At 60.7% G+C, this 209,300-nt stretch carries 181 protein-coding genes, 1 pseudogene and 1 riboswitch (1 of these 183 only partly in view); of the genes and pseudogenes, 99 read left to right on the forward strand and 83 right to left on the reverse strand.

Annotated features, from left to right (window positions below; all coding sequences use genetic code 11):
* Positions 1–1,157, forward strand: partial view of a hypothetical protein gene (locus tag WNY80_RS14210; RefSeq protein WP_342888052.1) — the 3' portion only. The gene continues 958 nt to the left of window position 1, outside the view; only the last 1,157 of its 2,115 coding nucleotides appear in the window; its start codon lies off the left edge, out of view; its stop codon occupies positions 1,155–1,157.
* 5 nt (positions 1,158–1,162) lie between these two features.
* A complete protein-coding gene (gene bcsN / locus WNY80_RS14215; protein WP_342888053.1) occupies positions 1,163–2,092 on the forward strand; it encodes a cellulose biosynthesis protein BcsN in 930 nt (309 codons plus the stop codon).
* A gap of 72 nt (positions 2,093–2,164) precedes the next feature.
* Here bcsN and gcvP read toward each other — a convergent pair whose 3' ends face one another.
* The 3 genes from gcvP to gcvT are packed head-to-tail and all read right to left on the reverse strand — an operon-like array spanning position 2,165 to position 6,548.
* On the reverse strand, positions 2,165–5,017 hold the full coding sequence (gene gcvP, locus WNY80_RS14220; RefSeq protein ID WP_342888054.1) for an aminomethyl-transferring glycine dehydrogenase: 2,853 nt from the start codon (positions 5,015–5,017) through the stop codon (positions 2,165–2,167).
* 8 nt (positions 5,018–5,025) lie between these two features.
* A complete protein-coding gene (gene gcvH / locus WNY80_RS14225; protein WP_342888055.1) occupies positions 5,026–5,388 on the reverse strand; it encodes a glycine cleavage system protein GcvH in 363 nt (120 codons plus the stop codon).
* Positions 5,389–5,408: 20 nt separating this feature from the next.
* Positions 5,409–6,548, reverse strand: coding sequence for a glycine cleavage system aminomethyltransferase GcvT (gcvT, locus tag WNY80_RS14230; RefSeq protein ID WP_342888056.1), 1,140 nt, complete (start codon positions 6,546–6,548; stop codon positions 5,409–5,411).
* A gap of 145 nt (positions 6,549–6,693) precedes the next feature.
* Positions 6,694–6,781: riboswitch (glycine riboswitch) on the reverse strand.
* A gap of 261 nt (positions 6,782–7,042) precedes the next feature.
* Between gcvT and WNY80_RS14235 the strand changes: the two genes are divergently transcribed.
* Positions 7,043–7,432, forward strand: a complete 390-nt coding sequence (locus tag WNY80_RS14235; RefSeq protein WP_342888057.1) for an antitoxin Xre-like helix-turn-helix domain-containing protein — start codon at positions 7,043–7,045, stop codon at positions 7,430–7,432.
* Positions 7,429–8,118, forward strand: coding sequence for an RES family NAD+ phosphorylase (locus WNY80_RS14240; protein WP_342888058.1), 690 nt, complete (start codon positions 7,429–7,431; stop codon positions 8,116–8,118). Before WNY80_RS14235 ends, WNY80_RS14240 begins: the two co-directional genes overlap by 4 nt.
* Before the next feature lie 46 nt (positions 8,119–8,164).
* Here the strand turns inward: WNY80_RS14240 and WNY80_RS14245 are convergent, their stop codons facing one another.
* The 7 genes from WNY80_RS14245 to WNY80_RS14275 all read right to left on the reverse strand — a co-directional run bounded on the left by WNY80_RS14245 (position 8,165) and on the right by WNY80_RS14275 (position 15,184).
* Positions 8,165–8,563, reverse strand: coding sequence for a DUF983 domain-containing protein (locus WNY80_RS14245; RefSeq protein WP_342888059.1), 399 nt, complete (start codon positions 8,561–8,563; stop codon positions 8,165–8,167).
* Between the two features lie 161 nt (positions 8,564–8,724).
* A complete protein-coding gene (locus tag WNY80_RS14250) occupies positions 8,725–10,122 on the reverse strand; it encodes a PLP-dependent aminotransferase family protein (protein ID WP_342888060.1) in 1,398 nt (465 codons plus the stop codon).
* Between the two features lie 111 nt (positions 10,123–10,233).
* Positions 10,234–11,118, reverse strand: a complete 885-nt coding sequence (locus WNY80_RS14255) for a metal ABC transporter permease (RefSeq protein WP_342888222.1) — start codon at positions 11,116–11,118, stop codon at positions 10,234–10,236.
* Positions 11,118–11,981 (reverse strand): metal ABC transporter permease, encoded by an 864-nt coding sequence (locus WNY80_RS14260; protein ID WP_342888061.1) that lies wholly within the window; start codon positions 11,979–11,981, stop codon positions 11,118–11,120. The genes WNY80_RS14255 and WNY80_RS14260 overlap by 1 nt, the downstream gene beginning before the upstream one ends.
* On the reverse strand, positions 11,978–12,892 hold the full coding sequence (locus WNY80_RS14265) for a manganese/iron ABC transporter ATP-binding protein (RefSeq protein WP_342888062.1): 915 nt from the start codon (positions 12,890–12,892) through the stop codon (positions 11,978–11,980). The genes WNY80_RS14260 and WNY80_RS14265 overlap by 4 nt, the downstream gene beginning before the upstream one ends.
* Complete coding sequence (locus tag WNY80_RS14270) at positions 12,889–13,716, reverse strand: metal ABC transporter substrate-binding protein (RefSeq protein ID WP_342888223.1); 828 nt, start codon at positions 13,714–13,716, stop codon at positions 12,889–12,891. Before WNY80_RS14270 ends, WNY80_RS14265 begins: the two co-directional genes overlap by 4 nt.
* 241 nt (positions 13,717–13,957) lie before the next feature.
* Complete coding sequence (locus WNY80_RS14275; protein ID WP_342888063.1) at positions 13,958–15,184, reverse strand: ROK family transcriptional regulator; 1,227 nt, start codon at positions 15,182–15,184, stop codon at positions 13,958–13,960.
* A gap of 280 nt (positions 15,185–15,464) precedes the next feature.
* Between WNY80_RS14275 and WNY80_RS14280 the strand changes: the two genes are divergently transcribed.
* The 4 genes from WNY80_RS14280 (at position 15,465) to WNY80_RS14295 (ending at position 19,104) form a co-directional block, all read left to right on the forward strand.
* On the forward strand, positions 15,465–16,502 hold the full coding sequence (locus tag WNY80_RS14280) for a sugar ABC transporter substrate-binding protein (protein ID WP_342888064.1): 1,038 nt from the start codon (positions 15,465–15,467) through the stop codon (positions 16,500–16,502).
* A 118-nt stretch (positions 16,503–16,620) separates the two neighbouring features.
* The gene (locus WNY80_RS14285; protein ID WP_342888065.1) at positions 16,621–17,682 is read left to right on the forward strand and encodes an ABC transporter permease; all 1,062 of its coding nucleotides are present in this window, start codon (positions 16,621–16,623) and stop codon (positions 17,680–17,682) included.
* Entirely contained in the window at positions 17,682–18,458 is a 777-nt protein-coding gene (locus WNY80_RS14290) for an ATP-binding cassette domain-containing protein (protein WP_342888066.1), read from the forward strand. Before WNY80_RS14285 ends, WNY80_RS14290 begins: the two co-directional genes overlap by 1 nt.
* A 7-nt stretch (positions 18,459–18,465) precedes the next feature.
* The gene (locus WNY80_RS14295) at positions 18,466–19,104 is read left to right on the forward strand and encodes a nucleoside triphosphate hydrolase (RefSeq protein WP_342888067.1); all 639 of its coding nucleotides are present in this window, start codon (positions 18,466–18,468) and stop codon (positions 19,102–19,104) included.
* A 109-nt stretch (positions 19,105–19,213) separates the two neighbouring features.
* Here WNY80_RS14295 and WNY80_RS14300 read toward each other — a convergent pair whose 3' ends face one another.
* From WNY80_RS14300 to WNY80_RS14360, 13 genes are all read right to left on the reverse strand, one after another.
* The gene (locus WNY80_RS14300; RefSeq protein WP_342888068.1) at positions 19,214–20,317 is read right to left on the reverse strand and encodes a branched-chain amino acid ABC transporter substrate-binding protein; all 1,104 of its coding nucleotides are present in this window, start codon (positions 20,315–20,317) and stop codon (positions 19,214–19,216) included.
* 168 nt (positions 20,318–20,485) lie between these two features.
* Entirely contained in the window at positions 20,486–20,836 is a 351-nt protein-coding gene (locus WNY80_RS14305; RefSeq protein ID WP_342888069.1) for a DUF6867 family protein, read from the reverse strand.
* 13 nt (positions 20,837–20,849) lie between these two features.
* Complete coding sequence (locus WNY80_RS14310; protein ID WP_342888070.1) at positions 20,850–21,581, reverse strand: ABC transporter ATP-binding protein; 732 nt, start codon at positions 21,579–21,581, stop codon at positions 20,850–20,852.
* Positions 21,578–22,558, reverse strand: coding sequence for an ABC transporter ATP-binding protein (locus tag WNY80_RS14315; protein ID WP_342888071.1), 981 nt, complete (start codon positions 22,556–22,558; stop codon positions 21,578–21,580). The genes WNY80_RS14310 and WNY80_RS14315 overlap by 4 nt, the downstream gene beginning before the upstream one ends.
* 11 nt (positions 22,559–22,569) lie before the next feature.
* Complete coding sequence (livM, locus tag WNY80_RS14320) at positions 22,570–23,958, reverse strand: high-affinity branched-chain amino acid ABC transporter permease LivM (protein ID WP_342888224.1); 1,389 nt, start codon at positions 23,956–23,958, stop codon at positions 22,570–22,572.
* The gene (locus WNY80_RS14325; RefSeq protein ID WP_342888072.1) at positions 23,925–24,851 is read right to left on the reverse strand and encodes a branched-chain amino acid ABC transporter permease LivH; all 927 of its coding nucleotides are present in this window, start codon (positions 24,849–24,851) and stop codon (positions 23,925–23,927) included. Before WNY80_RS14325 ends, livM begins: the two co-directional genes overlap by 34 nt.
* Positions 24,852–24,987: 136 nt before the next feature.
* The gene (locus WNY80_RS14330) at positions 24,988–25,290 is read right to left on the reverse strand and encodes a hypothetical protein (protein WP_342888073.1); all 303 of its coding nucleotides are present in this window, start codon (positions 25,288–25,290) and stop codon (positions 24,988–24,990) included.
* A gap of 37 nt (positions 25,291–25,327) precedes the next feature.
* Positions 25,328–26,095 (reverse strand): TylF/MycF/NovP-related O-methyltransferase, encoded by a 768-nt coding sequence (locus tag WNY80_RS14335; RefSeq protein WP_342888074.1) that lies wholly within the window; start codon positions 26,093–26,095, stop codon positions 25,328–25,330.
* A 193-nt stretch (positions 26,096–26,288) separates the two neighbouring features.
* Positions 26,289–27,458, reverse strand: coding sequence for a glycosyltransferase (locus WNY80_RS14340; protein WP_342888075.1), 1,170 nt, complete (start codon positions 27,456–27,458; stop codon positions 26,289–26,291).
* Positions 27,455–28,660, reverse strand: a complete 1,206-nt coding sequence (locus tag WNY80_RS14345) for a glycosyltransferase family A protein (protein ID WP_342888076.1) — start codon at positions 28,658–28,660, stop codon at positions 27,455–27,457. The genes WNY80_RS14340 and WNY80_RS14345 overlap by 4 nt, the downstream gene beginning before the upstream one ends.
* 166 nt (positions 28,661–28,826) lie before the next feature.
* On the reverse strand, positions 28,827–30,065 hold the full coding sequence (locus WNY80_RS14350; RefSeq protein ID WP_342888077.1) for a glycosyltransferase: 1,239 nt from the start codon (positions 30,063–30,065) through the stop codon (positions 28,827–28,829).
* Entirely contained in the window at positions 30,062–31,138 is a 1,077-nt protein-coding gene (locus tag WNY80_RS14355) for a radical SAM protein (protein ID WP_342888078.1), read from the reverse strand. The genes WNY80_RS14350 and WNY80_RS14355 overlap by 4 nt, the downstream gene beginning before the upstream one ends.
* A complete protein-coding gene (locus WNY80_RS14360; RefSeq protein ID WP_342888225.1) occupies positions 31,135–31,989 on the reverse strand; it encodes an NAD(P)-dependent oxidoreductase in 855 nt (284 codons plus the stop codon). The genes WNY80_RS14355 and WNY80_RS14360 overlap by 4 nt, the downstream gene beginning before the upstream one ends.
* 116 nt (positions 31,990–32,105) lie before the next feature.
* Here WNY80_RS14360 and WNY80_RS14365 point away from each other — a divergent pair, with 116 nt between their 5' ends.
* The 4 genes from WNY80_RS14365 (at position 32,106) to WNY80_RS14380 (ending at position 36,460) form a co-directional block, all read left to right on the forward strand.
* Entirely contained in the window at positions 32,106–33,353 is a 1,248-nt protein-coding gene (locus WNY80_RS14365) for an FkbM family methyltransferase (RefSeq protein ID WP_342888079.1), read from the forward strand.
* A 27-nt stretch (positions 33,354–33,380) separates the two neighbouring features.
* On the forward strand, positions 33,381–34,139 hold the full coding sequence (locus WNY80_RS14370; RefSeq protein ID WP_342888080.1) for a class I SAM-dependent methyltransferase: 759 nt from the start codon (positions 33,381–33,383) through the stop codon (positions 34,137–34,139).
* Between the two features lie 211 nt (positions 34,140–34,350).
* On the forward strand, positions 34,351–35,121 hold the full coding sequence (locus tag WNY80_RS14375; protein WP_342888226.1) for a cephalosporin hydroxylase family protein: 771 nt from the start codon (positions 34,351–34,353) through the stop codon (positions 35,119–35,121).
* Positions 35,122–35,245: 124 nt separating this feature from the next.
* On the forward strand, positions 35,246–36,460 hold the full coding sequence (locus WNY80_RS14380; RefSeq protein ID WP_342888081.1) for a mandelate racemase/muconate lactonizing enzyme family protein: 1,215 nt from the start codon (positions 35,246–35,248) through the stop codon (positions 36,458–36,460).
* Positions 36,461–36,487: 27 nt separating this feature from the next.
* Here the strand turns inward: WNY80_RS14380 and WNY80_RS14385 are convergent, their stop codons facing one another.
* Positions 36,488–36,880 carry a VOC family protein gene (locus tag WNY80_RS14385; RefSeq protein WP_342888082.1) on the reverse strand — a complete coding sequence of 131 codons (393 nt, stop codon included), beginning with the start codon at positions 36,878–36,880 and terminating at the stop codon, positions 36,488–36,490.
* A 189-nt stretch (positions 36,881–37,069) separates the two neighbouring features.
* On the opposite strand from WNY80_RS14385, the gene rpe reads away from it, so the two are divergent.
* The gene (gene rpe, locus WNY80_RS14390) at positions 37,070–37,732 is read left to right on the forward strand and encodes a ribulose-phosphate 3-epimerase (RefSeq protein ID WP_342888227.1); all 663 of its coding nucleotides are present in this window, start codon (positions 37,070–37,072) and stop codon (positions 37,730–37,732) included.
* Between the two features lie 93 nt (positions 37,733–37,825).
* Here the strand turns inward: rpe and WNY80_RS14395 are convergent, their stop codons facing one another.
* The 7 genes from WNY80_RS14395 to rocF all read right to left on the reverse strand — a co-directional run bounded on the left by WNY80_RS14395 (position 37,826) and on the right by rocF (position 45,012).
* On the reverse strand, positions 37,826–39,184 hold the full coding sequence (locus WNY80_RS14395; protein WP_342888083.1) for a nucleobase:cation symporter-2 family protein: 1,359 nt from the start codon (positions 39,182–39,184) through the stop codon (positions 37,826–37,828).
* 178 nt (positions 39,185–39,362) lie between these two features.
* Positions 39,363–40,373, reverse strand: coding sequence for an allantoicase (gene alc / locus WNY80_RS14400; protein ID WP_342888084.1), 1,011 nt, complete (start codon positions 40,371–40,373; stop codon positions 39,363–39,365).
* Between the two features lie 83 nt (positions 40,374–40,456).
* Positions 40,457–41,392 (reverse strand): LysR family transcriptional regulator, encoded by a 936-nt coding sequence (locus WNY80_RS14405; protein ID WP_342888085.1) that lies wholly within the window; start codon positions 41,390–41,392, stop codon positions 40,457–40,459.
* Positions 41,393–41,516: 124 nt separating this feature from the next.
* The gene (locus tag WNY80_RS14410) at positions 41,517–41,999 is read right to left on the reverse strand and encodes a YaiI/YqxD family protein (protein WP_342888086.1); all 483 of its coding nucleotides are present in this window, start codon (positions 41,997–41,999) and stop codon (positions 41,517–41,519) included.
* Between the two features lie 66 nt (positions 42,000–42,065).
* Positions 42,066–43,118, reverse strand: a complete 1,053-nt coding sequence (locus tag WNY80_RS14415; protein ID WP_342888087.1) for an ornithine cyclodeaminase — start codon at positions 43,116–43,118, stop codon at positions 42,066–42,068.
* Positions 43,115–44,089, reverse strand: a complete 975-nt coding sequence (locus WNY80_RS14420) for an arginine deiminase-related protein (protein ID WP_342888088.1) — start codon at positions 44,087–44,089, stop codon at positions 43,115–43,117. The genes WNY80_RS14415 and WNY80_RS14420 overlap by 4 nt, the downstream gene beginning before the upstream one ends.
* Positions 44,089–45,012, reverse strand: a complete 924-nt coding sequence (gene rocF, locus WNY80_RS14425; protein ID WP_342888089.1) for an arginase — start codon at positions 45,010–45,012, stop codon at positions 44,089–44,091. Before rocF ends, WNY80_RS14420 begins: the two co-directional genes overlap by 1 nt.
* A gap of 250 nt (positions 45,013–45,262) precedes the next feature.
* On the opposite strand from rocF, the gene WNY80_RS14430 reads away from it, so the two are divergent.
* Both WNY80_RS14430 and WNY80_RS14435 read left to right on the forward strand, forming a co-directional pair.
* A complete protein-coding gene (locus WNY80_RS14430) occupies positions 45,263–45,706 on the forward strand; it encodes an Lrp/AsnC family transcriptional regulator (RefSeq protein ID WP_342888090.1) in 444 nt (147 codons plus the stop codon).
* 198 nt (positions 45,707–45,904) lie between these two features.
* Positions 45,905–46,153 (forward strand): hypothetical protein, encoded by a 249-nt coding sequence (locus WNY80_RS14435; RefSeq protein ID WP_342888091.1) that lies wholly within the window; start codon positions 45,905–45,907, stop codon positions 46,151–46,153.
* 26 nt (positions 46,154–46,179) lie between these two features.
* Here WNY80_RS14435 and WNY80_RS14440 read toward each other — a convergent pair whose 3' ends face one another.
* Entirely contained in the window at positions 46,180–46,953 is a 774-nt protein-coding gene (locus tag WNY80_RS14440; RefSeq protein ID WP_342888092.1) for a MipA/OmpV family protein, read from the reverse strand.
* A gap of 253 nt (positions 46,954–47,206) precedes the next feature.
* Here WNY80_RS14440 and WNY80_RS14445 point away from each other — a divergent pair, with 253 nt between their 5' ends.
* A complete protein-coding gene (locus WNY80_RS14445; RefSeq protein WP_342888093.1) occupies positions 47,207–47,767 on the forward strand; it encodes a MaoC family dehydratase in 561 nt (186 codons plus the stop codon).
* Complete coding sequence (locus WNY80_RS14450; RefSeq protein ID WP_342888094.1) at positions 47,764–48,924, forward strand: CaiB/BaiF CoA-transferase family protein; 1,161 nt, start codon at positions 47,764–47,766, stop codon at positions 48,922–48,924. The genes WNY80_RS14445 and WNY80_RS14450 overlap by 4 nt, the downstream gene beginning before the upstream one ends.
* Positions 48,925–48,933: 9 nt before the next feature.
* On the opposite strand, the gene WNY80_RS14455 is transcribed toward WNY80_RS14450, so the two are convergent.
* Both WNY80_RS14455 and WNY80_RS14460 read right to left on the reverse strand, forming a co-directional pair.
* A complete protein-coding gene (locus WNY80_RS14455) occupies positions 48,934–49,770 on the reverse strand; it encodes an amidohydrolase (RefSeq protein WP_342888095.1) in 837 nt (278 codons plus the stop codon).
* 87 nt (positions 49,771–49,857) lie between these two features.
* Positions 49,858–50,640 (reverse strand): IclR family transcriptional regulator, encoded by a 783-nt coding sequence (locus tag WNY80_RS14460; RefSeq protein ID WP_342888096.1) that lies wholly within the window; start codon positions 50,638–50,640, stop codon positions 49,858–49,860.
* 212 nt (positions 50,641–50,852) lie between these two features.
* Between WNY80_RS14460 and WNY80_RS14465 the strand changes: the two genes are divergently transcribed.
* The 11 genes from WNY80_RS14465 (at position 50,853) to WNY80_RS14515 (ending at position 61,272) form a co-directional block, all read left to right on the forward strand.
* A complete protein-coding gene (locus WNY80_RS14465) occupies positions 50,853–52,124 on the forward strand; it encodes a sugar ABC transporter substrate-binding protein (protein WP_342888228.1) in 1,272 nt (423 codons plus the stop codon).
* A 116-nt stretch (positions 52,125–52,240) separates the two neighbouring features.
* On the forward strand, positions 52,241–53,137 hold the full coding sequence (locus WNY80_RS14470; protein ID WP_342888097.1) for a sugar ABC transporter permease: 897 nt from the start codon (positions 52,241–52,243) through the stop codon (positions 53,135–53,137).
* A gap of 2 nt (positions 53,138–53,139) precedes the next feature.
* Complete coding sequence (locus WNY80_RS14475) at positions 53,140–54,006, forward strand: carbohydrate ABC transporter permease (RefSeq protein WP_342888098.1); 867 nt, start codon at positions 53,140–53,142, stop codon at positions 54,004–54,006.
* 2 nt (positions 54,007–54,008) lie between these two features.
* Complete coding sequence (gene ugpC, locus WNY80_RS14480; protein ID WP_342888099.1) at positions 54,009–55,106, forward strand: sn-glycerol-3-phosphate ABC transporter ATP-binding protein UgpC; 1,098 nt, start codon at positions 54,009–54,011, stop codon at positions 55,104–55,106.
* Between the two features lie 4 nt (positions 55,107–55,110).
* Positions 55,111–56,232 (forward strand): mandelate racemase/muconate lactonizing enzyme family protein, encoded by a 1,122-nt coding sequence (locus WNY80_RS14485; protein WP_342888100.1) that lies wholly within the window; start codon positions 55,111–55,113, stop codon positions 56,230–56,232.
* 3 nt (positions 56,233–56,235) lie between these two features.
* Entirely contained in the window at positions 56,236–56,565 is a 330-nt protein-coding gene (locus WNY80_RS14490) for an L-rhamnose mutarotase (RefSeq protein WP_342888101.1), read from the forward strand.
* A 240-nt stretch (positions 56,566–56,805) separates the two neighbouring features.
* Entirely contained in the window at positions 56,806–57,873 is a 1,068-nt protein-coding gene (locus tag WNY80_RS14495) for a Gfo/Idh/MocA family oxidoreductase (protein WP_342888102.1), read from the forward strand.
* Positions 57,873–58,328 (forward strand): MaoC/PaaZ C-terminal domain-containing protein, encoded by a 456-nt coding sequence (locus tag WNY80_RS14500; RefSeq protein ID WP_342888229.1) that lies wholly within the window; start codon positions 57,873–57,875, stop codon positions 58,326–58,328. Before WNY80_RS14495 ends, WNY80_RS14500 begins: the two co-directional genes overlap by 1 nt.
* Positions 58,329–58,349: 21 nt before the next feature.
* Entirely contained in the window at positions 58,350–59,084 is a 735-nt protein-coding gene (locus tag WNY80_RS14505) for an SDR family oxidoreductase (RefSeq protein ID WP_342888103.1), read from the forward strand.
* Positions 59,085–59,106: 22 nt separating this feature from the next.
* Positions 59,107–60,402, forward strand: a complete 1,296-nt coding sequence (locus WNY80_RS14510; RefSeq protein WP_342888104.1) for an L-fuconate dehydratase — start codon at positions 59,107–59,109, stop codon at positions 60,400–60,402.
* A 30-nt stretch (positions 60,403–60,432) separates the two neighbouring features.
* The gene (locus WNY80_RS14515) at positions 60,433–61,272 is read left to right on the forward strand and encodes a fumarylacetoacetate hydrolase family protein (protein ID WP_342888105.1); all 840 of its coding nucleotides are present in this window, start codon (positions 60,433–60,435) and stop codon (positions 61,270–61,272) included.
* Positions 61,273–61,318: 46 nt separating this feature from the next.
* Here the strand turns inward: WNY80_RS14515 and WNY80_RS14520 are convergent, their stop codons facing one another.
* Positions 61,319–62,326, reverse strand: coding sequence for a LacI family DNA-binding transcriptional regulator (locus WNY80_RS14520; RefSeq protein ID WP_342888106.1), 1,008 nt, complete (start codon positions 62,324–62,326; stop codon positions 61,319–61,321).
* 222 nt (positions 62,327–62,548) lie between these two features.
* Between WNY80_RS14520 and WNY80_RS14525 the strand changes: the two genes are divergently transcribed.
* From WNY80_RS14525 to WNY80_RS14590, 14 genes are all read left to right on the forward strand, one after another.
* Positions 62,549–64,150 (forward strand): extracellular solute-binding protein, encoded by a 1,602-nt coding sequence (locus tag WNY80_RS14525; RefSeq protein ID WP_342888230.1) that lies wholly within the window; start codon positions 62,549–62,551, stop codon positions 64,148–64,150.
* A gap of 74 nt (positions 64,151–64,224) precedes the next feature.
* On the forward strand, positions 64,225–65,085 hold the full coding sequence (locus WNY80_RS14530) for a carbohydrate ABC transporter permease (protein ID WP_342888107.1): 861 nt from the start codon (positions 64,225–64,227) through the stop codon (positions 65,083–65,085).
* On the forward strand, positions 65,082–66,026 hold the full coding sequence (locus tag WNY80_RS14535; RefSeq protein ID WP_342888108.1) for a sugar ABC transporter permease: 945 nt from the start codon (positions 65,082–65,084) through the stop codon (positions 66,024–66,026). Before WNY80_RS14530 ends, WNY80_RS14535 begins: the two co-directional genes overlap by 4 nt.
* Positions 66,023–67,111 carry an ABC transporter ATP-binding protein gene (locus WNY80_RS14540; RefSeq protein WP_342888109.1) on the forward strand — a complete coding sequence of 363 codons (1,089 nt, stop codon included), beginning with the start codon at positions 66,023–66,025 and terminating at the stop codon, positions 67,109–67,111. Before WNY80_RS14535 ends, WNY80_RS14540 begins: the two co-directional genes overlap by 4 nt.
* Positions 67,111–68,163 (forward strand): ABC transporter ATP-binding protein, encoded by a 1,053-nt coding sequence (locus WNY80_RS14545; RefSeq protein WP_342888110.1) that lies wholly within the window; start codon positions 67,111–67,113, stop codon positions 68,161–68,163. Before WNY80_RS14540 ends, WNY80_RS14545 begins: the two co-directional genes overlap by 1 nt.
* A 34-nt stretch (positions 68,164–68,197) precedes the next feature.
* Complete coding sequence (locus tag WNY80_RS14550; protein ID WP_342888111.1) at positions 68,198–69,277, forward strand: Gfo/Idh/MocA family oxidoreductase; 1,080 nt, start codon at positions 68,198–68,200, stop codon at positions 69,275–69,277.
* A 21-nt stretch (positions 69,278–69,298) separates the two neighbouring features.
* Entirely contained in the window at positions 69,299–70,213 is a 915-nt protein-coding gene (locus tag WNY80_RS14555; protein WP_342888112.1) for a sugar phosphate isomerase/epimerase, read from the forward strand.
* A 94-nt stretch (positions 70,214–70,307) separates the two neighbouring features.
* Positions 70,308–71,489 carry an aldose 1-epimerase family protein gene (locus tag WNY80_RS14560; RefSeq protein WP_342888113.1) on the forward strand — a complete coding sequence of 394 codons (1,182 nt, stop codon included), beginning with the start codon at positions 70,308–70,310 and terminating at the stop codon, positions 71,487–71,489.
* Entirely contained in the window at positions 71,486–72,277 is a 792-nt protein-coding gene (locus WNY80_RS14565; RefSeq protein ID WP_342888114.1) for an SDR family oxidoreductase, read from the forward strand. Before WNY80_RS14560 ends, WNY80_RS14565 begins: the two co-directional genes overlap by 4 nt.
* Before the next feature lie 15 nt (positions 72,278–72,292).
* Positions 72,293–73,489 carry a CaiB/BaiF CoA-transferase family protein gene (locus WNY80_RS14570; protein WP_342888115.1) on the forward strand — a complete coding sequence of 399 codons (1,197 nt, stop codon included), beginning with the start codon at positions 72,293–72,295 and terminating at the stop codon, positions 73,487–73,489.
* Positions 73,486–74,631, forward strand: a complete 1,146-nt coding sequence (locus WNY80_RS14575) for a carbohydrate ABC transporter substrate-binding protein (RefSeq protein ID WP_342888116.1) — start codon at positions 73,486–73,488, stop codon at positions 74,629–74,631. The genes WNY80_RS14570 and WNY80_RS14575 overlap by 4 nt, the downstream gene beginning before the upstream one ends.
* Positions 74,632–74,636: 5 nt before the next feature.
* Positions 74,637–75,407, forward strand: coding sequence for an enoyl-CoA hydratase-related protein (locus WNY80_RS14580; RefSeq protein ID WP_342888117.1), 771 nt, complete (start codon positions 74,637–74,639; stop codon positions 75,405–75,407).
* A 299-nt stretch (positions 75,408–75,706) separates the two neighbouring features.
* Positions 75,707–76,849, forward strand: coding sequence for a fumarylacetoacetate hydrolase family protein (locus WNY80_RS14585; protein WP_342888118.1), 1,143 nt, complete (start codon positions 75,707–75,709; stop codon positions 76,847–76,849).
* A gap of 12 nt (positions 76,850–76,861) precedes the next feature.
* Positions 76,862–78,367, forward strand: coding sequence for an aldehyde dehydrogenase (NADP(+)) (locus tag WNY80_RS14590; RefSeq protein ID WP_342888119.1), 1,506 nt, complete (start codon positions 76,862–76,864; stop codon positions 78,365–78,367).
* A gap of 82 nt (positions 78,368–78,449) precedes the next feature.
* Here WNY80_RS14590 and WNY80_RS14595 read toward each other — a convergent pair whose 3' ends face one another.
* The 6 genes from WNY80_RS14595 to WNY80_RS14620 form a co-directional block, all read right to left on the reverse strand.
* The gene (locus WNY80_RS14595; protein ID WP_342888120.1) at positions 78,450–79,148 is read right to left on the reverse strand and encodes an ATP-binding cassette domain-containing protein; all 699 of its coding nucleotides are present in this window, start codon (positions 79,146–79,148) and stop codon (positions 78,450–78,452) included.
* A complete protein-coding gene (locus tag WNY80_RS14600; RefSeq protein ID WP_342888121.1) occupies positions 79,145–80,887 on the reverse strand; it encodes an ATP-binding cassette domain-containing protein in 1,743 nt (580 codons plus the stop codon). The genes WNY80_RS14595 and WNY80_RS14600 overlap by 4 nt, the downstream gene beginning before the upstream one ends.
* Entirely contained in the window at positions 80,865–81,716 is an 852-nt protein-coding gene (locus WNY80_RS14605; protein ID WP_342888122.1) for a branched-chain amino acid ABC transporter permease, read from the reverse strand. The genes WNY80_RS14600 and WNY80_RS14605 overlap by 23 nt, the downstream gene beginning before the upstream one ends.
* 15 nt (positions 81,717–81,731) lie before the next feature.
* The gene (locus WNY80_RS14610) at positions 81,732–82,895 is read right to left on the reverse strand and encodes a substrate-binding domain-containing protein (protein ID WP_342888123.1); all 1,164 of its coding nucleotides are present in this window, start codon (positions 82,893–82,895) and stop codon (positions 81,732–81,734) included.
* A 23-nt stretch (positions 82,896–82,918) separates the two neighbouring features.
* A complete protein-coding gene (gene iaaH, locus WNY80_RS14615; RefSeq protein ID WP_342888124.1) occupies positions 82,919–84,337 on the reverse strand; it encodes an indoleacetamide hydrolase in 1,419 nt (472 codons plus the stop codon).
* A gap of 89 nt (positions 84,338–84,426) precedes the next feature.
* Entirely contained in the window at positions 84,427–85,188 is a 762-nt protein-coding gene (locus WNY80_RS14620) for a LuxR C-terminal-related transcriptional regulator (RefSeq protein WP_342888125.1), read from the reverse strand.
* A 250-nt stretch (positions 85,189–85,438) separates the two neighbouring features.
* Here WNY80_RS14620 and ispD point away from each other — a divergent pair, with 250 nt between their 5' ends.
* Complete coding sequence (gene ispD, locus WNY80_RS14625) at positions 85,439–86,134, forward strand: 2-C-methyl-D-erythritol 4-phosphate cytidylyltransferase (RefSeq protein WP_342888126.1); 696 nt, start codon at positions 85,439–85,441, stop codon at positions 86,132–86,134.
* A 59-nt stretch (positions 86,135–86,193) separates the two neighbouring features.
* Here the strand turns inward: ispD and WNY80_RS14630 are convergent, their stop codons facing one another.
* The 9 genes from WNY80_RS14630 to WNY80_RS14670 form a co-directional block, all read right to left on the reverse strand.
* Complete coding sequence (locus tag WNY80_RS14630; protein WP_342888127.1) at positions 86,194–86,877, reverse strand: GntR family transcriptional regulator; 684 nt, start codon at positions 86,875–86,877, stop codon at positions 86,194–86,196.
* Between the two features lie 9 nt (positions 86,878–86,886).
* The gene (locus tag WNY80_RS14635) at positions 86,887–87,768 is read right to left on the reverse strand and encodes a dihydrodipicolinate synthase family protein (RefSeq protein WP_342888128.1); all 882 of its coding nucleotides are present in this window, start codon (positions 87,766–87,768) and stop codon (positions 86,887–86,889) included.
* Positions 87,769–87,873: 105 nt separating this feature from the next.
* Positions 87,874–89,673 (reverse strand): IlvD/Edd family dehydratase, encoded by a 1,800-nt coding sequence (locus WNY80_RS14640; protein WP_342888129.1) that lies wholly within the window; start codon positions 89,671–89,673, stop codon positions 87,874–87,876.
* 98 nt (positions 89,674–89,771) lie between these two features.
* Positions 89,772–90,686: an SMP-30/gluconolactonase/LRE family protein gene (locus WNY80_RS14645; RefSeq protein ID WP_342888130.1), complete on the reverse strand. Its 915-nt coding sequence runs from the start codon at positions 90,684–90,686 to the stop codon at positions 89,772–89,774.
* On the reverse strand, positions 90,683–91,639 hold the full coding sequence (locus WNY80_RS14650; RefSeq protein ID WP_342888131.1) for an ABC transporter permease: 957 nt from the start codon (positions 91,637–91,639) through the stop codon (positions 90,683–90,685). Before WNY80_RS14650 ends, WNY80_RS14645 begins: the two co-directional genes overlap by 4 nt.
* A 14-nt stretch (positions 91,640–91,653) precedes the next feature.
* Positions 91,654–92,703, reverse strand: a complete 1,050-nt coding sequence (locus tag WNY80_RS14655) for an ABC transporter permease (RefSeq protein ID WP_342888132.1) — start codon at positions 92,701–92,703, stop codon at positions 91,654–91,656.
* Positions 92,696–94,240: a sugar ABC transporter ATP-binding protein gene (locus WNY80_RS14660; protein WP_342888133.1), complete on the reverse strand. Its 1,545-nt coding sequence runs from the start codon at positions 94,238–94,240 to the stop codon at positions 92,696–92,698. The genes WNY80_RS14655 and WNY80_RS14660 overlap by 8 nt, the downstream gene beginning before the upstream one ends.
* Positions 94,241–94,331: 91 nt before the next feature.
* Positions 94,332–95,468: a sugar ABC transporter substrate-binding protein gene (locus WNY80_RS14665; RefSeq protein ID WP_342888134.1), complete on the reverse strand. Its 1,137-nt coding sequence runs from the start codon at positions 95,466–95,468 to the stop codon at positions 94,332–94,334.
* A gap of 114 nt (positions 95,469–95,582) precedes the next feature.
* Positions 95,583–96,332: an FCD domain-containing protein gene (locus tag WNY80_RS14670; RefSeq protein ID WP_342888135.1), complete on the reverse strand. Its 750-nt coding sequence runs from the start codon at positions 96,330–96,332 to the stop codon at positions 95,583–95,585.
* Positions 96,333–96,518: 186 nt separating this feature from the next.
* Between WNY80_RS14670 and WNY80_RS14675 the strand changes: the two genes are divergently transcribed.
* Positions 96,519–97,121: a TetR/AcrR family transcriptional regulator gene (locus WNY80_RS14675; RefSeq protein WP_342888136.1), complete on the forward strand. Its 603-nt coding sequence runs from the start codon at positions 96,519–96,521 to the stop codon at positions 97,119–97,121.
* A gap of 1 nt (position 97,122) precedes the next feature.
* Entirely contained in the window at positions 97,123–97,452 is a 330-nt protein-coding gene (locus WNY80_RS14680) for a multidrug efflux SMR transporter (protein WP_342888137.1), read from the forward strand.
* Positions 97,453–97,520: 68 nt separating this feature from the next.
* Here WNY80_RS14680 and WNY80_RS14685 read toward each other — a convergent pair whose 3' ends face one another.
* From WNY80_RS14685 to WNY80_RS14720, 8 genes are all read right to left on the reverse strand, one after another.
* Positions 97,521–98,561: an NADP-dependent oxidoreductase gene (locus WNY80_RS14685; protein WP_342888138.1), complete on the reverse strand. Its 1,041-nt coding sequence runs from the start codon at positions 98,559–98,561 to the stop codon at positions 97,521–97,523.
* Positions 98,562–98,689: 128 nt separating this feature from the next.
* Positions 98,690–99,460: an SDR family oxidoreductase gene (locus tag WNY80_RS14690; protein WP_342888139.1), complete on the reverse strand. Its 771-nt coding sequence runs from the start codon at positions 99,458–99,460 to the stop codon at positions 98,690–98,692.
* Positions 99,461–99,482: 22 nt separating this feature from the next.
* Complete coding sequence (locus WNY80_RS14695; RefSeq protein ID WP_342888140.1) at positions 99,483–100,637, reverse strand: acyl-CoA dehydrogenase family protein; 1,155 nt, start codon at positions 100,635–100,637, stop codon at positions 99,483–99,485.
* Between the two features lie 80 nt (positions 100,638–100,717).
* A complete protein-coding gene (gene pimC, locus WNY80_RS14700; RefSeq protein WP_342888141.1) occupies positions 100,718–101,920 on the reverse strand; it encodes a pimeloyl-CoA dehydrogenase large subunit in 1,203 nt (400 codons plus the stop codon).
* Positions 101,921–101,931: 11 nt separating this feature from the next.
* Positions 101,932–103,116, reverse strand: coding sequence for an acetyl-CoA C-acyltransferase (locus WNY80_RS14705; RefSeq protein WP_342888142.1), 1,185 nt, complete (start codon positions 103,114–103,116; stop codon positions 101,932–101,934).
* 11 nt (positions 103,117–103,127) lie between these two features.
* Complete coding sequence (pimA, locus tag WNY80_RS14710; RefSeq protein ID WP_342888143.1) at positions 103,128–104,825, reverse strand: dicarboxylate--CoA ligase PimA; 1,698 nt, start codon at positions 104,823–104,825, stop codon at positions 103,128–103,130.
* A complete protein-coding gene (locus tag WNY80_RS14715; protein ID WP_342888144.1) occupies positions 104,822–106,921 on the reverse strand; it encodes a 3-hydroxyacyl-CoA dehydrogenase NAD-binding domain-containing protein in 2,100 nt (699 codons plus the stop codon). The genes pimA and WNY80_RS14715 overlap by 4 nt, the downstream gene beginning before the upstream one ends.
* A 21-nt stretch (positions 106,922–106,942) precedes the next feature.
* Positions 106,943–107,845 (reverse strand): alpha/beta hydrolase, encoded by a 903-nt coding sequence (locus WNY80_RS14720; protein WP_342888145.1) that lies wholly within the window; start codon positions 107,843–107,845, stop codon positions 106,943–106,945.
* 125 nt (positions 107,846–107,970) lie between these two features.
* Here WNY80_RS14720 and WNY80_RS14725 point away from each other — a divergent pair, with 125 nt between their 5' ends.
* The 6 genes from WNY80_RS14725 to WNY80_RS14750 all read left to right on the forward strand — a co-directional run bounded on the left by WNY80_RS14725 (position 107,971) and on the right by WNY80_RS14750 (position 113,569).
* Entirely contained in the window at positions 107,971–108,882 is a 912-nt protein-coding gene (locus WNY80_RS14725) for an IclR family transcriptional regulator (RefSeq protein WP_342888146.1), read from the forward strand.
* On the forward strand, positions 108,879–109,673 hold the full coding sequence (locus tag WNY80_RS14730) for an ABC transporter ATP-binding protein (protein ID WP_342888231.1): 795 nt from the start codon (positions 108,879–108,881) through the stop codon (positions 109,671–109,673). The genes WNY80_RS14725 and WNY80_RS14730 overlap by 4 nt, the downstream gene beginning before the upstream one ends.
* Positions 109,670–110,383, forward strand: coding sequence for an ABC transporter ATP-binding protein (locus WNY80_RS14735; RefSeq protein WP_342888147.1), 714 nt, complete (start codon positions 109,670–109,672; stop codon positions 110,381–110,383). The genes WNY80_RS14730 and WNY80_RS14735 overlap by 4 nt, the downstream gene beginning before the upstream one ends.
* 10 nt (positions 110,384–110,393) lie before the next feature.
* The gene (locus tag WNY80_RS14740) at positions 110,394–111,269 is read left to right on the forward strand and encodes a branched-chain amino acid ABC transporter permease (RefSeq protein WP_342888148.1); all 876 of its coding nucleotides are present in this window, start codon (positions 110,394–110,396) and stop codon (positions 111,267–111,269) included.
* 3 nt (positions 111,270–111,272) lie between these two features.
* On the forward strand, positions 111,273–112,319 hold the full coding sequence (locus WNY80_RS14745) for a branched-chain amino acid ABC transporter permease (protein ID WP_342888149.1): 1,047 nt from the start codon (positions 111,273–111,275) through the stop codon (positions 112,317–112,319).
* 116 nt (positions 112,320–112,435) lie between these two features.
* Positions 112,436–113,569, forward strand: a complete 1,134-nt coding sequence (locus tag WNY80_RS14750; protein ID WP_342888232.1) for an ABC transporter substrate-binding protein — start codon at positions 112,436–112,438, stop codon at positions 113,567–113,569.
* Between the two features lie 56 nt (positions 113,570–113,625).
* Here WNY80_RS14750 and WNY80_RS14755 read toward each other — a convergent pair whose 3' ends face one another.
* Genes WNY80_RS14755 through WNY80_RS14780 form a run of 6 tightly spaced genes read right to left on the reverse strand, consistent with a single transcriptional unit; the run spans position 113,626 to position 119,597 of the window.
* A complete protein-coding gene (locus WNY80_RS14755; protein WP_342888150.1) occupies positions 113,626–114,915 on the reverse strand; it encodes a four-carbon acid sugar kinase family protein in 1,290 nt (429 codons plus the stop codon).
* 2 nt (positions 114,916–114,917) lie between these two features.
* Positions 114,918–116,192 (reverse strand): ribulose-bisphosphate carboxylase large subunit family protein, encoded by a 1,275-nt coding sequence (locus WNY80_RS14760; RefSeq protein WP_342888151.1) that lies wholly within the window; start codon positions 116,190–116,192, stop codon positions 114,918–114,920.
* Positions 116,193–116,199: 7 nt separating this feature from the next.
* A complete protein-coding gene (locus WNY80_RS14765) occupies positions 116,200–116,739 on the reverse strand; it encodes a VOC family protein (protein WP_342888152.1) in 540 nt (179 codons plus the stop codon).
* Between the two features lie 7 nt (positions 116,740–116,746).
* Complete coding sequence (locus tag WNY80_RS14770; RefSeq protein ID WP_342888153.1) at positions 116,747–118,024, reverse strand: TRAP transporter large permease; 1,278 nt, start codon at positions 118,022–118,024, stop codon at positions 116,747–116,749.
* Positions 118,021–118,536: a TRAP transporter small permease subunit gene (locus tag WNY80_RS14775; protein WP_342888154.1), complete on the reverse strand. Its 516-nt coding sequence runs from the start codon at positions 118,534–118,536 to the stop codon at positions 118,021–118,023. Before WNY80_RS14775 ends, WNY80_RS14770 begins: the two co-directional genes overlap by 4 nt.
* 23 nt (positions 118,537–118,559) lie before the next feature.
* Positions 118,560–119,597, reverse strand: a complete 1,038-nt coding sequence (locus WNY80_RS14780; protein ID WP_342888155.1) for a TRAP transporter substrate-binding protein — start codon at positions 119,595–119,597, stop codon at positions 118,560–118,562.
* Between the two features lie 173 nt (positions 119,598–119,770).
* Between WNY80_RS14780 and WNY80_RS14785 the strand changes: the two genes are divergently transcribed.
* On the forward strand, positions 119,771–120,796 hold the full coding sequence (locus WNY80_RS14785) for a LacI family DNA-binding transcriptional regulator (RefSeq protein WP_342888156.1): 1,026 nt from the start codon (positions 119,771–119,773) through the stop codon (positions 120,794–120,796).
* A gap of 61 nt (positions 120,797–120,857) precedes the next feature.
* On the opposite strand, the gene WNY80_RS14790 is transcribed toward WNY80_RS14785, so the two are convergent.
* The 4 genes from WNY80_RS14790 to WNY80_RS14805 are packed head-to-tail and all read right to left on the reverse strand — an operon-like array spanning position 120,858 to position 125,584.
* On the reverse strand, positions 120,858–122,309 hold the full coding sequence (locus tag WNY80_RS14790) for an FGGY-family carbohydrate kinase (protein ID WP_342888157.1): 1,452 nt from the start codon (positions 122,307–122,309) through the stop codon (positions 120,858–120,860).
* 3 nt (positions 122,310–122,312) lie between these two features.
* A complete protein-coding gene (locus WNY80_RS14795) occupies positions 122,313–123,275 on the reverse strand; it encodes a transketolase C-terminal domain-containing protein (protein ID WP_342888158.1) in 963 nt (320 codons plus the stop codon).
* On the reverse strand, positions 123,275–124,108 hold the full coding sequence (locus tag WNY80_RS14800) for a transketolase (RefSeq protein ID WP_342888159.1): 834 nt from the start codon (positions 124,106–124,108) through the stop codon (positions 123,275–123,277). Before WNY80_RS14800 ends, WNY80_RS14795 begins: the two co-directional genes overlap by 1 nt.
* 9 nt (positions 124,109–124,117) lie before the next feature.
* Positions 124,118–125,584: a fucose isomerase gene (locus tag WNY80_RS14805; protein ID WP_342888160.1), complete on the reverse strand. Its 1,467-nt coding sequence runs from the start codon at positions 125,582–125,584 to the stop codon at positions 124,118–124,120.
* Between the two features lie 356 nt (positions 125,585–125,940).
* Between WNY80_RS14805 and WNY80_RS14810 the strand changes: the two genes are divergently transcribed.
* The 8 genes from WNY80_RS14810 to WNY80_RS14845 all read left to right on the forward strand — a co-directional run bounded on the left by WNY80_RS14810 (position 125,941) and on the right by WNY80_RS14845 (position 134,566).
* Positions 125,941–126,882 carry a D-ribose ABC transporter substrate-binding protein gene (locus tag WNY80_RS14810; RefSeq protein ID WP_342888161.1) on the forward strand — a complete coding sequence of 314 codons (942 nt, stop codon included), beginning with the start codon at positions 125,941–125,943 and terminating at the stop codon, positions 126,880–126,882.
* Positions 126,883–127,028: 146 nt separating this feature from the next.
* On the forward strand, positions 127,029–127,673 hold the full coding sequence (locus WNY80_RS14815) for a DUF2291 domain-containing protein (RefSeq protein ID WP_342888162.1): 645 nt from the start codon (positions 127,029–127,031) through the stop codon (positions 127,671–127,673).
* Positions 127,670–129,229 carry a sugar ABC transporter ATP-binding protein gene (locus tag WNY80_RS14820; protein WP_342888163.1) on the forward strand — a complete coding sequence of 520 codons (1,560 nt, stop codon included), beginning with the start codon at positions 127,670–127,672 and terminating at the stop codon, positions 129,227–129,229. The genes WNY80_RS14815 and WNY80_RS14820 overlap by 4 nt, the downstream gene beginning before the upstream one ends.
* Positions 129,226–130,293, forward strand: a complete 1,068-nt coding sequence (locus tag WNY80_RS14825) for an ABC transporter permease (protein ID WP_342888164.1) — start codon at positions 129,226–129,228, stop codon at positions 130,291–130,293. The genes WNY80_RS14820 and WNY80_RS14825 overlap by 4 nt, the downstream gene beginning before the upstream one ends.
* 112 nt (positions 130,294–130,405) lie before the next feature.
* A complete protein-coding gene (locus WNY80_RS14830; RefSeq protein ID WP_342888165.1) occupies positions 130,406–131,215 on the forward strand; it encodes a DeoR/GlpR family DNA-binding transcription regulator in 810 nt (269 codons plus the stop codon).
* Positions 131,216–131,496: 281 nt separating this feature from the next.
* Positions 131,497–132,426, forward strand: a complete 930-nt coding sequence (locus WNY80_RS14835) for a thiamine pyrophosphate-dependent enzyme (protein WP_342888166.1) — start codon at positions 131,497–131,499, stop codon at positions 132,424–132,426.
* Positions 132,426–133,430, forward strand: a complete 1,005-nt coding sequence (locus WNY80_RS14840; protein ID WP_342888167.1) for a transketolase C-terminal domain-containing protein — start codon at positions 132,426–132,428, stop codon at positions 133,428–133,430. The genes WNY80_RS14835 and WNY80_RS14840 overlap by 1 nt, the downstream gene beginning before the upstream one ends.
* 2 nt (positions 133,431–133,432) lie before the next feature.
* The gene (locus WNY80_RS14845) at positions 133,433–134,566 is read left to right on the forward strand and encodes a RuBisCO large subunit C-terminal-like domain-containing protein (protein ID WP_342888168.1); all 1,134 of its coding nucleotides are present in this window, start codon (positions 133,433–133,435) and stop codon (positions 134,564–134,566) included.
* A gap of 130 nt (positions 134,567–134,696) precedes the next feature.
* On the opposite strand, the gene WNY80_RS14850 is transcribed toward WNY80_RS14845, so the two are convergent.
* The 3 genes from WNY80_RS14850 to WNY80_RS14860 are packed head-to-tail and all read right to left on the reverse strand — an operon-like array spanning position 134,697 to position 138,386.
* A complete protein-coding gene (locus tag WNY80_RS14850; protein WP_342888169.1) occupies positions 134,697–135,752 on the reverse strand; it encodes a substrate-binding domain-containing protein in 1,056 nt (351 codons plus the stop codon).
* Between the two features lie 31 nt (positions 135,753–135,783).
* Positions 135,784–136,857 (reverse strand): ABC transporter permease, encoded by a 1,074-nt coding sequence (locus WNY80_RS14855; protein ID WP_342888170.1) that lies wholly within the window; start codon positions 136,855–136,857, stop codon positions 135,784–135,786.
* Positions 136,854–138,386 (reverse strand): sugar ABC transporter ATP-binding protein, encoded by a 1,533-nt coding sequence (locus tag WNY80_RS14860; RefSeq protein ID WP_342888171.1) that lies wholly within the window; start codon positions 138,384–138,386, stop codon positions 136,854–136,856. The genes WNY80_RS14855 and WNY80_RS14860 overlap by 4 nt, the downstream gene beginning before the upstream one ends.
* A gap of 117 nt (positions 138,387–138,503) precedes the next feature.
* Here WNY80_RS14860 and mtnK point away from each other — a divergent pair, with 117 nt between their 5' ends.
* Positions 138,504–139,772 carry an S-methyl-5-thioribose kinase gene (mtnK, locus tag WNY80_RS14865; RefSeq protein WP_342888172.1) on the forward strand — a complete coding sequence of 423 codons (1,269 nt, stop codon included), beginning with the start codon at positions 138,504–138,506 and terminating at the stop codon, positions 139,770–139,772.
* Between the two features lie 2 nt (positions 139,773–139,774).
* On the forward strand, positions 139,775–140,878 hold the full coding sequence (gene mtnA, locus WNY80_RS14870) for an S-methyl-5-thioribose-1-phosphate isomerase (protein ID WP_342888173.1): 1,104 nt from the start codon (positions 139,775–139,777) through the stop codon (positions 140,876–140,878).
* A gap of 27 nt (positions 140,879–140,905) precedes the next feature.
* On the opposite strand, the gene WNY80_RS14875 is transcribed toward mtnA, so the two are convergent.
* Positions 140,906–141,877, reverse strand: coding sequence for a sugar-binding transcriptional regulator (locus WNY80_RS14875; RefSeq protein WP_342888174.1), 972 nt, complete (start codon positions 141,875–141,877; stop codon positions 140,906–140,908).
* An 84-nt stretch (positions 141,878–141,961) separates the two neighbouring features.
* On the opposite strand from WNY80_RS14875, the gene WNY80_RS14880 reads away from it, so the two are divergent.
* Positions 141,962–144,034: a bifunctional aldolase/short-chain dehydrogenase gene (locus WNY80_RS14880; protein WP_342888175.1), complete on the forward strand. Its 2,073-nt coding sequence runs from the start codon at positions 141,962–141,964 to the stop codon at positions 144,032–144,034.
* A 77-nt stretch (positions 144,035–144,111) separates the two neighbouring features.
* Here the strand turns inward: WNY80_RS14880 and WNY80_RS14885 are convergent, their stop codons facing one another.
* The 11 genes and pseudogenes from WNY80_RS14885 to WNY80_RS14935 form a co-directional block, all read right to left on the reverse strand.
* A complete protein-coding gene (locus WNY80_RS14885) occupies positions 144,112–145,638 on the reverse strand; it encodes a mannitol dehydrogenase family protein (RefSeq protein WP_342888176.1) in 1,527 nt (508 codons plus the stop codon).
* Complete coding sequence (locus tag WNY80_RS14890; RefSeq protein ID WP_342888177.1) at positions 145,626–146,399, reverse strand: L-iditol 2-dehydrogenase; 774 nt, start codon at positions 146,397–146,399, stop codon at positions 145,626–145,628. The genes WNY80_RS14885 and WNY80_RS14890 overlap by 13 nt, the downstream gene beginning before the upstream one ends.
* Positions 146,396–147,400 carry an ABC transporter ATP-binding protein gene (locus tag WNY80_RS14895; RefSeq protein WP_342888178.1) on the reverse strand — a complete coding sequence of 335 codons (1,005 nt, stop codon included), beginning with the start codon at positions 147,398–147,400 and terminating at the stop codon, positions 146,396–146,398. Before WNY80_RS14895 ends, WNY80_RS14890 begins: the two co-directional genes overlap by 4 nt.
* A gap of 12 nt (positions 147,401–147,412) precedes the next feature.
* Positions 147,413–148,243, reverse strand: a complete 831-nt coding sequence (locus WNY80_RS14900; protein ID WP_342888179.1) for a carbohydrate ABC transporter permease — start codon at positions 148,241–148,243, stop codon at positions 147,413–147,415.
* 13 nt (positions 148,244–148,256) lie between these two features.
* Positions 148,257–149,123 carry a sugar ABC transporter permease gene (locus tag WNY80_RS14905; RefSeq protein WP_342888180.1) on the reverse strand — a complete coding sequence of 289 codons (867 nt, stop codon included), beginning with the start codon at positions 149,121–149,123 and terminating at the stop codon, positions 148,257–148,259.
* A gap of 110 nt (positions 149,124–149,233) precedes the next feature.
* Positions 149,234–150,535 carry a sugar ABC transporter substrate-binding protein gene (locus WNY80_RS14910; protein WP_342888181.1) on the reverse strand — a complete coding sequence of 434 codons (1,302 nt, stop codon included), beginning with the start codon at positions 150,533–150,535 and terminating at the stop codon, positions 149,234–149,236.
* 118 nt (positions 150,536–150,653) lie between these two features.
* On the reverse strand, positions 150,654–151,685 hold the full coding sequence (locus tag WNY80_RS14915; protein ID WP_342888182.1) for a LacI family DNA-binding transcriptional regulator: 1,032 nt from the start codon (positions 151,683–151,685) through the stop codon (positions 150,654–150,656).
* Positions 151,686–151,915: 230 nt separating this feature from the next.
* A complete protein-coding gene (locus WNY80_RS14920; protein WP_342888183.1) occupies positions 151,916–152,770 on the reverse strand; it encodes a MaoC family dehydratase N-terminal domain-containing protein in 855 nt (284 codons plus the stop codon).
* A gap of 14 nt (positions 152,771–152,784) precedes the next feature.
* A complete protein-coding gene (locus tag WNY80_RS14925; RefSeq protein WP_342888184.1) occupies positions 152,785–153,945 on the reverse strand; it encodes an acyl-CoA dehydrogenase family protein in 1,161 nt (386 codons plus the stop codon).
* A gap of 121 nt (positions 153,946–154,066) precedes the next feature.
* Positions 154,067–155,425 (reverse strand): MmgE/PrpD family protein, encoded by a 1,359-nt coding sequence (locus tag WNY80_RS14930; protein ID WP_342888233.1) that lies wholly within the window; start codon positions 155,423–155,425, stop codon positions 154,067–154,069.
* Positions 155,411–156,261, reverse strand: a pseudogene (locus tag WNY80_RS14935) (CoA ester lyase); the annotation flags it as partial. The pseudogene WNY80_RS14935 and the gene WNY80_RS14930, both read right to left, overlap by 15 nt.
* A gap of 274 nt (positions 156,262–156,535) precedes the next feature.
* On the opposite strand from WNY80_RS14935, the gene WNY80_RS14940 reads away from it, so the two are divergent.
* The 36 genes from WNY80_RS14940 to WNY80_RS15115 all read left to right on the forward strand — a co-directional run bounded on the left by WNY80_RS14940 (position 156,536) and on the right by WNY80_RS15115 (position 209,275).
* A complete protein-coding gene (locus WNY80_RS14940; protein ID WP_342888185.1) occupies positions 156,536–157,675 on the forward strand; it encodes a CaiB/BaiF CoA-transferase family protein in 1,140 nt (379 codons plus the stop codon).
* A gap of 98 nt (positions 157,676–157,773) precedes the next feature.
* Positions 157,774–158,748 carry a LysR substrate-binding domain-containing protein gene (locus WNY80_RS14945; RefSeq protein WP_342888186.1) on the forward strand — a complete coding sequence of 325 codons (975 nt, stop codon included), beginning with the start codon at positions 157,774–157,776 and terminating at the stop codon, positions 158,746–158,748.
* A 443-nt stretch (positions 158,749–159,191) separates the two neighbouring features.
* The gene (locus tag WNY80_RS14950) at positions 159,192–160,178 is read left to right on the forward strand and encodes an ABC transporter permease (RefSeq protein ID WP_342888187.1); all 987 of its coding nucleotides are present in this window, start codon (positions 159,192–159,194) and stop codon (positions 160,176–160,178) included.
* 45 nt (positions 160,179–160,223) lie between these two features.
* Positions 160,224–161,252: a sugar ABC transporter substrate-binding protein gene (locus tag WNY80_RS14955; RefSeq protein ID WP_342888188.1), complete on the forward strand. Its 1,029-nt coding sequence runs from the start codon at positions 160,224–160,226 to the stop codon at positions 161,250–161,252.
* A gap of 100 nt (positions 161,253–161,352) precedes the next feature.
* Positions 161,353–163,476 carry an SMP-30/gluconolactonase/LRE family protein gene (locus WNY80_RS14960; RefSeq protein WP_342888189.1) on the forward strand — a complete coding sequence of 708 codons (2,124 nt, stop codon included), beginning with the start codon at positions 161,353–161,355 and terminating at the stop codon, positions 163,474–163,476.
* Between the two features lie 8 nt (positions 163,477–163,484).
* Positions 163,485–164,561: a strictosidine synthase gene (locus tag WNY80_RS14965; RefSeq protein ID WP_342888190.1), complete on the forward strand. Its 1,077-nt coding sequence runs from the start codon at positions 163,485–163,487 to the stop codon at positions 164,559–164,561.
* A 3-nt stretch (positions 164,562–164,564) separates the two neighbouring features.
* Positions 164,565–166,061, forward strand: a complete 1,497-nt coding sequence (locus WNY80_RS14970) for a sugar ABC transporter ATP-binding protein (protein WP_342888191.1) — start codon at positions 164,565–164,567, stop codon at positions 166,059–166,061.
* 37 nt (positions 166,062–166,098) lie between these two features.
* Positions 166,099–167,226 carry a zinc-dependent alcohol dehydrogenase family protein gene (locus WNY80_RS14975; RefSeq protein WP_342888192.1) on the forward strand — a complete coding sequence of 376 codons (1,128 nt, stop codon included), beginning with the start codon at positions 166,099–166,101 and terminating at the stop codon, positions 167,224–167,226.
* A gap of 93 nt (positions 167,227–167,319) precedes the next feature.
* On the forward strand, positions 167,320–168,798 hold the full coding sequence (locus WNY80_RS14980; protein ID WP_342888234.1) for an aldehyde dehydrogenase: 1,479 nt from the start codon (positions 167,320–167,322) through the stop codon (positions 168,796–168,798).
* Between the two features lie 350 nt (positions 168,799–169,148).
* The gene (locus WNY80_RS14985; RefSeq protein ID WP_342888193.1) at positions 169,149–169,553 is read left to right on the forward strand and encodes a hypothetical protein; all 405 of its coding nucleotides are present in this window, start codon (positions 169,149–169,151) and stop codon (positions 169,551–169,553) included.
* A 2-nt stretch (positions 169,554–169,555) separates the two neighbouring features.
* The gene (gene ftsH / locus WNY80_RS14990; protein ID WP_342888194.1) at positions 169,556–171,409 is read left to right on the forward strand and encodes an ATP-dependent zinc metalloprotease FtsH; all 1,854 of its coding nucleotides are present in this window, start codon (positions 169,556–169,558) and stop codon (positions 171,407–171,409) included.
* Between the two features lie 570 nt (positions 171,410–171,979).
* The gene (locus tag WNY80_RS14995; RefSeq protein WP_342888195.1) at positions 171,980–173,218 is read left to right on the forward strand and encodes an extracellular solute-binding protein; all 1,239 of its coding nucleotides are present in this window, start codon (positions 171,980–171,982) and stop codon (positions 173,216–173,218) included.
* Positions 173,219–173,311: 93 nt separating this feature from the next.
* Positions 173,312–174,211 (forward strand): sugar ABC transporter permease, encoded by a 900-nt coding sequence (locus tag WNY80_RS15000; RefSeq protein WP_342888196.1) that lies wholly within the window; start codon positions 173,312–173,314, stop codon positions 174,209–174,211.
* An 11-nt stretch (positions 174,212–174,222) separates the two neighbouring features.
* Positions 174,223–175,080, forward strand: a complete 858-nt coding sequence (locus tag WNY80_RS15005; RefSeq protein WP_342888235.1) for a carbohydrate ABC transporter permease — start codon at positions 174,223–174,225, stop codon at positions 175,078–175,080.
* Between the two features lie 37 nt (positions 175,081–175,117).
* Positions 175,118–176,647: a DUF5060 domain-containing protein gene (locus WNY80_RS15010; protein ID WP_342888197.1), complete on the forward strand. Its 1,530-nt coding sequence runs from the start codon at positions 175,118–175,120 to the stop codon at positions 176,645–176,647.
* A 10-nt stretch (positions 176,648–176,657) separates the two neighbouring features.
* Positions 176,658–177,725: a sn-glycerol-3-phosphate ABC transporter ATP-binding protein UgpC gene (gene ugpC, locus WNY80_RS15015; RefSeq protein WP_342888198.1), complete on the forward strand. Its 1,068-nt coding sequence runs from the start codon at positions 176,658–176,660 to the stop codon at positions 177,723–177,725.
* A gap of 45 nt (positions 177,726–177,770) precedes the next feature.
* Positions 177,771–178,700 (forward strand): aldo/keto reductase, encoded by a 930-nt coding sequence (locus WNY80_RS15020; protein ID WP_342888199.1) that lies wholly within the window; start codon positions 177,771–177,773, stop codon positions 178,698–178,700.
* A 430-nt stretch (positions 178,701–179,130) separates the two neighbouring features.
* Complete coding sequence (locus WNY80_RS15025) at positions 179,131–179,937, forward strand: GntR family transcriptional regulator (RefSeq protein ID WP_342888200.1); 807 nt, start codon at positions 179,131–179,133, stop codon at positions 179,935–179,937.
* A 1-nt stretch (position 179,938) separates the two neighbouring features.
* Positions 179,939–180,961, forward strand: coding sequence for a BMP family protein (locus WNY80_RS15030; RefSeq protein ID WP_342888201.1), 1,023 nt, complete (start codon positions 179,939–179,941; stop codon positions 180,959–180,961).
* Between the two features lie 90 nt (positions 180,962–181,051).
* Positions 181,052–182,578, forward strand: a complete 1,527-nt coding sequence (locus WNY80_RS15035) for an ABC transporter ATP-binding protein (RefSeq protein WP_342888202.1) — start codon at positions 181,052–181,054, stop codon at positions 182,576–182,578.
* Positions 182,575–183,603 carry an ABC transporter permease gene (locus WNY80_RS15040; RefSeq protein ID WP_342888203.1) on the forward strand — a complete coding sequence of 343 codons (1,029 nt, stop codon included), beginning with the start codon at positions 182,575–182,577 and terminating at the stop codon, positions 183,601–183,603. Before WNY80_RS15035 ends, WNY80_RS15040 begins: the two co-directional genes overlap by 4 nt.
* The gene (locus tag WNY80_RS15045; RefSeq protein ID WP_342888204.1) at positions 183,600–184,487 is read left to right on the forward strand and encodes an ABC transporter permease; all 888 of its coding nucleotides are present in this window, start codon (positions 183,600–183,602) and stop codon (positions 184,485–184,487) included. The genes WNY80_RS15040 and WNY80_RS15045 overlap by 4 nt, the downstream gene beginning before the upstream one ends.
* Positions 184,484–185,041 carry an isochorismatase family cysteine hydrolase gene (locus WNY80_RS15050; RefSeq protein WP_342888205.1) on the forward strand — a complete coding sequence of 186 codons (558 nt, stop codon included), beginning with the start codon at positions 184,484–184,486 and terminating at the stop codon, positions 185,039–185,041. The genes WNY80_RS15045 and WNY80_RS15050 overlap by 4 nt, the downstream gene beginning before the upstream one ends.
* The gene (locus WNY80_RS15055) at positions 185,038–185,874 is read left to right on the forward strand and encodes a carbohydrate kinase family protein (protein WP_342888206.1); all 837 of its coding nucleotides are present in this window, start codon (positions 185,038–185,040) and stop codon (positions 185,872–185,874) included. Before WNY80_RS15050 ends, WNY80_RS15055 begins: the two co-directional genes overlap by 4 nt.
* Positions 185,871–186,605: a uridine phosphorylase gene (locus WNY80_RS15060; RefSeq protein ID WP_342888207.1), complete on the forward strand. Its 735-nt coding sequence runs from the start codon at positions 185,871–185,873 to the stop codon at positions 186,603–186,605. The genes WNY80_RS15055 and WNY80_RS15060 overlap by 4 nt, the downstream gene beginning before the upstream one ends.
* 22 nt (positions 186,606–186,627) lie before the next feature.
* Positions 186,628–187,395, forward strand: a complete 768-nt coding sequence (locus WNY80_RS15065) for an SIS domain-containing protein (RefSeq protein ID WP_342888208.1) — start codon at positions 186,628–186,630, stop codon at positions 187,393–187,395.
* Position 187,396: 1 nt separating this feature from the next.
* Positions 187,397–188,845: an aldehyde dehydrogenase family protein gene (locus tag WNY80_RS15070; protein WP_342888209.1), complete on the forward strand. Its 1,449-nt coding sequence runs from the start codon at positions 187,397–187,399 to the stop codon at positions 188,843–188,845.
* A gap of 987 nt (positions 188,846–189,832) precedes the next feature.
* Positions 189,833–191,248 carry a DNA methyltransferase gene (locus tag WNY80_RS15075; RefSeq protein WP_342888210.1) on the forward strand — a complete coding sequence of 472 codons (1,416 nt, stop codon included), beginning with the start codon at positions 189,833–189,835 and terminating at the stop codon, positions 191,246–191,248.
* Positions 191,248–192,117 (forward strand): hypothetical protein, encoded by an 870-nt coding sequence (locus tag WNY80_RS15080; protein ID WP_342888211.1) that lies wholly within the window; start codon positions 191,248–191,250, stop codon positions 192,115–192,117. The genes WNY80_RS15075 and WNY80_RS15080 overlap by 1 nt, the downstream gene beginning before the upstream one ends.
* A 217-nt stretch (positions 192,118–192,334) precedes the next feature.
* On the forward strand, positions 192,335–192,760 hold the full coding sequence (locus WNY80_RS15085; protein ID WP_342888212.1) for a hypothetical protein: 426 nt from the start codon (positions 192,335–192,337) through the stop codon (positions 192,758–192,760).
* 386 nt (positions 192,761–193,146) lie between these two features.
* A complete protein-coding gene (locus tag WNY80_RS15090; RefSeq protein ID WP_342888213.1) occupies positions 193,147–193,719 on the forward strand; it encodes a toxin-activating lysine-acyltransferase in 573 nt (190 codons plus the stop codon).
* Positions 193,720–193,860: 141 nt separating this feature from the next.
* On the forward strand, positions 193,861–194,496 hold the full coding sequence (locus WNY80_RS15095) for a hypothetical protein (protein WP_342888214.1): 636 nt from the start codon (positions 193,861–193,863) through the stop codon (positions 194,494–194,496).
* Positions 194,497–194,498: 2 nt separating this feature from the next.
* Positions 194,499–205,148 (forward strand): calcium-binding protein, encoded by a 10,650-nt coding sequence (locus tag WNY80_RS15100; RefSeq protein WP_342888215.1) that lies wholly within the window; start codon positions 194,499–194,501, stop codon positions 205,146–205,148.
* Positions 205,149–205,322: 174 nt separating this feature from the next.
* A complete protein-coding gene (locus WNY80_RS15105; RefSeq protein ID WP_342888216.1) occupies positions 205,323–207,092 on the forward strand; it encodes a type I secretion system permease/ATPase in 1,770 nt (589 codons plus the stop codon).
* 11 nt (positions 207,093–207,103) lie between these two features.
* A complete protein-coding gene (locus WNY80_RS15110; protein ID WP_342888217.1) occupies positions 207,104–208,417 on the forward strand; it encodes an HlyD family type I secretion periplasmic adaptor subunit in 1,314 nt (437 codons plus the stop codon).
* Between the two features lie 183 nt (positions 208,418–208,600).
* On the forward strand, positions 208,601–209,275 hold the full coding sequence (locus WNY80_RS15115) for a hypothetical protein (RefSeq protein ID WP_342888218.1): 675 nt from the start codon (positions 208,601–208,603) through the stop codon (positions 209,273–209,275).
* Positions 209,276–209,300 lie beyond the last annotated feature (25 nt).

A 209,300-nucleotide genomic window follows, 5' to 3' on the forward strand; every position in this document is an offset into this window, starting at 1 on the left:
ACAGCCTGCAGCCTGAAGACCTGTCGCTTCTCGGCTGGCATGAGCTCAAGGCCGAACGGCCCGCCGTGGCAGAAGAATGGTTCTCCCTTGCCATGCAGCAAGCGCCCGGTCCTGAAATTGCCAAGGGCATGTATCTGAGCCTTTACCGGCAGGGAGACGAGAAGCGCTCCGGCGAGTTTGCCTCCAGTCACCTGGCTGATCTCTCAGATGATCCGGTCTTCCTGATGAACGTGCTCTCGCCCCGCTTCGGAACGCCTGATGCGGCCGCTCCGGGCGAGGAGGTTATCCGCGCCTATTCGACCGCCATTCTCGAAACCGGCGCAGCCGATCACGCCGAGATTCTCGGCTGGTATGCCTACAATTCCGGCCAGTTTGAAGCCGCCGAAGCCTGGTTCCGGCAATCCCAGGACTGGGAGGCTTCGGCCGACCGTCTCAAGGGGCTGGCGCTGAGCCTTTTGCGGCGCGACCGCAAGAAGGAATATGCCGCCCTGAAAAGCCGCTTCGGCGATGCCTATCCGGATATCTGGCCGGAAATAGCATCGGCATCCGCGCCCAAGACGCGCAAGGTGGCCTCCGTCGGTGAACCCGCTGCGGGCGTCAAGGCAAGCTATCTCAAGCATCTTGATGGGAAGAATTATTCGGCCTGCCTGCGCGATCTCGACCGTATCGGCCAGGCTGCCACCAAGCCGTCGATCATGGTGATACGCGGCTGGTGCGAACTCGGCCTGAAGCGGTTCGGTGCCGCGCGGTCTTCCTTCGAGAGGGCCATGCAAGGTTCCGGACAGGTTCGGCTCGATGCGGTCTATGGCGCCGGACTGGCAATGCTCGGTGCGCGCATGACCGACGATGCGGAAGCCCTGATCGCGGCCTGGCCCCTGGCGCCCGCCCGGGAGCGGGAACTCAAATCCGAAATCTACGTCCAGCGGGCCCGCTCGTCCTACGATCACAAACAGTACGGCCGGACCCTTGCCGCACTCGATGCCCGGGCCGCGATCGTTGCCGAACCCCGCGATCTCACGCAGATGCGCGCCTGGGCGCATCACCATCTCGGCCAGACCGACCGGGCGAAAGCAATTTTCCGTCAGCTCAACATGGTCATTCGGGATCCCGGCGCCATCGCGGCGCTTGAGGTGATCAGCAACCAGGGTGGGAGATGAATTCCATGATGTCCCGCTTCATGGCCATCATGGTCGTCATACTCTCCGCCTCAGGCTGCACAACCGGGGTTGATACCTCGCTGTCGACCGGATCGCTCAAGCCGCAAGCGCCAACGCTGATTGCCGATGTTGCGCCCGAATATGCTGCAGCCTACCTGCCGCAGGCTGCAGGTGGCATCGAGGCCGTCAGGCAATCCTCAAAACCGGATCAGGTTTTTCAGACCGTTCTCTATCCCAACCCGGGATATGCGGCCGGCGAGAACAGCCTTTCGGTGTCGATCGCACCGCCGTCCTCCGGCCGGTCCTACTACCAGGCGCCGACTAGGCGGGAAATCGTGGGTGAAATGCGCACCGCATTGCCGGACGTGGCGATGGCGATCGCTGCGGCTCCGGGGCAGAACCAGCAGGGGGCGTTCGGGTATGCCATCGGCCGCAGTGCTGGCGGCGATGCCTGCATTTTCGCCTGGCAGATCGTTGAGGACATCAGCCGGTCCGGCCAAACCGGTTGGAGCAAATTGGCCCGCTCCCGCTATGCCGCCAAGATCAGGCTTCGCTACTGCCATCCTGAAATGAGCGAGGCCGGGCTGGTTTCGCTGGTGAGCGGCCTGCGGCTGCGCGAGGTTTCCGCCACGACGATTGAAATGCTGCGCTTTGCAGAGGGCTCCGGCGTATCCTCGCGCCAGGGCTACGCGAGCAGCCCGGTAGAGGAGCGGCCTGCGGCCAAACCGGTGACGGTTGTTGCACGGTCGGTCAAAAAGCCGGTCGTCGCGAAAGGCGAGAGCCGGACAACCAACGCTTCCAGGGTACTCATGCCCGGTGAACTGCAGGCCGTCACCGAGGCTCAACCGGGCAAATCTGCCGCGGTTTCCCGGACCCAGACAAGTGCCGTGACGAAAACCAGGTCAGCGGTCGTGCCGTTGCCCGGGGATCTCTAGGGCGGGTCACTATTCCAGGTCGGAAACGGAAGAGGCGGCCCGAAAGCCGCCTCGTAAAAACATTGGTCCGGCTTATTCCGCCGCGTTGGCATACTCCGACATCGGCGGGCAGGAGCAGACCAGGTGACGATCGCCATAAACATTGTCGACCCGGTTGACCGGGGCGAAATACTTGGCATTGCGGTTGGCGCCGGCCGGGAAGCAGGCGGCTTCGCGATCGTAAGGCCGGTCCCAGGGGCCGACCAGATCCTCGATCGTGTGCGGCGCATTCTTGAGCGGGTTGTTCTCCCGGTCCATCCGGCCGTCCTCGATGGCCCATGCCTCGTCGCGGATCGCCAGCATGGCCGAGCAGAACCGGTCGAGTTCGGCTTTGACTTCCGATTCGGTCGGCTCGATCATCAGCGTTCCGGCCACCGGCCAGCTCATGGTCGGGGCGTGGAAGCCGCAGTCGATCAGCCGCTTGGCAATGTCATCGACGCTGACCCCGGCGCTTGCTGCCAGCGGCCGCGTGTCGAGAATGCACTCATGCGCAACCCGTCCCGATGCCGAGGTGTAGAGCACGTCGTAAGCACCCTTCAGCCGTGCGGCGATGTAGTTGGCGTTGAGAATCGCGATCTTGGTCGCCTGGGTCAGGCCTTCGCCGCCCATCATCAGGCAGTAGGCCCACGAGATCGGCAGGATCGAAGCCGAACCGAACGGAGCGGCCGAAACCGCACCGGGCTTGCCATCGGTTTCTGAATGGCCCGGCAGGTAGGGTGTCAGGTGTGCCTTGACCCCGATTGGCCCCATGCCCGGTCCGCCGCCGCCATGCGGAATGCAGAAGGTCTTGTGCAGGTTGAGATGGCTGACATCGGAGCCGATGTCGCCCGGCCGTGCCAGCCCCACCAGCGCGTTGAGGTTGGCGCCGTCGAGATAGACCTGGCCACCATGCTTGTGGGTAATGGCGCAGACTTCCGCCGCCGTCTCCTCGAACACCCCGTGGGTGGACGGATAGGTGATCATGCAGGCGGCGAGATTGTCCGAGTGCAATTCGGCCTTGGCGCGGAAATCATCGAGATCGATGTCGCCGTTCTCGCGGGTGCCGACCGCGACCACGGTCATCCCCGCCATCTGTGCCGAGGCCGGATTGGTGCCATGCGCCGAAGTCGGGATCAGGCAGACATGCCGGTGACCTTCGCCATTGGCGCGGTGATAGCCGCGGATCGTCATCAGCCCGGCGAACTCGCCCTGCGCGCCGGAATTGGGCTGCATCGAGATCGCGTCATAACCGGTGATCTGGCACAACTTGTCCGACAGATCGTCGATCATCTGCTTGTAGCCGAGCGCCTGGTCGGCGGGGGCAAAGGGATGGATGTCCGCAAATTCCGGCCAGGTGATCGACAGCATTTCCGCTGTCGCATTCAGCTTCATCGTGCATGAGCCGAGCGGGATCATCGTCCGGTCGAGCGCCAGGTCCTTGTCCGACAGCCGACGGATGTAACGGGTCATCTCGCTTTCGGCGCGGTTCATGTGGAAGATCGGATGCTCGAGATAGCTTGACTGCCTGACCAGCGGATCGGCAATGACCGGCTCGGCGAGCATGTCGTTGAACTTGAGGTTTCCGCCAAAGGCGCGCCAGACGGCTTCCACCGTTTCCGGGCGCGAGACTTCGTCCAGCGCAATGCCGATGCGGTCGTCGCCGACCTTGCGCAGGTTGATGCCTTCGCGCTGTGCCGCTTCCAGGATCTCGGCCTGACGGCCCTCTGCGAACACGGTGACGGTGTCGAAGAAGATCGCCGGATCAATGATGAAATCGAGCTGCTTGAGGCCCGCGGCCAGCGTCGCCGCCTTGATGTGGATACGGCCGGCAATGGCGCGCAGTCCGACGGGACCATGGAACACCGCATACATAGAGGCGATCACCGCCAGCAGCACCTGGGCGGTGCAGATGTTCGAGGTCGCCTTCTCGCGGCGGATATGCTGTTCGCGGGTCTGCAATGCCAGCCGGTAGGCCTGGTTGCCGCGCGCATCGACGGTGACGCCGACCAGCCGGCCGGGCATCGAGCGCTTGTAGGCATCCTTGACCGCCATGTAGGCAGCGTGCGGACCGCCATAGCCGACAGGAACGCCAAAACGCTGCATCGAGCCGATGGCGATGTCGGCGCCCATTTCGCCGGGCGACTTGAGCAAGGTCAGCGACAGCGGATCGGCTGCGACGACGGCGATCGCCTGGTGTTCGTGCAGTGTCGCGATCACGTCGGTGAAATCGTGCACGTGGCCAAAGGTGCCGGGATACTGGAAGACTGCGCCGAACACCTCGCCGGGCTCAAGCTCGGTGAAGGGATCGCCGACGATGACGTCCCAGCCGAGCGGCTCGGCGCGGGTGCGGATCACGTCGATGGTCTGCGGGTGGCAGTGGTGATCGACGAAGAACGCGGTCTTCTTCGATTTCGACGCCCGCTCGGCCATCGCCATGGCCTCGGCCGCAGCCGTTGCTTCATCGAGCAGCGAGGCGTTGGCGATGTCGAGCCCGGTGAGGTCGGCAACCATGGTCTGGAAGTTCAAGAGCGCCTCGAGCCGGCCCTGGCTGATTTCCGGCTGGTAGGGCGTGTAGGCCGTGTACCAGGCCGGGTTTTCGAGAATCGTGCGCTGGATCACCGGCGGCATGATGGTGCCGTGGTAGCCCTGACCGATCAGCGAGACCATCACCTTGTTCTTCTTCGCCGTCGCCCTGAGGTGGTCGAGCACCTCGCGCTCGCTCATGGGATCGCCGAACGCCAGCGGCGCTGTCTGGCGGATCGATCCCGGCACGGTCTCGTCGATCAGCGCATCCAGCGACGCGGCCCCGACGGTCTTGAGCATCTCGGCGATCTCCGCCGGTGACGGGCCGATGTGGCGGCGGTTGGCGAAGTCGTAAGGATTGTAATCGGTCAGTTTGATGGTCATGGTCTGTCTCAGCCGATCATTGCTTTGTAGGCGGCTTCATCCATCAGTTCGTTGGCGGCAGCCGCATCATCAAGCTTGAGCTTGAAGAACCAGCCTGCGCCGGCGGGGTCCGAATTGACCAGCGACGGATCGTCGACGATCGCCTGGTTGACCTCGGTGACTTCGCCTGCGAGCGGGCTATAGACATCCGATGCCGCCTTCACCGATTCCACGGTCGAGGCTTCTCCACCCTTTTCAAGCTTGGCGCCGACTTCCGGCAGTTCGACAAACACCAGGTCGCCGAGCTGTTCGGCGGCGTGTTCGGTGATCCCCACGGTGGCGACGTCGCCCTCGATCTTGAGCCATTCGTGGTCTTCGGTGAATTTGAGCATGGTGCTGTTCCTGTACTGATTTAGCGTTTGTAGGTGGAGGGGACGAAGGGCAGGGCGGCAACGGCGCATTCCAGCCGCTTGCCGCGCACTTCGGCATAGATCGGCGTGCCGGTAGCGGACAGCGCTGTGGGCACATAGCCCATGGCCACCGGGCCACCGGCGCTGGGGCCGAACCCGCCCGACGTGACGGTGCCGATGGCTTCGCCGCCGCTGTCCGCCGCAAAAAGCTGGGCGCCCGCGCGCACCGGCGCCTTGCCGGCGGACTGCAGGCCGACCCGGATGCGCGATGCACCGGTCTCGAACTGGCCGAGGATCACGTCGGCGCCCGGAAAGCCGCCTTCACGTGCGCCACCGCTGCGCCGCACCTTCTGGATTGCCCATTTCAGATTGGCTTCCACCGGCGTGGTGGTCTGGTCGATATCATTGCCGTAAAGGCAGAGCCCGGCTTCTAGCCGGAGTGAATCGCGCGCGCCAAGACCGATCGGCGCGACATGTTCATCTGAGAGAAGCAACCGGGCGATGCGGTCGGTTTCCTCTGCCGGGATCGAGATCTCGTAGCCGTCTTCGCCGGTGTAACCCGAGCGCGATACCACCACCGGAACCCCGGCGATTTCCAGATCGGCCACGTCCATGAACAGCATGTCTTCCGCTTTCGGCGCATAGGAGGACAACACGCCTTCCGCAGCCGGCCCCTGCAGCGCGATCAGCCCGCGGTCGAACTGCGCTTCGATTTCGCAGCTGTCCGAAAGGGCTGCCTCGATGCGGGCCAGGTCCTCATGCTTGCAGGCGGCGTTGACCACCAGGTAGAGATGGTCACCACGGTTGGCGACCATGAAATCATCTTCCAGCCCGCCCTTGTCATTGGTGAACAGCCCGTAGCGCTGGCGTCCGGGCTTGAGATCCGCGACGTCGACCGGGGTGATCTTTTCGAGCGCCAGCGCGGCATCACGAATGTCGCCGCTTTTGGCGCGGATCAGGATCTGCCCCATATGCGAGACATCGAACAGGCCGGCATTGGCGCGGGTGTGCAGGTGCTCCTGCATGACACCCATCGGATACTGGATCGGCATGTCGTAACCGGCAAAACCGGCCATGCGCGCGCCAAGCTCGAGATGCAGGGAATGTAGGGGCGTTTTAAGAAGGTCAGCTGTGGTGTCCACGCTGCAGTCTCCATCTGGGTGCGGGCAAAGTGCGCGCACGGGCCAATCGTCAAGCGTTGAACGCTTTAAAACAGCCCCCTCTGTCCTTTTGCCTGAGATTGTTATCCCTTCGGCAGACGCTTCACGCGCCATTCTCCAGAGTCCTAATGTTCCGTTGGTCCTTTTGCCTGAGAGTTTCCGGGGCGGTTGCTCCTTCGGCACCGGATCGCTCCGGCTTCTCCCAACGGGATGGCAATACCTATGCCGAATTGCGTACGGAAGGCAAGAGGGGCGAAGGGCAAGTCGGCCATTGGTTGCGTGATTTTCGGTCCCCGGCGGGCTTCAGATCATACGATCTTTTCTGGCGGACATGGCAAGGCTTTCCCGCTTGTGTTCCGAAAGGCTGGAGTAGCCTAAGGATTGCTTTTGTGACGCTTATGCCGAATATGACCATATGATCTTGCAAGGCAGGCCATATGGCATTACGTTGTCTGGTAGTCATTCAGGAGCGATCGATGGAAAATCTTGTCACGGAACGCGTTGCGCCGGACCGCCAGGCGGTGGGGCTCAAGGCTTTTGCGCGGATCGCCGATGACTGGTCGTTGACGCTGCGGGAAGCAGCCATGCTTGCCGATATGTCAGAGTCCACATGGAAACGGGCAAAGCGGCCGGGTTTTGCCGGCGATCTCACGCATGACCAGATGCTGCGCCTCAGCGCGCTTGTCGGCCTCTACAAGTCGCTCGAACTTTACTTCAACGAACCGATTTCGCGCCAATGGGTCAAGCTGCCCAACCGGGGCCCGGAATTCGACGGCGCACGGCCTGTCGATGCGATGATCGCTGGCGGCTTGCCGAAGATCCTGCGCGTGCGCGGATATGTCGACGCCCTCAGGGGCGGTGCGTGAAGATCAGCCCGGTCAATGACCGCGCTCTGGTCCGCCTTATTCCGGAGACGCGCCACAAGCCGCCCGTCCTGCGCGGGCTTGTCGACAGTGATGAAGAAGCGGCGATCCTAGCCGAGCTCGAGGGGGAGACCAGCGCCCGCCTGATCGCCGAGCGCCAGGGCAGCGCCGCAATTGACCGCCGCGAACTGGCCTTCGCCCGGCGTGCCAAGGATCTCAAGCTGTTCGGCCAAAGCCACATCAATGCCGCCTTCACCTACACACGGCCAACCGGCAACCGGTTCAACAACGGTGACCGGGGCGCCTGGTATTGTGCATGGGACATGCTGACCAGTGCGCAGGAGGTGGGCTTCCACAGGACCCGCGAACTGGGCTTCATTGGCCGCTACGAGGATGAGGCGCGCTATGTCGAGCTTCTTGCCGATTTCATCGGTGACTTTCCCGATCTGCATGGTCAAGCGCACGCGGCGCTCGATCCGGATCCCGCGGCGGGCTACCCGGCAGGGCAGGCGCTGGCCGCGGATCTGCGGCGCGAAGGCCACCGCGGGCTGATCTATCCATCGGTGCGCCACAAGGGCGGCCGCTGCTTCGTCGCTTTCGATCCCGGCATTGTCCAGAACGTGCGTCCGGGTGCGAGTTGGAAACTGGCATGGAGCGGAACGCCCGAATTTTCGGTGGAGGGGATCTGAATCCGCCGGGAAAATGCCGCGTCAGTTCGCAATCGACCGCAGCCCCTTACGATCGGTTTTCCATCCAGTCGCGGTCGATGGTGCCTTCCTGGGCCTTGTGGAAATACTGGCTAGCCACAAGCCAGCCCTTCACGGGGCGCAAGGGAGGGACGCAGGTCAACAACATCAGCGGGACGGTGGTAAGAAAATGTACCCACCACGCCGGCTCGTAATTGATCTGCAGCCAGAGCGCAAAAATTGTACTTGGGATGCAGGCGAACATCATGATGAAAAATGCCGGTCCGTCAGCTGGGTCGGCAAACGAGTAGTCGAGACCGCAGGCTTCACATTCGGGACGGAGCGTCAGGAAGCCTTGAAATAGGTGCCCGTTCCCGCAGCGTGGGCAGCGTCCCTTAATGCCGGTTCGGACAGGTTCAAGCGGTGGCCATTCGCGTTCGCTGTGCATCGGGCTTCCTTTCGTGATCTGTGCGCGACCATTCGCGACATGAGGAGACCGTGCTTTGATTTGAATACCGGTTCGGCCATCGACATGTGCGATCAATCTCAAATTGTATGTATAATGTATGCCATAAATGTCAAGTGTATGGATATGTGTCCCGTTGTCTTTCAGACAACCATCGAAAATGCGGCGGGCGACTGGCCCAAGAGATCGGCAACTACCTGCAGGCTCTTTGAGAGGTCTTCGCGACTATCGGGCGCTCCAAGGCCCAGCCTTACCGCCTCAGGGGCGGTACCCAGGGCGAATGCATCACTCGCAACAACGCTGATGCCTTCTGATCGCAGGCGCAAAGAAAACTCAGCCCGGGTCCATGGTGGCGGGAGGGCCAGCCAAGCATGGAAGCCTTGTGGATCCAAACTGACATTCCGGGCTGGAAGGATGCGGGTCGCAATGGATTGGCGTGTGGCAGTCTCACGCCGGATGGCCGCCACCACGGCTTCGGCGATTCCATATTCAATCCAGTGCGATGCGATCGCAGCGGTCAAGGGAGATGCCATTGAGGCGGTTGCCCGGATTGCGTTGTTCACTGTCGACGTTGCGCTGCCTTCCGGCGCGACCAGATAGGCGATGCGCAGCGCCGGCGCGACGCATTTGGCAAGGCCGGCAATATGATAGACCAGTTCGGGAGCAAGGCTTGCCAGCGGGGGCAACGGGGTCACCGGCAGTGCGCCGTAGGCATCGTCCTCAATGATGGGAACCTGATATCGACGTGCGATGTCGACAATAGCATGGCGTCTCGCCATTGGAAGCGTTGCCGTCGTGGGATTCTGGAGGGTCGGGGTGCAGTAGAGCGCCTTTGGCTTTGTATTGAGGCAGGCGTGCTCGAATGACTCAGGAATGAGGCCTTCCTCATCCATTGCCACAGCTGCAAGGTTTACTCTCAGATGGGCGGCAACCGAGCGGATCCCGGGATAGGTCAGGGCCTCTGCCAATATGGTCTCCCCGGGCGCTGCCAGAATGCCGACCAGCGCGAGCAGTGCGCCTTGGGCTCCAGGACAGATCAGGACGCGGTCGGGCGTAACGCCGTCGAGGCGCGAAGACAGCCAAAGTGCTCCGGCCTCTCTGTCTCGACGCGCTCCGCCTGCCTCCTGGTAACGCATCAACAGATCGATGCCATCCGACGTTTCGAGGTTGCGGATTCCCTCCCACATGCGCGAAACCAGTTCAGCTTCATCAAAACGCGGAGGCAGGTTCATGCTCATGTCGACAAGTCCGCTTCGCACCGGCCGTCTTGCCGCGGAATGCTTTTTTCGGACATAAGTGCCCTGTCCAACCTTGCCCTCGACAAGTCCGCGTTTGCTTGCCTCGGCGTAGGCGCGGCTGACCGTCGTGAAATCGATCTCCAAGGCTTCAGCCAAGGCGCGTTGCGGGGGAAGCCGGTCACCTGCCACGAGCTTGCCGGATATGATATCGGCAGACAGCGCATCCGTGATCGCGAGATAGAGCGGCCCGTCCGCCTTCCGTATGGTCGGGCACCAGGCAATCTTGGAATCCGTTTTGGCCATCACAATACCTCGGTTTGAAATTATATGGATATTGTATGGAGTTCAATTTAAAGGCAAGTCGTCCCTTTGCCTCAGGGCGAGGCGTCTGACGCGCCCGCGCGTAGGCGCTGCTTATTTCTCCGCGACAACAGCGCCGCGCTCGATTGCGGTTGATCGCGCCAGCCGCCGCATCCGCATGTCGCGCAACTGGCTCACCACCAGCGCCACGAAGAAGAAGCCTGTCATCATCAACACCATGGTCGGCGCCGGTTCGCTGTCGATGTGGTAGCTCAAAAAGATACCGATCAGTGCGCTCAGGATCACGGAGCCGACCGCGACACTCAGCATACCCACGAAAGTGCGGGCAACCAGGAAAGCGATGGCGCCGGGCGCGACCAGCAGCGCGATCGACAGGATGATGCCGACGGCTTTCAGGCTGGCGACGATCATCAGGGCGATGGCCGTCAGCAACCCGTAATGCAGCCATCCGGTCTTCAGCCCGATGGCCCGCGCGTGCAGTCCGTCGAAAGCCTGGGCGACCAGATCGCGCCACTTGATCAGCAGGAAGCCGCCGCACAGTGCGGCCAGAATTGCGGTCGCGCCGATATCCGACCAGCTGACGCCGAGCATGTCGCCGAACAGGATGTGATCGAGATGCAGGCTGGAGCGAACGCTGACATGCAGCACAATTCCGAGCCCGAACATGCCGGAAAACACGATACCCATCACCGTGTCTTCCTTCACCCGGCTGTTGGCGTTGAGCCAACCGGTGGCGACCGCGCAGAACAGGCCTGCGGCAAAGGCGCCGATTACCAGCGGCAGGCCGGCGATATAGGCCATGACGATGCCCGGCAGCACCGCGTGGCTCATCGCGTCGCCCAAAAGCGACCAGCCCTTGAGCACCATCAGCGAACTCATCGCCGCCATCGGCAGCGCGATCAGGAAGGTGATCAAAAACGCCTTCTGCATGTAGGCGAAGCGGAACGGGTCGATGAAGAAGTCGAGCACAGCGTCCATCATGCCGCTCCCGTTTCGGTGCTCGCACTGCGCGCCTTGGCCCGCTGGGCCAAAATTCCGTGCCGCGGGGCAAAGACGAAGGCCAGAAGGAACAGCCCGGTCTGCAGCATGATCACCACGCCGCCGGTGGCGCCATCGAGGAAATAGCTGAGATACACCCCGACAAACGAGGTGATCGAGCCGATCGCCACGGCAATGACGATGAGCCGCGGGAACCGGTCGGTGAGCAGGTAGGCAGTCGCACCCGGCGTCACCACCAGCGCGATCACCAGGAACGCCCCGACGGTCTGCATCGCGGCAACGGTTGAGGCCGCCAGCAGGGTGAAGAACACAGCCTTCAAAAGATCGGCGCGGATGCCGATGGTCCGCGCATGGCTTTCATCGAAGAACACCAGCATCAGGTCCTTCCAGATCAGGGTGAGCACGGTGAGCGTCACCACGCCGATGATGATCAGCTGTGTCGTGTCTGCCGGCGTGATCGCCAGCACATTGCCCAGCACGATGGTCTGCACATTGATCGGCGTTGGCGAGATCGACACCATGAACAGCCCGAGCGCGAAGAACGAGACGAAGATCATGCCGATGATCGCATCTTCCCGCAGCCTTGTGCGGGCGCGGATGGCAAGCATCGCGGCAGCGGCCAGGCCACCGGCCAGGAACGCGCCGGCCGCAAACGGAAGGCCGAGCATGTAGGCGCCGGCAACGCCGGGCACGATCGAGTGCGACAGCGCGTCGCCGATCAGCGACCAGCCCTTGAGCATCAGGTAGCACGACAGGAATGCGCAGATCGCCCCGGTCAGCGCCGACACCCACATGGCGTTGACCATGTAGCCGTAGCTGAAGGGCTCAAGCAGATAGCTCATGCAACGCCATCCTTGTCCGCGTTCCGGCTCTTGGCGGCGCTTTTGCCCTTGCGGTCGTCTTCCCCGTAAATAACGAAGGGACGCTCGTCATCGGTGAGCACGGTCACCTGCCGCTGGTCATCATCATCATGCAGATCCTCGCCGCCGAGAACGAAATGCCTCAGCACACCGCCAAAGGCCTTCTGCAGGTTGGCTTGCGTGAACACCTCGCTGGTCGGACCCTCGGCCAGAACGCTGCGGTTGATCAGCACCGCCCGGTCGCAGAATTCCGGCACGCTGCCGAGATTGTGGGTCGAAACCAGCATCACCCGGCCTTCCGCGCGCAGATCCTTGAGCAGATCGATGATCTGGTTCTCGGTGGTGACATCGACGCCGGTGAACGGCTCGTCGAGCAGGATCACCTGGCCTTCCTGCGCCAGCGCCCGGGCGAGAAACACGCGCTTCTTCTGTCCGCCGGACAGTTCGCCGATCTGGCGTTTGCGGAACGCGGTCATGCCCACCCGTTCAAGGGATTCATCGACCGCGACACGGTCCTGCGGGCGCGTCATCCGGAGGAAGTTCATGTGGCCGTAGCGGCCCATCATCACCACATCCTCGACCAGAACCGGGAATGCCCAGTCGATTTCCTCGCTTTGCGGCACATAGGCCACAAGATTGCGCCTGAGCGCTTCCTTCACGGTCAGCCCCATGATGCTGATCTCGCCGCTGGCCAGCGGCACGAAACCCATCAGCGATTTGAACAGGGTCGACTTGCCGCTGCCGTTGATGCCGACCAGTGCGGTGATCGAGCCTTTCGGCACCGAGAACGAGGCGCCATCAAGTGCCCGGTTGCCATTGCGGTAAATGACGGAAACGTCCTTGACGTCGAGCCCGGTCATGTCGGCAGCGAGGTTTTCAGCGGGTGTGCTCATGGTTTGGCCGTCAGCCCCGTGACAATGGTTTCGGAGGTTACCCTGAGCAGGTCGAGATAGGTGGGAACCGGCCCGTCAGGCGTCGAGAGTGAATCCACATACAGCACGCCGCCATAGGCGATGCCGGTCTCGCGCGCCACCTGCTGGGCAGGTTTCGGCGAGACGGTGCTTTCCGAGAATATCACCGGCACATTGTTTTCGCGGATCAGGTCGATGATGCGGCGCACCTGCTGCGGCGAGCCCTGGCTGTCGGCGTTGATCGCCCAGATCGAGGCTTCCTTCAGCCCGAAATCCCGGGCGAGATAGGAGAATGCAGCTTCGCTCGTCACCAGCCAGCGCTTTTCTTCCGGCAGCGCCTCGATGGCGGCACGGATCGGCGCAAAGGTGGCCGCGATCTCGGCCTTGTAGCGCTCGCCATTGGCGGCATAGGCGGCCGCATTGTCCGGATCTGTCTCGGACAGGGCGCGAACGATATTGTCGATATAGATGTTGGCGTTGCCGGGCGACATCCAGGCATGGGGATTGGCCCGGCCCTCGTAGTTGCCTTCGGCGATCAGGATCGGCTCCACCCCGTCCGACAGGACATAGGCTTTCACATTACCGAGATTTTCGAGATAGCGCTCGAACCAGGTTTCAAGCCCCAGCCCGTTCCACAGCACCACATCTGCGCCAAGTCCACGCTTGATGTCGCCGGGTGTTGGCCGGAACATGTGGATCTCCGCACCCTCGCGGGTGATCGACACCACCTCCGCATGCTCGCCGGCGATGTTGCGGGCCATGTCGGCGAAGACGGTGAACGAGGTCAGGACCTTGATCTGTGCCATTGCCGGTGCGACCGGAGCGAAGCTGGCGGCGATGAAAAGTCCGAGAATGGCGAAAAGGCGCATGAGTTCTTCCTGCGAATGGTTTGCAACAAGCAATCTATGCGCATTCCGGCGGTTGTCAATGCTCTTGCAAATCATTTGCAAAAAGACGGAAAGCCCCGCGCTGCACTTGATGGCGGTGGCGGCTAGGTGAGGCGGTCTGGTTAGAGTTGCCGCGCCTGCGTCCTGCCTCGAAAGCGGTTCAGGCCGAGCCGAGGCGGGCGTTGCGATCGATCAGGTACTTGTCGAACAGTGGCAGGCTGGCCGCTCCAAGCGCGCGGGCGAGATGGCCGACGGTCCCGGGCAGGATCCCGGGCAGATCCAGACCGCGCAGGTCATACCGCATGACCTCTGCCTGTGTTGCGGCAACGATCTTTTCCCGGATCCCGGTCGGTACGCCGCCATCGATGATCACGTGCTCGAAATCGATGATCGAGGCGGCCGAGACGATCGCCTGGGCCAGGCCGCTGGCGACAATGGTGATCCACTCGTCGGCCAGGTCTTCGAATCCCGTCCAGTTATCCGGGCTGTTCCAGAGCGGCGAGGGGTCTCGTCCTGCGGCTTTGAGCATGCGCTCGAGAAGCGTGATCGAGGCACGGTCAATCAATTGCACCGGCTTGCCGTCGGGACCTGCAACGGGCAACGGGCCAAGAGCGCCGGCATTGCCGGTACGGCCCGAGTAAATGCTGCCATTGAGCACCACCCCGCCACCGATGAAGGTGCCGACATAGAAATACAGATAGTCGCTCAACCCCGGGTGCTTGCCGAAAACCAGTTCCGCCGCGCAGGCTGCGGTAGCGTCGTTCTGCAGGTAGACCGGCATGTTGCAGGCACTGGCCAGTTCCGCCCTAAGGTCGCAATCGCGCCACAGATCCATTTCCTCGCGTGGCGCTCCGGCCTGCTCGGTCCAGTCCCACAGCCGGAAGGGTGTTGCTATTCCCAGCCCCGCCACCCGGTCCCGCAAGGGCTCGGGAAGCCCCTCGACCATCTCCTCGATCCCGTCCCGAACGAAGGCAATGATCTGCGGCGGCGTCGGCCAAGGATAGCTCTTGCGCAAGGTGGCTTTCAGTTCGCCAAGGAAATTGATCAGGATGAGTTCGGCGCTGCGCCGCCCGACTTTCAGTCCGATGAAGAACGCGCCGTCGGGATTGATCGAGAGCGGCACCGAGGGCTGCCCGACCTTGCCGCGGATCGGCTCGCCCTTGACGATCAGCTCTTCGGCCTCCAGTTCCCGCATGATCACCGAGCCGGTTTGGGCCGAAAGCCCTGTCATCCGCGCAATGTCGGTCTTGGCGAGGCTGCCATGGGTATAGACAAGGCTGAGGACGAGGCGCTGGTTATAGGCGCGCAGCCCGCTCTGGTTCGACCCGCGCAACGACTGGCTTGCGGGGCCGGTGCGGTCCTTGCTGGTCTTCGCGTCTTGCGGCACCTGTCAGTGTCCTCCCGACCTCGTTTGCTCCGGTTTCGTTGATCCCGGCTTGTTCAATCGGGACGCCATTGCCGCGGCACCGGTTGTCACGCGCGGTGGTTCCTTAGCAAAACAATGGGCCAAAGACGATCCCCCGTCAATTAATAAATAAGAGTGATTTAATAATTGACAATCCTCGGCTATCCGTGTTTTTCTAAAGGTGTCGCGAAGAACGGAAGTGAGGATTTCCGCTTTGGCGCGCATGCAGACTGACCTGCACCACGAATTCCGGGAGGATCACATGAAAAGCTTTTCCGCATTCAAGACTGCGTTGCTTGCCGCTGCCGCTTTTGGCGCACTGGCCACTGCACCTGCCTATGCCGCCAGCCACAGCATCGGCGCCTGCCTGATCACCAAGACCGACACCAACCCGTTCTTCGTCAAGATGAAGGAAGGTGCGGAAGCCAAGGCTGCCGAGCTCGGCGTGTCGCTGAAATCCTATGCCGGCAAGGTCGATGGCGATCACGAGAGCCAGGTTGCCGCTATCGAAACCTGCATCGCCGATGGAGCCAAGGGCATCCTGCTGACGGCTTCCGATACCTCGTCCATCGTTTCCGCAGTCAAGCAGGCCCGCGATGCCGGCCTCGTGGTCATAGCGCTCGATACGCCGCTCGACCCGATCGATGCTGCTGACGCCACCTTTGCCACCGACAACTTTCTCGCCGGCGAACTGATCGGCAAGTGGGCTGCCGCCACGCTCGGCGATGAAGCAGCCAACGCCAAAATCGCCATGCTCGATCTCGGCGTGAGCCAGCCAACTGTCGGTGTTCTGCGCGACCAGGGTTTCCTCACCGGCTTCGGTATCGACGTCAAGGATCCCGCCAAGTGGGGCGACGAGGATGACCCCCGCATTGTCGGCAACGACGTGACTGCGGGCAACGAGGAAGGTGGCCGCAAGGCGATGGAGAACCTTCTCGCCCAGGATCCGATGATCAATGTGGTCTACACCATCAACGAGCCTGCCGCCGCCGGCGCCTATGAGGCGCTCAAGGCAATCGGCCGCGAGAACGATGTGCTCATCGTCTCCGTCGATGGTGGTTGCCCTGGCGTTGCCAACGTCAAGGATGGCGTCATCGGCGCCACTTCGCAGCAGTATCCGCTGCTGATGGCTTCGCTCGGCATCGAAGCCATCGCCGCCTGGGCCAAGGACGGCACCAAGCCCGCTCCCACCGAAGGCAAGGACTTCTTTGATACCGGTGTGGCGCTTGTCACCGACAAGCCCGCTGCCGGCGTCGAGTCGATCTCGGTCGCCGAAGGCATGGACAAGTGCTGGGGTTGATTGCCCAATTGTATAGGTAAACACTGCCGGGGCGGCTTTCGGGCCGCCCCATTGCAGAGCGCCGCCGTGCAATTGCCACGGTTGCCAATCCATGCCGTGTGACGTTGGGGGAGGAACCATGTCCAATACGCAGGAATTCGAAAAGGCCGCAGCCGCAAGCCCGACTGCCGTCGCCGCTTTCGCGACCGATGACACAAGTGCCGTCAAGCGCATCCAGCACGCCCTGCACCAGACGCCCTGGCTGGTACCGGCCATTGTTCTGGTCGGGTCAATCCTGGTGTTTGGCCTGCTCCTGGGGCAGAAGTTCTTCTCGCCCTTCGCGCTTACCCTGATTTTGCAGCAGGTTCAGATCGTCGGCATACTCGGCGCCGCCCAGTCGCTGGTGATCCTGACCGCCGGCATCGATCTGTCGGTCGGCGCCATCATGGTGCTGTCCTCGGTTGTCATGGGCCTGTTTTCCTTCCGCTACGGACTGCCCACCGAAGTCGCCATTCTTGCCGGTATCGCCTGCGGGACGTTCTGCGGCTACATCAACGGCTTTCTCGTCGCCGTGATGAAGCTGCCGCCCTTCATCGTCACGCTTGGAATGTGGCAGATCGTGCTTGCCACCAATTTTCTCTATTCCGCCAACGAGACCATCCGCGCCCAGGACATCGCCAACAATGCGCCGCTGTTGCAGTTCTTCGGCAACAAGATCGCCGTCGGCGGCGCCGTGTTCACCTATGGCGCGATCTTCATGGTGGTCCTGGTCCTGTTCCTCGCCTACGTGCTCAAGCAGACCGCCTGGGGACGCCATGTCTATGCGGTGGGCGACGATCCCGAAGCCGCCGAACTCTCCGGCGTTCAGGTCAAGCGTACGCTGATCTCGGTTTACATGCTCTCCGGCCTGATCTGCGCCTTTGCCGGCTGGGCCCTGATCGGCCGCATCGGCTCGGTCTCGCCGACCTCGGGGCAACTGGGCAACATCGAATCCATCACTGCCGTGGTGATCGGCGGCATATCGCTGTTTGGCGGACGCGGCTCGATCATGGGCATGCTCTTCGGCGCGTTGATCGTCGGCGTCTTCTCCCTCGGGCTCAGGCTTATGGGTGCCGACGCGCAATGGACCTACCTGCTCATCGGCGTTCTCATTATTGCCGCCGTCACAGTCGACCAGTGGATCAGAAAGGTGTCAGTCTGATGGAACCCATTCTCAAGGGACGCAACCTCGTCAAGCGCTATGGCCGCGTCGTCGCTCTCGACAATTGCGATTTCGACCTCCACCACGGCGAAATCCTCGCCGTCATCGGCGACAATGGCGCCGGCAAGTCAACCCTGATCAAGGCGGTGTCCGGCGCAGTCACGCCTGACTCGGGCAAGATCTGGCTCGAAGGCAAGGAGATCAGGTTCCACTCGCCGCTGGACGGCCGCCACGCGGGAATCGAGACCGTCTACCAGACCCTTGCCATGTCGCCGGCGCTGTCGATCACCGACAACATCTTCATGGGCCGCGAACTGCGCAAGCCGGGCTTCCGGGGCTCGATCCTGCGCCAGCTCGACCACAAGGCGATGGACGCCTTCGCCCGCGACAAGCTGAACGAACTCGGGCTGATGACCATCCAGAACATCAACCAGGCTGTCGAAACCCTGTCCGGTGGCCAGCGCCAGGGTGTCGCCGTGGCGCGTGCCGCAGCCTTCGGATCCAAGGTCATCATCCTCGATGAGCCGACCGCCGCACTGGGTGTCAAGGAAAGCCGCCGGGTGCTTGAGCTCATCCTTGATGTCCGCTCGCGCGGCATCCCGATCATCTTGATCTCGCACAACATGCCGCATGTCTTCGAGGTCGCGGACCGGATCCACGTTCACCGGCTCGGCAAGCGGCTTTGTGTCATCAATCCGAAGGATTACACCATGTCGGACGCCGTTGCCTTCATGACCGGGGCGAAGGAGCCGCCCGCCGAAGCGATAGCAGCCTGAAGCGTTGATGAAATTTCACGAAAAAGCCGCCCGGCTGGCTGAAGCTGCAATTGGCCGGGCGGCGCAAAGCAGGCGCTTCATCATCGCTCTGGCTGGTCCGCCCGGTGCCGGGAAATCAAGGCTGGCCGCCGCACTTGTCGATGAGTTGGCCAGGCGCGGGCAGGGCGGTGCGGTCGTTCCGATGGACGGATTCCATCTCGACAACGCCGTACTCAAGGTGCGCGGAACCCTGGCCCGCAAGGGGGCACCCTTCACCTTCGATGCGGATGGCTATGCGGCACTGCTCACGCGCCTTCGCGCCGAGCCGGACAGCGAGATTGCAATCCCGGTTTTTGACCGCAAACTTGATCTGGCGCGTGCCGGTGGTGCCCTTGTCACACCGGATCATCGATTCCTGGTTGCGGAGGGCAATTACCTGCTGCTTGACGGACCCGCCTGGAGGCAGATGGCGGAATTATTCGATCTGACGGTCATGCTCAGGGTTGAGCTGGACGAACTGCGCCGGCGGTTGACCGATCGCTGGCTCGAACATGGCCTTGATGGCGAGCAGGCGCGTGAGCGGGCGTTGTCGAACGACATTCCCAACGCTGAACTGGTCATCAGAAAATCGCTGAAGGCTGATCTGGAAATCATCAACAACGCTTGATGCGGGTGCCGGAAGGCATCAGCCCGAGCGCTGCCGACAATGCTGGCAGCAACAAAAAAGCCCCGGCGCTTTCACGCCGGGGCTCGATTGGATCAGGTTTTTGCAAACCTTAGTTGATCTGTTCGTACTTGCCGTCGTGCCAGCGATAGAACACGTAGCCCGGAAGCGATACGTCGCCCTTCTCGTCGAAGCTCAGGTCGCCAAGCACGGTCTTGAAGTCACCCGAGTTGAGGGCTTCGCGGACCGCGTCATAGTCGGTCGAACCGGCAGTCGAGACAGCCTGTGCATAGGCCTGGATGGCTGCATAGGTGTACATCACGTAGCCTTCGGTGGTCTTGCCCGCGTCCTTGAGAGCCTTGACGACGTCAGCAGCAGCCGGGATCTTGGTCGGATCGGGCGAGAAGGTCATCAGGGTGCCTTCGCCGGCATCGCCGGTGATTGCCCAGTACTCGTCGGTGACAAGTGCGTCGCCCGAAACCAGAACAGTGGACATGCCCTGTTCCTTCATCTGGCGGGCCATCAGGCCGGCTTCGGTGTGGTAGCCGCCGACGTAAAGCACGTCGATGCCTTCCTGCTTCATCTTCGAGACGAGAGCGGAGTAGTCCTTCTCACCTGCAGTGTAGGCTTCGTACATGGCTGCAGTTCCGCCGCCGGCTTCGAACGAAGCCTTGGTGGCATCTGCCAGGCCCTTGCCGTAGGCGGTCTTGTCGTGGACGAAGGCGATCTTCTTGCCTGCGAAGTTTTCCAGAAGGTAAGCAGCTGCGGTTTCGCCCTGCTGGTCGTCACGACCGCAAACGCGGTAGGTGGCGCCGTCGGCACCGCCCGGACGCTCATCGGTGAACTTCGGGTTGGTCGAGGCAGGCGAGATCTGGATGATGCCTTCGTCGGCGTACACGGCCGAGGCAGGGATCGAGGAGCCCGAGCAGAAGTGACCTGCAACGAAGACCACGCCGTTACCGGCAAACTGGTTGGCCACAGCAACAGCCTGCTTCGGGTCGCAAGCATCGTCACCGATTTCGAGCTTGAGCATTTCGCCGTTCACGCCGCCAGCGGCGTTGATGTCGGCGACAGCCTGCTCGGCGCCGATTTTCATCTGTTCCCCGAAGGATGCGTATTGGCCTGTCATCGGTCCTGCGGTTGCAATGACAATGTCAGCTGAAGCGGTGGACATAGCGAAGCCAAGTGCAGCTCCGGCCAAAAGTATCTTCTTCATGTTAACTCCCAGCAACGCCTGTTTGTTTCCTGGCACCGGCTCCGCAGGCGCTGACCAAGTTCGGCGCCGGTGTGGGGGGCTTCTGCCCCGTGTAAGACCATCTAATCCGATCTTTTCAAAGAAATACAGACCTTTTTGAATGGTGGTTCGAGCTGTTTAGCCGGGCGGTTAATTGCCTTTCGGGCGCCAGCCAAACGGTCCTGAACGGGTAAACGCGAAACTATACTGCCTTGCGATCTGTCCGGCGCGCGTAAACCGCATGCCGAGAAAGGCGAAGACAAGAATGACGAGAAAATCGACCACGAAATAGTAGCCCGAAAGCAACGTCCCGCTGAACAGTGCGAAATGAATGAAGCGCACCGCAAGCCCCAGGATCACCATGTACCAGGCAAGCTGCAGCGGTGTCCGCCAGGTCTGGGCTACCGCCCGCCCGGTCATCCACGCCGTGCCACCGCCAAGGAACAATGTGACCAAGATGAACTCGGCGATCGAAACTTCCCACAAGAGGCTGTTTTCCATGTCGTACCCCTGGTTAGTGAGCTCCGCCTTCAAGATAGGCGGCGCGAACTTCGTCGCGTTTGAGCAATTCGGCCCCGGTGCCGGACATTGTGATGTTGCCATTGACCATCACATAGCCCCGGTGGGCAAGTTTGAGCGCGTGGAACGCGTTCTGTTCGACAAGGAATACGGTCAACCCCTCATTGGTGTTGAGTTCCTTGATGATCTCGAAGATCTGCTTGACGATCAGCGGCGCCAGACCGAGCGACGGCTCGTCGAGCAGCAGCAGTTTCGGCCGGCTCATCAGCGCCCGGGCAATCGCCAGCATCTGCTGTTCGCCGCCCGAAAGTGTTCCGCCACGCTGGCTCGCACGCTCCTTGAGCCGTGGGAAGAGATCGAAAACGCGCTTCAGGTCGTCGTCGAAATGCTTGTCGTCGACCAGTTGCGAGCCCATCTGCAGGTTTTCCATCACGGTCATGCGGCCGAAAATCCGGCGGCCTTCCGGTGATTGGGCAACACCCATCCGGATGATCTCGTGCGTCGGCATCCGGGAAATGTCCTGGCCGTCGAAGATGATTTCGCCGGCGCGGGCCCGCGGACTGCCGCAGATCGTCATCATCAGCGTCGACTTGCCGGCGCCATTGGCGCCAATCAAGGTGACGATTTCGCCTTTCTTGACGTCGACATCAACACCGCGCAGGGCGACGATCTTGCCGTAATAGGTTTCGACGCCACGAATTGTCAGAAGGTTCTGGTCGTCACTCATGACTGGCCTCCTTCACCGTTCTCCGCCGGCTTTTTCTTGCCGTGAATGACCGGCATGTCGATGCTTTCCTCGACCGCAGCCACTTCATCCTCGTCAACGCCGAGATAGGCCGAAATCACTCTCGGGTCGTTCTTCACATGCTCGGCATCTCCATCGGAGATCTTCTCGCCGTAGTCGAGCACGATGATATGATCCGAGATTTCCATGACAACGCCCATGTCATGCTCGATGAGCAGGATCGAGGTGCCGTGATCCTTGCGGATGTATTGCAGCAGCTCGTTCAGTTCGGTCGATTCCCGTGGGTTCAGGCCCGCAGCCGGTTCGTCGAGGCACAGGAGCTGAGGCCGTGTGCACATCGCCCGGGCGATCTCGAGCCGGCGCTGGTCGCCATAGGGCAGGTCGGCGGCCGGATCGTCGGCCCGGTCGATGAGTCCGGTCTTCTCCAGCCAGTAAGCGGCGAAATCGATCGCTTCGGCCCGTGCCTTGCGGTAGCCCGGCAGGTTGAAGATCCCGCCAATGGTCATCGAAGAGGCGAGCATCAGCGGATTGTGCTGCGCCACCAGAAGGTTTTCCAGGGCAGTCATCCCGCCAAACAGGCGGATGTTCTGGAAGGTGCGGGCCACCTTCGCGCGCTTGGAGATCTCGAAGTCCGGCATCCGCTCAAGCAGGAACACCCGGTTGTCGCCATCATCGTTGAACTGCTTTCCGGTCAGGGTCAGCGCGTCGATCTTGTCAGCCTGCAGGCCCGCCCCGTGCCGCATCACGATACGGCCTTCGGTGGGCTTGTAGAACCCGGTGACACAGTTGAACACCGTGGTCTTGCCTGCACCGTTGGGGCCGATCAACGCAGTGATGTCGCCACGGCCGACATTGAAGCTCAGGTCATTGACGGCAACCAGGCCGCCAAAGCGCATGGTCAGGTGCTCGACCGAAAGTACGACATTATCGTCCCAGGTCTGCGTGGGGGTCGTTTTCATTGCGGTTTCCATCAGTGGCCCTCACCTTGAGCGACCATGTCCGAGCCGATCTTCCTGCGTTCCTTGTAGACCGCGGAAGGGTTCCTGCTGGATATGATGCCGCGTGGTTTCCACACCATGATGAGCACCATGGCCAGGCCGAAAATCAGCATGCGGTATTGGGTGGGTTCGAAATCGGGCCCGAAGACTTCCTTCAGGAAGCCCAGGTTACGCAGGATCTCGATGCCGCCGATCATCACCACGGAAGCGATGACAACGCCGATCTGCGAACCAAGCCCGCCCAGGACCACGATCGCCAGGATGATTGCCGATTCAAGGAACGTGAAGCTTTCCGGCGAGATGAAGCCCTGCCGGGTTGCAAAGAACGAACCGGCAAAACCGCCAAACATCGCGCCGATCGAAAATGCGGTCAGCTTGGTGTTGGTGGTGTTGATGCCGAGCGAGCGGCAGGCGATCTCGTCTTCGCGCAGCGCTTCCCAGGCCCGTCCAATCGGCAGCTTGCGCAGCCTCAGCGTGACGAAGTTGGTGATCAGCGCCAGCAACAGGATGATGTAGTAGAGATAGATGAAGCGGTGGATGGAGTCGTAATCCAGGCCGAAGAACTCGGCGAAGCCGCCTTTCCTGGTGAAATCGAGACCGAAGAAGCTTGGCTTCGGAATCCCGGAAATTCCGTCCGGACCGCCGGTGAACTCGTACCAGTTGAGCAGCACCACGCGGATGATTTCCCCGAACGCCAGGGTCACGATGGCGAGATAGTCGCCGCGCAACCGCAGTACCGGGAAGCCCAGGATAATGCCCCAGGTTGCTGCCAGCAGGCCAGCCAGCGGCAGCGCCATCCAGAAGCCGATGTCGAAATACTGTGCCAGCAGCGCAAACGAATAGGCGCCGACCGCGTAGAAGGCGACATATCCGAGATCGAGCAGGCCAGCCAGCCCGACCACGATGTTCAGGCCCCAGCCGAGCATGACATAGGTCATGATCAGGATTGCCAGATCGATGAACTGGCGGTCACGGTCCGGATAGACGACCATCACGATGAACGGCAGGGTCAGCGCGACCAGCAGCAGTACCGGCCCGAGCACCCGGCCAATACCCGTCAACAGGCCGGGCGGGACCGAAATGTTCATTCCGCCGGTGATCGGCTTGGTGGTCTTGAACACGAACAGGTTGAGAAGCAACCGGATGACGAACGTGATCGCTATTGCCGTGAACCACAGTCCCCAGCGATAGGTCAGATCCAGGCCACCGGTAACGATATCTGTGCGCAGGGCCAGGAAGAAGAAGCCCAGGACGGCGACAAGGATTGCGGCTACCGCCGCATCCTTGACGGAGTCGGCCATCAGGCCGGATTTCGGAGCGGAGGCCATTAGACTTTCTCGACTTCGGGTTTGCCAAGCAATCCTGACGGCATGAAGATCAGCACGATGACCAGGATCGAGAATGCGGCGACATCTTTGTATTCAACCGAGAAGTAACCGGACCAGAACACTTCGATCAGCCCGATCAGCAACCCGCCGAGCATGGCGCCCGGAAGCGAACCGATACCGCCGAGAACGGCTGCGGTAAATGCCTTCACGCCGGCAAGGAAGCCGATGTAGAAGTCGATCACCCCGTAGAGCAGCAGGAACATGAAGCCCGCCACGGCGGCCAGCGCGGCCCCCATGACGAAGGTCAGCGAGATCGTCCGGTCGACGTTGACGCCGAGCAGAGCCGCCATCTTCTGATCCTGTTCGCAGGCACGCTGCGAGCGGCCCAGCGATGTCTTCGAGATCAGCAGCGAAAAGCCGATCATGAGCGCCAGTGTCGTGGCGATGATGATCATCTGCATGTAGGACAGCTGAACCGCGATGGTCCCGTTGTCGGTCACACCCTCGATCAGCGTGACACCGCCCTGAATCTGCGGCGGCAGCGGCTTGACCCGGGCGCCTTGCGTGATCTGGACGAAGTTCTGCAGCACGATCGACATGCCGATCGCCGTGATCAGCGGCGCCAGCCGGAAGGATCCGCGCAACGGCCGGTAGGCCAGCCGTTCCACCGTCCAGCCCCAGGCCGAGGTGAAGAGCATCGATACCAGCAATGTGATGAACAAGATCAGCGGCAGCGCTGAAATCCCAAGGGCGACCAGTGCCAGGAACGTCGCAAGCGCGATGAACGAGCCGACCATGAAAATGTCACCATGGGCAAAGTTGATCATGCCGATGATGCCATAGACCATGGTGTAGCCGATGGCGATGAGCCCATAAATGGAACCCAGAGTGAGCCCATTGATAAGCTGTTGAAGAAAATACTCCATGAGGCAGCTGTCCTCTCGTCTTTTTATGGGGGGCACTTATTGCACCCTCTTTCCCCTTTCTGCCTCTATAGCGTGTTTTTGAACGTCGAGAAGAGGAAAATTTATCGGAACACAGGTTTTCAGTTATTCAATCGATTTAGAATCTCAAACGTAGTGATATTCGCTGGTTTTCATGTGAGCTGGCTGCAAAACAGGGGATGTCGCGCCATTTTTCTTCAGCTTCCGGCGCAAAATGCGCGTTAGGTCCAGGAAGCATGTCCAGCCTTTCTGTAATGAGCAGCAATTCATCGATTCGACTGTGCAACCGGCGCGTTTGCAGTGCGGTTTCCGGTCGGTACAGTTTGCTGGCGTCTCTCATCGAAATCAAACGCTGAATGCGCTGGCAGCATTTAGCGTCACGTCCCGTTTTTTTCACCGGGATGGGATTTTTCGTGACCATGTACTGGGCATTTCCGGGGGCGGTGCCCCGGCGATCTTCAGGGCTTGATCACATAGCCGCCGGGAGCATTTGCAAAGGGAAAGCGCTTGATCGGAAGGGACTCGTTCCGTGTGGCGGAAAACTCGTCCCAGGCCTTGGTTTCCCCCGGCCATTTGCTCGTGGCGTATTCGTCGAGAATGAGGACGCCTCCGGGAACCAGACGGTCCCAGCAATGCTCCAGGATTGCATAGGTGGGTTCATAGATGTCGACGTCGATATTGATCAGGCAGAACCGGGCTTCCGAATTGGTTTTGAGCCATTCAGGCAGGGTTTCGACAATGTTGCCAATGATGATGCTGCCGCGGTTGGCGGGAATAACCGAGTCCTCGTTGTGAAGTTCGAGAAGAAGCCTGAACTCGTCAAGAAACGAGCTTGAACTTAGCCCGCCGGTTCTCTTGTCCACGGAGGTGTCTTCGTCGCCGTCTTTTTGCGACAGTTCGGGGAAGCCACCAAAGGTATCGAAACCAAACACCTTCTTGTGCGTCGCGGTTGGCGTCAGCGTCTCGAGAAATTTGTGCCAGGTGAAATAGGACCGCCCGAAATAAACGCCGAAATCGACATAATGACCGGGAAGGTCAACGGTCATCTTGAACAATTCGTAATGCGCAAGCTGGCGGATGAAGCTCCTTCGGCTGGCATAGACCGGCACGAGGTCGAGATAGTGGCGCAGCTCGTGAGGATACTTGTCGGTGATTGCCTTCAGTTTTTCAAAGAACCGGTCCTCACCACTGGAGGGGTAGAAAAACATGTCTTCAGAAGCGGTCATTTTTGATTGTTCCTTGCGTTCGAGCGCTATCTCGAGTTGGGGAGGTCATGAGAAGGGTACTGCAATTTTCAAACCCGAACATCCGTGCACACCAAGGGCGAGATCCGGGCTAGTCCTTAGCTGCCGCGAACGTTGTCCCGGACGGTGGAAACCGGTGCCCTGGCGCGCAAGCGCGCCAATTCCCCCGCGGCCGTCATGACAGCCGGCCTTCGAGCAAATGAACCGGAAACATCATGGTGTCGAGAATGCCATAGAATTCCGCCGCGGAGGCGGCATCGCCGATCCCCATGTCGAGACTGAGTTCATTGTCGTTGAACCCGATGAACGGGGGGATGTCCGGCCGGTACTTGTATTTCGGATCAAACGCCGAAAGGGCGTCTTTGCCCTTCCATTCAATGATCGCCTTCCGGTAGCCGTGTTTTTGGGCTTCGAAGAGCTTACGATCATGCTGGCTCTCGCAATTACGGGCGCAGGCCTTGATGAAATTGTCTTCCCAGGCGTTGATCTCGATACCCTGTTCCTGCTTGAAGGATTCGATCACATGACCAATCTGCGCCGTGATGCCGAGCTCGATGGGAAACGGAAAATTGGACGCTTCGATCGTTCCGTCCATTTCCCTGCGGAAAATCTCGGTGACGGTTTTCGCCGCTTTCGCGTCACGCAGTCCCATGGTGTTGGACGCCTTGCAGGCACCGAACACTGACATCGGGCGTTCAAAATAGACAAAGCTGCTGGCCACCATCAGGGTCCTGCAGATATTGTCGTAATCGACGATCTGGTGACTGAAATACTGACCCGAGAAAGTGGTGCGGATATCCTCGAGAACGGTTCGCTTGACCGCTCCGTGGTAGACTCCGAAGGGACATTTCGGCCGGTCCGAAGCGTCTTCCCAGAAGAACAGCTTGCGGATCATGTCTTCCTTCTTGATCCCGATCAGGTGGCTGCCATTGGGCATTTTGGTGACTTCCGGCGCCGTCCGTGCCTCGGGCCAGACGAAATAGAGCCGCCCCCATGTCAGGGCATCCATATTGGGCACGGACTTCTTCGAGACGCGGATCACTTCACACAGCTCGGGATCCAGATAGTCGTCATCCCCGATATAGCTGATCCATTCGCCGGATGTTTCCGGAACGATCCGCTCCCAGTTTGCCCGCATTGACAGCACCTCGTCCTGCGGCGGCAACAGCTTGAGCCGCGGATCCGCGTACTCCTTTGCAAACTGCGCCAGCGGCGCTGCGTCATCGGAATTGTCGGCCAGCACCACCTCGAAGTCCTGCCGTTGGGAGGTGAGCAGTTCCCGCACCGCAGACATTGCGTAGATCTGCCGGTTGCGGGTCGGAATGCAGATGGAAAGCAAAGTCATGCCGCAAACGCCTGTCGTGCAGAAACAAGATGTCTGACCGGCATCACGAAGGCTTCCGCAAAGTGGTAGAATTCAGCCGGGGTGGTGATTTTCTCGAGCCCGCTCTCGCGGATATACATGGTGTTCTTGTGGACGCCGCAGAGCTCGTTCTGGGCAGTCGAGGGAAAGAACTCCACTGGCGGATTGAAATGGCTGCTCCATTTTCCGCCTTCGAACGCCGCAAATCCCTGCCTGAAGCCCTCGACCTTGATCCTGTACTCTTCCACGGTGCGCGACGACAGGCATTCATGCACGGCCGAATGGGCAAAGTTTTCCTGGAACCCCTCGTTGTCGACGCCGTATTTGCGGCAGAACCACCAGGTGGCCGAGGCGATGGAGGTGATGATCGCAAGGCCGGGAAGCCGCGGCGAGAACGGGAAATCCTCGTCCTCGATCCGCTCGTGACTACCCAGTTCGCGATAGAATTCATCGACCAGCTTCTGCATGGCTTCGAAGGACTGGGTACTGGCCGAGTTGGATGCCGCACAGGCTCCCAGAACCGAAAACGGCCGCTGGCAGAACACCATCGCCTTGGCCTCGTGCACGGCCTTGCAGATGTTGTCGAAGTCCACCGTCGGGTTTTCGAAGTAGCGATTGCTGTATTTGCGTTTGATCCGCTCCATCAGCGACCGGCGGACGGCGCCATGATAGATGCCCAGGCCGCCGATCGGACGTTTTTCCCGTTGGCTCCAGCGATACAGTTGATCACGAACGATCTTCTTGTCCGGAACATGGGTGGCGTGACCCATCGGCACTGCGGCAAGCGTGGTAATTGTCCTGTTGTCGGGCCAGTTGTAGTTCATCCGCCCCCAGGCGACCACTTCAAGCTCGGGTTGTTCGCGTTCGTAGCGCCGGATGACCTGGAGAACGCTTGGGTCCATATGGTCGTCATCGCCGATCATCGAAATCCAGCGGCCCCGCACTTCAGGTATGGTGCGTTCCCAGTTGTCGACCATCGGCATGACGGTGTCGGTTGGCGGCAGCAGCCTGAAACGGCTGTCATTCACCTCGGTCCGGAAGTAGTCGCCGAGAATGCTGGCGTCGTCGGAGTTGTCTGCAACGATGACCTCGAAATCCGTCTCGTCCGATTCCGCGATGGCCTTGATGGCTTCGATGCAATAGCGCTGCCTGTTCCGTGTCGGAATACAGATCGTCAAATACACCAAAATTGAAGCTCCTGCTTGACATCAAACGCCAATTATATGCTCGCAAAATTAGCTTGCGTGACGCTGACCCGCGTCAGTGATGCTTGGCCGGACTGTCAGGCGAGGACCGGAAACGGGGTGTCAGCAGTCGTCGGCCGGTGTATGGCTGCCGACTTGAGGCTGCTCAGAAGCCGGATGCTGCGGGTGTTTCGGGAACAAGGTCGAGATCGGGATAGTAAGCCATGAAATGGGCAAGGCTGCCTTTGGAAGCCGCCTGACCTGGCTGTCCGCCGGTTTCAGCGCCGCTTGGCCCACCTTGCATGGTCTCGTACCAGTCGCGGGGGGTGGGGCCCAGCGCCTCGGCAAAAACAGGTTCCCGCTTGGGACGAAGCATTTCGGCCTGCCACAAGGCACGGAATGCAGCGATGGAGCGATCGGGTGTTCTCAGCTCAAGCACCTCCGCGCGCGCCCTCTCTCCCATCACCCGCACCTCGTCAGGGTGTTCAAGCATCCAGTTTGCGAGTTCGACGGCGTGGTCGGTCGAACTGGCAACCAGGCCGGTCTCGCCATCGCGCACGATCTCCAGTTCACAGGGATTGGCAAACACCAGCGGCGCGCAGCCCAGCGACATCGCCTCGACAAGCGCATTCTCAGCCGTGCCGAAATGAAATGGCTGAAGCAGGTAGAGAAACACGGATGTCTGCGAGAGCGCTGCCTTCGGATCTGCGGTGTGGCCGCACAGTCGAAGCCGGTCGGGGTGTTCCATTGCCGCGATCGCGTCGTGGACAGGGCTGTTGGCACCAACGCCTCCCCAGACATCGACCGCCACATCATCGCGGTCAAGCCGGTCCGCGACCTCCATCATCGCCGGGCTCATCTTGGTGAATTCCACGGTACCAAGATAGCTGATGCCGTTCCTGTTGCCGCTGATGGGGGCGCTGGTGCCGGATGCCGGGTGGCCAAAACCGCTGTTGATGACGTCCGCATGCGCAAGGCTGGCAGCCACCGTTTCGGACAGGTTGGGTGCAAGTTTCGAGCAGGCCGAGGTGAAGACGAAACGGTCGGCCGCTTCCACCAGGCCTGCCGGAATGAAAGGTGCGCTGACGCCCGAGACATGGCTCCAGAACACCGACCGCATCGCAGGCAGGGGCGGTCCGGCCAGAAGGCCGCACATCAAAGGGTGGTTCCACCATTCGAACTGGACAATGTCCGCGCCGGCCATCAGTTTCAGGATGTGGTTCCGGTCCTGCGCAATCGTCACGACCGCGCCGGCGTCGCGGATTTCATTCACATACCGTTGATCGCGCGGCTCTTCGAGAAGCATGTATTGCCGCCCGGCAGCTTCGGTATCCGCCTCGCACAGGGCGGCATGTGCCTTGCCCACACCCCCGCCCAGATGGGGGGCGATGTGGACAACTTTCATTCGGCCGCGACGACCGAGGCGGCGCGCTTGGTGCCGGGTGCGGTCACGTCAGGATCGAGTTTCACCATCTCGCGGAATCGTTCCAGCAGCATCGGGCGGTAAGGGTCGATATTGTCGGGCAGGCAATGGCTCAGCTGGCCGCAGCTGCCGCAGGTTCCGTTCTCGCAGCGCTTGCCTTCAAGATGCTGCAGCCTGAGCGCGTTCATCTTGTCGGAGTTCCAGACCTGCTTGATCGACTGCTCCTTGACGTCGCCGATGATCAGGTCACGCGACCAGTCAAGGAAGCAGGAGCTGACCAGGCCGTCCGGGTTCACCGACATGGAATAGAAAATGTAGGGGCAGGTTTCGGTGTTGCTGACTTCCTGCTGGTAGATGCCTTTTTCGATCTTCACACCGGTGTGCTTCTCGATGTCGAATTCAGGCCAGCAGGGTGCGAAATTCTCGACGAAAATCCGGTCGCAATGGTCGCCGAATGTGTCGAAGAACAATTCCCGCTCGCCCGGCTGCAGCAATTCGCCCGGAATCTTGATCGAGATCTCCATGTCGCCCTTGTTGGCGTAGACCCATTTGACGTTCTCGACAAAGGCTGCGAAATCGAAATTGAACTTGGTGAACCGCTGGTAGGTGTCCTTGTTCATGCCGTCGACGGAGATGTTGATCTTGTCGAGGCCGGCTTCAATGACAGGTCCCATTCTCTCGGGCGTCAGAAAGGTGCCGTTGGTGGTCGTGTCGATATAATCGACATGGCCGCTCTGCTTGGCATAGGCAATCATGTCGGCAAAACGCTTGTTCAGAAACGGCTCGCCGTCCTTGTACAACCGCAAAACCTTGATCGGTTTGCCGAACTCGCCAAGATCGTCGATGATCTTGGTGAAAAGGTCGTACTTCATCGCCCCCTGGAACCGCCCGGTATCGGCGATCATGTCCCGATGGCCGGTGGGGCAGAATGTGCATTTGAAATTGCAGGCGCTTGAGGGATCGACGAACACCACGAAGGGTGTCTCAAGCGGAATGACAGTTTCAAGCGCGGTCCTGTCTTCGAGGTTAATCCGCGGTTTCAGCTGGGCTTTCATGACCGTTCGTCCCTTTTTGATCCTTCAACGACAAAATTTGGCACGCCAACCACCGCGGAAGGATCGCGCGGATGGGGCTGGTGAATCCCGAATTCGAGCAAGTCACGCCGTCCATACCGGTCGGCGATGCCTTCGGCGAACTGGCGAATACTCACAGCATGACCTGAGCAAATGTTGATTGCGCCAACCTGACCAGTGTCTATCACATCGGCGATACGTGCGCCCGCAACCTCGACATCGAGATAATCGCGCAGCTGCGCTCCTGATCCGAGCTTGGCTTTCTCGCCTGCCTCAAGGCACCGTCTGAGATACGGATAAAGGCGTTTTTCATTCTCGCCCTCACCATAGAGATAAAACAGACGGCACCAGGAAAACCGCACGTCAGTGCCTTCAAAAAGCCCGTTCAATATCTCGAAGAGTGCCAGCTTGCAGGCACCGTAAACTGTCGATGGGACCGTGGGCGCGTTGATGTCGAGCCGGTCGGACGGCAGTGCGTACTCCATGCAGGTTCCCACGCCGACAAAATGGCTGACGCCGGCCCGCGCCGCACCTTGCGCCATCTTGAAACTGCCCGAGACACAGGCTGCGTTTTGTTCTGAATCGAGATAATCGGCAGGGTTTACATACCAGGCAGCGTGAACGATCGCATTCACCCCGGCGCAGGTCTCGGCCCACCATTCGGCCGATTGCGCAAACAGGTCTTCGCATTCCACTATCGCGCTGCCGGGGAAATTGACCGCAAGCCGCCTGGCTGCCTCCGGCCGTGCCACAAGCCGGAGCGTGTGACCGTTTCCGGCAAGTTGCTTGGCGATCTGCGTGCCGACAAAGCCACTTGCGCCGGTAACAAGCACAGTACTCAAGGCAAGGCCCGGAAAAGCTTTGGGGTGTTATTTGCGGCCACTAGACTTGTCCTGTCCGGGGAGCGTGATTCTCTCGCGCAGTGTCGCACAAGGAAAGCGGTCGAAACATGATGAAAAACTCCCCGTCAGCTTTCGAGCAGGACGCGGCAGAGCGCCCCATCAAGGCGGCCTATTCGCGACGCAGCTTTGACAGGGTTCCGACCAAGACTGAAGCGCGCGCGCTTTTGCAGCAACTTGCCAGCCAGGATTGTTTCGCCGCTCCCGTCAGTCCGGACGCCCCCCTGGTGATTTACGGCGCTGGCAACTTCGGACGCATGGCGCTCGACTTTCTGCGCGACGTTGGCGTCGAGGCCCTGATGGTCGTTGATGCCAGGGCAGACCAGATCAGCGGCTCCGATGCCTGGGCTGGAATTGACCTCCGCGCGCCGCATGAGGTTCCCGAGCAGGTCAAGTCTTCGGCCTTGCTCGCAGTCAGCGTTGTCACCAGCCCGGTTCTGCCCATTCTTGAAGATCTGCACGCCCAGGGCTGGAAGCGATGCGTTCCTTTCTACGATATAGCCGAGAGTTTCCGCCCGGCCCATCCTCTGTCCAACGGCTGGTTTGCCGAACCGCTTTCCGTGACCGATCTGGAGGCCGTCGGCGCAGGTCTCGATGCCTGGGACGATGACCTTTCGCGTGCCCATCACCTGATGTTTCTTGCCTGGCGTTTGGCCCGGCAGGAGTGGTGGTTTGACGGTGTCACTGTCGACAATTCCAATCGTTTTTTCATTCCCGAGGTTCTGGAAGTACTGAAGCCGGACGATCTCTTTCTCGATGGCGGCGCCCACCATGGCAGCGTGGCGCAGGCCTATCTGGCGGCAAGCGGCCCGGAAAGTCGCATCATTGCGTTCGAGCCTGATGAGATCAACGCCGATCGGTTTGCGGTCTGGCGCGCAAGCCAGCCCGCGCAGGTTCGCGAGCGGATCGAACTCCGCCGCGATGCGCTCGATGCCATGTCGCGCGATCGCAGGTTCCATGGTGGACTGGGTTACATGTCGCAGCTCACCGGTCACGGTTCGGCAAGCATCGTGACCCGGACCATTGACGCAGCCGGCCTCGAGCCGGGTTTCGTCAAGCTGCATCTGGAAGGCGGCGAGCTTGACGCGCTCAAGGGTGGCATTGCAACCTTGAAACGGAGCCGCCCCGTTGTCGCGGTCACCGTCTATCACGATGCGGACGGACTATGGCGCACGGCCCGCTGGATGCGCGAGAACCTGAAGGACTGTGTCCTGCTCATGCGCACCCACAGCTGGTGCGGAACCGGTGCTGTCATTTATGCGCTTCCCAGGGAACGGATGCCTGAAGTGGTCAACTGAACTTCGAGACCGCAGGTGAAGGTGGTGATGGAAAACAACAATACAACGCGTGGGGAAGACCGTGTGAAAGCCGTCAATCAGAATCTCGCCCAGAGCAGAAGGGCCGCGATCATGGCGGCACTGGCAAGAAAGGCGTTCACGGACAAGGTCAAGGCGCTTGAAATCGGAGTCTGGTACGGTGCCGGATCCACAAACATCTGGCTTGATAATTTCATGCCAGGTTCCGATCTGGTGCTGGTTGACGCCTGGCGGCCATATGCGTCCAGCGCAGATGTTTCGGGCGATGATTTCGGGGCGGCGAACTGGGACTATGCCAAAATGGACAGCCTGTCCTCGGAGGCCTTCCTTTCCGCCTTTCTCAATGTGCGAAAGTTCGAGAATGAAATCGACGACAAGAATGTCTCATTGATACGCGGGAAATCGTCAGCATTGCTGCCGCTGTTCAAGGAAGACTGTTTTGATTTCATCTATATTGACGCGGACCACAAGTATGAATCGGTGAAAGCTGATATCGTCAATGCAAAGCGGCTGGTGAACAAGAATTTCGGCATTGTTTGCGGGGATGATCTGGAAAAGCTTCCAACTCCGGAACTCGTGGATCTGGCAAGGCAATACAAGGATAGAGACTACATCAAGGGCGATTATGGCTATCATCCCGGTGTATGCCTCGCGGTGTCCGAGGAATTTGCGTCGGTAAATATGAGCGACGGGTTCTGGTGGGTCGTCTGCAAGAACGGCGAGTTTCTGACCGACCAGCTTGACCTGGAATATCTGCAGGCCGAATGAAGGTGATTTCACCTGTTCAGCCATGCGTGTGTATCGAGCCGGGTGTTTTGGATTCATCCGGGTGCAATATATCAATGATGCGGGCGTCCGGAGGCTCCTCTGTATGGCTTCCCGAAAACCGCGCTAACAGGTTCGCGCCTCAGAACCTGTCCAACACAAGGAAAAATCAGTGAGCCAGGAAACCGAATTCGCCGCCTACGTGCAGAACAACATTGCCTCTGCGGCCAATGATCCGGGATTTGTTGGTCTCTCCCAGGTCTGGGTGCGCGAAAGCATAAGGTACAAATACGCCTACAATTTTTCCTGGCTCGGCCGCCCGATCATCCAGGTCCCGCAGGACACCTATGCTTACCAGGAACTGATCTGGAATTACCGGCCGGACCTGATCATCGAGACCGGCATCGCCCATGGCGGATCGCTGGTGATGAGCGCCTCGATGCTGGCCATGCTGGATTATTGCGATGCGGTTGAAGCCGGCACCGTGCTCGATCCGAAAGCCAGCCGCCGCAAGGTTGTCGGCATCGACATCGACATCCGCGCCCACAACCGGGCCGGAATTCTTGCGCACCCGATGCAGCACAAGATCCAGATGATCGAGGGATCATCGATAGACAAGGCAATTGTCGATGAGGTTCACGCCATCGCCGGCGATTATGAGCGGGTGATGGTGTTTCTCGATTCCAACCACACCCATGACCATGTCCTGGCGGAACTTCACGCCTACGCACCGCTGGTCTCGCAAGGTTCCTATTGCGTGGTCTGGGACAGCGGTGTCGAAGATTTGCCGGCCGACATGTGCGCTGACCGGCCATGGGGCAAGGGCGACAACCCGAAGACCGCGGTCCATGCCTATCTTGCCGATCAGGACACCGCCAGCCGGACCGGTGTCGACGGCAAGCCGCTGAAGTTCGAGATCGATCAGATGTTCGAGGCCAAGCTGATGATCAGCGCTGCGTCCGACGGTTTCCTCAAGCGGGTCTGACTTCCCAAATCCCGGTGTTGGTACTTTGTTGTTGCCGCTCGACTTTGGTGTGCTCGGGGGACTGGATTTTGACGCCGATACCTGATCGATTGCACCCGGTTGAGGTGAAATCCCGGAGAGCGGTATGAAGATCAAGGATGTCCAGACTTTTGTGGTTGCCAATCCGCCGCCTCAGACAGGCGGGCGCTATTTCCTGTTCGTCAAACTGGTCACCGATGGTGGTGTGATCGGCTACGGCGAAGCCTATGATGCCGCCTTCGATCCGCACCTGACGGCCAAGCTGATGGAAGACGTGGCGGCGCGGTATCTGGTTGGCCGCGATCCGCATGACATCGAGAATTTCTTCCGTCTTTGCTATTCCTCCGGTTTTTCGCAACGTCCCGACATGACCATGATGGCCTGTTGTTCCGCGCTCGAGATGGCCTGCTGGGACATCATCGGCAAGGAGGCCGGCCAGCCGGTCCACAAGCTGCTTGGCGGCCGGGTGCACGAGGGGCTTCGTTCCTACACCTATCTTTACCCGGCCAGTGGCAGCGCCGATCCGCTGTCCACCGACAGCCCGAAAAATGTCTACAACGATCCGGATCTTGCAGCGGCCGCGGCAATCGAGGCTGTGCGTCAGGGCTTTACCGCGGTCAAGTTTGATCCGGCCGGTCCCTACCGGGTGCAGGGCGGGCACCAGCCGCTTCTGACCGATATCGATCTCTCGGCCCGCATGGTCAAGGCAGTGCGCGAGGCCGTCGGAACCCGCGCCGACATCCTGTTCGGCACGCACGGCCAGTTCACCGCCGCCGGCGCCATCCGTATGGCGCGTGCCATCGAGGCTGCCGATCCGCTGTGGTTCGAGGAGCCGGTGCCGCCCGATCAGCTGGGCGCCATGGCCGAGGTTGCGCGGGCGACCTCCATCCCGGTGGCAACCGGCGAGCGATTGGTCACCAAGCATGAATTTGCACGCGTCATCGAGACCCGAGCCGCAGCCATCCTGCAGCCCAATCTGGGCCGTTCCGGCGGGCTGCTCGAAACCAAGAAGATCGCCGGCATGGCCGAAGCCTTCGGCATACAGATCGCGCCGCATTGCTATTGCGGTCCGCTGGTCGCCGCCGCCAACATCCAGCTTGCAGCCACGCTGCCCAATTTCCTGGTGCTGGAATCGATCAAGACCTGGGACGGGTTTTACGCCGACGTGCTCAAGAAGAAGATCGAATGGCAGGACGGCTATGTCATCCCGTCGAATGAGCCCGGCCTGGGTGTCGAGCTTGACGAGTCGGTCTGCGAGGCCAATCCGTGGAGCGGCGACATGCTGCATCTGGAAATGACCCGCGAGCCGATCCGCTTCTGATCCGCAACAGGTGAGGGACGGGCGGTATCAGCCGATGCTGCCCTTATCCCAGTCCGGATCGTCAAAACTCTGGATTTCCACCCGGTAGCCATCCGGCGAATGAAACAGCGAGCTGTAAACGCCGAACTCTTCGCTGTGCTCGGGACCGCTGACATATGTCACGCCCTTGGCTTCAAGGAAATCGCGCCAGCCGTCGACATCCGGCGACACGATGGTCAGTGTCACACCGGCCGTGCCTTGCGGCCGGTCCGGCAGGTTGCAGACACCGATATAGCTCAGCGGTGTCAGCCGGTAGATATGGCAGGCACCCTGATCGACAACGAAGTCCAGTTCCATCACCTCGCGCAGGAAGCGCGAGCCGCGGTCAAGATCGCTGGTGTAGGTGAAAACGATCGAATGGCTGATCGGTGGTCGGCTCATGGCGGGCTCCTGATGTTGGCGGTTCCAGACTGCCCGCGGCATCATGATTCGGGCAAGAGGTCGCAGGGCTTTGCACAGGCTTGATCAATGCCACGCTTGACCTCGGTGCAGCTCTTCGGGCAAACCGCAGCAAATGGCCCGGGCCAGCATGATGCCGGCCGCTTGCGCCCCAACGTCGAGGAACCCGAAGTGACCCGTCCCGTGCTGATTGCCCCGTCCATCCTGTCTGCTGATTTCTCCCGCCTCGGCGATGACATTGAAGGCGTCATGCGCGCCGGCGCCGACTGGATCCATCTCGATGTGATGGATGGCCATTTCGTGCCCAACATCACCTTTGGCCCCGGTATCATCAAGGCCGTGCGTCCGCGCACCGAGGCGGTCTTTGATTGCCACCTGATGATCGAACCCTGCGATCCCTATCTCGAAGCCTTCGCCGACGCCGGTTGCGACATCATCACCGTCCACGCCGAAGCCACCAAGCATCTCGACCGCTCGCTGCAGGCCATCCGGGCGCTGGGCAAGAAGGCCGGCGTGTCGCTCAACCCGTCGACACCTGAAAGCGTCATCGAATATGTGCTCGACCGGCTCGATCTGATCCTGCTGATGACCGTCAACCCCGGCTTCGGTGGCCAGGCCTTCATTCCTTCGGTGGTCGACAAGGTGGCGCGGGTGAAAAAGATGATCGGCGACCGGCCGATCCACATCGAGATCGATGGCGGTGTCACCCCGAAGACCGCACCACTGGTCACCGCTGCCGGTGCAGATGTACTGGTCGCCGGATCGGCGGTCTTCAACGGCGCGGGCGAGGCCGACTGGGCCAGGAACATCACCGCCATTCGCCAGTCCGTTTAAGGACTGCACACAGTCACAGCGGCTTCAATTCAATCCAGCAAAAAGCCCCCGGCGCAAACCGGGGGCTTTTCCATTTCAGTCCTGTTGCCGGTCTCAGTCGTCGAGACTTTCAGGCAGAAGCAGGTTGAGCACGATGGCGATCAGGGCTGCAGGCAGCAGGCCGCTGGTCAGCAGGATCTGGGCGGTCTTGCCAAGATGCTGAAGCGCTTCCGGAACCATCTGCAGGCCGAGGCCGATCGACAGTGCGGTTGCGAAGATCACCATGTTGCGACGGTTCCAGTTCACGTCGGACAGCATGCTGACGCCAGCGGCGCAGACCATGCCGAACATGACGATGACGCCGCCGCCAAGAACGTTGATCGGAACCGTGTTGATGATTGCTGCGATCTTCGGGATGAAGCCGCAGGCGATCAGGAACAATGCCCCGATGGTCACCACGTGACGGCTCATCACGCCGGTCATGGCGATCAGGCCGACGTTCTGCGAGAACGACGTGTTGGGCAGGCCGCCAAAGACGCCGGCGACAGCAGTGCCGAGACCATCGGCAAAGGTTGCGCCTTCGATTTCCTTGTCGGTGGCTTCGCGCCCTGCACCGCCCTTGGTGATACCGCTGGTGTCGCCAACGGTTTCGATGGCCGAGACAATGGCCATGAAGCACATGCCCAGAACGATGGCGAAGTTGAACTCAAAGCCCCATTTGAACGGGATCGGCGGTGCGAAATAGCTGGCTCGTGCCAGGTTTCCGAAATTCACCTGACCCATCATCAGTGCCACGACATAGCCGGCGATGATGCCGATAAGGACCGCAGCCACGGCAGCAAAGCCCCGGGTGAAGAACTTGATTGCCAGCGTGACAATGATCACCACCAGTGCGGGGATCCACATTGCCAGGCTGCCGAATTCAGGCTTGCCCATCAGCGGAACGCCGCCGGCAGCGTATTGAATGCCGACCTTGACCAGTGCCAGGCCAATCATCAGCACGATCAGGCCGGTCACCATCGGTGGCAATGCGTAGCGAATGCGGCCGACAAAGAAGCCGAGGCAAAAATGGAAAACGCCGCCGATCATCACGCCGGTCATCAGTCCGGCGAGGCCTGCTGTTCCCAGGCCAGCAACCGCCGGGATCATCACCGGAACGAAGGCGAAGCTGGTGCCCTGAACGATTGGCAGGCGTGCGCCGACCGGGCCCATGCCGATAGTCTGCAGCAGCGTGGCAATACCGGCGAACAGGATCGACATCTGGATCATGTAGGTCATGTCGGGGAACCCGAGCGCGCCCTGGTCCGAGCCGAAGCCGATACCGGCAGCGCCCGCCACGATGATGGCAGGCGTCACATTGGAGACAAACATTGCCAATACGTGCTGGATCCCCAGTGGTATGGCTTTGACAAGCGGTGGTGTGTAGTTCGGATCCCGCAATTGTTCTGCGGTTCCAAGCGATGAGTCGGCCATTGGCTGTCCTTTTCCCTCAGGGGCGTTAGTCATGCCGGTTCGCCGCCCCCACTTGCTGCGAACCGGCTGAAGTGCCAGTCACTGTCGACCTTTCAATGATCAGAGCCCGCTCGTGCCATTGTTTCGGTCAGTGTCTCAGAAACGCAAGACCCATGCCATTATGCCGATTCGGGCTTGGTCAGGCGAGACTCCCCGTCAGCTTGAGCCGGCTGACCCCGCCATCGGGGAAAATGTTGAGCCGCACGTGCGTAACGGGGCCGATATAGCGAATATGAGCCGAAAGATCGTGCACGTGGTCGGCCTGCAGCTTCTGCTGCGGGATCAGTTCCGGCCAGAACATCGACGCGGTAATGATCGCATCGCCCGCGTCGGTTCCAAAATCGCTCATGTCTGCGGCCTGTATCGAGCACGTGTCGGGAAAGTTGCCCTTGAAATAGGCAGTGTCGACGATTGCGCCCGACAGCACGCCCCGCGCCCCCAGGGCGATCACGATCCACTCATTGCCCGGAACACGCCTGCGGCTGGTTTCCCAGCCGTCACCCATGTTCTCGCCGCGCCCCGGCGCCAGCAATCGGTGATAGGAGCCGAAATGCGCATCCGAGAAGCCGATGATCCGCCCGCCATTGAGCGCGGACGAAAGTTCGATGTCTCCGTCGCCCACCCGCGACCGGTCCAGGAACGGCTGGCCATAGACCCTGAGCCGCGCGATCCCGCCGTCCGGATAGATATGCAGCCGCACATGGGTAAAGATTTCCGACGAGTTCGACGCGAGATAATGGTGCGCGCTCGGCCCCAGCGGCGATGTCGGCAGCACTTCGGTCCATTGTGTGCTCTCGTCCGGATCACCCGCGACATTGCAGGCTTCGATGCGCGCGGCGGGTGGGTAATTGCCGGTAAAGTGCGACGTGTCGACATCAAAGCCGTCGATGCGCCCGGCGGTCGCCAGCCGGATGATCGCGAAATCATGGCCGAGGACGCGCTTGCGGCGGCTTTCCCAGCCATCCATCCACTTGCCGTGGTCGTCATACTTGTCTTCGATGAACACCGCCGGCTGGTCGGACAGCATGCGTTCGAGCGGTGCAAAGAATTCGTCGGTGACATAAATGCCCTTCGCGCCAAGGCCCGCCGATGCAAGGTTGACCGAATTGCGCGCGAAACCCGGAAGCTGCGCCGGCATGTGCTCACTCATCATGTGTCTCCTGGACGAATGGGTCCGGTTTGCTGGAACCGGATTTCAATGCCCATAGTATGCAATGAAAATGCAGTTCGGTTTCAAATTTTTCCTGAAGATGTTAAAGCCGCGGCCCGGTCTATTTCGGCACGAATTCCCTTGATGACGTGATCGATGAACAGCTTGACCTTGGGATCCTGCAGCCGCTTGTGCGGATAAAGGCAGGAGAACGGCTGCGGTATCTGCGGCGTTTTTTTCGCCACCTCCACCAAACGGCCGGCGTCAAGGTCTGCAGCAACATCATAACGCGTCTTGCTGGCGATGCCGCAATCGGCAAGCGCCCACGCCGTCAGCACGTCGCCATCATCGCTTTCCAGCGATCCTTCGGGGTGATACGCGCGGACTTCGCCACCCACCAGCAGGTTCCAGTAAAACTCCGTTGCGCCGGGATAACGCAAGAGCAGGCACTTGTGCTTGTTGGACATGATCTCGTCGCCGCTTTCGGGCATGCCCTGCTTTTCGATATAGCCGGGCGAGGCGACCAGCACGCGCTCGAATTCGTGGATGGCCCGCACCCTGAGATCGGAATCGGGAAGCGGCCCGAGCACGAAGGCCGCGTCGAGACCTTCCTGGGCGATATCGACCTTGCGGTCCGACAGCCTGAGCCGGACATTGATATCCGGGTACTCCGCCTTGAAGGCCGGGATCAGGGGCGCCACCAGCTTCTTGCCGAGCGCCAGCGGAGCCGAGATGAACAGCGTCCCTTTCGGGTGGGCCGTGATTTCGGCGATGCTGCCTTCGACCTCGCGGATGGTGTCGAGAATCTTGATCGCGCCCTTGTAGAACAGTTCGCCATGCGCCGTGGCGCGCAGGCTGCGCGTGGTGCGGTTGAACAGGCGCACGCCAAGGCTCTTTTCGAGGTCTGAAATCCGGCTTGATGAGACGGCAGCCGAAACCCGCAAATCGCGCGCGGCAGCCGACATGCTGCCCAGTTCGTAAACGCGCACAAATGTCTTGAGCATGTCCACATAGGCCATGAACGATATCCCCGGTAAGCTGATTGCCTCAATTGAGCGCGGGGCGCGGCGATTGTCCAGAAGAAATTGAAAACAAGGCTTATTGCCTTGTATGTGACGAAAATGGCTTTCCGGAAACGCGCGCTCAGCCGTGCCGCTTCAGCCGGACAAGAGCCAGGTCGAGCGCAGAGAGAAACCGTGACCGGTCCTGCCGCGAGAACGGGGCCGGGCCGCCCACTTGCGCGCCACCGGCGCGCAGGTCAGCCATGATCGACCGTGTCGCCACCGCCATGCCGATCGAATCGTGGGTGAAGGGCTTGCCGGTATGGCTCATCACTGCAGCCGCCTCCGCCTTCAGGCAGCGCTCGGCCAGCAGGATGTCGGCGGTCACCACCACGGCCCGCGGTGTCACGTGTTCGACAATGCGGTCATCGGCGGCATCGAAATTGCCCGGCACGATTTCACGCTCCACCAGCGGATCCGTCTCGATCCGGAAATAGCTGTTGGAAACGAAGGTCACCTTGATGCCGTGACGAAGCGCCACCTTGACGCATTCCTCGCGCACCGGGCAGGCATCGGCGTCAACAAGCAGGCGGATCGGCGGGGTCTCGGGGGCTGGGCTGGTCATACCCGTCCAATACCCCGCATCACCGTCTTCGCCAAGGCCGTTGCGGCGCCGTTTCCAAGTCGTGTGTCAGTCCGGCTCGCCTGCGCGGTTGAGCATGCCGAACAGGTCACGCGGATCGTCCGGGTCGGCGATCATGTCGAGCTGCTGGAAATGCCCGGTCTTGAGCGCCCGTTCGTAGACATATTTGAGCGCCGAGAAATCCTCGATGGCAAAGCCGACGCCATCGAACAGGGTGATCTGCGAAGCCGACTTGCGGCCGTCGGCCTGGCCGGTGATCACCTGCCAGAGTTCGGTCACCGGAAAGTCTTCCGGCATCTGCTGGATCTCGCCCTCGATCCGCGTCTGCGGCGGGTACTCGACGAAGATCTGCGAGCGCAACAGAATGTCCTTGTGCAGCTCGGTCTTGCCGGGGCAATCCCCGCCAATGGCGTTGATGTGGATGCCGTCGCCGATCATGTTGTCGGTCAGGATCGTCGCATATTGCTTGTCGGCGGTGCAGGTAGTGACGATCTGCGCGCCTTCCATGGCTTCCTGCGACGACCGGCAGGCGGTTACCTTCAGCCCCGCCCCGGCGAGATTGCGGGCGCATTTCGCTGTGGCGGCCGCATCGATGTCGTAAAGCCGGACTTCCTCGATGCCGACGACGGCCTTGAAGGCCAGTGCCTGGAACTCCGATTGCGCGCCATTGCCGATCAGCGCCATGACTTTCGAGCCCTTTGGTGCCAGATGCCGCGCGGCCATGGAGGAGGTTGCAGCAGTCCTCAGTGCCGTCAGCACGGTCATTTCCGACAGCAGCACCGGATAGCCCGAGGAGACCTGCGCCAAAAGCCCGAAGGCGGTCACCGTCTGCAGGCCCTGCTTGGTGTTGGACGGATGGCCGTTGACATATTTGAAGCCGTAGAGATCGCCGTCCGAGGTCGGCATCAACTCGATCACCCCGACATCGGAATGGCTGCCGACCCGTGGCGTCTTGTCAAACAGCGGCCAGCGGGTGAAGTCGTGCTCGATCGCGTCGGCCAGGTCCTTGAGCATGGTCTCGATGCCGATGGAGTGCACCAGCCGCATCATGTTTTCCACGCTGATGAACGGGACATAGGCGAGGTGGGAAGGAGGTGTCATTTTCTGTCTCCGGTGGTGATGGTGGTTGCCGTTCTGGGCGTCAGGTGAATGCCTGCAATCATGCAGCGGACGGATCCTCCGGCCAGCTCGATGGTCGGAACATTGAGCGGCAGAAGCGGCAAGGTGGACTGCAGCCGCGCCCGGTTTGGCGGGCTCAGGCTGTCATGGGCCGTGCGCGAAAGGGCCAGAAACCGGCCGTCCTTGCCGGTCAGTTCAATGGCGTTTCCGGCAAAGCCGGCGATCTCGGCTTGTGACAGCGCGATCACGTCGCGGCCGCTTTCCTCGAGCCGCTCGACGATTTCCGAGCGGCGGTCGGGGTTGACGACGGTGTCAAGGCCGACCAGCGCCACCTCGGTGCCCACACACATCAGCACATTGGTATGATAAATCTCGCGCCCGGCGCTGTCGCGCGCCTCGAAGACCATCGGCTCGTAACCGAAATTGGTGCAAAACCGTTCCAGCGCAATCGGATTTGCGCGGTTGGATCGGGCGACAAAGGCGAGGCGCCCGATGTGATCAAGCACCATGGCGCCGGTGCCTTCCAGGATCAGCCCGTCTTCTTCGAGGCCGGAATAATCGATCACCTCCTGCACACGGAAATTGCGCTTGAGGAATTCGATCACATCCGTGCGCCGTTCCCGCCGGCGCGAAGGTGCATGCATCGGGTAGATCGCAACATGGCCGCCTGTGTGGGTGGAAAACCAGTTGTTGGGAAACACCGAATCCGGCGTGTCGCGGCTGCCGTCATCGTCAAACACGTTGACGTCAACCCCGCTGTCCCGCAGCTGTCCTACAGCCGTATCGAATTCCGCCAGCGCCCGCGCGGCGACCGTGTCCCGTCCGATATCGGTCGGGCGCTGGAACCCGTTGTCGGCCAGCGTTTCCGGATTCGGGTGGAAGGCGTGCGGCCGGATCATGACGACGGTATCCGGTGCCTGCATCAGGTTTCGTCTCAAGGTATTGGGTAGCATCAGGAGCTCCTGTTGACGCGGTCGAACACCTTGCGGCCCATCAGGCTGGCGGTGAGATCGACCATCAGCCGGGCGGTGCGTCCCCGGTCATCGAGAAACGGGTTGAGTTCGACCAGGTCGAGCGAACTGACCAGGCCGGATTCGTGCAACATCTCCATCACCAAGTGAGCCTCGCGGAAGGTCGCACCGCCGGGAACCGTGGTGCCGACAGCCGGAGCTATCGAGGGGTCGAGAAAATCGACGTCGAGCGAGACATGCAAAAGCCCGTTGGCAGACCGCACCCGGTCGAGAAACGCGCTCAACGGCGCAATGAAGCCGCGTTCATCGAGCTCGCGCATGTCGACCGGCGCGATGCCGTGTTCGCGCAGCGCCTTGTGTTCGTCCGGATCGACCGAGCGGATGCCGAAAAGGCAGATGCGATCGGTCGGAACCGGATCAGGAAATGGCGGAAAGGCCTCGAAGTCACCGAGCCCGGCAATGTAGGCCATCGGTGTACCGTGCAGATTGCCCGAGCCGGTGGTCATCGGTGTGTGAAAATCGCTGTGGGCATCGAGCCACAACACGAACAACGGCCGTGCCTGCTCCCTGGCGTGGTTCGCCACCCCGGCAACCGTGCCAAGCGAAAGGCTGTGATCGCCGCCGAGAAAAACCGGAAAACCTGCTGCCATTGCGTCCTGCGCGGCTTCAGCCAGCGCTTTCGTCCAGGCAATCGTCTCCGGCAGGTGGTGCACTGCCGCATTGGTGCAGTTCGCGGCGGCAGGCGGCCTCGGCGCGACATCGCCGCGGTCGTCAACGGTGCAGCCGAGTTCGGCAAGCGTCGCGGCCAGACCCGCCACGCGGTAAGAGGCCGGTCCCATCACGCAGCCGGGATTGGATTGACCGCTGTCGACAGGCGCGCCGACCAGAATGCAAGTGTGGTTCATCGCATGCCCTCCTTTCGGATAATCCGTCGCAGAGGTCGCTGGCGGTTGAAATGGCAAGTTTGTCCGTTCCGGGCACCAAAACAGTGCTTGTGTCAGTCAGCTTTGCCATTTTGGCAAAGCTGATCCCGCAGCGACCATGCAGAACGCCGTCTGCTGCATCCGAAATCCGGATTTGTTTCGCTCTTTGCGAAGTTGAATCGATCGATTATGTTCAATTCGAAACACCAACTGACCAGATCGGTAGCATGCAATGTCAATATTGGACGATATCGATATTCGCCTGATCGCGGCGCTCAAGCGCGACGGACGGGCGTCGATTTCCGAACTCGCGGCGAAGCTGAAGCTGGCCCGCGCCACCGTGCGCAGCCGCATCGAGCGGCTGATGGCCAGCGGCGAGATCGCCGGCTTCACGGCTCTCACCCGCGCCGATGTGTCGGCCGCGCCGGTCCGGGCACTGACCATGATCGGCATCGAGGGCAGGGGGACGGAACGGATCATGGCCCAACTGCAGGGCATGCCGGCGGTTCAGGCGGTGCATTCGACCAATGGCCGCTGGGACCTGATTGCCGAACTGGCGACCGATACGTTGCAGGAACTTGACGACACGCTGGTCCGCATCCGTCGCTTCGAGGGGATTACCTCGAGCGAAACCAACCTTTTGCTGTCGACGCGGCGTGCATCGACCCGGCGCTGATCCTTGTCCGGGGCGCGCGGGATGCAGTTACTATTGGCTCTGCGGGATGCTGCATCCGCAACAAAGGCTGTCACGTTGGCTCTGCGAGATCACTTCAGTGCGCGCCGAACGGAACTGGAGCCGGGCTTTGGCGTTGACCGGCAAGGACGGCCTCTGTCGTTCCTTGCCATTCCCCGAGTTTGTGAAAGGATCAGCGCCATGACTCATCAGGATGTGAAAACCGACATCAGGGTAATTCTCGAAGACCCGGACATGACCGACGCAGAAAAGATTGACCGGCTTGAGCGCATGCGTGAAAGCGCCCGGGCGGAAATGCGGGCTGCAACCGAGAGCGCCATGGTCAATGATGACGATGTCGGGGATGATCTCAAGCAGCTCGATGAAGCGCTTGCACGGCTGTCAGCAGACCCGGTCTCGCCCGAGGATGGCGGTGGCGCCACCCTGTAGGCGCCACGTATTTCGGGAAAGTGGCCTTAGAAGCCGATGTCGAAGCGGCGGACAATGCCGAACGAGGCGGTGTACTGGTCTTTCGAGCCCTGCGCGGTGATCGGTGACGTGGCTGCATCGCCGGTCAGCCGCGACCAGCCTGCTCCGGCTTCGACGGCCCAGTTGTCGTCAACCTGGAAGCGCACGCCGGCTTCCAGCCCGGCACTGTACAAACCGCCCGAAGCGGTTGTTGCCGGATAGAGTGTCGATGCTTCCGCGGCGGTGACGCCGAAATAGGTGTTGGTGAACTTGGAGTTGCCGAAATTCAGCCGCGGTCCGCCGTGGAAGGTCCACTGCTCGCCTGCCTTGAAGATGATATCGGCGCCAAGTTCGGCGCGCACGCCCTTGTGGCCGCCCAGCCCCTGCCGTACCGCACCCAGAACCCTGAAATTGCCCATCTGGTACTTCGCCTTGACGCCCAGTTCGACAGCCGTGTCGATGGTGTTCAGGCCGGACAGTTCCGGTGAATCCTTTGTCGAGCGCTTGCCGATCACGTCGATCGACGGGCTTAGTGAGAAGCCCTCGTCAGAGCCGCCGCCAATGGTGAAGCCATTCGGCAGTTCCAGGCGCTTGAGCCGGAACAGCGGAACCGGTGAGAGCACCATCTTGCTGGCGCCGAAATAGCGCGGGGAAATTTTGCCTGCCGCACCCAGCTCAAACGAGATTCCCGGGCCACTTGCGTCCTGAGCCTGCGCCTGCGGGGCAAATGCGGCAGCCGCAGCCATGAACGGAAGAACGGTGAAACGAAGAGCTTTGGTCATTGGCTGGTCCCGGGGTGACGAATTACAGATTGGGTTGCAATCAACATAGTTCTTCACGGTTAACAACCCGGCATGTTGGAACAAATACAGGCTGGTTTGTCTGTTATCCGGCTAAGCCCGGTCCCAAACCCCTTTTCCAGTGACCAATAGGCATAACCCGGAGCGCGAAAGCAGCATCGCCGATGGCAAGGCCTTGCTACAGCAATCCATATGTGAATATATTATTCAAATAGGAATTTAGGGGAGGGACGTCATGGGGCCGCCATTCGAACCCACGGTCGGGGTTGCCAGCACGCACCCGCGCAATATGCCCGAGGCGCATGCGGAGCTGCCGGTATGGAATGCCGAAAACTGGTTCTATGAGGACTGGCAGCCGGACCTCCGGATCCGGTCGCTGCGCCGGACCATTGCCGAGGGCGAAAGCCACATGTTCAACACCCTCGTGGTCGACATCCACCCTTACGTGCAGGACCAGATGTTTGCCGAAAGCGAAGGCATGTTCGGTCGCCGTCTGGTTGCCGGTGCGTTCGTGTTTTCTGCAGGCCTGGGGCTGGTGGCGACGAACTGCGTCAACGCATTTTCCTATGGCTACGACAAGCTGCGCTTCATCAAGCCGGTCTTCATCGGCGAGACGATCTACACGGTGCGCACCCACCTCGACAAGAAACCGCGCTATCCGGAGATGGGCCTGATCCGCGCCAGTTATGAAGTGTTCAAGGGCGACGGCGAGCTGGTTCTCTACTGCGAGCATCTCCAGACGGTGAAATACAAAAACCCGGCCGCGTTTGCCGGCAAAACCGAAAAGACATCATGACAACAGATACCGACCTGCCACTCGCCGGCCTCGTCATTCTCGACATGAGCCAGTTTCTCTCCGGCCCCTATGCAACGTTGCGGCTTCAGGACCTCGGTGCACGGGTGATCAAGATCGAGCGGCCGGGAGCCGGTGATCTCTCCCGGTCGCTCTATCTCAGCGACACCGAGATAGGCGGCGACTCGACGATCTTTCATGCCATCAACCGCGGCAAGGAGAGCCTCGCCATCGATCTCAAGAACGAGGCCGATCTCGAGGTGCTGCGCACGCTGATCGGCAAGGTCGATGTCCTGGTGCAGAATTTCCGCCCCGGTGTCATCAAGCGGCTCGGGCTGGATTACGAGACCGTTCGCGCCATCAACCCGAAACTCGTCTATGCGTCGATTTCCGGCTATGGGGAGGAAGGCCCCTGGGTCAAGCGTCCGGGCCAGGACCTTCTCGCCCAGGCCCGCTCCGGGGTGATGTGGCTCAACGGAAACGATGGCGATGGCCCGGTTCCCATGGGCCTTGCAGTTGGAGACATGCTCGCCGGTGCGGCCACCGCGCAGGGCATCCTGGCCGCACTGGTCAAGCGCGGCATTTCAGGCCGCGGCAGCCATGTCGAGACCAGCTTGCTGGAAGCGCTGGTCGATTTCCAGTTCGAGGTTCTCACCACCTATCTCAATGACGGGCGTCGTATGCCCAAGCGCTCGGGCTTTCGCAGCGCCCACGCCTATCTCTCCGCGCCTTATGGTGTCTACGAGGTCAGCGACGGTTTTCTCGCGGTTGCCATGACGCCGATCCCGCGGCTTCGCGAGTTGCTTCAGCTCGATGCGCTGGAGCCCTATTGCGACGATCCCAAAACCTGGTTCACCGCCCGCGACGAGATCAAGCGCCTGATCGCCGACAGGCTCAAGACCAAGACGGTAGATGAGTGGCTGGCAATCCTCGAGCCGGCCGACATCTGGTGCTCGCGCGTTCTCGATTGGGATGACCTGGTCGAGAGTGAGGGGTTTGGAGTGCTCGATATGTTGCAGCGGGTCGAGCGCGAAGACGATGTATCGATCCTGACAACGCGCTCGCCGATCCGGGTCAACGGCGAACGTCCGAAAACAACCCGCGCAGCCCCCCGGGTGGGTGAACACACCGCCGCGATCAAGGCTGAATTCGGGCTTTAGCGGTCAGGCTCAGAGGTTCCAGATGCGCTGGGCGTTGCCGGAGAGCAGTTTCTGCTTCTCGGCCGCGCTGGCGCCTTGCAGCAGCGCATGCGTGGCCGCAACCCAGGCCAGCAGCCCGCCGCCGAGCGTGCAGACCGGCCAGTCGCTGCCCCATACAACCCGGTCCCAACCGAAACTGGAAATCGTGTGCTCGACCCAGGGCCGCAACGTATCGGCAACCCAGCTGTCCGGATCGGCATAGGCGACAACCCCGGAGATCTTCGCGATCACGTTTTGCCGTTTGGCAAGCTCCGTGATGTTGTCCTGCCAGGGCTGCCGTGCATCGCCCTTGATGTCGGGGACGCCGCAATGATCGAGGATGAAGGTGACCTCCGGCGCCAGGTCTGCCAGCGCCATCGCATTGGGCAGTTGGTGCGGCAGCATGCACAAATCGAAGGTGAGGCCGCTACCGGTCATGCGCTTGATGTTTTCCCTGAACAGCGGTTGCTCCGGCAATTCGTCAGGCATGACATGCAGAACCCGCCGGAAACCCTTGATCAGCGGGTTGTCGAGCTGCTGGTCGAGATAGGCCGCGAATTCCGGCTCCTCCGGCCGGCAGGAGGCGATCGCGCCGGCAATCAGGCTGTCGGGTCGCGCTGCCAGCGTACCGATGTAGTCGGTTTCGTCCTCGATCCGCTCCGGCGCCACGTCGACTTCCATGTGCAGCGTCCGCGCGATCCCGGCACGGCGCGCTTCCAGCTCGTAGGCTGCATAGGGCCAGGCCTGGTTCAGCGCGGGGACTGTCGCCAGCCAGGGATAGTCCAGGGCAGATGGGTCGACCACGTGCAGATGGGTATCGATGATCATGCGGTTTCCTCCTCGCGAGTGCCGGCTTCCCTTCGCCTGACACGATCCGGATACTCCCACAGGGAAATAAACTATTCAAATAAGAATTCAGCTTGGCAATTCGAAATCGGCGCCCGCCAGTTTCGATAGCTGCCGTGAGGTCTTGGTCAGCATCGTCTGTGTCTCCGCCATGTCGGGGGCCTGGGACGCATTGACGAGATTGATATAGGGAATTGTCAGCGCCGCGATCGCACGCCCGTCCGGGCCCAGCACCGGGGCGGAAAGATTGAACACACCGGCGGTCTGTGCACTCGGCATGATCTCGTAGCCGCGCTCGCGGATCTGGTCGAGACGCTCGAAGAACTCGCTTTCCATCGTCGGCTGCTCGCCGCTGGCGGAATACTCGTTGATCATCATCAGCCGCTCATCCTGGGAGCGGAAAGCCAGCAGCACATGGCCCGACCCGGTATCGTAAAGACTGATGTGCGAGCCGACGCGGATCGAGATTCCCCAGTAGCCAGGCGCCTCCTGCTGCGCGACCACCACCACGGAACCGCGGTCGAAAACGGCAAGCTGGTTGGCCTGCCGGGTTTCCTCCGCAAGCTCGCGCATGAACGGCGTCGCATAGGACACCAGACGGCGGACCGGGACATGCAATTGCGCCAGGCCGAACAGTTTCAGCGTCAGCGAATACCTGTCGCCGTCAAGCCGTGTCACATACCCGCGACGCACCAGCCGGTCGAGCATCCGGTAGAACTCGTTCGGACTCCGGCCCAGCCGCTTGGCGATCTCCGCCTGGGTCAGCCCGCCATCGATTTCGGCAAGCAGCTCGAGAATGTCGAGCCCCTTGTCGAGTGCGGGTGCCCGGTACCGGTCGTCGTCGGTTTCCATGCGTTTCTCCGTGAATTTCGAAATTCATATACGCATAATCGGTTCAGATAACAATGAAACATTCCCTTGACCGCTGGTGAAGATGATGTTTGTATATGAATGAACCTCTCATCTGTGAGGGTTCAAGGGGGGAGCCCCTAAAGTTTAAACGTCTCGGGAGGAGGCTCATGAACAAGCTATTGACCGGCGTATCGGCCGGTGTTGTCCTATTGATGGTCGGCGGAACTGCAATTGCCCAGGAATTGCCGGGCAAGTTCGAAGGCGTGACCATTGATGCCAAGCTCATCGGCGGTCAGCAGTATGAGAACCTCTATTCGCGCATCAGCGAATGGGAGAAGGCCACCGGCGCAACCGTCAACGTCATTTCGAAGAAGAACCATTTCGAACTCGACAAGGAAATCAAGTCCGACATCGCTGTCGGCGCGATCAATTGGTGCGTGGGATCGAACCATTCATCCTTCGCGCCTCAGTATCCCGGCATCTACACCGACCTGAATGCACTTCTGCCTGCGGCAGAAATCGATGCCTTCGTAGATGCCAACATTTCCGCGTCCACGCTTGACGGCAAGCTCGTCATGCTGCCGCGCGCGCAGTTCGATGTTTCCGCGATGTATTACCAGAAGAGCCTTTTCGCGGACGAAGACAACAAGGCCAGGTTCAAGGAAAAATACGGCTATGAGCTGACTCCGCCGGACACCTGGGAACAGGTGACCGACCAGGCCATGTTCTTTGCCAACCCGCCGGATTTCTACGGCACCCAGTATGCGGGCAAGGAAGAGGCCATCAACGGTCGCTTCTACGAAATGCTGCTTGCCGAAGGTGGTGAGTATCTCGCCGCCGATGGCAGCCCGGCCTTCAATTCTGAAGCCGGTGTGCGCGCCCTCGACTGGTTCGTCAATCTCTACAAGGCGAAGGCGGTTCCGGCCGGAACCACCAACTATCTCTGGGACGATCTCGGCCAGGGCTTTGCTTCCGGCACCGTCGCGCTCAATCTTGACTGGCCAGGCTGGGCCGGGTTCTTCAATGACCCAGCCTCATCCAAGGTTGCCGGCAATGTCGGCGTCGTCGCGCCGCCCAAGGGATCGTCCGGTGCACGCACCGGCTGGTCGGGTCATCACGGCTTCTCGGTTACCGAGAGCTGCGAAAACAAGGAAGCCGCGGCCTCTCTCGTCTGGTTCCTCACCAATGAGGACAGCCAGAAGCTGGAAGCCGGCGCAGGCCCGTTGCCAACCCGCGATGCCGTCTGGACCTGGGTGATCGAACAGGCCAAGGACGACCCGTATCGCAAGGAAGTGCTCGAAGCCTTCCAGGAAGCAGCCAAGGGCGCTTACCCGGTTCCCCAGTCACCGTCCTGGATCGAGATTTCCAATGCGGTCTATCCGGAATTGCAGGCTGCAATTCTCGGCGACAAGACGTCCCAACAGGCGCTTGACGATGCTGCGGCGAAAGCCCGGGCCATTCTCGAGGACGCCGGAGAGCTGTAACAGCCTCCTCCCGGAGGGGGCGCGGCAACTTCCGCGCCCTTCTTCCGATCACATGTGCGTAGCCGCCAGGCGGATGCGCTATGATTGTTCCCGATACTGTTTGCTGTGAGGATACGATGAGAGGCTGGAAGCCTGCGCCGCATGTACTGCTGCTTTTGCCGGCCTTTGTCGTGCTGGCGGCGGTGGTGGTCGTGCCGCTGTTGCTGTCGCTCTATTCGAGTTTTACGCCCTTCCGGCTGACCCGGCCGGATACGATCTACACCTTCATCGGTTTCCGCAATTACCAGCGCCTGTTCGCTGATCGCGAATTCTGGGTGGCTTTCGGTCGCACCGTTCTGCTGCTGACCATTGCACTCAACCTGGAAATGGTGCTGGGCCTGTTCCTGGCGCTGCTGGTCGAAAAGGCCACGCGGGGCCAGCGCCTGCTGCGCACCATCATGATGTTTCCGATGATGTTCTCGCCGATCCTGGTCGGCTTCCAGTTCAAGTTCATGTTCAATGACAATATCGGGCTGGTGAACAACGCGCTGCAATCGCTTGGCCTGACCGATCGCGCCATTCCCTGGTTGATCGACGGGCAACTCGCCTTCACGTCGATCCTGATCGCGGAAGTCTGGTCATCAACCTCGGTGTTCGCCATCTTCATCCTGGCCGGCCTGATGGCCATGCCGAAGGAACCGCTGGAGGCGGCGAAGGTCGACGGCTGCACGCCGATGCAGAGTTTCCGTTATGTCACATGGCCGTTCATCATGCCGTTTGCCTATATCGCCATGACCATCCGGTCGCTCGACATCGCCCGGGCCTATGACATCGTCAAGATCATGACCGATGGCGGCCCGGCCAAGCGCACCGAGATCCTTTGGACGCTGATCTCGCGCACCGCCTATTCGGATGCCCGCATGGGGCTTGCCAATGCGATGGCCTATGTCGCCATCTTCCTGTCGATCCTGTTTACGATCCTGTTCTTCAGGCAGCTTGCAAAAGCCCGCCAGCAGATCGGGGCGGAGTGGTGATCATGAACGAGAACCAGTCAAATCGTCTCAAGCAGCGCCTGCTCAAGATAGGCCATCTCGTCGGCCTGTTCATCGCCATGGCGATCATCTGCCTGCCGGGGTTTTGGATCGTGCTGTCCTCGCTCCGGCCCACCGTCGAGATCATGGCCAAGCCGCCGGTCTGGATCCCGCAAAGCCTGTCGTTCGATGCCTACATCGCGATGTTCTCAGGTGTCGGGCAGGGCGGCATCCCGGTGCTCGACTATTTCCGCAACTCGATCATCGTCTCGGTCACCTCGACCGTCATTGCGCTGATGATCGGCCTGGCCGGCGGCTATGCTTTTGCCCGTTACCGGTTCCGTGGCAAGTCCGCGATCTTCCTCGGCTTCATGCTGACCCGCACGGTGCCCGGCATCGCGCTGTCGCTGCCGCTGTTCTTCGTCTTTGCCCGGCTTGGCATCATCGACACCCATTTCGGGCTGATCATTGCCTATGTCGCTCTCAACGTGCCGTTCACCGTCTGGTTGATTGACGGCTTCTTCCGCCAGGTTCCGCGCGATCTCGCCGAAGCCGCGCAGATCGACGGCTGCACCCGCTGGCAGGCTTTCTGGCAGGTCGAGTTTCCGCTGGCCCGTTCCGGCATCGCCTCGGCCGGTATCTTTGCCTTCCTGATCTCCTGGAACGAGTTCGCGCTGGCCTCGCAGCTTACACGCTCGACAAACTCCAAGACGCTGCCGGTCGGCCTGCTCGATTACACCGCCGAATTCACCATCGACTGGCGCGGCATGTGCGCTCTCGCCGTGGTGATGATCGTTCCGGCGCTGACCCTCACCTTCATTGTCCAGAAACACCTCGTGTCCGGTCTGACCTCCGGCGCTGTCAAGGGATAGTCATGGCTACCGTTTCGCTCAAGAACCTCGTCAAGAAATATGGCAGCCTCGAGGTTGTCCACGCCATCAACCTCGATGTCGCCGACCGCGAATTCGTCGCCCTTGTCGGGCCGTCGGGCTGCGGCAAGTCGACCACGCTCAGGATGATCGCCGGCCTTGAACCCATCAGCGGAGGCCACATCCATATCGGCGACCGCGAGGTCAACAACCTGCCGCCGCGCCAGCGCAATATCTCGATGGTGTTCCAGTCCTACGCGCTCTACCCGCACATGACGGTGGCGGAAAACATGGGCTTCTCGCTCAAGATCGCCGGCCGGTCGCAGGCCGAGATCGCCAGCGCTGTTGCCGATGCCGCCAAGACGCTCGGGCTTGAGGAATTGCTCGAGCGCCGCCCGTCGCAACTCTCGGGCGGGCAGCGCCAGCGCGTCGCCATGGGCCGGGCGATCGTGCGCCATCCAGATGTGTTCCTGTTCGACGAGCCGCTCTCCAACCTCGACGCGAAACTGCGCATGCAGATGCGCACCGAGATCAAGAAGCTCCACGCCAAGGTCCAGTCGACGGTTATCTACGTGACCCACGACCAGGTCGAGGCCATGACGCTGGCCGACCGGATCGTCATCATGCGCGACGGCCATATCGAGCAGGTCGGGCCGCCCGAGGAAGTGTTCCGCCGTCCTGAGACGCGGTTTGTCGCTGGCTTCATCGGTTCTCCGACCATGAACCTGCATGATGCGGTCGTCAGCGACGGCAGGCTGATTTTCACCAATGGCGACACCCTGCCATTGCCGCGGCAGTTTCGCGATCGCGTGACCGCGGGTCAGAAAGTGATCTTTGGTCTGCGGCCCGATGATGTCTATCCGACCGGTCACGGCATTCACTCCGGCGAGGCCGCGGAAGTCCACGCGGTTGACGTGCCGGTATCGCTGACCGAGCCGCTCGGCAACGAGACCCTTGTGTTTGCCGAGTTCGCCGGCCGCGACTGGATTTCGCGGATGCTCAATCCCAAGACCCTGCGCATGGGCGACCGGATCAATTTGAGTTTTGACCTGAGCCAGTCGCATCTCTTCGATGCGGCGACTGAAAAGAGCTTGAGGAGTTGAGACGATGGCGCGTATCGAAAAAGTCGAACTGCGCATGGTTGACCTCAAGCCGAAGGTCAAGCGCACCGACGCGATCCAGAGCTTTGTCAGCCAGGAAACCCCGATTGTCACCATCACCGATTCCGATGGCGCCACCGGCACCGGCTACAGCTACACCATCGGTACCGGCGGTTCGTCAGTCATGCGGCTCATCGCCGACCATCTGGCACCACGGCTGATCGGCCGCGATGCCGACATGATCGAGGCGATCTGGCACGATCTCGAGTTCGCCACCCACGCCACCACCATCGGCGCCATCACCGCAATCGCGCTTGCCGCCATCGACACCGCTTTGTGGGACTTGCGTGCCCGCAAGCAGGCGTTGCCGCTTTGGAAGCTGGCCGGCGGCGCCAAGGAAAAGTGCCCGCTCTACACCACCGAGGGCGGCTGGCTGCACATCGAGACGCAAGCGCTGGTCGACGATGCCGTCGAGGCCAAATCCAGGGGCTTTCTCGGCTCCAAGGTCAAGATCGGCCGCCCGCATGGCTCGGAAGACCATGCCCGTCTGTCTGCCGTCCGCGCCGCGGTTGGCGACGGCTACGAGATCATGACCGACTGCAACCAAGGCTTCACCCTCGACGAGGCGGTCCGCCGCGCCGACAGGTTGCGCGAACTGGATCTGGCCTGGATTGAAGAACCGCTTCCCGCCGATGACATCGACGGGCATGTCCGCCTGTCGCGTTCAACCTCGACACCGATCGGGGTTGGGGAATCGATGTATTCGATCCGTCATTTCCGTGAATACATGCAGAAGGGCGCCTGTTCGATCGTGCAGGTTGATGTCGGCCGCATCGGCGGCATCACGCCCTGGCTGAAAGTGGCACACGCGGCCGAGGCATTCGATATCCCGGTCTGTCCGCACTTCCTGATGGAGCTGCATGTCAGCCTCACCTGCGCCGTGCCGAACGGCAAGTATGTCGAATACATTCCGCAACTCGACGAGCTGACGTCCAGCCGCATGCGGATTGAGAACGGCCATGCCTACGCGCCGCTCGAACCGGGCATCGGCATCGACTGGGACTGGGATGCGCTGCGTGCCAGGAGCATCGCCGAATTCACCACCGTGATCACCAAGGCGGAGGGCTGAGCCATGCAGCGGATGGGAATGGTCATCGGTCTGAAGCCGGAAAAGATCGCCGAGTACAAGCGTCTGCACGCCGCCGTCTGGCCCGAGATCCTCGACATGATCTCGAAGTGCAACATCCGCAATTACTCGATCTTTCTGAAAGAGCCGGAAAACCTGCTGTTTGGTTATTGGGAATACCACGGCACCGATTTCGAGGCCGACGCAGCGAAGATGGCCGCGGACCCGAAGACGCAGGAATGGTGGGATATCTGCATGCCTTGCCAGCAGCCGCTGGAAACGCGGAAAGACGGTGAGTGGTGGGCAATGATGGAGGAGGTCTTCCATCATGACTGAGGATATTGATTTGGGGAGAATTTATGCCCCCTCACCAACTTCGGCCAAGGGCTGGCTTGGCTCGCCCCGCCTTCGTATCCTCTCCCACAAGGGGAGTGGCAAGTCCCCAGCGCGATTGTCCTCTAGGCGACCTCTCCCCTCGTGGGAGAGGATAGCAAGCCCGCATGCGACGCAGTCGAATGCCTGGGCGCGCTTGGTGAGGGGGAGTCTGAGTTGCTGGCTGTCTGAGGAATGCACTCCATGACTTTCGATCCCACAAGTCTGCAGCAATCCTGGCCAGCGCCGTCAGATCCGAGGCCCATCGTGACCTTCGGCGCCGGATCGATTGTCGGCGATGCGCATTTTCCCGCTTACCGCAAGGCAGGTTTTCCGGTTGCCGGCCTTTACGATCCCGATATCGAAAAGGCGCAAAAGCTCGCCGCCGAATGGGGCGTGACGGCTTATGCCACGGCGGAAGAGGCGGCAGTTGTTCCCGGCGCGGTGTTTGATCTGGCTACGCCGCCCAACGTCCATGCTTCCGTCTTGCGCCTGTTGCCCGATGGTGCGGCCGTGCTGATCCAGAAGCCGATGGGCAGTGACTTGGCCGCGGCAACGGAAATCCTGACCATCTGCCGCCAGAAGAACCTCAAGGCGGCGGTCAATTTCCAGCTGCGCTTCGCGCCGATGATGCTGGCGCTGAAAGATGCGATTGCCAAGGGCTGGCTCGGTGAGGTTGTCGATTTCGATGCCTGGCTGGCGCTGGCCACACCGTGGCAGTTGTGGCCCTTCCTCAAGGGACTGCCCCGCATCGAGATCGCCATGCACTCGATCCATTATCTGGACCTGATCCGGCAATTGCTCGGCGATCCTGCCGGCGTCCATGCCAAATCCATCGGCCACCCCAATCACGACGTTGCCCAGACCCGCACCAGCGCCATCCTCGATTACGGCAGCAAGGTCCGGTGTGCGCTGTCGATCAACCACGATCATGATTTCGGCCGCAGGCACCAGGCTTGCGAATTCCGCATCTGCGGCACCGAGGGGGCTGCCTATCTGCAACTCGGCGTCAATCTCGATTATCCGCGCGGAGAGCCCGACATCCTCGAAATCCGCCCCAGGGGCAGCGAGGAATGGATCGCGGTGCCGCTGAAAGGCGCCTGGTTCCCCGATGCCTTTGTCGGCCGGATGGCCAACCTGCAACGCTTCGCCGCTGGAGAGGACGCCGAGTTGGTCAGCTCCGTCGAGGATGCCTGGAACACCATGGCGCTGGTTGAGGCGGCCTACCAGTCATCGGCCGCCCCCGCGACACAGCTGCAAAAGAGACCCTGATCATGGAACAGACCACCTATTTCGAAGACTACGAGATCGGCAGCCAGCGCACCACCTACGGGCGCACCATCACCGAGACCGATTTCGTTGTTCATGCCGGCCATACCGGAGATTTTTTCCCGCATCACATGGACGCCGAGTTCATGAAGACGCAACCCTTCGGCCAGCGCATTGCCCACGGCACCATGGTGTTTTCCATCGGGGTCGGACTGACGGCGAGCGTCATCAACCCGGTGGCGTTTTCCTATGGCTATGACCGGCTCCGCTTTGTCAGGCCGGTGTTTATCGGCGACACCATCCACACCCGCACCACCATCTCCGCCAAGGAAGATGATCCGAAGCGCGCGGATATGGGCCGGGTGGTCGAGCGCACCGAAGTCGTCAACCAGAACGGCGACGTGGTGCTGGCCGCCGATCACATCTATATCGTTGAACGCAAGAACAAGCCCGCCTGAGCGGCAATCAATGGAGACATCATGGCAGACTGGGTCAAGGAAAAGACGGTACTCGTAACAGCAGCAGGGCAGGGCATCGGACGCGCAACCGCGCTCGCCTTTGCAGCAGCCGGCGCGCGCGTCATCGCCACCGATATCAATGAGAAGACGCTATCCGAACTGGCGGGCGAGAGCGGCATCGAAACCCGCCGGCTCGACGTTCTGAACGCTGCCGACATTGAAGCCACCGTGGCCGCCATCGGGCCTGTCGATGTGCTCTTCAACGGCGCAGGCTTCGTTCATTCGGGCTCGATCCTGGAGATGCCCGACGAAGACTTCGAGTTCGCGCTCGATCTCAATGTCCGCTCGATGATCCGCACCATCCGCGCGGTATTGCCGGCAATGATCGAACGCGGTGGCGGAGCCATCATCAACATGTCGTCGGTGGCAAGCTCGATCAAGGGCGTCCCCAACCGCTTCGCCTACTCCACCACCAAGGCTGCCGTTGTCGGCCTGACCAAGTCGGTTGCCGCCGATTATGTCGGCCAGGGCATCCGCTGCAACGCCATCTGCCCCGGCACGGTCGAGAGCCCGTCGCTGCAGGAGCGCATGCGCGCCCAGGGAGATTACGAGGCGGCCCGCGCCGCCTTCATCGCCCGCCAGCCAATGGGCCGGCTGGGAGCGCCGGAAGAAATCGCCGATCTCGCGGTCTATCTCGCCAACGCGACCTACACCACGGGCCAGGCCTGCGCCATCGACGGCGGCTGGACCATCTGACGACCAAATCAGGATCAAAACCGTGACCAAAATCACCGGCCTCGAGACCCATGATCTCAGGTTCCCGACATCGCTGAGCCTCGACGGCTCCGACGCGATGAATCCGGACCCGGATTATTCGGCAGCCTATGTCGTCCTGCACACCGACGCCGCAGGGCTTCAAGGTCACGGCCTGACATTCACCATCGGTCGCGGCAATGAAATCTGCTGTGCCGCGATCGAGGCCATGCGCCATCTCGTCGTCGGGCTGGATCTCGCCTGGATCAGCGAAGATCCGGGCCGGTTCTGGCGGCATGTGACATCGGACAGCCAGTTGCGCTGGATCGGACCCGACAAGGGCGCCATCCATCTGGCAACCGGTGCCGTGGTCAATGCCGTCTGGGACCTGCTTGCAAAGCAGGCCGGCAAGCCGGTCTGGCGACTGGTCGCGGACATGTGCCCCGAAGAGATCGTGTCCATCATTGATTTTCGCTACCTCACCGATGCGATCACCCACGACGAGGCGCTGGAAATACTCAAGCGCGCCGAACCCGGCAAGGCCGGGCGCATCGCCCGGCTCGAGGAGGCCGGTTACCCCTGCTACACCACATCTGCTGGCTGGCTTGGTTACCCCGACGACAAGCTCCGCCGCCTGTGCCGGCAAGCGGTGGATGCCGGCTACAATCACGTCAAGCTCAAGGTCGGGCGCGATCTCGAAGACGACATTCGCCGCCTGAGGATTGCGCGCGAGGAACTCGGTCCGGACCGGTATCTGATGATCGATGCCAATCAGGTCTGGGAAGTCGGCCAGGCCATCGACTGGATGAAGGAACTGGCGTTTGCCAAGCCGTTCTTCATCGAGGAACCCACCAGCCCGGACGATATCGCCGGCCACAAGCGCATCCGCGAGGCAATTGCCCCGGTCAAGGTGGCGACCGGCGAGATGTGTCAGAATCGCATCATCTTCAAGCAGATGATCATGGGCGGCGCCATTGACGTGGTGCAGATCGACGCCTGCCGCATGGGCGGGTTGAACGAGGTGCTGGCTGTTTTGCTGATGGCGGCGAAGTACGGTTTGCCGGTCTGGCCGCATGCTGGCGGTGTTGGCCTGTGCGAGTATGTCCAGCATCTCTCGATGATTGATTTTGTCGCGATATCCGGCACAATGGATGGGCGCGTGATCGAGTATGTCGATCATCTACATGAGCATTTCATCGATCCATGCGTCATCCGCAACGCGGCCTATATGCCGCCCGCATCCCCCGGTTTCTCCATCGAGATGAAACCGTCGTCCATAAAGCAATATACATTTACGCCGTCACAGACTGCGGTCGCCTGACCGGCCAACCAGACACAAGGAACAAACATCATGAAACTGCTTCGCGTTGGTGCTCCCGGACAGGAAAAGCCTGCCATTCTCGATGCCAATGGCAAGGCCCGCGATCTCTCGTCCGTGGTTGATGACATCGCCGGCGCAGCACTTCTGCCCGATAGCCTGGCAAAGATTGCCGCGATTGATCCCGCCACACTGCCGGAGCTGGCCACGGATCGCATCGGTCCCTGTGTCGGCCAGGTCGGCAAGTTCATCTGCATCGGCCTCAACTATTCCGACCATGCCGCCGAAACCGGCGCTGAAGTTCCCAAGGAGCCGGTTATCTTCATGAAGGCGACCAGCGCCATCTGCGGCCCCAATGACACGGTTCTCATCCCCCGCAAGTCGGTCAAGACCGACTGGGAGGTCGAGCTCGGCGTCATCATCGGCAAGGGTGGCGTCTATATCGACGAAGCTGATGCAATGGACCATGTCGCCGGCTATTGCGTCATCAATGACGTCTCGGAACGCGAGTTCCAGATCGAACGCAGCGGCACCTGGGACAAGGGCAAGGGCTGCGACACCTTCGGCCCGATTGGCCCCTGGCTGGTCACCCGCGATGAAGTCGCAGACCCGCAGAACCTCAAGATGTGGCTCGAAGTCGACGGTCACCGCTACCAGGACGGCTCCACCAGGACCATGGTGTTCGGCGTGCAGCACCTGGTCCACTATGTCAGCCAGTTCATGAGCCTGCAGCCCGGCGACGTGATCTCCACCGGCACCCCTCCCGGCGTCGGCATGGGGCAGAAGCCGCAGACTTACCTCAAGGGCGGCGAGACCATTGAACTCGGCATAGAAGGACTGGGCCAGCAGCGCCAGACCGTCGGCAAGGCCTGACACTGGATGATGAGCACTCCGCGCGTCCTGCTGGATGCGCGGAGCCTTAAAATGTCGGAATGTTTTCGCGGAAGATCACCTGCAGGCGCGGCAGGTATTCCGGCTCCTTCGACCCCCGCACCGCCGATACCAGAAGCTTGACCGCTTCGCGGGCTTCCACCCGCGGGTTCTGGTCAATCACCGCGTCCATGGTCCGGTCGAGCAGCATCATCCGGGTCGCATCGGTCAGGTCGTGACCGATGAAAACCACCTCGCGTCCCTGCTGCGCCTCGCGAAGCGCCCGCCCAATGCCCTGGTTGCCCGACCCGATATTGTAGATGCCCTTGATCGATTTCGATTTCAGCAGGCGCCGTGCGGCATCATAGGCCCGGTCCCGGTCTTCGCTCACCGGGATGATTTCATCGATCTTGAGAAGCGGAAAATCCTGCGCCAGGATCGACCGGTAGCCCATCTCCCGCTCTTCATGGCCGCGATAGGCGGACGAGCCGATGAAAATGGCGGTGCCATGTTCCTGCCCGTCGCCGAGAAAGCGGCCCATCAGCAGGCCGGCCAGCCGCCCGGCGGCCCGGTTGTCGATCCCGACATAGCCGATCTTGTTGACCGACGAGATGTCCGAGACAAGCGTCGCCACGCGGATGCCGGTGGAGGCGAGATGGTTGATCGCCTCGCGTACGATCGGGTGATCGAGCGCCACCAGTGCCACGGCGTCGGTTTTGCCTTCGAGTTCCCTGAGCTTCTGCGACAGGGTTTCCGGGTCGAAAGCCTCGATCAGGTGCAGGCTGGCGTTGATCCCGCCATAGGCCGCAGCCTCTTCGAACAGGAACTTGCGCAACATCAGCATGAATGTGTTGTTGCCGGCAGGCAGCAAAAACTCCATGCGGATCTCCTGCCTGGTCTCGCTTGCCACCGGCCCGAAATACCCAAGCCGGGTCGCCACCTCCATGACGATGTCGCGTGTGCGCGCCCTCACACCCTCGCGTCCATTGAGGACACGGTCGACCGTGGCAGGGGAAACGCCGGCTTCCTTGGCGATATGTGAAACTGTTGATCGCATGTCGAATCCATCTTTTGGTGGAAATGATGACCTGAAATAACATCAAAAACAATCATTTTTGTTTGAATGCTTATAAACTGTCTCGGAATGGCGTTAAAAGGCGTCAATTGAGGTGAAATGATGGAAAATGATTTATAATGCTGATTGCGGCAAGGGCAGAAAGCATCAATTCTCCTCTCCGAAGGCGCTGAGGAACGTCGTTTTGGGAGGAATATCATGAGCATGTCTAACGCAATTTCGCGGCGGCGATTTTTATCGACCGCAGCAAACGCAGGGTTGGTTTCGGCCGTTTCTGCGCCGCTTTATCTTCGCCCCGGCCGGGCCCGTGCAGCCGATGGACTGGCTGAGGGTATGGTTGGCGGTCCGACCGGATTTGATGGCGCAGAGCGCTACCAGTACGGTCCCGACACCCCGGAAGCCCGCGCCGTCGAGGCGGTCAAGGCGCTCAAGGGCGCAGGCAAGGCGCCGGACCGGATCGTGCTCGGCCTGTCCGATGGCTCCATCGGTCAGCTGACCCAGCCATTCCCGGCAGGCGCACCTTCGATCAAGGAACTCTGGGAGGCCGAGACCGGCATCACGCTTGATATTGTCGGCGTACCCAACGGCCAGGAATTCACCAAGGTAATGCAGGACGTTTCCACCAAGGGTGGCGCGTTCGACATCTATGCCGTCGAATGGAACCGCTTGGGCGATCTCGCCGAAACCGGCGGCATCGTTAATCTCGATGAATATGTCGCGGCACACCGTCCCGAGTGGGACAATGCCGAGCGCGGCTATGTCGGCGGCGAGCAGGGCGTTTCGCTGCTCAACAATTACCGCGGCTCCACCTACGGCGTTTCGCTTGATGGCGATTTCCAGATCTGGAACCACCGCACCGACCTGTTCTCCGATCCCGCCGAGCAGAAGGCATTTGCCGACAAGCACGGTTATGAACTGGCGCCGCCGAAGACCTGGAAGCAGCATGATGAGATCGCTGCCTTCTTCCATCGTCCCGACAAGGGCCTGTTCGGCTCGACCGATTTGCGCAACCAGGGCTGGGGTTACACCAACTGGTATCAGCGCTTCGTCTCGATGGCGTCACCCAACCAGTTCCTGTTCGGCGATGACGGCAGTGCGCTGATCAATTCGGAAGCCGGCGTGCTTGCCACCAGGGAATATGTGGACTCGCTGGCGCATCACTCGCCCGACGCCATCTCCTGGGGCTGGCCCGAGCAATATGGCAACTTCGCCTCTGGCGGTGCTGCCATGACCTGCGCCTTCTCCAACCTGCCGAAATTCCTGGACAATGCCGCCAATGATGGCAGCAAGGTCACCGGCAAGGTCGGCTCGCATCTGCCGCCCGGCCGCGAGGTCGATGGCGCCCTGATCCGGCGGACCGTGCTCTGGCTCAACCTGTCGGCATCGGTCTCTTCGCAGAGCAAGTATCCTGAAGCGAGCTACCTGCTGCTGCAGTGGCTGGGATCGAGCCGGATCTACTCTTGGATGACGGCAAACCCGGGCGGATATTTCGACCCGTTCCAGCTGTCGAACTTCGCCGATCCGCTGGTGCGCGAGACCTATCACGACTACCACATGGATGTGGTGCGCGAGAGCGTTGCCCGCACGGTTCCGACGATCAACTATCCAGGTGCGACAGCGTTCCACAATGCGCTCGACGAAAACCTCGTCGCCGCGCTGACCGGCGCCAAGTCAGCCGAAAAGGCGATGGCCGACACCGAGAAGCAGTGGAAGCGCGTCGCCCGCCGCATCGGCGAGGACAAGCTGGTCGAGGCCATCAAGGCCAACAAGGCAGCCTGGCCGACAATCACCGATCCGATCGGATAATCCAAACTCTCCCAGGAGCACGACTGCGGGGCGGTTTCCGCCTCGCAGTCCCCAACTTGAGACCCGGACCTGCAATGAACCGTTCCCTGCCATTCGAGATATTCCGCTATGCGGCGATCCTGTCCCTTGTGGCGCTGTCGTTGATACCGACACTGTGGATGGCGTCGATGGCCTTAAAGCCGATCGCCGAATGGTCCGCTACAGGCGCTGACCTGACCTGGTGGCCGCAAGCCCCCACGCTCGACAATTTCCGTTTCCTGTTCGGCGAGAGCAGCTCCGAGCTGATCGTGGCGCTTGACCGCACTGCCGGTCAGCCGATCCTGTCCTCGCTTCTCTCGGCGGTGTTCGGAACCCTGATCGCGATGATCTCCGGCACATCTGCAGCCTATGGCCTGTCCCGGTTCGGCTCCGGCGGCAACCTGCCGCTGGCGCTCATCCAGCTGCGCATCTTTCCGCCGATGGCGGTGATGATCCCGGTGATGATCATGTGGGCCTTTCTTGGCCTGATGGACACCTGGTACGGGCTGGCGCTGGTTTACGGCATCGTTACCATGCCCTTCGCCTTCTGGCTGATGAAGACATTCTTTGACGACATGCCGCGTGAAATCGAGGACGCTGCGCTGGTCGAGGGCTGCTCGCGGCTGCGCGTCTTCTGGAAGATCACGCTGCCGATGATGCGCCCGGCGCTCGCCAGTTCCGCGCTGTTCGTCTTCATCCTGAACTGGTCGGACTATCTGATCGCGCTGCTGCTGACGACCCGCGACTGGGTGACGATCCCCGTCTACATGGCCTCGCTGTCATCCTCGATGACCGGCCAGCTCTATGGCGCCAAGGCTGCCCTTGGACTGATCGCCGCCGTCCCGCCCGTCATCCTCGGCATCGCCATCCAGAAGCACCTCGTGCGCGGCCTCACATTCGGAGCGCTCAAGCAATGACCGTCGCAACTGTTGAAACCCAACTGGCTGCAGTCGAGCATGAAGATGCGCGCGACAGCCGCAAGCTCGGCTTCTGGCTGACCCTGCCGGCCCAGCTTCTGGTCCTGTTCATCGCCGTCTTTCCGATCCTCATGCAGGTCTATATCAGTCTGACCGACTGGTCTCCGCTTGAAGGTATCGACTGGTGGCAGGCACATGAATTGTGGAACACCTTTGCCAACTACACCGACCTGATGGAGGATGACCGTTTCTGGTCGGCACTCGGGCGCACCGCTCTGGTCATGGCAATCTGCGTGCCTTGTGAATTCCTGCTCGGGCTCGGCCTGGCAATCCTGTTCGTCGACAATTTCCCCGGGCGGCGGTTCCTCTATTCGGTGCTGCTGGTGCCGATGATGGTCGTGCCTGCGGTTGCCGGTTACATGTTCTTCATGCTGTTCCAGTCGGGTGGCCCGGTCAACGACCTGCTGTCATTGTTCACCGGTTCCCCGGTCAGGATCGCCTGGCTGTCCGATCCCAACCTCGCCCTGTTTGCAGTCATTGTCTCCGACATCTGGCAGTGGACGCCGCTGATGTTCCTCATCCTGCTGGCCGGCCTTGTCGGGGTTCCCGAAGATCAGCTGCGCGCCGCCACCCTGCTTGGCGCATCCTGGACCACCCGGTTTTTCACCATCGTGCTGCCGCGCATGAAAACCATCATCATCATCGCACTGGCGATCCGGGTGATCGAGAACTTCAAGGTGTTCGACAATTTCTACATCATGACCGGCGGCGGTCCCGGCGTCGCCACCGAAACCATTTCGATCTACATCTACAAGGTCACCCAGCAGGAGCTGATCTGGGGCTATGTCGCCGCCGTGGCGCTGGTCATCCTGATTACCCTGTCGGTGGTATCGGCCTACGCCATCAAGCGCATGTCGCAGAGCCGGGAGCTGAACCAATGACGGCGATCCATCTTGAAAACCTGAGCAAGTCGTTCGGTGCCTTCACGGCTCTCAAGGGCATGAACCTGGAGATCGCCGACGGTGAATTCGTCGCCCTCTTGGGACCATCGGGCTGTGGCAAGTCGACGACCATGAACATGATTTCCGGCTTGCTCGAGCCCAGTGAAGGCAGCATCCGCTTCGGCGACCAGGACATGCGCGGGGTGCCGATGGGCAAGCGCGGTGTTGGCTTCGTCTTCCAGAACTACGCCATCTTCACGCACATGAGCGTCTACGACAATCTCGCCTACGGGCTGAAGGCGACGGGCGTGGCCAAACCCGAGCGCGACCGCAGGGTCAAGGACATGGCCGAGTTCCTGCATCTCACACCGATGCTCAACAAGCCGTCGGCGGGCCTGTCGGTCAACATCCTGCAGCGCCTTGCCATCGGCCGCTCGGCGATCATGGAGCCCGCGATCTTCCTGCTCGACGAACCGCTGTCGAATGTCGATGCCGCGTTCCGGGCGGTGATGCGCACCGAGCTAAAGCACCTGCAGCGCCAGTTCCGCCAGACGATGGTCTACGTTACCCACGATCAGCTGGAAGCGATGACCATGGCCGACCGCATCGCGGTGATGGACCACGGAAAGCTGCTTCAGGTCGGAACTCCGATCGATGTCTACAACAATCCGTCCAATGTCTTCGTCGCCGGCTTTCTCGGCTCCCCCGGCATGAACCTCCTGAATGGCACAAGCGTCGGATCGGACGGCGGATTGCGTATCGATCTTGGTGATGCGGGTCTGTCGGCCCCGATTTCGCCCGCGCTGGCCGCGGCCATCCCAGAGGGCAAGGCCGTCGTCTACGGCTTCCGTCCGGAGCACTGCGAACTGACCAGCGGCGAGGGCATCAACATGCCGGTGACTTTCGTCGAGCGGATCGGTGCCCGCACCATTTTGCACCTGGGGGACAAGGCGACATCCGTCAAAGCTGTTTTTGACAATGATGTCGTTGTCCGCACCGGAGAGACTGTCACACTTTCCATCGATCCCGCCAATATCCGGTTGTTCGATGCAGCCACCGGTGACGCGATTGTGGAGGCAAACTGATGGCTTCGATCTCGTTCAACAACGTCACCAAGCGGTTCGGCGACACTATTGCCGTCAACAATGTCAGCTTCGACATCGCCGACAACGAGTTCTTCTGCCTGTTCGGGCCGCCGCTCTCGGGCAAGACCACCATTCTCAAGCTGATCCTCGGCCTGGAAAAGCCCGATGAAGGTGAAATCCTTATCGATGGCAAACCGGTCAATCACGTCTCGCCGGCACGGCGGAATGTGGCGATGGTGTTCCAGAACCTGGCCCTGTTTCCGCACATGACCGCCGAGCAGAACGTTCGCTTTCCGCTGGCCGAAAGGCGGATGGAGGAAAGCGACATCGCCGGGCGCGTCGCCGATGTGTCGGCAAAACTCCATATCGGCCACATCCTGCACAAGGCTCCGGCGCAATTGTCGGGCGGTGAGCGGCAGCGGGTGGCAATCGCGCGGGCCCTGGTGCGGGATCCGGTCGCCTATCTGATGGATGACCCGATCTCGGCACTCGATGCGCGGCTGCGCGAGGAAACCCGCGTGGAGCTCAAGCGCATCCAGCATGAACTTGGTCGCACAATGGTCTATGTCACCCATGACCAGGAAGAAGCGATGTCGGTTGCCGACCGGATTGCGGTGTTCGAGGACGGGGCTATCCGGCAGATCGGCACGCCTTCGGAAATCTACGACAATCCGCGTTCGTCCTACGTCGCGCGCATGCTCGGGGCACCGGCAATGAACCTGATCGCGCTGGATCTCGATCGGGCCAGCGCGCTGGACGGCGCCTTGCCGCTTGAAGGCTTGTCGGTTCCCGAAGGGGCGTCGCAGATCGGCGTAAGGCCGGAAGACCTCGTGGTGAAGCCTGCAAAGCCCGGCATGCCGGATCAGGTGCGGGTCTTCGAGGTTGAGCCTCTGGGCGGCGTTACCGTGGTCACGCTGCAGGCAGGCGAGACATCTTTGCGCGCAATGGTTCGTGGACAGCCGAAAATTGAACCTGACAGTGAGGTTTCGCTGTCGGTGGCTCCGGGGCAGGCGTGTTTCTTCGCCGGCGACGGACAGGCTTTGAGGGCTTGAAAATGGACACAGGAATATTGGGAGGACAGATACGATGAGTTTTGCGCCCGACCCGCAGGTACGCTGCAGGGACTTTGCCATCGGCTGCATCGGCGCCGGCATGATCATGGCGGAATGCCATCTCGCCGCCTACGCCGAAGCCGGTTTCAATGTCGCCGCGATCGCGTCACGAACCAGGAGCAAGGCGCAGGCCGTTGCCGATCGCTGGAACATCGCGACGGTGCACAACACGCCGGAGCAGCTGATTGCCGATCCTGCTGTCGAGATTGTCGACATCGCCTATCCGCCGGACCTTCAGCCGGCGCTGATCCGCAAGGCGCTGGCCGCACCGAATGTGAAAGCGGTCCTGGCACAGAAGCCGCTGGCGCTGTCCCTGGACGAAGCCAAAGCCTTGCGCGACGAGGCCGCGGCCGCGGGCAAGATTCTCTCGGTCAACCAGAACATGCGCTACGACCAGTCGATGCGCGTGCTCAAGCAGATCATCGACGCGGGCGATATCGGTGAAATCGTCTTCGCCCAGATCGACATGCATGCGATCCCGCACTGGCAGGGTTTTCTCGAAGGCTATGACCGGCTGACCCTGTCCAACATGAGCGTCCATCATCTCGATGCCTTGCGCTTCCTGTTCGGTGACCCGGAAGAGATCACCTCTCTCACCCGGCCTGATCCGCGCACCGGATTTGCCCACACCGACGGTATCGTGGTCTCGACGCTACGGTTTCCGTCAGGTGCTGTCGCGGTCTCGCTGGAGGACGTCTGGTCCGGTCCCCGGGCCGAAGGCTACGAGGACGACCAGCATATCGGCTGGCGCGTCGAGGGCACCGAGGGCGTCGCCAAGGGCACCATCGGCTGGCCGACCGGCGCGCCGTCGACACTGAGCTACGCCTCGCAGAAAACCACCGCCGGCAAATGGGTCACGCCACAGTGGCAGACGATGTGGTTCCCCCATGCCTTCATCGGCGTGATGGAACAGCTTCAGCACGCCGTCAAAACAGGCACGCCTCCAGCGCTTTCGGTCGCCGACAATGTCCGCACCATGGCGCTTGTGGAAGCCGCTTACCGATCAATCGAGGAACGCCGGACTGTCCGGCTTACCGAAATCAATATCGACTGAACTCAAAGGGAGGATTCAATCATGATGCAGACCGGAATTTTCACGGCCTATTTTCCATACACTCTGGAGGAAACAGCCAAGGTAATCCGCAGCCACGGCTTCAACACCGTTCAGCTCGACATGCACTTCAAGGACATCGACCTGAGCGCAGGCAACATCACCAGGGACAAGTGCGTTCGCATCCGCGAGACGTTCCGCGACCATAACCTGCCGATCAGTTGCATCTCCGGCTACACCAACATCGTTCACCCCGACAAGACCGAGCGCGCCAAGCGCAACGGTCTTCTCAAGGAGATCATCGCCAATGCGCAGTATCTCGGTTCCCCCTATGTGATCTCGGAAACCGGCACTTTCGATACCGAAAGCGATTGGGTGCATCACCCCAAGAACAAGACCGAGGAAGGCTGGGAAGATTGCCGCGCGGTCATCCAGGACCTGGCCCAGCACGCCTATGATCACGGTGCGGTCTTCCTGCTCGAAACCTACGTCAACAACGTCGTCGGTTCGGTCGAGGAAACGCTTCGCATGTTTGCCGAAGTCGATCATCCGGGCCTCGGCCTCCTGATGGACCCGACCAACTATTTCGAGGCGCACAACATCGACAAGATGGATGAGACCCTGAACCGGGTGTTCGACGCGCTGTCGGACAAGATCCGCATCGGCCACGCCAAGGACGTCAAGCGTTCGGGCGATGACAAGACCGAGAAACATTCGGACATCGGAGACGATGATGCGCTCGAGAGCCACACCTTCCGCGGTGTCGGCGAAATCGAACTGCCCGCTCCGGGCCTGGGCGAACTCAACTACGATCTGTACCTGAAGCGTCTGGCTCAGAAGCACCCGAACATCCCGATGATCATCGAGCATCTGGAAGAAGCGGACGTACCGCGCGCCAAGAAGTTCCTCGACGGGAAGCTTCGCGCAAACGGTCTCTGATCCGGCCGGGCCGCGGGGCGTCCGCGGCCCTCCAACCGATAATCGAACACATTGACCGGCCGCGAGCGGCGCGCCGGAACGGAAGGAGATGTCCATGGTGCAGCTCTACGGGAGAGATTTGTCACGCGCCGATGTGGCTGCCCATGCCGGCGACCTGACACAGTTCGCCGGCGTGCGGTTGATGACGCTGGGTGACGGGCTTGAACGCGGAATCCGCATGCTTGAATTCCGCACCGGCACCGGCCTGCGTTTCACCGTGCTGATCGACCGGGCAATGGACATTGCCGATTGCGAGTGGCAGGGCAAATCCATCGGCTGGCACTCGCCGTCGGGTTTCCGACATCCCGGTCTGCATGAGTATGAAGGCGAGGGCGGACTGGCCTGGATGCGGTCCTTCTCCGGCCTGATGGTGACCTGCGGGCTCGACCATATCCTGTTCATGTACGACGCACCGGCCGACAATTATGTCTACGGCCCGCGTGAGACCGTCAAGCAATCGATCCATGGCCGTGTCGGAACCATTCCCGCACGCCTGACCGGTTACGGCGAGCGCTGGGAAGGTGACCGCTGCATTCTCTGGGCCGAGGGCCGGGTGCGGCAGGCAACCGTGTTCGGCGAGCATCTCGAACTGGTCCGCCGCATCGAGGCCGAGGTCGGTTCAAACGAGATCAGCATTTCCGACAAGGTCGTCAATCTCGGCTTCTACCGGACACCGCACATGTATTGCTATCACATCAACCTTGCCCATCCGGTGCTGGCAGAGGGCTCGCGGTATCTCGCGCCGATCCGCGACGTGGTCTGGGCGGCCCATGCGGGCGATGACTATCAGCGCCAGAATGTCGGTTACCGCACCATGCCTGCACCGTCCAATGCCTTCCACGAGCAGGTCTGGCAGCATGAAATGGCGGCAGACCCGGCTGGCGAAGTGCCGGTGGCTCTGGTCAATGATGCGCTTGGTTTTGGCTTCGAGGTGACGACGCGCAAGGACCAGTTTCCCTGCATGTACCAATGGCAGAATTTCCAGTCGGCGCATTATGCGCTCGGCATCGAGCCCTCCACCAATCACGTTCTGGGCCAGCAAGCGGCGCGGGACCGTGGCGAGATGATATGGCTCGAGCATGGCGAGGAGCGCAACTATGACTCCCGCTTCCGCGTTCTGACCAGCACCACCGAGATTGCTGAAAGCGAAGCCCGGATTTCCGGTCTCGCGGCACAGCCCACCGACAATTACCCGCAACCGTCGGGCAATTTCCAGCCGATCGGGGGACGCTCATGAACGACACCGTTTCGATGTCTGCGCCCGCAGCTGCAGCTATGCTGGCCGGAAAGACCGTGCTTTACACCGGTGCCGCCGGCGGGCTGGGAATGGCGACAACATTGCGCCTTATCGAGGCCGGTGCGCGCGTCGTTGCCATCGACAATGACCCGGCCAAGAGCGATGCGCTGCGGCAGGCTTTGCCGCAAGGGTGCGAGGCTCAACTGATCCAGCGCGATTTCGATCTTTCCGACACCGATGCGCTGCCCGCAAAGCTTGAACAGCTTGCTGCCGAGACCGGCGGCTTCGACGTGGTCATCAACAATGCCGCGATGTATCCATCCCGCGCCTTCGAGGATTACTCCGTAGAGGAGTACCGCAAGATCCAGCGGGTCAATGTGGAATCCCACCTGATGTGCGTGCGCGCGGCTCTTCCCGGCATGAAAGCCCGCAAGTGGGGCCGGATCATCAACATTGCCTCGATCACGTTTTACGGCGGCTGGGAGCACCTGGCGCCTTACGTGCAGTCAAAGGGGGCGCTGATCGGGCTGACCCGGGCCTGGGCGCGCGAGTTCGGCAAATACGGCGTGACCGTCAATGCCATTTCGCCCGGCGCATTCCCGACCGACGCGGAGAAAATCCACGCCGATCCGGAAGGCTACAACCGTTACGTACTGGAAAACCAGTCGGTGCAGCGTCGCGGCCATGCCGGCGACATTGCCGGAACAATCCTGTTTCTCGCATCAGAAAACGCGAGTTTTATCACCGGCCAAACCATCAATGTCGATGGCGGCTGGGTCATGCAGTAAGGGAAGGAAGTCTCAGTGGGCATTCTTAGCGGTTACCGGGTTCTCGATTGCTCGATTGCGATGGCGGGCCCGTTTGCGGCCCAGCGGCTGGGCGACCTCGGCGCCGATGTGGTCAAGGTCGAGCCGACCAGCGGCGAATGGCAGCGCCATGTTTCGGCTGGCGGGGCAAAGGGCAACAAGGTCAATGTCTCGTTTCTGTCGCTCAATCGCAACAAGCGTTCGCTTGCAGTCGATCTGAAGAGTGAAGGCGGCCGGGAAGTGCTGGCCGACCTGGTCAAGACGGCGGACGTTTTCATCCAGAATTACCGGCCGGGTGTCGCCGCCCGCCTGGGTGTCGATTACGAAACCTTGTCCGCGCTCAACCCGCGGCTCATTTACGTCTCGATGTCCGGCTATGGCGAAGACGGACCCTATGTGCAGCGGCCCGGGCAGGATCTGTTGCTGCAGGCAATGTCGGGCGCCATGCGGTCCGCCGGGCGGGAGGGTGAGCCGCCAACCCCGGCAGGCATGTATCTCGCAGACGCGATCACTGCCTACACCGCTTTTGAAGGCGCGCTCGCAGCACTTCTGCACCGGGAACGAACCGGCGAGGGACAGCTGGTTCAGGTCAACATGCTCGATGCGATCACCACGATCCAGATGCAGGAACTCTCCGTGTTCACCGTTGGCAACAAGCCGCAGGCCCGCAGCGCCGAGCCGCACGCGCATTGCTACATCCGCTCGCCTTACGGCACCTTCAAGACGTCCGACGGCTATCTCGCCCTGGCGTTTCCGCCGCTGAAAGCCCTGGGCGAGATCATTTCCGAACCCGCCCTGATGCTGATGAATGACGAGCGCGACGGATGGGAGAAGCGTGACGAGATTTTTGCGCTGACAAGGGCCCGGCTCGAAACCAGGCCAACAGCCGAATGGCTGGCGGCTTTCGAGGAAGCGGGGATCTGGGCAGGGCCCGTCTACGGTTATGCCGAACTGGTCGATGACCCGCAGATCGCCCACAACAAGACCTTCATCGAGTACGATCATCCCACCGAGGGCCATGTCAAAACGCCGGGCTTCCCGATCCGCTTTTCAAAGTCGCCATCGACCGTGGATCGCGGTGCGCCGCTGGTTGGCGAGCACTCGGAGGAAATCCTCAAGGAAGCAGGCTACGATTCCGGGCGCATCAGTGCCCTGGCCGCTTCCGGCGCGGTTGCCACCGGGGAAAAACCGTGAGCGCCAGATGGAGAGGGCTGACCTGGGATCATCCCCGCGGTTTCAATGCTCTGGATGCGGCCGCACGCGAAGCCTCCGCCCGGAACGCAGTCTCCGTTTCCTGGGAGACGCAACCGCTCGAAGGGTTTGAATCCGCACCCATCGCCGATCTGTGTGCACGGTATGACCTGGTGGTTCTCGATCATCCGCATGTCGGCGAGGCGGTCGAAGCCGGGTGCCTTCATCCGATGGAGGACGTGTTCGGGGAAGAGGTGCTTAAACCTCTTGAGCAGGACACCGTCGGCCCGTGCCTGTCGAGCTACCGCTATGGCGGCCAGCATTGGGCGCTGCCGCTCGATGCTGCATCGCAAGTCATGGCCATGCGCCCGGATCTGCTTGAAGGCCCGCCACCGCAAACGTGGGATGATGTGATGGCGCTGGTGGAGAGCGGAGTACCGGTTGCGGCCTCCATCGCCGGTCCGCATGCGGTTCTGTCGTTCTTCTCGATCTGCGCCGCGCTCGGCGATCCACCGGCGGTTGCTGATCCGGACAGGCTGGTCGGTCGCGAAACCGGGCGGAAAGCCTATGAGATTCTCGCCCGGATCTCCCGGGCGATGCCGGACGAAGCCCGCCCGCTCAATCCGATTGGTCTTCTCGACCTGATGACGCGCAAGAACAGCGTCGCGCTGTGTCCTCTGGTCTACGGCTATGTCAATTACACAAACCCGGCAACAGGACTGAAGCCTCTGCAGTTCCAGGATGCGCCTCGTGTTGCGGAGGCACATCCGAAAGGCACGCTCGGCGGGACAGGGATAGGCATTTCGCGGCGGTGCAGTCCTGACCGGGCGCTTAAGGATCATTTGCTGTGGCTGATGGGCAGGACCGCGCAATGTGAATTTCTGCCCGGACATGACGGCCAGCCCTCACGCCGTGATGCCTGGCGTGATCCGGCGGTAAACATCGCCTCCGGCAACTTCTATCTCAACACGCTTGAGACGCTTGAGCACGCCTATGTGCGGCCGCGCCATGCCGGATACATCGCATTTCAGACAGCGGCATCGGCTGCCTTGCGGGATGGTTTTGAAAGCCAGGCACCGGCCGAGGCCATTCTCGATCATGTGCAGAAACTTTACACCGCCAGCCGCAACGGCGGGGAGAGGTAGACAGAATGTCCGGAAAAATCGGCTTCCAGATCGATGGCCACGTTGCCGTCATTACCATTGACCGTCCTGAAAAACTCAACGCGATGACACCGGATATGGCTGCATCGCTTGTCGATCTGGCACACCGCTGCAATGAGGATGATGCCATTCGTGCCATCGTTCTGACCGGAGCCGGCGAGCGTTCGTTCTGCGCCGGTTCCGACATCCGGGCGCTTGACGGATACACCACTCCCTGGTCGTTCCGGCATAGGCAGGATTACTGTGATGCGATACGCCGTATCGTCAAGCCCATAATCGCTGCCGTGAACGGCTACGCCTTCGGCGGAGGGCTTGAAACGGCGATGTCGTGCGACATCCGCATTGCCTCAGAAAATGCCAGCTTCGCCGCCCCCGAAGTCAAGCTCGGCTGGATCGGTGGTGGCGGGATGGCGACCTTCCTGCGCGCAGCCGCCGGCCCCTCGAACGCCGCGTTGATGCTGATGACTGGTGACCCGGTCGATGCACAAACCGCACGGCAATGGGGCCTCGTCAGCGACGTTGTCCCCCAGGCAGATCTGCTCTCACGCGCCCGCGAGATTGCGCAGACCATCTCGGCGCGTGCGCCGGTCGCGGTCGAAACCGCCAAGCTCAATCTTGCTGCCGCAGCCTGGATGCCTGCCGAGAATGCGATTGCCTATGAGCGCGATCTCCAGACGATCTGCTTTGCCACCGAAGACGCGGCAGAAGGCCGCCGGGCCTTTGCAGAGAAACGGAATCCGGACTTCCGCAAGAAGTGAAAATTCCGCAATTGTATCTGCTGGATTGAACCCGTATTCGCCGCGGCGCGATTAGCTGTTGCGGGATGTGGAAGTTGGCTGGGAAACAGGTATATAAAGGGTCGTTTTTCGGTTCGGAAAAACAGGCTGGTGGGGATCAGGCGTCTCTCGGGCTGCGACAGCGCCTTGTTCCTTGATGCCCGGTGTTTTGTCTGAACCATGGGGGTAACCAGCCTGCTCTGTCAGTCAGCTGGAGAAATGTGCGCCGGGCCAATCGGCTCAAAGGCGTGTTTTGTGATGAGCAGTGGAGGAGTCTCATGATGACCGAATTCAACCTTCCCGCCGATGGTATTTTCATCGGCCGCATCTGGGATCCCGAAGCTGCCGGGCCGTCGGTGGTGACGATCCGCGACGGTGCCGTCGTCGACATCACGTCGAAACGTGCACCGACGGTGCGTGATATTTGCGAGATGGAGGATCCGGCTGCCTATGTGCGCGATGCGCCGGGCGTGACGGTCGGCGAGCTTGCTGCTTTGACCGCTAACGCCGGCAACATGGCCAAGCCACATTTCCTTGCGCCCTGTGACCTGCAGGCGGTCAAGGCCTGTGGCGTCACCTTCGCCTCTTCGATGGTCGAGCGGGTGATCGAGGAGCAGGCTGCCGGGGATCCGAAGAAGGCGCTGGATATCCGCGCCCGCGTCGGTGAAGTCATCGGCGGTTCGCTGCGCAACATCAAGGCAGGTTCCGAGGCTGCGGCCAAGGTCAAGGCGGCACTGATAGCCGAGGGGCTGTGGAGCCAGTATCTGGAAGTGGGCATCGGCCCCGACGCTGAAGTCTTTTCCAAGGCGCAGGTGCTGTCCTCGGTCGGGCCCGGGGCCGAGGTCGGTCTTCACCCGATTTCGAAGTGGAACAACCCGGAGCCGGAAATCGTGCTTGCCGTGGCATCAACCGGCCGCATCGTTGGTGCCGCGCTTGGCAACGATGTCAACCTGCGAGATGTCGAGGGCCGCTCCGCGCTGCTTCTGGGCAAGGCCAAGGACAACAATGCAAGCTGTTCCATCGGGCCGATGATCCGGCTCTTCGACGGCGGTTTCACGCTTGACGACGTGCGCCAGGCCGAACTCGACCTGACTGTCGCCGGCGAAGACGGCTATGTGCTCAAGGGCCACTCCTCGATGAAGGAGATCAGCCGTGATCCTGCCGACCTGGTGGCACAGACGCTTGGCCGTCATCACCAGTACCCCGACGGGCTTGTGCTGTTTCTGGGAACACTGTTTGCACCGACCCAGGACCGTGATACGCCCGGCGAAGGATTTACCCACAAGATCGGCGATGTCGTCACGATTGCGTCACCCGGTCTTGGCAATCTCACGAACACGGTGCGGCTCTCGACCCAGTGTCCGGAATGGACATTCGGGGTTGCCTCTTTTATGCGGAACCTAGCCGCGCGAAATCTGATTTGACTGGAGAATGACATGCTGACTGGAAAACACCTGATTGCCGGAAACTGGATTGCTGGTGAAACGACCTTCAAGAGTGAACCCGCCCACGGCGATGTCCATGAATTCTCGGTCGGCACACCTGCCCATGTCGATGCTGCGGCAAAGGCAGCCGAAGAGGCATTCTGGAGCTTTGGCTATTCATCCCGCGCCGAGCGCGCGGCTTTGCTGAACGCGATTGCCGACGAGATCGAGGCCCGCGGAGAGGAAATCACCGCCATCGGCACGTCCGAATCCGGTCTGCCGGAAGCCAGGCTGCAGGGTGAACGTGGCCGCACCACCGGTCAGTTGCGCCTGTTCGCAAGCCATATCGAGAAGGGTGACTATCTCGACCGCCGCCATGATGAGGCGCTGCCCGATCGCGCACCACTGCCGCGCCCGGACCTGCGCATGATCCAGCGCCCGATCGGCCCCGTCGCCGTCTTCGGCGCATCGAACTTCCCGCTCGCTTTCTCCACCGCCGGCGGTGACACCGCTGCCGCGCTGGCTGCGGGCTGCCCGGTCGTGGTCAAGGGCCATTCCGCCCATCCCGGCACCGGTGAAATCGTTGCACAGGCCATCGACGCGGCGATCAAGAAGCTGGGCATGCATCCCGGCATTTTCTCGCTGATCCAGGGCGGCAAGCGCGATGTCGGCCAGAGCCTGGTCCAGCATCCGCTGATCAAGGCCGTCGGCTTCACCGGCTCTCTTGCCGGTGGCCGCGCCCTGTTCGACCTGTGCGCCCAGCGCCCCGAGCCGATCCCGTTCTTCGGTGAACTGGGTTCGGTCAACCCGATGTTCCTGCTTCCCGAAGCCGTCAAGGCGCGTGGCGAGGAAATTGCCAAGGGCTGGGCCGGATCGCTGACCATGGGCGCTGGCCAGTTCTGCACCAATCCCGGCATCTCGGTCATCATCGACAGCCCCGAAGCCGATGCATTCGTCGAAGCTGCGACCAAGGCCCTCGAGCCCGTCGGCGCACAGACCATGCTGACCGACGGCATCGCACAGGCCTATCGCGCCGGGCGTGACCGGGTGGCAGGGGTCAAGGGCATCCAGGAACTGCTGACCTCGACCTGCGACCTGCGCAATGCAACGCCTTATCTTTTCGCCACCACCGGCAAGGAATGGCTCGACAACGAGGTTCTGGGTGAAGAAGTCTTCGGGCCGCTCGGCCTGATCGTCCGGGTTTCCGACTTCGACGAGATGACCAAGATCGCCAGGAGCTTCGCCGGGCAGCTGACCTGCACACTGCACCTGGATGCAGGCGACACCGAAAACGGCAGGGCGTTGATGCCGATCCTCGAGCGCAAGGCCGGCAGGGTATTGGCCAATGGCTTCCCGACCGGTGTCGAGGTTGCAGATTCGATGGTGCACGGCGGACCCTATCCGGCGTCGACCAATTTCGGCGCGACCTCTGTCGGCACGCTGTCGATCCGGCGCTTCCTGCGTCCGGTCTGCTACCAGAACATGCCCGCCGAATTGCTGCCGGATGATTTCAACTGATCATCCCGGCTCATCGCCGTTGTATAATGACCGGCCTCATCCTGATGGATGGGGTCGGTTTTCTTTGGGCTGCGATGCAGGTTCAGATCTTGAGCCGTTCAGCCAGTTCGGTGCGAAGGTTCTCTGTGCCCGAATGGGTGAAGATGCATTCGCCATGATCCATCAGGACTGCATGATCAGCCACGGCCTCGACCAGGCTGAGATTTTGCTCGACGATCAGGAAGCCGCGCCCGTCTGACTTCCCCCGGTTGATCGCATCGGCCATCAGCGCGATGTTTTCCGGCTGCACGCCTTCGGTCGGCTCATCCAGGATCACCAGCCGTGTGTCCTCGGCCAGCGCCCGGCAGAATGACAGGATCTTTTTCTCGCCGCCCGACAGGGTGCCCGCCCGTTGCGCGAGCCGGTCCGGCAGGCGCGGAAACATGGCGAACAGGTCCGTGTAACGCTCAAGCGAGCGGTCGCGGTGATGCAGCGTCAGGTTCTCCGCAACCGTCAGCGTGTCAAACACCACGCCCTCCTGCGGCGCATACCCCATGCCCTGCCGGGCACGGCCATGGACCGGTGCGAAGGTGAGATCCTCTCCCGCAAACACCACCTGGCCCGATGCCGGTTTGAGAGATCCTGTGACAAGCCGCACAAGCGTCGACTTGCCGACCCCGTTCCGCCCGGTCACGCAGACGGCCTGCCCATTCGCCAGGCCGAGCGACAGGTCGTTGACGATGATGATTTCGCCATATCCACCCGACAGGGTTTCGACCGAGAGCAAGGCTGCATCGCTCATTTGCTGCCTCCGGAGTAGACTCGGGCGACATCCGCATTGGCGCGGATCTCGGTCATGGTTCCGTTGGCAAGCAACGCCCCCTGGTGCATGACGAGAACGTGGTCGGACAGCCGCTCCACCACCTGCATGTCGTGTTCGATAATGATGAACGTCGCCTGTGTTTCGCTTGCGATGGCGGCGATTGCCTCGATCATCTGCCGGGTCTCGTCAGTCGACAACCCGGCGCAGGGCTCGTCCAGCAACACCAGGTCGGGTTCAGCCAGAACCGTCATCGAAAAATCCAGCATCTGCCGCTGCCCCACCGACAGCGATCCTGCGGCCTTGTCGTTTTCCTTTAGGAAGGGAAAGCGCGTCTCCAGCTCGCCCAGCATTTGTGTTGTCCAGCCATAGGGCCGCATCGAGAACATCTCTGCCGTTCCCAGGCGGTTCGCCCACAGGGCGATTTCGATGTTCTGGCGGACGCTGAGTTCTGGAAAGATCGAGGGAACCTGGAACTTGCGGCCGATGCCGCTTCGTGCGGCAAGGAACGGCCGTGTGTTGCCAAGCGAGGAACCCCGCCAGCTGATCTCGCCCGCGCCAAGCGGAAGCCGGCCGGTCAGCACGTTGAGCGCCGAAGTCTTGCCGGCTCCGTTCGGCCCGATGATGCAGTGGATGCCGGTGCGGGAGATGGTGAAGTCCAGACCGTTGAGGATATTGACCGGGCCCATGCTGACCCCGACACGGTCAAACCGCAGGTCCGGCGCATCGCGATGTTCCTTGCCGGCCAGTTGGAGAGGGGAGATGGCTGGACCCCGGCTTTGCTTCCCGCCACCGAACCTGGCAATGGCGGCTGAAAACAACCCGCTGATGCCGCCCGGCATCTTCAGCACGACGATGATGAAGACCAGGGCCACGGCGACCTCCCAGTAACGGAAGTTGTCGCGCAGTCCGGCGGCCATGAAGCCGATCAGCACTGCGCCGGCCACCGGGCCGATGAGGCCGAAGCGTCCGCCTACCGCGGTCCAGATCAGGAGTTCCGCCGAGAGCACGAAGCCCACCGCCTGTGGCGTGACAATGCCCTGGTGCGGCGCATAGAGCGCGCCGGCCAGACCGGCGATGCCGCCGCTGATGGCAAAGGCCGCGGCCTTCAGCATCGATGTGCGAAAGCCGAAGAACTGCAGCCGCTCCTCGTTCTCCCGAACCGCGATCAGCAATTGCCCGAACGGAGCCCGCATTACATGGGCAAGCACCAGGGTGGAGACGACCAGAACGCCGACGATGACGAAATAGAGCGTCTCGTAGGTATCGACACCGGGCAGGCCCGGAATTCCGGTCATGCCGTTGAACCCGCCGGTGATGGAGCTGAGCGAATTGGCAAGCTGGAACCCGAGCATAGAAAGCGCCAGGGTGATCAGCGAGAAATAGGGCCCCGAACCGGTCTGCCGGTTGAACACCAGCGCACCGATAAGCCCGGCAAGCAGCGCCGGCACGAGACAGGCTATGGCAAAGGCCGGGATCAGCAGCGCCCAGCCGAAATCCGCCCTCAGCGCTGCACCTGAAAGATAGGCGCCGATGCCGAAGAACAGCGCCTGTCCGAGCGGCAGGAACCCGGCACGCCCCCAGCACAGTGCGATGCCTTGAGCGACCATGCCGTAGAGCAGGTAGAGCCCGAGCTGATAGGCGGTAAAGCTGTCGCTGAGCCAGGGAAACGCCACAAGCAGGAGGGCCAGTGTGAATTTAGCGGCGCGAGAAAATGCCATCGGGCCTCAACCACAAGAACAGGATGGAAATGGCAAGCACGCCGAGATATCCGGCGGTCTTGTCGAAGATCGCGGAGATGACGACGTCGGCGCCACCGATGATGCTGGAGCCGGTGATGAGGCCCTCGATGGATCCAAGGCCACCAACCACCAGGATGAAGAACGACGAGAGCAGGTAATCGAGCCCCATATAGGGTTCGACCCGCACCAGCGGCGCAAGCAACACGCCCGCAAGCCCGGCGATCGCGACACCGGTAACGAATGTCGCCCGCGACAGCCGCGCGGTGTTGATGCCAACGGCTGCGGCGAGGTCCGGGTTTTGCACCATCGCCTTGATCCGGGCGCCGGTGTTGGAGCGCTGGTACCAGACAAACAGGCCCGCAAACATCACCACGATCACCGCCATCAGCACCAGCCGGTAGGCGGGATAATCGATGCCGAACAGGTCGATCGTGCCCGGCAGCGACTGGTCGATGCTCTGGTATTCGCGCCCGAACGTTACTTCGACGCCTTTGCGCATCAGGATCGCGATGCCCCATGTCGCCAGAAACGTGTCGAACGGCCGGCGGTAGAGATGGCGGATGACCGACCATTCCATCAGCCAGCCGAGCGCGCCGCAAAGGACCACGGCGAGCGGGATCGCCAGCAGGAACGGCAAACCGGTCTGCTGAACCATGAGTGCGCTGTAGGCACCGAGCATGACGAATTCGCCATGCGCCATGTTCATGACACCGAGCAGGCCGAACACCACCGCAAGCCCCAGGACGATCAGCCCCAGGGTTGCGGTGGAATAGGCGAAATTAAGCCCGTAGGTTACGATGAGGTCCATCGTCTTTCCTGTTCCTCAGCCGCAATTGTTGCCGGGGGCGACATTGGCGAAGGTCTGCACCACCTCGAAGGAAGCGCCGTTGGCTTCGGCCAGGTAGATATCCTTGGCGAAATGGCGGTTTGACATCGTGGCCGCGCCGCGCGGGCCTTCATAGGAGGTTCCTTCGGCGATGGCGTCGATATCGCTTGCCGACAGGGATTGGGCCTTGCTCGCGAGGGCATTGAGTAGAAGCACACCCTCGTAGCAGGATTCCCCTAGCGAATTGAGCGCAGCGGCGTCAGCACCGAATTTCGCCGCATAGGCATCAGCAAAGGACTTGGCCGCGGGTGTGTCGATACTGGCGAAGTAACCGGCCGACGAGTAGAGGCCCTTGGAGTTTTCTGCGCCGATACCGGCCAGGGTGTTTTCCTCGATCAGGGTGCCGAGCCGGATGGCGCTGTCGGAAAGCCCGAAGCTGGCAAATGCCCGGTTGAAGCCGACCGATGCACCGCCGACCAGCGTGATCAGCACCGCGTTCGCACCGGTGTCCTTGATCTTGGCGAGGTTGGAATCAAAATTGTCGGCTGTGAACGGCAGGTATTCCTCGCCCACGACTTCACCGCCCGACGCCTCGATATAGGTCTTCGCGGCGGCATTGGTGTCACGCGGCCAGTTGTAGTCATTGCCGATCAGGTACCATTTCTTGGCGCCCTTTTCCGCTGCCAGCCACGGGATCACCGGAGCCAGTTGCTGTTCCGGCGTCTCGCCGATGACATAGGTTCCGGCTGCACACTCGCCGCCTTCATAGACGGGGGTGTAAATGTAGGGCACCTGGCCCTTGAACAGGTTGGTCAGCGCACCGCGCACGGCGCTGTCATGCATGCCGATAAAGGCTTCGGCTTTTTCGCCCTTCCACAGTTTCAACGCAGCCTGGGTTGCGTCTGCAGGTGGTCCGCCGACATCGGCGAAAACAGGTTCGATCTGGCGGCCAAGAATGCCGCCGCCGGCGTTGATCTCGTCGACAGCCATCTGCGCGGAGTTTTGCGACGAAGGGCCGAACAACCCGGCCGGGCCGGACAGCGGGATCAGGATTCCGACCTTGATCGGCCCTGCGGCAAAGGCCGACGGGATGAGATTGCTTGAGAGCGCACCGGCAATGGCCACACTCAGTGATGATTTGATGAAGTCGCGTCTTTTCATGTTTGTTCCCCGGTAGTTAGGTTTCAACGGACTGGTGGTTTCGCGTCAAATGCGAAAACGGTTTCGATGGCGGCCGCAATGGCGAGCAGGCGGTCATCCGACAGCGCCGGGCCGTCGAGTTCCATGCCCAGCGGCAACCCGTCGGGGCTGAGGCCGCTCGGCAGGCTTATGCCCGGGATCGCGGCATTGCTGCCCGGATCGGTGTTGCGGATGAAGGTCGCGAAGGTCGGAACCCGTTCGCCGTTCAGTTCCACGGTCTCGTCGTCGCCGATCGGTCGGGCAGCAAGCGGTGCCGTCGGGAAGATCACGGCCTCGACGTCGTGGGATTTGAAGTAGTCTGCGTAAGCTGCCTGCAGCTTGGGCCGGTCTTCGTCAATGGCCTTGCGGTAGACGGTTTCCGGCATTGCGTCCGGTCCGAGCTGCGAGGCAACCAGTCCTTTCACGTCCGGGCTGCCGATACCTGAAAGGATGTCCTGCATGGTCAGATCGAGGCCGTTGTCGCGAAGATAACGCGGCAGGTCCTGCATGAATTCGTAAAGCACCAGGGGGAAGCTGACGGCGGCATCAAGCGGGCCGACATCGGGAATGTCCGCCTCGATGAGAATGACGCCTGCCTCTCGCAACGCCTTGAGTGCGGCTTCCGCATTGGCGGCGACAGCCGGATCGAGTGCTTCGAAGAAATAGCCGCGCGGAACGCCGAGCCGCAGCCCCGAAAGCTGTGCCGGAGCCGTTGCGGTATTGCTGCCCACCATTACCCGGTCAAGCAGTTGTGCATCGGCGACCGAGCGGGTGATCGGGCCTGCCGTGTCGCGGGTGTGGCTGATCGGAACAATGCCATCGCCCGGATAGCGCCCGACGGTGGGGCGGAAACCAACCAGACCACACAGCGATGCCGGAAGCCGGACCGATGCGCCGGTATCCGTGCCGATGCCACCCGGCATCATTCGTGCGGCGACCGCTGCGGCGACACCGCCGCTCGATCCGCCCGGGATCATCGCCGGGTTCCACGGGTTGTGAACCGGGCCGGTAACGCCATTGTTGGAACTGATGCCGAAGGCAAGTTCGTGCATGTTGCCGGTGGCGCCGAGAAGCGCGCCGGCATCAAACAGCGCCTTGGCCACAGGTGCGGGCGCCTTGGCGACATGATGTGCCAGCGCTCCGGTGGCGGCGCCTGTGGGCAGGATGCCGGTGTTGATATTGTCTTTCAGGCACAGCGGAATGCCGCCGAGGTCCTGTCCGGCCTTGCCGGAAGCATCAATCGCGCCGGCTGCTTTCAGCAGCCTGTCCCAGTCGTGCGACACCAGCGCATTGAGCGATTTCTGGGTGTCCGAGCGGGCGATAAGCGACTGGGCGTATTCGCGGGCAGAGAAGCGCCGGGCAGCAAGCCCTTCCAGCGCCTGCGTGATTGTCAGATCGAAAAGGTCGAGATCTTGATGTGGCATTTTACCCCCTGCCTCTGGTGTCGGGCCGAGGGGTATGATGCGTATGGGGGAGGCGGGATTTCTATCCTCAGTAATGAGGATATTTCAGATCAGTGCATGATCACCCTGGAGAGCAATTGTGTGCGTCCGGTAATGCCGAGCTTGCCGTAGATGTGCTTGATGTGAGATCGCACCGTTGTAAAGGAGATGCCGTATTTCGTGGCGATCTGCTGATCGGACAGACCGGCCAGAACGGCTGCGCAGATTTCCTTCTCGCGGGCGGTCAGCATTGCGCCGTTGGCTGCCTGCTCGAGCGCGGTGACCAGATCAACCTTGCCCTGCGTTGTCTTCTCCCGCGCCATTGCGCCACGCATGGCATTGGTGAAAGCGGGGCCGATTGCATTGAGGATATCAAGCTCGCGGTGGCTGAAATCCTCCTTGTTCCTGCCGCGCCATATCCTGAGATCACCGATATTGGTTCCGCCCGAATAGGCGTAGTAATTGACCCCGTAATGGAGACCGTCATTGGCGAGGAAATCGTTGAAGAACTCTGTCCGCTCGAACCGGCTGCGCGGCATGATTTCGCTGACGCAGGTTGCCTTGCGGCGACGCTGCAGAACCGGTGTTATCGGGTCGCAGAACTGGAAATGCTGCTCGTAGGCTCCCAGATTGTCGTCGCTCATATTGATCGAAACACGCTCGCAAAAGGCGTTCTCCGTGGTGTTCCAGACATAGGATGCGAAATACTGCGCGTCGAGCAGGTCAAGTAGCTTGAGGCCGACCCTGCGGCGCAGCTCGCTCGAGGCGTAACCATAGGAAAGGTCAGCCATGATGCTGAAGACGAGATCGGTTTCCTTGGTCGTCAGGTTCAAAGACGGGCCCGCCGGTTTGGTGCGCAATCGAGGCGTCACGATACACACAAGGTCAGTTTCTTTCAATCCGGCTCGCAGACGCCTGAGAAAGTGAGCTTTCAAGCCGTTTTCCCGGGTGTTTGTTTCGTCTGAGAATCCCCCGGACCCGCGGGACCGGCGGATGTTCCCGCGGACGTCACTCGGGTCTCCGGAGACGCAGCACCCGGAAACGGAGATTGAAGTTCGCCGGAAGAAGGGCTAGTCGAATGCAATGTTGAATTCCGTGCTTATCGTCGCGGCCGGCCGCGGCCATCGTCTCGGCGGCGAGATCCCCAAGCAGTTCATCCCCGTCGGCGGTATCTGTTCGCTCCGCCGGGTGGTGGATGCGTTTCTCGCCCTTGATGCGGTCGACCTGCTGCGTGTCGTCATTCATCCCGATGATCAGATATTGTGCGGAGAGGCCTTGGCCGGGATCGATGACGCCCGCCTTCTCGCCCCGGTGCATGGCGGCGCGACGCGGGCCCAATCGGTACGGCTGGGTCTCGAATCCTTTTGTCAAACCGATACCGGCAAGATCCTCATTCACGATGCCGCCCGCCCGTTCATTCCCGCTGACGTGATCGCGGCGGTGCTGTCCGCTCTGGATGAGGCGCAAGGCGCGTTTGCAGCGCTGCCGGTTGTCGACGCATTGTGGAGTGCCGACAACAGCCATGCCATCGCACCGGTTTCCCGGGATGGCCTGTGGCGGGCGCAGACACCGCAGGGCTTTCACTTCAAGGCCATTCTCGCGGCCCATCGTGACCACGATGGCGAGGCCCATGACGACGTCGCCGTCGCGCGTGCGGCCGGCATGGATGTCAGGATCATCGAAGGCGCGGAAGCAAATTTCAAGATCACCACCGCCGCTGATCTCGAACGGGCACAGGCGGAGCTGCTGCGTCTTGAAGCCAGCGCCCGGCCAGGCTGAAAACGCCCGCGCGATTGGACTTCGTTTTCTGCCGCGCCTGACTGTGCCGGATGGCCTCGTCAGCCCATGTTGACTGCCCGTCGCCGCGCTATCCCTATGTGCCTGCGCATGGCTTCGGCGGCGGCCTCCGGATCGCGCGCCTCAAGCGCGACGATGATGCTCAGGTGGTCGCCGATCACCGAGGGGATCATCGGCACGTAAAGCCGCGTCTCCGCAAGCCGGATCAGCCTGATCTTGATCCAGTTGACCCGGTAGGCTTGCGCAATGATGTCGTTGTTCAGCCCGTCGATGATGGCCTCGTGCAATTCAAGATCGACGGCTTCCGCATCCTGCATCAGGCCGTCTTCCTCGCCCCGTTCGAAGCGTTCGAGGATCTCCTCATGCCGTGCGCGCAGCCTGGCGATCAGCTTGGCATCGGCACTGGTCGCAAACAGCCTGACAGCGGCCACCTCGATGAATTCGCGGAACTGGTAGGCGTTGCGCACAAGGTTGAGATCGACCTGCGGAACCTGCATTCCGCGTTGCGGCACGGTTCGGATCAGCCCTTCGGCCTCGAGCCGAGGCACCAGTTCCCGGATGGCGCCGAGCGGATATCCTGTGATCTCCACCAGTTGCCGCTGGGTGATGAACTGGCCCGGTTTGATCTCCTGCGACAGCAGGCTGCGGGTATATTCCTCATAGGCCTGCTCACGCAGTTTGAGCGGTTCGCCATCCTTGCTGTGCGGGGTCAGGAGCGAGGTCATCTGTTCTCCTCAGGCAGTGGCCATGATGGCGTCAAAGGCTTCAACCAGTTTCGATTTCCGTTCTGCACCCAGTTCCGACAGCGGCGCCCGCACGGCATCGAATCCTGCGTCGTGCGCCAGGTGGCCGACCAGGATCTTGACCGCGGGCATCACCGGATTGGCAACGATCAGGTCGACAATCTCCGTCACCAGCCGTCCGTCACCGCCGGAATGGATGACCGGAACCAGAAGTTCCGGCGTGATGTTGGCGAGCCCGCAGATCGAACCCTCGGCGCCCTTGGCCATGGCCCGCGGCAGCAGCCGTTCGTCGCCGATCAGCACCGAGAGGTCGCCATGGCTGGCGAGATAGCGCTCGGCTGTCGCCCAGTCGCCCGAGGAATCCTTGATGCCGGTAATCACGCCGGGCCAGGCCTTGCGCAGCCGGGCTATCAGCTCCGGTGACAGTGCCACCGCTGTCTGGCCGGGAATATGATACAGGATGACGCCGCGAAGCTTGGCGCCGATGCGCTCGAACACCTGGTTGAACCAGCTGTACAGGCCATCGTCGTCCACACCCTTGAGATAGAAGGGCGGCGCCATCAACAGCCCGGCAGCGCCTGCGTTCAGCGCAGCCTGTGACTGGGCAACGGCATCATCGATGGCCGACGCCATGATGCCGACCTGGATCCGGGTATCCGCCGGCACGCTCTGCGACACCGCATTGTACATGGCCTTTCGCTCGTCCAGCGACAGTCCGAACCCTTCACCCGTGGTGCCGCACAGGGTGACGCTGTCACAGCCGCGCGCAAGCACGGCAGCAGCGTGCCTGGCAAGCTTTGCAAGATCGACCGCGCCTGACGCGGTGTAAGGGGTCACCAGGGCAGCCGAGAGGCCGAAGATCGGTTTGGTCATGAAGGATAAGCCAGTATGTTGGAGCTAACATGTTAGTGCGATGTCACTACAGTGTTTGATCCGGACGGTAAAGTCCGGACCAAACATGTCAGCCAATTGCTGCCTTCAGTGATTGTCGCGGGGAACCGATTTCTGCGCGACGCGCTGGAACTCGTCGGCACCGCGTAACACCATGCCTTCGGAAAATGGCTCCGCCAGCTCGCGGAAATATTTCTGCCATGGCGTCTGGCTGGGTGGAATCGCGTAGCCGCCCGAAGCCGCCAGGTCGCGTGCCCGCTGCTCCCATTCCTCTTTCGGCACCAGCGCATCCACGCGGCTCTTGCCGAGATCGATGCGAATCCGGTCGCCGTTGCGCAGCAGCGCAAGCCCGCCGCCGGCCGCGGCCTCGGGCGAGGCATTGAGGATCGAGGGTGAAGCCGACGTGCCTGACTGGCGGCCGTCACCGATGCAGGGCAGGGCGGTGATGCCCTTCTTCAAGAGATAGTTCGGTGGCCGCATGTTGACCACTTCCGCACCGCCCGGATAGCACAGCGGTCCCGCACCGCGCATCACCAGGATCGAGTTTTCATCGATTGCCAGGCTCGGATCATCGATCATCCGGTTGTAATGCTCGGGCCCGTCAAACACGACCGCTACACCCTCGAACGCGTCCTTGTCGTCCGGATTGGAAAGGTACCTGTCGCGGAATTCCTGCGAGATCACCGAGGTCTTCATGATGGCGCTGTCAAACAGCGAACCCTTCAGGTTGAGGAAGCCCGCGTCGTTCATCAGCGCATTGCCAACCGGCCGGATCACGTCCGGATTTTCGCTGATCCGGCTGGCGCAGTTTTCCCCGATGCTGCGGCCGTTGACGGTCAGTGCGCCGGGATGCGGCAGAAGGTTGGCTTTCATCAATTCCGCAATGACGGCGGGCACGCCGCCGGCCCGGTGGAAATCTTCGCCCAGATAGGCTCCGGCCGGCTGAAGGTTGGTCAGCAGCGGCACATGGTGCCCCAGCGTCTGCCAGTCGTCGTTGTCGAGTTCGACACCGATATGTTTGGCCACTGCCGCGATGTGGATCGGCGCATTGGTCGAACCGCCGAGCGCGGAGTTGGTGACGATGACATTCTCGAAGGCTTCGCGGGTCATGATATCGGATGGCTTGAGGTCTTCCCTCACCATCTCGACGATGCGCTTGCCCGTGGCATAGGCCATCTGGCCGCGCTCGCGGTAGGGAGCCGGAATGGCCGCCGATCCGGGCAATTGCATGCCCAGTGCTTCAGCCAGCGAGTTCATCGTCGAGGCCGTCCCCATGGTGTTGCAATAGCCGACCGAAGGTGCCGACGATGTCACCAGTTCGGCAAATTGCTCGTCGTCGATCTTGCCCTCGGCGTGCAGCTCCCGCGCCTTCCAGATGATTGTGCCCGACCCGGTGCGTTCGCCCCGGAAGTATCCGTTGAGCATCGGCCCCACCGAAAATGCGATGGCCGGAATGTTGACCGTGGCGGCAGCCATCAGCAGCGCCGGCGTGGTCTTGTCGCAGCCGATGGTCAGCACGACGCCGTCGAGCGGGTAGCCGAACAGCGATTCCACCAGGCCGAGATAGGCGAGGTTTCGGTCGAGCATTGCTGTCGGCCGCTTGCCGGTTTCCTGAATCGGGTGCACCGGAACCTCGAACGGAACACCGCCACTGGCGATGATGCCGTCACGGATGCGCTTGGCAAGTTCGATGTGATGGCGGTTGCACGGAGACAGATCCGATCCCGTCTGGGCAATCGCGATGATCGGCTTTCCCGACTGCAATTCGTCGCGCGTCAGACCATAATTGACGTAGCGTTCGATATAGAGCGCCGTCATTTCCCGGTTCTCGGGATTGTCAAACCAGAGCTGTGAGCGCAGCTGGGTCTTCTTCTTTTCATCCGACATCTGGGTCTCCATTGTAGTTTGACGTGCACTTCAGATTGTACGCTGTTGTCGAAGGCGGCAGTCAGAAGATGACCGGTGACGCTCGGCAACTGGGAGTGTTAGCAGCCTCTTGATCTGACATAAATCGAATACACCGAGCTCGTCGCACAAATCGCAAGGCGATTGCGGTTGGGGCCGAAGAAGCAGACATTTGAAACCACCTCGGGCACCAGGATCTTGCCGAGAAGCTCGCCCTCCGGCGAGAAGCAATGCACACCATCGCCCGCCGAAGACCAGACATTGCCCGATACATCGACACGGAAACCGTCGAACAAGCCGCAGTCGGAAACCGCAAAATCGGCACCGGGACCAACGCCGACCCCGTCCGCTGCAACCGGATAACGGCGGATTTTCGGTGTGCATTCGGGAACATGGGTGCGCCCAGTATCGGCCACGTAAAGAAACGCCTCGTCCGGCGAGAATGCAAGCCCGTTGGGCTGCACAAGATCGCTGACCACGACCGAAACCGTGCCGTCAGGTCCAATGCGATAGACCTGCGAAGCGCCGATCTCCGAGGGCGCCGCGTGCCCTTCATAATCGCTGTCGATGCCATAGGTCGGATCGCTGAACCAGATCGAACCGTCCGATTTGACCACGACGTCATTGGGGGAATTCAGTTTCTTGCCGTCAAAGCTCTCGGCAATAACGGTAAGGCTGCCATCATGTTCGATCCGGCTCACCGCCCGCCTGCCATGTTCGCAGCTGACAAGCCTGCCCTGCAGGTCGGTGGTATGGCCGTTCTGGTGACGGCACGGCTGTTCGAAGACCGAAACCGACCCGTCCGTTTCGTCCCATCGCATCACCCGGTCATTCGGGATGTCTGACCACAAAAGGTACTTCCCGGCCGGGAAATAGGCCGGGCCTTCGCACCAGCGTGCACCGGTCCACAAGGTTTCCAGCCGGGCATTGGTATGGATCAGGCGCGAGAAGCGGGCGTCACTGATGAGGTAGGGATGTGGGGTCGATTGTGTCACGAATGCACCTTGTTGCCGCGTCCGTAAACCAGAAGCATACAGATGATTACCGATCCATAAATGATCTGGCGCCCGGCTTCCGGCATTTGCATGATCGAAAGCACCGAGTTCAGAAGCACGATGAGAATGACGCCGATCAGGGTACCGATGTACCGGCCCTGACCGCCGAGAATGCGCGTGCCACCGATCACCACGGCGGCGATTGCGGGAAGCAGGAATGCGTTGCCCATGCCCTGGTAGGCTCTGGCCGAATAGCCCGCCAGCATGACGCCGGCAAGGGCTGCGCAGATGCCCGAGACGACAAATGATCCGAGGATCACCCGGCGCGTCCGGATGCCGGAGAGGTAGGCCGCAACCTCGCGGTTGCCGGTCACATAGATCTCGCGGCCAAAGGCTGTGCGCTTGAGCATGACGGCAATGACGATGGACACGGCCATCCAGACGAAGATGGCGCTCGGAATTCCCAGGAACTTGTCCGCTGCAAGTGTCCGCATCAGCGGTGTCGCGGCATCCTGGGGTGCAAAGCCTCCGGTGTGCGCCACCATCAGTCCGCGCAGCACCGAATCCACACCAAGCGTGAAGATCATCGAGGGCACCCGCAGGTAGGCCACGCCAAAGCCGTTGACCAGGCCAACCGCGGCGCCGATGGCGATACCGGTGGGAATGGCCATGTCGCCGCCGACGGTGGTTGCCATCATCGCTGCCGCCGTCATCGTCCAGGCGACGCTGAGATCGATGTGGCCGAGCAGAATGACCACCATCATCCCGGCAGCCACAATTCCGAGAAAGGACCCCGTCTGCAATTGCTGCAAGAGATAGCCCGGAGACAACAGCGGTGCCGAGCCCTGGGTTGAAAGCGTGTAAAAGGTGCCGATGCTCAGGATCACCAGAATGAAGGCTGACGCGATCACGATCGGCTTGTCTTCGGTTTTCAGGCTCGGGATTGCAAACATGATATCCTCGCCTCCTATCTGAACAGGTTGAGCTGGTTCTTGACCCGCAGCGTTCTGAATGCGCCGAGACTGACGGCGACCAGCAGGACAAGTCCCTCAACCAGTGGCTGGAGCAGCGGATCTATCGAGACGATGCGGAAATAGAACGAAATGACACGCAGGATCAGTGCGCCGACAAGCGAGCCGATGGCTCCGCCGACGCCGCCGAGCAGGGACGTTCCGCCCACCACCACCGCGGCGATGGAATTGAGTGTATAGGCTCCGGCCTGGGTGATGTCGGCATTGCCCGACGATGTCTGGATGGCGAGATACAGTCCGGCACACGCGGCAAAGAAGCCGGCCAGCGTAAATGCGGCAATCTTCGCCCGGTTGATCGGCAGGCCGGACATGTAGGCCGCCCCTTCCGCCGAGCCGACGGCATAGATGGTGCGGCCCGTCACCGTGCGCTTGAACGGCAGCCAGACACCGAATGCGATCACCACGACAATCAGCAACGGCACCGGAATCCATGCGACCGGCTGGAACCAGGCCGCATCGGCGTTGAAAAAACCGTAAGTCGCAACGAACTCGTACAGGTCGTTGGTCAGCGCCCAGCTGATGTCGTCATCCACATTGCCGCCGGGCACCGGCCGGATGAACAGCGCCAGCCCGACCGCAACGGCGCCGGTGGCCAGCGTGGCGATGATCGGCTGCAGCCGGCCGTAGACGACGATCAGCCCGTTGACCAGGCCGAAAGCGGTTCCGCTTGCCAGTGTCAGGATCATGCCCAGCACAATCTGCAACGGCGATCCGTGCACCACCTCCGAGGCAATGCAGTTTGCCAGCGTCATGATGGCGCCCACCGACAGGTCCAGCCCGCCAAGCAGCACCGGCACGGTCTGCGCCATGGCCAGAAACACGATAGCCACGGATTCGTTGCTGTTCTGGATAAGGACGGCTGCGGAAAACCCGCGCGGATGCAGCATGTTGTAGACGAGATAGAGCGCCACCAGCAGCGCGACAGCGCCGTAGAAGGCAAGGTTCTGCCGCACATTGGTGGCAGCCGCGGAGCGGACCTCAACCATGATGGGCTCCTGACGCTGTCATGTGTGCTTGGGTGCCGACATTGAGCGAAGCCGCGACGATGGCTTCTTCGGTAATCGCGTCACCGCTCAGTTTCGCGACGATTTCTCCGTCATACATCACCGCCACGCGGTCGCAGCAGCCGATCAGTTCGGCATAGTCGCTCGAATACAGAAGGATGGTTTTCCCCCGGTCGGCCAGTTCACGGATGAGCTTGTAGATTTCCTGCTTGGTGCCGACGTCGATACCCCGGGTCGGATCGTTGAGCAGGATGAGATCGGGATCGGTCATCAGCCATTTCGCGATTACCACTTTCTGCTGGTTGCCGCCCGACAGCGTCGAGACGATATCGTCGGGACTGGCGACCTTGATCTGCAGTTTTGCAATCCCCTCGGTCACGGCCTGCCTTGCCTTGTCGCCGTTGATGAAAGGCCCGTCCGTAATTCGGCCAAACGACGCCGCAAGCAGGTTGTCGGCGATCGACATGGCCAGCATCAGCCCCTCGGTCTTGCGGTCTTCCGGCACCAGCGCGATGCGCATGGCGTCGCTCTTGGCTTCGGCCGGTGATGAGGGCCGGCAGGCCCTGTCAAGGATCGCGACCTCGCCCTGCAGTCCCCGTAGCACACCGAACAGGCCGAGAAGCAGTTCCTTCTGGCCCTGACCGTCCAGGCCGCCCAGACCGACGATTTCGCCCTTGCCGATGCTCAGGTCGATGCCCTTGAGCTGGCCTTCCCAGGCAAGCTTGTCGATCTTCAGATAGTCGGGCTTGGGCGTGGGCGCCGGTTTCGGCGGGTAGTGCGCGGTGACTTCGCGCCCGATCATCAGCTTGACGATCTCTCCCTCGCTATGGGCCCCCTTGGCAAAGGTTTCGATGTGCTGGCCATTGCGGAACACCGAGAGCATGTCGCAGAGCTTGTCGATCTCGTGCATGCGGTGGGAGATGAACAGGCTGGCCACGCCATCCGCCCTCAGGTCCGCAAGCAGCCCGTAAACGGTTTCCACATCGCGGCTGGTCAGCGCTGACGTGGCTTCGTCGAGAATGAGGACCTTGGGATTCTTGCCCAGCGCCTTGGCGATTTCCACCATCTGCCGCCGTGACAGGGAGAGCTCGCGCACCAGCGAATTGGGATCGACATCCTCGCACTTGATCCGCGCCAGCAGCTCTTCGGCCCGGCGGTGCTGGGCGCGTCTGTCGATCAGCCCGAACTTGCGTGGTGGCGCTGCGATGGAAATGTTGTCGGCAACCGAAAGATCCGGCACCAGCGACAGCTCCTGGAAGATGCAGACGATGCCGGAGGCTACGGCCTGTTCCGGCGTGGAGAACCGGACGGTTTTGCCGCCAACCTGAACCGTACCCGCATCGGGTTGCAGCACGCCTGAGAGGATCTTGATCAGCGTCGACTTGCCCGCGCCGTTCTCTCCCAGGATCCCGTGGATCGTGCCCGGGCTGCAGCTGAAATCCACGCCCTCCAGGGCGCGCGTGCCCGAAAAGTGCTTGGAGACGCCAGTCAGTTGGACAATCGGGTTGTCATTCGGCATTGCGCAAGCACTCCTGGCAGGCAGCATTGTCGTTGTTTGAGAAGGTGAGGGCGCCAGGTCTGTGCATGGCGCCCCGCACGATGGCTTGAGCTTACTTCACGTCCGCTTCGGTCTGCGCCATGATCGACGGCCCCGAAATGTTGACTCCGCAAGGCGGGAACTCATTGACCGTGAAGAAATTGTCCGGAAGATCGCTCCAGAAGTTCTTGCCGTCTTCAAGTTCGGTGTAGTCTGCGACAGGCAGCGGAACCGAGATCAGCTGGGGCATGACGTTGCCCTCAAGCGCCGATACGGCGGCCTTCATCGCAATCGCGACAAGGCCCGGTGACTGGCCGATAGAGATGCCCTTCAGGCCTTCGCCGGAGTGCTTGGCGACCAGCTTGCGGAAACCGTTTTCGGACTCGCCCGTCACCGGCACGAACGGATGGCCGGAATCGATCATCGCCTGAACCACACCGACGGTGCCGCCCTGCGCGATAATCGCGTCGAAATGACCGTGGACCGCGATTGCATCGGCCACGACCTTCTGTGCCGTGCCGTCATCCCAGTTGCCGACAACCTGCGTTACCTTCCAGTCGCCCGCATCGGCTTCAAGCACTTCGTTGATGCCGATGGAACGGTCGCGGTCAACCGAATTGCCGGCCAGTCCCCGGACTTCGAGTATGTTGCCCGAGCTGACACCCTTTGCAGCCAGTTCCTTCAGGGCGAATTTTGCCCAGGTCTGGCCCATCAGCAATTGGTCCTCATTGACCTGCATGACCTTGTCGGTGTCGAGCACGTTGTCGAACGGAACCAGCACGACATCGTTCTTGTCGGCCAGCCGGATCACCCGGTCGAAGCCTTCAGGAGACACCGCGATCGTGACGATCGCGTCATAGCCCTGGTTGATGAAGTCCTCGATGGCACCCAGCTGGGCCGGTGCATCGGTGCCTGTCGAGACCACCTTGAACTCGGCGATCTTGTCTTTCATGGCCGGGTCTTCGGCAAAGGCCTTGGCTGTCTTGATCATCTGGATGCGCCAGCCATTGCCGACGAAACCGTTGACCACGGCGATCTTGTAAGGGCCTTCCTTGGCCTGCCACTGCATGTATTTCGTGTCCGCATCCCATGGCGCGAAGCATGCCGGATCCGCGCCCGGGCCGGATACGATCTCGGGGCCTGCCAGAGACAGGCTAGTCGAGAGCATCAGGCCCACGACTGCAGTTGAAATGACTCTTCCCAGTTTCATGTTAGTTCCTCCTCCTGTGGTGCTTGATCGCACCTTCCCTGATGCCACGATGTATGGCGATCATCTCCTCAACCGCGTGGTGACTGGCGCCGCGCGGCTCTGTACTGGCTGCTCCTAATCCGAAAAGTGCCGGAAGCCGGCGTCCAGATGGGACTTCATCTTGTACTGGTAGGCAGCCCGGTCATGTTTTTCGAGCGCGTCCAGGATCTCGGTATGCTCCGAGTATGTGACGGTCGAGAATGTCTGGACGGTCTTTGCCTTCAGCATGATTTTCAGGATCACCGGCTTCATGATCTTGTAGACATCGAGGATCGCCTTGTTTCCCATCACCGCCACCAGCCGGGTGTGAAAGCGGAAGTCGATTTCCGATGCGTCAACAGCCGTTTTCACGTTCAGAAATTCCTTGTTTATCTGGTGAAGCTCGGCGATGTCCTCGGCGGTGACCTTGTCAAACAGCGTTTCGAACGAGGCCACTTCCAGCAGGCTGCGAAATCCCTGGATGTCGACAAATGTCTCGCGCGATACCTCGAGTGTGTTGAACGAAAACAGATCGAAAGCCCGCGCCATGCGTTCATCGATGATGACGGCGCCCACTTTCGGGCGCACCTTGACGACGCCGTAGGTCTTGAGAATCCGCATCGCCTCGCGCACCGTGTTGCGGCCCGTGTGGAAGCGTTCGCAGAGTTCTTTCTCCGTTGGCAGGCTGTCGCCGACTTTCAGTCCGCCTTCTGATATCAGTGCACGGATGTGGTCCACGAGATCGTCCACCGCGGAGGCGCGGGAAACCCGCTCGCCCGGTTCCGTGGTTTTGGAAACCTCGGCGGCGCTCGTCTCCTGGGCGGGAATGTCATGCTTGTCAGTCAAGGGGCGTTCCTATTTGTTGGACAAATAACAAATAGCCAACGCAAACAGTGCAAGTCAACAGCAAAAATGCTGCATTGAGTGCCAGCAAGTCATATAATCATCCCACAAAAGGCGACATTGGTCAGAACATGCAGGCAAGCTGCTATGTGGATTGCGTAAAAACCGTCCAGACGGTATGTTTTGCGAATGACAAGCAAACCTCAACGCAAGAACAACCCGGAGGCCGTGCGTGCACGGCTGCTTGAATGCGCGGCACGGCTGATCGTCGACCATGGCCTTCCCGCTCTGACACTGGAAAATGTGGCGCGCGAGGCCGCGGTCAGCAAGGGCGGGTTGCTGCATCATTATGCCGGAAAAAACGCGCTGATAGACGGCCTGTTTGACGAGGTGGTGGAGTGGTTCGACAGCCAGGTGGAGGAGTGTATTGAGCCCGACGAAACCAGGCCGGCACGGTTCTCGAGAGCCTATCTGCGCGTCATCGCCGCCATCGACATGACGGTGCCCGAGGAAAAACGCCTGGCGGTGCTGATGCTGATGCTGAGTTCCGACCCGCATTATTGCGCCCGCTGGAACCAGTGGGTGGAGGCCCGTCTGCTCAGGCACGAAAAGACCGATCTGACGCCGATGGCCCGCACCTTGCGCCTGGCTGCCGATGGCCTCTGGCTGTCCGACCTTGGCGGTGGACCGGATTCCAGCCCGTCCGCGCGCCGGGAAATTCTCGCATTTCTTGAAGAACTTGACGCGGCAGGGGCTGTACCAGCCTCTGACCCGCATGAAGGAGAGCAGTGACATGCCATGGCTGTTCCTCGGCATCGCGATCACCGGTGAGGTCATCGCCACCACGGCGCTGAAAGCCTCGGAAGGTTTCACCAAGTGGGGCTTTGGTGGCATCTCGGTGGTGGGCTACGCCATCTCGTTCTATTTTCTGGCGATTGTGCTCAAGACCATTCCTGTCGGAATTGCCTACGCGGTCTGGGCGGGTGCAGGTGTGGCGATGGTCACGCTGATCGGCATTGTGATGTTTGGCCAGAAACTGGATCTGTACGCCTATCTCGGCATTGGCCTGATCGTCGCCGGCGTGCTTGTTCTCAATCTCCTCTCGGGATCGTCCAGCCATTAGAACCGCCCGAAGAGGATTGCTCGTCCGGGCGGATTCTCGAAGTTCGTCGCAAGGTCGTGTCGTCCTGCTTAAGCGACCTTCACCAGCGTCTTGCCGAAGTTCTTGCCCTCGAGCATCCGGATGAAGGCTTCGGGTGCATTTTCCAGCCCTTCTGTCACGTCTTCGCGGTAGACGATCTTGCCGCTGCCGACCAGCGGCCCGACTTCGGCAAGGAAGTCGCCGAAACGGTCGAAATGATCCGAGATGATGAAGCCTCCCACCGTCAGGCGGTTGACGAGGATTGTCCTCCAGGCCTTTGGCAACCGGTCCGGCCCGGCCGTCTGTCCGGCGCCGAGTGCGCCGGAATTGTACCAGGCAATCATGCCGCAAAGCGGAATCCGGCCGCCGACATTCATCATCGGCAGCACGGCATCAAGCGTCATTCCGGCAACATTCTCGAAATAGACATCGATGCCGTCCGGGCAGGCATCGGAAAGCGACTTGCGCAGATCCTTGGCGTCGCTCGCAGAACGGTGATCGATGCAGGCATCAAACCCGAGTTCCTTGACTGCAAAGGCGCATTTGTCCGCCCCACCGGCAACGCCGACCGCGCGCAGGCCCTTCTGCTTGGCCAGTTGCCCCACCATCGAGCCAACCGGGCCTGTTGCCGCACCAACAACCAGTGTTTCACCGGCCTTCGGCTTGCCGATCTCGTTGAAACCGTACCAGCCGGTAAAACCCGGCATGCCGAGCACACCGAGCGAGGCTGAGATCGGGGCTACACCCGGGTCTATCTTGCGCAGCTCGTTGGCCCGCACGACACCATGGGTGCCCCATCCGAACATGCCCATGGCGATGTCGCCGGGCTTGAAATGCGGGGAACGGCTTTCGATCACTTCGCCGACAGCGCCGCCACCCATCTGTTCGTCGATCTTGACGGGCGTGGAATAGGATTTCGCATCGTCCATCCGTCCGCGCATATAGGGATCGAGCGACATGTAGAGCACCTTGAGCAGCACCTCGCCCTCGCCGGGGGACGGCATCGCGACCGTTTCCAGGCGGAAGTTATCCGGTCCGGGCTGGCCTTCGGGGCGCTTGGCCAGAACAATCCTCTGCATTTGGTCAGACATGATGTTTCTCCCTTTCGGTGACGGGCCGCGGTGCCGTGCGTTTGGTTAAACCCTGACCGGACGCCGCGATGTTTTGAAAATGTGGGTTGCGCTATGGGGCAAATGAAATCAGTTGAACGTGAGTTCAATCAGGCAATGGTCACCCCGCCATCGGCGATGATGACCTGTCCGGTGATGAAGCTTGCCGCCGGCGATGCCAGGAAAGCCGCGACCGGGCCGATTTCCTCGGGCAGGCCGATGCGCCGCAGTGGCGTGGTCCTGGTGCGCTTTTTCAGCATTTCCTCGTCCTCCCACAGGGCGCGGGCGAAGTCGGTCTTCACCAGGCCCGGCGCAATGCAATTGACGCGGACATTGTCGCTGCCATGTTCGACGGCAAGATTGCGCGCCAGCGCGAAGTCGGCCGCCTTGGAAATTCCGTAGCCGCCGATCACCGCGTTGCCCTGGATCCCCGCGATCGAGGAGATGATGACGATCGCGCCGCCACCTTTCGCCTTCATCGCCGGGATCACCCGGTTGCAGAGCCACAGGTTGCTCTTGACGTTCGAGCTCATGATCTTGTCGAAGGCTTCGTCGGAGAGATCGGCAAGCGGCCCGTAGGCCGGGTTTACCGCCGCGTTGCAGACCAGGATGTCCGGCGCGCCATACCGTTTTTCGGTTCCGGAGATCAGGCCCTCGACCTCGTCTTTTCGCGAAATGTTGCAGGCAATCACGGCTGCCTCGCCACCTTCGGCCCGGATGCCCTCGGCGACCGGTTCGCAGGCCTCGGCGGTTCGGCTGGAAATGACCACCCTGGCTCCGAGCCGCGCCATGGTTTCTGCCGTCGCACGGCCAATGCCGCGGCTTGATCCGGTAATGACGGCGACCTTGCCGTCAAGCGAGTAGGGCATTGAAGGGTTCATGGCGCGGTTCTTTCTTCTGCTGTCAGGCGTCTTCGCGGATCAGGCCATCCATCTGGGCAAGCCGGGTGAGATGATGGTTGGCATCCCCGAACAGGATGTCGATCATCGTGGTGCGCTTGAAATAGTGGCCGATCGCATACTCCATCGTCATGCCGACGCCGCCGTGCAGCTGGACAGCCTCACGGCCGATGACCTTGGCGGATTCGCCGATCTGCACCTTGGCAGCCGAAACCGCCCGGGCGCGCTCCACCGGGTCGTCGCCGGTCGCCAGCATGCTGGCATACATGGTCATCGAACGGGACTGTTCCAGTTCGACGAACATGTCGACAGCACGGTGCTGCAGCGCCTGGAAGGAGCCGATGGTGGTGCCGAACTGGCTGCGCGTCTTGAGATATTCGAGCGTCAGTTCGTGCATCTTCTCGAAGCAGCCGACCGCCTCGGCGCAAAGCGCGGCAACGGCTTCGTCGGCAACCCGTGCTATCACCGGCCATGCGCCGCCTTCGCTGCCGATCAGCGCATCCGCTCCAACCTTGACCGATTGCAAGGTGATCTCGGCTGCGCGCAAGCCGTCCTGGGTCGGATATCCGGTCCGCGCCAGGCCCTCGGCATCGGCATTGATCAGGAACAGCGAGATGCCGTCCTCGTCGCGGGTCCCGCCGGAGGTGCGGGCCGAGACGATGAGCTTGTCGGCGCTGTCGCCGTGCAGAACCAGCGCCTTCTTGCCATCGATCACCCAGCCGTCACCATCTTTTTTCGCAGATGTTTCGACGTCGAACAAATCGTAGCGGCCCTGTGGCTCGGCGCAGGCGAAAGCCATCCTCAGCCCGCCTTCCGCCATCGCTGGAATCAGCGCGGATTTCTGATCGGCACTGCCTGCGTGGCGCAGCACGCCGCCGGCGAGGATGACACTGGCAAAGAACGGCTCCAGCATCAGCGCCTTTCCGAACGCCTCCATGACGATCATGGTTTCGGTGGGGCCACCGCCGATGCCGCCGTCTTCCTCGGCGAACGGCAGCGCCAGCAGGCCGAGTTCCGCGTACTGGTTCCACATCTTCTCGCTGAAACCGGTCTCGCCGGCGTGGTACTTGCCGCGCGCCTCGAAATCGTACTGGTCCTTGAGCAGGCGCTCCACGCTGTCTTTCAGCATGGTCTGTTCTTCGGATAGGTCAAAGTCCATTTTGGTGTTCTCCCGACAGGCCGGCAGCGCCGGCGCCGAATTGCGGGCCTTGTTTCAGGGCCCTTGAATGCTGTCCCGTGCTAGAGGCCGAGAATGGCCTTGGCGATGATGTTCTTCTGGATTTCGTTGGAGCCGCCATAGATCGAGACCTTTCGCGTGTTGAAGTACGAAGGTGCGATGGTCGAGGCCCAGTCCGGTCCGATTGAGGGCTCGTTGCGCCCGTCGATGTCGTCTTCCGGAAGATAGGGCATGGCGTAGGGGCCAACGACATCCATCAGCAGTTCGGTCGTCGCCTGCTGGATTTCCGACCCCTTGATCTTCAGGATCGAGCTGGCCGGGTCCTGCGTGCCCTTTTCGCGCTTTGCCTCTCCGGCAAGAACGCGCAACTGGGTCATCTCGAGCGCCTTCAGCTGCACCTCGACGGCGGCCACCTTCTCGCGGAAGGCAGGCTGGTCGATCATCCGTTCGCCGCCAACCCGCTGCTGCGCGGCGAGTTCCTTGATCCTGCGGATGCGCTCCTTGGAAACACCGACCCGGGCAATGTTCACGCGCTCGTTGCCAAGCAGGAATTTTGCGTAGTTCCAGCCCTTGTTCTCTTCGCCGACGAGGTTTTCTGCCGGAACCCGCACATCGTCGAAGAACACTTCGTTGACCTCGTGACCGCCATCGATCGTCTGGATCGGGCGAACGGTGATGCCGGGCGTCTTCATGTCGATCAGCAGGAACGAAATGCCGGATTGCTTGCGCGCATCCGGATCGGTGCGTACCAGGCAGAAGATCCAGTCGGCGTATTGGGCGAGTGTCGTCCAGGTCTTCTGGCCATTGACGACATACTCGTCGCCGTCACGCACAGCGCGCGTCTTCAGCGAAGCCAGGTCCGAGCCCGAACCCGGCTCGGAGAAGCCCTGGCACCACCAGTCCTCCAGTGTCGCGATGCGCGGCAGGAAGCGGCTCTTCTGCGCTTCGTTGCCGAAGGTGTAGATCACCGGTCCGACCATGTTGACGCCGAACGCAAGCGGTGCGGGCGCGGGCGTCTGGCTCATTTCCTCAAGGTAGATGTACTGCTTGATCGGGCTCCAGCCGGTGCCGCCATGCTCGATCGGCCAATGCGGCACGGCCCATCCCTTGTCGTGCAGGATCCGGGTCCAGGTAACCAGCTCTTCCTTGGTCGTGTGGCGCCCGGCCACTATGTTTTCGCGGATGCTGGCGGGCAGGGCTTCCCTGAAAAAGCTCCTGACCTCGTCGCGGAAAGCCAGTTCGTCTTCTGTGAATCTCAGATCCATGGTTCGTGTCCTCAAAAGATTTCGAACAGGCCGGCAGCACCCATGCCGCCGCCGACGCACATTGTCACCACACCGTATTTGACTCCGCGGCGCTTGCCCTCGAGCAGCACATGGCCCGAAAGCCGGGCGCCGGTCATGCCGTAGGGGTGACCGACGGAAATCGCTCCGCCATTCACGTTCAGCTTTTCAGGATCGATGCCCAGCTTGTCACGGCAATACAGTGCCTGAACCGCGAAGGCTTCATTGAGTTCCCAGATGCCGATGTCGTCGATCTTCAGGCCGTTGCGCTCAAGCAGGCGCGGGATGGCGAAAACCGGGCCAATGCCCATCTCGTCCGGTTCAGTTCCTGCCACGGCGAAGCCACGCAGCGCGCCAAGCGGCTGCAGACCGCGCTGTTCGGCGAGCTTGGCGTTCATGACAACGCAAGCCGATGCGCCGTCAGACAATTGGCTGGCATTGCCCGCCGTGACAACTGCGCCTTCGCCGCGCACCGGTGTCAGGCCTGCAAGCCCTTCGGCGGTTGTCTGCGGGCGCGGCCCTTCGTCGGCCGAAATCGTCACTTCGCGGTAGGAGACTTCCTTGGTCTGCTTGTCCATCACCGCCATTGTCGTGGTGATCGGCACGATCTCTGCGTCGAACCGTCCGGCGTCGCGTGCCGCGGCTGTGCGGCGCTGGCTTTCAAGTGCAAAGGCATCCTGTGCTTCGCGGCTGATGCCGTAGCGCTTGGCCACGACCTCGGCAGTATCGATCATCGGCATGTAGATGTCGGGCTTGTGCTGCATCAGCCAGCGGTCCTGGCGATGAAAACTGTTCATGTGCTCATTCTGCACGAGGCTGACGGATTCAAGCCCGCCGCCAATGGCGATCGGCACGCCGTCAAACCGGATCGAGCGCGAGGCGACCGCGATGGCCTGCAGACCGGACGAACACTGCCGGTCGATCGTCGAACCCGAGACTGTTACGGGCAGACCGGCGCGCACCAGGGCCTGGCGGGCGACATTGCCGCCGGTGGTTCCCTGCTGCAAGGCACAGCCCATGATCACGTCTTCGACTTCGCCGGGCTCAATGCCCGCGCGCTCGACGGCATGCTTGATGGCGTGCGCGCCAAGCGTTGCGCCGTCAGTGTCGTTCAGTCCGCCGCGATAGGCCTTGCCGATCGGTGTGCGGGCGGTTGAAACGATGACTGCATCCTGCATTGATTTTTCCTCTACTCTTTGGGGTCTGGTGTGTTCGGTGTCTGTCCGGCGGCGGATCTGCTTTTTTCCATGTCACGCAATTCCTTGCGTGACAATTTGCCGACCGATGTCTTGGGAAGCTCATCCCGGAATTCGAGTGCTGCGGGAAGTTCGTGACGTCCGAGACGATCCTCGAGAAACGAAACAAGCTCTTCCAGCGTGAACGGTGCGGCACCGGATTTGAGTGTCACGAAGGCCTTGGCGGCTTCTCCCCGGTACTCATCCTCTATACCGAGCACAATGCACTCGGCGACGGCCGGATGTTCGTAGATCGCCTGTTCTATCATCTGCGGATAGACATTGAAGCCACCGGAGATGATCATGTCCTTCTTGCGGTCGACGATGTAGAAATAGCCGTCATCTGCCATGTATCCGACATCGCCGGTGAGGAAGAAGCCATCGGCAAACGCCACCGCGTTCTCCTGCGGCTTGTTCCAGTATCCGGCTGTCACGTTCCGGCCCCGGACCCGCAATTCCCCGACTTCGCCGACCGGCAATATCCGGTGCGGATCGTCGAGATCGACCACCTGCAACTCGACACCTGGCAGCGGCATGCCGATCGATCCCGGTTTGGCTTCCCCGAATGGCAGCAGATTGGTGCCTGCCGGCGCCGTTTCCGTCATGCCCCAGCCGCCGGCCAGGCGCTGGCCCGTCAGGCCTTCGAAGCGTTGGCCTACTTCCACCGGAAGCGGCGCGCCACCGGAAGAGCAGCGAATGAGCGACGAGAGATCGGTCTTCATCAGCTCCGGGTGATTGGCAAGCGCGATCCACATCGTCGGCACCCCGGGGAACGTGGTGATCCGCTTGGCCTGAATGTCGTTGAGCACCTGGCTTGCATCGAAGCGCATGTGCAGAACGATTTCGGCCCGCCGCCTGATTCCCAGAAGCAGGATCGTGGTCAGCGCGTAGATGTGAAACAGCGGCAGCACGCAGAGGACTTTCTCACCCTCTTCCGGATCGCCGTAGAGCGCCTCGAACCAGATGTCGTAACTCGAGACCGCTGCGGTCAGGTTGGCATGGGTCAGCATCGCACCCTTGGCCGGACCGGTCGTGCCGCCGGTGTATTGCAGCAAGGCGATGCCGTCTTCTCCGATTTCCGGCCAGGCGTCCGGTGCCGTTCCGGTCTCGCAAAACCGGTCGAAACGGATCACGTCGTCACGCTCGGGGATCGCTTCGCGTGCCGGGTTGTCGCCGCCGAAACGGGTATCGTCTCCGACAATGACCCTGTCGGCGAGGCCTGCTTCCATCAGCTTGATCGCGCCGGCGAGCATGCCGCCGATATTGGTCGTCACGATGGTGCGCGCGCCGGAATCGGTCAGCTTGTGAGCCAATTCGCGTGGCGCATCCAGCGGCGAAAGATGCGCCAGCCGGGCGCCGGCTTTCAGTGTGCCGAAAAACGCCACCGGATGCCAGGGCGTGTTGGGCAGGAAGAGGGCGACGGTCTGGTCCTTTGCCAGGCCCGCAGTCAGCAGCGACGCGGCAAAGGCCTGGGCTTCATCGCGCAGATCGGCATAGCTCATTGTCCAGCCGCGGAATTCGATCAGGGCCCGCTCCGGGCACTCGGCGACGGCATCATCAAGCAGCGCCGGAAGGCTGCCGGTTACAATCGGGGCATCCCACTTCATGTTGTCGGGGTAGGATGCCTCCCAGGCATGCGGCCGGGCGGTCATGCCACGTCATCCTTGCCGGCCTTTGCAGAGGCCAGCGTTTCGCCGCTTTCGGCTGCCTTGCGCAGCAGCACCGAGGGTTCGAACACCGGGTTGCCGGTCCTGCCGTGCCAGTATTCAAGCCGTTCGACGATATGATCAAGGCCTGCCTGCTCCGCCCAGAACATCGGCCCGCCCTTGCCGATCGGGAAGGCGTAGCCATTGATCCAGACGATGTCGATGTCCGACGGTCTGAGCGCGATGCCTTCTTCCAGAATGCGGGCACCCTCGTTGATCATCGGGTAGATAGTGCGCTCGATGATCTCTGTCGCATCGATGCTGCGCCGGTTCACGCCGAGTTCCTTGGCCTTCTCCTCGATCAGCGCTTCCACCCAGGGATCGGGCTTCGCATCGCGCGGCCCGTCCTCGTAGCTGTAAAAACCCTTGCCGGTTTTCTGGCCGAAGCGTCCTTCTTCGCAAAGCGCATCGAAGATTACCGCTGTCTGGCCAAGCGACTTGCGGTTGCGCCAGCCGATATCCAGACCGGCCAGGTCGCCCATTGCGAACGGCCCCATGGAAAAGCCGAAATCGAGAAATGCCTTGTCCACATCGGAGGGCGAAGCGCCCTCGAGCAGCAGCGCCTCGTTTTCCGCGGAACGTGCGGACAGCATGCGGTTGCCGACAAAGCCGTGGCAGACCCCGACGACGACCGGAACCTTTCCGATCTGCTTGCCGAGCGCCAGCGCGGTGGCGACCACGTCCGGAGCCGTTTCCTTGCCGCGGACGATCTCGAGCAGCTTCATCACATTGGCCGGGGAGAAGAAATGCATTCCCAGAACGTCGGACGGCCGCTTGGTCATCTGTGCGATTTCATCGACATCGAGATAGGAGGTGTTGCTGGCGAGCACTGCGCCCGGCTTCATCACTTCGTCAAGCGTGCCGAAAACAACCTTCTTGACCGACATCTCCTCGAACACCGCCTCGATAACCAGGTCGGCATCGGCAATGTCGTCGTAACTGGTTGTCGTGCTCAACCGTCCCAGCCGCTTGTCGCGCTCTTCTTCCGAGATCGAGCCGCGCTTGACCGAGGTATCGTAATTGCGGCGGATTACCGCCATGCCGCGGTCGATGGCTTCCTGGTTCATTTCCAGAATGGTGACCGGAACTCCACCATTGACCAGCGCCATGGCAATACCGCCGCCCATCGTGCCCGCGCCGATGACCGCGGCTTTGCGCACCTGGCGCGGACGCACATCCTTGCCAATCCCGGGAACCTTGCCCGCCTCGCGCTCGGCAAAGAACAGGTGCCTCTGGGCCTTCGACTGGTCGCCGTTCATCAGTTCGATGAAGATGTCGCGTTCCTTGACCAGTGCCTCGTCGAACGGTGTGTCGAGCGTCATGCGTACGGCGCGAACACAGGCGAGGGGGGCTTCAAGACCACGTGTCTTCTTGGTCAGCGCTGCGGCATGCGCCTCGAACGCCGACGGATCACGGCGCGCCGCTTCGAGCTTGTCTTCCCGGTCGCGCAGCGCCGAGGGCATGTCGCCGGCTGCAAGGTCACGGGCGAAGGCCTTGGCGTCTTCGAGGAGGTCCTTTTCGGAAATGCGATCCAGAATTCCCACCGACAGGGCCTTGGGTGCCGCAACGGGATTGCCCGGAACGATCACGTCGAGTGCGGCTTCCGGCCCGATCAAGCGCGGCAACCGCTGGGTGCCGCCAGCACCGGGGATCAGGCCGAGCTTTACCTCGGGCAGAGCGACTTTTGCATCGGCCGATGCAATCCGGCCATGGCAGGAAAGCGACACTTCAAGCCCGCCGCCAAAGGCAAAGCCGTGAATCGCGGCGACAACCGGTTTGTTCATGGTTTCGCAGCGTGTGTTGACGTCGGGCAGTGACGGCTCGCGCGGTGTCTTGCCGAATTCGGTGATGTCGGCGCCGCCGCTGAACGTCCGGCCGCCTCCGGTCAGCACGACGCAGGTGACAGCAGGATCGGCTTCGGCGCGGTCCATGGCTTCAATGACGCCGCGTCTGACATCAAACCCGAACGCGTTGACCGGAGGATTATCGATCGTAACAACCGCAACGTTTCCATCCACCGTGTAAGTCACATCACCAGCCATTTTTTCCTCCCAGAAATAATTTCATTTGTCCGCCCGCTTCGAAAACGAACGGAGACAATCGGTCAGGGCAGTATTGAACGCCTCGGCTGCTTCGTACTGTACCCAGTGCCCGGCATCGGCAATCAGTTTGAATGGTGCTTCAGGATCGCGAGCGGCGAGCCATTCACGCCGCTCGTCGAAATAGGGCGCGGCAAGTTGATCGTGCTCGCCCCAGATCGCCGCCAGCGGTACCCTGCTTGCGTCGAGGTTCGCGGTCATCGGCTTGCTGCGTGCCGTCGGGCGCGTGTCATGACGCGAGCGTTCCGCATTCGATTGCTGGATCAGGATCGCTGTCTCGTCGATCCGCGCCGGGTTTGCGATCATGATTGCCCGCAGGTTTTCCCTGTGCTTGGCACGGCGCTGCTCGGTGCCGGAAATATGACGCCAGCTGGACAGGGCAACATCCTGCCGCCGGGCCTCGAAGCCCACGCCGCCGACAATCACGAAACCGTCGATCCGGGGTGCCATCAGGAGCGACAGAAAGCTGCCGATGATGCCGCCATAGGAGAACCCCACCAGGTGAAACGGTGCGGTTCCGGCCAGCTGCTCGATGCCGGCAGCAAGAATGCGGGCCATCCGGTGCGGGGCGGCATCCGGATTGCACGCGACGGAATCTCCAAACCCCGGAAGGTCGGGGACAATCACCCGGTAATTCTGAGCAAAGAATTCGACCTGACGGAAAAAGTGGCTCCATGACCCAGAGCCGCCATGCAGCATCACCAGCGCCGGGCCGGAACCCCATTCGCGCCAGACCGCAAAGCCTTCGTCGGTGGCAATCTCGGTCCGCCGGGCGGCAAGGTCGATCTCTGCAACCGGACTGAAAGCGGCATGGCTGGACCATTCCGGCCTGGCCCTGTGCGGGCTTCTGGCGGTTGTTTCATGCACGGAAGTGGTCTCCTCCATAGTCCGCAAAAAACCTCCCAGTTCCGCAGTGCGAAATTCAATTTTATTATTTGACCTCAGTGCTAGAATGTGATGCATTGTTTGTCAATAAAGGGAGGAGCGGCTGCATGACAGCCAATGGACGTGGCGTCGTCAACGACGTTGCCGCTGATAAATTGAGCCATGCTCACGAGGGCGATCGCAAGTTCGTGACCGCGCTTGCGCGGGGGCTTGAGGTGCTGCGCTGCTTCCATCCACGCGACGGATTCCTGAGCAATCAGGAGATTGCCGAACGCACCGGATTGCCCAAGCCGACGGTTACCCGTCTCACCTACACATTATGCGAGCTCGGTTATCTGATGCAGATTCCCAGGCTCGGCAAATACCAGCTTGCGCCAGGCACAATCACGCTCGGCTATGCCGCACTCGCAAATCTCGGCATCCGTCATGTGGCCCGCGATTTCATGGATCAGGCCGCCGAAGTGCTAGCGGCACCGGTTGCTCTCGGTGTGCTTGATCGCAACAAGGCGCTTTACGTGGACATTTCGCGTGGCTCCGCGACATTTACCGTGCAGCTCGAAATCGGCTCGCGCATTCCCTTGGTCGAAACCGCCATGGGGCGTGCATTGCTTGTCACCTTGCCGGAGGCGGAGCGCGAGGAACATCTTGCACTCGCCGCAGGCAAGCATCCCGAGAAAAGCAGGCTGATGCGCAAGATCTTGGACAAGGCCGTCGCCGACTATGAGAAATATGGCTTTGTTGTTTCCACGGGGGAATGGCGGCCGGACATTTTCGCTGTCGGTGCGCCCCTGATCGCTGCGGACGGTTCGGGAACCTACGCTTTCAATTGCGGTGCGCCGCCGCATCATTTTCCGTCCGAACGCCTTTATGACGAAGTCGGACCGATGATGGCGTCCCTTGTCCGTGTCGTGGACGACGCCCTGAATGGAAGACGGCCACATCGGCCCGATGAGAACTGGATGTCCCCTGTGAAAAGCACCGGGATACATGACAGCAGACCGGAGTATGGAGGACCCTGATGCAAGCTCGAACCGCCAGCTCACCACCTCAACTTGCAGTGCGCGACGTGGTCGTGCGATTTGGCGGAATCGTGGCGCTGGACGGCATCGCCTTCGAGCTCCAGAAGGGCCAGATTCTCGGCCTTATCGGCCCCAATGGCGCAGGCAAGACCACGCTGTTCAATTGCCTCAGCCGGCTTTACACCCCGGCGTCGGGCGACATTCTTTATGATGGTCAATCGGTTCTGGGCAAGAAGGCGCACGAGATGCCCGCAGTCGGCATTGGTCGCTCGTTCCAGAATGTGGCGCTGTTCCAGCGCATGACGGTGCGCGACAATATCCGCGTCGGCGCCCACGCTTGCAGCCGCAGCGATTTTCTCTCCGACGCGCTGCGCCTGCCATGGGTTCGCCGCCAGGAAGCCGAGGTCGACGCCACCGTCAGCGAACTGATCGATTATCTCGAACTGGGCGACGTTGCCGATCTTCCGGTGGATGGGTTACCGTTCGGAACCCGCAAGCGGGTCGAGATTGCCCGCGCTCTTGCTGCTAAACCGGGTGTGCTTCTGCTTGATGAACCTGCGGGTGGTCTCAACCACGATGAGGTTGGCGAACTTGGCCGCCTGATCCGCCATATCCGGGATGACCGCGGCGTCACCGTGCTGCTGGTCGAGCACCACATGGGGCTGGTGATGTCGATTTCCGACAAGGTGGTGGTGCTCAGCTTCGGCCGCAAGATTGCCGAGGGCACCCCGGCCGAAGTGCAGAAGAACCCCGACGTGATTGCCGCATATCTGGGAGGCCAGGCAGAATGAGCATGCTACTTGAAGTCACCGGCCTGCACGCATCCTACGGCGATTTCCGGGTCTTGCACGGCCTCGATTTCTCGGTGGAGAAGGGCGGCATCTCGACGCTTCTGGGCGCCAATGGAGCAGGCAAGACCACGACGCTGCGGGCATTGTGCGGGATGATCAAGCGCTCTGGCACAATCCGCTTCGATGGCAACGACATCGGCGGCAAGGCGACCGAGGATATCGTTCGCATGGGCGTGGCCCACGTACCCGAAGGGCGGGGTACCTTTACCGGCCTGACCACCGAAGAAAATTTGCAGTGCGGCGCCATGACCCGCAGATCCCGCGCCGAAATTGCGCGCGACATGGAGCAGGCCTACCATTGGTTTCCCCGGCTGCGTGAGCGCCGCCACCAGCAGGCAGGCACGCTCTCGGGAGGCGAGCAGCAGATGCTGGCCATTGCCCGTGCGCTGATGCTCAGGCCACGCCTGATGTTGCTTGACGAACCGTCATTCGGCCTCGCTCCGCTGATCGTGCAGGAGATGTTCTCGATCCTGCGCAAGGTCAATCAGGAAGAGCAGGTTTCCATGCTGATCGTCGAGCAGAACGCCGGCGTGGTTCTTGAACTTGCCGATACGGCCTTTGTTCTTGAGACCGGTGACATTGTCATGTCCGGCACCGCCGCGGAAATCCGCGACAACGAAACCATTCGCGCCGCCTATCTCGGCTACTGAGGGAGACACGATGGAGCTTCTGGCACAGCAACTGATCACCGGCATCGCCACAGGCGGGATTTACGCCTGCATGGCACTCGCGGTCGTGATGATCTATCAGGCAATCCATCATCTCAATTTCGCCCAGGGCGAAATGGCGATGTTTTCCACCTTCGTCGCCTGGCAAATGCTTGCCTGGGGCGTTCCCTACTGGCTGGTGATCCCGCTGACGGTCGCCCTGTCCTTTGTTGGCGGGGTGGCAATCGAACGGCTGATCATCCGCCCGCTCGGCGATGCACCGGTGCTCAGCCATATCGTCGTGTTCATCGGCCTGTTTGCCATCATCAACAGTCTGGCGGGCTTCATCTGGGATTTCACGATCAAGCCGTTCCCCAGCCCCTTCGGCGAAGGCTCGCAGTTCGAAGGCCTGATCAGCAATCACCAGATCGGCATGATCGCGGTCACCATGAGCGTGTTGGTGATGCTGTTCCTGTTCTTTCAGTACACCCGTGTCGGCCTTGCCATGCGCGCCGCTGCCGAAAACCCGGCCTCGGCCCGGCTGGTCGGAATCCGGGTCGGGTGGATGATCGCCCTCGGTTGGGGCATGGCTGCGGCCATTGGCGCCATCGCCGGTATCCTGATTGCGCCCATCGTCTTCCTTGAGCCCAACATGATGCTCTCGATCCTGCTTTACGGTTTTGCCGGCGCCGTGCTTGGCGGGCTGACAAGTCCGACCGGCGCCGTCTTTGGCGGCTTCATGGTCGGCATCATCGAGAACATGGCGGGCACCTACATCCCGGAGATCGGCGGCGAGTTGAAACTGCCGATCGCACTGTTCCTGATCGTCACCGTTCTGGTGTTCAAGCCCACCGGCCTGTTTGGCCGCACTGTCGTACAGAGGGTCTGATAGATGTCCGTAAACACCACGACCACCGGCGACAGCCAGACAGCGGCCCAAAAGGGCGTCAGCCTGCCAGCGCCCGCCGCAGCCACAACCAACGCCAGGATCATGCGGACAGCCGGCGCGATCCTGCTCGCAATCGGCATTGCAGCGCCGTTCCTGGCAGGCAATTTCCTGATCTTCCAGCTCACCATGATGCTGATCTATGCGATCGCCATTCTCGGGCTCAACATCCTGACCGGGATCAACGGCCAGTTCTCGCTGGGCCATGGCGCATTCTATGCTGTCGGCGCCTATACCGCCGCCATCATGATGGACCAGTTTGGCGTCGGCTATTTGTGGACACTGCCGGCGGCGGGAATCGTCTGCTTCGTTGTCGGCTTCCTGTTCGGCCTGCCGGCACTGCGGCTTGAAGGCGTCTATCTGGCGCTGGCGACATTCGCGCTTGCCGTGGTCACGCCGCAACTCTTCAAGTTGTCGCCTTTCGAGCACTGGACCAGCGGTGTCATGGGCATCGTGATCTCCAAGCCCGACGCCCCATTCGGCCTACCGCTCAATCCCGACCAGTGGCTTTATTTCCTGACCTTCGCCATTGGTCTGCTGGCCTATGTCTGTGCCAGGAACCTGGTCGGCAGTCGCACCGGTCGCGCCCTTATGGCGATCCGTGACAATCCGATTGCGGCCGGATCGATGGGCGTCAACACACCCCTTTTCAAGTCCTTGGCATTCGGCGTCAGCGCGCTGTACACCGGCGTTGCCGGCGCGCTCGGCGCCATTGTCGTTCAATACATTTCTCCTGATTCCTTTACCTTCACACTTTCCGTGGCTCTCGTTGTCGGCCTGGTGGTCGGCGGCGTCGGCTGGCTGCCCGGCGCGCTGTTCGGCGGAGCCTTCATCATGTTCGTGCCGAACATTGCCGAGGAGTTGTCCAAAGGCCTGTCGGGAGCCGTCTACGGCGCCATCATGATCCTCATGATGTACGCGATACCAACCGGGCTGGGAGGCCTGTTGAAGGCAGCGCTGACAGCGTTGTCCAAGCGGAGTAAGACTAGGTAGTGCAACCTATATGGGAGGAAACCATGCACATGAGACGTAACATACTGAAATATGCGGGCGCGGGGCTTGTTCTAAGCGCCAGCCTGACTTTTCCGGCAATCAGCCAGGCAGCAGACATGCCCGGCGTGACTGATACCGAAATCAAGATCGGCAACATTGCGCCCTACAGCGGACCGGCGTCGGCCTACTCGACCATCGCCAAGACGATTTCCGCCTATTTCGACAAGGTCAACGAAGAGGGCGGGATCAACGGACGCAAGATCAATTTCCTGTCCTACGATGACGGTTACTCGCCGCCCAAGGCCGTGGAGCAGGCACGCAAGCTGGTCGAGAGCGATGAAGCGCTGCTGATCTTCCAGTCGCTCGGTACGCCGTCCAATTCGGCGATCGAGAAGTACATGAACGTCAAGAAGGTGCCGCAGCTTCTCGTTGCGACCGGCGCCACCAAGTTCGGTGATCCCAAGAAGTTCCCGTGGACCATGGGCTGGCAGCCGAACTACCAGAGCGAAGGCATCATCTATGGCCGCTGGATCGCAGCCGAAATGCCGGATGCGAAAATCGGCGTGATGTACCAGAACGACGACTTCGGCAAGGACGTCCTCAACGGACTGAAGGTCGGGCTTGGTGACAAGGCCGACATGATCGTTGCCGAGGCCTCCTACGAGGTCGCCGAACCGGTGGTGGATTCGCAGGTCGTCAAGCTGAAGGCCTCCGGCGCCAATGTTTTCATCAACATTTCGACGCCGAAGTTCGCCGCCCAGGGCATCAAGAAGGCCCATGAGATCGGCTGGGATGCAACCCAGATCGTGGCCAACGTGTCCAACTCGGTCGGCGCGGTTCTCACGCCTGCCGGACTGGAAGCTTCCACCGGTCTGATCTCCACGGCCTATCTCAAGGACATGCAGGATCCGCAGTGGGCGGAGGATCAGGCCGTCAAGGACTGGAACGCCTTCATGGACAAGTACTATCCGGACGGCAACAAGCTCTCGAGCTTCACCACCTATGGATATTCGGTGGCTCAGACCATGGTGCACATCCTTGAACAGGCAGGCGATGACCTGACGCGCGAAAACGTGCTCAAGCAGGCAGCCAGCATGAAGGACGTCACCCTGCCGCTGTTCCTGCCCGGTATGACAATGAACACGTCGGAAACCGACTACTTCCCGATCGAGCAGATGCAGCTGATGAAGTTCAACGGCGAGCGTTGGGAAACCTTCGGCGATGTCATCTCCGGCGAAGTCGGCGGCTAAGCCAAACGCAGAAGAGCGAAATCAGGACGCCGGGCACCATATTGGTGTCCGGCGTTTTACTTGCCCGAGCCCCTGGCGAAGCGATCAAGCAAATCCGGTCGCCCCATCTGGCCGCCCTTGAGCATCAGTTCCATGTGATCAAGCGCGGGATCGGAATGATGTCCGATGCACAGCCCCACTCCCGGATCGAGGTCCGAAGCAAATTCAAGTGCGCTAAAGCCGAGCTTCTGGCAGATCGCACTCGAGGTGTCGCCCCCGGCAACACCAAGCCGTCCGCACGGCGCGCGCGCGAGCACGGCTGCCACGAAGTCGACCAGCCGGGCAGTGAGCGCAGACGCATCCATGCGGTAGTCTGTCCCGGGCAGGGTGTGAGCCAGGACGTTGCGGCCTTCCGCCAGACCGGTGGACACACATGCAACCAGCGCCTCCAGCCGCTCCGGATCGTTGAGCATTCCCGGCAACAGCGGAAACTTGTCAAACAATGTGGCCGCATCGACCTGAGCCTCGGTAACAGCCGAGCGGCTGCCGGCAACCACGAAACACGGACCGCTGGGGGCACCGGCCGCTGGTGCCGTGATGCCGGGCATAAGCCCGCTGGCTGATGATCCCAGGGCTTCGGCCACACTGCTGGCCCCGATGAGCAAAACCGGTCGGTCGCAGGAAAGCCGTTTGAGGGCCTGCCCGATGACCCGGATATCGGCGGCAGAAGCCGCGTCGAGCAGCAATCGCCGCGAGTCTTGCTGTCTGGCCTGATCCAGCAAGGCATGGAGCGCGTCCGGGCCAGCCGCAATCCCGGTGAACGGTACCGACACCAGTCCTTCCAGTCCCTGCGCAGCAAGGTGAACAGCAAGGTCAGCCTCTGTCATCGGCGTGATCGGGTGACGGCGCATCACCGGGTGACGGTCGATCCTGTAGATCTGACCATCAGCCGCGCCGGCAAAGAGGTTGCCGAAAAGGCAGTAACGCCGGAGGCTCGGCTGGCCGCCAAGCACCAGCGTGAGTTCCGGATCGAGCACCCTTTCAAGCTCGCTGACCGCGGCGCCGATCGATCCCGTGTCAGGTCCGCTGTCGAAGGTCGAGCAAACCTTGTAGTGCACATAACGTGGTTTGAGCCGGGCAACCGGTGCGGCAATGTCCGGCATCCGGGCGCGAATGCGTTCCGCTGACAACCCGCGCAACTCGGTGGCGATGCCGATGACATCAAGACCGCCGCTCGCCCGTTCCGCTTCTGCAGGATCGAGAAACAGTTTTGCCCGCGCACCGGACCGCGCCCATGTCGCCAGCGTATCCGAAGCCCCGGTAAAATCATCGCCGATGAAAACCGATAGAGGACGGGGGGCAGGCATGATCATGGCCCGAAGAATTCAAGCGCTGCGCCGAGCTCGGGCGCCTTGCTTGACCACGCCTGCAGCGACTGACCGGCCGCAACCGCATCCCAGGCCTGGCGCAGGCTCTGGACACCGGCTGCCGGGCCGCCGGGATGGGCAAGAATGCCGCCGCCGGCCATGAACAGGAAATCGGCACTGCCGACCGCTTCGAAAGTGCGCGGCAATGTACCTGCCCACTGGCCGGAGGAGAAAGCGGGCATCACGCGATCATCAGCATCGGTTGCGTCTGCGGCAAGCGGCGCGATGCACCGTCTTGCCGCAGCCTCGACCTCGTCCGCCGCATCCACGAACTTGCCGCCTATTCCGTGCACATGCATGTGGTCCACGCCCGCCAGCCGGTACATCGCCTGGTAGGCATCAAAGCCGATGCCGAGCAGTGGATGGCGCGACATCGCACCGAAGCCGTTGCGGTGACCGTGAATGGCCAGCGGTGTGTGTGCCCTCAGGCTTTCCATCCCCGACAGCCCACACCAGTTGAGGCTGGCCATGACACAGGAGCCGCCCTCAGATGCCACAAGGTCGGCATGGCGGCGCATGGCGTCGGTCTCATCGGTGATGTTGAAAGCCATCATCACATCACGACCGGTGCGCTCGCGGCAGGCCCGGATCCTGGCCATCACGGCGGGGACCCGTTCGGAGATCGGCGCATGGTCGGGATTGGCGCAGACCTCATCATCCTTGATGAAGTCGACGCCGGCTTCGCACAGCGTTTCCACCAGATCGGCGATCTCGTTTGAGCGCATGCCGACATTGGGCTTGATGATGGTGCCGAACAGCGGCCTGTCATGGACGCCCGATTGCGCACGTGTGCCGGCGATGCCCATGGTAGGCATCGGGTAGCGCGCCCGGTAAGCTTGCGGGATCGAAAGCGACAGCAGTTTCAGCCCCGTCACTTCGCCAATGTCATACAAATTGCCCGAAACGGTTGCTGCCAATGTGGGCAGGTTGCGGCCGATATTTGCCACCGGATAGGCAATCCGAACGCGTGCACGACGGTATGGCCCGGCAACAGCCTTTCGCTGCAGATAGGCGCTTTCGAGGCTCGGCTCGTTCACCGGCTCAAGTTCGCTCACCTCCAGCACTTCAGCCGCCGCACGGGCGCGCAACTCGTCTGTCTCACCCGCCACGCGGACAAAGGTGCCGCTCGATTGTTCACCCGCCATCACCGCGGCAATCCGCGCCGGGTCCATCGGGGTTTCCAGCAGGTAGGTGGCTTCGATATGCAGGTTGCTCATTGCCAGCTCAGATCGCCGCCAGATCCGGGAACGGCCGCAACGGATCGCTGCCATCCCAGTTTTCTGATGCGGAACGGATCAGGTCAAACATCCGGCCCTTCGGTCCCATCACTTCTGAAAGCTCGATCACCGTTCCCGGATGGGCTTCCTGGGCAAAATAGGTAAAGCGGCCGTTCTTGCCGACGCAGCCACTCATTTTCTCGGTGAAGCCTTCATCGAGCATCCGCGCCAGATCGGCGTCGAATGTTTCGGTCCAGTAGGCAACATGCTGCAGACCAAGATGACCCGCCTGCATGAAGTCACGATACATCGACGGCGCATCGTTGCGGGTCTGGATCAGCTCGACCTGGATATAGCCGGAATTGGCCAGCGCCACCGAATTGTGCACATCGTAGCTCTTGCCGTCGTAACGGTAGTCCTCGATTGGCACGCGCGGATTGTAGAACCAGGGGCCGACGCCCATCACCCGCGACCAGTGGTCCATGCCTGCTTCGATATCATCGACAACATACCCCAATTGCCGGATAGGTCCGAGAAACCTGCTCATGTCTGCCTCATTTCAAAAGATAATTGGGAAGCCAGGTTGAAATGGCCGGAACGGCCGAGACAACAATCAGCGCGAGAAGCAGCGGCGCCAGGAATGGCAGCACGCCGCGAATGACAACCGGCACCGGGATCTTGGTGACGATGGAAACCATGAACAGGCTCATCCCGACCGGCGGCGTCAGCAGCCCGATCATCAGGTTGAGCACGAAGACGATGCCAAGCTGCAGCGGATCGACGCCGGCCATGGTCAGCGCCGGAGCAATGATCGGCGCGATGATCAGGATGGCGGCGATGGATTCGAGCACCATGCCGACGACCAGCAGCAATATGTTGACCAGCAGCAACAGCAGGAAGGGATCATCGGTCAGTCCAAGCAGCAGCTGGCTGGCGATCATCGGCACCCGGTCAAGCGTCAGCACCCAGGCAAACAGCGCCGCGGCCGAGACGATGAACAGGATGTTGGCGGTCGCCTCCACGGTTTCGCGCAGGCAGGCAACCATCTTGGAAAGCGTCAAGGTGCGGTAGATGAAGACACCGATCAGGCAGGCATAGGCAACCGTGACGCCTGCCACTTCGGTCGGGCCGAAGTATCCGCTCAGCAGGCCGCCGATCAGCAGCACCGGCGCCATCAGGGCCGGGAATGAAATGACGAACTTGGAGACAACAGCCTTTGCCGTTGGGCGCACGGTGTCGCGCGGCAAGCCCTTGACCCGGGCCATGATCGCCACCTGGACCATCAGTAGCACGGTCAGCAACAGGGCGGGGATAATGCCTGCGACCAGCAGCTTCACCGCCGAGACGTTGGCAACGCTGGCATAGATGATGATCGGGATCGAGGGCGGAAAGATCGGGCCGATGGTGGCGGCCGCAATCGTCAGGCCGGCGGCGAAATCCTCGCGGTAGCCCTGCGCCTTCATCTGCTTGATCTGCACCGCGCCAAGCGCACCGATGTCGGCAAGGGCTGCGCCGGAGATCCCGGAGAAGATCAGGCTGACCAGCACGCTGACCTGCGCAACCGCGCCGCGGATGCGGCCGAGCAGCAGGCGGACAAGATCGAACAGGTGTGTGGTCACGCCCATGGCATTGAGCAGGTTCGCAGCCAGGATGAACAGGGGCACGGCAAGCAGGGGCGAGGAATCGAGTGCATTGAGTGCACGCTGCGCCAGCACCGAAACCGGCAGGTTGTTTGAAACAATGACGATGGCCGAGGAAAGCCCCAGCGAGACCGCAACCGGCGCACCGCACAAAAGCAGCGCCAGGAATATGCCGAGGAGGATCAGGCTCATGCGATCATGCCCTTGTCGGCCATATCGGGGCCGCGGATGATATCGGAAATGCGGAAGATGGCGGCGAACACGATAAGAACGGTGCCGATCAGCGCCGGGGCGTAATATCCCCAGTTGGGCATGCCCATGGCCGGGGTCAGGAATTTGCCGGCCCGCGGCAGGAACGCAGCAAAGCCCCAGAGCGTAAACCCGGCAAAGCTCAGCGTCGCCAGTTCAGAGGCGACATGCAGGACGCGGCGCGAGACACTGTCCATCATGTCGGGCACGATTGTCACAGCCACCATCAGATGGCGGATCACCAGGCTTGGTATGGAAAGAAACACCAGGCCGATGCCGCAGAACCGCGCCAGTTCGTCAGCCCAGGGCAGGCCGAGATCGAACATGTTGCGCGCCACCACCTGGACGGCCACCAGGGCGGCCATCAGGGCAAGCATGCCGATGCTGACACTAATGCTCGCATCGGTCAGCCGCGCCATCACGGCGCGGCTCTTTGTGGTGTGTTGACGGGGCATCCCCATCCCTCCCGCTGCAACGATCAGTTTACAGCGGCAATCTTGGCATAAAGGTCGCCATACTTCTCGCCAAAGCGTTCGTCGACCAGCGCCTTGACCGATGTGCGGAATTCCTCGAGCTTGAGGCCTTCGTCCTCGCCGATCACGGTCATGCCGAGCTCGCGCAGTTGATCGGTTTCGCTGCCTTCCTTGTCGAGGATGGCATTGGTCGCCTTGATCCGGGTCTCTTCTGCAGCGGTGGTAACAGCCTGCTTCTGCTCAGGGGAGAGGCCCTGCCAGGCATCCTCGTTCATCACCACCATTTCGGCGTTGGACATGTGGCCGGTCAGCATCAGGTGCGATTGCACGTCATAAAGCTTGACCGAAAGCACCACGTTGACCGGATTTTCCTGGCCGGCAACGACGCCGGTGGCAAGTGCAGTCGGAACCTCCGACCAGTCAACCGGGACGGCTACGGCGCCCATGCCTTCAACGGCCGTGGTGTAGATCGGGAACGGCACGGCGCGGATCTTGACGCCGGCGAGATCGGCAGGCGAGTAGACTGCCTTGTTGGCCGTCAGGTTGCGGCGGCCGAAATAGTGGGCATAGATCACGCGCACATTGGCAGCCGCGATCAGGCCTTCATTGAGTTCCTGCATCACCGGCGAATTGACATCGGTGACCTTCAGCAGGTGGTCGACATCGCGGTAGAGATAGGGCGTGTCGAGTGCTGCGAACGGTGCGTAGAGCGAGCCGATGCCGCCGGCGGTGTTGTGCGAAAGCGCGATGCTGCCGAGCGAAACGGCTTCAGCCAGTTCCTGCAGCTTGCCGAGCTGCGAAGCCGGGTACACCTCGACTGCGATGTCGCCACCCGAGGACTTGCCGAGTGCTTCGGCGAACCAGTCTGCCTGGGCACCTGCAACCGAGGCCGGTTCATTGTTGTGGCCGTAGCGCAGCGTCAGCGAAGGTGCGGCCTGCGCAGAGCCTGGCAGCAATGCCATGGCGCCTGCGCCAAGACCCATGCCGAGTGCTGTCCGGCGGGTAATTTCGGTTGAGCGAATGAATGATTTGCGTTCTGTCATAGTGACCTCCCATGATTTGTTTTGAGGTGTATGACACCTCGAACAACCTCGTTTTTCCCACAAACACGAAGCTTGACAGGAGGATAGGAATAGATAATTGGTGCGTCAAACTCGATTAAATGATGGTTTTTGATGTGTCGAAGCAAGCCCTTCCGGACAGCCGTGCACCCCAGATGACCGACGTCGCCGCTGCCGCCGGCGTGTCGATGGCGACGGTGGACCGTGTCTTGAACCGGCGCAAGGGGGTCAAGCAGCGCACGACCCAGCGGGTGCTCAAGGCTGCCCTTGAACTCGGTTTCCTGACCCTCGAGGAATCGGAGCTGATCGCCACGCCGCGGCCGCCGAACATCGTGTTCCTGTTGCCCGCCGGCGCCAATCCCTATCTGCGCCTGCTCGGCGAGAAACTCCGTGTCCGGGCTGCAGCCAAGGGGCGCGACGCGCCTTCGATCCGTTGCATTTTCATCGAGAGTTTCAACGCCCGTGCGCTGGCCGCCGCACTTCGCCACCATGCGGCCTGGGCCGACGGCATTGCCTTCATGGCGATCGACCACCCGGAAGTGCGCGAGGCGGTCGAGGCCGTGACCTTGGCGGGAACCCGGGTCGTGACCATCGTGTCCGACCTGCCGCACCCGGCGCGGATGGGCTATGTCGGGCTCGACAACCATTCTGCCGGACGCACCGCCGCCATGCTGCTGGCCCGCTTCAGCAAGCGCACCAGCGGCAGCCTGGCGCTGGTGGCGGGTTCGCGCAACTACCGCACCCATTCCGAGCGCGAAGCCGGCTTTCTGGCACTGCTTGAGGAAATGTACCCGGATCTGCGCGTGGTTGGCGTGCGCGAGGGGCACGACGACGCCGGCGAGAATTACCGACACGCCATCTCGCTGCTTGAGCAGCATCCCGATCTGATCGGGATCTACAATGTCGGAGGATCCTCCAACGGCATCGCCCGGGCACTTGTGGAACGCAACAGGGCCAGCGACGTGCTGTTCATCGGCCACGGATTGACCTCCGACACCCGCAAGTTTCTGATCGATGGCACCATGGATGCGGTCATCAACAGCAATCCCGACACCATTCTCTCAACCGCGATAAGCCTGCTTTGTGCGCCGCCGGAACAACTTCGGTCCGGTCAGGCGGGAAGCGGGTTGGGGATGGATATCTTCTTCCGCGAGAATCTGCCGTCCGGAGTTGGCTTCTAGCGATAAGTCCGCGCGAGCTGCCTGAAGCACTCCTCGGGCTGCAATCCCTGAAATCCAGGTATCAGCTGCAGGCCCGCCGGATGGCGTCACGCCAGGTGGCGCGGATGGCGCCGGCAGTCTCTGCGGGCATCCATGGCTCGTAGCGTTTGCTGCGCGTGTCCGGACGCCACTCCTGTCCGAGCGCCCGGAAAGCCATCGCGGCCGCGCCCAGGGCGCTGACCTCTTCGACCACGGCGCTTTCCACAGGACGCTGCAGGAAATCCGATTGCAATTGCATCAGAAACGCATTTGACGAGGCTCCGCCGTCTGTTCTCAGGCCGACAAGCCGTTCGCCGACATCGGACTGCATCGCCTCGAACACGTCAGTGATCTGCATGGCAATGGCTTCGAATGTGGCCCGCGCCACATGCGCCGGTTTGGTGCCGTGGGTCATGCCGGCCACTGTGCCTGTCGCATGGTCGTTCCAGTGCGGTGCACCCAGTCCCGACAGGGCCGGAACGAAGGTAACCCCGTTTGCCGAATCCACGGTTTGCGCAAGATCGGAAAGCTTGCCCGCGTCACCAATCCCCAAGAGGCCCGCGATAAACGCCGCCGCTTGTGCCGAGACCAGAATGTTGCCCTCAAGGGCGTAGGCCGTGCCGGATTTGTCGGTCCAGGCGATGGTACCTGACAGGCCATGGCTGGAGGCGACCCGCTTCGGGGTCAGCGTCATCAGCGAGGAGCCGGTGCCATAGGTTGCCTTGACCGTGCCGGGACGGCGGACGCCGTGGCCGTACAGTGCCGCATGGCTGTCTCCCAGCATCGCCATGATGGGGACGCCCGCAGGCAGCGAGGTCGCTGCGGCAACCGTCTCACCGAACCGGCTGTCGGAAGGCCGTGGATCGGGAAGGCAGGAAGTCGGTGTCCCGAAGATCTCCGCCAGTTCGCGGCTCCACTCCAGCGTCTGGGTGTCGAACAACTGCGTGCGCGAGGCATTGGAGTGATCGGTGGCAAAATCCGCCCCGCCGGTGAGGTTCCACAACAGCCAGCTGTCAACCGTGCCGGTGCGCAACCGGCCCTTGTCGAGCAGGTCCTGCGCTTCCGGCCTGTTCTTCAGGATCCAGGCGAGCTTGGAAGCAGGAAACATCGGGTTGATCCCGAGGCCCGTCGCCGCTTCCACGGTTTCATTGTGCCCTGCTGCAATCAGTGCCGCGCATTCGGGCGCTGTGCGGCTGCATTGCCACAAGATCGCCGGGCCGACGGGCTTGCCGGTTTCCGCATCCCACGCCACGATGGTCTCGCGCTGGTTCGAGATGGCGATCGCGTCGATGCTGCGGCCGCTCATCTGTGCCGCAACCGCATCGATCACCGATCGTGTGTCGTCCCATATGCCTGTGGCCGATTGTTCGGCCCAACCGGGCTGCGGATACTCCGTACTCGAAGGAGACGAGGCGTGCGCGTGGATATGACCTCTCTCGTCAACCACCAGGGCCTTGGTGTTCGTGGTTCCCTGATCGATTGCCAGGACAAGCATAAATCAGGCTCCCTTGCGGTTGATGGCAATCCGGGCGGCGCTGGCAATGCCTTCCCGGCTCAAGCCGAATTCCTCGAACAAGCTGGCAACCGATCCCGTCGGCATGAACCCGGGGAATCCCACTCTCTGAACCGGAACAGGATGGGTTGCCGATGTGCATTCCGCAACGGCGCCGCCAAGCCCGCCGCGATCGAGCGCTTCCTCGACGGTGACGATCGCCCCGGTTTCTTTTGCCGCGGCCGTCACCGCGTCGCTGTCGAGCGGCGCAATCGTGTGCATGTTGAGAACGCGGGCAGAAATGCCTTCCTCAGACAATGTTTCCGCCGCCTCTATGGCAAGATGAACCGTTGTCCCGTTGGCGATGATGGTCACATCGCTGCCGGCTCTTTGCAGTTCCGCCTTGCCCGGAGTGAATGCGCGGTCAGGCAAATCCAGTGTAGGAACCTTCATCCGCGAAAGCCGCAGATAGACCGGCCCCTCGTGGGCTGCGGCCCATTTGACCGCCTCGGCGGTTTCCCACGCATCGCAGGGCGCGATCACGGTGATCGGGCCAAGTGCGCGCAACCAGGTGAAATCCTCGATCGAATGATGGGTGGCGCCAAGTTCGCCATAGGCGATGCCGGATGACTGTCCGACCAGTTTGACGTTGAACCCCGCATAGGCAACATCCGCCTTGATTTGCTCAAGCGCCCGCGCGGTTAGAAAACACGACGCGGCCGAAACGAACGGAATCCTGCCGCCATTGGCCAGGCCGGCCGCCACGCCGACCATGTTCTGTTCGGCGATCCCGACATTGATCGTGCGATCCGGGAATTTTCCCTGGAAGCCGCCAAGGTTGGACGAGCCGACAGAATCGTTGACGACGACCACAATTCGCTCATCGGTCGCGGCAAGGCCTTCAAGGGTCTCGGCCCATGCCTTTCGGCAGTCAAAACCCGGGGCGGTGGTTGCTGCAGCGACAGCCATTAGACCAGTTCCTTCATTGCTTGAGCGAATTGCTCTGCGTTCGGCACGCCATGGTGCCATTTCGCCTGATTTTCCATGAACGATACACCCTTGCCCTTGACCGTGTTGGCAATCACGCAGAGCGGTTTCACACGATCACCCACGGGTGCGCCGAGCGTTTGCAGCAACTGACCGTAGTCATGGCCGTCAATTTCGACAACGTCCCAGCCGAAGGCACGGTACTTGTCATCGAGCGGGTCGAGCCCGTTGGTTTCTTCGGTCCGTGCGCCCTGCTGCAGGCGGTTGCGGTCAACGATCAGCGTCAGGTTCTTGACCTTGCGGTGGCCTGCGGTCATTGCCGCTTCCCAGTTTGACCCTTCCTGTTGCTCGCCGTCGCCGGTGAGCACATAGGTGCGGTAGTCTGCCCCGGTGATCTGGCCGGCAATCGCAATGCCGAGCGCAACGGGAAAACCGTGGCCAAGTGGCCCGGTGTTGGTTTCAACGCCCGGCAGATACTGGCGGTTCGGGTGGCCGTTGAGCTTCGAGTGGTGGCCCATATAGGTGTCGAGCCAGTCTTTGGGAAAATATCCCGCAGCAGCCAGTGCCGTGTAGAGCGCACCGGTAGCATGGCCCTTCGACATCACGAACCTGTCCCGGTCAGCCCAGTCGGGTCGCGCGGTGTCGTAGCGCAGCACGCCGAAATAGAGTGTGGCCAGGACGTCGATTGCCGAGAAATCCCCGCCGAGATGACCAAGCTGCTTGGCGTAGACCATCTTCATGGCTTGCTGCCGCATCCACAGGGCCTTGTCGCGGATCAGCGCGTCGGAATTATCGGTTTTCAGTGCGTGGGTCATACGCCTGTCTCACTTGCGGTTTGGAAAGAAGAGCTGTGGTTCGGGCGTGCCGTTGTGGTGATAGGAGGGCCATCCGAGATAGCGGGTGATGGCCTCGTTGACGACATCGCCATAATGGCCACGCACCATTGCCACGTGGTGCTCGAACCCGTTCTGGGTGACGAACCGCATCAGGTCGCGCAGCCGTTCAACCTTGGTGACGGCAATGCCGCCGTCCATGCCGAAGGGATCGTCGGTGAATTCCCCTTCGCCCACATAGGCCTTGAGCATGCCGTTGCGGTCATCCGACGAGAGCCGGAAATAGGTCATGTTGCCCGCCTGCACCTTGCCCTTGACGGCGCCGAAGCACTTCTCGCGGCCAATGACCTCACCGAGCACGTCCAGTTCGCCGATTTCGGGCGTGGTGCCAAGGAAGCTCTTGGGGAAGTTGCCGCAATGGGTGCAGACGCACTTGTCGACATGGTCGGCGTAATTGTTGTTCCAGTCGAGGATCGCCGCCGGCGCGCTGGAGGCCAGCGTCAGCGCATACATCGACACCGCGCCCATCACATCGACTTCGCAGGCCGATGGTGCCAGGTCCTCGCCCATCATCGACATGGTCAGGCACGTGGCGCAGCCGAAATTGTCCTGAAGCGAGCGCCAGCACTGGATCGCCGAGGCGTCGCATTCGTTCTCCGCAATCCAGCGGTTCACCGCCAGCGTCCATTTCGCCTGCTTGAGCACCTGCTCTTCGCGGATATGCTTGGGAATGCGGCCGTAATTGCGGATCCGCTCCAGTCCCGCGACAAGATCGCCGTCTCCATCCTTGATGGCTTCCGCGGCCCCGATGAGTTCGGACAGGTCGGCCGTCACCACGGTGATCCCGGACTGCTGCAGCAGCTTTTCGGAAAACCGCATGGTCTGGAATGGCGCGGTCCGCGCGCCAATCGCGCCGACGCGGGCATTCCGCAAACCATAGACGGTTCGGCAAACCCGGGAGAAACGGTCCAGGTCCCCGAGGAATTCATCGCTGTCGATGTCGCAGGTGTGGTTGGTCGTTTCGGTGAACGGGACGCCGTACTGCCAGAAATTGTTGGCAACCGAGAGCTTGCCGCAAAACGCATCCCGGCGGGAATGCACATCCACCTTGTCCAATTCGTCATTGGAAGCCTGAAGCAGGATCGGCACATCGAGTTTGGTGCGGTTGATCAGTTCTGCAATGGCAATCTCGTCGCCGAAATTGGGCAGGCAGATCACCAGGCCATCGATGTTGTCCCGGTGCTTCTTGAAGTGCTCCGCATACAGCTTGGCATCCGGAATTGACTGGACAGCACCGTTGTCGGTCGCATCAACAGGCAGGATGACTGCGTCGACGCCAAGTTTTTCCAGTTGCGCCAGCACTTGTGTGCGTGCGTCTATGCATGGAGCCGGACTGAAGAAGGCGCGACTTCCAATCACCACGCCAAGCGAAATCCTGCGGTTTACAGTCCGTGTCATCTGGTCCTCCCGATACCGTCATGTCGGCGCGAACGTCACCGCTACAAGAGAGCGATGACTTTCGTATGTTTTCGAATGGTAACGAATAGTGCGTTTTGAAGCAAGCGATGATGTTGGTAGGCGACTCTTAGGTCCGGGCGATTCTGCGAGGGGAGTTGCTGTTTTGCATATTAAGGTGCTGTAAATTAATGATAAAAATGGGTTTCGCGTGATTTTCCTGGGTTTTGAATCGGATCGAATCTTCAGTTAAAAGCGCATCAAACGAAATAAATATTGACAATAACCAAAAATTAATGCCGAATTCCCGCCTAGAAGTTGCGCCCGGAGGGGGTGTGATTTTCAAGGGAGGTTACATCATGAATATCAAGAGACGTTTGCTTATTACCGCTATGGCCATGGGCGTGTTTGGCGCCGCAACCGGCTTCGCTGCTTCGGCGGCCACCATTGCCATCATCACCCCAAGCCATGACAACCCGTTCTTCAAGGCCGAGGCTGACGGTGCTGCCGCCAAGGCCAAGGAACTCGGCTACGACACTATGGTGCTCGTGCACGACGATGACGCCAACAAGCAGTCCGAACTGTTCGACAGCGCCATTGCAGCCGGGGTGTCCGCAATCATCCTCGACAATGCTGGCGCCGACGCTTCTGTCGCGGCTGTGCAGAAAGCCAAGGATGCCGGTATCCCGTCATTCCTCATCGACCGCGAAATCACCGCCACCGGCGTTGCCGTCTCGCAGATCGTGTCGAACAACTACCAGGGTGCCCAGCTTGGCGCCGAAGAGTTCGTCAAGCTCATGGGTGAAGCAGGCGAATACGCCGAACTCGTTGGCAAGGAATCCGACACCAATGCCGGTATCCGCAGCCAGGGCTACCATGACGTCATCGACCAGTATCCGGATCTGAAGATGGTCGCCCGCCAGACTGCAAACTGGTCGCAGACCGAAGCCTACACCGTGATGGAATCCATGCTCCAGGCCAATCCTGGCATCAAGGGCGTGATTTCCGGCAACGACACCATGGCAATGGGTGCGCGCGCTGCACTCGAGGCGGCCGGCAAGAATGACGTGATCGTCGTTGGCTTCGACGGCTCCAACGATGTGCGGGACTCGATCCTTGCCGGTGGCATCAAGGCCACCGTGCTGCAGCCTGCCTACCAGCAGGCGCAGCTGGCTGTCACGCAGGCGGACCAGTACATCAAGACCGGCTCGACCGGCCTCGATGAAAAGCAGCTGATGGATTGCGTGCTGATCAACGGCGACAACGCTTCCAAGCTTGAGACATTTGCTCTGTCCAACTAAGGCGCTGCATACTCCAGCCGGGGCGCGGGTATCCGCGCTCCGGTTTTGGTTTATGCGACTGCCGCCGATGGACCGGATATGAAATGGCAAGGAGCCGGTTGACCGTCTCCCGCGCTGCATTTCAAATTTTTACGCCAGAGAGCAACATGACCCGCAAAACGATCCTGGCCCTTTGTGCCGTTGCCGCATTCAGTCTCCCCGGTTGCAAGCTGGTTATGAACCCGCCTGAGGGAGAGAAGGCTGTGTCTGCCGGCGCCAGTGGCGACAATGTCCGCACCGAGCAGCGCATCACCGATACCTTTCAAACACAACTTCTGCCCTATGTGCGCGACAGGGCACTGACTTTCCCCGCCTTCAGGGCGGCACTCGCCACCGGCCTGGATGAAGCCGGAAAGACCCACGGAAACCGCGGGTCCGGGCAGGGGGCTGCCTGGAACTTTGCAGTAGCGGACAAGGGTGTCATCGTCTCGGCGAAACTCGACACGCGTGCAAGGGTTGCCGGCCTGGACATGGATGGCGATGGGTCCGCGGACCTGACCATTCAGCTTGGTCCGGTGATCCGTGGCAACGCGTTGCGAGACATAGCGCCATTTTACAATTTTGATGATTTTCGCGACCAGATCGAGTTTGCCAAGCTCGGCCGCGCGCTCAATGACCGCATCTCGGCCATGGTGGAACTGCCCGAGGGGGACCTGATCGGCCGCTCGATGGCGTTCACCGGCGTGGTCCCGCTCAAGAAGTCGGACGAGCCGATTGTCGTCACCCCGATCAGCGTGGAAGTGACGCCATGAACCTGGCGGCAAAGATCGACGGGACACATCCGGTTGGGCTGACCATCCGTGGCGCCACCAAGGTCTATCCCGGCACCGTGGCGCTCAAGGATGTGGATTTCGACATCCGCATGGGCGCGGTCAACGTGCTCGTGGGTGAAAATGGAGCCGGCAAGTCGACCTTGATGAAGGTGATCGCCGGCGTCGAAACCCTGACCGGGGGCGAGATCAAGGTCGATGGCCGTCCGGTCGTCTTCCGCACCAAGGACGATGCCGTGGCCAACGGCATCGGCATCGTTTTCCAGGAACTCAACCTGTTCCCGGACATGAGCGTCAGTGAAAACGTGTTCATGGCCCGTGAACCGCTTCGCTTCGGCGTGGACATCGACAGCGCCAGCGTCGAGGAGCGCACGCGGGTGCTGATGCACCGGCTCGAGCAGGACATAGATCCCAACACCACGCTCGGCCACCTCAGGATCGGCCAGCAGCAGATCGTCGAGATCGCCAAGGCGCTGGCTCAGGATGCAAAGATCCTGATCCTCGACGAGCCGACATCGGCGCTTTCCGCGGCCGAGGTCGAGGTGCTGTTCCGCATCATCGACGAGCTGAAGGCCCAGGGCGTCGGCATCGTCTACATTTCGCACCGGCTTGAGGAACTGATCCGCGTCGGCGATTACATCACGGTTCTGCGCGATGGCCAGATCACCGGTTCGCGCTCGATGGAGGGGGTTGATATCCCTTGGATCGTGCAGGCCATGATTGGTGAAAAATCCAAGGATTTCTCGCAGTCGCTGGGCCATGAGTTCGGCCGCGAAGTCTTCCGCGCCGAAGACATCGCGCTGCCCAAGATGGGCGGTGGCTACATGGTCGATCACGTGTCCCTGACCGTTCGCGCGGGAGAAATCCTCGGTCTTTACGGATTGATGGGCGCCGGCCGCTCCGAGTTTCTCGAATGCATCATGGCGCAGCACCCGGAGGCCAGGGGTCACTTCTTTGTCGATGGCGAGGAGATGCGGGAAAAACACGTGGCTGGCCGCATCGCCCGTGGCATCGCGCTGGTGCCCGAGGACCGCAAGCGTGACGGCCTGATCCAGATCATGTCGGTGCGCGAGAACATAACCCTGTCGTCACTTGTCCAGTTCACCACAGGCTTTCACCTCAGCTTGCGCAAGGAGGCGGCACGGGCCGCCGAATTCATCAAGCGGATGACGGTGAAGGTGGCGAGCCCGGACAATCCGATTTCGTCGCTGTCAGGCGGCAATCAGCAGAAGGTGGTCATCGGCAAGGCGCTGATGACCGGGCCAAAGGTGCTGTTGATGGACGAGCCCTCGCGCGGCATCGACATCGGTGCCAAGGCCGAGATCTACCACAAGATGCGGAATCTGGCAGCCGAGGGAATCGGGATCATCTTCGTGACCTCCGATCTCGAGGAAGTCCTGGCGCTCTCCGACCGGATCATCGTGCTGGCTGACGGCCGCATCAGCGGTGAATTCGGCCGGGACGCAAACGCGGCCGAAGTGATCGCCGCCGCGACCCCGGCCAGTGCCAAAAGCAAGAACAAGGACTTGGTATCATGACGTTGATGAGTGAGAGCGCCCCGGCGAAATCCGGATCCAACACAAATTGGCTTTTGCTGTTGCTCAAGGCGCGCACCTTCGTGGCGCTGCTGCTGGTGCTGGCGTTCTTTTCGGTCATGGCGCCGAACTTCCTGAGCACAGCCAACGCCATACTTGTCTCCAAGCACGTGGCGATCAACGCCTTCCTGGCGATCGGGATGACCTTCGTCATCATCACCGGCGGCATCGATCTTTCTGTCGGCTCGGTGGTCGGACTGACCAGCATGGTGGCCGGTTGGCTGGTGCTCAACGGCATCGATGTCGGGCTTGGATGGTCGATCCAGTTCAACACGTTTGAGATCGCCGCGATCGTCTGCCTGGCCGGTGTGTTTGTCGGCTGGATCAACGGCATCCTGATAACCAGGCTCAATGTGGCGCCGTTCATTGCGACGCTCGGCATGCTCTATGTCGCCCGTGGTGCAGCACTGCTGTTTTCCGGCGGCCGCACCTTTCCCAACCTCAACGGCAATCCCGAATATGGCTCGGATACATTCCCGCTGATCGGGACCGGCAATTTCCTCGGCCTGCCGGTGATGATCTGGATGCTGATCGCGGTTGCACTTGGCGCTGCCTACATCGCCAGCAGGACGCCGCTCGGGCGGCAGATCTATGCAACGGGCGGCAATGAGCGTGGTGCTGCCCTGTCCGGCGTCCGGGTGAACCGGGTGAAGATGTTCGTCTACATGTTTGCCGGCCTGATGGCTGCAATCGTCGGCCTGATCATCGCGTCGCAGCTTCGGGCCGCTCATCCGGCCACGGGCGAGTTCTTCGAGCTCAACGCCATCGCCGCTGCAGTTCTGGGCGGAACCTCGATGTCAGGCGGGCGTGGGCGGATTGCCGGCACCATCATCGGCGCCTTCGTCATCGGCATTCTGTCCGACGGTCTGGTGATGATGGGGGTCTCTTCCTTCTGGCAGATGGTCGTCAAGGGTCTTGTCATTATCGCCGCTGTGGTCATCGACCAGGCGCAAAGCAGGCTGCAGGCGCGGGTGGCACTCGCCCAGGAGGTTGCCCTGAGCAAGTAGCGGCTGAATTGTGTGAAGTTTGGCTGGGTTGTTGCTCTTGCAGGTGTTTGAAACTAAGTGAGGTAGTCATACGTTCATTCGCGGCGAATGACCGGTATCAAGGAGTTACGGCTTGCAGGAACAACCGGATACTGAACGCAACGGAAACATGGCCGGCCTGCTGTCCGAGCCGCGCCGTCGCCGTATCCTTGAGTGGATCGAGGAGGAGGGCTCTGCCCGCGTCCGTGATCTGTCTGCGGCCTTCCAGGTGTCGGAAGCAACCATCCGCCAGGATCTCGAACGTCTGGAAAAGGAAGGCCACATCACCCGCGAACATGGCGGTGCCTTTCTCAACGCCATGCGCGGGCAGATGCCGGGTTTTGTCCTTCACCATCAGGTCAACATGGACAAGAAACGCAAGATTGGCGCCTATGGCGCCAGCCTTGTTGCCGATGGCGAAACCCTGATCCTTGATGCCGGAACGACGACGACCGAGATTGCAACACGCCTTGGCGGGCGCAAGAACCTCACGGTCATTACCAATGCGCTCAACATCGCGGTGATCCTCGGCACGGTTCCGGGCTTTGCCGTGCACATGCCCGGCGGCCAGTTCAAGGCCCCGACGCTGTCATTGTCCGGCGACAAGTCGGTTGAGTATTTCCGCAGCATTTTTGCCGGGAAACTGTTCCTGGCAACCGCCGGTGTGGCGCTGGATGCGGGGCTGACCTATCCGAGTTTTGCCGACCTGCAACTGAAGGAAGCCATGATCAAGGCGGCGAGCCACGTCTATCTCGTGGCCGATTCAACCAAGATCAACCGCACTTCGTTCACCCGTCTCGGGGCTCTGGAACTGGTGCATTCCTTCATCACCGATGACGGAATTTCGGACGTTGACGCCAAGGAATTCGAGCGCCGCGGTGTGGAACTGCTGATCGCCGAGTGACTGTTGCCGCGATCTCGGTGTCCATCAACGCCTGAGCCCGGTCACCGCTCGGCATCGGCGCGGCTGGACTGTCAATCGATCCTCCCGGTCTTGCGGCGCACAAAATGCAGCCCTTCGATCCCGGCTTTCAAATGCCATCACCTTCCGGTGTCGCATGCAGATGCGCTTGCCTTCTGTCATATGGCCGCACTGTTCGCTTCCGGCAAAATTTGTACATTTGCCAATGCCGTTGACATTTGTATATTCTCGGGACATTGTCGATCCGAATGAGGGAGGCAGATGTGCGCAACATACGTTCGACAGAAGACATAGCCATGGGGATCCGCAGACGGGTGTTCGAGCACTCGATGCGCAACAATGGCGGATATCTCAGTCAGGCTTGTTCGGCCGCCGAGCAGTTGGCGTTCCTCTACAATGAAGCCCTGAATCTCGGCGAACCGGTGCTGCCGGCTGTGCCAAAGCCCTTCGCCGGTGTCCCTTCCGCCGACAATCCCGATTACGTCACCGGGGCCGGCTACAACGGCCCGTTCGAGCCGCAGTATGATCGCCTGTTCATCGCGCCTGCCCATTATGCACTGGTTGCCTATGCAACGCTGATCGAGACCGGGCGCATGGATGCCGAAGGCCTCGAGATGTTCAACAAGGACGGCTCCTCTGTCGAGATGATCGGCGCCGAGCATTCGCCCGGCATGGAAGTCCACAACGGCACGCTGGGCATCGGCCTGTCGACCGGCGCAGGCCTCGCTTTCGGCCGCAAGCGGCGGGGAGACACCGGCCAGGTCTGCGTGTTCATGTCCGATGGCGAGGTCCAGGAAGGTCAGACCTGGGAAGCTGTTCAGGCTGCCGCGCACCACGGCATCGACAATCTCTGGGCGCTGATGGATGTCAATGACCAGCAGTGCGACGGGGCGATGGATTCGGTGATGGAAGTGCGTGACATCGCCACCAAGTTCCGGGCCTTCGGCGCGGTCTGTGTCGAAATCGACGCCCATGATCTTGATGCCATGCGACAGGCGAAACAGGAGCCGCATGAAGGCCAGCCGCTGATCATCCTGGCCCGGTCTTCGCCGATCAAGGGCATGAGCTTCCTGCAAAAACGCTTTCCCCGGCTGCATTACGTCCGCTTCAAATCCGAGGAGGAGCGTGCCGAGATGAATGTCTCGATTGCCGCCGAACTTGGTATCGACCCGATTGAACTGGAGACGCACTGATGGTTGAGATGGTCAATCGCCCCTATGCGTCGGCCTTCGAGGCCTACGCCGTCCAGCATCCCGATGTGCTGTGCCTGTCAGCCGACCTGACCTCATCCTGCGAGATCGATGGTTTCCGCGACCGGCACCCCGACCAGTTCCTGTCTCTCGGCATGGCCGAGCAGAACATGATGAGCTTCGCCGGCGGGTTGGGCCTTGCCGGCTACCGGCCGTTCCTGCATTCCTTCGGCGTCTTTCTCTATCGCCGGCCCTATGACCAGCTGATGGCCTCGGTCGCCTATCCGCGCCGCAAGGTGCGCCTGATGGGGTTCCTGCCCGGCATCACCACGCCCGGCGGCATGACCCACCAGGCGATCGAGGATGTCGCGGTGATGCGCTCGATCCCCAACATGTCGATCCTCGAAACCGGTGATGCCACCGAGGTTGAAAGCATCTGCGAAGCCGCCGATTCCATCGACGGTCCCGTCTATTGCCGGGTGTTGCGCGGCTCGGTGCCGCGCCTGTTCGACACCCCGATCAAGGTTGGCGAAATGCGTGAACTGGCAACCGGCGCCGATGTGCTGGTGGTCACCTCCGGCATCGCCACCGAGGAAGCGCTCCGAGCCCGCGACGCGTTGTCCAATGCCGGCGTCTCCATTCGTCACCTGCATATCCACACCATAAAGCCCTTCAACGAGCAGGCACTGCTCGACCATATCGGCTCGGTCTCCAAGGGCGTTGTCGTGCTTGAAAACCACGTCATCACCGGTGGCGTCGGGTCGCTCGTTGCCGAGATCATGGCCGACAACGGCGTTGGCAAACCGCTGGTGCGTCTGGGTCTCAACGACACCTACGCCCATGGCGGTTCGCGCGGTTACCTGATGAAGCATTACGGGCTTGATGCCGGAGCACTGGTGCGCGGCATCGAGCGCATCATTGGCGCATCCACCGGCATTGACGAGGAAGCCCTTGCCAGCGCCCGTGTCGATGCGGTTCATTCCGCCGTCAAGGCAGAGGCATTGTAGGAATGGCTGCCGACACCCGGTTCCGGGTCCTCTACCGGCTTCTTGCGGATAGCCCGCAGGAGGCCGATCAGCGGGCGCTTGGCATTGCGCTCGAGCAGACGGTCGAGATCCCCGGCGATATCGTTCCCGCCGGCTACATCAGCGATGAGATTGTCGGTCAGGTCGAAGGCGTTCGCCATCTCGCAGGCAGCGCCTACGAGGCCGAGATTTCCTATAGTCCCGACAGCGCCGGTGACGAGGTCATCCAGCTGATCAATGTGATCTTCGGCAACTCGTCGATCCAGCAGAACATCCGTGTGACGGGCTTCGAACCCGGCTCGGTGATCCGCGAGCGCTTCGCCGGACCACGTTTTGGCATCGAAGGGGTACGTGCCCGTTCGGGCAGGGCCAAGGGTGGCCTGATCTCTCCGGTGATCAAGCCGCAGGGATCGAGCGTCAGGCAGCTTGCCGAGATCGCCTACCGCTGCACGCTGGGTGGCGCCGACATCATCAAGGATGACCACGGCCTCGCCAATCAGAAGTTTGCGCCGTTCGCAGACCGCGTGAAAGCGGTCAGCGACGCGGTGGCCGATGCCAACGCCAAGTCCGGTGGCTCTGCGCTCTACATCGTCAACGTGACCGGACATTCCGGATCTCCGGTGGATGAAGCATTCCAGGCCAAGGAAGCCGGCGCCGGTGGTGTCCTCTTGATGCCCGGACTGATGGGCTTTGGCGTGGTACAGGCGCTGGCCCGTGATCCGTCATTCGACCTGCCGATCATGACCCATCCGAGTTTCACCGGTCCCTATGTGCTCACCCCGGAAACCGGTGTGTCGCACGCCATTATGTATGGGGTGTTCCAGCGTCTGGCCGGATCTGACATTTCGGTGTTCCCCAATGTCGGTGGCCGTTTCGGCTTCAGCGTCGAGGAATGCCTGTCGATTGCCGGTGCCTGCCGCGATCCTGAGGGAATTGGACGCGCGATGATGCCGAGCCCCGGTGGCGGCATGAGTGTCGAACGCGCCGGTGACATGGTCTCGATGTATGGCGAGGATGTGGTCTTCCTGCTCGGCGGCAGCCTGCTGCGCGCCGGCGACGCGATCGGCGATGCCGTCCGCGCCATGCGCGATGCAGTCGACCGGTTGACCACCGGGTAATCAATACAGCTCTGTCCTGGAGACTATGGGGTTCGGTCGAAAGACCGGCCTCTTTTTTTGTCCGCATGCCGGAGCGCACAAAAAAGCCGCGTCCGGAGACGCGGCTTGGCCATCCTGGGAGGGATGTGGATCAGCGTGCCGGAAGCGGCATCCACTCGGTCATGGCGACATCGGCATGGGCGAATTGCGGCATCTTGGCCGACAGTTCTTCCATGTTCTTGATGTCGTTTTCGACGAGGAAGTCCTGCGTGATCAGGGTCGGCGGGACAACCACCTGAGCACCGGGCTCACCGCCGGTCAGCATGATGGCGAGTGCGCGCACCGAAACTTCACCGACAACGGCCGGGTTGGTTGCAACAGTCGCAGCCCATGCGCTGTCAGGTTCGCGCATTGCCGAGATGTCGGCGGTGGAGACGTCGGCCGAGTAGATCTTCACGTCCTGTGACATGCCGGCTTCGTCCACGGCAATCTTCACGCCCTTGGCGAACTCGTCATAGGGAGCGAAGAACACCGAGATGTCCGGGTTTGCCTGCAGCACCGAACGGGCCTGGTTGGCGTTCGAGTTGGCGATCGGGTTGTCCAGCGTTCCGATCTGCGCAGCCTCGACGATGCCCGGATTGGCCTTCTTGACTTCTTCCCAGGCCACGTGACGGCGGTCGAGGGGCGCGATGCCCGGCACGTAGACATAGCCGGCCTTCCATTCGGTGCCGTTGTCCTTGATCGCCTGTTCCAGCGCCAGCTTGCCAAGCAGGTAGTCCGACTGTTCGATCTGCGGGATCGCGTCGTTCTCGACATTGACGTCGAACGCCACGACCTTGATGCCGGCATCGACTGCACGCTGCGCGGCTTCCTTCATCGATTCCGTCAGGCCGTGCTGGATGATGATTCCGTCAACGCCGAGCGCGATGGCCTGGTCGACCATGTCGGCCTGCAGGGCGGCATCCTGGCGGCTGTCGAGGACCCGGAGATCCACACCGAGCGCCGCGGCCTGCTTTTCCACACCTGAAAGATAGGCCTGGAAGAAGTCGCCGGTGGAGAGATAGCGCACCAGTGCGATTTTCACATCGCCGGGATTGTCGAGCGGCGCCGGCATGTCTGCGGCCTGCGCGAAACCGGCGGGAAGGGTGACGGCTGCAGCCGCGAGGCCTGCGAACAGGGCCAGGGCTTTTCTACGTATCAATTTCATGCTGTTTTCCTCCGTTAAACCATTCGTCTTGCTAGTGGCCTCCGGCCTTTCGGGCCGAAAGCGAGAAGGTGAAGACAAGGGCGATGACCAGCACCAGCCCCTTGATGAAATCCTGGGTGTAATAGGGCGCGTTCATCATCGTCAGGCCCTGCAGCAGGATGCCGACGAAGAGTGCGCCCATGGATGTGCCAAAGGCATTGGGCTTGGCTGCGCCCAGCACCGCAAAGCCGATCAGCGACGCCGCCACCGCATCCAGCAAAAGATTGGTGCCCGAGGCGATGTCACCGCGTCCGAGACGCGCGGCAAGCAGCATGCCGCCGATCGAGGCCAGAACGCCCGAGATCATGTAGGCGAGGATCTTGTAACGGTTGACGTTGGTTCCGGTGAGACTCGCTGCACGCTCGTTCGATCCGATCGCATACATCAGCCGTCCGTGCCGGGTGAGTTCGAGGAACACCCAGACCAGAATGCCGATGACCACCAGGAAAATGACGGGTGCGGGCAACAGGTTTTCGAGCATGAAGTCGAACCGGTGACGGCCAAGCTGCAAGAACAGCGGCGAGAAGGTGCCTTCGGCGGTCGTACCGTCCGGCAGGCTCATGCCCATGGCGATCGACCGCCCTTCGGTCGGAATTCGCTGCAGGCCTACCAGCAGGAACATCATGCCGAGCGTCGCCAAGAGGTCGGGCACCTTGGTCTTGACGATCAACAGGCCGTTGATCAGGCCAATGAAGGCGCCCATTGCCAGGCAGGCAATGATGGCGACGATGGCGGGCTGCTCCAGCACCACCATCATGTAGGCCGCCAGCATCATCGAAGAAGTGGCGACTGAGCCGATCGACAGGTCGAATCCGCCGACGACCAGCGTGCAGGTTACACCCAGCGCCAGGATTCCTGTGATCGCCACCGACTGGAAGATGAACACGGCACTGCGCGGACCGGCAAAGCCGTTGGCAAACACCGAGAAGAAAATCACCAGCCCGACGAGAAGCGCCAGAAAGCCATAGCGGATGGCAATGTCGATCAGCCCGCTGGAAGCCGGCTGCGGTTTTGGTGCGCGCGAACCCGCGCCTGAAGTTTCAGTCTGGTCTGCGTTCATGCTCATGCGTGTGCTGTCCTTGCGGCGTTGCCGATATCTGCCGGCATGGCCCCGGTTACTGCGGTCAGGATCTCGTTGAGATCCACGTTTTCGTTTCTGAATTCGGCCGCGACCGAATGCTCGGTCATGACGATGATGCGGTCGGCGACTTCCAGCGCCTCGTCGAGTTCCGAGACGAATACCAGCGTCGCCCGGCTCTTCGCGGTTTCGCGTATCTTGCGGCCGATGTCCCGACGGGCGCGGATGTCGACGCCCTGGAAAGGTTCGTCAAGCAGCAGCAACCGGCATTCCTGGGCAAGCCAGCGCGCCAGCATCACCTTCTGCTGGTTACCGCCCGACAGCGTGCCGATGGAATCGGTCTCGCCCTGGCAGACGATGGACAGGGCCTCGATCATGTCATTGGCGGTCTTGCGCTCATCCGCACGCCGGATGAAGGACAGGTTCGAGTAGCGGCTGAGGAAGGGCAGGGTGATGTTGCGGGTGATGTCGAAATCGGCCACCACTGCATTGTTGGCCCGGTCCTTGGCCGACATGAAGACCCCGCGCGCAATGGCGGCCTGCGGACTTGTCGGCGAAAAGTCATTGCCGTCGATCCGGATTTGACCGCCTTCCGGCCGGGTCAGTCCGAAAAGGCTTTGCGCGAAAGCGCTCTTGCCGCTGCCGAGCAGTCCGGTGACGGCAACGACCTCGTTTTCGCACAGATTGAAATTGAATGGCTTGCTGTCGGTCCGCAACCGCAGACCGGTGATGTCGAGCACCCGTTTGCCCGGCGCACCGATGGTGATGTCGGCATCGGTCATCCGGTGGCCGAGCATGGCATTGACCGCGCCCTCATAGTCGAGGTCTTCGCCCTCGAAGACGCCGGAGATTTCCCCGTCGCGCATCGACACGATGCGGTCGGCAATCCGCCGGATATCGGACATGCGGTGCGAGATGTAGAGCACCGCAACACCCTTGGCCGACAACCGCTCGATCAACAGGAACAGCCGTTCGGCTTCCGAGGCCGAGAGCGATGATGTTGGTTCGTCGAGAATGAGCAATTGCGGGTCATGCGCCATGGCGCGGGCAATGGCGATCAGCTGCCGGTCGGCAACGCCAAGCTCGGCCACTGACTGGCGCACATTCAGCGACAGCCCCATCTGGCTGGCAATGCGCTCGGCATCTGCATAGTTCTGCTTGCGCTTGAGAAAGAAGCCATAACCTGGCTCGGCAAGCCGGTCGATCAGCAGGTTGGAAGCGACATCGAGATCGGGGATCACCCCGTCATTGATGTTCTGGTGCACGGTAACGACGCCGGCACGGATGGCTTCGGAAGGGGAGGACGGGCGAAAATCCTTGCCGAGCAGCGTGATGGTACCGGCGTCCAGCGCGTGCACGCCACTCAGGATCTTGACCAGGGTGGATTTGCCCGCACCATTCGCGCCCATCAGCACAGTGACGGATCCGGCAGGCAGCGACAGGTTGAGTTGCTTGAGGACACGATTGTCCCCGAACGACTTGTCCACGCCCCGCAGATCGCAAAGAGTTCCGTTCATGCTGTCCTCCCGCTATGATGAAAACAGCAGCGGTGACAAAAGTCAATACGTATTGACAAATGATTGATATGGACACTAGGCTTGCACAATACGCAGCCTCGACTGTCATTTGGGAGGATGGTTTTGAGCAACAACTACAAACCTTTATCGCCGGAAACGCTGGGGCAGCGCCTGGGTGCGCTCGACGTCATGAAACAGTCGGTGGGCGGCAATATCGATGCCTGGACCGTTCGTGAAGTCGGTGACGGCAATCTCAACCTCGTCTTTATTGTGGAAGGCGATGCAGGCAGTGTCATTGTCAAGCAGGCCCTTCCTTATGTGCGCCTGGTTGGGGACAGCTGGCCGCTGCCGCTCAAGCGGGCGTTCTTCGAATACCATGCGTTGATCCGTCAGGAGGCGCGGGATCCGGGCAGCGTTCCCAAGGTCCTGCACTTTGATGAAAGCCAGGCGCTGATCGTCATGGAGCGCCTGCAGCCGCATATTATTCTGCGCCAGCAAACCATGGAAGGGCGCAAGGTTGCGGGTCTGGGCAAAACCTTGGGATTGTTTGCTGCACGCACCGCATTTCGCGGGTCGGATTTGTCAATGGTGGCGGGCGAGAAGAAAGCCGATGCGGCGCTGTTCGCCGGCAATGTCGAGCTGTGCGACATCACCGAAACGCTGGTGTTCACCGATCCTTATTACGATGCGGAGTTGAACCGGCACACCACGCCGCAGCTCGATGGAATCGTTGCCGACCTGCGCCGCGACGAGGCATTGAAGGTCGAAGTCCAGCATATGAAGCGGGCTTTCACATCACGTGGTGAAACCATGTGCCATGGCGACTTGCACGCCGGCTCGATCATGGTGACGGATAACCAGTCCCGCATCATCGATCCGGAGTTTGCCTTCTATGGCCCGTTCGGCTTCGACATCGGCATGCTGATCGGCAACTACCTGATGGCCTATCATGCCATGCCGGCCCACATTTCCGATGCAGATGCCTGCACCGATTTCCAGGACTGGATCCTCTCGGTCATAGAGGAGACCTGGTCGGTCTTCCGCGAGGAGTTTCTCAGGCTGTGGCGCACCGAGCGCACCGGCATCCTTTATCCCAAGGCGCTTTACGAGGACCAGGGTCACCACTTCGCCTCCGAAAGTGCAGCTGAAACGCTGCTGGGTGAGATCTTCCGCGATCTGGTCGGCTTCGCCGGGATTGAAATGCACCGCCGCATTCTGGGGCTGGCGCATGTCGCCGAACTCGACACCATCGAAGACGAGGACATCAAGGCCCATTGCGAGGCCAAGTGCCTGAAGCTCGGCCAGTTCCTGGTCATCAACAGAAATCGCCTGACAGGCATGGATGCCGTATTGGCTGCAGCGCGGCGCGCTGAAACGGGAGCATAAGCATGAAGGTTGGCGATACGCATTACCGGTCGATCTGGTTTGATGGTGAGAAGGCCAGGGTAATGATCATTGATCAGCGCTGGCTGCCGCACGAGTTCCGGGTGGTCGAGCTCCACACACTGGATGAGTTTACCACCGCGATCCGGGACATGTGGGTGCGTGGTGCGCCGTTGATCGGCGCTACCGCAGCCTATGGCGTCGCCATCGAAATGCAGCGCGATGCCTCCGATGCATCGCTCGACAATGCCTGGGAGCGGCTGCACGAAACCCGGCCCACGGCCGTCAATCTGCGCTGGGCGCTCGATGAAATGCGCCAGGTGCTTTCCGCCCTTCCCGAAACCGAACGCGCCGCAGCCGCCTTCCGCAAGGCGGAAGAGATCTGTGACGCCGATGTCGAGACCAACCGGATGATCGGTGTTCATGGCCTTGAGATCATCAGCAAGATCGCCGCCACCAAGAAGCCCGGTGAAGCGGTCAACATTCTAACCCATTGCAATGCAGGCTGGCTGGCAACGGTGGATTGGGGCACTGCCACTTCGCCGATGTATCACGCGGCCAAGGCCGGCATTCCCATCCATGTCTGGGTCGACGAAACCCGTCCGCGCAACCAGGGCGCCCAGCTTACCAGCTGGGAGATGAACAGCCACGGCATTCCGCATCATCTCATCGTCGACAATGCCGGCGGGCATCTGATGCAGCATGGCCAGGTCGACATGGTCATTGTCGGCACCGACCGGACAACCGCTTCGGGCGATGTCTGCAACAAGATCGGCACCTATCTCAAGGCGCTGGCAGCCCATGACAATGATGTGCCGTTCTACGTGGCGCTTCCTTCAAGCACGATCGACTGGACAGTCGATGACGGTGTTCGTGAAATCCCGATCGAGGAACGCGACGACCGCGAGGTCACCCATGTCTTTGGCCGTCTGGAAGATGGCAGCGTCACCTCGGTGCAGATTTCCCCGGATGGCACGTCCGGCGGCAACCCGGCATTCGATGTGACGCCGGCACATCTGGTCACCGGCCTGATCACCGAGCGCGGTGTCGCCGAAGCCACCCGCGAAGGTCTGCTGGGCTTGTTTCCCGAGCGCCGCAGCGCCGCCTGAGCCTTGCTTGCCTGAGCGGGAACCTGCTCAGGCAAGCTCCATCATCGCCGCGGCACAGCTCTGGTTGGTGACCACGTGTGTGGCATATCCGCCCCTGATGGCGGCAACGGCCGCCGGCACGCGTTCCTCGCCCACCGAGACCAGGATTCCCATGTCACGGTGGCGCAATTCCTCAAGTTCGATACCCATCATCCGGTCATCCAGCGGACCGCTGACCGGATCGCCCTTTGCATCGATGAACCGGCCGCAGAGCACGCCGACCGCGCCATTGGCGATATAGTCCTCGAGTTCTTTCGAGGTGGCGACCCCGCTTGAGGCGACATGGCTGTCGGGATTGCACGAGCCGACGGCAAACAGCGTCTTGTTGCAGGCGCTGATGGCGTCGAGTTGCTTCGCGATCAGCGATTCCGCACGCAGGGTGGCTGCAATCTCGGCCGTGCTCAGGATCGCCGGCACATGCAGGTTGATGCACTTGGCGGAAAACTTGCGCGCCACGTTGGAGGAGCAGACGTCGGCTGAAAAGCCGTAGGGCGTGGCCATCGAGCCGACCAGCTGCAGCACGGTGAGATCGGCAATGGTGGTCTGTTCCAGGCGCTCGGCGACATCGTAGATGGTCTTGCCCCAGGCAACGCCGAGCCGGTCGCCGGGCTCGAGCAGGCTTGGCAGCCAGTCCGCAGCGCCGCGTATGATGCGGCTTGCATGGTCGTCCTGGCCGCCGGTGCCATCGGGCAGGATATAGGCGGCCTTGAGACCGAAGCGGTCACGCAGTTCCAGCGCGGCGCGATGGGTGTTAAAGGCTTCGGGGGACAATTTCGTGTGGATGTAACCGCGTTCGCGGGCTTCCTGCAGATAATTCACCACAGTGGCCCTCGAGACCAGCAGCCGGTTGGCTATTTCGCTCTGGTTGAGCCCGTCGTGGTAGTAAAGCCACGCGGTCTCGACGACGATATCCTCGCCGCTGATCTGTTTGGTTGAGCGCCTGGTTGAGTTCTGAGGCATTTCGATCCACCACCAATATATACATTTGACAATAGCGAATGACTTTTGTCAAATACGCCAAATTCACATGGGCAGGAGACGGTAATGCGGCAAAACAGATGGAATGACAAGGAAGCCCAGGCGCGGGTCGATGCGGCGGGCTCCAATCCTGCAGACCAGACACTGGCGCTCAGGGTCTATTCATCCCGCATCATCGGTGCAGATCCCGACCTTGTCATGCACGGCGGCGGCAACACATCCGTCAAGGCCGAGCGTGAAGACCTGTTCGGTGTCATGCGGCGTGTACTCCACGTCAAGGGCAGCGGTTGGGATCTCGATACGCTCGAAGCGCCCGGTTTGCCCGGTGTCCGGCTCGAGCCGCTGCTCGAGATGCGCAAGCTCGATGCACTGTCGGACGAGGACATGGTCAATGTGCAGCGCTCCAACCTGCTCGATTCTTCCGCTCCCAATCCGTCGGTCGAAACCCTGCTGCATGCCTTCCTGCCGCACACCTTTGTCGATCACACCCATGCAACGGCCTTTCTGGCGCTGGCGAACCTGCCCGATGCAGAAGCCGCAATCCGCGAGATCTTCGGAGACCGGCTGGCGGTAGTGCCCTACATCATGCCCGGTTTTGCGCTGGCCAAAAAGGCAGCCGAAGTGTTTGACGCCCATCCGGACTGCGAAGGGCTGATCCTGCTCAAGCACGGCCATTTCACCTTTGGCACAACAGCCAGGGAGAGTTACGACCGGGTGATCGAGCACACCAACATGGTCGAGGAATGGCTTGCTGCACGCAACAATGGCCGCAGGTTCGAAGCAACCGTCAACAGGAACCGCAAGCTTGCCGACCCGGCCTCGGCTGCGTCCGTCCTGCCGCTCCTGCGTGGCGCCATCGGACGCCTGCGCGGCGAGCACCATGATGGCGCGCCACGGCCCGCAGTGATGGACATCAGGGCTGGCCAGGCAATCGAAGCCTTTCTCGGTCGCACCGACCTTGGGGATCTGGCGCAACGTGGCGTCGCTTCGCCCGATCACGTGATCCGCACCAAGGGCCGCATGCTGGTGCTGGGCAAGGACGATCTCGCCAAGGGCCGCTCCGGCATCGAAGCCAGGGTAGAGGAATTTGCTGCGTTCTACCGGGCGATGTTCGATACCCAGTTGAAACGGGTCGGTGGCGGCAAGGTCATGCTCGAGCCGTACCCTTGCGTGGCCTGGATCGAGGGCGTCGGCATTGCCGGCATCGGCAAGGATGCAACCGCGGCATCGGCTGCTGCCGATATTGCAGAGCAGACCGTCGAGGTGATGAGCCAGGGCGAGGCCGCCGGCGGCTTCCGCCCGATCGGGCCGGATGATCTCTTCGACATGGAATACTGGTCGCTCGAACAGGCCAAGCTGTCAAAGGCCGCGGCCAAGCCGTTCGCCGGACAGGTTGTTGCCGTGACCGGCGGCGCCGGCGCCATCGGACTCGCCACCGCGAAAGCCTTCGCCCGCGAAGGCGCGGCAATCGCGCTGATCGATTTCAACGCAGAGGCCTGCAAGGCCGCCGCGGCCTCGATCGGACCAAACTGTCTCGCGGTCGTTGCCGATCTCACCGCGAAGGGCGCCGCGGAGCAGGCGATCAGTGAAATCATCCAGCGCTTCGGCGGCCTCGACGTGCTGGTCTCCAATGCCGGTGCCGCCATCCAGGGTATGCTGCTCGATCTCGACGAGGAGACGCTGCGCTCGAGTTTCGAGCTCAATTTCTTCTCCCACCTGGCGATGGCGCGGGCCGCGGCAAAGGTGTTCGCGGCACAGAATCACGGCGGGCAGATGCTGTTCAACGTCTCCAAGCAGGCCGTCAATCCGGGCAAGGGCTTTGGCGCCTACGGTCTTCCCAAGGCCGCCACCTTCTTCCTGGTCCGTCAACTGGCGCTGGAGCTTGGCAGTGCCGGTGTCAGGGTCAACGGCGTCAATGCCGACAGGATCCGTTCAGGCCTGTTGACCGATGACTTCATCAAGTCCCGGGCCGAGGCGAGGGGTGTTTCTGCCTCCGATTACATGGCGGGCAACCTGCTCAAGGCAGAGGTCGAGGCCCATCATGTCGCCGATGCTTTTGTCGCGCTTGCAAAATCCGAACGCACGACGGCCCATGTCATCACCGTGGATGGCGGCAACATCGAGGCCGCCTTGCGGTAAGCACAGAGGGATACCGTCCGGCATCCGGACCTGTTGAACCGCTCTTTAAGGGGCGTCATTTGCAAGCGGGCTCGCGCTCAGTTCGCTGGCTTCTCGACCTGTCTCGCGTAGGCATTGATGGCGGCCTCGGTGCCATTGCGCCAGATATAGTCCAGCCAGGAACCAAAGGCTTCCGAGAACCGCGGGTCGCCGGCAATGTCGCCATAGATCCGGTTTTGGGCCAGCCAGGCCTGCGGGTCGTTGCGTGCGCTCTGGGCTGCCTTGGCCAGACTGGCCCATTGCGGGTCATTTGGCTCGATGGCTGATCCGTCTTCCCGCGTTCCTGCACACATCCGGGCCCAGAGTGCCTCCACGAGGCTCAGGCCGTCCACAGGCCCGCCGGCATCCAGCGCATCGCGCAGGATGGGAAGAACGAAGCCGGTGTGGCGCGAGGACCCGTCAAACGCCACCCGCCGCGTCGTGTCATGGATTTCCGGGTTGGAGAACCGTGTTTCAATCAGGTCGACATAATCGGTCGGGGTCATGCCCGGGACCGGCTTGACATAGGGCGCGATCTCTTCCCGCTCGACCTTCCTGAAAAAGGCCAGCAGGGCCGGGTGGGCCATGCACCCTGCGATGGTTTCGACAGACAGCAGTTCCCCCGCATTGGCGAGCACCTGATGGCCGGCATTGAGGATGCGGATCTTCATCGTCTCGAAATCATGCACATCATTGGTGAAGATCGCACCGACCTGGTCCCAGTCCGGCCGGCCTGCGCAAAAATTGTCCTCGATCACCCACTGGCGGTAATTTTCGTGGGTCACCGGCGCGGCATCGACGATGCCAAGCTGAAGGGCGGCGGCGATCTCCTTCGGGCCCGTGGCGGGCACGATGCAGTCGACCATGGAATTGGGAAACGTGCAGTTCCGGTCAATCCACTCTGCAAGTCCGGGATCGGAAAGCTTGGCGAGACCCAGAACCGTTTGCCTTGTGATCTTGCCGTTGCCCTGAAGATTGTCGCAACTTTGAACCGTGAAAGGACCATGCCCGCTGTCGCGCCTGAGCTTCAGCGCGGCGATGATCGCGCCGAATACGGTGCGTGGCGTTCCCGGGTGCTCAACGTCATGTTGAATGTCCGGATGAGACACGTTGAAAGCCCCGGTGCCCGGATCCGTGAAATAGCCGCCTTCGGTCACCGTCATGGCGACAATGCGAATTTCTCGCGCAGCCATGGCGTTGATCAGTGGGCCGTTTCCGTCTTCGATCGGCAGATAGTCAATCATCGAGCCGATCACCTCGGCCGACGTGGCGGCGGGATCCAGCTCGATCAGCGTGGTCAGGCAGTCCTGCGCGAGAAGCCGGTCACGCATTGCAGCATCATAGGACCGCACTCCTGCGCCGATGATGGCCCAGTCCAGCGCAGACCCGTTCTGCATCAGCCGGTGCAGATACCACGCCTGGTGGGCGCGGTGAAAATTGCCCAGGCCAATATGCACGATGCCGGCCGTCAGGGCTGACCGGTCATAATGCGGGCGCCGGACGCCCTCGGGGAGATCGGCCAATGTTGCGTTGGCGAGCTTTACCGGCTTTTGTCCCATCACATCTTTGTCCATCAGTTCAGCCATTGTCCGCCATCAACATTGTAGGTCTGGCCGACCACGTAGTCGGCGTCGGCGCTGGCGAGGAAAACCGCCATGCCGCAAAGGTCCTCGGCCGTGCCCATCCGGCCGAACGGAACCGCATTGCCGACTTCCGTCTTTTTCTGGCCCGGAGCCTTGTTCTCGTATTTTGCAAAGAAGGCATCGACGCCGTCCCAGTGCTCGCCGTCGACGACGCCCGGGGATATCGCGTTCACGTTGATGCCGTGGGAAATGAGGTTCAGGCCCGCCGACTGGGTCAGACTGATGACCGCGGCCTTGCTTGCGCAATAGACGGCAACCAGCGGTTCACCGCGGCGGCCGGCCTGACTGGCCATGTTTATGATCTTGCCGCCCTCGCCACGTTCGATCATGTGGCGTGCCACAGCCTGAAGTGTGAAAAGCGTGCCGGCGACGTTGATGTTGAAAACGCGCTCGAAATCGTCCCGGCCAATCTCGGTGATCGGTGCCGCGGTGAAAATCGCCGCGTTGTTGATCAGGATGTCGATGCCGCCAAGGGCTGCAAGCGTTTCGCTGACAGCGCGCTCGATGCTTTCCTGGCGCGAGACATCCATCTCGACGGCAATGGCGGCATCACCCAGCTCCGAAGCTGCCGCCCGGGCTCTGGCAAGGTCTATGTCGGTGATGGCCACCCGGGCGCCTTCGCGGACATAGGCTTGCGCAAAAGCGCGTCCTATGCCGCGGGCAGCTCCGGTGATCAGCGCCGATTTGCCTGCCAGCCGTTTCATTCGATCCGCAGCCCGTCAGCTGCAAAGCGATGGATCTTTTCCGCAATCGGGGTCAGGTAGACAATGTCACCATGACGCGCGCTGAACTCGCCATCCACACGCACCGTCATTGTCTCGCCGCCGTTTTCCGGATGGACATACAGGAAGGTGTCGGAGCCAAGATGTTCGGCAACGCCGACCTTGGCTTTCCACTCGCCTTCGGTGAGTGAAATGTTCAGGTGTTCGGGACGGAACCCGATTGCATGGGCGCCATGCTTTGCGGCTTCGGCGCCTTCCATGAAATTCATTCTGGGCGAACCAATGAACCCGGCCACGAAGCGGTTGCACGGCCTGTTGTAGAGCTCGAGCGGGCTGCCGACCTGTTCGATCACGCCGGCCTGGAGCACCACGATCTTGTCGGCCATCGTCATGGCTTCGACCTGGTCATGGGTCACGTAGATCATCGTGGTTTTCAGGCGCTCGTGCATTTCGCTGATTTCAAGGCGCATGCCGACCCGCAAGGCCGCATCAAGGTTCGACAGGGGTTCGTCGAACAGGAACGCGGAAGGTTCCCGCACGATGGCCCGTCCGATGGCGACGCGCTGGCGCTGGCCGCCGGACAATTGTCCTGGACGGCGGTCGAGATAGTCGGTGAGGTTGAGAGCCTTGGCCGCCGCTTCGATCCGGCGGTCCTGCTCGGCCTTGTCCATCTTCGCCATCCGCAACGGGAAGGCGATGTTCTTGCGAACCGACATATGCGGATAAAGCGCATAGGACTGGAATACCATTGCCAGCCCGCGCTTGGCGGGAGGAACGTTGGTGGCGTCCTGCCCGTCGATCGCGATATGGCCCGATGTCATGTCCTCAAGCCCGGCGATCAGCCGCAGCAGCGTGGACTTGCCGCACCCGGAAGGTCCGACGAAGACCGTGAACTCACCGTCTTCGATTGTCAGGTCGAGGGGCGGAATGACCTGAACATTGCCGAACTTCTTGGTCACCTGGTTAAGTTGAATGCGTCCCATTGGTCCGTTCCCCTATTTCACAGCGCCGAAGGTCAGGCCGCTGACGAGTTGCTTCTGGCTGAACCAGCCGAGGATGAGAATTGGTGCGATCGCCATGGTCGAGGCCGCACTCAGCTTGGCGTAGAACAGCCCTTCCGGGCTTGAGTAGCTGGCGATGAACGCGGTCAGTGGCGCGGCCTTGGCTGCGGTCAGGTTGAGGGTCCAGAAGGCCTCGTTCCATGCCAGGATGACATTGAGCAGCATTGTCGAGGCGATGCCCGGAATAGCCATCGGGGTCAGCACGTACATCACTTCTTCTCTCAGCGAAGCGCCGTCCATACGAGCTGCCTCAAGAATCTCGCCGGGGATTTCCTTGAAGTAGGTGTAGAGCATCCAGACGATGATCGGCAGGTTGATCAGCATCAGCACGACGACCAGGGCGATTTTGGTGTCGAGAAGGCCCATCCTGATGAAGATCAGGTAGATCGGGTACAGAACCCCGACCGCCGGCAGCATCTTGGTCGAGAGCATCCACAACAGGATGTCCTTGGTCCGCTTGGAAGGCACGAAGGCCATCGACCAGGCGGCGGGGATCGCGATGATGATCCCGAGGATGGTCGAACCGCCGGCGATGATCACCGAGTTCCACAAAAAGCGCATGTAGTTGGAGCGCTCCAGCACCACCCCGTAGTTCTCCAGCGTCCAGTCAAAGGCGAGAAAGATCGGTGGATCCGCGATCGCCTGTGCTTCGGTCTTGAAGCTGGTCAGTATGGTCCAGAGGATCGGGAAGAAGATCAGCAGGCCGACAGCCCAGGCGGCTGCCGTGTTGATCACCTTGCGTTGCTGCGTAACTGAGCGTGCCATGACGTCCTCCTCCTCACGCGTCCAGGTTCTTGCCGACCATGCGCATCAGGAAGATGGCAACGATGTTGGCGAGAATGATTGCATAGACACCACCGGCCGAACCCAGTCCGACATTCTGGCTTTCCAGCACACGCTGGTAGATCAGGTAGGTCAGGGTCTTTGTTCCGAACGCACCCTGCGTGGTCACGAAGATCTCGGCGAAGACCGACAGCAGGAAAATGGTCTGGATCAGGATGACCACGGTGATGGCGCGGCCGAGGTGCGGCAGCACGATGTAGCCGAAGCGCGCCAGCGGCGGGGCACCGTCCATTTCGGATGCCTCCAGCTGTTCGCCGTCGAGCGACTGGATTGCGGTCAGCAGAATGAGTGTTGCAAATGGCAGCCATTGCCACGCCACGATAATCACGATCGAGATCATGGAAGCTTCGGTCAGCCACTCGATCGGCTGGGCATCGAAGGCTTTCCACAGATGGGCGAAAAGGCCGTTGACCGGATCCATGAACATGTTCTTCCACACCAGCGCGGAGACTGTCGGCATGACGAAGAACGGTGCGATGACCAGAATGCGGACAATTCCCTGGCCCCACATCGGCTGGTTCAGAAGAACCGCCAGCAAAACGCCGAGCACCACTGTGATGAGCAGGACACCGCCGACGATGGTCAGCGTGGTCAGAACGGAGGGCCAGAAGGCGCTGGACGTGACAAAGCGCACATAGTTGTCAAATCCGACCCAGCCGAGGTCGCCGCCGCGAAGCGGCAGGAATTTCTTGAACGAGAAGTAGAGGGTCATCATCAGCGGCACGAGCATCCAGCCGAGAAGCAGGATAACAGCCGGCGCCAACATGATGCGCGCTGCGGATCGGGATTGCTGGGTCGCCATGACACACCTCCTCATCGGACGGCAAAACCCGCCCGTGCGTTTCATTGCTATCGTCTTGGACGTGTACCAGAGGGCAGTACTGACACTGCCCTCTGGCTGGGAGGCAAGCCTCAGTAACCTGCGGCTTCCATTTCTTCCGCGGTCAGCGCCTGCGCCTTGGCAAGGGCTTCTTCAGCGGTCTGCTGACCGGCAAGGGCTGCCGAGAATTCCTGGCCAACCTGGGTCGCGATACCGGCAAATTCGGGGATTGCAGCGAACTGCACGCCCACATAGGGAACCGGATCAACCGTGGGGTTGTTCGGATCCGCCGACAGGATGCTTTCCAGCGTCATCTTGGCGAAAGGAATGTCCTTGTAGTTTTCATTCTCATACAGCGACTTGCGAGCACCCGGAGGCACGTTCGCCCAACCCTCTTTCGAGGCAACCAGCTCGATGTAGTCCTTCGACGTCGCCCACTGGATGAATTCCTTGGCGGCGGCTTCCTTCTTGGTGCCGGCCGGAATGGCCAGAGCCCAGGCCCAGAGCCAGTTGCTGCGTTTGCCAAGACCCGTATCGGGAGCAAGCGCAAAACCGACCTTGTCCGCAACCTTGGAATCCTCGGGATTGGTCACGAACGACGCCGCCACCGTGGCATCGATCCACATGCCGCATTTTCCCTGCTGGAAAAGCGACAGGTTCTCGTTGAAGCCGTTGTTGGATGCACCGGGAGGGCCCGCTTCATTCATCAGGTCGATGTAGAAGTTGAGCGTCTTTGCCCACGGTTCCGTATCGAACTGCGGCTTCCAGTTTTCGTCAAACCAGCGGGCGCCGAAGGCGTTCGAGGTTGCGGTCAGGAACGCCATGTTCTCGCCCCAGCCGGCCTTGCCGCGCAGGCAGATGCCGTAGATCTCGTTTTCCTTGTCCGTCATCGCACGGGCTGCATCGGCGACAAATTCCCAAGTGGGTGCATCAGGCATTTCCATGCCGGCTGCATCCATCAGGTCCTTGCGGTACATGATCATCGAGCTTTCGCCGTAGAAAGGCGCCGCATACATCGTGCCGTCATAGGAAAGGCCGCCGCGCATGGCGGGCAGAATGTCGTCGACATCGTAGTCAGCGGGCAGGTCGTCCATGGAGACCAGCCAGCCGTTCTTGGCCCAGATCGGAGTTTCGTACATGCCGATGGTCATGATGTCGAACTGACCGCCCTTGGCCGAGATGTCGGTGGTGACACGCTGGCGAAGAACATTTTCCTCCAGTGTGACCCATTCGACTTCATGGCCGGTCTTGGCAGTGAAATCCTCCGTCAGACCCTGCATGCGGATCATATCGCCGTTGTTCACGGTTGCGATGGTGATTGTCTCGGCGAATGCGCCGGTGGTGCCGAGGACCGACAAGGCGGTCGCCGCACACAGTGCGTACTTGAGGTACATCCGTATCCTCCCTTTGATTGGATGTTGCCACAAGATGGTACATCCAAAAACAGGATCGCGTCAATTAAATTTTTACGCGCGTAAAAGTAAAGGAGTATTTGCCAAGTGCTGCAATGTGTTAAGCAGAGTCTCTCATTACCAGCCTGCCGTCATACAGCGTAACTTCACGTATTTGGGCGCGTTGTTCTGACTCGATGAGCGTGAACAGTGTTTCCGCGGCCTTCGTGGCAATAGAGGTGTAGTCCTGTGAAACGGTCGTCAGTGTCGGGCAGGTGTAGCGCGAGAAGGGATGGTCATCGTGTCCGGCTATGCGCAAGGTGCAGTCGTCTCCCAGCCCGACGCGCAACCCCTGCTGATAGGCGGCGGAAAGCAGGCCGATCGCCAGTCGGTCGTTGCTGCATAGCAAGGTGTCGGTCGGCAACGTCCGGTCGGCAATGACCCGTGATCCTTCGCGGAAGCCGATTTCCTCGAAATCCCAACCTTCACCCTTGACCTGGATCAGATGCGGCTTGTGCCCCAATCGCTCCATTGCCTGGACATAGGCACTCCGGCGTTTCAGGGCGTTCGGGTTTGCCGGCGTCAGCATCTCGAAGAAGGCCGGTGGCTCACCGGTTCTGCAAAGATACTCGACGATCAGGCCGATACTCTGATGATTGTCCGACCCGACGAAGGCTTCACCGACGTTTTCAATATTCGCATCGAACAGAACCGTCGGGACATCGTTGCAGAAAGCCGCAATGCGGTCTGAATCCGACATCCGCCCGAGCGGCGCAAGCAGCACGCCTGCCGGCTTTATCAGCCGCAGGTTGTTGAGGTTCTCGATCTCCTGGTCCGGGTTTCCCTGCGAACCGAGCACAATCGGACGAAACCCGGCCGCGGAAACGTGGTTTTCCACATTGCGCGCAATCTCGGCAAAGAAGGGGTCCGACATGTAGGGGATGACGATGCCGACATTCTTGGTCAATCGCCGGTTCTGGTTCATCGCATAGAAATTCGGCCGGTAATCGTAAAGCTCAAGCGCTTTCTCGATCCGTTCCCGTGTCGATTTCCGGACGCTGTCGGGATCATTGAAATACTTGGAGATCGTCGGACGTGAAATGCCGCTCACGGATGCGAAGTCGTCCATATTCTTGATTTTCGAGTCGCTCATCCGTCAGCTTGCCCTTTTCATGTTCAAGTGCTGGCAGCAACACTTGAAGATCGCGATTCTCTCAAATCGCGTATAATCGCGGGCAACTTAGTTTACGGGCGCAAATATTGCCAGCACTCCCTCGCGCCATCAAAGCGGGGGCCGCCTGATCGGGGAATTCGGCAGGAGGTTGAGAGCGGTGGATCCGCTCTTTGCTGGCAGGATGGTGAGATAAAGCAGTCCCGGCGTCTTTAGGTCGCGGTCGCTTTCATTGTCGGTTTGTGCTGGCTGTCGGCGACCCACAAGTCGATTTCATCCTGCTTCCGGTTCGCATGGATCGACACAGCTCCGCCTGCAAACAGCGGCGCCACCGAGCGGTAGCTAAATGTTTGCAACGGCCTGGCCGCGGTTTCGGCGGCCAGTCGCATCAGGTAGCTCGCCTGCAGCGGCCCGTGGAACACCAGCCCCGGATAATGTTCTTCCCCGGTTGCATAGGGCAGGTCGTAGTGGATGCGGTGGCCGTTGAAGGTCAGCGCCGAGTAGCGGAACAGCAATGTCGCCGACGCATCTATCTGCCGGGAGTGGTCGGCATGAACCGTCTCTGTTACCGGGTCGGATTTGGTTTGGCCGGCAACCGAGGTGGCGGCCTTGGTGTCCTGATCCCGGTAGACAATATCCTGACGTTCGCTGAGAACGACGCCGCGCGGCGTCAGGTAGTCGTGCCGCACGGTCACGAAGACCAGCGCACCGCTCCGTCCGGTCTTGGCTGTAACATCTTCGATCTGCGAGCGCTTGGTGACGCTGTCACCGACGTGGAATTCATCGGAAAAATCGACATGCCCGCCGGCCCACATGCGCCGCGGCAATGGCACCGGCGGCAGGAAACCGCCGCGCGCCGGATGGCCATCGGGACCAAGCGCGCTCATCGGTGCGATGTCCGGTGCCAGGCACCAGTGAATGCCCAGCGGCGCCGGATCGCCCGGCGCGAGGCTGGAACTGGCATCGAAAATTGCATTGAAGCTCTCGACCAGCCGCGGCGTGATGGTGTCGCTCTTCTCCTGGCTGCGGCCGATCCAGCCGCGCAATTTGTCGATATCGACCATCATGTTCTCCGTGAGGCTCAATAGGATCGTGGCATGCCAAGCACATGCTCGGCGATGTAGCTCAGGATCAGATTGGTCGAAATCGGCGCCACCTGGTAGAGGCGGGTTTCCCGGAACTTGCGTTCAACATCGTATTCTTCGGCAAACGCAAAGCCGCCATGGGTCTGCACACAGGCCTCGGCTGCCGCCCACGAAGCGTCAGCGGCTAGCATTTTCGAGATGTTGGCTTCCTCGCCGCAGTTCTCGCCGTCCTCATAGCGCCGGCATGCGTCCCGGACCATCAGTTCGGCAGCCTTCATCTGGGCGTAGGCGCGGGCGATCGGGAACTGGACGCCCTGATTCTGGCCGATCGGCCGGCCGAACACTTCGCGTTCTTTCGCGTAGGCGCTGGATTTCTGGATGAACCATTTGGCATCTCCGACGCATTCCGCGGCAATCAGGATCCGTTCGGCATTCATGCCCGAGAGAATGTAGCGGAACCCCTTGCCCTCTTCGCCGATCAGGTTTTCCGCCGGGATCCGGACATTGTCGAAGAACACCTCGGTGGTCGAATGGTTCATCATCGTCCGGATCGGACGGATGGTCATGCCGGCCTTGCTGGCTTCGCGCATGTCGACGATGAAGACGGAAAGCCCGTCTGTCTTCTTGGCCACTCCGTCCTTTGGTGTCGTGCGGGCCAGAAGCAGCATCAGGTCGGAATATTCGGCGCGCGAGGTCCAGATCTTCTGGCCGTTGATGACATATTCATCGCCGTCGCGGGTGGCGAAGGTCTTGATCGAGGTGGTGTCGGTCCCGCTCGTCGGTTCGGTGACGCCGAAGGCCTGCAGCCGCAACCGGCCGGCTGCGATTTCGGGCAGGTATTTCTGCTTCTGGGCGTCATTGCCGTGCCGGAGAATCGCACCCATGATGTACATCTGCGCGTGGCAGGCGCCGCCATTGCAGCCCGCGCGCTGGATCTCCTCGAGAATGGCCGCCGCCGCCGACAGCGGCAGGCCGGAGCCTCCGTATTCCTCGGGGATCAGCGCGGCCAGGTAGCCGGCCTCGGTGAGGGCCGTGACGAATTCGGCAGGATAGGAATTGTCATGTTCGAGCTTCTGCCAGTATTCGCCCGGAAAGCCGGCGCACAGCTTTGCCACTTCTTTCTGAATTTCGGCGTAATCCTCAATGGTCCCGGGCATCGTCATTTCTCCATATGCAGTTTTGCAGGGACGATAGGGCGACGCCGCTATAACTTCAAATAGGATAAGGTGAGGTCATCCATATATGAAATGTATAAGGATGGCAGCCGGTCTGGTCCGCTCAATCGAGCAGATGCCGCACGTCGGTCTGGCTTTCGAGGCTTGCCAGCCGCGCATAGAGCTCCGAGGCACGATTTCCCAGAACCGGGCGGGCAAGGGTCATGAACTTGTCCTCCATCTGCGCCTGCGGCGGGAAGCTGTCGGGCTCGCCGGACGGATCGGCAATCATCCGTTCATGGCTGCCCTCACGGGTGCGAACCATGACATGGGCGCCAAACGGATGGCGAAGACCTTCCAGCCGGTCGTCCTGCCGCACATCGATCCTGGCGGCAATTGCCTCGATCTCGGGGTTGCCGAGCAGTGCGTAATCGTCCCAGCCGAAACTGCCCTGGTAAAGCGCGACTGCGGCGGTGAACGGCATAGAGAACTGCCCGTCGACGACGCTCTGTGGCCGCCTTTTCTCCTCCAGCGGCGCACCGGTCAGCACGATGCCGTTGCGGTGCAGGCCGATGGTGACCCCGGTAACGTCATCGGCAGACCACCGGTTTTCGCTGCGCATGGCAATCAGGCCATCGATGGCGGCATGGGTGTAGCGGCAGCTTGGATAAGGCTTCATGCCGATCTTCATGGTTTCCCACACCGAGCCAAGACCGGCAGTGGCCATCTCGGGCCGTGCATTGTCGGTGTAGCCGCGCAGGAAGCCGTGCTTGCCTTCGATGGCGTCGGCAGCGCCGACGAAACCCTCGCTCGCCAGTGTCGCGGCAATCAGCCCGTTCATGGCAGCAGCGCCGACCTGGTAGCGCTTGTTCCAGGCGCCGTTGACGAGGAATTGCAGTGAACCGGCGGCCTGGCTTGCCGCCACTCCGAAAGCCGATTCCAGACCCTTGGCGTCAAGCCCGAGCAGTTTGCCGGCCGCTGCGGTGGCTCCAAAGGTGCCTGCCGTGGCGGTCGGGTGAAAGCCACGGGCGTAATGCGAGGTCGGGTCGAGCGCGTTGCCGAGCCGGCAGCAAACCTCGAAACCGGCGACAATCGCGGTGAGCAGCTCGGTTCCGGTGGCGCCGGTCATTTCGGCCGCTGCCATCGCCGCCGGCACGACCGGAGCGCTTGGATGCAGCGAGCTGTCGGCGTGGGTGTCATCGAAGTCGAGAGAATGGCCAAGCACGCCGTTGAGCAGCGCAGCTGTCGCTGGCCCGTAGCCGCGGTCCTGTCCGAAAACCCGTGCCCTGCCCAAAGCACCAAGGCCAAGCCGTTCGATCATTTGCATCACCGACGGCGTCGAATCCGCTTCCTGCCCGGCCCGGACGATACTGCCGACGAGATCGATCATCAGGTTCCTGGCCCGCACCGGAACTTCGGAAGGCAGGTCGTCAAAGGAAAGACCGGCGACGTAGGCGCCAAGGATCGCGGTTGTTTTTGTCATCATGTCTGCCTGTTCGAAGTCCGTTTGTGATCATCGCGAATTTGCCGGGCTCGGGCAATGACCGGTGCATCAACCATCTGTCCATCGATGGTGACGGCGCTGCCGTCGCCGATGCCGGCCAGAATCCGCTGCGACCAGGCCAGCTCTGCTTCCGTTGGCGCAAGGCCACGCCGTGCCGGTGCAATCTGGGCAGGGTGGATCAACAGTTTGGCCTTCAGGCCAAGGCTTGCGCCATAGCGGGCGTCCTGCTCGATTTCGGCCTCGTCACGGGTCGAGCGGGTGACCCCGTCGACAGGCGCGGGCTTCCCCGCAACCCGCGAAGCGACGACCAGGTGGGAGCGTGCAAGAAGCAGTGCCTCGCGGCTGTGTTCGCAGCAGAGGTCGGCGGCAAAGTCGATGGAACCGAAGGCAATCCTGTCGGCCGCGCGGGCGATTGCATCTGCGCTGGCAAGTCCGGCTGCTGTTTCAACCAGGGCAATGATTTCCGCGCCCCGATCAAGCCCGGCGCGAATGGTTTCGATGTCGGTAGCGCTCTCGGCTTTTGGCAGCACGATTCCGGCAATCCTGCCGGTCGCGAACAGGTCGGAAACCGCGACCAGATCATCCGAATGCCATGGTGTGCCGATGCCGTTTATCCGAACCAGAACGGGTATGGCCGAGGCACTCGCCGCGTTCAGTTTCGTGCACAGGCTAACGCGTGCCTCCTGCTTTCGCTCAGGCGCCACCGCATCCTCGAGGTCGATGATGACCGCATCCGCGCCCGAGGCAATCGCGCCGGTATACCGCTCCGGCCGGTCGGCCGGTACGAAAAGATAGAGAGACGGTGTCTCGGACATGGGGTTCACAGGCTATCGCGATACAAAAATGGGATGAGATTGCGGACGATAGGATGGTCACGAGGTCGCGTACCAATAGTATTTTGATAAGGCGACCATCGCGTTCCATTATGCAGGGCAGTGCGTTCGGCGGTCGAAACGACCTATAGCGTGATGTTATCGCCTCCCCATTTCAGTGTTATTTGTAGTGATAACCGAAATCAGCAATTATCCGCCCGGGAGACAGCCGCCGGGGAGGTGGCTGGACGCACATTTCAAAGCATGGGCATTGGCGATGAAAAAGGATCTCGACGGCTTGCTGGTCGTTTCAGTCGAACAGGCCGTAGCCGCACCTTACCTATCCAGCAAGCTCGCCGATGCGGGTGCGCGGGTGATCAAGGTTGAACGGCCGGAAGGCGATTTCGCCCGCGAGTATGACCATCTGGTGCATGGCGAGAGCGCCTATTTCGTCTGGCTCAACCGCGGCAAGGAATCGCTCTGTCTCGATCTCAAGGCTGATGCTGACAAGCAGGTACTTGCGGCGATCATCGCCGAGGCCGACATCTTCATTCAGAACCTGGCTCCGGGGGTGATCGACCGCCTGGGATTCGGTGTTGACGAACTCAGGCAGCGCTATCCCCGGCTGATCACCTGTTCGATCTCCGGCTATGGCGACGAGGGACCGCTGTCTCACCTCAAGGCCTATGACCTGCTGGTGCAGGCCGAAAGCGGCCTGTCGGCAATCACCGGCAACGAGCATGGCCCGGCGCGGGTTGGTGTTTCCGTTTGCGATATCGCTGCCGGGATGACGGCAACCCAAGCCGTGATGCAGGCGCTTTATGCGCGTAGCGTCACCGGCGAGGGCCGCCATATCGCCGTCTCGCTCTACCATGCGCTGTCGGACTGGATGAACGTCCCCTATCTGCAATATGTTTACGGCGGCAAGATTCCCCAGCGCAGAGGTCTCAATCATCCGACCATCGCCCCCTATGGCGCCTATACCTGCGATGGTGGCAAGCAGATCCTGTTTTCGATCCAGAACGAGCGTGAGTGGCTGACGCTTTGCAACGAAGCGCTCGGACGCCCGGATCTCGCCACGGACGAACGCTTCAAGAGCAACAGCCTGCGGGTTGCCAATCGGGCGGCGCTGGATGCGGAGATCGTTCCGCTCGTGGCGGCGCTTTCACGCGAGGCGATGGCCGAGCGGTTGCAATCGGCGCGCATTGCCTATGGGCGGATCAGTACGCTTGAAGACGTATCAAACCACCCGCAGAACCGTTATTCGACCATCGATACACCGACCGGGCCTGTCCGTATCCTGGCGCCGGGTGTCCTGGTCAATGGATTGCAGTCAGAACTCGGCAAGGTGCCGGGCCTGGGGGAAGACACGGACCGGATCCGTGCCGAGTTCAAGCCCGCCACGGCCGGTGAATGACGCTAACCACAGACTGACAGCTTGCCTGCCTTGACAATCCGTGCGCCCCGATGGGTATAATAAAAATGCCTGTCGATATGGCATGCCATACAAAAAGCATGGGTGCGCAAGTGGATCTCCGGCAACTTCGATATTTCGTCGCGATCGTTGAAAACGGCTCTTTCTCAAAGGCCGCTGCAATGCTCAATGTCGCGCAGCCCGCATTGAGCCTTCACGTCCGCAACATGGAAGCCGATCTCGGCACACAGTTGCTGTTCCGCAGTCCGCACGGTGTTCTGCCCACGGAAGCGGGAGAGATCCTGTTGCGCAACGCCCGCGTCATCATCGACCAGTTTGCTTTCGCGGCAGAGGAGATCCGCGGGCATGAGTCAGAGCCCAGCGGCGAGGTGCGGCTTGGCCTGCCGGGAACCATCAGCCAGATCCTGTCAGTTCCGCTGATCATTGCCGCGAGAAAACGCTACCCGCGCATCAAGCTGACGATTGCCGAGGCGATGAGCGGCTTCATTACCGAGTGGATCCGCGAGAACAAGATCGATCTCGCGGTTCTCTACATCCCGGTGCAGGACCGGACGCTGGCATCGCATTCGGTGCTGAGCGAGCAATTGTGCCTGCTCGGTCCAGCCACCGCCATGCCGGGCATCAAGCTTCCCGCCGATGGTCCTGTTGCCTACAAGCAGGTTGCGGAATTGCCGCTCATCCTGCCCAGTGTCAACCACGGCTTGCGTGAATTGCTGGAAGGCGTGGCCAGCAAGAGCGGCCTGCCTCTCAACACCATCATCGATGTCGATTCCTACGGCAACATCAAGGAACTGGTGGAGGAAGGCATGGGCTATTCGGTCCTGCCTTTCAACGCGATTGCGCGGGAAGTGCAGGACGGCCGGTTGAGGAGCTGGCCGATCCGCAAGCCCGAGCTCCAGCGTGACGTCTATCTGGTTCACGCCTCTGACCGGCCGATGCCCAATGCGGTCACCGTGATCGAGGCGCTTTGCCGCGAGACATTGCTCGACCTGGTGGATACCGGCCGCTGGCGCGGCGCGCGGGCCTTGCCCGAGGCTCTGCCTGATAACGCTTAGGCATAGAGCCAAGCCCTAAACTGTCTTTGCATGAATATGGCACGCGTCTCCAGGTTCGCTTGACAGGAACCCGGAGGATGCCCGCCATGTTTTGCCGGCGTACCGCTTCCTGCCCGTGTCCGGCGCACGATCTGACGCTGGAATGGCCAGAGCCGTGGACGGGCACACCGGCCATGGATCAGGGTATGGCTGAAGCCGCCAGCGCCATAACAATCCTGTATGGAGCTTAACGCAAATCGATAATTTCAATAATGCCGTCGGCTGGTATTGTTTCTTTCAATCCGGTTGGGTTCCCAATGTTTTGAATGGCTTGGGATGCTGTTTGGGCGCTTGCACCGGAGAGGTGCGCCGCCTGATCTGCAGGGGATGATCTGCATCGATCTGTCTGTTTTCGGGATGATTGATGGCGGTGTCGTCGGATGAGGTGAGGGAGGAGTCTGGTCATGGATCTCAGCAAGGTGTTTCGCCTGCTCAATCAGGAGAGGATTGTCTTTCTTCTGACGCTTCTTCTGTTCGCGGCATTCTCACTCACGCTGAACAATTTCCTGTCGGCGGGCAATCTTCTGTCTCTGGTTCGCAGCGTCGCGGTTCTCGGCATTCTGGGGCTGGGCATGCTTATCGTGGTGCTTGGCCGCGGCATCGACCTGTCGCTGGTGGCGACCATGGCGATCTCCGTTGCCTGGGCCATGCAGCTGGTTTCGCAGGGCATGCCGGTTTACGCGGCCATGACCAGCGGTCTGCTGTTCGCGCTCGGCATTTCGCTGGTGACCGGAATTCTGGTTGCCTATGCCGAAATCCCGCCGCTGTTTGCCACGCTTGCCATGGCAACCTTCATCTACGGTTTCGGCCGCGCCCACATGATCACCGGCACCGATGTGGTCTACATGCCAAAGAACATGGGCTGGATTGTTGAGTTGGGGCAGGGGCATTTCCTTGGTCTGCCAATGCCGATCCTTGTGGCCGCGGGCATGGCGCTGGCTGTGTTTCTGTTTCTCAAGTACACAAAGCTCGGCGCTTTCATTTACGCCATTGGCGACAACCTTTCCGCCTCCCGCATCGGCGGCATACCGGTGCGTCCGATGCTGGCGCTGCAATATGTCATTTCCGGAGGCATTGCCTTCGTCGCAGGCATCATCACCGCCACCTCGGTAGAGGCGATGAACACCCGCGTGGTCAATTCCAACATGATCTACGACGTCATCCTGGTCGTGGTCCTGGGCGGCGTCGGCCTGTCCGGCGGCCGCGGCAATGTGCGCAACGTCATCGTCGGCACTTTGCTGATCGGCGTGCTGATGAACGGCATGACCATCATGGACGTCGAATACACCATTCAAAACGTCATCAAGAGCCTCATTCTGCTGCTCGCGATCGTCGTCGACAGTATCGTCAACCCCCGCGATGAACAGACAGGCCAGCAGGGGGATATCTGAATTTCAATTTGAACTCGCAGAGACTTGGACAAGGAGGAGTGAACAATGGGTAAGACAGGTTTCATGAAATTGACGGCGACGGCGCTTGCCGCTCTCGCCATCGGTGCAACGGCAGTCAATGCTGCTGACGATCTCAACGATCCGTATCGCGGACCGGCGCTGGAAGCGCTGCAGGGCAAGTCCATTGCCTATCTGCCGATCTCGATCGGCTTCGATCTGGCGCAGGCCTGGGGTGGAGTCGTCAAGACCGAATCCGAGCGCTACGGAATGACATTCACCTCGCAGGATCCGAACTGGAACACCGACGCGATGGCGCAGGGCATGACCGCGCTGATCGCTGAACGTCCCGATGTCATCGTGACGCAGAACCCGGACATGCAGTCGCTTGCCCGGTTGATGAAGCAGGCGACCAAGGCCGGCATCGTCGTGGTGCAGCTCAACATGCAGGGCGCGGTCCAGACCGATGCCTTTGTCGGTCCGGACTTCATCGCCATGGGCGAGCAGGCGGCCAACATGATGCTGGAAAAATGCGGCGCCGGCACCGACACGTCGCACAAGGTGGCGATCGTGCAGGGCGTGCTGACCGGTGGCGTCAGCTACTATCAGGTCCAGGGCATGATGAAGGTGTTCAACGAACATCCGGAAATCGAGATTGTCTCCAGCCAGGCAGCCGACTGGGATGCATCCAAGGCGCGTGCGATCACCGAAACCGCTTTGCAGCAGCATCCCGACATGTGCGGCGTCATCGACGTCTGGGATGGCCAGGGCATTGGCACCGGTGCAGCCATCAAGCAGGCCGGCAAGCAGGGTGAAGTCTTTTTCATCACCTCGGGCGGCGGCGCGCAGAGCATGTGCAACGGACTTGAGGACGGCACCTATTCCGCCGTCATCAACTACAACGCACCCGGCATGGGCCGCGACGCCTGGACTGCCATCATGGTGGCGCTTCAGAACGGCCAGGGCGCTGGCGCGATCAAGACGCAGATCTACTCTCCGACACGGGTGATGACCAAGGACGACGTCCAGGCAGGCACCTGCTGGGATCCGGAGCAGTACGCGAAAATCCTTCGCTGATTTCTGTCAAAGCCCTGTGGCCGGATCACTTTCCGGCCACAGGCTGCAATTTTCGTTGCCGCAGTTCTTGCGTTGAATCTATCGAATAAGGGGACGTACTTTGGCGTCGGCGAGTAACCTTACGAAGCTGAGATACCGCTTCATTCCCGACCATGTGATCGGGGAGATCCTCTCAAAGAAGTGGATCGACAATGCAATTCCCTTTCTGGTGCTGGTTTGCGTGGTTCTGATCTTCGGATCGCTGATCCCCAATTTCTATTCCGGCTCCAACCTGTCGATCACGGCGCGCCAGTTCGGCGAATTCGGACTTGTCGGTATCGCCATGATGGTGGTGATCGTCGTCGGCGGCATCGATCTTTCGGTCGGCTCCAATTTCGCGCTTGGCAATTTCATGATGCTGGCGCTTCTCAATCTCGGAGACTGGCCTGTCGAACTGGCTGCACCCACGGTGATCCTGATTTGCGGCAGTGTCGGTCTTCTCAACGGATTTCTCATTGGCTATCTGCGGCTCAGGGCGTTTCTGACGACACTGGTGACGCTGATCATTGTCCGTGCCGTCGTCGATATGCTGCTGTTGCGCTATGCGCAGGCGATGTCGGTGAGTTTCTACGAATCCCCGCTGTGGGACCTAATGGGGCTTGGCGGTTTTTTCGGCATCCCGTTTTCCTTCGTCGTGCTGGTCATCGTCTCCGTGGTCGGCCACATTTTGCTGACCCGCTCACGTCCGGGCTGGCGGATGATGGCCATCGGCGGTTCGCGCCGGTCCGCGCACAATATCGGGCTTTCGGTTCGCGGCACGATCTGCGCCGCCTACACCATATCCGGCATGCTTTGCGGCCTGGCCGGAGTGCTCTACGCATCCCGGCTTTCCGGTGCCGGGACCGACACCGGAATGGGACTGGAAATCGCGGCGCTGACCGCGGCAGTGCTTGGCGGCAACAGCCTTGGCGGTGGCCGCGGTTCGATCGTCAAGGCGCTGATCGGTGCGCTTGTCGTGTTGCTGATGACCAACGGCGTGTTGCGGCTTGGCCTCAACAGCGGCTCGGGTCCGATGGTGCTTGGCCTGACCCTGATCTTCGCGGTCTTCGTTGACGTCAAATGGCTGAAGAATCGCGACAAGCTTCTCTCCAAGGTTTACGTCTCGCCGACCTATATTGAACTGCCGAAACCGGTCTCCACGGCGCAGGCGGACAACACCGCACTTTCCGTCAATGACCGGCTCAATGATGTCGAGATCATCGGACTTGGCGAGGTGGAATCGCCCGAGGATGTGATCCTCGACGATGATGACCATCTTTACTGCGGAACCCGCCATGGCGACATCGTCCGCTTCCTGGCACCCGACTACAAGCAGTCCGAAGTCTTTGCCCATATCGGTGGCGCACCGCTCGGCATGTCTTGGGACAAGGACCGCAACCTGCTGGTCTGTGTCGGCGGCATGGGCCTCTACAAGATCTCTCCCGATCGCACGGTCTCCAAGGTAACGGACGAGACCAACAGGTCGACCTTCTCGGTGGTTGACGATTCCCGGCTGCGGCTTGCCGACGACCTGGATATTGCCCCCGACGGGCGGGTGTTCTTCTCGGAAGCGACGGTGCGTTACGAAATGCATGACTGGCCGGTCGACGCGCTCGAAAGCCGCGGCAACGGGCGCATCATCTGCTACGATCCGAAAACCGGCAAGACCCACACCGCGGTCCGCAACCTGATCTTCCCCAATGGCATCTGCACCTCGCAGGACGGGCAGTCGATCCTGTTTGCCGAAAGCTGGGCCTGCCGCATCAGCCGTTACTACTTCGACGGCCCGAAGGCAGGTCAGGTCGAGCCGGTTCTTGACCGGTTGCCTGGCTACCCCGACAACATCAACCGCGCCTCCGACGGCACCTACTGGGCCGCGATCATGGGCATGCGGTCGCCTGCTCTTGACGTGGCGCTGCAGATGCCGGGCTTCCGCAAGCGGATGGCGCGTCGCATTGCGCCGGATCAGTGGCTGTATCCCAACCTCAATGTCGGCTGCGTCATTCGCTTCAACGACAAGGGTGAAATCCTCGAATCGCTGTGGGACCAGCATTCCCAGAACCATCCGATGATCACCTCGATGCGCGAGCACAAGGGCTATCTCTATCTCGGCGGTATCACCAACAACCGCATCGGCCGCATCCGTTTGCCTGACCGGGATACCAGCTGGAGTGGCTACCAGAACTATTGGGGGCAGAACTCATGATCGGTGCAATGCGAGACTGGGCTGATCGCTTCCTTGGCCGCGGTTCTGCCGCCGTCACGGTGCCGCCTCTTGATGGTGCGCTCAAGCCCAACACCAAACTCGATGAGGCTCCGAAGGGCATTGATGCCGACGAGCCTGACGACATGGTCGTTTTTGACGGCAACACCTATTGCTCTGCCGGCAACCGCCTGCTGCAGGTGGATGAGAATGGTGGGGCAACGGCGGTTTTCGACGCGCCTGGCACCATTACCGCTCTTGCGGCATCACCTGAGGAAAAAATAGCGGTTGCAAGCCAGCCAGGTGGGATCCATCTGGTCAATGGCGACGGCAGCGCGATTGCAGTTGCAGGCGAGCATGACTGGCAATGCATCACGGCGATGGCCTTTGTTGATGATGCAACTTTGCTGATCTGCGTCGGCTCGACGCGGCACGGAATTGGTGAGTGGCAGCGCGACCTGCTCAGCTCCGGCAAATCGGGCGAGATCTGGACGCTGGACACCGGTACCGGCAAGGCCGCGCGGATTGCCGGCGGACTGGCCTATCCCAACGGTGTTGTCGTCGAGGCAGACAGCAACATCGTCATCAGCGAAAGCTGGGCCAAACATCTGGTCCGGCTGACACCGGCCGGCAAGCTTGTCGGTCAGGTCATGGAAGATCTGCCCGGATATCCCGCCCGCATCTCGCGCAACGCGCGGGGCGGTTACTGGCTTTCCCTGTTCGCACCGCGCAGCCAGTTGATCGAATTCGTGTTGCGCGAACCTCAATACCGCAAGGCGATGATGGCGGAAGTCGCGCCGGAGTTCTGGATCGCACCGGCACTGCGCAGCGGCCTGTCGTTCCATGAGCCGATGCAGGGCGGGGCGCTCAAGCAGATGGGTATCCTCAAGCCGTGGGCGCCAACGCGCTCTTACGGCCTGGTGATCGAGCTTACCCCCGATTTCGAACCGGTCCGCAGCCTGCACAGCCGTGCGGGCGGAAAACGTCACGGCATTACAGCCACGGTAGAGAATGGCAACCGGCTCTGGCTTGCGAGCAAGGGCGGAAATGAAATCGTTGCCATCGAACTCATGCGGCAGGGAGCTTGAGCGATGACACCCATTCTCGAACTCAAGAATGTTTCCAAGGAATTTCACGGCGTCGCCGCGCTTCGCGGGGTCGACTTCACGCTGATGCCGGGTGAAGTGCATTCGCTGCTCGGTGAAAACGGAGCCGGCAAGTCGACGCTGACGAAAATCATGGCCGGCGTCCACGAGGCCAGTGGCGGCGAGGTGCTGTTTGATGGCCAGTCGCGCCAATTCGGCAGCCCGGCAGAAGCGCTGAGCAATGGCATCGCCATGGTCTTCCAGGAAACCAGCCTGGTGCCGTCGCTGACGGTGGCGCAGAACATCTATCTCGGCAACGAGAAATTTCTCAACCGGCTGCGCGGCATCTACATCGCCGCCCAGCAGTTTCTGCAGTCGCTCAGCTTTGGTGTCGATCCGACGATGTATGTTTCGCAGCTGGGTGCGGCCCAGAAGCAGATGGTCGAGATCGCTCGCGCCGTGCACCACAAGGCCCGTGTCATTATCTTTGACGAGCCGACAGCGACGCTGACGCCTGAAGAGAAGCACCATTTCTTCGCGCTGATCGAACGCCTGAAGAAGGATGGTGTATCGATCATCTTCATCAGTCATGCGCTTGAAGAGGCGCTGGCGATTTCCGACCGCATCACCATCCTGCGCGACGGTGAGCATGTCGTCACCGACGATGCCAGCAATTTCGATCGTGACAAGATCATTGCCGCGATGGTTGGCCGCTCGCTGTCGGAGGAACTCTACAGCCGCGAGAAATCGCGCACTGTGCGTCCCTATGGCCGCAAGGTGCTGTCGGTGCAGAACCTGTCGATGGGCAAGATGGTGCGCAACACCTCGTTCTCGGTTTATGGCGGCCAGATTACCGGTATTTTCGGGCTGATCGGCTCGGGCCGGACGGAAACGGCCAAGATCATATCGGGCGTCATCAAGCGCGATTTCTTCCATGGCGGCGAAGTCCGGCTTGAAGGCAAATCCGTGCGCTACCGGGTGCCGCGCCCGGCGGTCAAGGACGGGGTGGTCTATGTGACCGAAGACCGCAAGATCGAGGGCTTTTTCGAAACCAAGTCGATCGCCGAAAACATCTACATGAATCTGTTGTCGGCTGACCTGAACAAGCACGCCGTGATCAGTCATTCCGAGATGATGGATTTGGCCAGGCAGTGGACCAGCAAACTCAACGTCAAGGCCATTGACGCCAATGCGCGGGTTATCGAATTGTCGGGCGGCAACCAGCAGAAAGTGGTGATCGCCAGATCACTGGTGCAGATGCCCAAGCTGATCATTTTCGATGAGCCGACACGCGGCGTCGATGTCGGCGCCATTGCTGAACTGCATCACGTTATCAATGAATTGGCTGATGCCGGCTTGGCGGTTGTGGTGATCTCGTCCTATCTTCCCGAGATCCTCAATCTGGCCGACCGTATTCTGGTCTCGCGCCAGGGGCGGATCGTCGAGGAATTCTCGGTGGAGGAGGCGACGGAGGAGAAGATCATGTACGCCGCCGTGCATTGATGCGACCAGGGATGCGACAGTTGAGACAGGAGCGATCATGAAAATCAGAGCGGCAGTACTTGAGGAAATCGGACGCGAAGGCCCTTATGCCAAAACGCGGCCATTGCGGGTTCAGGACGTCGACCTCGAAGGTCCCGGCCCAGGTGAAGTGCTCATCAAGATGGTGGCGGCCGGTCTGTGCCACTCAGATCTTTCCGTGATCAACGGCGACCGTCCGCGCCCCGTACCGATGGCGCTTGGACACGAGGCATCCGGCATAGTCGAAGAGGTCGGGCCGTATGTCGATGATCTTGCTGTCGGCGATCACGTTGTCTGTGTCTTTGTGCCGAGTTGCGGCCATTGCGCGCCATGCGCCCAGGGACGTCCCGCACTTTGCGAGCCGGGCGCTCTACACAATGGTGTTGGCGACCTGATGAGCGGCGCCTTCCGGCTGCGCAGCCATGGACAGCCGGTGCATCACCATTGCGGTGTTTCCTCGTTTGCCGAATACGCCACCGTGTCACGCAATTCACTGGTCAAGATCGATCGCGAGGTGCCGCTGCATATCGCTGCGTTGATGGGCTGCGCGGTGCTAACCGGTGCAGGCGCTGTCTTTAACGGCGGTGATGTAAAACCGGGTGGAACGACTGCGGTGATCGGTCTCGGCGGTGTCGGACTGGCTGCGGTGCTCGGCGCAGTTGCCGCGGGGGCTGAAACGGTCGTGGCCGTTGATATGTTCCAGCAGAAGCTCGATCTTGCGCTTGAACTCGGCGCCACGCACGCCTTCCGGGCCGATGATCCCGATGTCGTCGCCAAGGTTCGCGACGCGACCAATGGTGGCGTGGAAACCGCGCTGGAATTTGCCGGTTCGGTCAAGGCACTGGAATTCAGCTATGCGATCACCCGCCGTGGCGGAACGACTGTGACCGCCGGCCTGCCCAATCCGGCCGCGGTGCTGACATTGCCTGCCGTGTCGCTGGTCGCCGAAGAGCGAACGCTGAAGGGCTCTTATCTTGGCTCAGGTGTGCCCTCACGCGACATCCCGCGGTTTCTCGGGCTTTACAAGCGCGGCAAGCTGCCGGTCGACAAGCTGCTGACCCACCGCATTGCGCTTGACGATATCAACGAGGGCTTTGACAGGCTGGCGAGTGGTGAGGCCATCCGGCAGATCGTCGACTTCGTCTAGACTGAACGGCTTTGGAGATGCGACCGATGGCAAGGCCACCGGCGCTTCGCGACATCAATTTCAAGGGGAATGGATATGGCCAGAATTGAAGGCATCAAGGATTACCGCTGTTTTATCGACGGTGGCTGGGTCGCAGCTGAATCCGGCGATGTGTTCGAATCGACAGACCCCTTCACTGCGAAGCAATGGGCCAATATGCCCAAATGCGATGCCCGCGATGTCGACAAGGCTGTGGGTGCTGCGCGTGCGGCGTTCGAGAGCGGCGAATGGTCCAAGATCAATGCCACCCAGCGCGGGCATCTGCTGCGCCGGCTCGGCGACCTGATCGCCCGCGATGCCGATCACCTGGCGGCGGTCGAGGTGCAGGACAACGGCAAGCTCTATGCCGAGATGCGCGGCCAGGTCGGCTACATCCCGCAATGGTTCTACTATTTCGGCGGCATGGCCGACAAGGTCGAGGGCGCGGTGATGCCGATCGACAAGCCCGACATGTTCACCTACACGCGGCATGAGCCGATCGGCGTGGTGGCGGCGATCACGCCGTGGAACTCGCCGTTATTGCTGCTGGCCTGGAAGATGGCGCCGGCGCTGGCCGCTGGCTGCACCATGGTCATCAAGCCATCGGAGTTCACCTCCGCCTCGACGCTCGAACTGATGCGGCTGATCGAGGAAGCGGGCTTCCCGAAAGGCGTGGTCAATGTCGTGACCGGTTTTGGCCAGGATGTAGGCGAGGCATTGTCGACCCATCCCGGCATCGACAAGATTGCGTTCACCGGCGGTGAAGTTTCAGGCCGCAAGATCGCCGAAAAATCGGCCGGGAATTTCAAGCGGCTGACGCTGGAACTGGGGGGCAAGTCCGCCCAGCTGGTCTTCGCCGACGCCGATATCGACAATGCGGTCAAAGGTGTAGTCTCCGGCATCTTCGCCGCCACCGGCCAGACCTGCATCGCCGGCTCGCGGCTGCTCGTGCATGACAGCATCCACGACGAGTTCCTCGAAAAATTCCTCGCTCTTGCCGCCACCGCGCGGATGGGTGACCCGATGGACATGTCGACCCAGGTCGGCCCGGTCACCACGCAGCCGCAATACAACCGCATCCTGTCGATGATCGAGATGGCCAAGGGCGAGGGCGCGTCCTGCGTCATGGGCGGCAAACCAGCCGAGCGCCCCGAATGCGGCGATGGCTGGTTCATCGAGCCGACGGTTTTTGCCGGCGTGCGCAATGAGATGCAGATCGCCCAGCAGGAAGTCTTCGGCCCGCTGCTCTCGGTCATCCGCTTCACCGACGATGACGAGGCCTATGCCATCGCCAATGATACGCCCTATGGCCTCGCAGCCGGTGTTTGGACAACCGACATGGCGCGGGCTTTCACCGCAGCGCAAAAGCTCCGGGCAGGCACGATCTGGACCAACACCTATCGCGCCGTCAGCTACATGATGCCGTTTGGCGGTTTCAAGAATTCGGGCCAGGGCCGTGAAAGCGGACAGGACGCGATCTATGATTATCTCGAGACAAAGAGCGTCTGGATGGCCTTCAACAAGGATGTCCCCAACCCGTTCATCATGCTCTGAGCGAGTTACACGGAAGGCGTGCCGGTTATCAGAGGCTTTCGGAAGATTGGACAAGGCATGGGCGCAATCGCAAGCGCCCATACGACCCCGATGCAGGCGGGGTTCCCAAGTCAATTGCCTGTAACCTGAGACCAAACCCGCAGCGGTGCCTCCGCAGTCCCCATGCAGCCATGCCGGTGAGCGCGGATGCGGGTAGTGGTGGTTCCTGTCAGTGTGCCTCGTCTTCAGGAGAGCCGTCGACAAACTGTGTGGATTCGACAGGCTGTGGGGAATTGCAGATTGACGGAGGTCAATCTGGTGGGCTGCATCGGCGCGTAGTGTCCCTTTGAGGCAAAAAGGGACTTCAGGCTATGAGACACGACCCGAACATTGTCGACCAATATCCCGCAGGTTGCACGGACCTGATAAAAGCGATCCCTGCCGCCACCCCGATAATCAGCGAATTGCTTAATGAGGCACCGGGAAATGGTGCATTATCGGGCCAGACCGAGGAACTGATTGCGTTTGTGATCGCTATTACCGCGCGCTATGACGATCATATGGTTTATCGATCGCAGGTGGCTATCAAGCCTGAACTCAGCCGACCCGAAGCAATCGAGATCATTGACGTCGAGTTTTTTATCGAAGGTGGTCCTTTGATGCTGTGCGACGTTGAAATTGCCGGCATCGATGACACATTTGGCAGCATGAGGCAGTGGAACCTGGCTGCCCGGGTCTGGATGTGTTTTGAAATCAGGAACCCCATCGAGTTGTGATTATGGACAAGCAAAAGCAGACACAGTTCAACTGGACCTTCTGGATCATCGCAGCGCTGCTGTGGATGGGCCTGCAGGTCTGGATTGGGGCGCGCAGTGTCGAAACCCTGCAATACAGCGAGTTTCTGACCCATCTCGACAATGGCGATATTGCGGAACTGACCGTAACCGAGACGATGGTTCAGGGACGCTTCAAGCAAGCCATCGACGGCAAGCAGTATTTCGTGGCCCATCGTGTCGATCCTGACCTGGCCAACACGCTGGAGGAGAAGAATGTCGTCTTCACCGGTGGCTCGGATCAGAACTGGCTGACAAACCTGATTTCCTGGGTGGCGCCCGTCCTGCTGTTCTTCGGGATCTGGATGCTTCTGATGCGCCGCATGTCCGGGGGTGGGCAGGGCTTGGGTGGCTTGGTGAACATCGGCAAGTCCAAGGCGAAAGTCTATCTGGAGAAGAAGACCGGCGTCACTTTCGATGATGTCGCCGGCGTTGATGAAGCCAAGGGCGAGTTGCAGGAGATCGTTTCCTTCCTCAAGGACAAGGACAAGTACGGCCGCCTCGGCGCGCATATTCCCAAGGGGATACTCCTGGTCGGCCCGCCCGGCACCGGCAAGACGCTGCTCGCGCGTGCCGTCGCCGGCGAGGCGGGCGTGCCGTTCTTCTCGATTTCAGGCTCCGAATTTGTGGAGATGTTTGTGGGTGTCGGCGCGGCCCGTGTGCGCGATCTTTTCGAGCAGGCCCGCAAGGCTTCGCCATGCATCATCTTCATAGACGAACTCGATGCCCTTGGTCGCGCCCGCTCGGGCATATCGGGCTATGGCGGCGGAGACGAAAAAGAACAGACCTTGAACCAGCTTCTGTCCGAACTTGATGGTTTCGATCCAAGAGTCGGCATCGTGCTGCTGGCCGCAACCAACCGTCCCGAGGTTCTCGACGCGGCATTGTTGCGGGCCGGCAGGTTTGACCGCCAGATTGTCGTTGACCGACCGGAGCGCAAGGGGCGCGCGGCCATTCTCAAGGTCCATGTGAAAGGCGTCAATCTTTCCGACGATGTCGATCTGGACCAGGTTGCGGCGATCACCACCGGTTTTACCGGTGCCGACCTCGCCAACCTGGTCAACGAAGCCGCCATTGTTGCCACACGGCGTGACGGCGAAAAGGTGACCATGGCCGATTTTACCGCGGCGGTGGAACGCATTGTGGCCGGTGTCGAACGCAAATCCCGGGTGCTGGGTGACGCGGAGCGGGCGCGTGTCGCGCATCACGAGATGGGCCATGCACTTGCCGCCGCCAATGTTGCTCATGCCGATCCGGTGCACAAGGTGTCGATCATTCCGCGCTCGATCGGGGCGCTGGGCTACACGATGCAGCGCCCCACCGAAGACCGGTTCCTGATCACATTTTCCGAGTTGAAGGACCGCATGGTGGTCCTGATGGCGGGCCGTGCCGCCGAGGACCTGGTTTTCAAGGAGATCTCAACCGGCGCGTCCGATGATCTGGCCAAGGCTACGGATATCGCGCGGGAATGCGTCACCCGCTTCGGCATGACCTCCGCGGTCGGCCAGGCCGTTCTGGAGGACAAGCGCGGCCAGTATCTGGATCAGAATGCCTTCGGCATGGCGGCCAGGGACTACTCTGAAGAGACCGCACGCGAAGTTGATCTCGCCGTCCGCCAGTTGATGGAAGATGCCTATCAGCAGGCCAAGACGATTCTGACCGCCCATATGTCCGACCTGAAGGCCGGCGCCGCCTTGTTGCTGGAGAAGGAAACAGTCACCCCTGAAGAATTTCCGCCGATATCCCGCGCAAACAACGCCAGAACCGAGCAGGGCGCCTCGGAGTCGTCTGCATCGTAAAGACCGATGCAGACGGCATGTAATCACGGACAGGGGTGCCCCTCCCGGGTTGGGTCCGCGCGTTGGAAACAGGCAGGATTTGGTGATCAGGGGGCATTGGCGCCCGTCGCGTCAGGCACTCTAATCGGGCTCCCCTGCCGAATCTCACAGTAGCAGTTTAGCCAAACCTGGTGATCGTGAACCCGGCCGGCGCAGCGGAATGGCGTCCGGGACGAAGCGCGCGGTTCTGCCTGCCTCGCTCAAGCTGGAACCGTCTGACAGCCTCCTTGCAAAAAGCACATTGCCGAACCCGCGGCTGCAAGCCGGTCGGCATTCATGCCCCTCCCTCCCTGCCCATCCCGCCCTTTTATCCAGCGCGACCAGACCATCCAACGCACCACCATTCCCCTGACCGCCTCTGTTTGAGGCGTGCATTTTCCCAAACAGACCGGCTGCCCGATTCAAAGATCGAGGCTCTGTAAGAAGTCACGAGTCAGCAGGTCATTATACCAGTCGACATGATGATTATTGTGCCTGATGGTAAAGGCGAGTTTGGCTTTGTTCGAAAAGAATCCTTGGGAGGGGAGACAAATGAATTATGGAAAAATCGCAGCCGGATTGATTGCAAGCGCCGGCCTGGTTGCAGGCGCAGCACAGGCGGAAGACCTGACCGTCTGGACGCTCAACTATTCGTCAGAAGCGCAGGTCGCTGCCCTTGATGCCGCCGAGGCCAGGTTCGAGGAAACCCATCCGGGCGTGAATGTCGATATCGTCAAGCGCGGCACCGACGAGCACAAGACCGCGCTGCGCGTCGTAGCCGGGTCTGACACCGGACCGGATGTCTATTTCATGTGGGCGGGTCTCGGACTTGGCGGCGAATACGTCAAAGCCGGGTTGAGCCGCGATCTGACCGATTATTATGCGAAATACGGCTGGAAGGATCGCGTCTCCACGCCGTCGCTGGCCTTCGTCGAAGCCTTCGGCCCGGGCATGAACGGCGCACCCTACCGCTTCACCGGCGAGGCCATCTATTACAACAAGGGGCTCTACGAGAAGGCCGGCATCACCGAGGAGCCGAAGACCTATGACGAGCTTGTGGCAGCGGCCAAGAAACTGAAGGAAGCCGGCATTCCGGCCTTCACCTTCGGCGGCACGGTCAACTGGCATGTCATGCGGCTGATGGACGTCCTGCTGGAAACCACCTGCGGCGTCGAAACACATGACGCGTTGACCGGCATGGAAGTAGACTGGAGCACCACACCCTGCGCCGCCGATGCGTTCAAGGAGCTGAAAATGTGGTCCACGGACTACATTCTGGCGCCGTTCATGGGCATCGACAACCGGCAGTCAACCAACCTGTTTCTTACCAACCGGGCAGCCATGATGCTCGAAGGCGACTGGCAGGTGAACGTCATCAAGGAAGGCGCAAAACTCGAAGACTTTGCTGTCTATCCGTTCCCCACCGGCACCGACCGTCTCTATGGTTTCGCCGAATATCTCTATATCTCGACCAAGTCGAAGAACCCTGACTTGGCTGCCGAATTCCTCGACATGTTTAGCTCGACCGAGTTCCAGGACCAGATCAAGGGCGCCTTCGGTGCGCTGTCGGTCAACAAGTCGGTGGAACTCGGCGACGATGTGCCGGAGCTGTACAAGACGTGGAAGGATATCTTCGCCAACGCCAAGGGCACCTTCGTCAATGGCGACCAGGCGTTCCCGCTCGATGTGACCACCGAGTACTTCCGCATCATCAACGAAGTCGCGTCCGGCAACATGGAGCCGCAGGCAGCTGCAGATGCCATGCAGGCGTTCATCAGCAAGCGCTCGTGATTGCGTAATCGAAGCCCGCGGCAGTGATGCTGCGGGCCCTTTTCGGGGGCAGCTTGCGCATGGCGCAGGCGCCCCGGGCTGCGGGCTGACATCATGTTCAATTCTGCCAATCTGCATTCTCCGCGTACCCAGGCGCTGCTCCTGCTCGCGCCCGCGCTGGGGGCCTACACGATCTTCGCGGTCTGGCCGATGATCGAGGTGGTGATCCTGAGTTTCCAGCGATGGAACGGTCTGACCGCTGATCGCGCCTGGGCCGGGCTGGACAATTACCGGTACATATTCACCGACGACCCGGTCTACTGGGTCGCCTTCAACAACACCCTGATCTGGACGGTCATGTCGGTGATCTTCCCGCCCATGGTCGGGTTGCTGCTGGCACTGGGTCTGAACGAGAAACTGTTCGCCCGCGGCACAATGCGCGCCATCTACTATCTGCCCGTCATCATTGCCCCGATCGCCGTCGCGACGATGTGGCGCTGGATGTACGATCCGTTCTTCGGGCTCTTCAACCAGGTGATGACCGATTTCGGCCTGCAGTCACTGATTCAGGACTGGCTCGGCGACCGAGATGTCGCGCTCTATTCGATGTTCGTGGCCTTCACATGGCAAAATGTCGGTTTCTCCATGGTGCTGTTCCTGGCAGGGTTGCAGAGTGTCGACCGGTCGCTGGTCGAGGCCGCGCGCATCGACGGTGCCAGCCGCTGGCAGGTGTTCCGCCATGTCACCCTGCCGGCGTTGCAGGTGACGATGACGATCGTGATCGTGCTGTCGACGATCTCGTCGCTGAAGGCTTTCGACATTGTCTACGGCATGACCGGTGGCGGTCCGGCGCAGTCGACACAAATGCTGGCGATGTGGGCCTTCACCCAGTCGATGCAGATCTTCGATTTCGGCCGCGGCTCGGCGATATCGGTGACGTTGCTGCTGATCACGCTCGCCGTGGTCGTCCCCTACCTGCGCTGGTCGCAGAAGCGCGAGGAGGCCGCCCGGTGACAACAGTGTCGATGGTCCAGCTTGAAGAAGAAATCGTTCGCCCGCGCCGCGATCCCTTGCTGATCGCGCTTTGGGTGGCGCTGTTTGCCGTCGCTCTGATCTGGATCGCGCCCTTTGTCTTCATCTCCTTCACGGCTCTGAAGACCGGCAACGAGATCATGACAACCAACGCCTTCGCGCCGCCACGCGTCGTCGCCTGGGACAACTTTTCCGGAGCCTGGGTCAAGGGCAATTTCTCGACCACCTTCTTCAACAGCGTCATCATCACCGTGATCAAGGTGCCGTTGGGGCTGATGTTCTCGGCCATGGCTGCCTACGCGCTGGCGCGCATCAGGCTGCGCTGGAACAAGCTGCTTCTGGTCTTCGTCCTTTTTGGCGCTATGATCCCGTTCCAGGTCATGCTGGCGCCGCTGTTCACGCTGGTGAATTCGCTCGGCCTGATCGACACCTATATCGGCATCATCCTGCCTTACCTGGCCTTTGGCGTTCCCTATCAGGTCTTCATCCTGCACGGCTTCTTCAAGGCGGTGCCGAAGGAGTTGAGCGAGGCCGCGCTGATCGACGGCGCCTCGCATTTCACCACGTTCCGGCGGATTTTCCTGCCGATTTCCCTGCCTGTTCTGGCGGCGTTGCTGATCCTCGATTTCGTCGCCACCTGGAACGAGTTCGCCATGGCGCTGGTGCTGCTGCAGGACAAGAACATGTGGACCCTGCCGCTGGGACTGATGTCGTTCCAGGGGCAGTTTTCCAACAATTACGGGCAGTTGAACGCGGCGATCGTGATGACGGTCCTGCCCGCCGTGATCGTTTACCTGATCTTCCAGCGTTACTTCGTCTCGGGTCTTACGTCCGGGGCGGTCAAGGGCTGATCGACCATTCACAACCATGCAGAAAGAAAGCCATATCATGACCAATCCAACCATTCCGCTCTGGGACATTTTCGAGTTTTCCGCCCAAGGGCCTTCGAATGGCAATCCCTTTGTCGATGTTGCCTTTGAGGCCGAATTCCGCTTCGGCAACCGCCGGGTCAAGGTTCCGGGTTTCTACGATGGCGAGGGCACCTACCGTCTCCGCTTCAGCCCCGACACCGAGGGAGAATGGCGTTTCCGGACCGCGTCGAACGTCAGCGAGCTCGACGGGCTCGAAGGCGGTCTGACCGCCGCACCGGCCCGATCCGGCGTTCACGGCCCGGTGCGGGTGCGCAACCAGTTCCATTTCGCCTATGCCGATGGCACTGCCTACAAGCCTTTCGGCACCACCTGCTACGCCTGGACGCATCAGCCGATAGCGATGCAGGACGAGACGCTGGAAACGATGGCGAAGTCGGGCTTCAACAAGATCCGCATGGGCGTGTTTCCCAAACACTATCCCTACAACACCAATCCTGCGCTGCATCCGGTCTACGAGAAAACCGGGGATGGCGAAGCCGACATGGATTTCGATCGTCCCAATCCGGAAGCCTTCCGCCATTTCGAAACCCAGATCGGCAAGCTGGCCGAGATGGGCATCGAGGCGGACATCATCCTGTTTCACCCCTATGACCGCTGGGGCTATGCCGACATGACGCCGGAGCAGGATTGCCGGTTCCTGAAATATCTTGCCGCCCGGATCTCGGCCTATCGCAATGTCTGGTGGTCGCTGGCCAATGAGTATGACTTCCTGATGGACACCAAGCCGATGGAGCTGTGGCACAAGTTCTGCCATGTGCTGGAAGAGAACGATCACCTCCAGCACCTGACGTCGATCCACAACGGCGACCCGGCCAAGAACTACAACCACCGTCTGCCATGGATCACCCATGTCTGCATCCAGCACTGGGACGTCAAGCAGACCCCGCTCTGGCGCGAGGCCTACGGCAAGCCGGTCATCAATGACGAGCCGGAATATGAGGGCGACCTTTATCAGAGCTGGGGCAGCATCACCGCCGAGGAACTGGTGCACCGGTTCTGGATCACCACCATACGCGGCGGCTACGCCGGTCACGGCGAGACCTACAGCGATCCGGACGACCTGATCTGGTGGGCCAAGGGCGGCAAGCTGCACGGGGAATCCTGGAAGCGGCTCAAGTGGCTGCGTGAACTTCTGGACGAGGATGTCGAGCACGGGCTCACGCCGATTGGCACCTATTACGGTTATCCCTGGAGCCGGATTTCCGGCGGCATCGATGGCGTGAATGGTGTTCGCTACATCTATTTCGGCGAGCATCAGCCAATTCGCTGGTCGAGCGGTTTGCCGACCGACGGCGGTGAGTACGATGTCGACCTGATCGACACCTGGAACATGACAATCGAGCCTGCCAAGATTGTCGAGGCCCATGTCGTCCCCACCACCCGGCACGGCACGCTGATCCGCGGCGGCAAGGCTGACGCCGATTTCGCCGTTGAACTTCCGGGCCGGCCGCGGCTGGCGCTGCGCGTCCGTCCCCGGCAAAAGTAGGAACGCGGCCATGGCGACGGTTGAAATTTCAGGTGGCCGCAAATCCTACGGTGCTCTCGAGGTCATCCATGGCGTCGACCTGGCCATCAGGGATGGCGAGTTCGTCATCCTTGTCGGCCCCTCGGGTTGCAGAAAATCAACGCTCCTGCGGATGATCGCCGGGCTTGAGGACATCAGCGGCGGCACGATTTCGATCGGGGGCAGGGTGGTCAACGCCCTGACCCCGAAAGAGCGCAACATCGCCATGGTGTTCCAGAACTACGCGCTCTATCCGCACATGACTGTGGCGCAGAACCTCGGCTTCTCGCTGGAGATTTCCGGCATGTCCAAGCCGGATATCCGCACCAGGGTGGAAAGCACGGCGGAAATCCTGGGTCTCACGCCGCTGCTGGCCCGCAAGCCGTCACAATTGTCAGGTGGGCAGCGCCAGCGCGTCGCCATGGGCCGGGCCATCGTGCGCGATCCGGATGTGTTCCTGTTTGACGAGCCGCTGTCCAATCTCGATGCAAATCTGCGGGTGCAAATGCGGGCTGAAATCAAGGCGCTGCACCAGCGGCTTGGCTCGACAATCGTCTATGTCACCCACGACCAGATCGAGGCAATGACAATGGCGGACCGGATTGTCGTGCTGCGCAGCGGCGTGGTCGAGCAGGTGGGCACGCCGATGGATCTTTATGACAATCCGGCGAACATGTTCGTCGCCGGCTTTCTGGGCTCTCCGGCGATGAACTTCATCACCGGCAAGCTGGCGGCAGATGGAAGTCCTGTCCTGACGCTCGACAATGGCAGCGAAGTCAGGCTGCACACGTCTCCGCAAGGCCGTGGCGGCGAACCGGTGGTCCTGGGCATCAGGCCCCAGGACATTTCGGTCGATCCGGTGGGCGGCACGCCCGCAACCGTCAAGGTGATCGAACCGACGGGGGCCGACACCCATGTTCTGGCCGATCTGTCCGGTGCAAATTTCACCAGCGTGCTGCCGGCGCGTTTCGACAAGGCGGTTGGCGAAGAGGTCCGGCTGTCCTTCGCAACGCCCAATGTTCACTTCTTCGATCCTGTGAGCGAAGCCCGGATCCTGTGAAGCCTGACACAAGCCAGATACAAGCGAGATACAAGCGAGACTGTGATGAGCAACGATACAGACGCGGTTGCGCGCGTTCGACTGCACAAGGATGGACCGGAGATTTCCGGCGTGGTCTGGGGATCGATGCGGATGCAGTCGCAGTTCGCGACCTCAACCGAACTGGCCGGGCATCTCGACTTGCTTCGCGGGCGTGGTGTGACAACGCTCGATACGGCAAGCGTCTATGGCCATCCCGATCCGTTCTCGCTCGAGGAAGCCCTCGGCGAGGCGCTTGCAAAGGCCGGGCGCAACAAGTTCGAGATCGTGACCAAATGCGGGATCCAGCGAATTTCCAGGTTGCGGCCTGAAAACCGGGTGCGCCATTTCGATTTCAGCGCCAGAGAGATCAGGCGCTCGACCGAGCGTTCGCTCACCAAGCTCGGCATCGACGTGATTGACCTGATGCTGCTGCATCGCCCGGACTATCTGATGGACCCCGACGAGACCGCCGGTGCCCTCGACGATCTGGTGTCCGAGGGCAAGATCCGCCATGTCGGCGTTTCCAATTTGTCGGTCTCTCGCGTCGAGTTGGTCGCATCGCGCTTGAAGGCGCCGGTGGTGACCAACCAGATCGAGTTCTCGCCTCTGCATCTGTCCCCGGTTTCAGACGGCACATTGGATCACGCCATCCGGGAAGGCTATCGCCCGATGATCTGGTCACCGGTCGGCGGCGGCCGGTTGTTCAAGGGCGAGGACGAGCAGACCGTGGGGCTTCGCACCCTGCTCGCCGGGATAGCTGCCGATTACGGTCTCCCCAGTGCGGCGGAAGCCGCAATTGCCTTTATCGCGCGCCACCCCGCAGGTGGTGTGCCGATCGTGGGGTCAGGCAAGCGGGACCGCATCGAAGGCGCTATCAAGGCGGCAAACACCGTGCTTGATCGTCAGGATTGGTACGACATCGTCGCCAGGACCAATCCCTCGCTGTTCCTGTAGGACGGCTCAAACCCAAGCTCTGGAATTGTGACGAAACCGTCGGTCTGGTTGTGGCATTGCCATGAACTGCGGCGGTATCCGGCATTCCAGTCCCCAGCGTCACTGCCGGTCCGCAAGCCGTTTTCCCTTCATCCGTCGTTCGTCGAGCAAGGCCGGACTCTGATTCCAAACGGCGGGAATTGGCCGTGGCGGGTCACCATGAACCGGTGTCTGCGTGGACAGCGTTGAAATTCGCATGAGCAAATTATTTCTGGCCGTCCGATCGATATGTTTGCGTGAAACCCTCAGTTTGTCCGAGTAAATCAATGTTTTTGCTTGTTATTCATGGGTGAGGCGTTGAGGGGGCCGGTTGGTGCGAAGAGATGATGCTCAGGCAAATGTTGCAAAAATCAAACTTGACTATTCAAATTTTCATGCCGATAGTCCAGGCATGACAAACGCAGAGCCAACTGTTTCCCAACCTCTTTACCGCGTGCTTGCCGAAGCGCTTCGCGAGGCGGTCGTCGCCGGTGAGTATCCGCCGGGTGGTCAGCTTCCGACCGAGGCAGAGCTTGCAAAACGGTTCGGGATGAGCCGGGGCACGGTGGTCAAGGCGATCGATACGCTTGTGGCCGAAGGCATCGTCATCAAGCGGCAGGGGGCAGGCAGCTTTGTCGCGCTTCCCGCTTTGCACCGGCGGTCTTCGCGGCTGATGTCCTTTACCGAAACCGTACAGGCGCAGGGTCACATCGCGTCGCAGAAGGTTCTGTCCTATGCGCGTGCCGACACCGATGCGGCCCGCGCCTATGGCGTGCACGAGCCGTCGATGCTTCTGGTTCGCCTGCGTCTTGTTGACGGGGTGGCCGCAACAATTCACCGCTCCTTCATTCCCGAGCGGGTTCTTGAGCAGTTGTCGGCGGAAAAACTGGGCCAGTTGCTGAAAGGCGAGGCCTCGCTGTACGCGGCATTCGAGGATGCAGGGATTGCCATTGGCCGCGGCTCCGAACATGTCTCCGCGCGGCTCGCCACGACGGAAGAGGCCGAGACGCTGGGCGTCCCGCTGCCCGCCGCGCTGATGGTGGTGATCCGGCAGAGCTACGACCCGCGCGGCCGCCTGATCGAGGCTGCCGAGGCCGTCTATCACGCCGACTACTACACCTATGATCTGGAACTGGTGCGCGGCACGGCCCACGAGGTGCCGCACCGGCTTCACGTTGCGCTCGACAATACAAAACAAAATAACCAACAGGAGAACTAAAATGACACTCAGGAAGCTACTTGCAGGGGTCGCGCTGTCCCTTTTCGCTGTGCCCGGCTTTGCCGCCGATGCACCCGTTGCGATGATTGTTGCGCAGGGCGGCCTGGGTGACGGCTCGTGGAATGACACGGCCAATGCCGGTTTTACCGCCGCGATCAAGGAAACCGGTCTTGAAGGCCGGGCCATCGAATCCAACGATGTGGTGGCGCAGGGCGAGGAAATCATGCGCCGCGCCGCGGATTCGAATTTCGGCCTGGTGCTGAGCCTCGAATATGCCCACGGCGAGCCGATGGAGGCGCTGGCCGCGGACTACCCGGACACATTCTGGGCCATCTTCAACCAGGTCCGGAAAGGCGACAACATCGCTTCGGTTCTGTTCGGTGAGCACCAGGGATCCTATCTCGCCGGTGTTCTGGCCGCGAAAATGACCACGACCGAGGGCGTGGAAGGGATCAACCCCGAGGCAATTCTCGGCGTGATTCCGGCGGTAAAGAGCCCAGGCATCGACAAGTTCGTTGTCGGCTTCATTCAGGGCGCGAAGTCGGTGAACCCCGATATCGAGGTCAAGGTCGGCTACTCCGAGAGCTTTGGTGATCCGACCAAAGGGGAGCAGATGGCCAATGCCATGTTCGAAAGCGGTGCGGACATCATCTATCACGTCGCAGGCGGCACCGGACTGGGCGTGATCGCTGCAGCCGAGTCCAGCGGACATTATGCCATCGGTGTGGATACCAACCAGGACGGCCTTGCGCCGGGCCATGTGCTGACCTCGATGGTCAAGCGTGTGGACGTCGCAACCGAGCAGCTGATCAAGGACTATGCGGCCGACAAGTTCCCCGGTGGCGATACGCTGGTGTTCGGTCTGCCCGAGAACGGCGTTGGCCTGACCGACATGGAATTCACCAAGGACATCATTCCGGCTGAATATCTTGAAGCTGTCGAAGCTGCCAAGGCCGGGATCATTGCCGGTGACATCAAGGTCTGGGACGTATCCTCCCAGGGGTATCCGGACTTCTACAACTAACCGGGCTGGCTTCCCCGGCGAAACCATTTGCAAAATGCGGCGGGCTGTTTTCGGCCCGCCGCAGCAACCTTCTATTGCTGTGAGCATGCCATGACGACGATCGCGCTCGGCGCCACCGAAATATGGAAAAGCTACGGATCGGTTCAGGCGAACCGGGGGATTTCGCTTTCCGTAAGTCCCGGTGAAATCCATGCCATCGTCGGAGAAAACGGGGCCGGAAAATCGACGCTGATGCGGGTGCTGCAGGGCATCGATCGTCCCGACAGCGGTCATGTTACCGTGATGGACCGCGACGTCACCTTCACAGGTCCCGGTGATGCACTGGCTGAAGGCATCGGCATGGTGCACCAGGAGTTCATGCTCGCGCCCGACCTGAGCCTTCTGGAAAACCTGGTTCTCGGAGATGAACCGGTAAGCTGGGGGCGGGGTGCCTTCGCCCGGATCGACTGGCAGGTTGCCGAGGCTCAGGGCCGGGAACTGGCCAAGCGCATCGGGATCGAGGTTGACTGGCACCGCCGCGCGGGCACTGCGCCGGTCCATATTCAACAGTTCGTGGAAATCATCCGGCTGCTGCGCCGGGGCACGAGAATTCTCATTCTCGATGAGCCAACAGCGGTATTGGCGCCTCAGCAGGTGAACGAGCTTTTCGACCTGCTGCGCCGGATCCGCGAGGACGGAACCGCAATTCTCTTTATCAGTCACAAGATCGGCGAGGTCACGGCGCTGGCCGACCGGGTAACCGTCATCCGCCAGGGCGAAGTCGCCTTTTCTGCCGCCGTTTCAGAGACCGACGGTGAAGAGATCGCATCGCATATTGTCGACGGCGCCAACCCGGTCAGCGGCGAAGTAAAGCGCGGGACGCCCGGCTCGCTGGTTCTGAACGTAACGAATCTTTCAGCGGAAGCCGTCGAAAAGTCACATCCGCTGCACGACATTTCTCTTGCCGTTCATGCAGGCGAGATCGTCGGGCTTGCCGGTGTCGCCGGTAACGGCCAGGTGGAGCTGATGGAAGTGCTTTGCGGCCTTCGCCGTGCAACGGGCCGGGTAGAGCTGGCGGGCACGGACCTGTCGGGGCTCGATGCCGACCTTCGCCGGGCCGCCGGGATCGGATACATCAGTGCCGACCGGCGCCATGAGGGCCTCGCCATTGAAGCCTCGATCGAGGAAAACACCATTGCCGGGTCGCACCGTGCCCGGCCGATTTCCAATGGAACCTGGGTAGACCGCGGGGCGATGAAGGATGTCGCGCTGGAACGGTTGAAGCGGCTCTCGGTCAAATATGGCGTGCTGCGTGACCCGGTCGGCAGCCTGTCGGGCGGCAACCAGCAACGCGTGGTCTTTGCCCGCGAGATTGCAGGCGCGCCACAGCTTCTCCTGGTCTCGCAACCAACCCGGGGAGTGGACCTGAACGGCATCGCCGCGATCCACGGCATCCTGCGGGATTTCCGCGATGCCGGCGGTGCGGTGCTTCTTGTTTCCGAAGAACTCGACGAATTGCAGATGCTGTCCGACCGCATCGTGGTGATGGCTCAGGGCCGGATCGTGGGAGAGCTGGACGCGGATGCTGACCGACGTGACATCGGACGGCTCATGGTAATGGAAGGGGCGGGCGCATGAGGGACTGGCTTGACCGGGGACTGGGATTTGCCGTGCCGTTGCTGATCGCGCTGCTGGTCAGCGCGGTTGTGCTGTTGCTCATCGGTGAGAACCCCCTCGACACGTTCTCGCTGATGCTGACCGAGGGCTTCGGCTCGCCGCGGCGTTTCGCATCAACCCTTTCGGCGGCAACACCGCTTTTGTTTACCGCTGTCGGCACAGCGATCTGCTTCAGGGCCGGCGTGTTCAATGTCGGTGTCGACGGGGCATTTCTCATCGGCGGTCTCGCAGCCGTGGTTGCAGGTTTCAGCCTGCCGGCAGGGTTCGGCTGGGCGCTGGCACCTGCCTGCATGGTGATCGCAGCCATCTTCGGCGCGGCATGGCTCTTTGTTCCGGGCTGGTTGCTGGCAAAGCTGGAGGTCGACGAGGTGGTGTCGACCCTGATGCTCAACTTCATTGCTGTTGCGATCACCGGATACCTTGTCAACGGGCCATTCCTTTCAGCCCAGTCGGGTAACAATGTGACCCCTCCTGTTCATGAGGCGGCGGAATTGTCGCGGCTGATGCCTCCGGCAACACTTCACAGCGGCTTCCTGCTCGCGCTGGCGGTTCTGGTTGCCTATGCATTGTGGGCACGGCGGACACCCACGGGTCTCGAAGGCGCCTGGGTCGGGCTCAATCGCCGGTTCTCGCGCGTTGTCGGGGTCTCGGTCCAGCGCACCATCATCCTCGCCATGGTGCTGTCCGGCATAGTCGGCGGCCTGGGCGGGGCTGCGCATGGGCTGGGCCAGTTGCACCGCTTCACCGACGGCTTTTCCGCAGGCTATGGCTTCACCGGCATGGCAGTGGCCCTTCTGGCCCGCAACACGCCGGTGGGTATGTTGATCGGGGCCATTCTGTTCGGTGCGCTCGCCTCGGCGGGCACCACGATCCAGCTCTTCTCCAATATCCCGCTCGACCTCGTCAACATCATTCAGGGCATCGTGATGATCTTTGCGGTCATCGAACTGGGCCGCATCACCATCCTTCGGAGGGCGAAAGCATGATCGAACAGGTTCTGGCCGCAGGCGTCGTCCTCACCACCCCGATCCTGCTCGCCGCTATCGGCGGGCTGGTCAACCGGCAGGCAGGCATCGTCAATATCGCGCTCGAAGGCAAGATGCTGGTCGGGGCCTTTGTCGCGGTGGTGATCTCCGCCGCCACCGGAAGCTGGCTCGTCGCCACACTCGCGGCCGCGCTGGTCAGCATGGTGATCGGCTGGGGCTTCTCGCTGACCATCACCCGGCTGGGCGCGAACATGATCACCGCCGGGCTGGGCCTGAATGTGCTCGCCGCCGGCGCGATCGGCTTCCTGATGAGTTATGTCTATGGCTCGTCGGGCACCCTGCGCCTGCCCGACGTTGCCCTTCTGCCGCATGTGTTCCCGCAATCCATCGAAACTGTTCCGGTGGTTGGGCAGATGCTTGCCAACCTCGATCCGCTGACGATTTTCGCGGTGTTGTCGATTGCCGTCCTTCCCTTCATGCTCGGAGCCACCCGCTTTGGCCTGTGGATCAGGGCGACCGGAAACGCCTCGCCGGTTGTGCTCTCGGTCGGGCTGAAGCCGAAACTGCTGCAGGAAGCATCGACGGCATTTGCCGGCTTCTTTGCCGGCCTTGCAGGCGCGCAGCTGGCACTGGCTTCCATCGGCATCTTCAATGAGGGCCTGACTGCCGGGCGCGGCTTTATCGCCCTTGCCGCTTTCTACTTCGGACGCGACCGGCCCTGGCAAACCGCCGCCGCCTGTCTGCTTTTCGGCCTGCTCGATGCAGCGCAGATCCGGATGCAGACCGTGGGTCTGCCGCCCCGGCTGATCGGCGCACTGCCTTATCTCATGGTGCTTGTCGCACTGGTCATCACACAAGTTCGCAGCCTCAGGAGAGCGCAATGACAAAGACCGCACTGATCGTGGTGGATATGCAGAATTCGTTTCTGCATCCTGATGGCGAAAACTACTATCCCGCTGCTCCGGAGGTCATTGAGCCTGTCCGGGCTCTGATCGCGGCGGCAGAAACTGGTGGCTCGATCATCGTGCATGTCTGTGATCGCCACCGTGACGGATTTGCCGATTTCGAGCAGCCGCGGCTTCCGGTCCATTGCGTGGAAGGCGGTTTCAATGCCGCGTTTTTCGAGGGATTTGGACCCCAGGGCCGTGCCAGGGAAATCCTGATCACCAAGCGGCGCTATTCGGCTTTCTTTGCCACCGAGCTGGCACTCTTCCTCAATGAACAGGGCATCGGGTGCGTGGTGATCTGCGGGGTCAAGACCAATGTCTGCGTTCGCGCCACCGCAACCGATGCTTTCGCCAACGGCTTTGAAGTGAATGTGGTCGGCCCGGCAACCAACACCAACCGGCCCAATCTGGGTGAAGCCTCGCTTGAGGACATCGACCGTTACATCGGCAAGGTTGTCGATCTGGAAACCGGAAAAGGCCTGCTCGCATGAGCCGACTTGTCGTTACCGGATATGCCAGCCTCGATTATGCGGTCGGCCTCGACGGACAGGCTATGGGCGATACCACCACGCTGATTGCCGCGCGTGACCCCGAAGCGTGGCCGCGCGCCGGCGGTTGCCCGACTTACATTTCGGGTGCTGCCGTCCGTGCCGGTCAGCAGGCCACGCCGGTCATGTGGGTTGGAAGGGGAGCCGAGGGCGAGGGGTTTGTCGCCAGGCTTGAGGCCCAGGGCATCGGCACCGGGGGGATCGGCGTCTGCGACAGTCCGCGCTCGCCCACGGCACTTCTGGTCTACCAGTCGGACGGATCCTGCATGTGCCTTTACGACCCGGCACTGGGCCGGTCCGAAGTTCTGACCGAAACCCAGAAGAGCCTGATCGCCGGAGCGACGCATCTGTGCATATCCGTCGGCCCGCCGCAGCTGATGGATGAAATCGTGGCGCTCTGCCCCGCGGAGGCCCGGCTCTACTGGGCGGTGAAGAACGACCCGGATGCGTTTCCGCCGCTGCTTCGCACCAGGCTGTCGGCACGGGCGGACGTGATTTTCCACTCCGCCCCCGAGCGCCCGCTGATTGGCGAATCCGCGGCAGTGCTGGTGGAAACACGCGGTAGCGATTGTGTTGTTGTCAGCAAAGCAGGCCAAATCCGCGAGATACCGGTGGCCGCGATCGAGATCGCCGATACCACCGGCGCGGGCGACAGTTTTGCCGGCGGATACATCGCCGCGGAAATGGCCGGGGCTGACCCGGAAAGCGCTGCAAGCGCGGGAATAAAAGCAGCGGCCGCGCTACTGGCGGACCGTAAGAGGAGACATTTGCAATGAAACGAGCTTGGTATTCAGGCCACAGCGCAGAAGAGTTGGGCGACAGCGCAATTCTGGTTGGCGATCCCGACCGGGTCGACCGGATTGGCGCGCTTCTGGGCGACCCCGTTTTCCTGCCGGTCAAGCGAGGTCTGAAGACCGTGACCGGGACCTGGAATGGCAAACGGGTCAGCGTCGCAGCCTTCGGCATGGGCGCACCCATTGCGACCATCGTTCTGCACGAGTTTGCCGATCTCGGCATCAAGCGCTTTGTCCGGATCGGAACGGCAATGTATTTTCCGCCAGCCACCGGCGGCGAGTTTCTTGTCTCCGATGCCGCCATTGGTTTCGACGGAACCTCACCCGCCTATGGTGTTCCCACCGGCCAGAAGGTGGCCGCGGACCCGGCAATGGTTGAAGCACTGGCCGGGGCCGCGACGGCTGCCGGCGAGACATCGCACCGGGGGCTTTATGCCACCTATGACGCTTTCTACCGTGACATGTTCGGGATCGACGCAAAGGGCGAGGCCCGCGCCAGCGCCATGCGCGCAGACATGAACAGCCGCGGTGTCATGGCGCTGGACATGGAGACGGCAGCACTTCTGGCCGCCGGCCAGGACCTTGGCCTCGCCGTCGCAACACTTTGCTATGGCACGGTCGATGCCCTGAGCCAGGAAAAGCTCGGCGCACAAGCCCTCGACAATGGCGAGACACAACTCTTCCGGATCGCTCTCGACGCGATCACAGGCTGAACCGACAAAAAGGACAAGAACAATGAGCGATATGCCCAAACGCTATCTGCAGACGGTTGTCGACCGCCTGACCCAGGTGATGGATACCCAGACAAAGGCGATCGAGGATGCCGCGCGCGCCTGCGCCCAGTCAATCCTCAACGACAAGCTGGTGTTCACTTTCGGCACGGGGCACGGATCTTTCGCCGCGATGGAAATGTATCCGCGCACCGGCACTGTCACCGGTTTTCGTCCCATCGTCGAAAGCTCGATGATCTCCTTCCACCGGGTGCTCGGCGACGGTGGCGCCCGCCAGTACCGGTTCATCCATTCGCAGGAAGGCTATGGCAAGGCGATTTTCGACAGCCACCAGACCGATCCGGGCGACACCATGCTGATGTTCTCCCATTCCGGGATCAATGCCGTGACGCTGGACATCGCGGTGGCTGCAAAGGAAAAGGGCATGAAGCTGATCGCGGTGACATCGATGCCGCACTCTTCCTCCGTCCCGTCGCGCCATTCGAGCGGCAAGCGGCTCTATGAAATCGCCGACGTGGTGATCGACACCGGCGTACCCCTGGGCGATGCGGGGATTGCGATCGAGGGCGTAAAGGGCAAGACCGGCGCAACCTCGACCTCGATTGCCATTGCCATCGGCCATGCGATCAATTCGACCACGGCTGAACTGGTCGCCGAAGCCGGCCGTGACCCCTATCTCATGGTCAGCCCCAACACCACCGAGAAAGCCGCAGCCAACGCCCAGAATGACCTCAACTATGCCGAGCTGTGGCGCCGGCTGAAGGCGCGCTGAGATGGAGCGCGGATTTTTCATCAATGGCCGCTGGGAGCATCCCGCCGGTCTCGAGCGTTTCGACATTATCAACCCGGCCAATGGCGAACATGTCGGCTCGACACTGCTGGCCGATGCTGCCGTGGTCGACCGGTGCGTCGATGCCGCCGAAGCGGTGGCGACCTCGTTCGCGCTGATGCCGGCGCGTGCGCGTGCCGACATGCTGCGCAAGGCCGCCACCCTGATCGAGGAGCGGGTTGACGAGATGGCCCGCCTGCTCACCCGCGAGCAGGGCAAGCCGGTGCCTGACAACGTCAAGGAAATCCTCTTCGGCTGCGAAGTCATGCGTTACTACGCCGAAGAGGCCGTGCGCGTCGGCGGATCGATCCGTCCGGCCTCGGCGCCCGATATCCGCAACCTTGTGACCTATCACCCGATTGGCGTGGTGGCGGCGATCGTGCCGTGGAACTATCCCGTGGATCTCTATTGCTGGAAGATCGGCCCGGCGCTGGCCGCCGGTTGCCCGATCATAGTCAAGTCGCCGCACGAGACGCCACTGGCCATCGCCATGGTTGTGGATTGCCTGCATGAAGCCGGCTTTCCGGCAGGCACCATTGCCGACATCCCCGGTCTCGGTCCGGTGGCGGGCGAAGCCCTGTCATCGCATCCGCGCATCCGGGCGCTGTCGGCCACCGCCTCCATTCCTGCAGGGCAGGCGATCATGCGCGCCGCGTCGGTCAACATGAAGCGCCTTTGCCTCGAACTTGGTGGCCACGCGCCCTTCGTCGTGATGGAGGACGCCGACCTCGAAGAGGCCGCCCGCGCCGCCCACCGGCGCGGGTTCTCCAACATGGGACAGATCTGCATCACCGTGAACCGCATCCTTGTCGCAGCGCCTGTTGCCCGCGAGTTTGCAGATATCCTGTCCTCGCTGACCGAAAAGACGGTCATCGGCGACGGACTGGATCCGGCCATTGGCTATGGTCCGGTCCAGAACGCGGGCGTGATCGCGCGGATGGACCGGCATGTCGCCGACGCCGTGGCCAAGGGCGGACGCGTCATTGCCGGCGGTGCCCGCGCCACCGGCAGCGGCTTTGACGACGGGCTGTTTTATCGCCCGACCGTGATCGAAAACGCGCCCCTCGACAGCCTTCCGATGAGCGAGGAAACCTTCGGTCCGGTGATGGGCATGGCGACATTCGGCAGTGACGCCGAGATGCTGGCAATAGCCAACAGCCTGGAATATGGCCTCGCCGCCTATATCTTCGGTGGCGATCTCGACCGGGTCTGGTCGCTCGCCGAGCGGATGGATTTCGGCGCCGTCGGCGTGAACGTCAACGATACCAGCGATCTGCAGGCGCCGTTTGGCGGGTGGAAAATGTCGGGCTTCGGCCGCGAACTCGGCCCCGAGGGACTGGACACCTACCTCCAGCCCAAACACCTGAAAATGCGCCTGCGCCACAGCATCTGACCATTCGACCCGGGCCTTGACGGGCCGGGTCGAGGATGGCGTGTAAACCTGACAGGGCAGGGCGGGGTGGACCGGATGGCTGCACCCCGCCTGCAATCACATGATCACCATTGGCGGCGCAGATTCTCGCCACAGCGTCTTTATCCGCAGCGACCGGCGCATTGCCGTCACTCCCGGAAAAACTCTTCTATATCACTAGAATCACTGGCGATGATTGGCTGTGCAAATTTTCCTGCGCGAACCGGTCTCTTGGTTTGAGTGGCGAAAAGCGGGAGGATACGCTAACCGTCCCTCAGGCAATTGCCTAAATTAAGGCGCAATTTCAAAGGGTTGAATGGTTTCGCTCCGACGATGTCCGGTCAGTGGAAGCTACCAAAGGGCGAAGTCGGCCCGATCCTGGCGCGGTGTTTGTGGGCGATTTCATTGCCGGACGGTGGGATGCGATTGCAGTTGCGTGGGATTCGATTGTCGTTTCGTGGGAATGGATCGCAGTTATATGGGATTGCCTGGCGCGTTGGCGGGATTGGCTTGTTGTCTCACGAAATCCGGCCGGCTTTCAGTGTGCTTCAGCTTGCGTTTTGACGAAGCAAGATTGTGCCCGCGTGAGATGGGGTCGCCTTGAGTTGCTGCTCGGCGTTTGATTCGCGGAATACGGTTCCGAACTCTGGTCGATGAGGAGCCAAGAGGCTCCATGGTTTAGAACAAGACCGCTTTATCTTGGGAAAAATATTCTAACAGATTGGAAAACAGGCCTTCCTCGCGCCCCGCAAAAATAACGCTGCCTTTCTCGAGACGACTTCAAAGCCCATACGCAGTTGAACTCCGTAAATGCACAAAACTATCCCACGAACGTGGGAGTACAGTTTTGCTTTCTGCTGATCACCGGTTGCAGTGGTTGATTCTGTTCCGGTATTGTTCGGTCAGTTAAGCGTTTGAAGTCCCTGGACAACCTGATCCGCCCTCGTGGCGCTGACATGGAGTATGCAGATGCATCCGCCAAGCGATGACGCATGCCTTGAACAATCTTGCGCGATCGAAAATCTCGCGCCTTATGCCAACAATGCCAGAACCCATTCGAAGAAGCAGGTAAGGCAGATCGCCGACAGCATTCGAAGATTTGGCTTCTGCAATCCGGTGCTGATTGCCGAAGACAACACGATCATCGCCGGTCATGGGCGCGTCGAGGCCGCAAAGCTGATCGGGATGACGGAAGTCCCGGTCCGACGGTTGTCACATTTGTCGAAAGACGAGGTGCGTGCCTACATCCTCGCAGACAACAAGCTCGCGGAGAATGCAGGCTGGGATCGGGAACTGCTCGCCATCGAGATGCAGGGCCTGATCGATCTCGACTTCGATATCGAGGGCCTGGGCTTCTCCACGGTGGAGATAGATCTCACCATCGGCGACAAACAGCCGACCGGTTCTGAAGCGGATAGTACTCTGGATCGGGTCGAGCCGGTCGGGCAGGGACCTGCGGTGACGTGGGCAGGGGGTCTATGGCTGCTTGGGCCGCATCGCCTTCTGTGTGGAGATGCCCGGTCGAAACTGGATGTTGCGCGCCTGTGCAACGGGAAACCGTCGACACTCCTGTTCACCGATCCTCCCTACAATGTGCCGATCGATGGCCATGTCACTGGCCTGGGTCGTGTCAGGCATCGTGAGTTTGCACTGGCCTCAGGCGAGATGGACGAAGCCGCGTTCACTACGTTCCTGACAGACAGCCTTCAAGCCGCGGCGTCTCAACTCACAGACGGAGCTATTGCCTATGTCTGCATGGACTGGCGCCACATGCGCGAGGTGCTGGCAGCGGGCCATGCCGTCTTCTCGGAGCTTAAGAACCTGTGCGTCTGGAACAAGACCAATGGCGGCATGGGCTCGTTCTACCGCTCCAAGCACGAGCTGGTCTTTGTCTTCAAGAAGGGCACGGCCCCGCACATCAACACCTTCGGGCTTGGGGAAGAAGGAAGATATCGAACCAATGTTTGGGACTATCCGGGGATCAGCTCGCTCGGGGCCAGCCGCGATGAAGAGCTTGCCATGCATCCAACGGTCAAACCGGTGGCGCTGATTGGGGATGCCATCAAGGATTGCTCGCGGCGTGGCGATATCATCCTCGATGTCTTTGGAGGATCCGGCTCGACCCTTATTGCTGCTGATCAGTGCGGTCGTGTCGCTCATCTGATGGAGATCGATCCGCTCTATTGCGACACCATCATCCGCCGGTTCGAGCGACTGACCGGCGAACCGGCTCGCATGGCAGAAACCGGCAGAACCTTCGCGGACGTGATGGCGGATCGTGATGGATCTGGTGATGTCGGCAACCAGGGTGTGAGCATTGCTGGTACATTCCATTCGGCCGACCATAGCTCCGCCATCTCCGCTTTGATCAAAGGAGCTCGGTGATGGCGGTCAAGCGAAACAAGTCGCGCAAGGCGACGCCGAAAGTCACTCCACCCGGCCTTACTCCGCTGCAGAAGATCCTGCTTGATGAGGCAGGCCGCAAGGTCACGATCACCAGTGAGGGCCGGCAGCAGGAAGTCTCGATCGAACAGGTGGTTACCCGCAAGCTTCTGCAGGTCGCCGCCAGCGGGTCTGTCCATGCGCTGAGCAATGCGGTCAACGAGATCATCCTGGCACAACGGATCATGCAGCGGGAGATCGAGGAGGATATCGAGTTCGCTCACCGCGTAAAGGCACACCAACAAGTGTTGCTCGACAAGGCCAGGAAAGAAGGCCAGGACCTCAACACTGTCCTGCCCCATCCCGATGACATCGAGATCATTCCAGGCGTTGGCTACAAGGTCCACGGGCCATGGGATGAGGCGGAGTTGAAGATCGTCCTCGGCAATTGTGCCAGGCGAGATCTCTATATCCTTCAGGCAGCCCTTGAGGAGCGGCTGGGCGAGCCGGAGAGTGACCAAAACAGCGGCGGAAGGGATAAGCAATTCCCCGGCGCATCCGCTCTGGTCCTCGTGCACTTCTTCAACGACGGCTTGCCGGCCCGATTTCACAAGTCGGACATGCAACTGATCGCCGATCTTTACAAATGCCGCAGGCTCACCAAGCGCGATCTGCTCAAGATCACCCATCAGGAGTGGGCTGCAATCGGCAGTCCAAAGCCAAGAGGCTGGAGGATGCCGTCATTGAGAAAGACATGCGCGGATCTCGAACGTGTAACCGAGGGCTGTATCGAACTCCTGCACGAGATGATGGCCGGCCAGATCATGAGCGACCGCGAAATCTCTGCAAGGCTTAGGCAATTGCAGCGCTGATGCGGGCAGGGGAGGCGGCCGACCGACTGGTCTCAATGGACGCCAGGGACGATCCGCGGCCATTCCTCCTCGAATGCCGGCAAAATCGGTATCTGGACGCAATGACGACGCATTGCCACGTAATTGCTCCGTCCGCTACGGCGCATCTCGGGCGCCAGTGCAGACAGAGCATAGGTGCAAAATGACAAGCGTACCCCCGTTTCTCCGTGGCTACAGAATGGCCTTGCGCGATGTTCAGTGCGCAACGGAGCGTTACACCAAGACACTGACACGAGACGAAGCACCGATCCTGGCGCTCTTCATGGTGGCTGACTGCATCGCCACCGAACTTTGGGAACTCCGAAGCGCGAAAGGCGAAGCCCGGAAAATACTCAGCGACAGTGAATGGCGGTTTCGGGGGCATGTGCTTGACACCAAGGATCTCAAGCTCTCGCCGACGCCGATGATATTCGGGCGTGGCTATAAAGCTGGATTTGACCGGGCGCTGCAGATCATGACCCATCATACCTGGAAAATGAACGATCCCGCGGCGCGCATTGGTATTCTCGAACTTGCTCTGCGGTTCGAGCGGGTAAGGTTCGAAATCGCCTCGGATGAGGATGGCAAAATTCGGACGCTGAGGGCGAGGAAGTTTGCTGTTTAAGACATGTGCGAAACAAATCCAGGCCACTATACCCGAGGCTTCGATCGCCTTTGCGCCAGCGTCACGTCTCCGCTCCGCCCGAAGCTGTCGACAGGCGCAATCCGGGCGTGATGGCGTGTTTTAGACTGGTGCGGAATGCCGGTCGGGAAATCCCGTCCCCGTATCTTTTTCCGACCAAAATTCATGATTTGTTAATTTCCCCTAAAAAGCCGGAGTTGTTTCACAATTCGGTTTTGTGCTCGTGTTCAGGTTGTGGGGCAGAGTGCTTTATGAGTCGACTCATGGGCGTAGCCGTTGCCCCGCAGGCGAATGGGCGCACGCCCGGGGATAGGCTTGGGGCTTGGCGTTCTTAACCCGCAGGTTGATTGTTTTTTGAGGAATTGCGAATGAGCGAACCAAACACCGAGAGCCCCGATCTGTCGAAGCTGTCACCGGAGGCGCTTGCGAAGATCGCCGGCGTGAAGGCACAGGTGCATTCCTCCTTCGGGCAGGTGGTGCTGGCGATGAGCTCGGTGCCGCGCTACCGGCACCAGTCGCTGGCGGATCTGGCGCATCTTGTCATCGACCCGCTGGTGCGCGATTGCATCGCCATCGCCTCGCCCAAACCGGCCGAAGACGCTGATCCGAAAGCGGCCCTGGCGCCGGCGGCAATTGCCATCTGGGCCAGCGTTTCCGGTGAGGTCGAGACCAGGATCAAGGAACAGATCAAGGCCGGCGCTTTTCCGGTGCGGCTCAAGGCCACTGACTGGAAAAGTGGTGACAAGGTCTGGCTCCTCGATGTCATCGCGCCGACCCGCGATCTGGCGACTGCCGTGCTGACCAGCTTCAACCAGATCGCCAAGACCCGGTCGCTCAACATTCATCCGCTTGTGGCGCAACTGGTTGATCCCGAGGTTCTGAAAAAGCTGACGCAGGCCGGCAAGGCCGAAGGCGAAACGCCGCCGCAGGCGCTGAATTGAGGGTGTGTCGATGATATCCGAAGGCACGCCGCCGCTCCTCCAATCACGTCTACCTCTGATGGATGAGTGTGCCCGCGCCTCCTATAAATCTGATTGCACCTTTGACTTAGCCGAGGCATGCGCATGAGGTGCCGGGTTTCCATGCGCGCCTTGGCAGCTCTGGCTTTGGCAGTGACCGTGCTCTCCGGCTGCCGGGACCACAACAGCTGGCGCCAGAAGCTGATCGTCGAGGTTGAAACGCCGCAAGGTGTTGTCAGCGGGGCTTCGGTCATTCAGGTGGACTCCTGGTTCGGTCAACTCCCGGCCAGCGGCAACGAGGTGAACTACGAGGTCATCGGAGAAGCCACCATCGTCGATTTCGGCGGTGGGCGCTACCTGTTCGCGCTTCTGGGCGGCAGCGCCGAGCGTTTCTATTACGCGCTCGAAGACCGGGGCCGAAACCGGGGCAGGGATCTGGACCGGATCGCCCGCATGCAAGGAGAGTCCCGGATCCTGAAGCCCGGCAACTACCCCCTTCTGGTCACCTTCGCCGACATCAATGACCCGGCAAGCGTTCAACGCGTCGATCCCGACGATCTCGCCGCCACCTTTGGCCCCGGCTACGCGCTTTCCTCGATCACGCTTGCGATCACCGACGAGCCGGTGACCAAGGGCCGGGTGGAGGCGGTGTTGGGGTGGTTGAGTAAATACCCTGAACCATCCGTAGTGCCGCAGATCGATCCTAAGGACTTCAGTTTTGAAGCAAAGCTTCGCCACGGCGATTTTATCAGGAGATAGTCATGACCTTTTCTAATGAGTTGATGCTCGCAATCCTGGCCATGGATTCCTACAATCGCGGTTATGATGCCGGAATTGGTGACGGCCAGAACGTCGTCGATGGCGTAGATGTTGATGGTCTCGGCGAAGCAGGAAGCACCATCGGTTCTGCTGTCGTGCTGAACTTTTCGCTTCCCCAAGGTTCTCAAGCCGCCGGCTTCTACGCGGTCGCCTATCAGTGGAACGGCGAAACGGTCATCTCCTATCGCGGCACGGATGGTGGATGGGATTATCTGAAAGGCTGGCTGATTGGGGCTGGTCTAACAAGCGACTGGACACAAGCGGACGAGGCGTTGGCTTTTTATGAAGCTGTTACAGGGCAGGCTTACACGGCTGGCCCCGCTGCCAACACCATTGTGACGGGCCATTCTCTCGGAGGCGGGCTTGCCGGGCTAGTCTCGGCGCTGACCGGCACCCAGGGTTATGGGTTTGACCACATGCCCTTTGGAATTGCCGCATTGGGTGTAACGCTGACAGATAGCGTCGAAAATCCGCCGCTGGATTTCTCAAACTTCAATGCGATTGCGATAACCAACGAAATACTGGAGTCGGTTCGGGACGGCTCTGTCCAGAGCTATGCGGGCCAAGTCTTGGCTGCTATTTCTGCGATTGTCGGCCAGCCGGCCCTTGCAGCCGCCCTGCGTGAGTTGGGGGTAGCGGAATCCGAGCTTACCCAATATTTTGAATCGCTCATTCCCGACGGGCCGCTCACGAACATTGAATCACATTCGGACGTATCCAGATGGGAACTTTTGGATCGCGCAGTTCGACTGCATATGGTGGATTATCTCATCCAGTTACAGTTCGCCAATGAGAATATTCACATCTATACCCAATGGCACAATGTAGGTGCTGACTTCTTTAACGCGTATTTCGATAACGATGTGGCCGTCGCAGCCGGCGCTGAAAGCCTCGGCGGTGCCTCGTCGTTGACAGGCAAAATGGGCCGCGCCATCGCCTACTCCGCAATTGACGAAGGCACACGCGTCTTTGGCGACACCGGCATCCGGGCGATGTTTGATGATCTCAACGAGATCGGAACAGTCTTCGGCAATGAGAACCGTAATCCGTTCCTTGATGCCGAGCTTTTTCCCTTGAGTTTTGACACGACCAGCATACGGTCTCTGCTTGTCAGGATCGCGGTTCAGTATTCCGGCGCACTTGCAATCAACAAAGTCGAGCAAGCCGGTGCTGCTGCCGCGATCGACGGGTTGAGCCCTCTTGAGGGGGTCATCGGCCTTTCAGCGGACAGTGATACGTTGGCGCTGGATCTCTCATCGGTGCTGTGGCGCGATATGCTCGCTACCGGCGGCGTCTACGACAGTGCTGCGGACAAGCTGGCGGCGATCGATGCGGATCTGCTGCTGACTTATTTCTTCCAGCAGGCAACAGACCTCCAATCCAGTCTGGACTGGCTGCTGCCATTCCCGCAAATCGATCTCGCCGCGCTCGATGTTATCGCCCAGGCAGGATGGGAGGCGACGGACCGTCAGGCCATCGACCGTATACATTTGCGCACGCTTTCCGACGTGATCGATGTGACGCTGAGCGAGAGAGCATATGACGTCACGAGCGGTGGTGGTAGCAATGTCCATGTCGACATGTATGTCGGCAGCGATCAGGGCGAGACCATCACCACGACGAAGGGCAATGATCTGATCTTCTCCGCGTCGGGAGATGATGTGATCGAATTGCGCGGCGGCCGCGACTTCATCGTTGCCGGCGATGGCTCGGATGTCATTGTCGACCGGATCAACATCGACACGGAACACTCCGCCGATCCGTCGGTTACTGGCTATGATGATGTTTTTGTCGGTGGCGATATCGGTCAGGGGCTGGCCGCCTCTTTCCAGGACTGGCTACAGGGACTGACGGATACCGATATCGTACGATATTCTGCGGAAGAAGTTGCCGGAAGCGGCGAAATCGCCCCGGAAGGTGTCAAGATCACGGATCTCAAAGCCGAAACTTTCCTCGATTCCGAAGGTTTGGCGATCAGTCTTCAAAATTTGAACACCGGCACAACGGAAACCGATCTGCTGGTCGGCATCGAGAAGGTCGAGCTATCGGTTCGGCCAGACACATTCATCGTCACCGAAGACGCGCTTTCAGCTCCCATTATCGTCGACATGGGCGGCTCCGGCCGTATTGAGTCTGAACTGCAGCCCGGCGAGGTGCTCGGGCCGGACGATTTTGTCGAGAAGGTCGACGTGCTGGATTATTCCGGCCTGAACCATGGCGTGAACTTTATTTTCGGCAGCACCAGCTGGAATGGCGAAAACGGGCCGATGGACGGCATCATCCAGTTTTCCGGTATCGCCGACGAATTGGCGACAATAGCCGACTACGCGACAAATGGAGCGCTGGGTTACAATGACGCCCTGCGTGTGACCGGCGCCGACCGTATACGGCTGACCGACCACGACGATGTTGTGATCAATTCCGAGTTTGGCTCGCTGATCGAAACCGGCGACGGCAATGACAAGATCTGGTTGATGGACGGCGTCGGGATCACCGACATGTCGGATGATGACCGGCTGACCTTGGGCGGAACCTTGAACCTGATCGGCGGCCTCAAGTGGGGCGATTCCTCCGATCCCTGGGCCTGGGGTTCCTATGGCACCCGCTATGCCCTTAACGATGACGGCGATCTGATCGTCCAGAATGCGCTTTGGAAGGTTGCGCACACCAATGCCGATGGCACCATCAGCTATGATTATGCCACGACCTATATTCTCAACTGGCGCGAATCCACGCGCCCGGGTCCGGACGGGTATGGCGAGATTGGTGCAGGCGGCATTTTCCTGGCCGAGGTTCATGTTTCCAGCGTCCGCTTGATCGACATTACGCCTGAGATGGAGGGACAATACTCGTTCTTCGGTGAAGGCTTGTTCGATATTCTCGGCTTGCAGCTGAAGGTCGCGACCGGCTCTTACTGGGGCGGTCAGGACCCGCTGGTGCTGGATCTCGATGGCGATGGCATCGAATTGACATCGATTGATCACACCAAGGCCCGGCTGGACATCGACGATGATCTTTACGCCGAGCATTCCGGCTTTGTCGGTGGCGACGATGGTCTTTTGGTCCGCGATATCGATGGTGACGGGAAGATCACGGGTTCAGCCGAGATGTTCGGATCAGCGACACAATCCGGGTTTGCGGCACTCGCAGCTCTGGATGGCAACAATGACGGCGTCATCAGCGCCGCAGACAACGGGCTTGCCGATTTTGACGGCGACGGCGATGTTGATGCCGATGACGGCTTCGATGATCTGATGGTCTGGCAGGATTCCAACGAAAACCACGTCACCGATGTCGGAGAACTCCAATCGGTAAGTGCCCGTGGAATTACCTCGATTTCGCTGTCCGCGTCGGATCTTGCCACGCCCGATGTCGTCAACGGCAACAACATCCTCCGCACGGGGTCCTACACGATGTCCGACGGATCAGTGCATACGGTTGCTGATGTCGTCCTCAAGACCGAAAACCAGAACACGCGCTACACCGGTTCGCCGATTGAGGTGGCAGCGCAGGTGGAAGACCTGCCGGAACTTCGCAGTCACGGCACCGTGCTGACCCTCCGGGAAGCCATGACGAATTCCGCCGCGACCGAGGCCGCGGTTCGCGCGGCCCTGTCCGGATTTGACAATCCCAATCTCTCTGACCTGCGCGCGGCAATGCTTCCCGTGCTCGCCGCATGGGTGGAAGGTTCGCCGATCAAGATCAACGGGACAATTGTCACCGGCGCTGCCGGCATACCTGACTACGAGGACCTGATCCTTGTCCGCAGCAATAATGCGGTGATCGACTACGCCTATGAATTCGATCAGGTCTCAGGCGTGACGACCGTCCGCTTCGCCTCCGGCGTGACAGTGGTCACGGCCGCTTCCCTGTCTGGCGAGGAAGACTTCAATGCGTTGCTCGCACAACTGACGGCCGATGGCTCGGGTGCGACCGTGAATGTGGGGCAGGGGACACTTGACGGCGTATCAGCTGACTACATCGAATATATTGATGGCGGCACGAACCTGCGCATCTACAACTATTCGCAGGCTTCCTGGTCGGGCTGGCTGGATCAGACAAATGGCGTAGTCACTGCGACAACCACTTTTGATCAGCTGATCCACGACGAGCTGTCGTTCTATGATCGCTATTTGGGGGAATCTTTCGACGGATTTTTCCTGGCGCCTGTCTCCTCCGCCGACGCGATCGACGCACTGGACAAGTTCACGGAAAAGTTTGAAGGCATACTCGACCTGCTCGCGGTCCGCTTTGCCGTCCAGGCCGGTCCGCTGTCGGGCTATTTCACGGATGTCAGCTATGATGTCGTGTCCGACAATTTCGGCACGGCAGGCGATTCACTGCTTGGCTCCACTTTTGAGGCATTGCTGACAGAGGCTGAACAGTCCGCAGATCCTGTTGCCTGGCTTGCCGAATGGAAGCCGTTCTTCGACGTGGTGCTGGCGGATTATTATCTCCCGAACACCGGATTGCTCAACTCATACAGCTTCATGGTTCAGAACATCCTGCACGCTGTTGAAGCCGTGGGCGGTACCGTCACAGTCGAAGATTTTGCACGTGTTTTTGACGTTCCTGACGATCTCATCATCAATGGATCGGGAGTTGTGTCCGGCACAAGTCAGGAAGACATCATCCTGATTGACGGTGATGAGACGCGCGCGGTTGGTGGGAACAATTCCGACAGTTACGTGGTTGGAGCCAGCTTCGGCAATGTCGAAATCTATGATGACGATGCAATCGCCTATCATTACAGAGATATCCTGCGGTTCTCGGCTCACAATTCCGATGACATTTACGCCACGCGCTCCGGTGAGGATTTGTTGCTCACCGACATTTTGAGTGGTGCAACGATTACCATCACCAAGCAATTCGAAGGCCGCTGGCCCGGGCCGACCATCGGAGACGCTTCTCCTGATTACGGGATCGATGAGATCACGTTCGCCGATGGCACGGCATGGACAAGAATTGAGATCGCAGAAGCGGTTTCCCACGTTGATCCTGGCTCAACGCATCTTGTTGGTTCGCAAGATATCGACGTGCTCGAGGGGGGCGCGGGCGACGATATCCTCGAAGGCCGTGGCGACACCGATATCTATCGGTTCGGTACTGGCGACGGCCATGACCGGATCATTGATCTTGAGGACAATGCGTTTCGCAACGATCAGGACATGCTGCAGTTCATCCGCGGTATCGACATCGGCGACATCGTCTTCAGCCGCGATGGCGCTTCCAACGATCTGACCATCGGTTTTGCCGGCAACTCTCTTGATTCAGTAACCATCGAGGGACAATTCGCCGCCACCTACACTGGCGTCTACGGGACCTGGTATCAAAACCGGATCGATCTTTTTGCATTCGATGACGGGACCATGTTGACCAGTGACCAGATCGCCTATCTGGTCCTTCAAACCTACTCCACCGATGGAGACGATCAGCTTTATGGGATGAACCGCCAGGATACCCTGAATGCGGGAAAGGGCGATGACTACGTCTCGGGTGGCAATCAGGAAGATCTCTACATCTATCAGGTTGGTGATGGGCACGATGTTCTTCAGGATCAGAACACCAATATCCTTTCGGGCATGTCCGATACACTCCGCTTTGGACAGGGTATCACCGCCTCCGATTTCGTTTTCAGTCGCATCGAGGATAATCACAACTCGGTCAAGATCAGTTTTGCCGGCTTCGACGGCAGTGTCACACTTAAAAGCCAGTTCGGGTACGCTGCGTCCGGGGTTTATGGAGATATCTTCTTCGATCGCATCGAAACCATCGAATTTGCATCGGGGGAAGCGTCGATAGGCTGGTCGGAACTGGCCCAGTTGGTATTGGCAAGTGCAGCGACCAGTGGTGACGACATCATCACCGGATTTGACATTGATGATGTGCTGGATGGAGGAGCAGGCAACGACATCTTCTACGGTTACAACGGAAATGACAGTTACATCTGGGGTGCTGGCTACGGTAATGACACAATTGATGAGCGCGGTTTGGGTGCTCTCAATGGTGGCGACCATGATGCAATAATCTTTACAGGGACCGTTACCGAGAATGACATTCGGTTGGTCCGCTCGATCGTAGATGGGGAGTTGCAGGATCGTGACCTCATCGTTGAACTCAATTCGACAGGCGAATACCTCACGATCCTCAATCAGTTCGATTACAATCCGATCAATTATCGACCCAGCCAAGTAGATGAATTCCACTTCACTGATGGCACGATTTGGACAGCCAGTGATATTCGCTCGAACTATCTGGCCAGTCAGAAAACGTCGGGCGCCGACACCGTCTTCGGTTTCTGGACCAATGATCGTCTCGACGGGGGCGCAGGAGATGATTATCTGGATGGCGGCGATGGTGCCGATACTTATGTCTTCGGCTACGGTTATGGCCATGACGTCATTTACGAGACAATGGGTATTGTCACCTATCCAGAAGATGACTGGGTTGAATTTGGAGCAGGGATTTCAATCGAAGACATCTACTATGAGCGCATCGGAACTCGTGATCTGAAGATAACCCTGGTTTCCTCCGGCGAAACTCTGCTCATCCGGGACGAGTTCTATCGAGGTGTTTTTGATCAAACAGACGTTGAGGAATTCCATTTCGAAGACGGAACTGTGCTCACCAAAGAGCAAATCGTCGAAAACCTTATCGCCCGGCAAATCTCTGAAAATGATGATGTGGTCGTGGGCTTTGATCATCAAGACGTTATTGACGCTGGCGCTGGTGACGACATGGTATCCGCCGGTCGCGGAGGCGATGTTGTGGCTTTGGGGCTAGGCAATGACACAATTGATGGCCAAACTGGAGACGATACCTATGTCTACGCCCGGGGAGACGGCCATGATACGATCATCGACGGTGATTGGAGTGGAACTCAGGATCGCCTCGTGTTCACAGATGTCAACTCAGACGAAGTTTCGATCGATTATTCCGGCGAAAACACTTGGGCTGACCTGATAATCACTATCCCTGAGACGGGATCGGATCCGGCGAGCGCAGGCAGCGTGACCGTGCAAGCCACGCTTGCCGATTACCTCGAAAAGGGTGTGGAATTCATAGAATTCGCCGACGGCGTGACTTGGGACATGGCCACTGTGAGGGCGCTTTTGCTTGAGCAGCAGGTTACCGATGGCGATGATACGATCAACGGATTTCGAGCGGCCGACGACATGTCGGGAGGGAAAGGAAATGATACCCTCGCCGGACAGCAGTGGAGTGACACTTACCGTTACGCCCGTGGCGACGGCCATGATATAATTATCGACGGTGATTGGAGTGGAAATCAGGATCGCCTCGTGTTCACCGATATCGACTCGGATGAGGTTTCGCTTGATTACTCTGGCGAAAACACTTGGGCAGACCTGATAATCACTATCCCTGAGACGGGATCGGATCCGGCGAGCGCAGGCAGCGTGACGGTGCAAGCCACGCTAGCTGACTATATAGAAAAGGGTGTAGAGTTCATAGAATTCGCCGATGGCGTGACTTGGGACATGGCCACTGTGAGGGCGCTTTTGCTTGAGCAGCAGGTTACCGATGGCGATGATACGATCAACGGATTTCGAGCAGCCGATGATATGCGGGGAGGGAAAGGAGATGATACCCTCGCCGGACAGCAGTGGAGTGACACTTACCGTTACGCCCGTGGCGACGGCCACGACACAATTATCGAAGGTGATTGGAGCGGAGTGGAAGATCGTCTCGTGTTCACAGATATCAATGCGAATGAAGTCACCCTGACCCGTGATGGTAGCGATATTCAGATCCTGATAACTGAAAGCACGCAAGGCGCCAATGATGCTGGATCTGTGACCCTCCTATCCTCATTCAATACGACTGTTGAGAGAGGAGTGGAAATCATTGAATTTGCGGACGGGACTTCTTGGAACCACGATTATTTGCGCGCCTTTTTCCTGTCTGTTCAGTATTCGGATGGCGATGACACAATTGCGGGTTTTAGTGGTGAAGACACATTGGTCGGTGGACTCGGTAACGATGCGCTGAATGGCGCCGGTTCGAATGATACCTACATTTATTTCCGCGGAGACGGAAATGACACGATCACCGAAGACAATTGGAACGGCACGGCGGACCGTCTCCTATTTGCAGATATCAATGCAAATGAGGTCACTCTTATTCGAGATGGAAGCGACATTTTGATTTCCATTGCCAGCAGCGCATCAGGTGCCGGCGACGCAGGTTCAGTGCGGCTTCTTTCCTCGTTAGACATGCCGGTCAATCGAGGGGTGGAGTTGGTGGAATTCGCGGACGGGACTTTGTGGGATCCAGATTATATGCGCGATTTCTTCTTATCCGTTCAGTCTACCGACGGTGATGATACAATAACTGGATTCCGCGTTGAAGACACATTGATCGGTGGACTCGGCAACGATGCGCTGAATGGCGGCAGTTCGAATGATACCTACGTTTATTCACGCGGTGATGGACATGACACGATCACCGAAGATAATTGGAGCGGCACGGCTGACCGTCTCCTATTTACGGATATCAATCCTTCTGATGTGTCCCTGACCAGTAATGGTTCAGATCTGTTGATTACAATCACTGAATCGACACCAGGAGCAGGTGATGATGGATCAATTACAATTCTTTCCACAATTGCTGACTATGTAAACAGGGGTGTGGAGAGCATTGTTTTTGCAGACGGAACCGTTTGGGACCGAAACTACTATGCTAATGAGGAAAATCAATCCGAGGCGTTGCCGATCACTGGTACGTCGGGCGATGACACACTCACCGGGACCAATGGTGATGACACGTTTGTCGGCGGTCTTGGCGACGACATCATCATGTCGGCGAATGCTAGAGGAAGCTCAAACAACGGCGCCTCTAATGGTAATGATACCTACATTTACAACCGCGGAGACGGTGACGATATCTATTTTGATGGTTCACACTCTAACGTTGAACATGATGTACTTGTTCTGACGGACATCAATTCAAATGACGTCGAGTTGTCGAGTTCCAATTATGATCTGATAATTCGCGACACCGTATCCGGCAGTACTCTTATAAACGAAGGTTTTTTATGGAGTTGGGCTACAAAAGGCCAAGGTATAGATGAAATTCGGTTTGCGGATGGCGTTTCCTTTGACCGAACTGAAATGCGGGACAATGCCTGGGTTCGTGGCACGAGCGGATCAGAAACATTGCAGCAATATGGTGCCGTTGATTCCGTGTTTTTCGGCGATACCGGCGATGATCTGATAATGTCTGCGCAAAACAGAGGGAGTTCCAATAACGGAGCGAACACAGGAAACGATCTGTTTATTTACCGCCTTGGGGACGGGAATGACATCATCTTTGATGGCTCGCATTCCAGCAGTGAAGTGGATCGGCTCCAACTGTCCGGGATTAATCCGGATGATATTTCTCTATCGGTCAGCGGATATGATCTGCATATCTCGATCCTGCCAACCGGTGAGCAAGTAATTGATGAGGGTGCGTTCTGGAGTCGCACTTCGAAAGGTCAAGGTATCGACGTTTTCGAATTCGAGAATGGGACGATTTGGGATCGGGCAACGATAACGGCCATGGCTGAGGCCGTTCAGGGGACGTCTGGCGATGACGAGCTTACCGGCACATCCGGCAATGACACTATCCGTGGCCTTGCTGGCAGCGATCTCCTTATTGGTGGCGGCGGTAATGACACCTTACTCGGTGGAGACGGCAACGACACACTCAATGGCGGCGCTGGCGACGATGTGCTCGCTGGCGGAGGCGGCTCCTACAATCAGGTTGACTATGAAGGCAATCACAACGACTTCAGCTTCGTCCGCAATTTGGACACAAGTGTGACTGTTACCAGCGCAGCTTGGGGAACGGACACGCTCACCGACATCAACGGCGTCTGGTTTGTGGGCGAAGCCAAGTGGTATGATCTCGATAACTTGATCGATTACGACAGTTTCGACACTCTGGATACTGGCACGGCTGGCGATGACTATTTGACTGGCACAGCGGGCAATGATGCGATCCTGGGCGGCGATGGCGATGACACGCTCTATGGCGGAGCAGGCGATGACTTGCTTGACGGCCAAGGCGGCACTTACAATCAGGCCGATTATGATGGCGCTGCATCCGACTACACCTTCACGCGCAACGCCGATGACAGCATCACTGTCAGCCATGCGCTCTACGGTACCGATACGCTTAAGAACATTGACGGTGTCTGGTTCTACGGCGAAAGCGCCTGGTACGATCTGGGCACACTCGCACCCGATCCAAACACCTATGTTGGGACCGGCAACTCGGGCTATTTTGGTGGAACGACCGGGGACGACACCATCATCTTCACCGGCGGCACCGGGAACTATGTCAGTGCCGATGCCGGCAATGACATCATCGTGTTTTCAGGTAACGTCGCAGACTACAACATCCTCGGCCAGGGCGACCATTTCACCATCGCAAACGGGACGGGTACCGATGCGATCCAGTTCACCGAGGTGGAGTATATCAGCTTCAGTGACGCCGGGCCGGTGTCACTCGCCGATATCGTCGCCAACTCCACCTACAGCTCCGGCGACACCTGGTTCGATCCGGAGCCGATTGGTGGTTTGATTTAAGTTGTGCGAAACCAGCCGGGATTTCTCTGCAGATCCCGGCCGGTTCATTGCTACAGGTAGGTGCGCTCGCAAGACCCAGATGAAGCAAGTTTGGCACCCGCGCCGACCGATCCATTGTCGGGATCAGTCTTTTGGAACCAGAATTGTTTGCTTCCCTAGCCAGAAGGCCCACAAGTGACACATCCTAAGGTTCCCCGCCTCCAGAGTATCGCCAGGCGTGCCTTGGTCGATATCGGCGTCTTCTCGCTGCTCATCAACCTGCTGATGATGGCGATGCCGCTTTACCTGCTGCAGGTCTATGACCGGGTCTTGCCGTCCGCCAGCATCGAAACGCTGGTCTATCTGAGCCTGATCGCAATCGGCGCATTGGTGTTCCTCGGACTGATGGAGGTCATCCGCTCGCTCTATGCGCAACGCGTGGCGGCTGGTTTTGACCGGACTCTGGCTTCGACCCTGTTCGGCTCCATTTTGTCGTCAAAGGCCGCCGGCAGCGGCGATATCCAGCCCTTGCGCGATCTTGGTTCGGTGCGCGGCTTCATCGCCTCGAAAAGACTGACGGCCCTATTCGATTTGCCCTTTGCGCCCTTGTTCGTCGCGTTGCTTTACCTCGTCCATCCTGCCTTGTTCTGGATCACCCTGGCTGGCGTTCTGATCATGTTCGCGCTGTTGTTCATCAACCTGGCTGCGGAGCAAAGCAGCGGGCGGCAAGCGGCCGAGTTGACGGCTAAAGCGCAGCTCTCGGCCCAGTCCTTTGCCCGCAATGCCGACAGCCTGCGTGCGATGGGCATGGAAGCCAACGCGACCGAGCACTGGGGCGCCAGATATGCGACGAGCCTGCGCCAGCAGGCGCGTTCAGCCACAATCAATTCTGCTTTCAGCGGCCTGTCGCGCTCGGTCAGGATGTTGTTGCAACTGGCGATCCTCGGAGTTGGCGCCTGGCTGGTTCTGGGCAACGAGATGACTGCGGGTATGATATTCGCTTCCTCGATCATCTCCGGCCGGGCGCTGCAGCCGATTGATCAGTTGATTGGCGGCTGGCGGCAGATTGCCGAGGCTCGCAAGGCATGGGGGCGTATCGGGCTAGTTGCCAAGGCCATACGGGATGCACGATCGATCAAGACGGAACTTCCGGAGCCCCTGGGAGCGATTGCGGTTCGCGACCTTGTCGTTGCCCGCCCAGCGGCCGAGCCCGGCGCGGAACCTATCCTCAAACGCCTGAGTTTCGACATCAGGGCCGGCGAGGCAATCGCTCTGATCGGTCCGAGCCGGGCGGGCAAAACCACACTGGCCCGATGCCTGACAGGCGCCATCGCCCCGAGCGGCGGAAGTGTCAGCATCGATGGTGCCGAACTCAAGACCTGGAATGAGAGCCAGCGCGGTTCGTTGTTTGGCTATCTGCCGCAGGATGTCCAGCTATTGCCGGGAACGATTGCTCAGAACATTTCCCGGTTTGATCCCAATCCTGAAGATCAGGCAATTGTCTCTGCCGCCCAGCGCGCCCATGCGCATGAGCTGGTGTTGTTGCAAAGTGACGGATACCAGACCGAGATTGGTTCTGGAGGCAACGGGTTGTCCGGCGGTGAACGGCAGAGAATTGGCCTGGCGCGCGCCTTCTATGGCAATCCAAAGATCCTTGTTCTCGACGAACCCAACGCCAACCTTGACGCGGCCGGCGAAGAAGCGCTGGCTCAGGCCTTGGCTGACGCCCGTGCTGCGTCGACCACGGTGATTATTGTCACCCATCGTCTTTCGATAGCGGCGAAATGCGACCGGGTAATGATGCTCAAAGATGGCGCGATCGCTGCATTCGGTCCAAGTCAGGACGTGCTGGCGACGATGACAGCAAATCGTCCGGCTGGGTCTTCTCCTGCAAACAAAGCTGCATCCCTTGCAACAGGTCCCGGCTTCAGCATGGCCTCGCAATGGCGCAAACCCGGTGGATAGGTCCGACAGCAATGGTTGATACAGGTTTTGCATGGGAGCGCGGGATCGCTTCAAATCCCAATAGAATTGGATGGGCGGGCTATTTGGCGATCACCTTGCTGGTGGGAACTTTTGGTGCGTGGGCCGCTCTTGCGCCTCTCTCGGGAGCAGCCCTTGCGCCGGGAGTGATTGCTGCGGCGGGCCGCAACATCATGATCCAGCATCTGGAAGGCGGGATCATCCAGGAGATACTTGTGACCGAAGGCGATCGGGTGAAGGCCGGCCAGGCGCTGGTGATCCTTGATCCGACCGAAGCCGAAACCCAGCTCAACCGCCTGACCACGCAGCTGGTGACCAACCAAGCGATGATGGCACGACTGACCGCAGAACGGGATGGTGCGCTGTCGATAGCGGGACCCGCTCAGGACGATACGGTCAGTAGCGAGACGTTGGAAATCTTCCAGGAGCAGAACAAGGAGTTTGAGGCTCGGTTGTTGCGCTACACATCGGAGCGCGAAATCCTGCTCCAGCGGGTTGCGGCACTTGATGACGCGCGAACCGGGCTTAAATCCCAGCAGGAAGCGATCGCCGAGCAGCTCAGCATCGTATCGGATGAACTTGCGGCCAAGAAGACCTTGGTGGATCAGGGGCTGACCAACCGGTTTGAATACACCCAGATCCTGCGCAATCGTGCTGACTTGATCGGTCAGCGCGGCGTTGTCGCCTCTGAGGTTGCAACCGCGATCACCCAGCGCATAGAGGCGCTTGAGCAACTGGAGCGCCTTGCAACCCAGCGCGTCGAGGAGGCTGTCACAAGGCTGAACGAGGTCCGGACTTCATTGGCCGACCTTGAGGACCAGTTGATAGCCGCGCGTCGGGTAGTGGAGCGCACTGTCATTAGAGCGCCGGTAGACGGGATCGTCGTCTCATCGGTCTACAATTCGACAGGAAGTGTGGTTGCACCGGGAGGAGAGATGCTGGAAATCCTTCCCACTACCAAGAAGGTGATTGTCGAGGCCCGGCTTAACCCGCAAGATATCGATATCGTCAAAGTCGGGCAGGCCGCCAGGCTCAGATTGTCCGCGCTCAATATGCGGCTGACCCCGGAAGTGGAAGGGGAGGTCATTCATCTTTCCGCCGATCGCCTGGTCGACGAGGTTACGCAGGAACCATATTACCGTGCCCGCATCGGCATTACAGATGACCTTCCAGCCTCGGTGGCCGTCGAGCAGCTCTATCCGGGCATGCCGGTAGAGGCATTCATTGAAACCGGTGATCGCACATTCTTCGAGTACCTCGCTCGACCAATTCTTGATTCTTTCAGTCGAGCATTTGTCGCGGATTAAGGAATTCAGGGGGGAGCGTCCCCCTGAAAAGCTTTGCCCCTTGACTGTTCTGGCTTTGGCGATGGGAGGAAAGGGGCGTTTGATTGCACCCCTCCGCATGTCCGTGTGTTGATAGAAGTAGACAGCCGTCGACTTTGAAAGCACGGAAGAAAGCCAGTCCAGTTACGATAACTGGAAATTATGGTGACGGACGATCTCCCTTCCGCAAGGCAGTTTCGACAACAGATAACGCTTTTTCGGGGACACTCTGCCGCGGTTGTTTACGGATTTGCACCAGCCGGGCAATTCACACAGATTTGGTACGACCAGTGGCGCAGTTCTGTAATTTCGTCATATGGCTATGCGCTCGAGGAATTGGGCCTACATCCCTATTTCGTCGACGCAGCAGCTTTCGCTCGCCAGGCTCTGGATGGCTCCCTTCCGAAAGTGATTTGCGCATTCAATTTGAACGCCGGCATAACTCCAATCCATCACTGGAGCATGGTTCCATCGGTGGCTAGTTGGTGCGGGATCAAACCGTTCCCATCCGAGGCGGATGTTCTCATCGTTAGCGAACGAAAGGACACTGCCAGCCTCATAGCGCGAGAATGCGGTTTAGCCGTCCCGAAGAACTTTCAAAAAGATGAACTGCTCTCGCTCAACCCCCTTACACCGGTAATGATCAAGCCGCGCGACCTGGGCGGAAGTGTCGGACTGAAACGCTCAACGGCCGGAGAGCTGGCTGCAGATAAAGCCATACAGCCTACAGATGTCCTTCAAGAATTTGTTCGCGGTTTCGATTTGACAATTCCTGTGGTGTGGCAGCCAGAGGTGGCTCGGGAAAACTGCACAGCAGGGATAAGTGGAATTTCTGCCTGAGTTTGGCTTAGATGCCGGAAACAGG

Origin of the sequence: Hoeflea sp. AS16, from assembly GCF_038900095.1 — a bacterium.
In the GTDB taxonomy this organism is placed as follows: Bacteria; Pseudomonadota; Alphaproteobacteria; order Rhizobiales; family Rhizobiaceae; genus Hoeflea.

Coding starts and splice junctions, on each gene's coding strand:
- WNY80_RS14660 (WP_342888133.1), bottom strand. CDS start 94,240: ATGCCGAATGACAACCCGATTGTCCAACTGACTGGCGTCTCCAAGCAC.
- WNY80_RS14855 (WP_342888170.1), bottom strand. CDS start 136,857: ATGAGCATGAACGCAGACCAGACTGAAACTTCAGGCGCGGGTTCGCGC.
- WNY80_RS15060 (WP_342888207.1), top strand. CDS start 185,871: ATGAAACGAGCTTGGTATTCAGGCCACAGCGCAGAAGAGTTGGGCGAC.
- WNY80_RS14415 (WP_342888087.1), bottom strand. CDS start 43,118: ATGACACCTCCTTCCCACCTCGCCTATGTCCCGTTCATCAGCGTGGAA.
- WNY80_RS14350 (WP_342888077.1), bottom strand. CDS start 30,065: ATGAAAGTTGTCCACATCGCCCCCCATCTGGGCGGGGGTGTGGGCAAG.
- WNY80_RS14765 (WP_342888152.1), bottom strand. CDS start 116,739: ATGAGCAGGTTTCTCGGACCTATCCGGCAATTGGGGTATGTTGTCGAT.
- ispD (WP_342888126.1), top strand. CDS start 85,439: ATGTTGAATTCCGTGCTTATCGTCGCGGCCGGCCGCGGCCATCGTCTC.
- WNY80_RS14905 (WP_342888180.1), bottom strand. CDS start 149,123: ATGGCGACCCAGCAATCCCGATCCGCAGCGCGCATCATGTTGGCGCCG.
- WNY80_RS14580 (WP_342888117.1), top strand. CDS start 74,637: ATGTCCGGAAAAATCGGCTTCCAGATCGATGGCCACGTTGCCGTCATT.
- WNY80_RS14280 (WP_342888064.1), top strand. CDS start 15,465: ATGAAAAGCTTTTCCGCATTCAAGACTGCGTTGCTTGCCGCTGCCGCT.
- WNY80_RS15100 (WP_342888215.1), top strand. CDS start 194,499: ATGACCTTTTCTAATGAGTTGATGCTCGCAATCCTGGCCATGGATTCC.
- WNY80_RS14585 (WP_342888118.1), top strand. CDS start 75,707: ATGACCGAATTCAACCTTCCCGCCGATGGTATTTTCATCGGCCGCATC.
- WNY80_RS15070 (WP_342888209.1), top strand. CDS start 187,397: ATGGAGCGCGGATTTTTCATCAATGGCCGCTGGGAGCATCCCGCCGGT.
- iaaH (WP_342888124.1), bottom strand. CDS start 84,337: ATGCCACATCAAGATCTCGACCTTTTCGATCTGACAATCACGCAGGCG.
- WNY80_RS15055 (WP_342888206.1), top strand. CDS start 185,038: ATGAGCCGACTTGTCGTTACCGGATATGCCAGCCTCGATTATGCGGTC.
- WNY80_RS14930 (WP_342888233.1), bottom strand. CDS start 155,425: ATGACAAAAACAACCGCGATCCTTGGCGCCTACGTCGCCGGTCTTTCC.
- WNY80_RS14665 (WP_342888134.1), bottom strand. CDS start 95,468: ATGAAACTGGGAAGAGTCATTTCAACTGCAGTCGTGGGCCTGATGCTC.
- WNY80_RS14355 (WP_342888078.1), bottom strand. CDS start 31,138: ATGAAAGCCCAGCTGAAACCGCGGATTAACCTCGAAGACAGGACCGCG.
- WNY80_RS14610 (WP_342888123.1), bottom strand. CDS start 82,895: ATGAAAAGACGCGACTTCATCAAATCATCACTGAGTGTGGCCATTGCC.
- gcvH (WP_342888055.1), bottom strand. CDS start 5,388: ATGCTCAAATTCACCGAAGACCACGAATGGCTCAAGATCGAGGGCGAC.
- WNY80_RS14650 (WP_342888131.1), bottom strand. CDS start 91,639: ATGTTTGCAATCCCGAGCCTGAAAACCGAAGACAAGCCGATCGTGATC.
- WNY80_RS14785 (WP_342888156.1), top strand. CDS start 119,771: ATGACCGACGTCGCCGCTGCCGCCGGCGTGTCGATGGCGACGGTGGAC.
- WNY80_RS14825 (WP_342888164.1), top strand. CDS start 129,226: ATGACGTTGATGAGTGAGAGCGCCCCGGCGAAATCCGGATCCAACACA.
- WNY80_RS14970 (WP_342888191.1), top strand. CDS start 164,565: ATGACACCCATTCTCGAACTCAAGAATGTTTCCAAGGAATTTCACGGC.
- WNY80_RS14965 (WP_342888190.1), top strand. CDS start 163,485: ATGCGAGACTGGGCTGATCGCTTCCTTGGCCGCGGTTCTGCCGCCGTC.
- WNY80_RS14440 (WP_342888092.1), bottom strand. CDS start 46,953: ATGACCAAAGCTCTTCGTTTCACCGTTCTTCCGTTCATGGCTGCGGCT.
- WNY80_RS14915 (WP_342888182.1), bottom strand. CDS start 151,685: ATGAGCGACTCGAAAATCAAGAATATGGACGACTTCGCATCCGTGAGC.
- WNY80_RS14975 (WP_342888192.1), top strand. CDS start 166,099: ATGAAAATCAGAGCGGCAGTACTTGAGGAAATCGGACGCGAAGGCCCT.
- WNY80_RS14470 (WP_342888097.1), top strand. CDS start 52,241: ATGAGAGGCTGGAAGCCTGCGCCGCATGTACTGCTGCTTTTGCCGGCC.
- WNY80_RS14505 (WP_342888103.1), top strand. CDS start 58,350: ATGGCAGACTGGGTCAAGGAAAAGACGGTACTCGTAACAGCAGCAGGG.
- WNY80_RS14780 (WP_342888155.1), bottom strand. CDS start 119,597: ATGACAGAACGCAAATCATTCATTCGCTCAACCGAAATTACCCGCCGG.
- gcvP (WP_342888054.1), bottom strand. CDS start 5,017: ATGACCATCAAACTGACCGATTACAATCCTTACGACTTCGCCAACCGC.
- WNY80_RS14325 (WP_342888072.1), bottom strand. CDS start 24,851: ATGGAGTATTTTCTTCAACAGCTTATCAATGGGCTCACTCTGGGTTCC.
- WNY80_RS14380 (WP_342888081.1), top strand. CDS start 35,246: ATGAAGATCAAGGATGTCCAGACTTTTGTGGTTGCCAATCCGCCGCCT.
- WNY80_RS14365 (WP_342888079.1), top strand. CDS start 32,106: ATGATGAAAAACTCCCCGTCAGCTTTCGAGCAGGACGCGGCAGAGCGC.
- WNY80_RS14385 (WP_342888082.1), bottom strand. CDS start 36,880: ATGAGCCGACCACCGATCAGCCATTCGATCGTTTTCACCTACACCAGC.
- WNY80_RS14265 (WP_342888062.1), bottom strand. CDS start 12,892: ATGAGCACACCCGCTGAAAACCTCGCTGCCGACATGACCGGGCTCGAC.
- WNY80_RS14545 (WP_342888110.1), top strand. CDS start 67,111: ATGGCTTCGATCTCGTTCAACAACGTCACCAAGCGGTTCGGCGACACT.
- WNY80_RS14315 (WP_342888071.1), bottom strand. CDS start 22,558: ATGAAAACGACCCCCACGCAGACCTGGGACGATAATGTCGTACTTTCG.
- WNY80_RS14640 (WP_342888129.1), bottom strand. CDS start 89,673: ATGTCGGATGAAAAGAAGAAGACCCAGCTGCGCTCACAGCTCTGGTTT.
- WNY80_RS14455 (WP_342888095.1), bottom strand. CDS start 49,770: ATGATCATCGATACCCATCTGCACGTGGTCGACCCATCTGCCCTGGAC.
- WNY80_RS14890 (WP_342888177.1), bottom strand. CDS start 146,399: ATGAAACGGCTGGCAGGCAAATCGGCGCTGATCACCGGAGCTGCCCGC.
- WNY80_RS14675 (WP_342888136.1), top strand. CDS start 96,519: ATGACAAGCAAACCTCAACGCAAGAACAACCCGGAGGCCGTGCGTGCA.
- WNY80_RS14485 (WP_342888100.1), top strand. CDS start 55,111: ATGGCGCGTATCGAAAAAGTCGAACTGCGCATGGTTGACCTCAAGCCG.
- WNY80_RS14310 (WP_342888070.1), bottom strand. CDS start 21,581: ATGAGTGACGACCAGAACCTTCTGACAATTCGTGGCGTCGAAACCTAT.
- WNY80_RS14335 (WP_342888074.1), bottom strand. CDS start 26,095: ATGACCGCTTCTGAAGACATGTTTTTCTACCCCTCCAGTGGTGAGGAC.
- WNY80_RS14885 (WP_342888176.1), bottom strand. CDS start 145,638: ATGGCTGAACTGATGGACAAAGATGTGATGGGACAAAAGCCGGTAAAG.
- WNY80_RS14520 (WP_342888106.1), bottom strand. CDS start 62,326: ATGCGATCAACAGTTTCACATATCGCCAAGGAAGCCGGCGTTTCCCCT.
- WNY80_RS14330 (WP_342888073.1), bottom strand. CDS start 25,290: ATGGTCACGAAAAATCCCATCCCGGTGAAAAAAACGGGACGTGACGCT.
- WNY80_RS15000 (WP_342888196.1), top strand. CDS start 173,312: ATGTTCAATTCTGCCAATCTGCATTCTCCGCGTACCCAGGCGCTGCTC.
- WNY80_RS14815 (WP_342888162.1), top strand. CDS start 127,029: ATGACCCGCAAAACGATCCTGGCCCTTTGTGCCGTTGCCGCATTCAGT.
- WNY80_RS14255 (WP_342888222.1), bottom strand. CDS start 11,118: ATGGACGCTGTGCTCGACTTCTTCATCGACCCGTTCCGCTTCGCCTAC.
- WNY80_RS14755 (WP_342888150.1), bottom strand. CDS start 114,915: ATGCCTGCCCCCCGTCCTCTATCGGTTTTCATCGGCGATGATTTTACC.
- WNY80_RS14445 (WP_342888093.1), top strand. CDS start 47,207: ATGGGGCCGCCATTCGAACCCACGGTCGGGGTTGCCAGCACGCACCCG.
- WNY80_RS14460 (WP_342888096.1), bottom strand. CDS start 50,640: ATGGAAACCGACGACGACCGGTACCGGGCACCCGCACTCGACAAGGGG.
- WNY80_RS14530 (WP_342888107.1), top strand. CDS start 64,225: ATGAACCGTTCCCTGCCATTCGAGATATTCCGCTATGCGGCGATCCTG.
- WNY80_RS15035 (WP_342888202.1), top strand. CDS start 181,052: ATGACGACGATCGCGCTCGGCGCCACCGAAATATGGAAAAGCTACGGA.
- WNY80_RS14290 (WP_342888066.1), top strand. CDS start 17,682: ATGGAACCCATTCTCAAGGGACGCAACCTCGTCAAGCGCTATGGCCGC.
- WNY80_RS14260 (WP_342888061.1), bottom strand. CDS start 11,981: ATGAGCTATCTGCTTGAGCCCTTCAGCTACGGCTACATGGTCAACGCC.
- WNY80_RS15085 (WP_342888212.1), top strand. CDS start 192,335: ATGGCCTTGCGCGATGTTCAGTGCGCAACGGAGCGTTACACCAAGACA.
- WNY80_RS14395 (WP_342888083.1), bottom strand. CDS start 39,184: ATGGCCGACTCATCGCTTGGAACCGCAGAACAATTGCGGGATCCGAAC.
- WNY80_RS15010 (WP_342888197.1), top strand. CDS start 175,118: ATGACCAATCCAACCATTCCGCTCTGGGACATTTTCGAGTTTTCCGCC.
- WNY80_RS14655 (WP_342888132.1), bottom strand. CDS start 92,703: ATGGTTGAGGTCCGCTCCGCGGCTGCCACCAATGTGCGGCAGAACCTT.
- WNY80_RS15030 (WP_342888201.1), top strand. CDS start 179,939: ATGACACTCAGGAAGCTACTTGCAGGGGTCGCGCTGTCCCTTTTCGCT.
- WNY80_RS14795 (WP_342888158.1), bottom strand. CDS start 123,275: ATGGCTGTCGCTGCAGCAACCACCGCCCCGGGTTTTGACTGCCGAAAG.
- WNY80_RS14750 (WP_342888232.1), top strand. CDS start 112,436: ATGCCCGGCGTGACTGATACCGAAATCAAGATCGGCAACATTGCGCCC.
- WNY80_RS14840 (WP_342888167.1), top strand. CDS start 132,426: ATGGTTGAGATGGTCAATCGCCCCTATGCGTCGGCCTTCGAGGCCTAC.
- WNY80_RS14805 (WP_342888160.1), bottom strand. CDS start 125,584: ATGACACGGACTGTAAACCGCAGGATTTCGCTTGGCGTGGTGATTGGA.
- WNY80_RS14270 (WP_342888223.1), bottom strand. CDS start 13,716: ATGGCACAGATCAAGGTCCTGACCTCGTTCACCGTCTTCGCCGACATG.
- WNY80_RS14910 (WP_342888181.1), bottom strand. CDS start 150,535: ATGTACCTCAAGTACGCACTGTGTGCGGCGACCGCCTTGTCGGTCCTC.
- WNY80_RS14405 (WP_342888085.1), bottom strand. CDS start 41,392: ATGGCCTATGTGGACATGCTCAAGACATTTGTGCGCGTTTACGAACTG.
- WNY80_RS15065 (WP_342888208.1), top strand. CDS start 186,628: ATGAGCGATATGCCCAAACGCTATCTGCAGACGGTTGTCGACCGCCTG.
- WNY80_RS14845 (WP_342888168.1), top strand. CDS start 133,433: ATGGCTGCCGACACCCGGTTCCGGGTCCTCTACCGGCTTCTTGCGGAT.
- WNY80_RS15080 (WP_342888211.1), top strand. CDS start 191,248: ATGGCGGTCAAGCGAAACAAGTCGCGCAAGGCGACGCCGAAAGTCACT.
- WNY80_RS15020 (WP_342888199.1), top strand. CDS start 177,771: ATGAGCAACGATACAGACGCGGTTGCGCGCGTTCGACTGCACAAGGAT.
- WNY80_RS15050 (WP_342888205.1), top strand. CDS start 184,484: ATGACAAAGACCGCACTGATCGTGGTGGATATGCAGAATTCGTTTCTG.
- WNY80_RS14250 (WP_342888060.1), bottom strand. CDS start 10,122: ATGGCCAAAACGGATTCCAAGATTGCCTGGTGCCCGACCATACGGAAG.
- WNY80_RS14475 (WP_342888098.1), top strand. CDS start 53,140: ATGAACGAGAACCAGTCAAATCGTCTCAAGCAGCGCCTGCTCAAGATA.
- WNY80_RS14860 (WP_342888171.1), bottom strand. CDS start 138,386: ATGAACGGAACTCTTTGCGATCTGCGGGGCGTGGACAAGTCGTTCGGG.
- ugpC (WP_342888198.1), top strand. CDS start 176,658: ATGGCGACGGTTGAAATTTCAGGTGGCCGCAAATCCTACGGTGCTCTC.
- WNY80_RS14875 (WP_342888174.1), bottom strand. CDS start 141,877: ATGCCTCAGAACTCAACCAGGCGCTCAACCAAACAGATCAGCGGCGAG.
- WNY80_RS14940 (WP_342888185.1), top strand. CDS start 156,536: ATGAAAAAGGATCTCGACGGCTTGCTGGTCGTTTCAGTCGAACAGGCC.
- WNY80_RS14245 (WP_342888059.1), bottom strand. CDS start 8,563: ATGCACAGCGAACGCGAATGGCCACCGCTTGAACCTGTCCGAACCGGC.
- WNY80_RS14450 (WP_342888094.1), top strand. CDS start 47,764: ATGACAACAGATACCGACCTGCCACTCGCCGGCCTCGTCATTCTCGAC.
- WNY80_RS14295 (WP_342888067.1), top strand. CDS start 18,466: ATGAAATTTCACGAAAAAGCCGCCCGGCTGGCTGAAGCTGCAATTGGC.
- WNY80_RS14515 (WP_342888105.1), top strand. CDS start 60,433: ATGAAACTGCTTCGCGTTGGTGCTCCCGGACAGGAAAAGCCTGCCATT.
- mtnA (WP_342888173.1), top strand. CDS start 139,775: ATGAAGGTTGGCGATACGCATTACCGGTCGATCTGGTTTGATGGTGAG.
- WNY80_RS14995 (WP_342888195.1), top strand. CDS start 171,980: ATGAATTATGGAAAAATCGCAGCCGGATTGATTGCAAGCGCCGGCCTG.
- WNY80_RS14770 (WP_342888153.1), bottom strand. CDS start 118,024: ATGAGCCTGATCCTCCTCGGCATATTCCTGGCGCTGCTTTTGTGCGGT.
- WNY80_RS14560 (WP_342888113.1), top strand. CDS start 70,308: ATGGTGCAGCTCTACGGGAGAGATTTGTCACGCGCCGATGTGGCTGCC.
- WNY80_RS14630 (WP_342888127.1), bottom strand. CDS start 86,877: ATGACCTCGCTCCTGACCCCGCACAGCAAGGATGGCGAACCGCTCAAA.
- WNY80_RS14715 (WP_342888144.1), bottom strand. CDS start 106,921: ATGGCTGGTGATGTGACTTACACGGTGGATGGAAACGTTGCGGTTGTT.
- WNY80_RS15040 (WP_342888203.1), top strand. CDS start 182,575: ATGAGGGACTGGCTTGACCGGGGACTGGGATTTGCCGTGCCGTTGCTG.
- WNY80_RS14775 (WP_342888154.1), bottom strand. CDS start 118,536: ATGCCCCGTCAACACACCACAAAGAGCCGCGCCGTGATGGCGCGGCTG.
- WNY80_RS14305 (WP_342888069.1), bottom strand. CDS start 20,836: ATGGAAAACAGCCTCTTGTGGGAAGTTTCGATCGCCGAGTTCATCTTG.
- WNY80_RS14410 (WP_342888086.1), bottom strand. CDS start 41,999: ATGACCAGCCCAGCCCCCGAGACCCCGCCGATCCGCCTGCTTGTTGAC.
- WNY80_RS14925 (WP_342888184.1), bottom strand. CDS start 153,945: ATGCCCGGGACCATTGAGGATTACGCCGAAATTCAGAAAGAAGTGGCA.
- WNY80_RS14420 (WP_342888088.1), bottom strand. CDS start 44,089: ATGCTACCCAATACCTTGAGACGAAACCTGATGCAGGCACCGGATACC.
- WNY80_RS14555 (WP_342888112.1), top strand. CDS start 69,299: ATGATGCAGACCGGAATTTTCACGGCCTATTTTCCATACACTCTGGAG.
- WNY80_RS14235 (WP_342888057.1), top strand. CDS start 7,043: ATGGAAAATCTTGTCACGGAACGCGTTGCGCCGGACCGCCAGGCGGTG.
- WNY80_RS14880 (WP_342888175.1), top strand. CDS start 141,962: ATGCGGCAAAACAGATGGAATGACAAGGAAGCCCAGGCGCGGGTCGAT.
- WNY80_RS14895 (WP_342888178.1), bottom strand. CDS start 147,400: ATGGGACGCATTCAACTTAACCAGGTGACCAAGAAGTTCGGCAATGTT.
- mtnK (WP_342888172.1), top strand. CDS start 138,504: ATGGTTTTGAGCAACAACTACAAACCTTTATCGCCGGAAACGCTGGGG.
- WNY80_RS14300 (WP_342888068.1), bottom strand. CDS start 20,317: ATGAAGAAGATACTTTTGGCCGGAGCTGCACTTGGCTTCGCTATGTCC.
- WNY80_RS14535 (WP_342888108.1), top strand. CDS start 65,082: ATGACCGTCGCAACTGTTGAAACCCAACTGGCTGCAGTCGAGCATGAA.
- WNY80_RS14525 (WP_342888230.1), top strand. CDS start 62,549: ATGTCTAACGCAATTTCGCGGCGGCGATTTTTATCGACCGCAGCAAAC.
- WNY80_RS14430 (WP_342888090.1), top strand. CDS start 45,263: ATGTCAATATTGGACGATATCGATATTCGCCTGATCGCGGCGCTCAAG.
- WNY80_RS15110 (WP_342888217.1), top strand. CDS start 207,104: ATGGTTGATACAGGTTTTGCATGGGAGCGCGGGATCGCTTCAAATCCC.
- WNY80_RS14945 (WP_342888186.1), top strand. CDS start 157,774: ATGGGTGCGCAAGTGGATCTCCGGCAACTTCGATATTTCGTCGCGATC.
- pimC (WP_342888141.1), bottom strand. CDS start 101,920: ATGGATCTGAGATTCACAGAAGACGAACTGGCTTTCCGCGACGAGGTC.
- WNY80_RS14595 (WP_342888120.1), bottom strand. CDS start 79,148: ATGAGCGATGCAGCCTTGCTCTCGGTCGAAACCCTGTCGGGTGGATAT.
- WNY80_RS14950 (WP_342888187.1), top strand. CDS start 159,192: ATGGATCTCAGCAAGGTGTTTCGCCTGCTCAATCAGGAGAGGATTGTC.
- WNY80_RS14920 (WP_342888183.1), bottom strand. CDS start 152,770: ATGATGGTCGATATCGACAAATTGCGCGGCTGGATCGGCCGCAGCCAG.
- WNY80_RS15025 (WP_342888200.1), top strand. CDS start 179,131: ATGACAAACGCAGAGCCAACTGTTTCCCAACCTCTTTACCGCGTGCTT.
- WNY80_RS14695 (WP_342888140.1), bottom strand. CDS start 100,637: ATGGACTTTGACCTATCCGAAGAACAGACCATGCTGAAAGACAGCGTG.
- WNY80_RS14340 (WP_342888075.1), bottom strand. CDS start 27,458: ATGACTTTGCTTTCCATCTGCATTCCGACCCGCAACCGGCAGATCTAC.
- WNY80_RS14810 (WP_342888161.1), top strand. CDS start 125,941: ATGAATATCAAGAGACGTTTGCTTATTACCGCTATGGCCATGGGCGTG.
- alc (WP_342888084.1), bottom strand. CDS start 40,373: ATGAGTGAGCACATGCCGGCGCAGCTTCCGGGTTTCGCGCGCAATTCG.
- WNY80_RS14490 (WP_342888101.1), top strand. CDS start 56,236: ATGCAGCGGATGGGAATGGTCATCGGTCTGAAGCCGGAAAAGATCGCC.
- WNY80_RS14495 (WP_342888102.1), top strand. CDS start 56,806: ATGACTTTCGATCCCACAAGTCTGCAGCAATCCTGGCCAGCGCCGTCA.
- WNY80_RS14705 (WP_342888142.1), bottom strand. CDS start 103,116: ATGCAGGATGCAGTCATCGTTTCAACCGCCCGCACACCGATCGGCAAG.
- bcsN (WP_342888053.1), top strand. CDS start 1,163: ATGATGTCCCGCTTCATGGCCATCATGGTCGTCATACTCTCCGCCTCA.
- WNY80_RS15005 (WP_342888235.1), top strand. CDS start 174,223: ATGGTCCAGCTTGAAGAAGAAATCGTTCGCCCGCGCCGCGATCCCTTG.
- WNY80_RS15090 (WP_342888213.1), top strand. CDS start 193,147: ATGAGCGAACCAAACACCGAGAGCCCCGATCTGTCGAAGCTGTCACCG.
- WNY80_RS14955 (WP_342888188.1), top strand. CDS start 160,224: ATGGGTAAGACAGGTTTCATGAAATTGACGGCGACGGCGCTTGCCGCT.
- WNY80_RS14800 (WP_342888159.1), bottom strand. CDS start 124,108: ATGACCCACGCACTGAAAACCGATAATTCCGACGCGCTGATCCGCGAC.
- WNY80_RS14725 (WP_342888146.1), top strand. CDS start 107,971: ATGACAGCCAATGGACGTGGCGTCGTCAACGACGTTGCCGCTGATAAA.
- WNY80_RS14550 (WP_342888111.1), top strand. CDS start 68,198: ATGAGTTTTGCGCCCGACCCGCAGGTACGCTGCAGGGACTTTGCCATC.
- WNY80_RS14635 (WP_342888128.1), bottom strand. CDS start 87,768: ATGACCAAACCGATCTTCGGCCTCTCGGCTGCCCTGGTGACCCCTTAC.
- rocF (WP_342888089.1), bottom strand. CDS start 45,012: ATGAACCACACTTGCATTCTGGTCGGCGCGCCTGTCGACAGCGGTCAA.
- pimA (WP_342888143.1), bottom strand. CDS start 104,825: ATGACCGCCCGGCCGCATGCCTGGGAGGCATCCTACCCCGACAACATG.
- WNY80_RS14565 (WP_342888114.1), top strand. CDS start 71,486: ATGAACGACACCGTTTCGATGTCTGCGCCCGCAGCTGCAGCTATGCTG.
- WNY80_RS14690 (WP_342888139.1), bottom strand. CDS start 99,460: ATGAACCCTTCAATGCCCTACTCGCTTGACGGCAAGGTCGCCGTCATT.
- WNY80_RS14435 (WP_342888091.1), top strand. CDS start 45,905: ATGACTCATCAGGATGTGAAAACCGACATCAGGGTAATTCTCGAAGAC.
- WNY80_RS14465 (WP_342888228.1), top strand. CDS start 50,853: ATGGTCGGCGGAACTGCAATTGCCCAGGAATTGCCGGGCAAGTTCGAA.
- WNY80_RS15045 (WP_342888204.1), top strand. CDS start 183,600: ATGATCGAACAGGTTCTGGCCGCAGGCGTCGTCCTCACCACCCCGATC.
- WNY80_RS14760 (WP_342888151.1), bottom strand. CDS start 116,192: ATGAGCAACCTGCATATCGAAGCCACCTACCTGCTGGAAACCCCGATG.
- WNY80_RS14285 (WP_342888065.1), top strand. CDS start 16,621: ATGTCCAATACGCAGGAATTCGAAAAGGCCGCAGCCGCAAGCCCGACT.
- WNY80_RS14590 (WP_342888119.1), top strand. CDS start 76,862: ATGCTGACTGGAAAACACCTGATTGCCGGAAACTGGATTGCTGGTGAA.
- WNY80_RS15075 (WP_342888210.1), top strand. CDS start 189,833: ATGCATCCGCCAAGCGATGACGCATGCCTTGAACAATCTTGCGCGATC.
- WNY80_RS14820 (WP_342888163.1), top strand. CDS start 127,670: ATGAACCTGGCGGCAAAGATCGACGGGACACATCCGGTTGGGCTGACC.
- WNY80_RS14740 (WP_342888148.1), top strand. CDS start 110,394: ATGGAGCTTCTGGCACAGCAACTGATCACCGGCATCGCCACAGGCGGG.
- WNY80_RS14605 (WP_342888122.1), bottom strand. CDS start 81,716: ATGGACCTCATCGTAACCTACGGGCTTAATTTCGCCTATTCCACCGCA.
- WNY80_RS14900 (WP_342888179.1), bottom strand. CDS start 148,243: ATGGCACGCTCAGTTACGCAGCAACGCAAGGTGATCAACACGGCAGCC.
- WNY80_RS14540 (WP_342888109.1), top strand. CDS start 66,023: ATGACGGCGATCCATCTTGAAAACCTGAGCAAGTCGTTCGGTGCCTTC.
- WNY80_RS14790 (WP_342888157.1), bottom strand. CDS start 122,309: ATGCTTGTCCTGGCAATCGATCAGGGAACCACGAACACCAAGGCCCTG.
- WNY80_RS14685 (WP_342888138.1), bottom strand. CDS start 98,561: ATGTCTGACCAAATGCAGAGGATTGTTCTGGCCAAGCGCCCCGAAGGC.
- ftsH (WP_342888194.1), top strand. CDS start 169,556: ATGGACAAGCAAAAGCAGACACAGTTCAACTGGACCTTCTGGATCATC.
- WNY80_RS15095 (WP_342888214.1), top strand. CDS start 193,861: ATGCGCGCCTTGGCAGCTCTGGCTTTGGCAGTGACCGTGCTCTCCGGC.
- WNY80_RS14600 (WP_342888121.1), bottom strand. CDS start 80,887: ATGGCATTTTCTCGCGCCGCTAAATTCACACTGGCCCTCCTGCTTGTG.
- WNY80_RS14735 (WP_342888147.1), top strand. CDS start 109,670: ATGAGCATGCTACTTGAAGTCACCGGCCTGCACGCATCCTACGGCGAT.
- WNY80_RS14370 (WP_342888080.1), top strand. CDS start 33,381: ATGGAAAACAACAATACAACGCGTGGGGAAGACCGTGTGAAAGCCGTC.
- WNY80_RS14985 (WP_342888193.1), top strand. CDS start 169,149: ATGAGACACGACCCGAACATTGTCGACCAATATCCCGCAGGTTGCACG.
- WNY80_RS14850 (WP_342888169.1), bottom strand. CDS start 135,752: ATGAAATTGATACGTAGAAAAGCCCTGGCCCTGTTCGCAGGCCTCGCG.
- ugpC (WP_342888099.1), top strand. CDS start 54,009: ATGGCTACCGTTTCGCTCAAGAACCTCGTCAAGAAATATGGCAGCCTC.
- WNY80_RS14745 (WP_342888149.1), top strand. CDS start 111,273: ATGTCCGTAAACACCACGACCACCGGCGACAGCCAGACAGCGGCCCAA.
- WNY80_RS14680 (WP_342888137.1), top strand. CDS start 97,123: ATGCCATGGCTGTTCCTCGGCATCGCGATCACCGGTGAGGTCATCGCC.